Genomic DNA, 184,258 nt, shown 5'->3' with positions numbered 1-184,258 from the left:
GTCGCGTTGAACAAGTGCGACGCGGTGGACGATCCGGAACTGCTGGACCTGGTGGAACTGGAAGTGCGCGAGCTGCTCAAGAGCTACAAGTTCCCGGGCGACGACGTGCCGGTGGTGCGCCTGTCGGCCCTGGGCGCGTTGAACGGCGAAGAGAAGTGGGAAAAGCAGGTAGACGAGCTGATGGCCGCGGTGGACAAGTACGTTCCGCTGCCGGCGCGCGACATTGACAAACCGTTTCTGATGCCGATTGAAGACATCTTCTCCATCTCCGGCCGCGGCACCGTCGTAACGGGCCGCATCGAGCGCGGCAAGGTCAAGGTGGGCGAGGAAGTGGAGATCGTGGGCTTCCGCGACACGCGCAAGACGGTGGTCACCGGCGTGGAAATGTTCAAGAAGCAGTTGGACGAAGGCATGGCGGGCGACAACGCCGGCCTGCTGCTGCGCGGCATCGGCAAAGACGACGTGGAACGCGGCATGGTGCTGGCCAAGCCGGGCTCGATCACGCCGCACACCAAGTTCAAGGCCGAGATCTACGTCCTGAACAAAGAAGAAGGCGGACGGCATACGCCGTTCTTCAAAGGCTATCGTCCTCAGTTCTACTTCCGCACGACGGACGTGACGGGCGTGGCGGAGTTGCCGGCGGGCACCGAGATGGTGATGCCGGGGGACAACGTGTCGCTGACCATTGAGTTGATCACGCCGGTGGCCATGGAAAAGGGCCTGCGCTTCGCCATCCGTGAAGGCGGACGCACGGTGGGAGCGGGAACGATCAGCGAGATCATTCAGTAAGGAAGAATTGGTAATTGAGTAATTTGGTAATTGGGTAATTTGAAGTGCTGTAACCCAAACATCATTTACAAAATTACCAAATTACAAAATTACCAAATTGAAAAGAGCGGCAGTGATCGTAGAGCTTTACTTATCGGCCTGACCGCAACGATCTTTGAGGACAAAACAGTGATTGGCAAAGAAAGAATTCGCATACGGCTCAAGGCCTACGACTATCGCATTCTGGACCAGTCCACCAGCGAGATCGTGGACACGGCCAAACGCACCGGAGCGCAGATTGCGGGACCCATCCCGCTGCCTACGGTGAAGAACAAGTATTGCGTGCTGCGCTCCCCCCACGTGGACAAGAAGTCGCGGGAGGCGTTTGAGATCCGCACGCACAAACGGCTGATTGACATCCTGGAGCCCACGCAGCATACCGTGGACGCGCTGATGAAGCTGGATCTGCCGGCCGGCGTGGATGTGGAGATCAAGGCGTTTGGGAAGGAACACAAATAGCTGCTAGCGGCTAGCTTCTGGCTGCTAGCTAGAAGCTAGGGCCTAGAAGCTTCCTACAGTCCCAGAAAGGGATGATGGGGAGAGGGAATTATGGTCAACGGAATTTTAGGCAAGAAAATCGGCATGACCCAGATCTTCGACGACAAGGGTGACGTTCACCCGGTCACGGTGATCCAGGCCGGGCCGTGCGTAATCACCCAGATCAAGCGCGCGATCAAAGACGGGTATGAGTCGGCGCAGATCGGTCTGGTGGAATTTGTGAAGGGCAAGAACATCAGCAAGGCCATGCAGGGCCACTTCGGCAAGCATGACTTGCCGCCGGTAAAGTTCATCCGCGAAGTAGCGCTGGAGACGGAAGAGCCTGGCAAGAGCGCCCAGCCAGCCGCGGAAGGCGAAGCGGCTCCGGCGGGCAACGGGCCATCGAAAGTTGGCGACAAGGTCCTGGTGGACATCTTCAGCGGCGAGCGCTACGTGGACGTGATCGGCGTGAGCAAAGGGCGCGGTTTTGCCGGCGTGGTCAAGCGCCATCATTTTGGCGGCGGTCCGGCGGCCCACGGGCACATGTTCCAGGTGCAAGGCTCGATTGGAGCTTCGTCGTTCCCGTCGCGCGTGTTTCCGGGAATGCGCATGTCCGGGCATATGGGCGTGGACCAGGTGACGGTCCGCAATCTGAAGATTCGCGGCATTGATACCGAGGACAACCTGCTGCTGGTGGAAGGCGCGGTGCCCGGTCATCGCAATGGATATGTCGTGGTGTTGAAAGCCAAGAAGCCGCCGCGCGAGCGCCGCGGGTTCGCTGGTTCCACCACGCTGGATCCGTTGAAGGCGGCGAAGAAAGCTGCGGCCGGTAAAGCGAAGAAGTAATCGGTCGCAGGCGAGGGCGCCTGCGGTCCGTAAGATTTAAAGCGCACAGGCAAGAGTGCCTGTGCCACACGGTTCGAGATGGGATTGCGCGTGATCTCGGACAGAACGAAATGGCTGGAGTTACGAGACAAAAGCTAGTTGCCAATTGCTAATTACCAATTGCTGATAGCTAAGGGCTGGGGTGAGCGCGGGCGAGCGCCGGATTGCGCGAGCAGAGCGCGAGGGCGAAGCAGCAAAGCTGCGGAGCCCTGGAGAAGAAGATGGCGAAAATAGACGTTGTTGACCTAAAAGGTAAAAAAGTCGGGACGCTGGAGCTGGCGGACGAAGTCTTTGGCGGCATCAACCAGGACCTGCTGTGGGAAGCGGTGAACCACTATCGCGACGCGCGGCGCGCCGGGACGCATGCCACCAAGAACAAGAAACTGGTGTCCGGCGCCGGCAAAAAGCTGTGGAAGCAAAAAGGCACGGGCCGGGCCCGCGTGGGCTCCATCCGGTCGCCTCTGTGGCGCCACGGCGGAACGGTCCACGGACCGCAGCCGCACTCCTATGACTACCAGTTCCCGAAGAAGAAACTCTTTGGCGCGCTGCGTTCGGCGCTGGCCGCCAAACTGGCCGACGGTAAGCTGGTGGTGGTGGACAGCTTTGAACTGGGCGAAGCCAAGACCAAGGCGTTCCGCAAGACCTTGGACACGCTGGGCGCGGAAAAGACCACGCTGATCGTGGACGGCTCCAAGGCCAACCGCAACCTGGAACTGAGCGCGCGCAACGTGGCCGGAGTGGAACTGATCGCCGGGAACCAGGTGCATCCTTATCACCTGCTGCGCTACGAGACGACCATCTTCTCGCAGGCGGCGCTGGAGAAGCTGCAGGATTCGCTGAAGGCGTCGGCTCCCAAGCGGAAAGCGGAGGTGGCGTAATGAAGTCGGCTTATCAGATCATCCGCAAACCGGTGATTACGGAAAAAGGGCTGGGCGCCAAGGACAGCCAGGGCACGCTGGTGTTTGAAGTTGCAGCCAAGGCCACCAAGACGGAAGTAAAAGAAGCGGTGCAGAAGATTTTCAACGTGAAAGTGGACTCGGTGCGCACCGCCAACTTCCAGGGGAAAGAACGCCGCCGGGGAAAGTTTGCCGGCTATCGTCCGGACTGGAAGAAAGCGTACGTGAAACTGAAGTCCGGAGAAAAGATGCCGGAGTACGCGGCGAATTTGTAAAGAGCTACGAGCTGCTAGCTCCTGGCTGCTAGCGAGAAAGTCAAAAAAGACACTCGCCCGGCGATGACGGACCAGTGGTTCGCGAGAGAAAATGCGAACCTGAAGATCAAAGCGACCAGCTAGCAGCTAGTCGCTAGAGGCTGAGTTTTATGGCGATAAAGACATACCGACCGACAACGCCGTCACTGCGGTTCAAGACCACGCTGACGAACGACGAGTTGACCGCGGACAAACCGCACAAGGCGCTGACCAAGATCAAGCTGCGCACCGGCGGGCGGCGCAACTCGGGCGACATCACCATCTGGCATCGCGGCGGCGGACACAAGCGCAAGCTGCGCACCATTGACTTCAAGCGCGACAAGTCCGGCATCCCCGGCACGGTGGTTTCCATCGAATACGATCCCAACCGTTCCGCGCGCATTGCGCTGGTGGCTTACGCCGACGGCGAGAAGCGCTACATCCTGCATCCCGTGGGAATGGTGGTGGGGCAGAAAATTGTCAGCGGCCCGGAAGCTGACATCCTGGTGGGCAACGCGCTGCCGCTGAAAAACATTCCGGCCGGCACCACGGTGCACAACATTGAGCTGAAGCCGGGCAAGGGCGCGCAGATGGTGCGCTCGGCCGGCGGCTCGGCACAGCTGGTCGCCAAAGAAGGCGAGTACGCGCTGGTGAAACTGCCTTCGGGCGAGACCCGCAAGGTGCTGATTGACTGCATGGCCACGGTGGGACAGATCGGCAACGTGGAGCACGAGAACGTGCATATCGGCAAAGCGGGACGCAACATATGGCTGGGCAAGAAGCCGGTGAACCGCGGCGTGGCCATGAACCCGGTGGACCATCCGCACGGCGGCGGTGAAGGCAAGACTTCCGGCGGACGCCATCCGGTGACCCCCTGGGGCCAGCCGACGCGCGGCTACAAGACGCGCAACAACAAGCGCACTGACAAGTTCATTGTGAGCAGGAGAAGCAAATAATGGCACGTTCATTAAAGAAAGGGCCGTTTATTGACGGCCACCTGCTGAAGAAGATCGAGGACATGAACGCCAAGAATGACAAAAAAGTCATTCGCACATGGTCGCGGCGGTCCACGATTTCGCCGGAGATGGTGGGACACACCCTGGCCGTGCACAACGGCAAGAAGTTCATTCCCGTGTACGTGACGGAAAACATGGTGGGACACAAGCTGGGCGAGTTCTCGCAGACGCGGCAGTTTAAAGGGCACTCGATGAAGGCGGCCGAAGTTGTGGCCAAGCCGGCCGGCATTCCCGGAGGCCCGGGGGCCATCGCTCCGGCGGCTCCGGCAGCAGCTCCAGCGGCGCCAAAGGCATAGGGACGACATATGGAATTCAAAGCAAAAGCGAGTTTCACCCGGGTTTCTCCGCAGAAGGCGCGGCTGGTGCTGGACCTGATCAAAGGCAAGCGCGTGGAAGACGCGCTAACCACGCTGCAGTTCACCAAGAAGCGGATTGCCCCGGCCATTTTCCAGCTGGTGCGCTCGGCGGTGGAGAACGCCAACCACCTGAGCGGCGAAAAAGGCCTGGACGTGGACGTGGACCGGCTGTACGTGAAAGTGGCCATCGCCAATGACGGGCCGCGCATGAAGCGCATCCGTCCGGCGCCGATGGGCCGCGCGTACCGCTACCAGCGCCGCATGTCGCACATGGAAGTGGTGCTGGCGGAAAAAGGCGGGACTGACCGCGAAGGAATGGCCACGGTAGTGGGCGAAGACGAAGCCGCCGCGCCCAAGGCAGCTCCGGCCAAGAAGAAGGCCAAGACGGTCGCCAAGAAAAAGACGGCGGGCAAGAAGGCTGTCGCCAAGAAATAGGTTTAGCAGGCGGCGTTGCCCGGCAGCGTCGCAAGAAAGAAATGTTTGCAGAAGAGAAGCTGGCAACAGCTTCTCTACCAAGAGGAACAAAATGGGACAGAAGGTCCATCCATACGGATTTCGCCTGGGATACACCAAACCCTGGCGGTCGCGCTGGTTCGTGGAGCGGGATTACGACAAGCTGCTGCTGGAAGACGTGAAGCTGAAGGACGAGCTGCGGGAAAAGCTCAAGTCCGCGGGCGTGAGCTCGGTGGAGATTGAGCGTCCGGGCAACAAGCTGCGCATCATCATCCGCACGGCGCGTCCGGGAATCATCATCGGCCGCAAAGGCGCGGAGATTGACAAGCTCAAGCTGGAGCTGCAGAAGCGGACGGCGCGCGACGTGTTCATTGACATCCAGGAAGTGCACAAGCCGGAACTGGACGCGCAACTGGTGTCCGAATCCATCGCGCTGCAACTGGAAAAGCGCGTGGGCTTCCGCCGGGCGATGCGCAAGAGCGTGGATTCGGCGCTGCGCTTCGGCTGCAAAGGCATCAAGGTCCGCGTGTCGGGACGGCTGAACGGCAATGAAATCGCGCGTTCGGAATGGTACTTGCAGGGCCGTTTGCCGCTGCATACCCTGCGCGCGGACATTGACTATGGATTCTCGGAAGCCCGCACGACGTACGGCGTGATCGGCGTGAAGGTATGGATCTATCGCGGCGATATTCTGCCGCAGAAGAAGCGCCAGCCGGAACGCGCGGGGGCGGGAGCATTCTAGGAAAGCAGCCTTTAGCCATTAGCACTTAGCCTTGAGCGATTGATCGATGGTCGAAGAGGGCCACAGGGTGCAGGGGGCTTAAGGCTAATGGCCAAGTGCTAAAGGCTGAAAGTGAGCCTTTAGCGGTATAGAAGGAATTGACATCATGTTAATGCCGAAAAAAGTTAAGTACCGCAAGCAGCAGCGCGGACGCATGCGCGGCAAAGCCTGGCGCGGCGGCGAGCTGTCGTTTGGCGACTATGGATTGAAAGTCATGGAGCCGGGCTGGGTGACCGACCGGCAGATTGAAGCCAGCCGTGTGGCCATGACGCGCTTCGTCAAGCGCGGTGGCAAGATATGGGTCCGTCTGTTCCCCGACAAGCCGGTGACCAAGAAGCCGGCTGAAACCCGTATGGGCAAAGGCAAGGGAGCGCCCGACCATTGGGTGGCCGTGGTTCGTCCCGGGAAAGTGCTGTTTGAGATGGAAGGCGTGACCCGCACGGACGCCATGGAAGCGTTGCGGCTGGCGTCGCACAAACTGGGGCTGAGGACAAAATTTGTGGCCCGCACGGACGCGCATTAAGAACAGCAATTAGCAATTGGCACTTAGCAACTAGCCAGAGCAAGAGGGCGCAGCACCCTAAGCGAAATCGAAGGGATTGTGGGGCCCTAAGGAACAACGAGAAGAACTTTTATGGATGCAGACAAACTCAGGAATTTGACCGACGCCGAGATGCAGCACCAGCAGCGGGAGCTGAACGACCAGCTTTTCCGCTTGAAGTTCCAGCTCAAGATGGGGCAGACCGAGAGTCTGAAGAAGATTCGCGGGTTGCGCAAGGACGTGGCCCGCATCAAGACGCTGGTTCGGGAAAAGCAACTGGGTGTGACGCACGCGCATCATGCGGTCGCCAAGGCGTCGCCGGCAGCGGCGGCGGAGACCGCACCCGCGGTGGCGGCCTCGGCCAAGACCAAAGCGAAAGCCGCGGCCAAGTCCGCAAGCAAAAGCAAAGCCGCGAAGCCCGCAGCTAAAGCGAGGAAGAAGTAATGGCAGAGACAGCAGCCGCAACCAAGAAGCCGGGCCGTCGCGCCACCAAGATCGGCTTGGTCGTGTCCAACAAGATGAACAAGACCATTGTGGTCCAGGTGATCATGAAGAAGGCGCATCCCCTGTACCGCCGCGTGGTCGCCAAGGCCAAGAAGTTTTACGCGCATGACGAGCAGAACACGGCGCGGGTGGGCGACACGGTGGAGATTGAAGAGACGCGGCCCATGTCGCGCTTGAAGCGCTGGAAGCTGAAGAACATCATCCAGCGGGCCAAGCTGGTGGCGGGCGAGGAAGTAGCTAGCAGCTAGCAGCTAGCAGCTAGCAACTAGCAACTAGCCGTTGTCTTCTGGGACAGCGAGTGTGGGATCAAGGGCCACTAGTCAAGAGGCAAGGGCTAAGGGCTAAAAGCCAACGGCCAAGAGCTAATGGCTCGACGAGAATTTCAGAGGGATGAGATCGGCAGAGGTTTCGTCGCTCTCCTGGAAACGGGGAATTGAATATGGCAGTCATGATGAGAAGTATTTTGGACGTGGCCGATAACAGCGGCGCGCGCCGCCTGCAGATGATTCTGCCGCTGGGCGGGCACACCGGCTTGAACGCCAGCCTGGGCGACGTGGTCACCGCGGCGGTGAAGGAAGCCTCGCCGGACGGTGCCGTCAAGAAGGGCACGGTGGTCAAGTGCGTGATCGTACGCCAGCGCAAGGAGCATCGCCGCCGCGACGGCACCTATATCCGCTTTGACCAGAACGCCGCCGTGCTGATTGACGATACGGGCGAGCCGCGCGGAACGCGCGTTTTCGGTCCGGTGGCCCGCGAACTGCGCGAGAAGAAGTTTTTGAAGATTGTCTCTCTGGCGCCTGAAGTTCTGTAAGAGAGGGCGCTGATAAGAGGGACTTGGAGAAATGGAAGGCAGGCGAGCACGCCAGCGGACGAGTTGAAGGGTAAAACATGCATACAAGAATTGACATCAAGCGCAACGACCAGGTGAAGGTAATCACCGGGCGCGACAAGGGCAAACAAGGCCGCGTGCTGGGCGTGTTTCCGGACGAAAGAAAAGTCCTGGTAGAGCACGTGATGATGGTGAAAAAGAACGTCCGGCCGAATCCGCAGCGCAACATCAAGGGCGGCATCGCCGAGCAGGAATCGCCCATCTCGATTTCCAACGTGATGGTGGTTTGCCCCAGCTGCGGGCCGTCGCGCGTGGGACATCGCATGGACGGCAGCAAAAGAGTTCGGGTCTGCAAGCGCTGCGACGCGACGCTGGACAAAACCAAGTAGCTGCTAGCGGCTAGGCGCTAGCTGCTAGGAAAAAGCGGCAATAACGGCATCGCGATTAATTTGCGCTGCTGGTTGATTGAAGAAAGGTCAAGTTTTCAAGAATTAAGGCTAGAAGCTTGTGGCTAGTAGCTAACGGCTTCCGGCAACACTCACGAACCCGTAAACCCGGAAACCGTGAGAAAGGCAGAACAAAAAAGCAATGGCGACGAAAACGACAGCACGGCTGAGAGAAAAGTTTCAAAAGGAAATTGCTCCGGCGCTGGCCAAGGAACTGGGATTGAAGAACCCCATGGCCGTGCCGCGGCTGCACAAGGTCGTGGTGAATATGGGTGTGGGCGAGGCCACGCAGAACACCAAGATGCTGGACCCGCTGGTGCGCGACCTGGGCGAAATCACCGGGCAGAAGCCGGTGGTGACCAAGGCCAAGAAGTCCATTGCGGCGTTTAAGGTGCGTGAAGGCATGTCCATTGGCGCCATGGTGACCTTGCGCGGCGACCGCATGTACGAATTTATGGACCGGCTGATCAACATCGCGCTGCCCCGCGTGCGCGACTTCCGCGGCGTTTCCACCAAGTCGTTTGACGGCCGCGGCAATTACACGCTGGGACTGCGCGACCAGTTAATCTTTCCGGAAATTGATTACGCCAAGGTGGACAAGCTGAAAGGCATGAACGTGACCATTGTCACCACGGCCCGCGATGACAACCAGGCGCTGGCCCTGCTGAAACATATGGGAATGCCGTTCCGGGCAACAGGAGTTGCCAGCTAGCAGCTAGCAATTAGCAATTAGCAACTAGCTCAAGCGTGGTGGCAAAGAAGCAGTCTGGAATCTGGCCCACGTGCAGTCTGGTTTGAATTTGAAGAAGGAGGCAATCGGCAATACGCAACCGGCAGCTTTGCAGGGCCCTCAATGAAAAGAGGCTTTAGCTAATTGCCAATTGCTGAATGCTAATTGCTAATAAGGACAAGATGGCTACAACAGCAAAGATCGCCAAGACGAACAAGAAACCCAAGTTCTCCACGCAGCACCGCAACCGCTGTTCGATTTGCGGGCGGCCGCGGGCTTTCCTGCGCAAGTTCGGACTGTGCCGCTTGTGCTTCCGCGGTCTGGCGCTGAAGGGCGAGATTCCCGGGGTTTCGAAGTCGAGTTGGTAATAGCAATTGGCAATTGGCTAGTTCGCGCTCAGGTTATGCAAGGTGCCAGGTTCCACGAAGATCAGGCTAATGGCTAACTGCTAATTGCTGGGTTTCACGTCACCGCAGGTTTCCCCCGGCAGGCCGGGGGACGAACGGGTGACGATAAGAGGAGATGAACGAAGATGAGTTTGACCGATCCGGTCGCAGATTTGCTGGCGCGCATCCGCAATTCACTGGGCGCGCGGCACCAGAAGCTAGATGTGCCCTCCTCCAAGCTCAAGCTGGAGATCGCGCGCATTTTGAAGGAAGAAGGCTACATCGCCAATTTCAAGGCGACGGAAGAAGACGGCCGCAAGGTCCTGCGGATCTACTTGAAGTACGGTCCGGACAATGCCGCCGCCATCTCCAACCTGCAGCGCATCTCGCGGCCGGGTTGCCGCGTGTACGTGGGCCGCAACGATATTCCCCGCGTGCTGGGCGGGCTGGGGATCAACATCCTCACTACGCCGAAAGGCGTGATGACCGGCCGCAAAGCGCGCAAAGAAGGCGTGGGCGGCGAACTGTTGTGCGAAGTATGGTAGCTGCGCGAAGCGCAGTTACCAAGCGACTAGCCACTAGCAGCTAGCCGCTGGAGAGAAGCAGATTTGGCTAGAAGCTAGCCGCTAGTTGCTAGCCGCTGGTAACCAGCGTGGAATTCGGCCGGCAAGCGGCTTGAAGGACTCGCTAAAGAGAGAAGGACTACAAGCAATGTCTCGAATCGGAAAAAAGCCGATCCCGCTCCCTCAGGGAGTGAAGTTTGAAGTGAAGGGCAACACGGTGATCGTCAACGGCCCCAAGGGCCAGGTGCAGACGCACCTGCCGGTGGGCGTGAAGTTGCAGCAGGCCGACGGGAACATTCAGGTGGTCCGCGACAATGACGAGCACGCGGCCGTGCACGGGCTGGCGCGCGCCCTGGTGAACAACGCGGTGGAAGGCGTGACCAAGGGCTGGACCAAGGAACTGGAGATTGTGGGCATTGGGTATCGCGCGGAGCTCAAGGGCAAGAACACCGTGGTGTTCACGCTGGGGTATTCGCATCCCATTGAGTATCCGCTGCCGACCGGCATTACCGCGGCGCTGGACCCCAAGCAGACCAAACTGACGGTCAGCGGGATTGACCGCCAGAAGGTAGGTCAGGCCGCGGCGGAAATGCGGTCCCTGCGTCCGCCGGACCCTTACAAGCAGAAGGGCATTCGCTATGCGGGCGAGCGGCTGAAGAAGAAGGTTGGCAAGACCGGAGCGAAGTGATCGCGTTTTGCGGGCGTCTGAGCCCGCAGCGATTATCCTGAGCGCGAAGCGCGAAGGATCCCGGAGAATTGGTAAGTGAGTAATTTGGTAATTGGGTAAATTGAAAGCCGGTGGATTCGAGCTCTTCAATTACCAATTTCAAATTACCCGATTGCCGAATTGTGAAAGTTTACGTGAAACGTATTTGATCGTGGAGCGTATCGACTCTACGAAGCAAAGGCTAAGAAGATGATTCCGAATAGTTCGAAAGACAAAACCAGGCGGCGGATCCATGGCCGTATGCGGCAGAGGCTGAGCGGGTCGCCGGAGCGTCCGCGGCTGAACGTGTACCGCTCGCTGAACCATATTTACGCGCAAGTGATTGACGACCAGAGCGGCCAGACGATGGTGGCCGCCAGCACGGTGCAGGGGCGCAAGAAGGGCGAGAAGCGCACCGGCGGCAACCTGGCCAGCGCAAAGGCAGTCGGCAAAACCATTGCCGAACGCGCCAAGGAAAAGGGCATCAAGAAGGTGGTCTTTGACCGCGGCGGTTACTTGTATCACGGACGAATCAAAGCGCTGGCCGATGCGGCGCGCGAAGCAGGGTTGGAGTTCTAAATGGCGATAGCAAGCAAGAAAAGACTCGATGCCGGCAGCTACCAGTTGAAAGACCAGGTGGTTGCCATTAACCGCGTGACCAAAGTGGTCAAGGGCGGCAAGAACATGTCATTCGCGGCCTTGGTGGTGGTGGGCGACCCCAGTGCGGGCGTGGTCGGCTACGGTTCCGGCAAGGCGAAGGAAGTGCCGCAGGCCATCCGCAAAGGCATTGAGTCAGCCAAGAAGAGACTGATCAAGGTGAACCTGACGCAGAGTTCCATTCCGCACATCGTGACCGGACGTTTCGGTTCCGGGCTGGTGCTGCTGAAACCGGCGCCGGAAGGCACGGGCGTGATTGCCGGCGGCGCGGTGCGCGCGGTGATGACCTCGGCGGGCGTGCAGAACGTGCTGACCAAGTCACTGGGATCGGCCAACCCGCACAACGTGATCAAAGCCACTTTTAACGCGCTCAACCAGCTGCGCGACCGCAAAGAAGTCGCCAGCATGCGCGGCAAGAGCGTGCAGGAGCTTTAACCATGGCAGCCAAGAAAAAGATCAAAATCAAATACGTGCGTTCGAAGATATGCACTCCGGTGAAACACAAGCTGGTGGTCAAAGGACTGGGCTTTACCCACCTGTACCAGGTTGTGGAGCGCGAAGATACGCCTTCCATCCGGGGGATGATTGCGAAGATCCCGCATTTGGTGGAGATCGTGGACTAACAGCATTGAGTAATTGGGTAATTTAGTAATTTGGTAATTGCCGTTGGCAACTCGGTTTTCAATTACCCAATTACAAAATTACTCAATTACCAAATGGAACCAGGGCAACCGAGTAGCTGCGGGACTAGAATGAACAACGCGGCTGCGACACAAGGAAACTGACAGTGCCGACAAATCTTTCAACATTACGGCCGCCCAAAGGGGCCACCGCCAACAAGAAGCGAGTGGGCCGGGGCATGGGCAGCGGTATGGGCAAGACGTCCACGCGCGGGCACAAAGGCCAGAGATCGCGTTCCGGTTCGCGCATGATGCGCGGTTTTGAAGGCGGCCAGATGCCGCTGCATCGCCGCTTGCCCAAGCGCGGGTTCACCAACATCTTCCGCGTGGAATACCGGGCCATCAATCTGGAGCGGCTGGTGGAACTGGGCGAAAGCAACGTGACCCCGGAACTTCTGGTGAAGCACGGGCTGGCGCACAAGAACGACCTCATCAAGGTGCTGGGCGACGGCGAATTGAAGAAGGCCATCACCGTGCACGCGCACAAGTTTTCCAAGTCGGCCGGAGAGAAGATCGCCAAGGCCGGAGGCAAAGCGGAGCTGATCGGCGGAGTGGCGGCGCCGGAAGCGCCGGCGGAGCCCAAGAAAACAAAGAAGAAGAGCTAAATGTTCGAAAAACTGGCGAATATATTTCGAGTTCCGGACCTGCGCAAGCGCGTGCTGTTTACGCTGGCCATGCTGGCCGTCTACCGTCTTGGCTCGCACATTCCCACGCCGGGCATCAATGCCGACGCGTTGAGCAAGGCGTTTGAAAACCAGGGCGGCGGACTGCTGGGCTTTTACGATCTGTTCAGCGGCGGCAACCTGCGCCGGCTGACGATTTTTGCCCTGGGCATCATGCCCTACATCACTTCGTCCATCATCCTGCAGTTGCTCACGGTGGTGTGGGAGCCCCTGGCCCGCATGCAGAAGGAAGGCGAACTAGGGCGGCGCAAGATCACGCAATGGACGCGCTATCTGACCCTGGTGCTTTCCCTGCTGCAAAGCATGGGCATCGCGTTTACCTTGCAGAGCCAGGGCTACGTGCTGACGCCGGGCGTGTGGTTCATTTTGATGACCATGATCACGCTCACCACCGGCAGCATCTTCATTATGTGGCTGGGCGAGCAGATTACCGAACGCGGCATCGGCAACGGCATGTCGTTGCTGATTTTCTCCGGCATTGTGGTGGGACTGCCGCGCGCGGTGGTGGAACTTTACAAGAAAGCGTCCGGCGGGGCTTGGGGGCCTTTCACCATTCCCGCCATGGTGGCGCTGATCGCGGTGATGGTGCTGGTGGTGGCGTTCATCGTATTCATGGAACGCTCGGAGCGCCGCATTCCCGTGCAGTATGCCAAGCGGGTGGTGGGACGACGCATTATGGGCGGCCAAGCCACGCACCTGCCGTTGCGCGTGAATTCCGGCGGCGTGATGCCGGTGATCTTTGCATCGTCCCTGCTGAGTATTCCGCAGATGCTGACGTACTCGCCGGCGTTCAAGACCGGCGGGACACTCAACAAATACTTTGGCCCGATTCTGGAACAACTCAAGTGGGGCGAGCCGCTTTATACCTTGCTCTATGCGGCGGGCATCATCTTCTTTGCCTACTTCTACGTGTCCATTGTGTTCAACCCGGCGGACGTCGCCGACAACATGCGCAAGCATGGCGGGTTTATCCCGGGCATCCGGCCGGGACACCGCACGCGCGACTACATCAATGAAGTGCTGACGCGCGTGACCCTGGTGGGCGGACTGTATCTGCTGTTCATTTCGCTGATACCCGAGTGGATGATTGCCGGTATCCATCTCAACCAGCTGCCCTGGTGGCTGGGAGGCAAGGTGTTTGAACAGATCACGCCGCAGTGGATCCTCACGGGTTTGAACGTGACTTTCTACTTCGGCGGAACGTCATTGCTGATTGTGGTGGGCGTGGCCATGGATACGGTGAACCAGATTGAGTCCCAACTGGTGATGCGCCACTACGAAGGCTTTACCTCGCGCAGCGGACGCATCAAAGGACGGAAAACTTGGGGCTGATCTCCAATATGCCGGCCGCCGCGAGCAATTCGGGTTCGAAGCAAGCAGCCACGGGCCCCATTATTCTGCTGGGGGCTCCGGGCGCCGGCAAAGGCACACAGGCCAAGGCCATCGCGGCGCTTTATGGCATCCCGCAGATCTCCACCGGAGACATTTTGCGGGACAACGTGGCCCGCGGCACGGAACTGGGCAAGCAGGCCGACCCGATCATGAAGTCGGGGAAGCTGGTGCCGGACGATCTGATGCTGGCCATGGTGGCTGACCGGCTGGGGCAGCCCGACTGCCAGCGAGGCTACATTCTGGACGGTTTTCCCCGCACGGTGGCGCAGGCGGAATGGCTGGACGAGTATCTGGGCAAGGCGCTTTTTGCGGGACGCAAGATGGCCCCCGTTGTGGTCAACATTGAAGTCAGCTATAATCAATTACTGCAACGGCTTACGGGCCGCCGCTCCTGTCCTGCGGACGGCCAGATTTACAACATCTACTTTCAGCCCCCGCGAAAAGAAGGCGTGTGCGATTCCTGCGGCACTCCGTTGGTGCAGCGCAAGGACGACAAGGAAGAAGTCATCTCCGAGCGGCTGAAGAGTTATGAACGGCAGACCCTGCCTCTGGTGGATTACTATCGCCGCAAAGGGACGTTTCATACGCTGAACGGCGAACTGGGGTTGGAACAAGTCACGGCGGATACGCTGGCGGTGATCGCCAAAGCGGCGGCGGGGAAGTAAAGAACAAATAATGGGGGATTCTCTGAGACGAGACCCTCAAGGAGCTGAGTGAGCAAAGTTGAGCCGGTTTGCAGGCGTGAGCGAAGCGGGAGCCTGCAGGCGAAATCCTGAGGGCGAGGCCCGAAGGAACTCAAGGACGATCCCGCACAGGAGCTGAGTGAGCAAAGAAGACGCGATAGAGGTGATGGCAACGGTGGTTGAGCCGCTGCCCAATGCCATGTTCCGGGTGGAACTGGAGAACAAACATCAAGTGCTGGCGCACGTATCCGGCCGGATGCGCAAGAATTTTATCCGCATCCTCCCCGGCGATAAAGTCGCGGTTGAGTTATCACCTTACGACCTTACGCGTGGACGCATTGTCTACAGGTACAAGTAAGCGCTTAGGCCGTGAGAATTTAGTAATTGGGTATTTGGTAAGTGGGTAATTGTTAAGTTTCCAATCGGCAATTACGAAATTACTCAATTACGAAATCAAGAAGCAGTGCAGCCGGAGCAATTGGGACCGGTAAATACAGAAGTCAGAGAGAACAGGATCATGAAGGTCAGGGCATCGGTAAAAAAGATTTGTGATAAGTGCAAGATCGTGCACCGCAAGGGCGTGGTCCGCGTGATCTGCGAGAATTCGAAACACAAACAGAGGCAGGGGTAACACATGGCACGCATCTCAGGCGTGGATCTTCCGCGCAACAAACACGTGAACATCGCGCTGACGTACATATACGGCATCGGCAACGCGCGCTCGGCGCGAATCCTGTCGGCGGCGAAGGTCGAGAACATGAAGAAGGTGCAGGACCTCAATGAAGATGAGGTCAACCGCATCCGCCAGGTCATTGAGAGTGAAGGCGACGTGGAAGGTGATCTGCGCAAAGACATCTCCATGCATATCAAGCGGCTGATTGAAATCGGTTCGTACCGTGGATACCGGCATCGCCGCAACCTGCCGGTCCGGGGGCAGCGCACGCATACCAATGCCCGCACCCGCAAGGGTCCGCGCAAAGGCACGGTAGCGAACAAGAAGAAGACCGCGGCCAAGACGTAAAAAAGCTACGAGCGGCTAGCTACTAGCTGCTAGGGATCAGGAGTTTCAACTGCGAAGTCGGCAGGGCCAGGAGCTAGCAGCAAGGGGCTAGCAGCCAAGCCAAAAACGGATTGCTCGTATTGCGAACGTTGCAACGTAAGCGCCGAGCACCTTAAGAAGGACGCATACATGGCGAAAGCAGCAGCGGCGGCCGGGGCACCGGCAGCCGGCGGAACCAAGAGCAAGAAAAAGGTATTCAAGAAGAAGGAGCGCAAGAACGTTCCGCACGGGATTTGCTACGTGCAGGCCTCCTTCAACAACACCATTGTGACCATCACCGACGGCGAAGGCCGCACGCTGGCGTGGAAGAGCGCGGGATCGCTGGGCTTCCGCGGGTCGCGCAAAGGGACGCCGTTTGCCGCGCAGCAGGCGGCCACGAACGCCGCCGGCCAGGCGCGCGATCATGGCGTGCGCTCGCTGGAAGTGCGCGTGAACGGTCCGGGCTCAGGGCGCGAGTCGGCCATACGCGCGCTGGCCGCAGCCGGGTTGGACGTGAAGTCCATCAAGGACGTTACGCCCATTCCGCATAACGGATGCCGGCCGCCAAAACGTCGCAGAGTTTGATTTTGAATTTGAAATTTCAAATTTGAAATTTCAAGTCACGAAACGGATCGGGAAGAAAGGGTCGCCACCCCGTAAACCGATCGACATCAGAAAGCAGGAGAATGGATGGCACGTTATAAAGGTGCAGTCTGCCGGCTTTGCCGGCGCGAAGGCATGAAGTTGTTCCTGAAAGGGGCCAAGTGTTTTACCGACAAGTGCCCCATCGAGAAGCGTAATTTTGCTCCCGGCGCCCATGGCAAAGACCGCAAGGCCAAGGTTGTAGGCTACGGCCTGCAGCTGCGCGAGAAGCAAAAGACCAAACGCATTTACTTCACACTGGAAACCCAGTTCCGCAATTACTTTGAAAAGGCCGCGCGCAAGCCGGGCGTGACCGGCGAGTTGCTCTTGCAACAGCTGGAACGCCGCCTGGACAACGTGATCTACCGGCTGGGATTTGCCACGTCGCGCCGCCAGGCCCGGCAACTGGTCCGCCATGGACACGTTGACGTGAACGGCCGCCGCGTGGACATTCCATCGTTTGAAGTCAGCGTGGGGAACGAGATCCAGGTGCGGGAAAAGGCCAAGAAATTTACCGTGGTAGAAGGGGCGCGCGAGTTCTCCAGCCACCAGCCGGTGGTGGCCTGGCTGGAAGTGGACCGCGATAACCTGAAAGGCCGCGTGTTGTCGCTGCCCAAGCGGGACGAGATTGCGACTCCGGTCAACGAACAGCTGATCGTGGAACTGTACAGCAAGTAAAGCTACTGGCAGCTAGCCGCTAGCTGCTAGCCAAACCGGCAGCAAGACGGATCATTTGAACCGCCTTGGCAGCCAGATGAATCGGGAGATAAGATGACAGCATCAAATATCTTCCACACTGTTCATCATCCGAAATTTGTATTGGCCAGGAGCTAGTGGCTAGAAGCCAGTGGCTCCTCAATTGCCCGCACCAGATCAGCCTTGCGCTTACCGCGCGTGTGCCCAACGGAGCGGAATTGAAAGGAAAAAGAGAAAATGGTTCTTTGGAGAGGTTTTCAGAAACCCAAGCGTCTGGCGACGGACACCGAGACACTCACCGACAAATACGGCCGGTTTTATGCTCAGCCGTTTGAACGCGGATTCGGCACCACCAGCGGCAACGCGCTGCGCCGCGTGCTGCTATCGTCCATTGAAGGCGCCGCGGTCACGGCGGTGAAGATTGAAGGCGTGCTGCACGAGTTCCAATCCATCCCCGGCGTGGTCGAGGACGCCACGGACATCATCCTGAACCTGAAACAGATCCCGTTCAAGCTGGCGGGCGACGGCCCCAAGGCCATCTATCTCAAAGCCGACCAGCCGGGCGTGATCACCTCCGGCATGATTGAAGCCGATGGCGACGTGGAAGTGCTGGACAAGACGGTGTACATCGCCACCGTGTCCGAAGGCGGCAAGCTGGACATGGAGATGCGCCTGAAGCGCGGCCGCGGTTACGTGGCTGCCGACAAAAACTTTGACGACGACCTGGGCCTGGGATTTATTCCCATTGATTCGGTGCACTCGCCGGTGCGCAAGGTGAACTACACGGTGGAAGCCGCCCGCCTGGGCCAGATCACCGACTACGACAAACTGGACATTGAAATCTGGACCAACGGTTCCATCGTGCCGGCGGACGCGCTGGGCCTGGCCGCCAAGCTGCTCAAGGACCACATGACCATCTTCATCAACTTTGAAGAGGAGCTGGAAACCGAGTCGCGCGGCGAAGAGAAACCCCTGATCAAGAATGAGAACCTGAACCGCTCGGTGGAAGAGCTGGAGCTTTCCGTACGCAGTTACAACTGCCTGAAGAACGCCAATATCCAGACCATCGGCGAACTGGTGCAGAAGACGGAAGCCGAGATGCTCAAGACCAAGAATTTCGGCCGCAAGTCACTCAATGAGATCAAGGAAATCCTGGCGTCCATGGGGCTTTCGCTGGGGATGAAAATTGACGACCAGGGGAACGCGGTCCCTGGGCCCACCAGCAACATGCCATCGCCGGTGCCCATGGGCGGCGAAGGCGACGGAGCGGAATTTTAAAGCAATTGGTAATTGAGAAATTTGGTAATTGAGTAATTTTGCAGAGCTCAATCCAGTCCCAATTACCAAATTACAAAATCGTGCAATTGCTAATCTTAAGGACCTGTCATGCGACATCGCGGAGCAGTCAAGAAACTCGGACGCAATACCAGCCACCGGCGCGCGCTTTTGCGCAACCTGGTGACTTCACTGGTCATGGAAGAACGCATTGAGACCACACCGGCCAAGGCCAAAGCCATGCGCCCGCACGTGGAGAAAATGATCACCCTGGGCAAGCGGGGCGACGTGGCGGCACGCCGCCTGGCCGCCGCCTTCCTGATGACGCGCGAATCGGTGGAGCGGCTTTTTGAAACCCTGGGCCCGCGCTTCGGCGACCGCAATGGCGGCTACCTGCGCATCATCCACAAAGGATGGCGCACGGGCGATGGCGGGGAGACCTGTTACATCGAACTGCTGGGCAGCGAGAAGGTGATTGAAGCCAAGCGGGCCAAGCGGTCAGAAGCCCGGGCCAAGCGCCAGGAAGAAGTCCGCAAACAGATGGAAGAACAGCAGAAAGCCGCGGCCCCGGAAGAAGGCGGCGAAGAAGGAAAAGACGAAAAGAAGTAAACCACCATTATCTGCAAAACCAAACGCGCCCGGGTTGGGCGCGTTTTTTTATGGCGCTGCCGGCGCCGGGCCGCAAGGAGGCAGACGTTCGGGATAGTAAAGGATGGCCTTGCGGTAAAAGTCCGTGGCGCCCTTCAGCTTGACCTTGAGTTTTCGATGGGAATCCAAGCCGGCGTCCACCTTGATCCCCACCATGTATCCGGCCCAGGCAAAGCGAAAGAACGCCGGGCTGAATTCACTGTAAGCCCCGCCGGTTTCTTTGCTGGTGCGCACCAGAATCTCGCCTTCCTTGTGGGGCCTCCAGAGAAAATCGCGGCCCACGTTGCTGGGATTTTGGCGGAGCATCAGGAACAGCCGGATGCCTTTGGCGAGGAAAACCTTCTCCACTTCGCCGGGGGAGTGGTGGCTGGCGTCGTCAAAATCATCACTGACCAGCAGAACGGTGTCACCGGGCTGGTGGTCGCCGAACAGAGCAAGGCCCTGATGCAGCGCGTCAAAAAGGGCGGCGCTGTTGCCCAGCGTGGGCGCCTCTTCCACCACCTCGCTGATGGCCTTGCTGCGCTCCTTGGAGTCAGCGAAGAATTGCTTGGTAAAGATGGCGCGCTTGCCAAACTCGCCAAAGGCCACCGGCTCGCCGTCGGGCACCTGCCGCGCCCAGCGGGTGACCACGTCCACCATTTCCTGCAGCTTGGCGTTTTTCTGGGCGCCATCAGCCTCTAACAGGACCAGCAGCCGGTTGTGAAAATTCTGCTGCGCGCTGACCGCGGCCAGCGGCACCTGACCCACGTTGACCTGAAAGTCATCCGGCTTGAGGTTCTCCATGTCGGCCCCCAGCTTGTGCTCGTAGGCGGCCACCACCACGTAGGAGGTGCACTGCTGGCCCCAGACCCACGAGGGGAATATGAACAGGCAAAGACAGATAACCGGGCGCATCAGACGTTACCTCGCAGGGCAATACGTTAGCGCAATTCAGGGGAATTTGGAATCCCTGAACGCGGTAGTAGTGGGGCAATCTCGCTCGAAAATCTACACAGCGAAATGAGTCGTCTAGTCAAAACCGCGCACAGCCGAGGGCGGCTGTGCCACACGGCCTGAGACATTCATAGCCGGTCATTTTGAGCTGACCAGCTTTTGTTTCTCCAGGATGCTGACCAGCCGGTCCACCCAGGCCTGGTCAATATCGAGTAAATATTCGGCGGCGAGCAGGTCAGCGATCTCGGCTGTGCTGCGATGGCCGTCCATGAAGTTGACGGCTTCAAAACTGATCAAGCCGAAATCAGGCTTGGTGGCCAGGCCTTCGGAGTCGCTGGCGAAACGGGCGACTTGTTCTCCGAGCCATTTGCCGTCTTCAGGGCTGACGTTTTCGAAGGCGGAGGCGTCGAGAGGGAGGAGAGTGAGGCGGCGCGGGCCGTTGGTGGCGCCGGAAGGGCTGGTGCTGCGGATGCGAACGGCACCGGCCTGTGGCGTGAGCGAATCCAGGCGATCGGCCTGAGCGTCAAACTCCTCGCGGTTCTTCAGGACACGCTTGAAGGCAGCCTCAGAGGTGGAGTCGCGGGCGAGCCGGCGCGCCAGTTCGGCGACCCGGTCAGCGTAGGCGCCTGCCCGGACCCGCTTCCAGGACTGGGAGTCCGCAGTGGCCATGAACCATGACGCTGCTGAGGCGAATGCGCCAACGCGGCGAAATTCACTGGCATCAGTCTTGTCAATCTTGTCTTCGCTGGTGTGATGAGTCCAGTCAGGATCGTGACCGAGCATGGTGGCAGGAATCCCCAGGCCGAGGAAAACGTCGTGATCACTGCCTTGCGCATAGGGAATGGCTTCCGGCTGCCAGTAGTTGCGGGTGCCGGTTTGCGCGTAGAGATCAGCTTCGCGGGTCTGCTGCAGGACGTCACTCATCACGGCGTTGATAAAGAACGGCACCGAGTCCGGCGTACGCGTGAAATAGAAACGCGAATTGGTCTTGACCGTGTCTTCACCCACCATGTCCATGTTGATGTTGGCCAGGACGCACGGCGGGCCGTTGGGCATGGGTTCGTAAAAGTTTCCGCAGAATTTCAGATCTTTGTGGTTGCTCACATAAGCCAGCGTGCCGAAGTACTCGGGCACCCACATGAAGTGGATGGTCAGCTTGGGCGCCGCAATCTTTTTTGCCGCAATCAGACTTTGCAGGGTGCGCGCGGTTTCCATCATGGCGCCGGAGCCGGACGCGTTGTCATTGGCGCTCCACTTGGGGTGGTCGAGGTGGCCGGAGATCAGGACTTCGCGCTCAGGGTTTTCCGTCCCGCGAATGTAGGCATGGACCAAAGTGAGTTTGCCGGGGCCGAGCGTGGCGTCAATCTTGCCATGGACGCGCACCGGGCCCTGGCGCATGAGGGCTTTCAGCATGTCATATTGATTGCGCGAAATCTGGAAGCCGCCGCTGGTCTTGTCGAGTTCCTCCGCGCGGGGCCAGATACCGTTGTAGCGAATCATGTCCGGATGATCAGGCCGGTCCAAGGCGGAAGGATAAATCACCACGCCCAGAGCGCCGTGCTTGAGAACGGCCTGGCGCACGACGTTGGCAGCGTAGCCGGAAGCCAAAGCAACTTTGCCACGTACGTCATTATCTTTGTAATTCGCATCACTTGTGCCGCTGCCCACGTCCACCAGTTCGCCCGACCACTCGCCGCCTTTCGAATACGTTGAAACGCACATGGGCACGTCCACATAGCGGCAGAGCATGATGGGCTTGAAGTCTTTCGTACCGCTGACACCTTCTACCCACAGCTCGCCGGAGCGCATGTCCCAGCCCATGGGAGAGGTGTAGGTGCCGTAGCGCGTCTTGCCGTCGGAAGGAAACTGCTCGATGGATGCTTCAAGTCCCATGGCCTTCAGGCGCGGCAGGACAACTTGTTCGGCGACTGCGGCCATCATGGGGCTGCCCTGGATGCGATGGTATTCAACGATGCGGCGTGTGTTTTCCTGCGCGGCTTCGCCGGAATATTCGGTGGCGATGGCGTCAAACGTTTTCTGGTCGACAAGGTGTTGAGCGGAAGCAGTAGTTGTCATGAGCAAGCAGAACAGGCGGAGAGAAAGTTTCATGGGCAAGAGCATACAGGAGCTGTAGGCCTTCGCAAAGCGCACGTGGCCCGTATATCGCCGAGCTATTCGTTCTCTTACTTCGCCGCCGCACTGCCGGTATCCATAACGACTTTCCATTTGCCGTTGATCTTGCGCCAGATGGTGAGATACATGCCGTGCGACACATGGTCGCCGCGCTTGGCTTCGTAAGTGCCGTAAGTGTAGCCAAGAGTGCCGTCTTTGGAGGACTCATCTTTAGTGGGCGTCCAGGTAAGGGTGAAATCCTGGTTGGCGAAGACCGGTTCATAGTATTGGCGCAAAGCCTGCGTGCCATTCACGGTCGTGCCGTCATGCAAGACGGCGGCATCGAGGGCAAAGGCGTCCATCCAACCGTCAAGACGTCGGGCGGCGGTCTGCTTGCAGAATTCAGCGTCGGCGGCGAGGAGCTGGTGTTCAGAGACGCCGGGGCGCGGCGGCGCGGCCTGGGTTGATGAAGTCAAGGGCAACGCGGCGACCAACAGCACGATCATTATTATGCAAAACCAAAAGCTGCGCATGGCAACACCTTCAAATGAACATAGACTAGTCTCGGACCAGTTGGAGATTTGAATTGTAAATCCATCGCCAGATGAGCTGTGGAGCAGGCAATTGTGTCCCCGGCTTTCCACACAATCCACAGACTTGCACCGTGCTTGGGCATTGATTCCCAGAGACCCGCCAAGTAGATTCGAGCTATTAGCGGCGCTAGCCACTTCCTTTCCCGGAACGCCGCGCCCGGGTGTTTCCCAGCCCAGTTTTGTGATAGCGCCCTGAGGGCGAGCACAGTGTCTCTCGTCGGCCCAGAAATTTTGGCGAACGAAAGCTTGCCCAGGGGAGAATTTAGCCAGAATCAGCGGAGGAACGACCCCCTTGATCCGGGGGAAGCCGGGTAAAACACGGAGATAAAAGGAACTTAGGTCGAGAGAAGTGTATGTGAGGACGATGTACAATATATTGTGTTTAATGCTTGACAGGCACAATATAGGGGAGTAAGTTTCATCCACTGCAGTATTCGATTCCCGGTTCTGCGTAGACAAAAGTTGTGAAAGACAGCAACGGAGCAGGGGAATCGCCGACACGAGCAAGACCAGCGCCGAGGTGACGCTGGAGCAGCAAATCGCGGTGAGCAACTGAAAAAGCTCCATTGGAGAAAGTCAGACTGAGCTTTCGCCGGCTGGCCTCGGCGGAGCGAACCCATCGGGCTGTTTGGGGGAGTAGCGTCATGGAAATAATCTGGTCGCGTTGGTTTCGCTGCGAGAGCAGTTTTGGGCTGTTGCTGGTTCCGAACCAGCCCGGCATTTACGCTCTGGCGGAAGAGATGACCGAGCCGTCTGCTATGCAGCCACGGCGGGTGCTGGCGGTGTTTGATGTGGACGAAACTGAAAACCTGGCGAGCTCGCTGAGCCGGCTGTTTGCCGCCGGCAGCCGGTGGCGCCAGAAGCTGAATGAGTCCAAGTGCTACATGCGCTACGCCGTCGCCAGCAGCCAAGAAGAGCGTCGCGCGGCGGCGGGCACGCTGCAGCATTGGCTGGAGACGCAGCGCGGCGCAGCGGTAGCTGAGGCGTTGCCGCCGGCGGAAAACGCGGTTGAATTCGCCGATGACAGCGACCTGAAAACCGTGGCTGAGCGCGCGGTGGACCGGGTGACGCGGGCCACGGCGTATGCGGGAGTTTTTCCAGCGGGAATATAAGTCCAGGCTGCGTGCCTGGGCGAATGAGCGCGATCAAACGATTCCGCCCGGGCATCTAATCTGGTAGGAGACCCCAAACAGACGATTTTCCAGGCAATGTGCCTGATTGAGTTTAAGCGCCAGGCAATTTGGCCTGCGCTGAAGTGGATCTTTTTAAAGCTGATTTCTTCCCCGGGCCGGAACGCGCACAGGGCGGCGACGACCGCGAGGACCAAATCCAGGACAACGATTTGAGCACATCCTCTCCCGCGTTGCGGAGACAGGATTTGCAGCGGCATTCAGGGCATAGCGAGACTACATTAAGGATTGTGGAGAAGGAACCATGGCGGACGTGACAGCGAAGACCAGCAATGAACAGATGACGCGCGCGGGGCAAACCCAGGCGGAAACCAAAGCTGCACCGGGACTGAAATTCCCGCGGTACTTCACCCGCGTGGGCGTTTCGCCCTACGACGAAGTGGAGTGGGAGCTGCGCACGGCGAGCATCACGGACGCCAAGGGCAACACGCTGTTTGAGCAGCGCAACGTGGAATCGCCCAAGGACTGGTCCATGACGGCCGTCAACATCGTCGCCAGCAAGTATCTGCACGGTTCGCAAAACCATGACGCCAACGGCGCCACGCAGCGGGAAAGCGGCGTGCGCGCGCTGATCCAGCGCGTGGCGGAAACCATCCGCGACTGGGGATGGCAGCAGGGGTACTTCTCCACCGCCGAAGACCGCGACGTGTTTCACGATGAACTGGTGCACATTCTTCTGCAGCAGAAGGCCAGCTTCAATTCGCCGGTGTGGTTCAACGTGGGCTGCGACCGGCTGGAGCCGCAAGCCGAAGGACAAAACTGGCACTGGCTGGCCGACAAAGGCACGGTGGAATTTTCCGGGTCAGGATACAAGAACCCGCAGTGCTCGGCGTGCTTCATCAATTCCATCAAAGATTCGCTGGACTCCATTCTTACGCTGGCCAAGACCGAAGGCATGCTGTTCAAGTGGGGCAGCGGCACGGGCACCAATCTTTCTCCGCTGCGCGGGTCGAGCGAAGAGCTGAGCGGCGGCGGCACGGCCAGCGGCCCGCTGAGCTTTATGCGCGGCTTTGACGCATTCGCCGGCGTGATCAAGTCCGGCGGCAAGACGCGCCGCGCGGCCAAGATGGTGATCTTGAACGTGGACCATCCGGACATCGTGGACTTCATCGAGTGCAAAGCCAAGGAAGAAGCCAAGGCCTGGGCGCTGGTGGAGATGGGCTATGACGGTTCGGGGCCCGACTCGGAAGCCTACAGCTCCATCTTTTTCCAGAACGCCAACAACTCCGTCCGCGTGACCGACGAGTTCATGAACGCGGTGGAGCGCGACGGCGAATTTTCCACCCGCTCCGTGCGCGACGCCCATCCGATGAAGACCTACAAGGCGCGCGACCTGCTGCGCAAAATCTCTGAAGCCACGTGGCAGTGTGGCGACCCCGGCATGCAATATGACACCACCGTGAACCGCTGGCATACGTCCAAGAACACGGACCGCATCAACGCCAGCAATCCGTGCAGCGAGTACATGTTTCTGGACGATTCGGCGTGCAACCTGGCGTCGCTCAACTTGATGAAGTTCTTGAAGTCGAACGGCGAATTTGACGTCCCCGCCTATCGCCACGCCGTGGACGTGATGATTACCGCGCAGGAAATCCTGGTGGACAACGCCGGCTACCCGACGGAGATGATCGCGCGCAACTCGCATGATTACCGTCCGCTGGGGCTCGGCTACGCCAACCTGGGCGCGCTGCTCATGGCCAGCGGCCTGCCGTACGACTCCGATGCCGGCCGCGACTACGCAGCTTGCGTTACCGCCATCATGTGCGGCGAAGCGTACCTGCAATCGGCGCGCATCGCCGACCAATGCCCCGCGCTGCTGCCGGCGACGAAAGGCCCGGAGGCTGCGTACTCGGCGGCCATCGCGGAGAAAGTCACCAGCATCAGCGGCGAGCCCACGGCCACGTGGGGCGCGGCGTGTCCGGGCTGGTACATCAACCGCGAGCCGTTCCTGGACGTGATCCGCATGCACCGGGCGTCGGTGAACAAGATCAGCAAAGAAAACGTTCCCGCGACGCTGCTGGACGGCAGCAAGCAGTGCTGGGACGAAGCGCTGGCCCTGGGCGAACGGGTTGGCTATCGCAACTCGCAAGTGACGGTGCTGGCGCCCACCGGGACCATCGGCTTCATGATGGATTGCGACACCACCGGCGTGGAACCCGACCTGGCGCTGATCAAATACAAAAAGCTGGTCGGCGGAGGCATGATCAAAATCGTCAACCAGACCGTGCCGTCCGCGCTGTGGAAGCTGGGCTATCTGCCGGAGCAGGTGAATTCCATCGTCAGCTACATTGATTCCACCGGAACGATTGAAGGCGCGCCGGGCGTCCGCGACGAGCACCTGCCGGTGTTTGATTGCAGCTTCAAGCCGCAGAAAGGCACGCGCAGCATTCAATACATGGGCCACGTAAAGATGATGGCGGCCACGCAACCGTTCATCTCCGGCGCCATTTCCAAGACGGTGAACCTGCCGGAAGCGGCCACGGTGGAAGACATCATGGACGCCTACGTGCAGTCCTGGAAGATGGGACTCAAAGCCGTGGCCATCTATCGCGACGGGTCAAAGAAAGCGCAGCCGCTCATGGCGGCCACCAAGCGCGATGAAGCGGCGCGTCGCGGGACGAAAAATGAGAAAACCGCCGCGGGCGCTGGCGAGAGAACCGCCGCAGTGCCGGTGGCGGCGCCGATGTCCAAAGAAGAATCCACGTTTGCCAAACTCTCGCCCGAGCAGCAGGCGTTTGCCATGGAAGTGCTGCGGCTGGCCGGGACGGACAAAGACGTGCAGGCTTCCGCGCTGGACGCTATCCGCCGGACGGTTGGCCCCATCGGCGACGAGCGGCATTCGGCGCCGCCCAAGGCCTTGCGCCATCGCCTGCCGGGCGAGCGCGAGTCCATCACGCACAAGTTCAACATCGGCGGACATGAAGGCTACATCACGGTGGGCAAGTATCGTGACGGCTCGCCGGGAGAGCTGTTCATCCGCATGGCCAAGGAAGGGTCCACGGTATCGGGTTTGATGGACTCGTTCGCCACGGCGGTGTCTCTGGCGCTGCAGCATGGAGTTCCGCTGCGCCTGCTTTGCGACAAGTTCCAGCACACGCGCTTTGAACCTTCAGGCTTTACCGGCAACCAGGAGATCCCCATCGCCAAGTCCGTGATGGATTACATCTTCCGCTGGCTGGAGATCAGATTTGTGTCCGGACAGCAGTTTCCGCTGTTTCCGGCGTTGGCGCCTGCTTCGCCGGGCGCAGCCGGCAGCACTCAGCAGTCAGCACTGACCGGAGCAGTCAGCAGTGGAGCGCAGGCGCCCTCGCCTGCGTTGAACCAGGCTGCGTTGGAGACTCGTGTGGCACAGCCGGCGTCGGCTGTGACTGAGATTCAAGGTGTGCAGCCGATCCAGCCCATGCCGATTTCGGAGACCACGCCGCCGCGCGGCGGTTTGGCTAGCAGCCAGGAGCCAGCATCTAGCAGCTCGGGTTTCGCCGACCGTGGCATCATCCATCCCTCTGACGCCATGCGCGACCTGGTGGACATGGGCGACGCACCCAGTTGCCACGTCTGCGGCGCGATTATGACCAGGAATGGCTCGTGTTACCGATGCATGTCCTGCGGTTCGACGAGTGGTTGTTCGTAGGCAGAACGCATTTGAAGATAGGCCGGTCAACCCGGCACAAAGCGAGTAGTTGAAAAACGAAAACGATGTGGCGGGCGCGGCGAAAGCTGCGCCCGTTTATTTTCTGAAATCGAAATCCACATGCAGACGGTTGTTTACGTAACGCACGAAAGACTTTACGGTTCGCGTTCCACCCGCGACCAGTTATTGGACGAACTTCGGCCGCTGGCGCTGGCCCCACTATTGAAGTTGCTTGCTGCTCTCAACAATGAACTTAGGTCAGAGGAAAGTCGACCAAGTAGGTCTCCTCAACACGAACTGCTTTCGCTGTTTTTCTGTAAAGACGAGATACAAAGAATGGCCGACCTAGATCGCTCTTCTCCTGTCGTGGTTCTGCATCGTCAACAACTCCTGTTCTTAATAAAGGAAGCGCTGTTCGTGTGTTCGGAAACGGGACTAGATCTTGCCAAGGATTATCGTCTGCTTGGGAATGCTCTACTCCGAGCGAATGACCTGTTAGCCCATATTTTCCCCAAGACAACGACCTTGCGTCAGAAAGCACTAGTGGCTGCCGCCCATTTCTTCGGTATTCAGGAGGCCGGCGCCTTTCACAGCTATGAGTACAAGATACTTAGATCTTTCTGGATGCTGCAGAAAACCTTGCCACTTCTCGCCAAGTCGCAGCCATTTTTCGACATACCCAATCTTTTCAAGATGCAAACCCGTTTGGAACTGACGGACTTTCAGGTTCTGCAGTTCATGACGATGACATCTTTCATTAGGGAAGTAGCAAGAACCCGAGTAACATCGCCGATTGATTTGCCCGAAACGTGGTTTAGCACAACTGATTTTGGTGCAGATGCAATCAAGGATTACCTGTCCTATATCTGCGCAAGTCCTGACGAGCTCAAGCACCAGGTTACGCAGCAGCGTGAGCCATCCGATTTCACGGCTTTTCGCGAGACTCCCCTGCTCAGGCTTGACGGGCGTCTTATATTGCTCGATTTCAATTTTTTATGTGAAAAGGCGGAATCTGGTCCTTTTTGGGCTGCACGTCGGCAAATTCCAGAAGCAGAATCGAACGTGTATTTTTCGTTCTGGGGAAACCTTTTTGAGCGTTACATCTCAACCATCCTGCAACTGGGCGCTGCCCCGAAATTCAACAAGGTCATTCCGGACCCGCGTTTCCCCGACGGGGACCAGTTTACCGATTGCGCGGTGTTGAGCGGCGACGCGCTTCTTATGGTTGAGACCAAAACCTCAACCATCAGCGCAAAAGCCAAATATGGTGGAGATCTTGGGTACCTAGAGCGAACATTGCGGCGGAACTTTGTGGAGGATGGAAAGAGTCCCAAGGCTTTGCGCCAGATTGTGAGCGGGTTGAGGAAACTGTTTAAAGACGGTCTCAAACTTCCTGACATTCAGGCCAATAAGATCAATCGCATCTTTCCAGTTCTTGTTACAAGGGACGAAGTTGGATCCACAGTTGGAATAAATGTCTTTCTGAACGAAATATTTCAAGAACTGATGCACGCCGAAGGTATGAAGATATCGCAATCGGTTGCCCCACTAACTTGTCTTTCTGTAGAGGACTTAGAACGTGTTTCGCCGCGTGGCAAAGATATTGGGCTTGACAAAGTGTTTGAAGGATATTGTAGAGCGTGCCGCCGCGATAGTGCGAAATTAAAGCCATTCATGTTGACGCCCAACGACGTGCTAAAGCAACTTGCAAACAAAGAGACAGCGGATGTCCTTAAAGACACGGCCGTGGAAATCGGCGATTTGACAGAGGGACACATGAAAGCAGGTGTGGAGAGCCGGGTGCCCCACCTATCCCTGCGATGATCGCGGGTGCCCCATTCTTGCTGAGAAGCTGGCCGTTGATGTTTCAGCTTCGGAGCAAGGGTGGGATACGTTGAGTCGTCCCTCTGATTCCTGATTCGCGCGCTCCGCTTTTGCTACGCGCAGGCCTTCGGCAGAGAGGAAGGCACACCTTTGGACTGAAGTCCAAAGGTGGACGTCAAGGCGTGTGTGAGCGTGATCACATGAATCTTCTGCTGGGTGCCCCGTTCCTTTGCGGAGCAAAGGGCGGGATAGATACGCCGTGTCCCTCTGATGCTTTGTGCGCTCTGCTTTGCTACGCGCGAGCCTTCGGCAGAGAGGAAGTTCACACCTTTGGACTGAAGTCCAAAGGTGTGGGGGGAAGGGGGCGCTCAGGGGTTCGATGACGCGTCCCCTCTGATTCTTTCCCCGCGCCAGAACTACGCGCCGTCTCCGGCCGGATTCAACTCGTTCATCCGCTGGGTGCGGAAGAACTCGACGCGCTGGAGAAAGCGGTCCCATGGAAATGCCTCGCCCGGATCCCTGTGGGTGCTTTTTTTGAAAACGTCGGTGACCTGAACGTGCCCCACAAAGCCTTGAGACTTCAGGTCAGCCAACTCCGCGTTGGTCAAGTGCTTGACCGGGATTTCGTACTTCAAGCAATACTGCGCCGCCGCGTTGGCTGCGTTCTCCAGCACCGCCGTGCTGTAGGCATCTTGCCAGTTCTCCGCCGTCTGGGCGGCCCTTCCGGCCAGTTCGAGGTGAATGCCGTCCTGATTGGCGCCGGGCGCGGCGAACGCTATATCGTTGTCCTTCACGCTCTGAAAGATCGCTTTGTTGTCAATACACAGATGCGCAGAAGCTTGATTGGTTTCGGGGCGATTGGCAAAGTCATTCGCAATGTCTTTGGCGATCCCGTCTCTTTCCGGGACCTCCATGGTGTGAATGACGATCAGCCTGACGGGCCGCTGGCCGGCGTTAAACGGCCGAAAGAAACGGGCCTGGATGAAGGGAAAGTTATCAGTTTCCGGTCCCATGTTCGCATCCTCCTTTGCACCGGCGGACCTCTGTCGCCAGCCACGTGGTTAAAGCGGAACGTTGCGCGGAGCATACTACACTCCATTCTTTTGCGTCCCGCAACCCCGCGTGATGTTGATTGCCACTGAAAGAAAAGAACGTATAAAGGCGGCCGTTCCCTGTAGGGCACTTGCGGCTTTTCGATAAGCTTTTGAGTCTCGAGCCCCAGGTGCCCGACCTATCCCTCACGACAGTCGAGGGTGGCCCACAAGCCACTTGCGACCGGGGCCCGTCTCAGATGCTGCCGTCAGGAAATACGGTGCGCTGGTCATCTTTCAGCACCACCGACGCTTCCGGCTTTCCCGGCCCATAACGCACGGCCACGATGCTCCGGACAGGATGGGCCTCCGCATAGCGCAGGGCCTGGCGTTGATAGGCAAACAGGCGGAAGGTCTCGCCCGGCCGGCGTTCGGCGTCAACCGGGTAGGAATAGGCCAGGGTCACCCGCCACATGTATTCACCCCGACTGAGCTCAACGCTCTCGACCATTCCCAGGACAACATACCAGGCGCTGGTGCCCCTGGCGCGGAAGAAATCCTGCAGCGCGTGGTCGGGGCCGGTCAGCAGCGCAAAGACCGGGCGCCACAGTTCAGCGAGCACAATGATAATGAGGTTCATACGCTCCCGAGTTATACCATGGTGGACGGGCGTCCTTACCTTTCCCGCACATAGCGCCTGGATGGCCTATCCCTAGCGCCTTTGGTTTTTGCGCAGGGCGACTAAGAATCGGGTCATCGGGTGATCGGGTGATCTGAAAATGCCAGATCCAGCGCCAGGGACGCAGAGGTCGCAAGGGAAAGGACCGGTCTTGCAATCGCCGCAAAGTGGTCTATTCTGCTCAGACTCGGCCTGCGCTCTCCCTATAAGGTTAGGGATGAGCACGAACCGCTCCGTTAACGGAAAGCCTGATCAAAGCTCTTTGGGGCGCGGAGCGCGAGTCCGTGATCAAAAAGGACAAAAGACAAACATGCGAGTACAAAAATATCTAAGTTCGTTGATTTTGATTGCGGCCATGGCCGGCCCAGTGGCTTTTGCGGCTTCCGCCCAGGAAGGCCGCCGCGACAATGATGACAAAGACCACAAAGTGCACCGGTACTATGATCGCAAGCACCGTGATTACCATGAGTGGAATGAACGTGAATCCCGCGCTTACACTCGCTGGGAAGCGGAGAATCACAGAAAACATGTTGAGTTCGCCGTGCGGCGTAAAACGGACCAACTCAAGTATTGGACCTGGCGTCACACGCATCCCGATAACGACTAGAAACGGGACCAGCGCCGGCGCCGATGAGTCAAACCAGGCCGTCTCGCCCGGCGCGCACCGTCTTTTATCCCGCACGAAAATTGCGGGCGTCCCACTCTTGCGGAGAAGTTAGTTTTTTAGCTTCGCTGCAAGGTGGGATTTCGTTTTGATGCGAAGTCAGCAGCCAGCAACTAGCAACTAGCAATTGGCAATTAGCCAAGCCAGCGCTCCGCTTCGCTCAGCTTGCTCAGGGCAGGCTCTGCGCCAGCAGGCCCGGGGCGTCGCCCTTCTACTGCTTAAGCCGGCTGAGCACGATTTGGGCCAGGTCGAGGAGTTGCTGACGCGCCTGAGCGCCGCGGGGAATCACGATGTCAAAAACCGCTTTGCCGCGCCGGACGACGATGCAGGCGGAGGCGGGCTGGTCGGCCAGCGACAGGCTGATCTGGGCGGAGTCGGCGCCCGCGAGCTGGACGGGCGTGAACTTGCCGCCGCCTTCGCCCAGGACGGTCTGCTCCGTGGCGCTCACCTCTTTCGGTGTATTGCCGGCGAGAAAAAAGATGTCAAACTCCACCTTGCCGGCTTTGCTCTGGTAAACGCAGTACGCGCCGTCGTTGCCGTCGAGGTTGGCCTGGTCCAGGGCGGACACCGGAACGCCGGCCTTGGTGAAGTCAGCGGGCGTCAGGGCGGAGCACAATGCCTTGCCCGAGGAAGGCGCGACGCTGCGGGAAGCCGGTTGCGCTGCTGCAAGCGCGCATAGCGAGAAAACCAATACACAACCGGCAAAGAATGAAAGTGTGGGACGTTTCATGGGTACCCCGATTCCTTATTGACTCCCCAGATTGATGCGCATTTCGATGTAGACCTGGCAATTGACCGGTTCGCCGTCCTTGGTAGCCGGCTTGAACCTCCAATGAGAGACGCCGGCGAGAGCCACTGGATCAACAATCGGGTCGAGTGCGCGCACAATCTTGGCGTCATGATACTTGCCATCTTTTCCGACGTAGCCTTCAATTCCGACAACTCCTCGAATGTTCTTCTTGGCCGCTTGCCGGGAGTAGTCCGGCTCCGGCTGAGAAGTAATTGTTGGAGGTTTGATGCCTGGGCCAGCCGAGTAGATTGGTTCGCCGTCCTTGGTTTTGCCGACTACCTTTGCGACAAACTGCTGGGGAGTTTGCCCGTTAGTTTGTCCGCCCGCCGGTGTGGGTGATGGTGAAGGAGACGGCGATGGGCTCGGCGAGGCTGCCGGAGTCGGCGATGCGGTTTGGCCGGCCACGGTTTGTACGGAAAAAGATGCCAGCAGCGCGAAAGTCAGGCAAACAGCTAGAAAACATGCACGCATGGCAGGAACTTTACCATACTTCTCCGCAGAGGGCGTGGAGGACGCGGAAGAAGAAGAGCAAGATCGGCGGCGATGCCGGGACTTTGCGCGCGAACCGGTGTTGCCCTCAGTCGAACCAATCAATTTCATGCTCGTCATGCGCGGGGACCTGCGCTAGCACCTTGCGGTAGGCCGCATCAATTACTTCCATGGGAGTGGTGCACTCGCGATCACGCCTGACGTCGGATTCGTAGACGTAGGCGTCGTCTTTGCGGCCGGGAAAATCGCAAATGCGGATGCGCACTCCGGGGAAAGGCCGGCAAGCCAGGTAGTCGCCGTACCAGTAGGAGTCGCCCATGTGCCACTCCCAACCGCCGATTTCGTTCAAACGGGATTGAAGATTGCCGGTGCTGGAGTAGTCGCACCAGAAAGCATAGGCGCCGGTCATGATGGGGAAGTTTTACCGCAAGCGCTGGATGATTTGCAACGAACCCTGTCTGATGACGTAACACCCGCCAGATTCCTGGCCGCTTGCGGAAGGGCCGCCGGGCCGGCTCCGCGATGCATCGTCCGCGACCGCTGTTCATGCGGGTCCGGAGGCACTAGGGAATGCGGCGCGGCTTGTGTGACCCCCGTCACTGCCTGCCCGGCCAGGGCGGACGAAAATCACAAGTTAAGGTTGGCCGGAGCGGAGACACAAGTGGCTGGCATTCGCGGCGCGGGTCTCACGTTCGACAGCCGGTTTGTGAGGAAACCATGAGCAGTCCGTTGGTGGTGATCGAAAAAGATGAGGCAGCCAAGTCAAAGGCGCCTCTTCAAGAAGTGGGAAGAACAGCCGGTCTCGCCGTAGTCCCGGCTGCTGTGCCGCAGCGGCCGTTGTTTTCGCAGAGTTTTGTGGAACTGAGCGGCGCCGATGCGAAACGCCGTCGCTGGAGCACAGGGACCACGTTCCTGATTCAGACCATCGTTCTGGCGATTGCGGTGCTTGTGCCCTTCATGGTGATTGACGTGCTGCCGGCGGCCCAACTGGCTAATTTCCTGGTGGCTCCGCCGCCACCGCCTCCGCCGCCACCTCCACCACCGCCGGCCACGAAAGTGGCGCGAGTGGTGACGGAGGTCGTGAACGGACAGTTGCTCACCCCCAGCAGGATTCCCCAGAGCGTAAAGATGATCAAGGAAGAAGAAGCGCCGGTGCAGACCGGCGGCGTGATTGGAGGCGTGGAAGGCGGCGTCCCCGGCGGACAATCGAACGGAGTGCTGGGATCATTGCTGACCGTCGCAAACAAGAGCACGGCGCCGGTGGTGGCGGTCCCCAAGCGGCTGAGAGTTTCCACGGGAATTTCCACCGGCTTGCTCGTTCAGCGGGTAGAGCCGGTGTATCCCGGCGTCGCGTTGCGGGCGCGCATTCAAGGCACCGTGACCCTGGCAGCCATTATTTCCAGAGAAGGGAACATTGAAAACCTGAAGCTGATCAGCGGCCACCCGCTGCTGGTCCCCGCGGCGATTGACGCGGTGAAACAGTGGCGTTACAAGCCGTACATGCTCAGCGGAGAACCGCTGGAAGTGGAAACCACGATCATCGTGAACTTCCACCTGGACCGGTGATCAAGAAGATTACATCGCGGTAAACAATCCGTCTGACGCTGGCCGCGAAGGCTTATGCCGTGGGAACCTGACACCCGGGCACGCTTCGCGGCCGGCGTTTTTTTTGCGCAGGCGTTTTTTGCGACAGACAAGGCCGGTCCGCGAATCTCAGCTCGCCGTCAGCACGGAGGTGCAGAATGCGCAGCGTTTGGCGGCGACCGGAATTTCACTCAGGCATTCCGAACACTTCTTGTGGGTTGGATCAGCCGGAACGACAGCGCGGGCCGCGCGGGCCTTCCAGGCGTTCATGGGCGCCACCATAAAGAAGTACACGGCGCACGCCACCAGCAGGAAGCCGACCAAATCATTGAGGAATACGCCGTAGGTGACGTCGGTCCCGCCCAGGTGCAGCTTGAAGGCGGAAAAATCCGGCCTGGACACCACGGCCGCGATCAGCTTGTTGATGACGTTACTGACGAACGACGTGATCACCGTGCCAAACGCCGCGCCCACTACCACGGCGACGGCCAGGTCAATCACGTTGCCCCGCATGATGAATTCTTTGAAGCCTTTGAACATGGGTGCCTCCGTATGCGTTGATCGGAGCAATGATACAGGAAAGGAAATAGCAATTAGCAATTAGCAATCAGCAGTCAGCAGTCAGCAAAAGCAGCTAGCAACTGGCAACTGGCAACTGGCAAAAAACAATTCTGTCATAGAGATCCCTCGCTACGCTTCGGGATTTCAGAGAAAGCTACGCTCCAAACGGACCACGAAAACAGCTGAGTGCTGAGTGCTGAGTGCTGACTGCTGAATGCTTTCCTCTGGAACATCTCACACCCGGCAAGTGTCCAATCTTCCAGCGTGCGCAAAAAACTCAAAGAGGTCACGCTGACGCAGGCCCTTCTTTGTTGAATGCAAGGAGAACACCCATGTCCATGTCAATGAATGGGGGCGCGCGCCCTGCCGCAGAGATGAACGTAACGCCGCTGATTGATGTTCTGCTGGTGCTGATCATCATCTTTATGGTGGTGCTGCCGGTGCACCAGTACGGAGAGAAAGCCGACATCCCGCAACCCAGCCCCAGCCAACCGGAGACGAAGCCGGACACGCCGATCGTGGTCCAACTGCATGACGTGGGCGAAGACAGGCAACCCACGCTCAAGGTCAACCAAGATCCGGTGGCCTGGGACTCGCTGGAGCAGAGGCTGCGCAACATCTATAAGTCGCGCAGAGAGAAAGTTGCGTTCGTCAAAGGCGATCCGGAAATTGACTTTGAGTACGTGGCGCAAGTGGTGGACATGGCCCATGTAGCGGGCGCGGAACGCGTGGGACTGCTGGGTACTAAGGACTAGACCAGTTTCAGAGTTACCGCAAAGACTTCAGAAAACCTCAGGGGCTGAAGCCGTGCAATTTATGTCAGCCTGACCGCAGGCTAAAGGGCCTGCTCCACCCCGCAACGGTCTGCGCTTGCCGTGAAGGTGGTCTTAGAAACGGCACGGTTTTGACCACGCGCCGGTTGAACTAAGGTGAAAATCTAAAGTTGTCAGCCAAGCAGCTGAGAACATGCGGTTTAGCGGTGGGTCGCCCGGTTGTCTTTTGTCCAAAAGCAGCGTATCATTACATCTGTTGTAGCTGGTTTCGGCCCTGTGGCTTGTGGTGTGCCGCAGGTGGGTTGGTCAGTCCCCAATTCGATGGCGAACGTACCAGTGGGCGAAAGGCCCACTTTCTTTTTGGGGTGAAGAAAATCGCCGGAATCGCACGTGATCGCCGTAATCGCGCGTGATCGGCAACAGGCGGCTGAGACAGGGCCGCTCAATCGGAGCGAGAAGTTTGAATGACGGCAAAATTCGGGCCGTGGCGGAGCGCGTTGCCGAGACGCATGGCGTCGAATTAGTGGAAGTGGAGCTGAAGGGCGGCGGCAAGGCGCGGACGCTGCGAATCACCATAGACAAGCCGGACGGCGTGACGCATGAGGATTGCGCCAACGTCAGCCGGGGCGTTTCCGCGGTTTTGGACGTGGAAGACGCGGTGCCGGGCGGATCGTACACGCTGGAGGTGAGTTCGCCGGGGCTGGACCGCAAGCTGCTCAAGGCTGAGGATTACGCGCGCTATATCGGAAGCCGGGTGAAAGTGATGACACATGAGCCGGTCAACGGCAACCGGTACTTTAACGGCAAGCTGGAGAGTTTTAGCGAAGGCCGCCTGACTTTGGAGATGACGGCAGGCAAGAAAAAGCCCAAGCCGGGACACGCACCGCCGGGACAGAAAGTGGAAATTGACCTGGCCAACGTGGAACAGGCCAATTTGGTGCCGGATATTTAGAAAGATCGCCGGAATCGCCGTGATCGCCGACATCCCGCGTGATCGGAAAGGCAAGAAACTTACCGCGGATTAGCGCGGATGAACGCGGATCAGGAATAGAGGCAAGGGCGCACAGCCGACGGTGCCACACGAGAATCGTGAATCGGCGGCAAGTAAGTCCGGCATAAGAAAACACAGAGTCCGCGGCAGTTGGTGGGTAATCGGGTAACAAGCACTTATAGGAAAAGAACTTATGGCAAGTGAGATTTACAACGTCATTGATGCGCTGAGCCGGGAAAAGGGCATTGATCCGCAAATTGTAGTGAGTGCGGTGGAAGACGCCATAGTTGCGGCCACTCGCAAAAAGGACAAAAGCCAGGAAAACCTGCGCGGCGAGCTGGACAAGGAAACCGGCAGCATACGCGTGTATGCGGTGAAGTCCATTCTGCCGTCAGAAGACGATATTGGCGACCCGCAACTGGAAATCTCACTGGAAGAGGCCAAGGCCATTGATCCCAACGCGGAAGTCGGCGGGGAAGTGCGCTTCCTCAAGTCCACGGAAGGACTGGGACGCATCTCCGCGCAGATCGCCAAGCAGATCATTTTCCAGAAGGTGCGCGAAGCCGAGCGCGACACGGTGTACAACGAGTACATCGGACGCGTGGGTGAAGTGATCAATGCCACGGTAAAGCGCATTGAAGGTCCGGACGTGATCCTGGACATTGGCAAAGCGGAAGCGCGCATGTCCAAGAAGGAACAGTCGCGGCTGGAATCGTTTGCCGTGGGCGAACGGGTGCGGGTGGTGCTGACCCGCGTGGACAAAAATTCCAAGGGCCCCGCAGTGGTGGTATCGCGCGCGGCGCCGGAGCTGGTGCAGAACCTGTTTCAGACGGAAGTGCCGGAGATTTACGACGGCACGGTGCAGATCCGGGCCATTGCGCGCGAAGCCGGCGAGCGCACTAAGATTGCGGTGGTGTCAAAAGACAAAGACGTGGACGCGGTGGGCGCGTGCGTGGGCATGAAGGGCATGCGGGTGCAATCCATTATTCGCGAACTGCGGGGCGAGAAGATTGACATCATCGAGTATCACGAGGACCCGGCGACCTTCGCGGAAAAAGCGCTGCAGCCGGCCAAAGTGAGCCGAGTGACGGTGCTGGATACCGGCGACAAGCACCTGGAAGTGGTGGTGGATGACAGCCAGCTCTCTTTGGCCATCGGCAAGAAAGGCCAGAACGTGAGGCTGGCGGCCAAGCTGCTGGGCTGGAAGATTGACATCAAGAGCGAAGAAGAAAAACGCCAGGAAGTGGAACAGCAGATGACTTCCCTGGTGGGCGGCGGCGAAGCTGCCACGCCGCTGGACCGCGTGGTGGACCTGGGTGAAGCCTTGATCGCCAAGCTGAACGAAGCGGGTATCTCAACGGTGGAAGCGCTGGCGGACATGACTCCGGAACAACTGGAAGAGCTGCCCGGAATCGGCCCTAAGACGGTGGAAAAAATATTTGTAGCGGTCAATAATTACTTCTCCAGTCTAGAGCCCCAGGCTGCGGCGGCGGAAACGCCGAGCGAAGTGGCAGCGGGCGAAGTGGCAGCGGCAGAGGTTGCGACGGGAGCGGAGGCCGCGGAAGGCGGCAACACCGATCCTGAACTGGCGCCGGAAGAACCGGCCAAGTCCCAGAGCGCCGAGGCCCTGGAAACCGGCCAGGCGTACGAAGCTGAAGTAGTCGCCGGGGTGGAGAACGCTCCCGACGCGGACGTGTCTGAAGTGCACGTACATGGCGAAGAATAGCCCGCGCATGAAACCGCGGGCGTGGAGAACGCAGGCGGGGAAGAGACCAGCGAGGAAGAGTCGTAAGTCAAGCAGGAAGATTTTTGCGCGGCTTTCATCAGCATGCGCCAAAAGCCTAATGTCGTGAGGTCGCTATGATCGCGTAAAAGGCAGCACCTGGAGGAAACACAGAACGGATGAAAATTCGAATCAATGATCTGGCCAGAGAGCTTGAAGTAAAAGCCAAAGCTATTCTCGACGTGCTGCAGGAAGTGGGCGTCACGGAGAAGAAGACCCATTCAAGCTCGATTGAGGAAGATGAAGCGGAAAAGGTGAGAAAACACCTTTCCGCCAAGTCCGGTTCCGCCTCCAAAGAGAAGTCTGCCCCGCCGGAGATCAAGCCCAAGATTGATCTCTCCAAGATCTCCAAGCCCGGGGACGTGGCGCGTCTGATCAAGCAGCGGGAACTTGAGAAGCAGCATCCGCTGGCAGCGACGGCCAAGCCTGCTGCCGCCGCTCATGCGACGCCCGCCGCCGCCAAGCCCCAGGTTGCCCATCCGCCCGCTGCGCCGCCCGCCGCCGTTGAAGCGCCGGCTGCAGTCACCGCCAAGCCGGCAGCCCCGGCGAAAGTTGAAAGACCCATGGTAGTTCCCGCACCGCGGCAAGCGCCGCCGATAGTTGCGCCTCCGCCGCCTCCAGTTCCGCCCGTAGCGGAAAAGATTGCAAGCGCGCCGCCGGCCGTGGTAGTTACGCCGCCTCCGGTGCAGCCGCAAGCAGCCGCAGCCGCTGCGCCTGCGCCAACCGGCAAGGCAGGCGCTCCGGCCGCTGCCGCGCCGCCAGCCGCAGCCGTTCCACCGGGCAAGCCGGTTCCACATCAGCCGCTGGTCCCGCAGCGACGCATGATTACTCCGCAGACGGGACCGCGTCCGGTGTACCAAGCGCCGGTGACCCAGCGTCCGCCCATGCCGACGCAGGGAACGATGCATGGGTCCCGAGGCGGGCAGCAGGGGAGTTCCGCCGGCCGTCCGCAAGGCGTGGTCCGCGGACAGCCAATTTTCCAGCGCCCGCGTCCGGGTGGGCCTAGCGGCCCAGGCAGTCAAGGTGGTCCGGGAGGAGCGCCCGGCGCCCGCCCGCAATACAACCGCCCTGGCAGTGACCAACGCCGCGGTCCGCATCCCACCAGCGCCGCGCGCACCGGCGGTTATCCGCCGCGCCCGGGCATGGGAGGAGTTGGGCCGGGAGGCCCGCCACCGGTTCCCGGCAGGCCGGCCGGAAGGCCGAGTCCGCCACGCCGTCCAGGGGCGCCGTATATCCCGAAGGAACGGGAAGGGACGATGAAGGGCTTTGTTCCGCCACCGCGTCTGGTGCCGTCGAACGAGCCGCTGCCGATCACCCGCACCATCACCATCAGCGAAGGCGTGAGCGTGAAAGACCTGGCAGAGAAGCTGGGATTCCGCGCGAAAGACCTGATTGCCCGCCTGCTGAGCCGCGGCGTGCTGGCCACGGTGAACCAGAGCCTGGATTTCGAACTGGCCAAAGACCTGGCGCGCCACTTTGGCGCGGAAGCAACGTCCGTGACCTTTGAAGAGCAGGCTGCGCAGGACATGGTGCAGATGGCCGGGACTCCGGAAGAATCCGCTGCGGCCGCGGTCACGCGCCCGCCGGTGGTCACCATCATGGGCCACGTGGACCACGGCAAAACTTCGCTGCTGGATGCGATTCGCGAAACCGACGTGGCTGGCGGAGAAGCCGGCGGCATCACGCAGCACATTGGCGCGTACAAAGTGCGCATCACCAAGGAAGATTCGCCCGCTTTCGGACGCCAGATCGTGTTCCTGGACACGCCGGGCCACGAAGCCTTCACCCGCATGCGCGCCCGCGGCGCCAAAGTCACCGACATTGTCGTGCTGGTCGTGGCCGCCGATGACGGCGTGATGCCGCAGACGCTGGAAGCCATGGACCACGCCAAAGCGGCCAAAGTCCCGATCATTGTGGCGGTGAACAAGATTGACAAACCGGAAGCCCTGCCTGATCGCGTGAAGAAGCAGCTTGCCGATCGCGGCCTGATGCCGGAAGACTGGGGCGGCACCACGGTATTTGTGGACGTCTCCGCCAAGAAGCGCACCAACCTGAACCTGCTGATGGAGATGATCTGCCTGGTTGCCGACCTGCAGGAACTCAAGGCCAATCCTGAGCGGCCGGCCACGGGAACCGTGGTGGAAGCCAAGATTGACCGCGGCCGCGGCTCGGTGGCCACGGTGCTGGTGCAGAACGGAACGCTGCGCGTGGGCGACAACTTTATCGTGGGCAACATCTTCGGCAAAGTGCGCGCCATGTTTGACGATCGCGGCAACCTGGTGGAAGAAGCTCCGCCCTCCACTCCGGTGGAAGTGCTGGGCCTGGAAGGCCTGCCGGAAGCGGGCGACCAGTTGCTCGTCGCCGACCGCGAGAAGGCCCGCCAGATCTCCGAGTATCGCGAGCAGAAAGCGCGCGAAGCTACGCTGGCCAAGTCGTCCAAGATTTCGCTGGAAGGCCTGGCTGAACAGATCAAGAACGCCGGCATGAAGGAGCTGGCGCTCATCCTGAAGACGGACGTTCAGGGATCTGCGGAAGTGCTGGCCGACACCTTGACCAAGCTTTCCAACGACAAGGTGAAGATCAAGATCCTGCGCTCCGGCGTTGGCGCCATCACGGAAAACGACGTGCTGCTGGCTTCGGCTTCGAACGCGGTGGTCATCGGCTTCAACGTGCGTCCGGAACGCAAGGCGCAGGAGCTGGCGGAAATGGAGAAGGTGGACATCCGCCTGCACTCCATCATTTACGAACTCCAGGACGAGATCAAAAAAGCCATGACCGGCATGCTGGAGCCCATCATCAAGGAAACCTACCAGGGACGCGCCGAAGTGCGCGAGACGTTCCGCGTGCCGAAGGTGGGCACGGTGGCGGGATGCCAGGTGCTGGACGGCATCATCAAGCGCGATTCGGAAATCCGCCTGGTGCGCGACAGCGTGCAGGTGTACAAAGGCAAAATCGGCTCGCTCAAACGCTTCAAGGACGACGCCAGCGAAGTCCGCAACGGCATGGAGTGCGGCATCAACATCCAGAACTTTAATGACATCAAGAAAGGCGATGTGATTGAAGCGTTTGTGACGGAAAAGATTGCGGCGGAAATGGGAGTCGCGTAAACAGATTGGTAATTGGGTAATTTGGTAATCGGGTAATTGTGCGCGAGCGTTGACGTGAGCCAAGCGGGAGCAGTAGACGGAAACCTCACCTAAAAGCTCGCCGAAGGGGAGGAATTTCGGCTTACCTTTTTCCCGGTTTTTCAATTACCCAATTACCAAATTACTCAATTACCAATTCTTTATTTGATCCATCAATCACGACATGGACTTGACCAATCTTCCTCCCGGCATGATCGGCCAGCTTTCGGGCATGGTTGAAGATTTCATTCTGAAAAACCAGAAGCGCTACTCCTTCCGCGCCACGCCGCTCACGTACGAACACAAAGCCGCCATGCAGTCTTTCTTCCCCAGCGAGGTCCTGGAGCAGACGCGGGTGATCGTGCTGCACGGCGAGCGCATCCTGGACCCGCCGTTCTACAGCATGGCGCGGGTGATGGGCATCAAGAACCTGCCCAGCTTCTCCGATACCGCGGCCGTCACCTTTGTTGATGTGGTGGCGTCGCATGAGGACCTGACGGACAGTCTGCTGTTCCATGAGCTGGTCCACGTGGCCCAGTATGCGGCGATGGGGACCAAAGAGTTCGCGTCGCGCTATGTGAACGGCTTTCTCAGCGGCGGCAGCTATGCGGAGATTCCCATGGAAAAGCATGCGTACACGCTGACCCAGCGCTATACCGCCAACAAGACGCAGGCGTTTTCTGTGGCTGACGAAGTCAAGAGCTGGATTGACACCCAGAAGTTTGAGCCGGAAGGGTAACGCGTCATCAAGCGCGGCGGCGGGTCTTTGGCGCACGCTCGGCGGGCGGGGCGTTACGCAGGCGGCGGAATTGCGCCGGCGGGCAATCCAACTCGCGCTTGAACGCGCGATTGAAAGCAGCTTCTGAGCCGTAGTCCACTCTGGCCGCGACTTCGGCGACGCTATCCTCGGTTGACTGCAGGATCTCCGCCCCCAGTTTCACACGCCATCGCGCCAGATAAGCCATGGGAGGTTCGCCCAGGAAATGGCGGAACCGCTCAGCAAAGCGCGTACGTGAAAGACCGACGCGCTTCGCTAGTTCCGAGATGGTCCATGGATGCGCGGGCGTTTTGTGCAGAAGAGCCAGCGCCTGGCCGATGAACGGGTCGCGCGCGCCGGCGAGCCAGCCGGTCTGGTCGGGCGGCAGGGTGCTGATGTAACGCCGCAACGTCTCCACGAACAGAACTTCGGCAAGCTTGGCGAGCACCGCCCCGGTACCGGCATTTGAGCCGCTGCCTTCGCCAGCGGAGAAGCGAATGGAATTCTCCAGCCATTGTCCTGAGGGTTCGTTGACGACGTGCACTTTCAGGAGTGGCGGCAAGCCGGCGAGAAAGACTTCGCTCAGGCGCGGCTCGCAGGCCAGGTATCCGCAGACGAATTTGGTAAGCTCGCCGCCGCCGCCAAAACGCGCGACTTTGACCCCCTGAGTCAGGTTTCTATCAAACGTCTTAAAAGAATCCACCGGTTTTACGGGCGGGCCATTGCCCAGAAGATGGACGTTGCCGTGGGGGAAGACCACGATGTCGCCGGCCGTCAGCTCTTCCCGCCGTCCATCCGGCAGTCTGGCATAGGCGCGACCTTCGGTAAGAAAGTGGAAGATGATCAGATGTCCCGCATGCGGCGAAAGGCACGCCGTGATGGCCGCCGATTCGGAGGAGCGGAAGCACCAGGGCGCGGAGAACTCTCCGTGGAAGAACAGCGCGCCATCCAGCCGGACCACCCGCAACACATCGGAAAGCACATCCATCGGAACAGCCTCAGTGAAATATAAGCGTTAGAGCCAAGAATACGGGACGCTCGATCAAGTATTCAAGGCCCGGCCGGCGGCATAGTAGAAGTGGATTGCCAGCAGCATGGCACCAACAAGCAAATGTAAGGAGATTGCCAGGAATGAACGCGATAGCGAAAGCGATATACACGACAGATTCTGATCAAATCAAACAGAAGGCTTTGAGTCGCCGCTCTGAATTATTGGCCGCTCGCATTGAAGAAGGCGCTGACGGCCTGGCGGCGTTTGCCGAAGGCCTCTCAGAAGCGGAGTGGCTCGCACCGGTGTCCGAGAGCGACCGGCGCACGGTGGGCGTGATCGTGCACCACGTTGCCAGCATGTATCCGATCGAGATTGATGCGGCGCGAACTCTCGCCAGCGGCAAGCCGATTACGGAGGTTACGTGGGAAGTGATCGCCGGCATAAATGCAAAACACTCCCAGGAGCACGCGGCAGCGACCAAGGCCGCCGCGCTGGAACTGCTGCGCCGCAACAGCCGGGAAGCGGCCGACGCGGTACGCGCCTTCACCGACGATGACCTGGACCGGGCTGAGCCATTCTCGCTGAGCTTTGGCGCGCCGATGACCGCGCAGTTTGTGATTGAAGACCACGCGCTTCGCCACAGCTGGCATCATCTGGCTCGCATCCGCAAAGCCCTGGGACGTTAGTTGTTTGTAGCGGGCTCAAGGGCGCGAAATCGGGCAGGAAATCGCGGGGTTGAAATCCGCGTTGTCTCAGCCGTCCCCTGCGGGGCCTGGGGTCCTCTATTTCGGTTTCGTCGTTCTGTACCCCAAGACGCGCAACGCAGCGCGCCTTTGGGATCCCGCGCCACGGCGGGCTACTGCCAACGCGGTCCACGAAGAAAACGGCTGGATCGCGCGGGGCAAACATCTCTCTGTCGCCCTGCCGGGGCTCGTCGTTTTCTCACATTTTTCCCAGGGCTTCCGCCCTGGGCTAGGCTCTTTTGCGCCTACGGCGCTGAACATCGGCCTATCGAGAAGGCCCGATTTCCTCTCAGTGAACCGTATTGGAGCTACTGCCAACCGTCCCCTGCGGGGACTGGTGAGTGGCTACGCCAGCGATTTGTCGGGCGGACAAGCCGGCCGCGCAAAGCGAGGGGAATGCACACTTCGCCACGAAGAAAAGGGCGTACCTGGCAAAATATTCTGAATTCGTTATAAGAAAGAAAAGAAGGGAAGAAGCTTTACTTGGCGGCGACGGCTGCGGAACTCCGCAGGCCGTCGCGGTTCCGTGACGCCACCTTCACCCCGCTGAGGCCGCTGATGTATTTGGCCACGCCTTTGTAGAGCGAATCGGCGATGCGCTGGCGGTAGTCGCCGGTCTTGAGTTTCTTGGCGTCACCGGGATTGCTGACGAAGGAGATTTCCGCAAGGATGGAAGGCATGTTGGCGCCGATCAGCACGATGAACGGCGCTTTTTTCACGCCGCGATTGCGGATGCCCGGGTTCTTGGCGTTGAGCCCGGTGTATAGCGACTTCTGCACGTCAGACGCGAACTCGCGCGACTCTTCAATCTTTTCCTTGAGCGCGATCTTCTTCACCAGGTCCTGCAACTCATGGATGGATTTTTCCGACACGGCGTTTTCGCGGGCGGCAACTTCCAGCGCGTCGCGCGACGAAGTGAAGTTCAGGTAATACGTCTCCACGCCGCGCGCCGTCTGGTCACTGCTGGAGTTGGCGTGGATGGAGATGAACAGGTCCGCCTGCTCCTTGTTGGCGACGGCCGTGCGCGTCTCCAGGGGGATGAAGGTGTCGTCGTCGCGGGTGTAGACCACTTCCGCGCCCAGGCGGTCTTCCAGCAGTTTGCCCAGCTTGAGCGCGACGTCCAGCACCAGGTCTTTTTCCAGCAGGCCGTTGGGGCCGATGGTGCCCGTGTCATGCCCGCCGTGGCCGGCGTCCACCACAATCTTGCCGATCTTGAGGCCTAGCGCGCGAGTCAGCGAACGTTCACCGTTCGCGGCGGGTGCGGCGGCATGGGTGTTGGGCGCAGGGCCGTTGGCGTCACTGCCCGTGACTTTGCTCTTGCGATTGCGGCTGGATTGCTTGGGAGCGACGGCTTCATACGTGGGAGCCGTTGTGGGTTTGCTGGTGGTCTTGCTCGAGTCCGCCGACTCCATGGTGTTGTCGTCAACAAACTTGGGCCGCTCGGCTTTGGCGACTTCCGTGGTCCTGGGTGGAGCAAATTTGGCCGGGGTCTTGGCTGCGGCGGATTTTGTGTTGTCCGATGGTTGTGTTGCCGGTGCAGCAGGCTTCCGGAGATTGGTTACGGTTACGTCGGATTCGGTGTCCTGCGGCGCAGGCTTGGCGTCAGCTTCTCTGGTGTTGTCAGTACCTCTGCCGTCGGTGGATCGAGCGTCAGCCGCTTTGGAGTCATTTCCCTTAGCGTCATTCCCTCTGGCTTCATTGCCCTTTACATCTTGGGACTTGGCGTCCTGCGGTTTGGGCGACTGCTTGCCGGCCACCTGCGATGCCGGAATTTTGCCGTGAATATCAATGATCAGCCGGTAGGGGTTGGGCAGGAGAAAGGCGGAATATTCAGCCACGTCGTCCACGTCCAGGACCACGCGGGCCATGTTGACTTTATATTGGGCCACGCGAATGCGGTGCAGGAAGCCGGCTTCCACGTCAAACGATTTTCCCACTAGGTCGGGCGCGAGCTTGAGGCCGTAAAGATCAAAGAAGATGCGGTCCGGTTTGGGAACGCGGCCCACGTCGTATTTAACTTCCTGCTCCAGATCAATGGCCACGCGAACGTAGTCCGGCGTGGACCAGTGGCGAATGCTGGTGAGCCGCGGCATGCGGCCGCCCGGCAAAGGGGCCGGCTTGGTGAGCGACGCGTCTTGCTGCGCGGGCGCCGGCGGAGCGGCGGCGGCGGCGGCGGCGGCAGCATCCTTTGCGGCGGCTGCGTCGTTGTTAGGGGTGCGGGTATTGCCGCGCTTGGACGATTTGGGCTCGAGCCTGGCTTCGGCCTTGGCCGCGCGTTCAGGCTTGCTCGCTACTTCGGGTTTGGGGCGGGCGTTGGCCCACGCGGCTTTGGGTCCGGCCTTGCGCTGATTGTGTTTTGCGCGCGCTGATTTCTTGCCGTTCTTGCCGCTACTGCCGGCGTCGGCGATCTCCGCCAGCGCTTGTCTGGCCTTGGGCGCCAGCGTGCTGTTGGGATAGTGCTTCAGGTAGTCCTGAAAAGTGGCTTTGGCCTGATCGCGATCGTTCAGGTCGTCCAAAAAGATTTCGCCGATGGTGAACAGCGCTTCCACGCGATGCTTGCTGCCGGGATACTCGCGGCGCAGAAAAGCCAGCTGGCCGATGGCGTCGTGGTAACTCTTGGGATCGTTGAGCACGCGGCCCTGGTCGTCGAGGAGCTCGGCCACGGCCAGCACCGCCACGTCCGCTTTCGCGTAACTGGGCGCGGTGTAATAGACCTTGCGGTAGGCCTCGATAACTTTCTGGTAGTCACTGCGTTCGCGGTCGGCTTCCGGCGTGCCGTCCAGGCTGTCGCGCAGGCGGTCGGCGGTTTCCAGTTGTTTGGCGGCGGCCTGTTTCTTCTGCTTGACGGTGCGGGCCTCAGCCGAGGAGAGCAGCAGACACACCAGTGACGCTGCGATGGCCATGCGTCGCAGGGCAGGGAGAGCGAGTTTCATTGGCGACTGCTGCAAAGCACCCTTAAATCGTTTAAACCCCGGACCCGCTTAATCGTTGTTAGAGAAAATGCGGTGCCCGTTTGCGTCACGCGATTCCAGTATCTTGGGGCGAAGAGCCGGTCCCTTGTACAGGTCCGTGATTTTTCTTACGTAATCGCGCGTCTCCCGGTAAGGAGGTATGCCTTTGTTTCTGCTGACGGCCCCGCTGCCGGCGTTGTACGCCGCCAGCGACAGTTCCACGTTGCCGTTGTAGCTTTCCAGCAGGTTCTTCAAGTGGCGCACTCCGGCGTCCACATTCTGGCTGGGATCAAACGCGTTGCCCACGTTGAGCGACTTTGCGGTATAAGGCATGAGCTGCATCAAGCCCATGGCCCCTTTGCGCGAAACCGCATGCGGGTTGAAGTTTGATTCCACTTTGACCACGGCGCGCACCAGGTTGGCGTCAACTCCATGACGCTGGGCGGCCGCTTCAATGGCCTTGTCCACCGATTCCGGAGGCATCGTCGCCGGCACAGCCTGGCCGGGGACCACCGGCTGCGATCCTGCACGGAGCTTGCTCGTCCCGTTGCTGGGCACGGCCGTCACGAGATGATTGACCTCCAGGGCGGCCTGCTTGGCCGCTTTCATGGTGGGTGAAGAACTAGTAGGCACGGGTTTCCAGCGGTGTTCCTTGGAACTCCAATAGACCAACCCGCTGTAACGCGATGAGACGTCCGCAAGGGAAGAAGGACCTTCCACTTTGGACGCAGAGGCGGCTTGAGGCGGTTGTGGCGTTGGCTGAGACCGTGTGTCTCCGCCGTCAGTCCAGACGGGATGGCCGTAGGCATCGTGGCTGGCCACAATGCTTTGGGCGCTGGCTGGGTGACTCGCTACCATCGCCGTGGCGCATATCAGGATGGTAAACAGGTGCTTCTTCATCGCGTTACGCAAAAAATAGCAGCTCTCCTGGCCTTCCGCTAGCTCTCTGAAGGCCCACACCTTTTACCCATCCCGATGTTGAGAACGGCCAGAGTGTACGGATTATAAGCCGGTTCCAGGCCGAGGGCAATGCGGCAAAACCGGGTGAATCCAACAGGTGAACACCTGAGAAATACTGCAAAACACCCAAGAGCGCCGGGAAAGCGCTGAATCGGGCTGAAAAAACTGCATTTGGCATTCGGTGACCGGTTTTGGCCATGCGGGATTTACAAAACTTGAGCAAGTTTTTGCGCAAGGCTGGTTGAGGTTGGCGTTCTGCCGCATATGCCTATGATGAAAAGACTGAGACTCGTCTTCTACGCGCTGGCCATGGCTGACCTGGTGCTGGCGTCGCTTTACTACGGATGGGGAATGGTGGCGGCAAGGTAGGGCGAGAGGTAACGACCACACGTGCCGCCTCCGCTCGCGTCCTGAGGTAAACTGAAGGGCACGGAGGTTCTTATGGCCGGCCCCCAAAGCGTAATCGTCAAAGACCCAAACATCCTGGGCGGCGCGCCGGTGTTCCGCAGCACGCGAGTCCCTTTTCAAGCCTTGATGGACTACCTTGAAGGCGGCCAGACCCTGGACGAATTTCTTTCCGATTTTCCCACGGTGAGCCGTGACGCTGCGATTGCTTCGCTGGAAGAAGCTAAGGCTCTGGTTCTTTCGCAGATCCGATGAAGATCCTCATCGATGAATGTGCTCCAAGAAGATTCAAATTCAGTCTTGCACGGCCGGGACATGAGTGCCAAACCGTCCCCGAGGCTGGGCTTGCGGGAAAGAGGAACGGCGAACTGCTCAATCTTGCCGAAGGTATTTTTGATTTGTTCGTCACGCTCGACAGGGGCCTGGAGTTCCAACAGAATCTCGCCGGTAAGAAAATCGCGATTATTGTGATTCGCGCCAAGTCGAACCGCTTTTTTGACGTTGACCCGCACGCTGCTGAGTGTTTGGAGGCCATTGAGTCAATCCAGCCAGCACAGATAATCAGGATTGGCGGGTAGTTAGACCGCCCTGACGCGGGCACAGGCAGGAGTGCCTGTGCCACACGGGTTAACTTTGCCTGGAGATTCTGCTACGCAGGCGAGGGCGCCTGCGCTCCACAAATCGCAATTACTTCAGCAGCGCGTCCACCGCCGCATAAGCCTCGTTGAGCGCGGCATCGAGCTGAGCGGGATCTTTGCCGCCGGCTTCGGCCATATCGGGACGGCCGCCGCCGGAGCCGCCGACTTTCTCCGCCACTGGCTTGATGACTTTGCCGGCCTGAATCTTGCCGGTCAAATCTGCGGTCACGCCGACGATCAGCGCAACTTTGCCGTCTTCAGCTTGGGCGGAGCCCAGGACCACTACGCCTGATCCCAGCTTGTTGCGGAGGTTATCCACCAGGGTGCGCATCTGGCCGCGGTCCAGGTTGTCAGCGCGGTGGGCCAGGACTTTCACGCCCTTCACGTCGCGGACCTTGTCTTCAATGGAGGCGATGCCGGAGGACGCCGACTTCATCCGCATCTGCTCCAGCTCTTTCTGCAGCTTCTTGATCTCGGTTTCTTTTCGGTCGAGCTCGGTGCGCAACGCGTCGGCGGGCGACCCGGCTTTCTGCGCGCCCGGCACCATGGCGGCGACGATATTTTCCAGTGCGTGGTCCTTGCGGAAGTGCATCAGCGATCCTTCGCCGGTCACGGCTTCCACGCGCCGCACGCCGGAAGACACGCTGCCTTCACTCAAAATTTTAATCAGTCCGATTTCGCCGGTGGCGGCGGTGTGGGTGCCGCCGCATAGTTCGGTGGAGAAGTCGCCAATCTTGATGACCCGGACTTTTTCTCCGTACTTCTCGCCGAAGAGCGCCATGGCGTGGTATTCCTGGATGGCCACGTCAATGGGCACGTCTTCAATGGTCTGCACCTTCGTGTTGCGCAACACCTCTTTGTTGATCAGGTCTTCAATGTCCTGCAGCTCTTCGTCGCCTACGGCAGTGAAGTGCGAGAAATCAAAGCGCAGATGGCCGGGGTCCACCAGCGATCCGGCCTGCTTCACGTGCTTGCCCAGGATTTCCCGCAGCCCGGCGTGCAGCAGATGCGTGGCGGTGTGGTTGCGCATGGTGGATTCGCGTACCTCCGCGTGGACCACGGCGTCCACTTTCATGCCGGTTTGGATTTGCGCGCGGGCCTTGACGCGATGCGCGCGCACCCCTTGCACCGGCGAGTAGCAGCCGTTCACGTCCGCCAGCACCACGTTGCGCTCGGTGTTGTAAAGTACGCCAATGTCGCCCACCTGGCCGCCGGAATCGGCATAGAATGGCGTGTGGTCCAGCACGATCTCGCCTTCTTCGCCGGGGTTGAGCATGGGGACGCCCTGCGTGGCAGCGCCTTGATCTCCGGCGCTCTTGACGATGGCCAGCACGGTACAGTTTTTGGATTCGGTTTGGCGATAGCCGTCAAACACCGTCTTGCCCAGGTCGCGATAGACCGGCGCAGCGCTTTGCTTGGCGCCGCCTTTCCATGACGCGCGGGCGCGGTCGCGCTGGGCTTCCATGGCGCGCTCAAAGCCTTCCATGTCGAAGTCAATGCCCGCGTCGCGGCAGGTGTCCACGATGAAATCCAACGGCAGGCCGAAGGTGTCATAGAGTTTGAAGGCGTGGTCGCCGCGATAGCGCATGCCTTTTTCCGCATGGTACTTGGCTTGGGCGATGCTGGCGCGGCCCACGCCGGAATCGCTCATGGGGTCCTGCTCGCCTTGGCCAACGATGCGCTGCGAATCCGCCATGCCCTTGCGGACAGCTTGAAGATCAGCTTCCAGACGGGCCAGTCCGGCGTCCAGCGTGTGGGCGAAGCGGCGCTCTTCTTCGTGAACGATCTTGGACACGCGGTCGGCGGTCTCCACCAGTTCGGGGTAGGCGTCTTTCATCAGGTCGCGGACAGCGAACACCATCTCAAACATGAACGGCTTGGTGGTGCCCAGCAGGCGGCCGTGGCGGATGCCGCGGCGCAGGATCTTGCGCAGCACGTAGCCGCGGCCTTCGTTGGCCGGCAGCACGCCGTCAGAGATGAGGAAGGTGGTGGCGCGAGCGTGGTCGGCGATGATGCGCAGCGATGCGGCAACGCGGTCGCGCGGCTGTCCGCTGGGCGAATTCCCGCCGGCTGGGCTGCCGCCTTGCGTCAGCTTGCCGGCGGCGGCAATCAGCGGCAGGAAAAGGTCGGTGTCGTAATTGGAAATTTTGTTTTGCAGCACGGCCGACACGCGTTCCAGCCCCATGCCGGTATCCACCGAAGGCTTGGGCAGCGGGTTGAACTTGCCCGCCGAGTCGCGATCAAACTGCATGAAGACCAGGTTCCAGATTTCCACGTAGCGGCCGCAGTCGCAGGGGAACTTGCAGTCCTTGTGGCCCAGATCGGAAGCTTCAGGGCCCATGTCGTAGTGGATCTCACTGCACGGGCCGCAGGGGCCGGTGTCACCCATGGCCCAGAAGTTGTCCTTCATGCCCATGGGGAAGACGCGCTCTTTGGGCACTCCGGTTTCCAGCCAGAGTTTCTCGGCTTCGTCGTCACGCGGGATGCCCTGCTCACCGCCGAAGAAGGTGCAGTAGAGATTGTCCTTATCAATGCCGAACCACTGCTTGGACGTCACCAGTTCCCAGGCGTAGGCGATGGCGTCACGCTTGAAGTAGTCGCCAAAGCTGAAGTTGCCCAGCATCTCGAAGAACGTGTGATGGCGCTTGGTGAAGCCGACGTTCTCCAGGTCATTGTGCTTGCCGCCGGCACGCACGCATTTCTGTGACGTGGTGGCGCGCAGGTAGTCGCGTTTCTCCGCGCCGAGAAAGACGTCCTTAAACTGGTTCATGCCGGCGTTGGTGAACAGCAACGTGGGATCGTTGGCCGGCACCAGCGACGATGAGTGGACGCGCTTGTGGCCTTTGCCTTCAAAGAAACGAAGGAATTTCTCGCGAATTTCAGAGCCTGTGGGCATTACTACTATTTAACCACAGAGGGCGCAGAGGGAGGGGGATCGCCGAGATCGCACGACAGCGCACGTCATCGCCGACATCGGAGGAAGAGAAAAACCCTACCGCTGATCAACGCTGATGACGCAGATTGACGAATGGGTGAGCGCGCAAAGCAGCGTGCAAGCTGGTCTGGTGGGTATGTTGAACTCAACCACAGAGGGCACTGAGGAACATGGAGCAGCTAAGGGAACCACAAAGTAGCAACTAGGCCGCAAAAAGGTCGTGGGCAATTGCAGCGACGTGCATTGTGAGAACGCTCTGTATCAGCATGGCGGAGGGCAGACCTTCGGGGTCCTTCGACTCGCCCATACTCCCTTCGGTCGTTTGGGCTCGCTCAGGATGACAGCGGTTAAGAGTCACGCAAGCCAACCTCGCCCTCAGAAAACAAGGTCTATAATTCCCGCCATGCGTCCCCTTGTGGCGATGATCGGCTTTGTGGTTCTGATCGGCGTCACTCTAACCCTCATCCTGTTGATGCATTCCGGCCAATGGATGGTAGCTCTTCCTGCGGCGGTGCTGTTCTTCGCTTGGGCCGCACTGGTGCGCCGGAGTTCCAGGCGCAGGCCTTAGCAAAGGCAGCTAGCCACGAACGCAGCTCGTTGGCACTTTGTCGTGAAGCGACAAGAATGAAGACAAAAATCCCCTGGACGGTTTGCACCCCGTCCGGGGAAATCCTCTGGAGGCAAGGAGAAGAAAGAAGACTGATTCGCTGGAAGAGTTCTGTTCTACAATCCCAGCGGACACATATTGCAGATGTCTTGAGATCAAGTAGTAAACCCAGGGGCCTGCAACGAAGGTTATGAGTTGTTAATTCACTGGTAACTGCCTTGACACTTCTTAACCGGGTGGAGGCACGCGCCGGGTTTATGGTAATAGCCATGGTTTCAGTGCTGCTCATTGACGACGATACCGAGCTGAGTAAGCTGCTGGAAGAATACTTACAGAGCGAACAGCTTCACCTGGACGCGGCGCATGACGGTCCCAGCGGGCTGCAAAAAGCGCTCTCCAACCAATATGCCGTGGTGGTGCTGGACGTGATGCTTCCCGGCATGAGCGGACTGGATGTGCTCAAGCAGCTTCGCCAGAAGAGCGCCGTTCCGGTTCTGATGTTGACGGCGCGCGGCAGCGAGCTGGACCGCATTCTTGGTCTGGAGCTGGGCGCCGACGACTATCTGGCCAAGCCGTTCAACCCGCGCGAACTTGTCGCCCGCCTGCGCGCTATTTTGCGGCGAACATCAGGCGCGGCCTCCGCGGGACCGGCGCAGCCCGTGCATCTGGCAGACGTGGAGCTCCATCCCGAGTCGCGCAGCGTGACCTGTGACGGCAAACCGGTGGGCCTGACCGGCGCGGAGTTCGATCTGCTATCGGCCTTCCTGCGCAGCCCGGGAAAAATCATCAGCCGTGAGGACCTCACGCAGGCGGCGCTGGGACGTCCCATGTCGCCCATGGACCGCAGCATTGACGTCCATGTAAGCAACCTGCGGCGCAAGCTGGGTCCGTATGACGGCGAGCAGGAGCGCATCAAAGCCATCCGGGGCAGCGGATATGTTTATCTTCTGCCGGGAGAGCAACCGGCGTGAAGTTCCGCACCCTGTTCCTGAAGATCTTTCTGTACTTCTGGCTGGCCGCAGCGGCCATGATCGGATCACAGAACGTGATCTACTGGTTCACCGTTTCCAACGATCCCAATCCAGAGCGCCGGCGCGGAGCGTTTGGCGAAGCGCTGAATCTGTACGCTGAGTCGGCTGTGCAGGTGTATGACAGCGAGGGTCCCAAGGCCTTTGACGAGTATGCCGACCGCTCACGCAAGGAAGCTGGTTCAGAGATTGATCTGTTTGACGCCGATGGCCGCGCTCTGACACCTCCGAACTCAGACGAATCCAGCAGCGTGGCAGCGGAGATCCACGCCACGCACGAGCACGTTTCCCACATGACGAATTTGGGCCGCCTCACCTGGGGCCGCAGCGTGGTGGCGCCCAGCGGCAAGACGTATATCTTCGTTACGCGCCTGCGCCAGCCGTACCAGCCGCGAGGCATACCGGTGCTGGGCATCGTACTGGCCATTTCTGCTGCCGGCGGGATTTCATACCTGCTGGCCTGGTATCTGACTTCGCCGATCAAGAAGCTGCGCACCACGGTGCGGGCCTTTGCGGAAGGCGATCTGGAAGCGCGCGTCTCGCCCGAGCTGGGCAATCGCCAGGACGAGTTGGCCGATCTGGGCCGCGAGTTTGACCACATGGGCGAACGCATCGCCGCGCTCATTTCGTCGCAAACGCGATTGCTGGCAGATATTTCGCATGAACTGCGTTCGCCGCTGGCGCGATTGACCGTGGCCCTGGAACTGGCCCGCAAGAACACCAACGGCAAACGCGACGCGGCGCTGGACCGCATTGAGCAGGAAGCCGAACGCGTGAACCAGTTGGTGGGACAGTTGCTGACCATCACTCGCCTGGAAAGCGGCGCGGAACGCGTCCCGCCGGAGACGGTGGCGCTGGATGAAATCGTGGAACAAGTGGTGGACGACGCCAACTTTGAAGCCACCGCCGAACACAAACAGGTGACGGCCACACAACTGCAACCCTGCAGCCTGCGCGGGTCCATGGAGCTGCTGCGCAGCGGCGTGGAAAACGTGGTGCGCAACGCCGTACGGTACACGGCGGAAAACACGGCGGTGGAAGTTACGCTGCGCGTCCGCATGGGGACCGCTGTGCTCACGGTGCGCGACCACGGTCCGGGAGTGCCTGAATCCGAATTGCAACACATCTTTGAGCCGTTTTACCGCGTCAGCGAAGCGCGCGAGCGCTCCAGCGGCGGCGTGGGACTGGGGTTGTCGATTGCCGATCGCACCGTCAAGCTGCACGGCGGCTCTGTCCGGGCAGAGAACTTGGCCGACGGACTCCTGGTGACCATCGAGCTGCCGCTCTTGCCTGCGCCATCTTCTGCGCCGCAACAGCCGCCGTTGAATCCCGCGACGGAAAAGATGCCGGTGTGAGACGGCGTGTTGTTGGCCCTTCCGTAAAAATCCCCGCTTTTGAAAATTGCAAATGATGTCAGTGAAGAACTTGCGGGTGAGATTCGCACCCTGGGGGAGCGAAACGTATCAACTTTCGGTGAATCTCACAAAGAACTTCTTGAATGGCTGTGAGGTCAAGACCACTGCAAGCCGACCCTTCGTTCAACTCTCCGAATACCTGGTTCCGTTTCGCTCCCATCAGGGTGAGAGAGAAAAGAATGAATTAACAGTAAGACGAGGCTAAGGCCGGGAAGATAGCAGAATCTTTGTTAATAAATAGTTAATAAATGTTGTTGCATGAGGGAACCAAATTATTTCTCGTGCGTATTGTTAACCAGAAGCGCAAAGTGCCGTCAAAGTTAGCAGAACGGCAAATCATCTGGAGAACTAATATGGACCCCAAGTGGAACTCGATTGTTGACCATATCGCAGTACGAATCGGAATGCTGGTGGTTGGTTTCGGTGTGTGGCTGGCCGTGAGCTATGGCTTATTGTCAGCTTAGGCTGGCTTGACGCCGCCTTGGCTTGGTTTTTTTGTTTAACCTGGTGTTACGAGAAGCTTCCCGCCAGACGTTCTTGCGTGTGAAGTTTCAAGCGCGGACCGCAACCCCTTCCACCGCTTTTCCTGAACCGTAGCGCGCGTCCACGTATTCGTTCAGGATTTCAATAAACTCGGCGACAATCCGGTCGCCCTTCAGCGTGGTCATCAGCCTTCCGTCAACAAACACCGGTGCCTTGGGTTCTTCAAAAGTGCCGGGGAGGGAAATCCCGATGTTGGCGTGTTTGGATTCACCGGGCCCGTTGACCACGCAACCCATCACCGCCAGCTTGAGCTCTTCCACGCCGGGATATTTCTCTTTCCACAGCGGCATGTTGTCGCGCAAGTAAGTCTGGATCTGTTCGGCCATCTCCTGGAAGAAGGTGCTGGTGGTGCGTCCGCAGCCCGGACAGGCGGTGACTTGCGGCGTGAAGCTGCGCATGCCCAGCGATTGCAGAATCTGCTGCGCGACCATGACTTCTTCGGCGCGATTGCCGCCCGGCGCCGGGGTGAGCGAAACACGGATGGTGTCGCCAATACCTTCCTGAAGAAGCACTGCCAGTCCGGCGGTGCTGCCGACGATGCCGCGCGCGCCCATGCCGGCTTCGGTGAGGCCAAGATGCAGAGGATAGTCGCAACGGCGGGCGAGGTTGCGGTAGACGTCAATCAGGTCCTGCACGCCGCTCACTTTGGCGCTGAGCAAAATGTGGTCATGCGGCAGGCCGGTCTCTTCGGCGATTTCCGCCGAGCGCAGCGCGCTGACAACCATGGCTTCCATGGTGACTTCGCGGGCGTCTTTGGGCTCGGCCAGGCGCGAGTTTTCGTCCATCATGCGGGTGAGCAGCTGTTGGTCCAGCGATCCCCAGTTCACGCCGATGCGCACCGGCTTCTTGTTCTTGATGGCCACTTCCACCATGGCGCGAAAATTGTTGTCGTCTTTGCGGCCCACGCTCACGTTGCCGGGATTGATGCGGTACTTGGCCAGCGCCTGCGCGCAGTCAGGATACTTGGTCAGCAACAGGTGGCCGTTGTAATGGAAGTCGCCGATGATGGGCACGTGGATATTTTGTTTGGCGAGGCCTTCCACAATGGCCGGCAGGGCCTTGGCCGCGGCGTCATTGTTCACCGTGACGCGGACCAGCTCAGATCCGGCGCGCGCCAACTGCGCCACCTGCTGGATGGTGCCGGGGACGTCGGCGGTGTCCGTGTTGGTCATGGACTGGACGACCACCGGGGCGTCGCCGCCCACGCGGACGTTGCCGATGGTGGCAACAATGCTTTTTCTGCGTTGGATGAAAGCCATTATGAATAGTTTAACCGATTTTCAGGTTCAAGCTCCGCCACAACCGCTTCAGAAAAAAGTCAGAAAAAACCCATCGCGGTGAAAGGACTCCCGAAGCGGCCACGATGCCTAATGGAACAGTGGCGGCCGGAGTCGTCATTGTTAGTCAGGTAAGTAGTCGCGATCCCCGGCCGTCCGCAGAGAAATCAAATCAGGAGAAATCAGCAGTGGCAAATTCATATCCGAACCGGGAACTAGACCTTAACTACTCCGTGCAGGCGGCTGTTTACCGCATTCTGCGGCGGCGACCCTGGAAAACATGGACTACCGGAACAGGGGGAACCCTGAGCCGCTTCTTCTTGTACACCCTGTTTGCCGCGGCCATGACGGTTTTGCTGGCGACGGCGGCGCGCGCGGCAACCCAAGACACTTTCGATGCCGAAGTGCCGTTCAAGTTTGAGGCAGGCAACCAGAGCTTCCCTGCCGGCCATTACCAATTCAGCATCGCCCGCCCCGGTTTGCTGAAAGTGCGCGATTCGCATGGCCAGGTGGTGGCATCGCTGGTGACCCGCTCCAAGGGACTCGCCGGGCCTTTGCCGGCGTCCAAGCTGGTGTTTGACACGCAGACGACGCACGCCCGCCTTGCCCAGCTCCGCGTCAAGGAATACGGGCCGGTCCTGGAGATTCTGGGGGAAGAGCCAGCGGTGCAGCCGGAGCCATCGCTGACTCCGGCATCGCCCGCCAGAGATTGAATCTCTGATGGTGTGACGCGCAGGGCCGGGGCTAACGCACTGACAGACCACTCTTACGGACCGCCGGCCAGGCGGTCCGTGAGGGGAACGGCAGCTGGTACTTTCTTAAATTTCCGTTTCCTGAGCGGGCTCAGCATTCATCAATCTGCCGAACCCTCTCAGCCCAACGCCTATCAGTAGTGTCGGTCCCCACAGCCAGCAGATCTCGGTCCAGAGCACGTGGAGGCCGCGAACGGAGAAGAACGCGTCGGCGCCAATCGGCGATACGGCAATCGGACGCCAGGGAAAGAAATAGCGTGTGGTATCAAACGGAGAGAAGAAAGCGATGCCCAGGCCTCCGTTGGTCATGGCGTCCAGCGCGCCGTGGGAAGCTGTAACCAGAAACAGGAAGACCGCCAGCCACCAGCGCTCCCGCGCGGTTTTCCCCAAGACCCAGGCCAGCAATCCACCCACTACCGCGGCGAACAGCAGCGAGTGGGTCATGCCGCGGTGGCCCCAGAGGTCGCCGTAATGGATGCCGAAAGAGAAGCCGATGACGTCCACGTCCGGCAGCATGGAGCAAACGATGGTAGTAGCCCAGAAGCTGGGTTGCTTCTGCAAGCCGGGGCTGGCGGCCTGTCCCAGGGCCGCGCCCACCAGCGCGTGTGTAAAGAGGGTGGCCATGTTGCTGTGGTCTCAGGATACCAGCCGCCGTCTGGTGAAGATCCGCACAGCCGGGGGCGGCTGTGCCACACGTCAGATTCTGAGGTCCACGATGCAGTTTGGATTGGCGCTTAGCCTGAGGGTGGGAGACGTAGCAGTGCTACGTCTCTACTTAGGGATTATTGAAGCAGCCGGGGAAATTTCGAAGCCCTGACGTGCGATTTTGCTTGACAATTCGCTTAATGTTCGCTATAATAATTGCGCTAAAGGGCACAACCCAAGCAAACCAAACCAGAAACAGCAAGCAGAAGCAGGGGTGGATTCCCGCGTCCGGTCAGGCGCAGGAACCGGAGGGGACAGTCGTCAAGAATGACAGTCTTCGATGGCAGTCTTCAATACGGCAGTCTTCAATAGGCACCCCGGGCGGCGGCGAAGTTTGGCCGCTGCATGACAATTCATCTATCCGGGCGAGGGAAAGAGAAATGTGACACGTGAGTTTTTACTGGATGGTAGACGGAAAGAAGCTGACGGAAGAGGAATACAAGGAATATCAACGGCAACAACAAGCAGCCAAAGAGAAAACCCGGAATGAAGCGGCCCGGCTGGTACGCGAGTTGGGAGAGGCGTACAGCGCCTGCTCCAGGTTCATGGAACAGAATCCGGAGCTGTGCCAGCGGGTGGGCGACGCCGAAGCCAGGGAACACGAGCTCTACGAAAAACTGAAGCAGAACCTGCGGAAGGCGGACGAGGCGCCGCGCTGCGGGAAGATCCGGGAAGACGGGACGTTGTGCGGGTCACCGCGGGTGAAGGGGCACAACTACTGCTACGCGCACGAGCGTATGCTGCAAGCGCGGGCGCGGAAGCTGGAGTTGCCGGCTTTGGAGGACGCGAACAGCATACAAATGGCAGTGATGCTGGTGCAGCGGGCGCTGATTGACGAAGAGATCAGCGAGAAGAAAGCCGGGTTGCTGCTGTATTCGCTGCAGATTGCAGCCAGCAACGTGAAGAACACCACGTTTGGCGAGGAAGACGATGAGTATCTGACGGAAGAGATGCCGAGCGAGTCGGAGATAGGGGCGCGGACGGTGCGGGGGCGACTGGTGGCGAGTTCAAAGTACGAGGAAGATCAGGTCGAAGAGGAAGAGCTCACCACGGAGACACGGAGGCACGGAGAAGAGGCCGGCCGCAGATTGCCGCCGATGAGCGCAGAGGAAGCAAATCTCACCACGGAGACACGGAGGCACGGAGAAGAAGCACAGCCGAGGGCGGCTGTGCCACACGAGCATCGCTTGGGATGAGTCGTGTAAGTGCTTTAGACCTTGGGATGGAGAGGGAGGGGCAGGGGGGAAGAATCGCCGGGATCGCGCGTGATCGCCGCCATCGCCGAAATCGGGTAACCGGCATAACGCTTATTCGCTGATGACACTGATGCGAAGAATCGGGTGACCGGAAAATCGGATGATGCGGTGATCGGGAAGGCCGAAACCTCTCCGCTGGCGGCTGGTGTAGCGATTTCTGCCGGCTTCTGTGTCGCTAATCGTCGCGAAAACAGGTCCTAAAAGCATCCAGGCTGCCAGGAATCCTTACACCGCCCGCCGGTGTCTAATATTGAGAGTTATCCTGTAACTATGATGAAGCGTCTGATCACGGTGCTGCTGGCGGGTTCGGCGGCGATGTTCGTCATCGCGGGCCAGGGCCAGGCTGCGCAACCCAGCTCCAACCCAAAGTCCGGGGCCAGTTCAACGTCCGGCGCCAACCCAAACTCCAGCGCTAACCCAAAATCCAGCACGAACTCAAAGTCCAGCACCAGTCCGAAAACCAAGGCCAACCCCGAAACTAGCGCTAGCGCCAAGCCCAGCTCCAGCCCAAAATCCGGCGCGAGCGCGGGCCTGTTGCCGCCGGTGTTCAATGGCTGGGAACTGGAGAAACCCACGCTCAAGACCGGTTCGGACCCTGCTGCCGCCGATCCCACCGACTACGCCGTGCTCAAAGAGTACGGATTTGCCGACTATGCGCTGGCCACGTACTCGCGCAACGGCCGCAACATGCAGATCAAAGCGGCACGCTTCGCGGACGCCAGCGGGGCTTACGGCGCGTTTACTTACTTCCTGCAGCCGCAGATGCTGCCGGAGACCATTGGCGACCGCGCGGGCTCCAACACCTCGCGCATACTGTTCTACCGCGGCAACATTCTGGTGGACGCTCGCCTGGAGCACGTGTCGGCGATGTCCGCCGCTGACCTGCGGGCCCTGGCGGACGCGCTGCCCCGGCCTCACGGCAATCTTTCCGCGCTGCCCACGCTGCCCGGGCATTTGCCCAAGAACAGCATTGCCAACTCTGAGCATTACATTGTCGGCCCCATCGCCCTGGAACGCCTGGGCGTTCCGCTGCCGGCGAGCCTGGTGAACTTCCAGATGGGCCCGGAGGTGGAGTTTGCGCAGTATGTGAACCACCTGGGCGGCGTCGCCAACTTCACGCTGATTGAATATCCCACGCCGCAGATTGCCGCCGAACGCATGAAAGCCATGCAAACGGCCGGCTTGCCCGGCGGACCGTTCTACTTCAAGCGCTCAGGTCCGCTGCTGGCCGCGGTGAATGGCGGGGTTGACGAAAACGAAGCGCGCGACTTGATGGCGAGCGTCGCCTACGACGCCGACGTAACCTGGAACCAACCCACCAAGCGCGATGCGCGCGACAACATCGGCAATCTCATCATCGGCATCTTCGTGTTGATCGGGTTCATTCTGTTGGTGTCAGTGATTTTCGGGCTGGCTTTTGGCGGAGTCCGCATCGTGGCCAAGAAGTTCTTTCCCGATAGGGTTTTTGACCGTCCGGAAGACGTTGAGGTCATCCGCCTGAATCTGAAGTAAGCCCTAAGCCGCTGAAAACAATTGCTATATCTGCTAGCGTAACCGCAAAATGACATTTTTTGGCACTTTGATGCAGCCTGTTGACGAATTAGATAAAATGTTGAAAACAAAGGCATTTAATCCCGAAAAATTCCTTGACACTGCCATTCAAGGGCCAATAAGATTTTTGCCAGAAAGTTCTGATGGTTTTTTGAAGATCCGTCTGAACTATTCTCCCTTGAAAGAAAAGGCCGTCCCGTTGCCGGGCGGCCTTTTTGTTTTTCTGGTCGCTTCGCAACAAACCGCTGGCGGCTGTTGCTTCGCTCCGCGATTTGCGCGCTTCTGTAGCGGGCGGGGCTCGGCGCGTCCAAGACTCTTTGGCGGTGTCGCGTGCAGCGGCACAAAAATTCGTTCCGCGCGACTCGGAGCGCGTGTCCTAATCTTTGACAGACGGAAGAAAGAGCGGGGGACCATGCCCCACAACTCTGATCGAAGATCAAAGCGAGAGAATGCCGTGCTCAAGGACCTTGCCAAGTACGAGTACGCAGTGCACGAGTGGGTCACCCGCTGCAGAGTCAATGCGATCTGGTTTGTCAGCGACCCGGCCAGCGCCCTGCGCGAAGCCAATCTCGGCATTGATGAAGCCTTGCTGGCGCGGTTGGAATGCGTCCCCAGGCGCGAATTGACTAGATTGCTGCGAACCAGACGGCAAGCGTCGTAATCGATCGGAGCCTGGTTACGCTTGTCTCAGCGCTTTTTTGTTTTAAAGACAGGCATGTTCTGCGTCTTCCTGAGGTTCCGGACAAGGGCCATTCGTTGAAGCGCTCATTTACGAGTTTCCTGAAGCTAGGAAAGCATCAATGCCGAAGACGGGACCTTTCCGGCCCATATATATCGTATTACGAAATATTTGCCTGCGACCGGTGAAACCAAACTTGATCTCGACACTCCATGTAGCAAGGGAGCTTTCCGGAGTCCCCCACACTACCAATTCACTCAAGGGGTGCAGTCCGTGATCAAACTTAAAATCTTTCTTGCGTTTGCTGTCAGCGCTCTCTTAGCTGCCCCGTTGTACGCGCAGCAAAAATCCAAACCCTCTCCCGCTCCGTTTGATGCCACCGTCAGCCAGAACAGCCACCGGCTGCTGGAACAAGGCCGCCAGGTGTTTCGCTATGACACGTTCGGTGACCAGGATTTCTGGGGCGGCGCGCTGGGCCTGCACAAAGCCATTGAAGGCGCCAAATTTGGCGGCGTGGGCCCCGGCGTTTCTCCGGCAACCGCGCTGGCCGTGGGACTCAAAGTGGACCAGGACGCGCTTCCTCCGGCGCTGGTCGCTCTGATCAAAGCCGGCAAAGTGGACCTGAATGATCCCGCCACCACTCTGGCTTTGCTCAAGCTTAACGCCGTGCTGGGCGTGACCGGCTTCTTCAATCCCGATGGTTCGCTCAAATCGGTTGGAATCCAGTGCGCGCTGTGCCATTCCACCGTGGACAACGCGTTCGCGCCGGGGATCGGCCACCGTTTGGACGGCTGGGCCAACCGCGACTTGAACGTTGGCGCCATCGTCGCGCTTTCTCCCAGCGTGCAGCCGTTCGCTGACCTGCTAGGCACCGATCAGGACACTGTCCGCAAAGTTCTCAACAGTTGGGGGCCAGGACGCTTCGATGCCGCGCTCGCACTGGACGGCAAAGCCTTCCGTCCCGACGGCAAGAGCGGCTCGGTGCTCATCCCGCCGGCGTTTGGTCTGGCCGGCGTCAACCTGCATACCTCGACCGGATGGGGATCGGTCACGCACTGGAACGCGTTCGTTGCCAACTTGGAGATGCACGGCAAAGGCACGTTCTATGATCCTCGCCTCAAAGACGCTACGCAGTTTCCGGTGGCGGCCAGGGCGGGATTTGACAACGTCCGCAACTCGACTGATCTGATCACCGCCAAGCTGCCGGCCTTGCACTTCTACCAGTTGGCGATTCCGGCGCCGGCGCCTCCGCGCGGCAGCTTTGACGCAGCAGCGGCCCAGCGCGGCAAGGCTTTGTTCGACGGCAAGGCCACGTGCAGCACCTGCCACGTGGAACCCGTCATGACCGAGCCTGGATGGAACATGCACACGCCTGCCGAAGTCTGCACCGACGACTTCCAGGCCAATCGCGCCCCTGACCGGCGCTATCGCACAACGCCGCTCAACGGTCTGTGGACACACACTCAAGGCGGCTTCTACCACGACGGCCGTTTTCCCACGCTGCTGGACGTGGTCAACCACTATGACAGCTGTTTCAACTTGGGGTTAAGCGGCCAGGACAAGACGGATCTTGTCCAGTACATGATGTCTCTGCCGAACGACGCTCGAGAAGATGAATGAGATCGAAGCGCCCCAAGGCGCGTAACAACCTGGCCCACCCCGGAAGGGGTGGGTAACCTTAGCGAGACGATTGCCCGGGAATGTGCTGTTAAAAGGACTATACTTAAAACAGCGTGGCAACCGACAATAAACTCGACAAGCCCGCGTCCTCCAACGGCGCCGGCAACTATGGGCCGATCTTCGCCGCGCTGCGCAGCATCCTGAAGACCTATGAAGGCAAGTTGGCCATCAAGACCGACAAACCGGGCAACTGCTATTTGGAAACGCGCTCAGCCAGCATGAACGGCCGCCGCCTGCTGTTTGCCGCCGCCAAAACCAAAAAGAATTACGTCAGCTTTTATCTCACGCCGCTGTACATGTTTCCTGATTTGGCGCTGAGCGTTTCGCCCACGCTGAAAAAACATCTACAGGGACAATCCTGCTTCAACTTCACCGTCATGGAGCAGGAGTGTTTCGACGAGCTGGGCCGACTGGCGGCTGCGGGATTTGAACGATTTGGGAGCCAGTCACTGCTGTAGGCCTACTCTTATCACATGGTCGCCAAGACGAAGCCTGCCACCAAGAAGCCCTCAGGGAAGAAACCTCCCGCAAAATCCACCGACCACGCCGCCGTCTTCACTGCTCTGCGCGAACTGCTCACGCCCTATGAAGGGAAGTTGGCCGCAAAGACTCCCAACCCAAAGTACTATTGCCTTGAATCCCACGAGCCCAGATATAAAGGCCGTCCCATGTTCTTTGCCGCCGTGCGTGCGGGCAAGAACTATGTGAGCTATCACCTGATGCCGGTTTACGGCTGCCGCGACCTGCTCAACGGCGTGTCCCCTGAACTCATGAAGCGCATGCAAGGTAAAGCCTGCTTCAACTTCACCGCCGTGGACGAACGGTTGTTCGGTGAGCTGGCGCGGCTGACCAAAGCCGGTTACGAGAAATTTAAGAGCCTGAAGTATCTGTGATGAATCCAATATCGCGAGAGCACTTATGGAGATCAACACCCGCGAATCGCCCGGCTCTTTGAACAAAGCGTTATGGGACAACGACTACTGGCAGAAAGTACGCCAGCGCACGAACCGAGTCATCGCCTGCATCCCACTGGACGACGCCCAGTTTAACTGGACGCCTCGTCCGGGCAAGTTCAGCTTTGCCGACATCATCCGCCACCTGGCTGCGATTGAACGCTTCATGTACGCGGAGAACGTACAGCTCAAGCCCAGCCGCTATCCCGGCCACGGCAGGGAACTGGCCGACGGGCCCCAGAACGTGCTGGCTTATTTTGACCGCCTGCACGGCGAGTCAGTGGAAATCTTCAGCCGCCTCACCGCAGACGACCTCAACCAGAGATGCGTTACCCCCGGCGGAACGGCCATCACTGTATGGAAGTGGTTGCGCGCTATGGTGGAGCATGAGGTGCATCATCGCGCGCAGATTTACACATATCTTGGTCTGCTCGGCATTCCCACCCCACCGATCTACGGACTGACGTCAGAAGAAGTAAGGGAGCGAAGCGTTGCAGATCGGGTGATCGGGTGATCGCGCGTGATCGGGTGATCGGATCTAGATATCTGGAGATCGCCTAGGTTGTCCCTCGGCGGTCATTCGTTGGCCCGTGACGCTATGTTGTTCCCGGACTGAATGCTGACTGCTGAATGCTGAGTGCTGGCCTTCGAAATCCGCGTTCATCCGCGCGAATCCGCGGTAAGATTTTTGTTCGCTGGTTGCTAATTGCTATTTGCTAGCTGCTTTTCCATGCCCATCGCCTACCTCACGCTGGAAATCCGCATTGAAGCCGCGCACTCGCTCAAGGACAAGCGCCAGGTGGTGCGCAGCTTGAAAGACCGTCTGCGCAACGCGTTCAACGTCTCGGTCGCGGAGATAGACGTCACCGACCTGTGGCAGCGCGCCACTCTGGGTGTGGTCAGCATCTCCGGATCGCGCGATTACCTGGAAGGCCTCATGCGCAACGTGGAGCAAATGGCCGTCCGCCTGGCCAACAACAATGGTGCGGAGGTGGTGGACTCTTTCCTGGACTATGTCGAAATCGGGGAGAGCACGGAGATCGGGTGATCGCACGTGATCTGGTGATCGGGTGATCGCGTGATCAGAACGTCGAGAACCCGGCGCACGGGGACACGACCCACTCCAAGATTTGTCATCCTGAGCGGAGCGACGCTGCATGGCGTCGCGCAGTCGAAGGACCCCGAGAATCTGTCCCTGACCATGCTGCGGCAAGGAGTTCTCACCATAAACTTCGAATCAAGGGACACGCGGAATTTGGTTGTGGGAGCAGCAAAAGCGGAACAGCGTTTCCAAAACACACACACAGGAGTCTCTCCATAGGGCCACCCGTGGGCTAGGCCAGCTCTCAGATCACCCGATCACGCGCGATCGCCGGATCACCCGATCTCAGAACACCCTATTCCTTCCGTGCATGTTTCCTGCTATCCTCATAGGTTTTTCGCAGGCCAAAAAATGCCGGAGCAAAGGGCTAGACAATATCATCGCGGGCGGATGGTTGAGGCGCTCAAGGATGAGATTGGCGTCATCATTGAAGGCGACCTGGGCGACCCGCGCATCGCCCTGTGCACCGTGAGCGAAGTGGTTATGATGCCTGGCGGGAAAAGCGCGCGTATTTTTCTCCAGGTGGAAGGCGACGAGCAGGAGAGCGAAGAGACCCTCCAGGCCATCACGGCGGCCAAGGGGTATATCCGCCACGAGTTGATGGAACGCCTGGGGAAGCGGCATGTGCCGGATTTGGTCTTCATGCTGGACCGCTCGCAGGTTTACGGCGGCCGGATTGATGAACTGCTGGGCAGAATCAAGAAGCGCAAGAAATAGCAGATCGCAAAACAGCACGGCGCCAGAGCGCACCACACATCACAAAGCACGACTTCAGAACGCAAGACATTAGAAAGCACGACATCAAGAAGGCAAAACATTAGAGCGAACCACAAGGGAGCAATGGACCAGTTCGAACAGGTCTTACAAAGGATAGAGCAAGGCAGTCATTTTCTGGTGACTTCGCACGCCCGGCCTGACGGCGACGCCGTCGGCTCGGCGCTGGCGATGGGCCAGGTCCTGCGCAAGATGGGAAAGACCGCGGAGGTGGTGCTCCGCGACAGCGTTCCCGTCATCTATCAGCCTTTGCCTTTTTCGCAAACCATCACGCATTCGCCGGAGGTCACCGGGAACTTTGACGCCGCCATCATCCTGGAATGTGACAGCGTCCAGCGCACGCGTCTCCATGGCCTGGAGAAGTATTTTCAGATCAACATAGATCACCACACCAGTTCCAAGGCCTTCGCCGACATCAACTGGATTGACCCGCGCGCCTGCGCCGTCGCCGAAATGGTGTTCCGGTTGGCCCTGGCCGCCCGCGTCTGCGTGACTCCGGAGATCGCCACCTGCCTGTACACGGCGGTGCTCACGGACACTGGCGCGTTCAGTTACTCGGCCACCAACGCGCACACTTTTGAGCTGGCGCGCTGCCTGGTGGAACATGGCGCTGATCCCTCGCACATCGCACAGAGCGTTTACTTCGCCAGTCCCATTTCCAAGATTCGCTTGCTCGGCGCGGCCCTGCGGGGCCTGCATCAGGAAGGCGCGGTGACCTGGATGTCCGTGACCCGCCAGGACATGCTCGACTGCGGCGCGCTCGACGAAGACACAGAAGGCCTGGTGAATTACGCCCTGGGTATCGCCGGAATTGAAGTCGCGGTGTTCTTCCGCGAAGTGGCGCAGACCCGGGTGCGCGTCAGCATCCGCAGCAAAGGCGCGGTCAACGTGGCTGAGCTGGCGGAAAAATTTGGCGGCGGCGGTCACGAATGCGCCAGCGGATTTTCCACGGAAGGCCCCTTGTCCGATGCCGTGGTTCGCGTCCTGGCTGAGCTGCGGAGTAGAATGCCCGCAACCAATACAAAGCCGAGCTGATCGTTTTGATCGTTCGTCGCGGGGCGCTGATCACTGTTCGCTGATCGCCGTTCAAGGCAAGAAATCTGACCTTATTTTGTGGTGGGCCATGCCTATAAGAGAAGACGGACTTCTGCCCGTCAGCGCCAAGCTGATGGTGCTGCAGCTGATCGTGGTCGCCGGCATCTGCGCGTTCCTGTTCTTCTTCAACCTGGGCGCGTTCGGCCTGCTGGGCGCTGACGAGCCGCGCTACGCCCAGATTGGCCGCGAGATGTTTGCCCGCCATGACTGGATCGTCCCCACGCTGAACGGCTCACCCTGGCTGGAAAAGCCCGTGCTGCTCTACTGGATGGAGATGATCGCCTACCGCACTTATGGCGTCCAGGACTGGGTGGCGCGACTGCCTTCTGGGGTTTTTGCCGCCGGGATGGTGCTGGCGATCTTCTTCTTCATGCGCCGTTTCCGCCCGGGCGCCGAACTGGACGCAGCACTGATCGCCGCCTCCATGGTGGGCGTGCTGGCCTTTGCCCGCGGCGCGTCCACCGACATGGCGATCTCAGCTCCGCTTTGCGTGGCCATGCTGGCCTGGTGGGCCTGGAATGAGACCGAGAAAAAGCTCTGGCTGGCGGCGTTCTATGCGCTGCTGGCGCTGGGCGCGTTGGCCAAAGGACCGGTGGCGCCGGCGTTTGCCGTGCTGATCGTCGGCGCCTACGCCGTGCTGCGCCGCGATGGAAAAATCTTCGTTCGCACCCTGTGGTGGCCGGGCTTTGCATTGTTCCTTGCCATCGCCTTGCCCTGGTATGTAGCGGTGCAGAATAAGGTCCCGCAGTTCTTCCACGTTTTCTTCATCGAGCATAATCTGGAACGCTTTGGCAGTGACTTGTACCGTCACTCGCAGCCGTTCTGGTATTACATCCCGGTGTTTGTGCTAGCCGTGATGCCCTGGACGGTGTTTGCTCTGCCCGCTGTGGTCAGCGGAGTGCGTGATTGGATCAAGAAGCTTCGCGCCGCCGGCGAAGACGTTGGTCCCCAGCCGGAAGAAGACCGCATGGCTTCCTTCCTGCTTCTGTGGGTCCTCATCCCGATTGTCTTTTTCAGTATTTCACGCTCCAAGCTGCCGGGTTACATCTTGCCGTCCATCCCTCCGGCCGCGTTGCTCGCGGCGGTGTACCTGCATCGCCTGCAGAAGATTCCCCGGATCATGCAGATGCTGCATTCGCTGGTCTGCGGCGCTGTCATGGCCGCGGCGTTGCTGGCTCCGTGGATATTGATTGTCCGTCCGCCTGCTCATTGTGGATTCCTGTGCACCCTGCGGCTGCTGAATCAAAATATTCCGCAGGCCACGGTGAACATCGTCGCGTTCTCCGCCGGCCTGATCGCCGTTACCGTGCTCCTGCTGGTCCGCTGGCGGGGACTCCAAGTGCTGCACTTCGCAACTCTTTTGCCGCTGGTCCTTGGGATGACTTTCGTCTTGCATCCTGCCGTTTCGCCGCTGCTGGACCAGAAGCTGTCCGCGCGTCCGGTGGACGCCCGCTTGCGATCGTTGGGCGTTGCCGGCGAGCCGCTGGTGGTCCTGGAAGTCAAGCGCGACGTGGAATACGGCCTGAACTTTTATCGCAACCAGCGCCCTCTGCACTATGACAAGGATGGCATACCCGCGGAGCCTCACGTGGTCGTGACCAAGCAAGGCAACGGCGACGCCGTCCGCGCCCTGGTTGGCGACCGCCAGGTGACCTCGCTCGGCGTCTTTGCTCCGCAGCAGTTGGAGTTCTTTGCGATCGCTACTTCAAAATGAACCCCGTGAGAACCCGAACGCAAAATAAATAGGTTATGCCGGTGGTTCCTACTGCCTTGGTTCCTAAGCAGATACAGTAATTGCGGATTGGGTATGAACCGGGCTAGACTTTTCATTCGCTGCGGTTTTTGCCTCCAGGCGGCGCCCCGGCAGGGAATTTCTCATGGGCCTTCATACCCCAATTGAAAATCACGGGACTCATCACTCTTTCGGCGTGGAAATTCTGGACTTAAGACACTTCAGCTCCCACCACCTGCGTCCGCTCCTGGAGCATGAGACCATGCTGTGGGCGCAGATGATGTCCTGGGACTACCGCCCGTCGGCGGAGATGATCCTGCGCTACATTGATTCAAAGATCCTGCCCGGCTACGCGGCCGTGGAGAACGACCACATCGGCGGCTACGCTTTTTTTGTGTATGAAGGCAGCAAGGGCGTCATCGGCGATTTGTACGCTGACGGCTCTCTCCAGATCGAAGGCGACACCGTGGAGCGCCGCCTGGCCGAGCACGTGATCGCTACCTTGCAGCGCTCGCCCGGCGTGCGCCGCATTGAAGCCCAGCTTCTGCCCCACGAATCCGGCGTGATCAGCGCGCCGTTTCTGGCGGAAGGCTTCCAGCAATATCCCCGGCTGTTCATGATGCTGCTGCTGAACAACGGATTTCGTCCGCCTGTCACGCCGGTTCCGGACATTGAATACCGCCGCTGGTCGGAAGCCGACTTCCAACCCTCGGCCGCGGTCATCACCACGTCCTACCGCGGGCATATTGACTCGGAGATCAACGACCAGTACCGCAGCCTGAACGGGTCGCTGCGCTTCCTCAACAACGTTGTGCGTTTTCCCGGCTGCGGGACGTTTGACGGCGGCGGCTCGTTCGTCGCCATCCACAAGCCTACGCGGTCCATTGCCGGGCTACTGCTCTGCTCCCGTGTGCGCGACGACGTGGGCCACGTGACCCAGGTTTGCGTGCTGCCGGAGTATCGCGGACGCAAGATCGGCGAGTCGCTCATCGGCCTTTGCGCCCAGGACCTCCGCGCCCGCAACTTCTTCGCTTTGAGCCTCACCGTGACTGAGGCCAACGCCAAAGCCGTGGAACTCTACCGCAAGCTGGGTTTTGACACCAAGCGGCGTTTTGACGCCTTTGTTTGGGAAGGCTGACGCCAACCGAGTTGCTTCTGTTCGCCCAGCGACATAAGATTGGCTGGTTCCGTTTGAATGCCGACCGGGGAGAAGTCCTATATGGATGGCCAGCCAAATACCGGCCCAACGGCGAAAATTCCCGCCGAAATCAACGCCAAGTTGCGCGCCCTGGCACACGACCTCAGCAATTCCATTGAAACCATCTTGCAGGCCTCGTATCTGCTCGGCCAGATGCAGTTGGACGAGAACGCCCGCAAGTGGAATGCGCTGATTGACAAAGGCAGCCGCGATTGCGCCCGGATCAACCGCGAGATTCGCGACATCCTGCGCGCCAGCCGGGAGTCGTGAGCCATGATCAAACAACAATTTGATCCTATCGTTCCCCTGCGCGATCCGCAGAAAACCGCGCCCGCCGATGCCGGCGCCTATTGCCCCACGTGCGGATCAAAGATGAAGGAATCGCGCTGCAAACTGGTTTGCAAAACCTGCGGGTTCTTTTTGGGCTGCAGCGACTTCTACTGATCTCTACCCCGGTTACTGCGTCGTCAGGCTCTTCACAAACAGGTAGTAGAACTCCACGCCGTCGTAGAAATCTTTCACTCCCAGGCGCTCGTCTTTGCCGTGGGCACGCTCGTCATCCACGTCCATAAACACGCCGGGGACGCCGTAGGTGGGAATGCCACCGATGCGCAGGTACTTCCCGTCGCTGGCGCCAGTGTCCATCACCGGCACCACCGGGATGCCTCCATAGAGCCGTTTGCTCAGCTCTTCCAGCTTTTGCATGATGACCGGATGCAAGGGCGAAGCCGGCGCCGCGCCTGGGTCGCCAACCACCGTCACGCTGATGCGCTCATCGGCCAGCACGCGCTTCAGCGTGGCCTGCACATGCTGCAGGGTATCGCCGGGCAGCATGCGGCAGTTCACGTTGGCTTTGGCGGTTTGCGGCAGGGCGTTGTTGGCATGGCCGCCTTCCAGTCGCGTGGCCACGCAGGTGGTGCGCATCAGGGCGTTGAAATACGTGGAGCGCGAAAGCCGCGCGACAGCGGCCGGGTCGCTGGGCTTTTTCACCAGGGCGCGGAAGTCGGCGGCGGTGGCCGCATCCTGCAATTTGGCCGTGCGCGCAAAAAAGGTCCGCGTGGTTTCATTCAGCGTGACCGGAAAATCGAATTTCTCCATGCGCGCCAGCCCGGCCGCCAGATGGTAGATCGCGTTGTCCTTCGCCGGACGCGAACTGTGCCCGCCGTTGCTCTTCACTTCCAGCGTAAAGTCCACGTAATTCTTCTCGCTGGTCTCCATGCCCAGAAGCAGCCGTTTGCCTTTTTGCCACTCGAAGTCGCCGGCGTCGGTGTTGACGCAATACTCGGCATCAATCAGGTCGCGATGTTCCTTGAGCAGCCACTGCACTCCGTTGTGGTCGCCGCCTTCTTCGTCGGCGGTGAGCGCCAGCACCAAGTCGCGCGCCGGCACATAACCTTCCTGCTTGAGCCGGATGAACGTGGTCACCAGCAGCGCGGCGCCTTCCTTGACGTCCGAGGTGCCGCGGCCGTAGAAGTACCCGTCCACTTCATTGAACTTGAAGGGGTCCAGGTTGGGCGACCAGTCTTTGGCCAATGCTTCCACCACGTCCAGGTGCGCCAGAAACAGGATTGGCTTGCCGCCCCCGCGTCCATGCAGCCGCGCGACCAGGTTGTGCTTGTTGGCGACCGGGCCGAGCACGTGCACGTCTTCATTAGGGAAGCCGCCGGCGCGCAGACGAGCTGCCATCGCTTCTGCAGCGGTGGTCACGTTGCCGATGGGCGTGTCCGTGGTGTTGATTTCGATCAGTTCTTTGTAGATGCCGCGCGCCAGTTGCTGCGTAGGCGTGAGCGAAGGCTGCTGCGCAAAGGCTGTTGTAGCCACAGCCGCGAGCAACGTCAAGACAAGAGTATTTTTCATTGCGGTCCCAGCGAACAAGAATGAAGAGCGAAGCCGAAATTATAGCGGAGTGGCAAAGTTGGCTGGCCTTGGCTTGCGTGATGTCTTTGCCGCGCTCGCGCCGGCCACGACGACGAGCGGTGGAAACTACCCGCTCGCGTTTACGATCTTCAATTTCGGCAATTCCGGCGATCCTGGCAATTGCCGGTGGATCCAGTTCGTTTAGTCCCGCAAAAACTCCGTCGTCTCTTTCAAAAACAATTCCAGTTGATCATGGTGCACCCAGTGTCCGGCTTTGGGGACTTTGATCAGCCGTCCGTTGCGGATGGCCTTCACCCGCGGGTCGTTCTCCGGCACGGGCGCAAAGCTTTCCATCCCCCAAAAGATGAGCGTAGGCGCGGTGATCTGTCCGAAGAGTTCCACCGCGTCCTGCAGATGATGGCCGTAGGGAGAGATGGCGCGCACGTAGTTGTCGAACTTCCACACCATGGAGCCGTCAGAATCCCAGTTGGTGCCGTGCAGAGTGAGGTGTTGGGCCACTTCATCAGAGAGATGCGGGTTGGCTTCTTTCATGCGCGCCATGGCGGCGTCCAGGTTGGGGTAAGCGCGCTGCGTGCGTTTTTCCATGTCGCGGACGTTTTCAATCCACGTCCGCAGGCGTTGGCTGGCCGGACCATGCACGCGATGGCTGGCGGGGAAGCCCACGCCTTCCACCGACACGGCTTTCGACACTCGCTCCGGATAGATGCCCGCGTAGTGCAGCACGATCATGCCGCCCAGCGAATGGCCCACCAGGCGGATAGGGAATTCATCAATGATGTCCAACAGCGCGGAAAGGTCCAGCACGTGCTCCGCCACGCCGTACATCGCGCCCGGCGCCCATGCGCTGTTGCCGTGTCCGCGCAGGTCCAGCGCGTAGACGTGGTAGTGTTCGCGCAGCGAACGCGCCACCCAGTCCCAGTTGCGCGCGTGGTCCAGGCCGCCGTGCACCAGCACCAGAGAAGGTTTGCCATCCTGCCCGTAGTCCCAAAGCTGGAGTTTCAAGCGGTCAGAGTAGAAGAAGTGCGAGATCGGTTCCATAGCTGCCATCATTCTATCGTGGAGCACATGTTCGTATGATGGCGCGCGGCGCGAATCGCGCACGCCCAGCGCTTGACACCAGCGCCCCGCCGCCTTAGACTCCGACTCCTCATTCGCATACGTCTTTTTGCGTCGCAGCAGACAATCCATCCGGGGAGGAATACCCAATGATGTCCTCACGTTCAATCAAACTACTTAGCGCCTTGCTTTTGACTATGTTCTGCCTGGGAGGAGTAGCGCAGATGATGCCCAATCCGTACGGTCCGCCGATCAGCAATGAAAACGCCAAGAAAGCTGCCGCTGCCGCGCTGGCTGAAGCGGTGAAAAACAAATGGAACATGGCCGTGGCCGTGGTGGACCCCAACGGCACGCTGGTGTATTACGAGAAAATGGACAACACCCAACTGGGCAGCGCTGACGTGGCCGTTGACAAAGCTCGTTCCGCCGCGCTGTATAAACGCCCCACCAAGGCTTTTCAGGACGCGCTGGCTTCCGGCGGAGCAGGCTTGCGCGTGATGAGCCTGCGCGCAGCGATTCCCGTGGAAGGTGGAGTGCCCATCGTCGCCGACGGCAAGATTATCGGCGCCATTGGAGTTTCCGGCGCCAACAGCGACCAGGATGGCCAATGCGCCAACGCCGGCGCCGCGGTGATCAAGTAATCCAGGAATAATGCTGCTCGCCAGCGCGGGTGGAGCAAGCATTTATGCTTGCATTCCGCCGTCCTTAAGACGATTCGGGCTTAAGCCCCTGAAAGACAGGAGGGTTTCGCGATGAAAACTACTCGCCGTAATATTTTGAAGAGCACGGCCGCACTTGCTGCCGCGGCCGCAACCGGCGCATTTCCGGCCATACCCGCCGCAGCCAAGGCTGAAGCCAAGCCGGCCCGCGGCATGGCCCGCGGCCTCACCCTGTTGAGCATGCGTCGCGGCGCGTCCGGCGGCTATCGCCTCGGCGTTAAGACCGACAAAGGCATCCTGGACGTTCCCGAGGCCGCAAAGCTGCTCAAGATGCATGCTCCGCAAACCGTGGACGAGCTGCTGCAGAATGAAGACGGCCCCAGCCTCAACGCGCTGGTGGACGCCGCCCTCAAGTCGCCGGCTGCCAAGAACGCGTTCGTCAAGGAAGACAGCATCGAGTACGGGCCGCTGCTTTCCCATCCAGAGAAGGTCGTCTGCGTGGGCTTGAACTATCGCAAGCACGCGCAGGAAACCGGTGCTGCCGTCCCCAAAGAGCCGGTCCTGTTCAACAAGTTTCCCACGTCGCTGAACCGGCACAACGGCACCGTCAAGTTGCCGGTGAACTTGGCCAAGAAGTTCGACTATGAGGTCGAGCTGGTGATCGTGATCGGCAAAGAAGCCAGCAACGTCGCTGAAGCCGACGCGCTCTCCTACGCCGCCGGTTACTGCACCGGCAACGATTTCACCGCACGCGACCTGCAATACGAACTCGACGGCAAGCAGTGGATGATCGGCAAAGCCCTGGACCAGTTCGCGCCGCTGGGTCCCTACATGGTCACCGCCGACCTGATTGATCCTGACAATCTCAAGCTGGAATGCCGCGTCAACGGCGAGACGCGGCAGTCGTCGAACACCAGCGACATGATCGCCAACTGCCGGCACATGATCAGCTACATTTCGCGTTACATCCTGCTCAAGCCGGGGGACATCATCTTTACCGGCACGCCTGAGGGCGTGATCCAGGGCAAGCCCAAGGACAAACAAGTCTGGCTCAAGCCCGGCGACAAGATTGCCTGCAGTCTGGAAAAGCTGGGCGAGCTGAAGTTTGAGCTGGTTTAGTAAAGCCAAACCTAGCTGTCTCTTCAGAATTTCTGGCGCGTCTTTGTTCGTGCAAGGGCGCGCCTTTTTTGCTTTCATTTGGCGCGTAATCTATGGCAACATCCTTCTAGCCCCCAGACAGGACTAACTAGACGGATATGAAGTTCACGGCCCTTTGCCTTTCTGTATTCCTTACATCTGTACTCACTGTTTCCGGCCAGCAAGCGGCGCCGCTGCCACCTGAGCCGGTGTCGCTTACCGTTCCTGATGTTGAAGTCGTCAACCAGTTCGGCGAGCGCGTGAAGTTCAATTCCGGCGTGGTCAAAGGCCGCGTCGCGGTGATTGCCGGATTTTTTACCACCTGCACTTCCATGTGCCCCATCACGCAGGAAAACATGGCCAGGCTGGCCCGGCTGCTGGGCGACCGCATGGGCCGCGATGTGGTGTTCGTCTCGCTCAGTACTGACGCCGCCCATGACACGGCGCCGCGCATGAAAGCCTGGGGCGAAAAATTTCACGTAGGCCAGGGCTGGACCCTGGCCAGCGGCAACAAATCTGACGTGGACACGCTGCTGAAGTCGTTGGGGTTGTACGTTGATATTCCGCAGAGACACCAGTCGGCGCTGATCATCGGCAACCAGACCAACGGATGGATGCGGGCCAGCTCGTGGTCCTCGCCCGAACGATTGCTCAAAGTGATTGACAGCGTTTCCGCCGGCTCCGCGCAGCCGCAGACACCGGTGCCATCGGGCAAGTGAGCCCGGTTTTGCAGAATGTTTGCAGGCCGCGGTCTTCTTTTGTCGCACATTTTCGTTCCATGCCGCGTACCGCCGTGGCGTCAATTGGTCCGTAGCTCGTTACAATCTGCACTGGAGCGAATCCCGTGCTTGCTACTTTTCTGATCTTGCCTGTTGGAGTTCTGGCCGCGATGGCGCTGGCTCAGTTTGTCTGCGCCCGCATTGATGCCCGCAAATTCACCGCACCCGGAGAACTGATAACCATCCCCGGCGCAAAAATGCACGTGCGCCGCATGGGCCAAGCTGACGATGGTCCGGCCGTAGTGTTCGAGTCGGGCATTGCGGCGTCAACCCTCAACTGGTGCATGCTGCAGCCGCAGCTGGCGGAGTTCTCCGCCACCTGCAGTTATGATCGCGCGGGCTTCGGCTGGAGCACCACCCGCGATCGTGCTGCTGCCTGCACCCTGCACCAGATCACGGAAAACCTGCATGCCATGCTGGATGCGATGGACGTGCCGCGCCCTTACATCCTGGTGGCCCACTCCTTTGGCGGATACATTGTCCGTGCCTACGCGCAGAAATTCTCCGGCGAAATCGCTGGACTGGTCCTGGTGGACCCGCTTACGCCGGAAGAATGGGTGCAAGCCAGCCGGGAGAAACTCTCCATGCTGCACCGTGGCGTATGGTTTGCGAGGATTGGCGGCGTCTTTGCTGCGATCGGGCTGATACGCGGACCTCTCTGGTTGCTGCAGCGCGGCAACCGCGACGTCCCCCGCGGACTTCTCGGCGCCTTTGGCCCCAGGGCCACGCAGAGGATTACCGGACTGGTGCGCGAACTCACCAAGCTTCCGCCGGACGTCACGCGGGTCATCCGCGCGCTGTGGAGCACGCCAAAGTTTTACTGGACCTTGGCCGGCTATCTCCAGTCGCTGCCCCGTGCCGCGAAGGAATTGGACGCCACCGCCTTCCCCGCGGAGCTGCCAGTTACCGTGCTCTCCGGCGCGCATAACCCGGAAGAGCGCCTGCAGGAGCACGCGGCCATCGCCCGCCATTCTGTGCGCGGCAAACATATCATCGCCGACAAGAGCGCCCACTGGATCCATCTCGACCAGCCTGAACTGGTCACGGAGGCCGTGCGAGAATTGGCGAACGCGGCAAAAACCAAGGTTCTTGCCGGATAGGCCCGCAAGCCATCCTTGTCGGCATGACCGTACCCTGCCAACCATTTACAATGCTGTGCGGAGAAATCCCCAGACATGAAGAAGGTCGTCGAGCGCACCCACAACAAGAACTATTACCGCGTCCTGCATGTGCCCATTTGGATTTGGGCGTTTTGGATACTCCCCGGCCACCTGACCGGCGACTTTTACGCGCACGGCCCTGACCGTCGCCACTGGATCTGGCTGGCGATTGTTGCCGCTGTCTGCGCGTGGCGCGCGTTCGCCGGACGCTTGCCCGGCGCCGAGCCCCAGCCCTACATTACGCACTACGGTGAGGAGAAGCCGAACCTCTGGTATCGCGTGATCTGCTACACCACGGCGTGGATTGATCTGCTGGTGCCTTTCACCATCAATCTGGCCGGCCTGGTCATTTACTTCTTCACCGGCAAGTGGAACATCAATCAGATGTACACCAAGATGTATTACCTGCTGGCCGGCGCGGTGGTCGCCGCGACTGTGCTGGATTTCACCCCGCGCGCCCGCCGTTCCACCCGCGGAGAAGGCGCAGAAAAGGGCTGGTTTTACGTTGCCGTCTGGGTGGTGGTGCCCACGCAGATTGCCGGACTCGCCATGTGGCGGTTGGGACGATTCCTTGATCTCTCCCCCAGCAACCTGGGCGTCTTGCGCCTGGCAACCTTCCTGATCGTCGCCGGAGTATTCCTGGTTTTGGGACTCATGGGCAGGCTCCCTCGGACCCACCGCTATCACGTCCCCAAAGGCACAATATCTGACGTGGAAGTTTCCGCTGGCGCCTGAAGCGCGAATCGCAGGCGCGTCCCTTGCTAATGTCCTGAATCAACGGCATTTCCGGCCCCTGGCCGGGTCATCCAGGTCTGTGCGCAATAATCTGCACAAATCTGTCTTAATTTTTTCGGAGAGATTACCCACCGTTTGCCTTGCATTGCGCATCTAAGCACAAAAGCCCATTTCGACGGTGGGCGCATTCCGACGGAGAAGTACAGATGAGCCTGAATTCCTCATTTGCAAGCCCAGACACCCTTTTGCAGGAACTTTCACGTTGCGAAGGCCAGTTGACCGATTGGCTGGCTGGATCTGAAAGCAACGCCCAACTCTTTGCCCGCGACCCCATCGCGGCCATCCGCGCCGCCCATCTCGACTTGGCGGAAGGCACTTTGCGGGAACTGGAAGAAATCACCAGCTCCATTGCACGAAGAATCAAACAAGCAGCATAAAGATGGAAAACTCCGGATCGCTCTGCACTTCCTTCTTTGCCGTTGATTGCTGAATGCAAAAAACCCTGCCTAGCCGGCAGGGTTTTTGCCTTTGACCGAGGAATTATCCGGTGGAAGGTCTGGCCTTTACGGCCAGGGAATCAGCGTGCGAAGAAAGGATGCGAGCCCCATAGGCGGCGACACCTGCGCGGCCGTTCACGGCTTCTTCGGCGTGATGCCGCAGGCCTTCCTCACCCGGTCCAGGTCGAGACCGGCGGGCGAGAATTCGGCGATGCGCGGGCCATTTTGCCCATAAAACTCGATCTTGAATATCTCCGCGCCGATCAGTTCGCGCGTGGTGCCTTTGTCCATCGCCAGGTAGTTGCGCGCCCAGTTCCAGCCATGGTTGCTGTGGCTTTGGTTCACGCGGACCACCACTTCCATCTTCGGCTGCCAAAAGAAGCCGGGATGGGCGGGCGGTCCCAGTCGGACGCCGGGACTAAACGTGCTGGCTTTCAGCTTGCCGTTTTCGCACAGCAGGTCCACCCGGGCCTGAAAAGGGCGGTCGCGTTCGGCCACGTCGGCAAAAAGTTCAAAACGCACTTTGCGCGCCGCGGTCATTTTGTCCTCATAGTCGTACTGCTTCCAATTGCCTCCGGCGCTGCTCCCGCCGCTTTGAGCGCCGCTGGGCACAGCCATCGCGCAGAGCAAGAGGCAAGACGCAAGCGCGGACTTCAGCAGAAACGGTGGACGGTGACGTGAAAATAATTGCGGTGTGCTCAAGGTTCTCCCTCGATGGGTGGTACCCAAATAATATTAACCTCAAAATCAACAAAAAGTTGCGTGAGCATTGGATGGGCCAGGGCGGCAGCGGAGTTGCTCTGATGCACCGCGAAAATGCTCACGCCGGACGTGCCGAATCGCCGTGCGGGCTTACTCGGCCAGACAATACGCCACAATCGTGTCGCCGCGCCGGCCGGTCTTCTTCTCAAACTGTTTCAGCAGTTTCGACTCCAGATCTTCCGGGTCTGGGACCATTTCACACGCGGCGATCTGCTCGTCGCTGGCGCCGTGATAGCAGAGTTCGCAGACCCCCAGCCCTCCTTCGGGGCCGGAGCGCACCGGAGGCCCGAACGTCCGGCAGGTCATCGGACGGGCAGCGTACAGGTCGCACATGCCGGTTGTCCGATCGAGCGCAGGACAAACTTCGTCGTCGGCGAACTCAGCAAAGTGGGCCTCGGCGTCTTCGTCGTCGCTCAGAACGCCGGTGCGGGGATCGCCGGGAAAATCTTTCGCCAGCCGCGCGACCGACTCCCGCGCGCGACGGCGGACTTCACCAGCTCGCTGCGGATCAGTTTTCTTGAGATCAGCCAGTCCGCGCTGCAACCGAGCAGCGTCTAGCTGGCTGATAGGGAACGGACCCACGCAGCACTGTGTGCACCCAGCGCGGCAAACCAGCCACGGCCCACTCTTGCGCGCGGCTTCCGCTAGCGCGGCATCCACGATTTGTACGAGTTGCTGGTCACCGCGGGGAAGCATAGGCCGCATGGTGGAAGCATAGCTCATCTCCACCATGCTGCGCGTGCTTAGCCATTCTGATGTGGTTTTTATGGGTTAAGATTTGCGAAAGAACTCAGGCTTTCATCTTCGCCGCAAACTTCTTTTCAAACTTCTTGACCTTGGGCGAGACGACCATTTGGCAATACGGTTGGTAAGCGTTGTTGGCGAAGTATTCCTGGTGATAGTCCTCGGCCATAAAGAATTCTTTGGCCGGCTCGACCGCCGTGACCACTGGATTGGACCATGTGTGCGCGGCGTTCAGATCGGCAATGGCCTTCTCCGCTTGGCGCTTCTGTTCGTCAGAGGTGTAAAAAATCACGGAGCGATATTGCGCGCCCACGTCGTTGCCCTGGCGGTTCAGCGTGGTGGGATCGTGGACTTCGAAAAAAACTTCCAGCACATCCGGGAAAGAGATTTCCTGAGGATCAAAAGTCACGCGGACTACTTCCACGTGGCCGGTGTCTCCGCCGCATACCTGGCGATACGTGGGCTTGTCCACGTGGCCGCCCATGTAGCCGGACTCCACGGACTTTACTCCCTTAAGGCGGTCATAGACGGCTTCCACACACCAGAAGCAGCCTCCACCCAGGATTGCAGTTTCAGAATTTGGCATAAGGGTTAGATGCTTGGAAGGCACATAAGTTCCGGGCCCTCAGCAACGCGCCCCAAGTCTAGATTCTGCAGCTCTGTTCTGACAACTGTGGCGGTTTCGCCCGCGCCTTAGTCAAGCGACTATTTCTTCGCCGGCCGGCTGGTGGTGCTGGTTTCCATCTCCGAGTCCATTTTCTCCAGCATCTCCCTGGCGGTGGCCGAGTGCAGGCCATTGGGAGACATGGCCAGATACTTGGTCAGGGCCTCGCGAGTTTCCGGCGGGGGCGAGTAGCGGCCTTTTTCCAAGCCGCCTTTGCCGAACAAGGCGGACGCTTTGAGGTAATACGCTTCCGCCATGGAAGGGTCGGATGCGGTGGCCTTGTCGCAGGCCGCGGCGGCCTCTTCCATGCGATTGATGTTGTAATACGTGGCGCAGAGGTTGAAGTAGGGCAGCGCAGCGTACGCGGACATGCTCGCCGACTCGTTGAAGGCGGCAATCGCGCGGTCATATTGTTTCAACTGGGAGTAGATGTTGCCTTCTCCGTTGAGCATCTGGCCAATCCCGTTCTTTTCCCGGGCAGAATCCGGCTTGGCTGCCAGGGCTTTTCGCGCCGCCTGCACTCCTTTATCGAATGTCTCCAGCGCATCTTGCGACTTGCCCGCGGTGTTCTGGATGCCGGCCAGCGTCTGGTACGGCTGCCACTGTGCGGGATCGGCGGCAATCGCCTTCTGGCAGGCCTCGATGGCCGCCTCGGGATTGCCGCGGTTGGCTTGCGCGCTGCATGCGCGGTAGAGAGGAGTTGCCGGGTCGGGCGAAATCGCCGCGGCTTTGTTGTACGCCGCCACTGCTTCGTCTACGCGCTCCAGACGGTTGTAAGCATCGCCCTGGTAGATCAGCATTCCGGCAATGTCGGCGCGCGCCTTGGCGGCGTCAGGAGCGTTGGCCAAAACTTTTTCCGCTATCTCAATGCCCGTACCGAAGGTCTGCGCCGCGTCCTGGTATTGCATCTGGTTGGCTTGGATGGTCCCCAGGTTCTGGTAGAACTCCCAGCGGTTGGGGTCCAGCGCGATGAGCTGGTGCAAAAGATCAGCGCCGTTCTTGAAGTCTCTGATCTCCAGCGCAGTCTGCAGCGCGGATAGAAGCCGGTTGATCTGGGCCGCGTTGGAGTTCTCTTTGCGGATCAAGTCCAGTTGCGTCTTGCTTTTCTTGCCCGCGGCCAGATTGGTCTCTGACCCGGCGGGCAGCGCGCCGGGGGAAGCCACCGTGGACAGATCAATCTTGAGAAAATCGGTGCCGTTCTTGTCCCCGGCGTCAGCGATGATTTTTCTTCCCGTGTACACTCGTTCGCCGGAAGCAGTTACGATGTCCACCTGATATACGCCGAAGCCCACGCCTATGCCGATGTACTCGCCCTTCTTGTCCGTCTTGAACTTGTACACTTTGCCCGTGCCGCCATCCATTTTTATGCTTTGCTCGCTGGGTACTTTCGCGTCGCCGGGGCTGTTGGTATAGGTGCCGATGTTGGTGTAGGTGACCTGCGCATTGACCAGAGGCTTGCCTTCGCGGTCCAGAATCTTGCCGGAAGCCGTGGCGCTCCAGCGCTGGGCCAGCAACAGTAAAGCGAGCAGCGAGAGGCTCTTCATGGGGCTCCGTTGAGTATGGTAGTCCTGGTATCATCGCCGGATCAACGTTCTTGGTCTTTTGATGCGGCAAATGATGGCGGTAACCACATGTGGACACCGCTCAGCGCGGGAAGGTTCCCGTTTGGCTGTGGCCGCTGTCGCGGCCGGCTATTCGTAGCGCAGGGCCACGATGGGATCCACGGATGATGCGCGACGCGCCGGGACCCAGCTGGCCACCAGCGCCACCAGCGCAATGCCGGCGATGGCCGCCGTAAATGACCAGGCGTCCGCCGGGCCAACGCCAAAGAGGATGGAGCGCAGCAGGCGCGCGCCGGTGAAGGCCACCGGCAGTCCTACCGCGGCGCCGATCGCGCAAAGCACCAGGCTTTCCCGCAAGACCATCCACAGCACCTGGCCGCGCTGCGCGCCCAGCGCCATGCGCACGCCGATCTCCGCTGTCCGCCGGTTCACCCGGTAAGCCAGAGTACCGAACAAGCCGGTGGCCACCAGCACGGCTGCCAGCACGCCGAAGAACACTGAGAGCTGAGCGAACAGACGCTCCGCCGTGAATGATTCGCGGAACTGCTGCTGTTGCGTGGTGGGCTGCAGCAGAGGCAAGTCAGGCCCAAACTCGTGGACCGCGCGCTGGGCGTCCGGCAGAACGGCCAGAGGAGTGTTGCGCGTGCGCAACTCAAAGTGCATGGTCGCGATCCCGGGAACTTGCGTGTAAGGGAAGTAAGCCATGGGCCGGCTGCTCTCGCGCACGCCGGTGTACTTGGTGTCAGCGGCCACGCCGACGATGGTGAAGCGCAAGGCATGGGGCCCCTCGTTAGGGCTGACGATGTGGCCAAGCGGATTGCCGCGGGGAAGATACTTTTGCGCAAACGTCTGGTTGATGATGGCCACTTTCGGCGCGCTGGCCGAATCCGCGTCAGTAAAATCGCGCCCCAATACCAGGCTTGCACCCAGCACGTGGAAGTAGTCAGGGCCAATGGCGTTCCAGCGCATGGAGGTGGTTTCGCTGGCCGGCTTCGCGCCGTCAATATACGCCGTGGTGTTGTTCGCCCATCCGGAGCCGATGCGGTTTTGCATCAGTGTGAGCGAATCCACGCCGGGGAGCGCGCGCATGCGCTCGGTCAGCCTCTGGTAAAACTGCACGACCTCGGCATTAGACTTGGCCGACTGCGGCGGCGTCACTCCGAACACCAGCAGGCCGGACGTGCGGATGCCCAGGTCAGCGTTCTCCAGATTGTGCATGGTGCGGACTAAAAGCGCCGCCGCCACCAGCAGGACCAACGCCAGCGCCATCTGCATGGCGACCACCAGGCGCGCGGTGCGCGATTTTCCGCTGTCTTGCGACGATGCGCTCGCGGAGGTTTTCAAAGCCATACCGGCTCCCAGGCTGGTGGCTTTCCGCAACGGCGCCAAGCCAAAGACCACCGCAGCCAGCGCGGAGATCAGCAGCGTAAACAGTAGCACCCGCGTGTCCGGCGCAAAGCTCACTTCCAGCGTGGACCAGCTTGCCAGCGCGCGGACAATCCACAGGGCAAAGCCCCATCCCAGAGCGGCGCCCGCCACCACCAGAATCAGGCTTTCGGTAAGCAACTGGCGAAATAAGCGGCCTCTTCCCGCGCCCAATGACATGCGCAGGCTGAACTCGCGGTCGCGCATGGTGTTCCGGGCGAGCAGAAGCATGGCCACGTTGCCGCACGCGATCAACAACACCAGGCCGACCATGGCCATCAACATGGCAAACGGACGTTGCAGTTGCTCACTCCGGCTGCCGATGCCGCGCGCGGGCGAAAAATACAGGTTGGGCGCCTTTTCATTGGGATCGCGCTCCCCAATGCCGTTGTAGGCGATCTGCTGGAACGCTGGATTCAGTTGCGCCACCGCCTGCTTCTCCGTGACGCCGTTTTTCAGGCGGCCGATCATCATCAGGGCCCACCAGGTGGGCGCGCCGTAAAGGCTGGCTCCGTCCTGCGTCGACTGGCCCCAGGCCGTGATGTCGGGACGGTTCTGCAGCGGGACCCAAAAGTCCGTTGGCGTCATTTCCACTCCGGTGAAGCTCTCTCCCGTGACGCCGACAATGGTGAAGGCCACGCCTTTCACGTACAGCGTCTGCCCCAGGACGGAGGGATTCCGCCCGAAGCGCCGCGTCCAGTAGCCATCACTCAGCACCGCGACCTGGCTGTGCTGCTTCTCGTCGTCCACCGTGAACCCGCGGCCGCGGGCCATGGTCACACCCAACCCGGAGAAGAAGTTTCCGCTCACCATGTCGCCCTGGGCTTCTTCCGGATCGGAGCCGTAGCGCACCGCAACTTTCGGAATGCCCAGCGGAACAAACGCCATCAGGTCAGAGAACGCGTCATGCCGGGTGCGCAGCTGCTCAAAGCTGTATTCGGTAAAGGAGCTGGTCCATTCTCCGGTTTGCGACGCGTGGCGGGGAAGGTCGTCGGTGTGCAAGTAGACCAGTTGCTGCGGATCAGGCACCGGCTGGAAGCGCAGCAGGACGGCGTTCATCGCGCTGAAGACCGCGGTGTTCGCGCCGATGCCCAGCGCCAGGGTCAATATCGCCACGGCGGCGAATCCCGGCGTGCGGCGAAGCTGGCGCAGGCTGTAGCGAAGGTCCTGCAAGAAAACCTGCAAAGCGGATGTCAACATGAAGGCTTCCTCCCTCATCCCTGCCTGTGGTTTTTAGATCGTCTGCCCGCGCGAAGGGTTAGCGTCCGCATAGGCTATAGTATTTCCCAGGCTGGCCCCGTAGAGTAATACGCGCCGCTTGGCGCTTGGGTTCCGGCTTTTGTTGCCATCTTGGAGGGGACGAATGACCAAACGGACTTATCTTCTTTTTTTGCTTGTCTTATTTCTTCTGGCGGCAGCCGCAGGCTCAGGCCGGCGCAAAAAGGCCGCGTCGCCGGAGGCCGGCAAATTTGATTACTACGTACTGTCGCTCTCCTGGGCGCCCAACTATTGCGCTGGCCATCCCGCGGACAAATCCAGCGAATGCAAGCCCGGCGGGCATGTGGGGTTCGTGTTGCATGGGTTGTGGCCGCAGTTCAACGCCGGCCGTCCGCCGCTCAGCTGCGGCCCAGTGAGCCCGGTCGCCGCCGAAACCGTCCGCCACATGCTGGAATACTTTCCTGATCGCGGCCTGATTCAGCACGAGTGGACGACCCACGGCTCGTGCAGCGGCCTTTCCGCCCAAGACTATTTCGGCAAAATGGAACAGGCTTTTAAAGCTGTGAAGGTGCCCGACCCATACCGAACACTCGACCACGAGCAAAAAGTTCCCAGCAAGCAGATCGAGAGAGCATTTGCTGATGCCAACCACGCCCCGGCCAACGCGTTCCGTGTCTCCTGCTTTTCTGGAGCGTTGGTGAACATGGAAGTCTGCATGAGCAAAGACCTACAGTACCAGGCGTGCACGCAGAGCGTGCATGAATGCACCAGCAGCCAGTTGCTGATGCGGGCGGTGAGGTAAAGCTTGACGCAGATTTGAAGATGACGCTGACCTGAACTCAGCTTACTCCGCCCAATCCACCGCCCGGCTCACCGCCTTCTTCCACATCTGGTACATGTGCTCGCGGCGGTCGGCCGGCAGCGCGGGATGCCAGGTGTGGTCGGCTGCCCACGCCGCGCGGAGTTCGTCAGTGCTCTTGAAGAGTCCCACGGCGAGTCCGGCAGCGTAGGCGGCGCCGAGCGCCGTGGTCTCTTTCACCGCTGGCCGCACCACGGGACGGTTGAGCATGTCGGCCTGGAACTGCATGAGCAGATCGTTCACCACCATGCCTCCGTCCACGCGCAGCACTTCCAGGGGGATGCCGGAATCATTTTCCATGGCCTGGACCACGTCGCGCGTCTGGAAGGCGGTGGCTTCCAGCGCGGCGCGGGCGATGTGCGCCTTGTTCACGTAGCGCGTAAGCCCGGCGATGATGCCGCGCGCGTTACTGTTCCAGTACGGCGCGTACAGGCCGGAGAACGCGGGTACAAAGTAAACGCCGCCGTTATCGCTGACGGCCCGCGCCAGAACTTCAATTTCCGCGCTGCTCTCGAACATGTCTAGGTTGTCGCGCAGCCATTGCACCAGGGCGCCGGCGATGGCCACGCTGCCTTCCAGCGCGTACACCGCGGGCTGGGCGCCCAGTTTGTAGGCCACGGTGGTGAGCAGCCCATGGCGCGAAACCACAGGACGCTCGCCGGTGTTCATCAGCAGGAAGCAACCGGTACCGTAAGTGTTCTTGGCTTCGCCGCGAGCAAAACATGTTTGGCCGACCAGCGCTGCCTGCTGGTCGCCCAAAATTCCCGCCACAGCGACGCCAGCCAGCGGGCCTTCCGCCACGCGTCCATAAATTTCACTGCTGGAAGCGATGCGCGGCAGAATTTTCTCCGGCACCTGAAACGCGCGAAGCAACTCGGGGTCCCAGTCGAGGGTTTGCAGGTTCATCAGTTGCGTGCGACTGGCGTTGGTAACATCGGTTACGTGCTCGCCGCCGGTCAGATGCCACACAAGAAATGTGTCCACGTTGCCGAAGAGCGCTTCCCCGGCTTCCGCCCGGGCGCGAAGTCCAGGAACATTTTCCAGCAGCCAGCGGATTTTGAGCGCGCTGAAGTAGGTTGAAAGCGGCAGGCCGGTGCGGCTGCGAAAGAAATCTTCGCCGGGATCGCGCTGCAAGCGGGCAACGTCCGCGGCCACGCGCATGTCCTGCCAGACAATTGCGTTGGCGAAAGGTTCGCCCGTCTTGCGGTCCCACAGCACGGTGGTCTCGCGCTGGTTGGTGATGCCGATGGCTGCCACGTCCGCTGCGCGCAAGCCGCTTTGCTGTATCGCGTCGGCCATCACCTGCTGCGTGCGCAGCCAGATTTCTTCGGCGTCGTGCTCCACCCATCCCGGCTGGGGATAGATCTGCTGATGTTCGCGCTGCGCGCTGCCCACGATTTTGCCGGCGCGGTCAAACACCATGAAGCGCGTGCTGCTGGTGCCCTGATCCAGAGCTGCGATGTAGTTCGCCATGAGGATGGATGCAATCTTCTGCCGTGACATTCTACCGCGGGTTCGATGCGGCCGATGGCCGGCGGCCCTGTCATTCCGGTGCGCCCGTTGCGTCCATTGTGGTGAGGGGCTGTCTCTGTTATTTTCTTGAATCCAGTAAGCTCGTCTTACATCTACTCCGGGGAAACCCAAGTGAGGACATTATGGACCAACCGCCGCAGAGCTTTGCCAAGCACACCAAGTGGGACCCGTCGTTTCACTTCTTTGTATTTCCCATGTTGTTGATCAATGTGATCGTGGTCGCCTACTATTTGTTCCGGTTCCCCGGACTGGGCGGCACGTGGCTGCTTGTCCTGTCCGTGGCGCTGCTGGTTGGGGCCGCCCGCATGCGCAATTACGCCACCCATCTCCAGGACCGCATCATCCGGGTGGAAGAACGCGTCCGGCTGCAATCCGTGCTGCCGGAACCGTTGTGTTCGCGCATCGGCGAACTCACGGACACGCAGTTTGTCGGCCTGCGTTTTGCCGGTGACGCGGAGCTGCCCGCTCTGGTCCAGCGCGCCTTGGACGAAAAGCTCAGCCGCACTGACATCAAGAAAGCCGTCACCGACTGGCGTCCCGATCATTCACGCGTGTAAAACGCGCGGGAAGGTTTTTCAGCGCGAAATCGAAACGGCTTGCAGTCAAGGCGCGGCTTCGCGCCTTTTCTCATTTACAATCCCTGCTGCATTCACCCGAGGAGCCCTGCTCATGAGACGCGCCTTTTTCGCCAGTCTGCTCACCTTGATCGCCCTGCTGCCGCTTGCCGCCGCCAACACCCAAGACGACCAGCTCTGCGGCTTCACCGCCTCCAGCAGCAAGACGGAACGCGACTGGGAGAGCAAGTTCCGCGCTATTCCCAGTCCGCAGATCATGCGTGACGCCATGCAGCGTCTCAGCGCGCGGCCGCACCACGTGGGTTCGCCTTACGACAAGCAGAACGCCGAGTGGATCCTGGCGCAGTTCAAGTCCTGGGGACTTGACGCCCAGATAGAGACCTTTGACGTGCTCTTTCCCACACCCAAAGAGCGAGTGCTGGAGCTGATCGCCCCAGCCAAGTTCGTCGCCAAATTGCAGGAGCCGCCCATCGCTGCTGACCCAACGTCCAATCAGCAGAGCGAGCAGCTTCCCACCTACAACGCTTACTCGATTGACGGCGATGTGACTGCGCCTCTGGTCTACGTGAATTACGGCCTGCCCCGCGACTACGAAGAGCTCGACCGCCTCGGCGTTTCGGTGAAAGGGGCCATCGTGATTGCCCGCTACGGCAACTCCTGGCGCGGCATCAAGCCCAAAGTCGCCGCCGAGCACGGCGCTATCGGCTGCATCATCTACTCTGATCCGCGCGACGACGGCTACTATGAAGACGACGTCTTCCCTGAAGGCCCCATGCGCAACGAGAACGGCGTGCAGCGCGGCAGCGTCATGGACATGCCCTTGTACCCCGGCGATCCCACCACGCCCGGCGTCGGCGCCAAAGGCGACGTAAAGCGGCTGGCGCTCAAGGACATCACTACCCTCACCAAAATTCCCACTCTGCCAATTTCCTACGGTGACGCGCGCCCGCTGCTGGCGGCTCTCAAAGGCCCCATGGCCCCGGAAAGTTTTCGCGGCGGCCTGGGACAGCCTTACCACATCGGCCCGGGTCCGGCCAAAGTACATTTGAAAGTCCAGTTCAACTGGGACATCAAACCGGTGTATGACGTGGTATTCAAAATTCCCGGATCGGAATCGCCCGACCAGTGGATTGTCCGCGGCAACCACCATGATGCCTGGGTCAACGGCGCGGAAGATCCCATCTCCGGGCAAATTGCTTTGCTGGAAGAAGCGCGCGCCCTGAGCGAACTGCTCAAGCAAGGCTGGAAGCCCAAGCGCACCATCGTTTATTGCGCGTGGGATGGAGAAGAGCCCATGCTGCTGGGTTCCACCGAATGGGCTGAATACCACGGCGACGAACTCAAGAAGCACGCCGCTATCTACATCAACACGGACGGCAACGGTCGCGGCTACCTGTTCGCGGAAGGCTCGCATTCGCTGGAAAAGTTTGTCAACGGCGTGGCGCGCGACATCACCGATCCGGAGAAGAATATCTCCGTCTGGAAGCGCGGGCAGGCAGGGCGCCTGGTTCGCGGCCGTCCGGAAGACCGCAAAGAAGCGCGCACGCGGCCTGATCTGCGCATCGGCGCGCTGGGATCAGGCAGCGATTACACCGCGTTCCTTGACCACCTGGGCGTGGCTTCGCTCAACATCGGATTTGGCGGTGAAGATGACGGCGGCATCTATCACTCCATCTACGATGACTTTTACTGGTTCACCCATTTTTCTGACACCGACTTTGTGTACGGTCGCGCGCTGTCGCAGACTGTCGGCTCCATGGTGCTGCGCTTTGCCGATGCTGACGTGCTTCCTTACGAATTCGGCGACTTTGCTGACACCATCCACAAATATTCAGACGAATTGAAGACTCTGCTCAAGAACAAGCAGGAAGAGGTCCACGACCGCAATCAAAACGTGGACGACGGCATCTACAACGCGACTTCGGACCCACGTCGCCCCACCGTCGCGCCGCCCAAAGAACCGGTCCCGCCGTTCATCAATTTTGCGCCGCTGGATAACGCCCAGTCCGCGCTGGACCACAGCTCGGAACGCTTTGCGAAGGCCCTCAAAGCGTTCCACGCCGGAAGCGGCGCTCCAGGCCCTGCGCTGCGGGCCATCAATGACCAATTGATCCAGACTGAGCGCCGGCTTACAAATCCCGGAGGGCTGCCGCGGCGTTCCTGGTACCAGCACTTGATTTACGCGCCCGGTTTCTACACCGGCTACGGCGCCAAGACGCTCCCCGGCGTGCGTGAAGGCATCGAGGAGAAACGCTACGCGGAAGCCGAGAAAGAAGTCGTGCGCGTGGCCCAGGCGCTGCAGGACTATGCCGCCGCGATTGATGCTGCCGCCGCGGCCCTCGAGAAAGCACCGCATTGACATGCTAGGGAAGCAGCCGCGTCAGCTGCTTGCCTTGTTCAGCCACCGGATGATATGGTTCGCGCCTATGAAGAGAGCTTCTGCGATCTTGACGATGTTGATTTTCCTGACGACGGCGTTGCTCGCCGCCGACGTGACCGGAACCTGGAACGCGAAAGTGGACCTGGGTGGCCAGGGCGGGACGCCTACTTTCGTCCTGAAACAGGACGGTGAAAAGCTGAGTGGCACGTACTCGGGTGCGCTGGGCGAAGCGACGGTGCACGGTACGGTCAAGGGCGATGAAATTGTCTTCGACTTTGAGGTCTCGGGCGCAACGATTCATTACGCCGGGAAGATTGACGCTGACGGCAAGAAGATGGAAGGCACCGTAGACTACGGCGGCCAGGCTAGCGGCACTTTCACCGCTACCAGGAGCGAACCGGCAAAGGACAAACCCAAGCCGAAGGCGTGAACGCCGTTACAGTCCCCAGTTGAAAGAGATCAAGGGAGAGCAACTCGCGCTCTTGGCTGAGACCTCAATCACTCCGGTGGTCCTGCCTTTCACCGCGGGCGTGATGGAAAGAAAGAATTCGCCCTGATCGTCGGCTTTCGCCGGCACGTTGTGGGCGTCCTGGTAAGACTGCGTGTGTACGCTGATGTCCTCTCCCGGCTTGAATCCTTTTCCCCGAATCAGCGCCAGTTCAAAAGAAGGGCTCAGGCGGACCGCCTCCAGCGTGCAGGCTTTGTCGCTGTGAGTAATAGGCGCAGGAACAATCGAGAAGAATATCCGCGACTGGTCGTCTTCGGAAATCAGAGCCTGGCGGTAGATTTCTCCAATCTCCGGACGGTAGGTAAGGTGCACTTCGGTTCCCTTGAAGCGCTGCGCGCAACTGCGCGTGGAATCAGCCGGACACATGACCGTGCCGTCATTCCCCACCGCCAGCCCGTCCATCATTTGAATCGGACTGAGGACGGTCACCGGCCACACGAACAATTTGTACCGCTTGTCATGGGGCGCGCCGTCCACTTTCAGCCGGTAATCCACAACCGGCTTGCCTTGGATCGTGCCGGTCTTGATCAATTCCAGCCGCGCTTTCGTTCCCGGCGTGCTCGACTTGTCCCATTGGATGGTGGCCCGCCCGGTCTTGATGGCTTCAGCTTCCGTCTTTGCGTCATCCGCCGGCTGTAGGGTCGGCGTTTGCGCTGTTGTACTGGGCCGAGGAGTTGCCGTGGGCTGCTGCGCCAATGCAGCGACGCACAGCGCCAGCAGCACCGCGATCAAACTTGATTTCAGAGGCATATGAGGTAGGAGAATATCACAGTCCGTGCATCACCCGTTTTTCCAACCAGCGCCATGGAGCGTAAGTTTCGAATGGGATTACTTCAATGCCCCGCTGCTTTCGGCTTCCACGTGTTGAGAAACGCGATGACATCCTCTTCATTCATGGCCCGCGCTTTTTCAAATTCGGTGGTGGAGAAAAGCATGGCGCCGTGAGGTCCCAGCACCGCCAGGGAGGGGACGCCCTTATTCAGGTTGACGCGGTACTTCCTGGCCAGGTCCAGGTTCTTGTTGTATTCACCCACGTCCACGTGGACCACCACAAAGTTGCCTTCCAGCAAGGGCGCGACTCGAGGCTGGTGAAAAGCTCGGTCCAGCACGTGGCAGTCCAGGCACCAGTTGGCGCCAAAGACCAGCAGGATGCGCTTGTTGCTCTTCGCCGCTGCGGCCACGGCCGCCCGGATTTCCTTGGGCGCGTCGGCGTCCGCGCGGTACAGATTCGGGTTGATCCACGTCGGCCGTTCGAGCGGCGTCTTCTTCCACTGCGCCAGGCCGCAGATGGAGACGACCATCATCAGAAATAGGATTGCTTTTCGCGCCAGGATTGCCTGCTGCATGCTCATTTGAGTCATTCTACTTTGGCGATACCACGCGGCCATAGTCGGACGCGCGGGCCACGCGGTCAAAATAACTAAAGGTCAGCGATGCAATCTTGCGGATGGCCGCCGCGCCTTCCCGTTCGTCTTTGAGGTAAGTGGTCATCACGCACAGAATATAAGGACGGTTCTTGATGAAGACGATCCCCGAGTCGTTGCGCACCGCTTCCAGTTCGCCCGGCTTGTTGGCGGCCACGGTATCATCCGGCAGGCCTTGCAGCATGGAGCTCTCTTTGTGCGTAGTCAGCATGCGGAAGAAATCCTCGGTCATCTCCTTGTTCAGCAGCTTGCCGCCATGCAGCAATTCCAGCAAGGTCATCATCTCGCGCGGCGTGGAGACATTCTCCCGGCCTTCGGCGGCGGCCTTCAAGTCCATCATCTTGCGGCGCAGTCGCGTGGCATGCAGTCCGGAATTTTCCAGCATGGCATTCACGTTCTCCATGCCCAGCCTCTCGATCAACACGTTGGTGGCGCTGTTGTCACTCACCGCTACCATCATGGTGGCCAGATCGCGCAGGGTCAGCCGCGTCACCCCGGGTGTAAGGCCCATCATAATATCGCTGCCCGCGACCAGGTCTTCTTTGCGGACAAGATATTCGTCCGTCAGCTTGAGCTTGCCCCGCTGCGCCTGCACGTACAGGTTGGCCAAGACGGCGATCTTGATGGAACTGGCCTGCGGCATGATCTCGTCGCCGTGGAGGAAGAACTCTTCGCCCGACGACAGATCTTTGACCGCCAGGCCCATTACGCCGTCCAGGTTCTGGTCCACATGGCGAAGGTCGGCCTGCAGCTTCTGCCATAGCGCCTGGCGCTTCTCCGCTGACGGCTTTTCCGGACAGCATTGCGCCAGGGCCGCGGTGGAACTCAGCAGCACCGAAGCGATCATGAGAGATGCTCGCAACATGACAGCTCGTTTGAACATGACTCGAAGTGTACACAGGCATTGCCCGGATCAGCAAAATCCCGGGTTCAAAAACCCGCGGAGGCAACCCTAAACAAAAAGGCCCTCCTGCCCGGAGGCAAAAGGGCCTTTACCCAAGGAGACAACTTGCAGCAGGCTTAAACAGCTTTCTCCAGGCTGAATTGCTCGGTTTCCGTTGATCCTTCCATGGCCGTGGTGGACGCTTGCCCGTTGGCCAGGGTTTGCGTGATGTCGTCAAAGTAGCCGGTACCAACAAAACGCTGGTGGCGGACCGCGGTGTAACCGGCCTTCTCCGCGCTTTCAAATTCCTTTTCCTGAAGCCGCGAATAGGCGGACATGCCTTCCTTGGCGAACTGGCTCGCCAGTTCGAACATGCTGAAGTTGAGAGCGTGGAAGCCCGCCAGGGTCACGAACTGGTACTTGTATCCCATGGCCGCCAGTTCACGCTGGAACTTGGCGATGGTCGCGTCATCCAGCTTGCGCTTCCAGTGGAAGGAAGGCGAGCAGTTGTACGCCAGCATCTTGCCCGGGAACTTGGCGTGGATGCCTTCAGCAAAGCGCCGGGCTTCTTCCAGGTTGGGCTCTGAGGTCTCGCACCACAGCAGGTCAACGTAAGGCGCGTAGATCAAACCGCGGCTGATGGCCGCGTCCAGGCCGCCTTTGTAACCCAGGAAACCGTCCGGCGTGCGTTCGCCAGTGAGGAATTCCACGTCGCGAATATCGCTGTCGCTGGTGAGCAGCCGGGCGCCGTTGGCGTCCGTGCGTGCGATCAGCACGGTGGGCACGTCGAGAATGTCCGCCGCCAGTCGCGCGGCCACCAGTTTTTGCACGAACTCCTGCGCCGGAACCAGCACTTTGCCGCCCAGGTGGCCGCATTTTTTGGCTGAGGCCAGCTGGTCTTCAAAGTGGACGCCGCCCGCGCCTGCTTCAATCATGGATTTCATCAGCTCAAAGGCGTTCAACGCGCCGCCAAAGCCGGCTTCGGCGTCGGCGACGATGGGCGCGAACCAATACATTCCGTTCTTGCCTTCGGCGTGGTGGATCTGGTCCGCGCGCAGGAAGGCGTTGTTGATTTCCTTCACCACCGCGGGCACGCTGTTCGAAGGATACAGGCTCTGGTCGGGATACATCTGTCCTGCAAGGTTGGCGTCGCCGGCCACCTGCCAGCCGCTCAGATAAATGGTTTGCAGCCCGGCCTGCACCTGCTGCAGGGCCTGGTTGCCTGTCAAAGCGCCCAGCCCTGACACGTAGGCTTCCGTGTGCAGAAGGTCCCAGAACCTTTCTGCGCCCAGCCGCGCCAGCGAATGCTCAATGTGAATGGTGCCGCGGAGCCGTACCACGTCTTGCGGTGTGTATGGCCGGGTGATGCCTTGCCAGCGAGGGTCGTTGGCCCAGGCGTTTTTCAATCGAACTTCATCGTTATGCTGTTGCATTCTTCCGTCTCCTGCTAGTAGTCAGACTTGGGTGCGTGAGCTATGTTGCAGCAGATTTGGGCGGAGGCAAAACCGGCTCGTCCGATTCGGACGAGTCGGCCAAAGCGGACATTCTGGCCTCTGCGTACCGCTAATGCGCCGTTTGGCGAAAGCGCGGAAACCCGCTAGGGGTGCGGCTTTCCGTGCGGCGGCGCGGGAGGTTGCCGGCATCGCCTGACATCGCCTTGTCCGCTTCTCCGTCTCCCAGCTATGATTCCTTCGTGGCCGGCGCCTTCAGCAACGTCAAGCAACTTGCGGACATTCCGGACTCGCTCCTGCATCAGTTGCGCGAGAACCTGGTCGCTCGGCAGGTTTCCAGCGGCATCGCGCTGCTCGGCGCCCACGCGTGTCTCTTCGAAGAATTGGTTCCTGGCCAGCGTAACGCCGCGGCCCTGGTAGGAGCGGTGGCCCAATGGGTGGATGTTGGCTATCGCGACCCGGAGCTGGTGGAGCAACTGCTCGCGCGTTTTCCCAAGGAGCAGCGCGGACGGCTCGCGGTGAGCGATTACGTCCACCTGCGCATGGCGGAAGGTCTTCTCGCCCTGCTGCGCGACCAGCCTGACGATGCGCTAGGCCATTTTGACCTGGTGCTTTCCCTGCAAGGCGAGATTGAGGACAAGGAAGTCATCGCCATCGCCAACTTCTGGAATGCGCGCTGCCATCGCAAAAAAGGTGAATATGATGAAGCGCTGAGGCGCGCCGCAGCGGGCCGCGAGCTGGCCATGGCCTTGGGATTTCCCCGCATGGCCGCGGTCATGCGCGTGTTGGAAAGCTGGCTGTTTTTTCAGAAAGGGCACTGGCGCGAGGCAGCCGGTATCCTGGACCAGGCGGAAACCGTGCTGCGCTCCACGGACGATGACATCACCCTGGGCAACATTTATTCAGCGCACGGGCGGATGATCCGCCGCCAGGGACAGCACAAGCAGGCGCTGCAGTTCTTCAATCGCGCGATCGAGCATTTTCGCCGGCGCAATCCCCAGCATCGCAACCTGGCTCGCTCGCTCGCCAACGTGGCATACGTGCAGCGGCTCATCGCCCAGCAGATCATGCACAAAATGGACGCGGAGACCAGGCACCGCCGCAGCGGCAAATCCAAAGGCGCCTCTAAGACTCCGGCGCAAACCGGCAGCACATCGGGCGACCGCGCCCAGTATGAAGAACTGCGCAGCCAGGCTTTTGCCAACCTGGACCAGGCTGAGAAGATCTACCGCCATCACAACCATCATCACGGAATCGCCAACGTTTTCGAAGGCCGCGGGCTGCTTTACCTCGATACCGGCGAACTTGACCTGGCTGCCCAGCAGGGTGCGCAGTCCTTGGCTGTGGCCAAAGAGCATCATGACTATATCGCCATAGCCCGGGCCCGGCTGCTGCAGTGTAAGGTGGAGCAAGCGCAGTTGGACGAGCAGATTGAAGACAGCACGCGCACCTGGGAGCACGTCCAGGCGGCGCGCGACTACGCGCGCGAAGCCGTGGAATCCGCCATGCACACCCAGAACCAGCGCCTGCGGGCGCGCGCTTACATTTGGCGCGGTTTGACCGCGTGCAACCCGGCCACCCATGATCCGGACGATGCCCGCCATTGCCTGGACCAGGCCGCGTCGCTGATGAGATCGGCCCAGGATGAGGACGTCAGCCACGAAATGCAGCTATTGCGCCAGAAGCTGACGTCCCGCGGCAACATTGACCAGAAATTGCGCGCCTGGTCGCAAGGCGTCACCGATGGCAAGAGTTTCCAGAAGCTGGCGGAAGAGTTCGCTGAGCTGGTGATCCCCCGCGTCTGGGAAAAAGAAGGCAAGAAGGTGCAGCGCGTGGCCACGGTCTTGAAAGTTTCTCCCAAAAAAGTGCGGAGAATTCTTGGTCGCGCCGGAAAGAAGACCGGCAAGAATAAATAGCCGTCAGCAGTCCAATGCACGTTTGCCATTTGCCGCCGATGGTTCTCCAGGCCGCGGTCGCACCATCTCTTCGCGCGCACCGTGATATTCTCGATGGCAATGGCTAGGTATCTGATCACCGGCATTGCCGGGTTCATCGGATCGAACATTGCGCACGCGCTGGTGGCGCGGGGCGAAGAAGTCCGCGGCATTGACGACTTCCGCCACGGCCGCCCGGAGAACCTGGCCGGCATCCTGGACAAGATTGACCTGCGCGAAGCTGACGTCACCGACGCGGCCGCCATCGACGCCGCTTGCCGCAACATAGATTACGTGCTGCATCAGGCCGCGCTGGGATCAGTCCCGCGATCGTTGGAAGATCCAGTGGCCAGCAACCAGGCCAACGTGGTAGGCACGCTTCAAGTCCTGCAGGCGGCGCGCGCTGCCCGGGTGAAGCGCGTCATTTACGCCAGTTCTTCCTCGGTTTACGGCGATACCTCCGTTCTGCCCAAGCGCGAAGACATGATCTGCGACCCGATTTCGCCGTACGCGGTTTCCAAATACGCCGGCGAGCTTTACGCCCGGAGCTTCTTCCGTTTGATGTCCCTGGAGACGGTGGGTCTGCGTTACTTCAATGTGTTTGGCCCGCGTCAGCATCCCACGTCGCCCTATGCCGCGGTGATTCCCAAGTTCATCCGCGCCATTCTGGCAGGAGAACAGCCCACCATTTATGGCGACGGCAAGCAGAGCCGCGACTTTACCTACGTGGACAACGTTGTGTCCGCCAACCTGCTGGCATGTAGCGCGCCTGCGGAAAAAGTTGTGGGCGGAGTCTTCAATGTTGCTGCCGGGAAAAACTTCAGCGTGAATGATCTGTACGCGCTGCTCCAGGGGCTGACCGGCTTCCGTCGCGGCGCGCTGTACGCCGCGCCTCGCAGCGGTGACGTGCGCGATTCCCTGGCCGATATTTCGCGCGCTGAGAAAGCCATGGGCTACAGAACCCTGGTGGAGTTTGAAGAGGGCTTGCGCCGCACCGTGGAGTGGTACAAGCGGGAATTTGTTCGCAACACGGGATCAGCCTGGGCCACTGTATAACCTCGGGTGAAGCCCTCTTGTTCGGCGTTTGCTTTTGCCGCCTGCTGAAAAATGCAATTCTTTTCTGAACAACAAGTCCGCTCGCTGGCCAACGTTGATGAGGTCATTCGCGCGCTCCGCGCCGCCTTTGCCCGCGACTTCGCTTCCACGTTGCGCATGCCCGTGCGCACTTCGCTGGAACTTGACGGCGCCATCATGCTGGTGATGCCTGGGTATGACTCGGCCCTGCATGCTGCGGGAGTCAAAATCGTAAGTGTCAGCGCCCGCGCGGGCGTGCATGCGTTTTATGAGTTGCTTGATCCTGCCACAGGTATACCGCTGGCTCGCATGGAAGCCAACTGGCTCACCGATCTCCGTACTGCCGCAACGTCCGCCGTCGCTACAGGCTTGCTGGCGCGGTCCGATGTTGAGACCCTAGGTATCTTTGGCAGTGGACGCCAGGCTGTCGCGCACCTGACCGCCATCCCGCGCGTGCGAAAATTCCGGAGATTCCTTGTCAGTGGCTCCGGTCGAAGTGACCTAAAAGAATTTTGCCGCAAGATTCATCAAGACCTGGGAATTGAGCTTCAACCCGTAAGCGCCGAGACCTGCGCGCGTGAGTCGGATGTGATTTGCACTTGTACCAGTTCCCGCACCCCGCTGTTCGACGGCCGTTGGCTTCGGCCGGGAGCCCATCTGAATCTGGTGGGCGCCTTTCAACCGGAGACACGAGAAGTGGACGACGAAACGGCGCGCCGCTCCCGCCTGGTAGTTGATACCTATGACGGCGCCATGATCGAAGCCGGGGATCTGCTGATTCCCCTCAGCGCGGGCGTCATCGGCCGCGACAATATCATCGCCGATCTGCACGAAATTGCTTCCGGCCAGAAGCGGGGAAGGGCGCACGCGGACGACATCACTCTGTTCAAAAGCGTCGGCTGTGCCCTGGAAGACCTGGTTACGGCGCAGCTGGTCTTTAGTCGTGCACAAGAGCATGGCGCACAAGCGCAAGGACAAGCAAAGCAATGAGCAAAACCTACGATTTCGCGGTCATCGGCGCCGGAGTTTTCGGCGCGTGGACGGCGCACTACCTGCGCCGCAGCGGCGCTTCCGTCGCGCTCATAGATGCTTACGGCGCCGCCAACAGCCGCGCCAGCTCCGGTGGCGAGACGCGCGTGATCCGCATGGGCTACGGGCCGGACGAACTGTACACCCGCTGGTCCATCCGTTCGCTGCCAGTCTGGCAGGAGCTCGCGGCGCGCGTGGGCTTGAATCTTTTTCGTCGCACCGGTGTGCTTTGGTTGAGTCATGATGCTGATCCTTACACCCAGGGACTCTGGGACGTTCTGAACAGAAACGGCGTCGCCTGCGAGAAGCTGGCCGCCGCGGAAATCAGCCGGCGTTATCCGCGAATGACTTTTCCTGACATTACCTGGGGTGTACTGGAACCGGAGAGCGGCGTGCTCATGGCCCGACAGTCCGTGCAACGGCTGGTTGAAGACTTGCGCCAAAATGGACTTGACTGTTTCCAGACCGCCGCTGCCGCTCCGCCCGGCGCGGGCAAGCTGACGCAGATCAAGACCACTTCCGGCCAGAACATCTCTGCCGGCATCTTTATATATGCGTGCGGACCGTGGCTTCCCAAGCTGTTCCCGGAACTTCTGGGCGATCGCATCTTCCCCACCCGGCAGGAAGTCTTTTTTCTTGGACCGCCCGCGGGTAGTGCCGCCTTCCAGCCTCCCGCCATGCCGGTATGGCTGCACCACACCCATGCTGAGCGTCCTTATGCGCTCCCCGATATCGAGAATCGCGGCTTCAAGATCGCTTTTGATCGTCACGGCGAAGAGTTTGATCCCGACAGCGGGTCACGCGTGGTTGGCCCTGCGTCACTCGATTTGTTGCGGACGTACTTGCGCCAGCACATTCCCGCTTTGGCTGACGCGCCCGTGGTGGAATCGCGCGTCTGCCAGTACGAAAACACATGGAACGGCGACTTCCTGATTGACCGCCATCCCGGCTTCGACAATGTTTGGATCGCGGGCGGCGGTTCAGGACACGGCTTCAAACATGGTCCGGCGGTAGGCGAGTACGTGAGCGCGCGCATCTTGCATGATTCGCCGGCTGAGCCCCGCTTCTCCCTGGCTGGCAAACATTCCACGCGCAAGCGCGCCGTGTACTAAATGGAGGTCGGCGCGCGGGAGCATCTACTGGGGACGGACCGCGTGCGGACTGGCGCCGCGGTCCAATCCTCCGAGCAAGCGCCTGGTGCTGGAGCAGTTGGTCATCCAAGTGGCAGAAGAGCCAAACGTCGCGGCGAAGGTCGGACAACAGGAAGAGTTGCAGGCATAACTTCCTCACCCTTCGTGTTCCTTTGTGTCCTTTGTGGTTAAGGCTTTTCCGCGTCATGACGAAGTGTAAAGACTTACCGTTTTGCCAGGCTCACAGCGCGGAGTTTGAGGGAATCCCGCAAGATTGCTATAATTTACCAGCTTCACACAGCTACGCGTCTTCCTCCACGCCCGCCCAAACTTGCGTGGGCAGCAGACAATCCTGGCCAGGTAGCTCAGTTGGTAGAGCGCAGCCCTGAAAAGGCTGGCGTCGGCGGTTCGATTCCGTCCCTGGCCACCATTTCATTTCAAGGAGTTAACGGGAGCGGCGCCCGGAACTCCGACCCACAATTCAACCCACACCTCACTGGATTGCCCCTGATTTGAAGCCGACCGCCGCAAGGAATACTCCCTGCGCCGCCCGTGCTTCATCGGCATCTTTCTGCGTGTAGAGATCCAGCGTCGTCTGTATTTTCGAGTGACGCAGAATCGCCTGCACCGTCTTAGGCTCGATCTTCGCCTTGTTCACGAGCCAATTGCTGAGTGAATGGCGAAGATTGTGAAGTCCGAAGCGGTGCCCTTCCTCGATCTGTACTCCAGCGGCAATTGCAGCCGGTCTCAGATGGTCGCTGCAAAAGATCGACGCGGAGACGGGCACCTTGCCTTCCGCTCTCAGCGAGGGAAAGACAAAGTCCGTTTCCTTTGCGTAGGGCGTCTGCCGATGCCAATGGCGGAGGCTATAGGCGAGCAGGGGATGCATCGGCACGTATCCGTCCGACGTTTCCGTCTTCGTCTCTCCGTCGTTGCCCTGTGCCCAGCGCTTGCTCACCCGGATGCGGTCTTCATTCCAGAGAATGTCGGCCCAGCGCAGCGAGAGAATCTCGGATGCGCGCAGCGCCGTTGCCGCACAGGTGAGAATCAGCGTCGAGTGAAGAGAAGAGGGCAGGGCCTGGATGATGGCCAGCGTCTGCTGCGGGGTGAGGACGATGGGCTTATAGTTGGTTTTGGAGCGCGTCTCCACGTGCTGCACGGGGTTCTTCGTGACCAGCTCATGCCGGACGCCGATCTTGTAGATGCGCAGCATGATGCCGCGCAGCTTCGCAATCGTCGTCCAGGCGAGCCCGTCATCCGTGCGCAGCGATTTGAGCCAGCGCTGCAGGTCGAGCGGCTTGATGTCGTCCGCAATCTCCCTGCCCCAGCGGGGGATGAGATAGTTGCGGACGTAACGCTCGACGGCGGAGATGGTGTTTACCGACTTCGGGCGCACGGCGTCCGCTCCGAAATCGGCCTTCAGGTAATGTTCGGCAAGAACGTCGAACCGGGTGCGGCCGGGGCAGGGGGTGTCGCTGTTGACGCGAGCCAGAAGCCCCAGCCGGTCCACTTCGCGCCACGCATCCTGCGCCTTCGGGAAATCGCGCACGAGGCCGACCGGCAGAATGTTCTCCACCCTCCGGCCTTCCGCGTTGGCTACCCGATAGCGCAGCACCCAGGTTGCTCCTTCCTTGCGCGAAACTTTCTTCAATGATCCTCGCTGATAAGCCATATCGCTCCTTCAGCGGGGACTGCCGGATCGGATCATACCGCGATCTGCCCCGTTTGGGATCACCCTTTCTGGCTGTTTTTTCTCAACAATCGCCGCCGCGAGTTCCGACAGCCGGAATACCCAAACTTTGCGCTTCGTTCCCGTGCCAAGCGCATAGGCTCCGGCGATGCCCCTGCGGGCGAGCGCCAGCAGATAGCGGCGCTTGAGAGATAAAAATGCGGCTGCTTCTTTAGCGGATACAAAGGGTTCTTCGGCAGACGATGAGGTCATGCGCCCATGGTCGGGTAATTTAAGGAATCTGTAGAGTCAAAGGACGTTAAAGCCGCTGTGCGCCCGGCGTACAAGATAGGACGGTATAATGTCCACCTTTCCTCCAGCCTCTCAAGTTAACGTTTCCAGGGGGTCAGAAGATGGGTCTCCTCGATTTCCTCAAAGAAGTCGCCTGTGATATGGGTTTTCACAGCTGGGGTGACTGGTTGTATCTAAAGAAGGGCGACTGTACCCAGGTCAAACAATGCGTGCGTCCGCTTTGCGTAAAGATCAAAGACGACACGCAGATAGTTCACGATTTCGGCAAGTGGCGTTATCGGAAGGCCAAGTCCTGTGGACAGACCTGCACATGCAGGCGGTGCCGTGAGACCGAGAAACGAACCTTACATCCGTGGACTGCCTGGAAGTACCGGAAAAAGGGCTCTTGCCTGCAAGTGCGAAGCTGCCCACGTTGCCGGGCTGATGAGAAGAGGACCCAGCACGTGGGCGATTGGCGGTATGCCGCGCCGAAAAGCTGCACGCAAATCTTCATCTGTGTCAGGTGTAGTCACAAAAAAGTCCGGGCCGTTAAAAAGCGCGAGGATCACGCTCAGTGGGGCGAGTGGGGCTACGATCCCGATCTGCGCAGTTGCAGCGCGCAAGCGCGATTTTGCCTCAGGTGCGGCGAGAAGCAGACGCGGTTGGTCATACCGAATCATGACTATTCGGACTGGGAGTACATTTCGCCGACACGCCGCAAAAAAAGATGCCGGCATTGTCATCACGTGGAATGGCAAAGGCTGGAAGGAAATCGAGGGTAAGCCTGCCGAAGACGACAATGCTGGACGTAAGAACGGGCCGCGTCAGCGGGGCCGACCCTTGCCCTTGGGGGAATCGTTGATGATATTGAGCGTGCCTTTGGGAAAGAAGCGCTCTGCAGCGTCCGCCTTGAGCACCAGCCTCCGCGAATCTGGCCCAATCCCCCTAAAACTATCCTCTCGGGTATCAAAGCCGATTGTGTCACGTGTTTTCGCACTTAACGGCTCTCGATATTGATTGACCGCTGCGGGACCATAGAAGTTCTGCGATACGAGCAGATTACCCTCACGATTCCATTGCTCTTTCGCCAAGTACTTGAGCGCTTCGCTCTCCGTGAAAACGACAGAAGTTCCAGCCATAAGAATCACCGTTGGGTTAAACAGCGGCAGGCACGTTTACCACTATCTAACGCCAACTTAGGCGGGTGTAAGGGGCATATCAAGTGAAGGTTTTATTACGGTCACGGTACAAGATAGGCAGACAAGAGGATTCATCAACGGAAACAATATGATATTCAACCTTGTACAATCGGGGCTTGTCCATAGATTTGCCCGATGACGATAGGCGCGGAAAGTCCGACTTCGGCTGAGATCAAAGCGCAGCTTGAGCGCATGCTAGGCGGCAAGCGTTTCAGGACTGCGTGGAGCCAAGCCGAATTCCTGGAGCTTGTTGTGCGGCGGGCGCTTGAGGGCAAGAAGACGCCCGGCCACATCGTGGCGAAGACGCTGTTCAAAGGCAAATTCAAGAAAGATGAATCATTGGATGTCCGGACGACCGCTCTGAATCTCCGTGCCTCAATGAAGAAGTATTACGCCGGGGAAGGACGTGCAGACCTCGTCCGCATCGCTCTGCCGGACCCACCGAAAGATAAAAGCATCAAGCTGCCGGAAGGCGAGGCGTACACTCCAACCTTTTCGTATAACTCAACTCACCCCGTGGGCAAGGAGTTCAAGCTCGGAATGTACTATCTGTCCCGAGGAATGTACGAGGACTACAGCCAGGCCATTAAGCATTTCGTGGCCGTGCTGAAGATGGCCCCCGAGCACATAGGGGCTTCCATCGGACTTTGCGAGACGTATTGCAGCACTCTCTATTGGGACCGGGAGTTTAGCAGCGCGGCAGACGTGGATGAATTGGCGATACAAGCCGCAGGATTCCTGGACCGGGTGGACACGCGCGCTCGCGGGTTCTGGCGATTGCATGCCGCGGGTGGTTACATGCTCATAACCGGCGCCGCCGTGAAGGAATGGGAGAAAGACAATTTAGAGAAGGCCAAGATCGCCTTTGGCGAGGCGCTCAGGCTCGACCGCGCCAGCACGGAGGATTATCCGCCGTATTTCTATTTTTTAATCCAGGTGGGCGAAAAGTCGGAAGCCGTGCGCCTGGCCAAGCAGCACCTGGAAACACATCCGGACAATATGGCGGCGCACATCGCCCTTGCCAAGGTCTTCATACGAACGGAGCAATTTTCGGATGCCCAGGCGGTTCTGGAAAACGCCCTCGCGATTGACAAAGGCAACTATGCGGTGCACCTCTTTCTCGCTTTATTGAGCTTGGCCCGAAAACAGCCTGAGGAAGTGCTGGGGCATATCCTGGGAGTGAAGCTACTGGCGGACGATTTCACGTACCGCATGGCCTTCAGATGGTGTATGCAAATCGTCGAGGGGTGGCCGCAGGAACTGAAAGAGCAGTTTGCCAGGCTGTGGGAGAGTCAAATGCGGTCTATTTCTCCCTCGTCCGAACCTTCGTAAGGCTGAATCCCTTCTCGTTTATCTGAGCGCTTATTTCGTCCCACGCTTCGCGGGCGCGCTGATCGCCGGTTGCGGCTATGTGCCGGAACGTCTCCGATGCGATGAGAGGCAGCGAGATCAGTACGCCGTGGAGGCTCTTTGGTTTCCCCGCGGCCCATTCCTGAACTGTCCTTAGCATGCCGTCGTCGAAGTGCTCGCTGAAATGCACCGCCGCCGCGAGGTCGCGAAACGCCTGTGTCACTTTCGGCGAAAAGTGGACTTCAATCCCCCTGGCGTCCAGTTCTGTTGCCTTGTGTCTGTGATCCGGCACGGCATTCCCCGCGTTTGTTAACGAAAGGTTCGACTACACCGCTACCCGGACAAACCATGGAATTCAAGGGATTTCTGGTGGGATGAACGACCGCTGCGACGCTGCCCTTAACGTCCCTTAACTCTACAGCCTTTCCAAAACATGTGAATCTTGCCTCAGTTTTCAAGAGCAAAAGCAATCGCTTCTGCTTCGGAAGCGAATAGTCCGCGCAATGCCCGTGCTCCCGTCGGCGGCAGCGGCGAATTTTCCCGCGATGAGGCATCCCACGACCTTGCGGAGCCGTTCCGATCCGGGCTTCGCGTAGATCCGCGCCTCCACCTCGATGTCGCGGGCCAGCAGCACGGCCAGGGGACTTACGCCTTGCACTTCCGGCGCAAGGGTCAGGTTGTTTCCGAAGTCTGCGTTCTCCGCGTATATCAGCCAGTATTTTGCGGCGGAGGCCTGTTCCGCGGTCCCGGTTCGCAGCGTCTGGAAATGCCCGCGCACCTCCTCCCAGGTCGCGTCGCGCCAAACGCCGTGAGGCTCGCTGGCAATGGCTCTATTGCCCATGGCGCTCCACCAGTCCTCTGCGATGGCGTCCATCTCCGGTTGCGAAAGCGCGGGAGCCTTCGCGGCAACGAACTCGTACCAGCCGGGCCGAAGGGCGGCGGCGGGTTCGTTTATCCTCAGATACTCAATAGTGAGGAGCAAACTTACCCATTCAAACCTTTCCTTTCTCGGTGGCTCATTGCCGAGCGGCCGGAAACCGGGAGCATTCGATTCGATGATGGCGATGTACTGTGCTGCGGGAACCGGCGTCTCCGGGTGCGCCGCAGGCAGGTAACGCATGAAAGGATCGGGCGTCTCAATGAACGCAGGCCCTACGGGGGTTTCAGCCTGGTTCGGAACGCTCCTGTCCTGGCACGAATTTGCCTGATTGCGTTCCGGAGCGGCCTGCGCATTCAAACCTTGGCCGGCAATCAGGGAAAAGGCAAAGAGCATCACCGCGCAACGCGAGGCGGCATGGGCGGCGCGGGCCACGCTGCGAGCAGGAGGGGATACCAGGGGCTCAGCGCGTGCGGGAATGCCGTCGCCCTGCGCGAGGGCTGCGGCAAGCTCGGAGAAGGTGGAGACGGTAGTGCCGGGACTGTCATCGCGAATCAGAAGGCCGATGCAGCCGAGAAGCAGGTCGATGAGCAGATTGAGGAGTCCGGCCTTGACGGCGCGAAGGCGAGGGACGGAAGACAAGGATAGGCGGGGGCGCTGCAAAATGCCCGCGCCGGGGCGCCCGTCCGTGCCGCGTGAGGCGTTAGCGGCGCAAATCCATACGAGAAGGGCGGGCAGCGAAGCGGGGCGTTCGCGCCAGGGGGCTTGCTTCATGGGATTCTCCCTTAACCGCCGCCGCCGGGCGTCTCCAGCCCAGAGCGGCGGGGCACAAATGTACCATACAACACGTAGTTTTGTTCGTGGTAGTTTTGCTCGTGTCTGCCGAATCATAGAGGGGTGGGCGCCACCAGAAAGCTTCCGGCCCGTTACGCGCGGTTCTTCCGCGCCCTGGGCCATAAAATCCGGTCGTTGAGGACAGAGCGCAGGCTGAGCCAGGAGGACATGATCGGCTACGGGTTTTCCGTCCGCCACTGGCAGATGATCGAGGCCGGCAGGCCCAGCACCCTCTTCACGCTGCTTCGGGTATGCGACGCCTTCGGCGTCACTCCGGAGCAGCTTGTGGCGGGCCTGGGCCGTCATCTGCGCAAGCGGTAGGAAGAAGCCGGTCATGACGGCGATCCGGCGGGGGGCCGCTTTGGTTTGCGGGCCGTGGTCCCCGACGGAGCGCCGATTGCTTTCCCGCCTTTTGCAGGGCGGCGCTTCTTGCGTAGCCTGGCCAGCTCCCTGCGCCGCTCCTCGGCATGGATGAAAACGTCGTCCGGGTCGCGCAGTTCCTTTTCGTATGCGTCTCTCACCTTGCCGAACCGGGCGTGGTCGTCGGATTCGGTCGTTTCCATGATGCCCGCCAGGCGCTCATTAATGTCCGCCTGCAGTTCCTGCGCGAAGGACTGGTAAAGCCTTGTATCCTTCGGCCCTAAAATCCCGCATTCCCGCAGCGCGCCGCAATTCGCGACGATGTTGGCAAATGAGAGATTGAGGCGGTAGATCGTGTGATAAATGCGCAGTTTCCGGGTAACGTCCAGATCAGCCATTGAGGGCTCTCCAGCGGGTGCCTGCCCGACTGGAGAAATGATCGCATAAACTATGTCAAATACTCAAGTAGTTATGTAAATGACTCAGTTATTTGGGCTTAGGCGCATGCCCGTGGTAGCGTCGCACCGTGATCATCATCAGTGGAAGGCAGATCAGGGCCGCGCGCGCGCTCCTTAGCTGGTCGCAGCGGGAGCTGTCCAGGAAATCGAAAGTCGCATTCGGCACCGTCCAGCGGATGGAAAAGTTCGACGGCCCCGTCGGGTCGAGAACGGAAACCCTCGGCAAGGTCGTCGCCGTCCTTGAAAAAGCCGGGATTGAGTTTCTTAATAGCGAAAGTCCGGGCTTGCGGCTGCGCAAGAAGAAGTGAGGGCGGCGCTAACTCGCGCGAGCGATTTTCCGTAACGCCAGTTATGCGACCAACGCAAAGCCACATCCAGAGGAAAGGCAGGGGACATAGTCCTCCAGCCGTGTTTCGCCGCGCCTCAACGGCGCGGCGCGCGAAAAAAGGCTCATAGATAGACCAGGGAGGGTTTTGCTACCCCTTAGCCGCTCTCAGAACTCTACCCCACGTTTGATCGTCAATGCGATTCTGCCAAACGTTCTGGAGCAAGTGTTGGAATCGAGGATCGGCCTTAGCAAGGTACTCCACTTTTCCAATGAGCTTCTTGCCATGTCGAGTGAGGAGAGTTTCAAGAGGGCCAGCCGCAAGATTCGCCAACACATATTCGTTCTGTGTCGAAGCCAGGATATTTGTAATAAGGTGTAGCGCGCGATCTGGATCTTCTCCGCAGAGTTCATCCACTTCCATATATGACCAGAACAGGGCCTTTGCTTCAGGAGCTTCATCTCCTTTTTGCTCGATGATTTCGTATCGGTTAATCCAAGCATCAACCAGACGTCCTGATTCCGCTGTCATTTTGCCTCTGGATTCCTGTTATAAGAGGATAAGCGATCCTGTTCCCCTAATTATCAAGGGTGCTAGTGGTGCCAATGGAGCCCACCAGGGAAGCGGAGGTATGATCGGAGCGCTTGGCATCTGATCGATTGGATGTTGAGTTTTGGTGGGTGTGGGCATCGTAGCATACTTCCATGCATCCGTAGGAATCGGATCGCCTGGGCCACATCCATTTGAGTCATAATCGTTCAATAGATTTCTGAGCTGCGTCTGTTTGTCTTGAAATTGCTGCTGGTGCCCTGCAACAGACATGGGGCCTGTTGGAGGCAAGTTTAGCTTATCCTGCTTTAACTCGTCGGATCGCTGAGCCAGTTCATCCCTTACCTGCTCGATTTGTGACGCCAGTTTTCCACATTTATTAGGATCTGACGCACATAACCCCTCTGCATCAATGAGCCTGACTGGATTCGCTAGAACATATGCGTAAAGATTGATGCCGCCAGCCTCCCTAATCCAATCCCTATTTAGCCAATGCGGATGCACCGGGTCGTAGGCGCGGGTAAATGAGAGGAGGAGCGCGCTCTGCGGATGATTGAAGAGTCCGGCGTATTGGTAGACAGGGGTGAAGGAGCCGTTTGTCTGGACGGGTGCTCCGTAGGGACTGTAGTCGATGGACGACAGGCGACTGCCGGTTGTGGCGTCCAATACATCCCTGACGCTTCCCAACTGATCGGGCATGTAGACGGCCTTTTGCGTGCTGACGGCGTTATATGCGCCTTCAGGGAGGATGCGCGACTGCACCGTATCGCTGCCGTCCCTTGTTTGGCATATTCTTGAACCACACCACAGATACCGGGTGGTGGTGGTTCCCCCTCCTGAGGCGGTTTCGACATCAACGGTTCTTCTTCCGAGTCCGTCGTAACTGAAGTTGCTCTTTGCTCCCGAGGCGTAGTCGATTTCCAGCAGGCGATTTTCGATGTCCCATTTGTAGGTGCGGGTGGCGTCGCTCAGGAGGTTGCCCTTGGTGTCGTAGGTGTAGTTCGCGGCTCCCCACGTGCTGATCTGGTTGAAGCCGTTGTAGGTCGGAGTCGTGGTGCCCGTGGCGTCCATGACGGTCGTGGCGTTATCGAGGTTATCGTAGGCGTAGGTGTTGTTTCCCGGCGTGGTGGCCGTCGCCGTCAATAGGCGGTCGATGAGGTCGTAGCCGTAGGAATGGCTCTGCGTTGCGAAAGGGTGGCCGGTCGCGGCGGTGTCGGTAACGGACAGGATGTCGTAGGGGTTGACCGGGGTGGTGCCGTAGCCGAGGGTGAAGCTGCGGGTGGTGCCGGAGTTCGTTATCGAGATGAGGCGGCGGTCGTTGGCGTTGGCCTGCCCTCCGAAGCCTTGGCATAGGAGGGTGTCGTGCGTGGCTGAGGCCCGATTGTCGCGCACTAACCGAAGATGGAAATTGTCATTCGCCGCAGTCAGCACCGTGGTTGAGGCGAGGGCTTTAGCGAGACGATTCATAAAGCCAACCTATTAAATATTGTGTCCCCGGAATTCCCCCGCGCCCGTGTTTTCCGCGCCGCCACGGCACTTCGGTGGAAGCGATCACAATGAACCGCAGGCGCGTTGTATCGCACATCAGGAGGGTGACTGAGGCTTGCCACGCAATCCCCGATATACCAACACTGCGAAACTAACAAAAGAGAGGAGAGCCAATAATCCTTGGATGGCCGCGTGTCGGGACACAGAATCTATACACGCTTGATCCTTGCAAAACGAACTGGTCCAAGCAGTTTGAATTGTCCAATCAATGAATAATACGAGCAATAGCAGAGCGATCACTGCAGAGCACCAGATACCTGATTTTTTCATGGACTGTATCCTTTCAAACCACTTGAGCATGACAACAAAGCACTAGCGACTATTCGGATAGGACTTCGCACGACAAAGATCGAGCACACGAGCATCGAACGTGTGACAATCATTTGAACTAGGCACGAATAAACCAAGAGGGCGTCCCGGCGCGATCAACGCATTGACGCACTCCTCGTTCACAGGAAAAGGAATTGGTACTTCTGTAGCATCCGGACTCTTTGATTGCCCTGTGTGATCAATGGTGCTTACAGGAGCAAGAGGGAAATCTGCTCGCCCTTGTCCAGGAACATCACCGCCGGTTGGACCCATGCCAGCTTCATATTTGTCCGTCTTGATCCAGCGATGATCAATGCCTGTCCAATTCAAGGGGGAAAGCGGTCCATTAAGATTGATCGGTCGTTGGTATTCTTTGACGGTAAGCCCAAGAACGTCTACCCAGTTCACGGGGTTTGCTAACGAGTAGGCATAGAGATTTGGTCCAGCCCACTCTCGAAGCAAATCCCTGTTCAGCCAGTGGGGGTGTACGGGGTCGTAGGCGCGGGTGAAGGAGAGCAATAATCCGCTTGGTGCATGTGCGAAGAGTCCGGCGTACTGGTAGGCGGGAGTGAAGGTGCCGGAGGTTTGCACCGGCGCTCCGTAGGGGCTGTAGTCGATGGAGGAGATGAGCGAGCCGCTCGTAGCATCCAGCACATCCCTTACGCTTCCGAGCTGATCGGGCATGTAGACGGCTTTTTGCGTGCTGACGGCGTTGTATTCGCCTTCGGGGAGGATGCGCGATTGCACCGTGTCGGTTCCGTCTCTCACCTGACAGATTCTTGAACCGCACCACAAATATCTCGTTGTCGTCGTTCCGCCGCCGGAGGCGGTTTCTACGTCAACCGTTCTGCGGCCCATGCCGTCGTAGCTAAACTGTGACTTTGCAGTGCTGCCCACGTAATCAATCTCTATGAGCCTGTTTTCGATGTCCCATTTGTAGGAGCGGGTGCCGTCGGAGAGGAGGTTGCCTTTGACGTCGTAGGTGTAGTTGGTGGCTCCCCAGGTGGCGATCTGGTTGAGGCCGTTATAGGTGGGGTTCGTCGTTCCGGTGCTGTCCGTTAGCGTCGTCGCATTGTCGAGGGGATCATAAACATACGTATTGTTGCCCGGTGTTGTCGCCGTTGCGGTCAATAACCTATCTATCAGGTCATACCCATACGCATGCGTCTGCGTTGCAAACGGATGCCCTGTCGCGGCGGTATCCGTGACGGACATGATGTCGTAGGGATTTACAGGGCCGCTTCCGTAGCCGAGCGTGAAGCTTCTCGTCACTCCGCTGTTCGTAATCGAGATCAGCCTCCTGTCATTCGCATTGGTGTCATAACCCCAGTTCGTGGATACGGTGACAGCGCCGTTGGTGACGGAGCGCGATGCCGTCTGATCCGTTTGCCCAAGGTAGGTGTTGGTGAAGCTGCCGAGCGGCGTGCCGTGGGAGGTCAGGCGCGAGATGGCGTCATAGCCGAAGGTCTCGTTGCCGCCTGTGATGTTTCTCCCCGCAATCCTTCCCAAAGCATCGTAGGTCAGCCCTATCACGTCGTTAGCGAACGGCCCGTCTATCGATGCCAGTTTCAATGCGCCGTTGGTGCCGATGGCCGTATAGCTGTAGTTCGTCGTGCCCAGCCCGTCGGTCATCGAGGTGAGGCGCGGAAAGAAGCCGTCCCAGGCGAAGGAGACGTTCGGGGTGCCGAACGCGCCGATATAGCTGACGGAGAGCGGCCGGTCGTCGAGCGCGTACGCGTAGCTTTTCATCTGGTTGAACGTATCGGTGACGGCCTTGAGCCGCGAGGTGCTCGCCTCGTAGGTATAGGTCTCCGTCTGCGCGGAAGACGTGCCGAACCCATAGGTCTTGGCCACCGGGCGCGACTCGATGTCGATGTCCCAGTGCGTGACGTTGCCGTTCGCGTCCGTGATCTCCTTCAGGGTCCCGTTCTCGTAATAGTGATAGGAGGTCGTGCGCGTGGCCGTGCCGCTCGTGGGTTCGGTGACGGAAGTGAGCCGCCGGTCGGCGTCAAAGCCGTAGGTCGTCGCGCGTCCGAGCCGGTCGGTGTGCTTCCTCAGCTCCAGGCTGGGCGTGCCGACGAACGGCCCGGACTGGAAGTTGTAGTCGTACAGATCCGCCGTGCCGTCCGGGTAGGTGATGGACGTGATCCTGTCCAGAGCGTCATACGCATAAGTAAGGACATAGCCCTGCGAGTCCGTGCGCGTGGCGATGCGGTCGGCGGCGTCGTAGGTCAGCGTGAGCACCGTCTGCGAATTCGCGTTCACGATGGTCGATAGCCTGCCCGAGGCGTCGTAATTGCGGGTGGTGACGCCCGAGTTCGGGTCGGTGACGGTGGCGGGCTGGCCCGCCGCGTTCCAGGTGAAGTTCCACACTTTCCCCGCCGCATCGGTGTAGGTCTGCGGCTCGTGCAGCGCGTTGTAGGAGCCCAGTGTCGCAATCGTCGTGAAGGTCGAGGGCAGCGCGGTGCGCTGCTTCACGGTGAGCAGATCCTGGTTGTTCGCGGCATACGTATACTGCGTCTGCCGCCCCATGGGGTCGGTATAGGTGAGCGGCAGGCCGAACGCGTTGTACGTCGCCCCGGTGAGCTGCGTCGTGCCGTCGTCCAGCACGCGGCCGACGAAGGTGGGGCGGTCCAGTATGCCGCTGTTATAGTTTGTGGTCTGGTTAGGATGGTTGAACCAGGTGCGCCGCTCCAGGGGCGGCTTGACGCTCGCCACGGCGGTCGAAGTGAAGTTGGTGATCTGGTCGTGGTACCAGTGCGTGAGATACGCCTTGCTGAAGTCCTCCGTGAGCAGGTTGCCCGAGCCGTCCACCGTCACCCCGAGCGCGAAGGCGTGCGGGTCCCAGTGATAGGTGTTGCGCCACTGCAGCAGGCCGTCGTCATTGCTGGAGAGCCCCACCGGGACGATGCAGGTATTGTCGGTGGAGGGCGTGATCGCCGGGTTCTGGTAGAAGTAGGTGTAGTCGGTGAAGCCCAGCGGGTCCTTGATGGTGAGGCTGCGCGTGTTCGTCTCCGGCGTGTCGTGCGAATTGGCCGTGTCGGAGAAGTTCGTCGTGCCGTAGGGCGTGGTGAGCGTGTTGACGAAGGTGGGCTCGGTCGCCGAATAGGTGAAGGTCGAGGTGATGCCCGCCGGGTCGGTGATCGAGGCAAGCCGCTGGCTCGTGTCGTAGGTAAGCTGCGTCGTGCGCCCGAACGGATCGGTGATTTGCGTCACCAGCAGCGGGAAGCCGGCAAGCCCGTAGGTGAAGGTCGTGCTTCTTCCCATCGCGTCCACCACCGAGGTCAGGCGGAAAGTGCCGTCGTAGTTAAGCGTCGTGACGTTGCCCTGCGCGTCGGTGACGGAGGTGAGGAACAGCTTGCGCGGCCAGGTCGTCGCGCCGTCGGAGAGGGTGAAGTTCTCCTTGCTGCCGTCGGGCAGGCGGTGCTCGTAGTTCGTCGCCACGCCCAGCACCGGCGTGCGCCAGAGCTGCGAATTGTCCGTCGTCTCGGCGGGCCAGGTGCCGGTGGTGCGGTTGTAGCTGTTCTGGTAATCGTAGCCGCCGCCGCCGGAGGCGTAGCGCCGCACGTTCCAGCCCTCGCGGTTGACGCCGGGATCGTCCCATACCCAGCCGATCCAGCTGTGCGTCCACTTGGGGCTGACATTGCCGAAGGCGAGCGTCGCGGGCTGCTCGGCCTCGCGTGAGTTATAGCTGATGCCCGTTATGGAAGGCACGCCCTTCTGCGGCTTGTAGCCGATGGGCGTGTCGCCGAGGCTCAGTCCCACAATCATCGGCGTGCAGCCGGAAACGGTCATGCCGCCAAGTGGCTGCTTCTCCTGCTGCTGCGTCATCGGCGTCCGGTTCGGAACAGGAGAGGAAGCGCCATTCGCGCTGGCCTGTTGCGCCACGACGGGGCAACCGTTGGGAACCCCCGATGCGCCCAGCGTGCTGTTGGAGGTCGTGCCCATGCCGTAAACCGCCTGCGCCTCGTCGCTCTTGGCGGACACCGCGCGCCAGCCGGTTCCCGCGCGCATGGCTTTCGCGGGCACGAGGAAGTACCCGCTGCTTCCTTCGTCAATCGCGCGCGCGGTCAGCAGTAATCCGCTCGCGTCGCCGAACGTGGGGTCCATGACCTGGTAGAGATCGCCCTGTTTCCCGACGATGGCGGCGTAATGGTGGATGCTCCAGTTGACGACGGAGGGCACCGGAATGGGCTGGCCTGGCTTGCGCTGAACGAGGGTGTATTTGAGCTTCGCCTTGTCGGCCAGCGCCGCGAGTTGGGCGAGCGAGAAGCCGTGCGTGCCGGAGCGCGCCTCTTCCGCCACCTGGATTTGCTTGGCAGGGGCTTTGAGTGCGGTCAGCACATTTTTCAGCGCCCTCGGCCCGCAGAGATAGGCTATGCCGGGGTTGTTGCGGAAGGCCCACAGGCCCTCGCGCGCGCCCTGGATCAGCTCGGTGCCCGGCCCGCCGATGGGCCGCTTGCCCACGACTTCGCGCAGCAGAGCATCGAGTTCCTTGTCATGTCCAACGCGGGCGTGCATCTTGGCCAGCTCGCCCACCGCGCGGTCCACCATCAGGCGGGCCTGCGGGGAGGAGTCGGCGTTGCGGCCAAGCGCCCAGGCCTTCTCGAACGACGCGAAGGCGCGGCTCCAGTAGCCCGCATGGTAGTACCCCAGCCCCAGGTTGAGCTGCAGCGCCGAATTCCAGTTCGATTTCGGATGCGCCCTGACGAAGGCGAGCAGTGGCTGGGCGTAATCCGCATAATCGGCCTGTGGCCCCGCGTTCAAGGGCGCGTCGTGGAATTCCTTCAGTGCGATGCGCAGCGCCTTGGTTTCCCCTTCATCGACGGGGCCGGTCGCCACCAACGCCTCTTCCATTCCCGGCAGATACTCAATCGGCGGCGGCGCGGGCATCGCCACTTGGACAGGGGCCTGGGGAAGCTTAGAGGGTTGCGTCTGCGCCGGGTGCGATACGGAAACCTGCGCCGCTGAAACCTGAGGCGCGCCAATCACCCGCCCGTTGATTTGCGACTGCGCCGCTGTTGGAAGCGCGGCGTTGATCAGCAGCGCGGCGCCAATCAGCGCGGGGGCCGCGAAGAGGGCAAAGCGTGAAAGGGAATAAGGCCGGCCGCTATCGCGGCCCTGATGTTTCAAATTCATACGTGCCCCCGTGTTTTTGTTTCCCTGAGTCATCGAAGCGTTAACGCTTCTTAATTGCACCGATCCATACACCTCTGGTTTAGAAAGTCACCTGGAATTTCGAAGCGGCGGGAAAAAGATAAAAAGAAAGCCAGACACGAGTGCATCTGGCTTTAGCTGTATCCACGGGGAGCGTCTGCGTATGAAACAGACACACCGCGCGCTACATTAGTCCGATACGAGCACGGGTCAAACGGTTTCTGATGTGAACCAGAACTGGAACAAAACACGGCGGGGGGATGGCGTGCATGGGACCGCACTCCTTATATATAGGAGTGATTTTTCTTGCTCTGGATTCGGGGTCAGGATAGTGAATGATAAAGGACGTTATCATACTCAATCTTAGTGATATTCTCTCGAAGGGAACGGATGCAAAGCGGTGTTTGTAAGACAATATAGAATTCAAGCCTATGCTCAAGCCGAATGATGCAATACGTGACGAGTCGGAAGCACGTGATACACATCGCCTGGAAGTTCCTGGGCGACTTTCAGAAAACTATTGGAATAGGGCGACCACGTACCAGTTCTGGTATTCAACTGTGGGCCTGATCATTGGCACTATCTGTGTGCTTTCGGGCGTAGTACTCTTCTTTCATGGCGTCGGGGGTACTACAAGCTGGACAACCAGTGTCTTAGGTGCCAAGAGCCAGCTTTCTGATGCCGCCCCTGGAGTAATATTTGGAGTACTCGGCTTCTTTGTGATCTGGGCAACTCGATACAAGATAAAGACGAAGATCAAGTAATGTACAGACATGCGTAACATTAGGCTGTCCGGTGAAAGCCGCGTGTTCGAATTCCGGCTGAGCCAAAAGCCTGGGTGCGAAGTGTCTTCTGAAGAAAAGGCTGACCAACCGGATCTGGAGTCTCAAGCTGAGTCGATTCTGGAGTTGGGAATTCCAGTGCACTGGCGTATCCCACCGTCCAAGCAGGACGACGCTAGAAAAAGGCATTTCCTTTCAGCGAGCGCCGGTCTCCTGAAGAAAATCCCGGTTGACCATGTCACCCCACTCAAGAAGGGCGGGTTGTTCTTTTTCAAGGGTGATCGGACAGTCGGAGGTTATTACCGAGCGTATTCATCAAGCATCTACTTGAATGCAGGAGTGCATCCTTCAGCGTTCCCTATCGCCTTCTTGCATGAGATGGGTCATCTCGTTCATTTTGAGGTGGCGACGGAGACCACAATAAAGAAGTTCACGAAAGCTTCATGGTTTCGGATAGGGCCATTGCGTCTGCGCAAGTTCTGGAAGGGGCATGGGATGTTTTTTACTCCATACAGTGCGATATCGCCGGAAGAGGACTTCGCGGAGGTTTATGCTGGAATCATGGCAAGTCTATTTGACCAAAAGGAGTGGCTTGAAATTGGATTTGGATCAGCTTCTCCTTGCCCGGTCTGCGGTGCACCGTGGTTTTTCTTAGATCTAGAAGACGATCAACGTGGAATTTGTGCAGCGTGCGATGCACTCTATGGTCGACTTGAGGATCATTGGACCCCTCTTAAGCAAAATCTAGCTCGTGGAAGAGCTGAGCAGGAAGGTATATCCTGGACTCCGATTAAACCTGATTAATGCTTGACTTAAACTCGATAAAAAGCATTAACGTGTTTAAAATCGCAGCAGGCATTCTGCGACACAGTTGGTCCTCAACGATTGCTAGTTTCGGCCTGGGTAACGGCGGTACTGTTCTTCGTCCCAGCGGCGATAAACAAACTGATGCGGCGTGATGAGATTCATCTTCTTCACGGCATCTTTGAAGGCTTTAGGATTCATGCCGCCCGTGGCCAGTGCGGTGTAAAGGATCGGCCAGCTAATGCAGGCACCAGGGAAAGTGAGAAGATTTTTGTCTTCCTTTGCCTCGGCACCGAAGATCACTTCGGGCCTCCGCTTCCGCCCTGTAAAGGCCCCCGCAATGCCACGATGACCCCCAACGCAGCTGGAGAGGATGAGAGCTCTTGGCATTTGGTCAGCCTCCTGAAAGGACTCAGCCAGATCCTCCCAGGAAATATTTGTCCTATCGCTCAGTTGGATTCCTTTTTCGTCGCCATGACACGACAGGTGAAAGATGTCGTACGCATTTTCTGACGCGCTCTTGATTGCCCTATCAAGCAGACTTGCGTTCATGACAATTCTGTAGGCTGTTTTCCCGCTAAGCAGGCGGACGATTTCTTCCACCACGTGCCCCTCCCAGTGACGGTCGTAGAACTCATCAGGGGACACGGATTCCGCAACAAATACCTTTAGTTTCGCCATCGCCGTCACGATAGTGAAAAGGTGGCGGTTCTGCAAGTCGGCGGCTGCTTCTTTTTGAACCAGGGTCCCTTACAGTGACGGAGTGAACCCCACCGAAACAGAAAACTGCACCAGTTCAATGTGAGGCGCGTGCCTGCTCTCCTTGCGGACTTCTGAGCTGAGTTTCCGTGCTCCTCCATGCACCAGAATTCCCCGAATGTTTTTGCCTATTTTCAACCCAGTCCTGAGTTTTTCCGCGTTCCGCATATATCCACGGAGTTGCTCTATGTGTTGGAGCGATGGCGTTCCCTGCTTGCACTCGACGATCACGATGTTTCCGTCGCGATCAAGCAGTAGAACGTCAAGGCGCGTTCGGTCGGCAAAAACCAGCTCGCGGGCAGATTCGGAAGGATAGGGAACGAGACCGTCTTCGAGCAGGTGAGGTGAGGCGCTGATGTACTCAGATAGCGCCCGCTCGCTGGCAAATCCCGGAATCAGGCTGACCCAGTTGGCGTCCTCGTTAATGGCAATTTCCATGGCGCGAAATGCAGAATCGGGCACCTGGCTCAGCGTAGGGCGCCAGATGCGCGGATTAGGCCGTGCTTCTGGTGGAAGTTCTACTACGAAGCTTGGGGCAAGGGGACCCGTGGTCAAATCCCACCTTACTTGTACTCGGCGGCCCATTTCGCCTGAGTCTCCTGCTTGACGCGGAACGCTGGGATTCCACTCTTTATCTTCGATTTGCTTGCTGAGCACTGTGCCGATGCGCCCCACGCGCCAATTCTTGAGCTGGACTACAACCTTGTCGTCAGGCTCAATCTGCATGAGATACCTGCGGGCATCCGACCACGCCCGCACTTTTGTTGGCGTCCGAAGACCATAGTCGTCCGGGGGCCATCCGACAGCGACGATCTGCTCTTTAAACCATGTGTGCCACAAACCCGGATATTCGTTTTCCATGCAGTTGATTTTCCAGTTGGCCACTTTCTTCGCTCCTTACTGAACCAGCTTTGGTGTATTTAGAGCATTCGGACTTACGCGACGCCAGCTCATCTATATATAAGGTTACGGGGTTTCTGTTCACCCTGCTCTTTTCGGATTGTTCTGTCTGATAAATTCTGTTATCAGACAGATTAACGAGTCAAAACACGGGCGGGCGGATGCAGGATGCGGTTACCGTAACAGGCTCAGAAAATCTTCCGGTGTTGCCGCCGGTGATCGCCGGAGCGGACACTCCTGAGATCAAACGGCGCGTCGAAAACTTCTTTCATTCCGTTGCCGCCATCTTCGAGGCCTGGGTCAACCGGCGCAAATCGGATCACACGCGCCGCGCATATCGTGGCGATGTCATGGCCTTTGTCGAGTTTTGCCGCTTTGCCTGGCCGCAGGATGCCGCGCGGCTGCTGCGCGTTTCCATCCTCGATGTGCAGGCTTTCAAGGACGCCATGGGCAAGCACGGCGGCGCGCCCAAGACCATCAACCGGCGGATTTCCTCGCTGTCATCGTTTTACAAGTTCTTAAGCGGGGCCGCGGCCGAGCTGCGGCTGCCGATCACCGTCCCCAATCCCGCCCATGCGCAGTTCATCTCGCGCGAATCCTCCGACCCGGTCGATGAAACCCGCGCCCTCTCGGAAACACGGGCGCGCCAGCTCGTGGCCATGGTGACGGGCGACTCGCTTCTCGATCTGCGGGATCGCGCCATCCTCAAGTTCTATGTCTATACCGGCGCCCGCATCGAAACCGGCTGCAAACTCAATGTCTCGGACTTCCACCAGGACGGCGACGAGGCGACGCTGCGCTTTCAGCTCAAGGGCGCGCGCGCCAAGACCAAGGGGATTCATTTCAGCGCGGCGGAGTCCATCGCCGAGTACATCAAGGCTGCCGGCATCGAAAGCGGACCCCTCTTCCGCCCTCGCCTCTCCGCATACAGCGACGCCCTCGCCCCGCGCCGCATGACCCAGCGCAGCATGTACCGCATATTGATGAGCTATCTGGAGCGGCTGCCCGGCGCAATGCGGGAAATAGAACTGTCCTCCGGCGAGAAAGCCCAGGTGTGCCTCTACTCGCCGCATTCGCTGCGGGCGACGACCGCGACCCTGCTGCTGGATTCCAGCGTCGCCATCGAGTCCGTCCAGGACCTCCTCGACCACAAGCACATCACCACGACGCAGATTTATGATAAGCGGCGGCGGTCGGTGCGGGATTCCGCCTCGCACAAGGTGCCGATTTGACGATGGCCTCCCCTGCCCGGCTTCCGCCTGTTGTCCTCCGCCTCCCTCACGAAGGGGGATGATAATAGGCCATAGCCTATTATTATTACCTAAAAAATAGGCTACAACTTATTATTTTGTTGCGTTATAATAAGCCAAAGCTTATTATTTAACAATAAAAAATAGGCCATAACTTATGAAAAAATCACGATCAGCAGCGTTGTCCCGTGCGCATCTTGATGAACGCCTGAAGGATCTCGGCCCGGTCGCGGGTTACACTCCGCCTGTGAAGGGATGGATCAGGGCCATCCGCGAGGCGCTCGGCATGACGGCGGAACAATTGGCGCGCCGTCTTGGGGTGAAACAACCGTCCGTAATCCAGATGGAGCAATCGGAGGCGAAGGGCAGCATCGAGTTAGGAACACTGCGGCGCGTCGCCGATGCGCTTGACTGCACTCTCGTTTACGCCTTTGTCCCAAAGAAGCCCCTGGAAGAGACGGTGCGCGCGCGCGCGCGCAACTTCATCCGCCGCCGCCAAGCGCCGGTGGAGCACTCCATGCTGCTCGAAGATCAGAAGGTACAGGGGAAGGCGGAAGAGGCGCGTCTGGAAGAGGCGCTGCGGGATACCAGCCCCAGCCGGTTCTGGGAATAGACCATGGACGATCTTTTCCAGGAGCCTGACAACGCAACGCCGCTTACGCCTGAAGAAAGGGCCGAACTGATTCCGGCGCATATCGCCTACCGCGCCGAGCTGAACGAGGCCGAGCAGGCGAACATCGCCAGGGGACAGGACTGGGCGCTTGGCCGCAGGCGCGATCTGCTCAGCGAAAAGTTCATCATGGATCTCCATGCGCGCATGCTCGGGGACGTATGGCGCTGGGCGGGGAAATTCAGGATAACGGAGCGAAATCTCGGCATCCACTACTTTGAAATACCGATGGCGGTGCGCCAGTTGCTGGAAGACGCAAAGGCATGGGTTCAATATAAGACCTATCCTCCCGATGAGATTGCCGTCCGGTTCCATCATCGCCTGGTGCAGATTCACCCCTTCCCGAACGGCAACGGCCGGCACTCCCGCCTAATCGCGGACCTGCTGGTCATGAGCCTGGGCGGTGAGCGCTTCACGTGGGGAAGCGCAAACCTGCAGCAGGCCGGCGACCTTCGCAGGCAATACATCGACGCGCTGCGCGCCGCGGACAATCACGACTATGCACCTCTACTGAGATTCGCCCGGTCATAGGATGGGTGGAAGGAGGGGCATTTTGGCGCTGAGGAAAAGATTGGAGGAAATGACGCGCGTAGATGACGTGTCGAGGCACCCTGCCCTCCTCGCCGCTCTAACTCGGGAATATCCGAACACGATTGTGTTGCTCGACTCGCCTCACCCCATCAGACGGTATACGTGCATGATGCACGTACTGGATTTCGCAGAAAAACCCGATTACGCGACGATAGCCACGCACGGTAGAGGTGAAATTTTTGCGGCGGGAGCGTTCGCGCATTGGCTCTTGAATAAAGGCCTCGTTGTCGAAGTAAAGCAAGATGATGCACGCGAGGGCGACATTGTGTTGTATTTCAATGAGGAAGAACGGTTCAAACACGCCGGCCTGCTTGGTGCAAATGGGAGAGTGGTATCGAAATGGGGCATAGGGCACCTGTATCAGCACGAACTTTTCGAAGTACCGGAATCCTATGGAACTACGGTTCGGTTCTTCAAAGGGCTTTCTTACGACGATGCGTTTGGTTATTTCCTGCAATTTGCCGAAGAAAGCGGCATGCGCTTCGAGTAGATGCGGTGCGTGTCCTGAGCTGGCTGCGTGATAAACCGGATTATCACGCGCTGAACGGTCGGCAAGAAGAGCTGAAATATGTCATCTTGATCGATAAATGTCACCATTTCTTGCGAGCTATTTGTCACCTTCGGCATTATCCCGCGAGAATCAGATGTCCTGGATGACAGATACCGGCGACGAAGAGTGACAAATAGCGATCAAGATTACAGGCACGCTGGAGAAACACTTGGAGCCTGGCTCGGTGTACCGTAACGTCGTGAGCAAGTATGCCAGGCAAACCGGCGTCAATGCCGAAGTCTACGGGTTATGCGTGCATTCCATGCGGGCAACGGCCGCGACCAACGCGCTCGCCAACGGGGCGGACATCGCGAAGGTGCAGGAATGGCTGGGCCACGCCAATGTCTCCACCACCCGCCTCTGCGACCGGCGCAAGACGCGGCAGGAGGACAGCCCCACGTTTCATGTGAAGTACTGATAACTGGACTTACGTATCAAGCACAGGAGAAAACAGATGATTGTGATCATGGTCCACTGGCTAATCAAAAAATGAATCGAGAACGAGGAGGCATTCGAGGCGACATGGAGGAAAATGACGATCCAGCCCAATACGGGGTTGTATCGAGAGGTTCTCACGCGGCCGGTCGAGGCGGAAGACCCGAAGTTCAACACGTTCAGCATCACCGACAACGCATACACGACGTATATCAACATAGGAATCTGGAAGGACCTCAAGAGCTTCGACGAAGCGGTCGGCAAGTACATCCAGCCACCCGAGCGGCGCAAGCCGGTGAGCGGGCCGTTTCAGGATCGTGAGATGCTTGCGGTTTACCGGCAGGATTTCGAATTCAAGATTCGCGAACGGGTCACCGCTCGCGACAGCGCTTCTGCAACCTGCTAAGATCGTCCACATCGTGCGCTTGGCACAGGACTGCGAAAAAAATGTAGGCTGGACGCTTCACTTCTCCTGGTCTACTGTCCGGTAGTTTGCGACAGTTTTCTGAGCTGTCAGTCCTGTGGGGCTTGCGGCGAATGTGGCTACAAACTGTTGAAAATTATTGGCGTTAAGAACATGGCTAAAGCGAGCACGGTCAAAGAGCTGAACGTAGACAGACCGGGGTCTTCCGCTGCCCTCCCGCCTCCCGCGCAGGCTGAGCCGCCGTTCCGATTTTCAGGTCACCAAACGTTTCCGTTACGGATCACCTGGATTCCTAAAGCCGTCGCGGAAATAACTGCCGGTCACGATCCGTTGACCGATATCGACGAAGGAATCACTCAACTCGGGCTTGGCAAAAATATGGTTGAGGCGCTGCGATGCTGGATGGAAGCGTTTCAGATCGCAAAGAAAACCGAGAAAGGGTGGGCGCTCACGCCCATCGGATCGTTGGTTTTTGACCCCGCGGATGGTTTCGACCCGTACCATGAGGACGTTTCAACTTCGTGGCTCCTCCACTGGCTGATCAGCACGAACACGGAATCCCCGTTCTTCGCATGGGAATGCCTTTTCAACCGGTGGCCAGCGACCGAATTTAGCGCTTCGCAGGTCGTCGATGCGTTCCAGAAAGAGACGAGCAAGACGCCGAGACCCGCATCCATTGTGACGGTTCGGCAGCACTGGGAGGTTTTCCTGCACAGCTACCGTCGCCCACCCGCAGATAAGGGCGAAGATCATCTGGACAGCGCGATGTCTGTTCTCCGACTCATCCAGGAATTTGGAGAGCGGCCCAATGCGAGCGGAAAGTGGGAAAAGCTCTATTCCTTTGATCTCAGTCGCAAACAGGCGATTCCTGAACAGCTGTTTGCCTTTTTCCTGCACGACTGGTGGAACCGGAACTTCCCCAATGAACGGACCACGCCCCTGCGCGAGATAGTCATGGGCGAGCATAGTCCCGGCCGGATGCTGAAAATGCAAGAATCGGAAATCATTCAGCGCGTGATAGACTTGGCCGCGCGACAGCCCAAAGTATTCCAAATCGTCGAGTCGACGAACCTGCGCCAGCTCCACCGGCTTCAGCGGAGTGACGGATTAAGCGACTTGAAAGCCGCGTACCGAGCCCCAAGGTTCATATGAGCGCCATGCCCAAAAGCTCATCGTCTGAGCACAAAACGGCGATGGACCATCTGCTCCAGATTCGCCCACGATTCATGCGGTCTGTTCACCTGGAGCGCGACCTCAGTGACCCGTCGTCATCTCAGGGATACATTCTCACGCCCGTAGCGAAAAACGCGCTAACCCGGATCTGCGCAAGCTTCTACAGCAATTCGACACAGCGGGCTTTCCGAATCGCCGGTGATTACGGCTCGGGTAAAAGCGCCTTTGGCCTCGCGATGGCGCGCGTCGCGGCAGGTTACACAAACGTGTTGCCCAAGGAGTTGCGTGCGTTTTGCGGGCGAAATCGGATGCGGCCCCATCTTGCAACTGGGGATCACGAGCCATTGGGCGTTACAGTTCTCCGTGCCCTGGGTATTCGAACGCCCCGTGGTTCAAGGCCTTCGACAAACGAAGTGCTGTCGAGGATGAGTAAGGCAGTCGAAGCGGCGCGAAGCAAAGGCTTCAAGGGTGTGCTGCTCGTCCTGGATGAACTGGGCAAGAATCTCGAATTTGCGGCCCAGAACCCGGAAGCCGACGATATTTTCCTGCTGCAACGCCTCGCTGAGGAAGCCGCCCGCAGCGGCGGACTGCCTTTTGTCGTTGTCGTGATGCTGCATCAAAGCGTTGCGGCTTACGCGTCCGGGCTGGATACGACAGCTCGCCGCGAATGGGACAAGGTTGCCGGGCGGTTCGAGGAAATCGTCTATGCGCAACCCCTGGAACAGCTCGTCACATTGGTTTCCGCGACACTGAACGTTCGTCAGGAGTTCCTTCCCAGGACAACTGCGGAGGAAGCCAGGAAAGCGATGGTTGTGGCCGTCCGTGCCGGCGTTTACGGCTCCGCCGCAGCCTCCAGTTTGGGCCAGTTTGGCCCGAAAATCTTTCCGTTTCACCCGACCGTCCTGCCGGTGCTTGTCCGGGCTATGCGCAAGTTCGGACAGAACGAGCGCTCGCTGTTCAGCTTCATGTCGGCATTCGAACCGATGGGACTGCAGCAGCACATTCAGTCGACCGGCCCACGACTTGAGCCCTACCGTCTCCATCATCTATTTGAGTATGTCCGGCAAAACCTGCTGCCCGCAATAAATGCAAGCAACTCGCATATTCATTGGAGTTTTGTCGACGCGTTATTGTCGGGCACACCGCTCACTAATCATGAGGAAGAGAACGTCTTCAGAACCGTGGCTCTGCTGACGCTACTGGATAGCCCCGACCTTCCTGCTACGGCCGAGTTTGTGCACCTTGCCCTGGATGATGGCGGGAACCACCGCGAAGTGTCGAAAGCCATCGCCGAAATGAAGAGCCGGGGGCTGCTCTACGAACGAGGCTCCACCAAGGCACTCTATCTCTGGCCTCACACATCCGTTAATCTTGACGAGGCTTTCGCCCGTGGGGAGTTGGCGACGCGCAATAGCGGAGACAGTATCGATGTTCTTTGCAAACAATTGCCGCCTGAGCAGATTGTTCCCCGGGGGCACTACTTCCGATCCGGCACCTTGCGCTATGGAGAAGTCAGGTTCGTCGCGGCAAAGGCACTCACGCACCTGCTCGACAATCAGCCGGTGCTGAGCGGAAAAGGTGCGGACATCCATCTGCGAGTAGTCTTGCCAGCAAGTCAACCCCAGTTTCGTGAAGCTGACAAGCTTCTTCGCGATCGCCAGCGGGATCTGGCGGACGGGCTATTCATCGCTATCGCGCAACCACCCACAAACAGTCTCGCGGCCCTGTCTGACCTCATCACGTGGCAATGGGTGCAGGCGAATACCCCTGCCCTGGCGGGAGCGCAATCCCGATTTCGACAGCCTGCTGACGCGGTATATACGCGGAGACATGAACGATGAGGAAGAGACAAGACTCTTCCTTGCCGAATTGGGCTCCGAGAGACGGAGGGTGTTCATTCAGGCGTCGTCGGCACAGTTTCAGACCTACGCATTGTGGAAGACCTCGGTCTTTCATCACGCGCGCGAGTTTCTGGATGAAATCGCAGCTCCCATTCAAGCTGGGAGAGCCCCTGCCCGGCTCCACCTCCGCAAGATCGCGTCTGGACTGAATCGCATCTGGACAGGCATGCTTCTGGCGGAGCACGCGAACGAGATATACCTGACGACGGGGCTCGACCTGACAACGGCTGCCATAAGCGATATTTACCTTACCCAGATAGAACTGGATGCGGAGCACCCAGGGTTGGAAATAGTCGGCAAAGACTCCAGTAGCGTTCCGGCGGCGGTGCTCCATGCGAACGGCAGGGAATTCCGATTCGACCTCACCCTGCCCCGCTTTGAATTTCTATGTCGCGTCGCCGACGGTGCCATGCCGTCGAGCTTTTCGCGGGAATCATGTACGGACTTCATGTCCCTTAAGCAGCGGTGCCTTCGTGATTTGAATCTCAGAGCCAGCACTCGATCATTGCACCTCATCGACGTGCAGGGCAACGGGACAATCCAAAGGCTTCCCATACATTTGGTCGAACAATGATTTCTCCCGAAAACACAGAACCGTACTACGGCTCGAAAGACCGCAACGAGGCGTGGATCGCAGAGGCCATCTGGGGACACCGCCTGGAACGCCAGCCGTTTTCCGCGCTGTTGCTTGAGTTTTTGGGTATGGCTGAAGGCATGTATCGCCAAGGAAGGTTATTGGAGGCGACGCGCCCGGGGGATAATCCCGAATATGTTGCCAGCAGGTGCCTCCAGCTTCGAAATCTGCTTTTTAACAATCCGAGGATGGAGGAGATCCTGCGCAACGCCCAGGGCAGTAACGAAGAGGGTTGGGCAGTCTGGCTGCAGGTGATGAAGGATACGGCATCCCTCGGAGAACGTCTCGCGGCTGATTTCTCCTATCTTCGGGGGCGATTCGACACGTTTGCCGAACTGGTTAGCGTCGTGCGGCTGCTTCGCCGGATAACCGTCGACCCAGGCAGTGAGCGCGGCTGGACTACTCAGTTTCTCTATCCCATCGGGCCGGCCGCGCTCTATGAGGCAATTCTGGAAAAAGGCGATGGCTTCGAACGCACCCGCCGGGTCTTTACGAGAACAGGCGAAATCGCCTACCTCATGCTGACGCGCGCCTCAGAGCCACTGCGAGCTAAGATCCGACAGCGGCTGGCACCGTCCTTCGAGGCAAATACGTCGCGCGATCGCCTTGTGATGCGGCTCATCTCCTCCCCCGAACCGGATCGCGGGGAAATGAAGGGCGGGACTTATCTGCCCTATAAAACTCATCCGGCGTTCGATCGGATGGCTGAGGATGTAGCGGCAGTCTTGAGTCTGAACCTACCAGACCAGGATGCATTCCAGTATGTGCAGCCGCTGCTGGGGTTTCACCTGTACCTCTATGGCATCGAGACGGCGTTTGCGTGGCTGGGCAATCAAGGGCTGCCGCCAATCATCTGCGAGATCCTGGCACCGCGAAGCGATCTCGTCAGGAAAGCTGCCGTGGGGTCTTATCTTCACAACGACGGCATAGGTGAGCTGGCGGTACGCAAGTTCGTCGACTTGAACGTCTTCTCAGATCCACAACTGAAGAATATACTCCAGGACGGCACACTGGACGACGTGGCGAAGACGGATTATCTCGCAGAACACCTGGCCCGAAGCGTTTCGCTGAAGAAAAGGCCGGATACGGCCGACCCGCGCAAGATGACCGAGTTGTTCTATGCCTTCGCCCGGAAACTGTACCGGGGTGGTACTGCCGACGGCCTCACCGGCCTTGCCACCGGTTGCGGTCTCGTTTCCAAACGCGGCACAAACCGCTACCGTTATGCTCCCACCGACGAATTACTAAGGGCTCTGGTTCTGGCGAACGTCAGTGCGCCGACGGAAGAGAGTGCATTCTTGCGCCACCTCCATCGCCGTTATCGCATCAGCATTGGTCCGACAGAGGCAAAGAACGAGGTGCTTAGCTATCAGTTCGATGAGACGGACTTCAAGAAAAACAGGGACCGGTTCGGCCAGCATCTCGTAGGAATGGGCTTGGCCCAGCGCAAGAGCGACGCCTGTACCTACGTCATCAATCCTATGGAGTCGGCTGCATGAGCATTAGTCCCCCGGATGCCCTCGTAGGCGCGGTAGCGCTGGAATTCATCTTGCTCAAGCTCAAGCCGCAGATGGAGGACGATCCCGATTTCAGGGGGGCATTCCATGTGCTCTCCGGCTTTTCCGCCGAACAGTTGGCCGGATTCATCGAAGCTACGGCCGCCGCGGGTTCGCGCGCTTCGCGCCTATCCATTCAGTTTCCTGAGTTCGAGCTACGACCGTTCGGAGTGGATGCGCGGTACACCACATCCGATTCCTCCGTAAACGTTCGCAACCGCGAGCGTAACGGGTCTGTGACGCTCACAGCCGAGGTTGAAGCGGATGCCGAGGCTTCACTTGCCGATAGTGATCGGACCGACGCCTCCGATCTCAAAGATAAGAATATCGCCCACATCTGGGTGGATTTTGTAGCGAACAGAGTGGGGATCAATCTCCTTCCGGAGGACCGCCGGAAGGCTGAGGCAATGGTCAAGGGGTTGTTTGAGACGGGACGTTGTCCCACCTCTAAGGCTGGCGAATTTCTCACAGCGGCACTTCTGAACTTCAAGAGCGGGGAACCCCTCATACGGGCAGCCGGGAAAGCGCTTCCGATTATCGGCCTTCCCTTATTTGAAGATTGCTTCAGTTCCTTGAACGAATCGAAGATGGTGCAAGCGTCGCAATGGGCAGCCAAATTCAGGTCTCATTACGCATTGGAGTGCTATCTCGACAAGCGCGGTCTGTCGCAGGAGATGCTCGACCCGGAAGTGCTGCGCAAACGTCTCGCGCTGCTTCGGTCGGACGAACAGAAGCCACCGCTGCAGGACGACCTGCTGAACGCGTTTCAGGATTACATCGACTCGGACGGGGCTCGTAACCCTTCCACCGAGCGGCTGCTGTTCACGTTTGACTGGAACTACACAACCCACTGTTTTGACAAGGCCAAGAAGTCTACCTCCAAGGACTTCGCGGAACGCACGAGGAGTGCGCTTGAGAATGAAGGCATCGTTCCGAGCGACGACGACATGCTTGTCATTCAGGCGCTGTCTAAAGTCGCACGCAAGGCGGGATCGGCGCCTGACGAATTCCGTGAGTTCTTCGAAAGGCGCGCAGAGCAGCTCGAAACCGATGTCAGCCTCTTTCTGGAATGGGAGGAGTTCGTTCATGGCAGGCGCGTGGAATGCACGGATATCTTCCAGGGAATTTTTGAGTGCCTGCATCGGTGCATTCGAGGGCTGTCACCTAACGAACCTGCTTATGTCGTCCTGGAAGGAAAGCAGCAGGCGAAGCCAAACAGCTTCATCGACATGAGTCAGCGGGCATGCGAATATTTTGAACGCGCCTACGGTTCGCTTGAGGCGAGCACAAAAAATAAAATCCAGTTTAAACAAACCCTTATCTGCAACTACTCTCAGGCAGTTCTGCCAAAGATCAAGGACAAGCCGAAGTTCAAGGGTGCAAGCAAAACCGGGCGCGCCACCACGCTCAATTTCCTTGTTTCCATCTTCCAGAAGAACCGGGGAGGCAGCGAGCGGAAAGTCGCGGCCCTTTCCTTGACATGGCGCTTTCCCGTGGCGTCCGTTCTCGCGCAGGAAGTGGCGGATTTCGATGCAATCGCCCGCTATCATGCCCATCGCGGAACTGCGCTGGTGGGGTGCGTGGCGGAATATGAAGCAGTCGGCCGAAAGGGTACTCCTGTATCGTTGTCCCTCCAAAACGTCGAAGGCTTCGCCGACGTAGCCAGAGGCGGCGGGCGTGGAGCGTTCGTTCCTGCTCAGGACCGTATCGAGTCGTTGACCGCCACGTGGCGGCAGACCCTCTCGAACGCGCAAACGCAGCAATGGCTCCCACCGGCTGACATATCGGAGCTTTCAGATGCGTTTAGCGGGTTCGAATCTGCATATAACACCGCCCTGCTCTCCCTCCGCAAGTCGGTGCTTGCCTCGGAGAACGTCACCGGCGCAGCGGCGGCGTACCGATCCCTTCTTCTGAAGATCAATCTCCTAAGGCACCAGGATGCCCGCCGGCAGTTTCTTCGGATCGTGATGCGCGTGGGACTTGCGCAGGTTCCACGTTCGGGCCGGCGCCCCCCAATGGCGGTGATTTGCCCCTGGCATCCCTTGAGGATGGAAGCGTCCGCTGCGCGCCAGCAACAGGTGCTGGGTCTCGTCGAGCAGCTGCTCGGCAAAGATCGCCCTCCCTTTTCCGATGGCACCAGTGGTGCCCTCTTTTTCCGCGAAGTGGAGCAGCTTCTCAGTCATCCCCTCTACCCCGAGATGTCAGTGGTGTGGGAAGGCACGCAAGCGATGCCCCGCATCGTAACGCAGGCCTTTGATGGCTACACCCTTCACCAACCGCCCGAACCTGCAAGCGACGCAGCCATGCCGTCGCTGGACGACGAATCAAAGCCCGCGGCTGCGACGATCGAGCGCGAGATGATTGAGTATCTCAGGCTCCAGCCGCATGAACGGGACAATTTCTCTATCCTTTTGTACAACTGCGATTCTCCGGATCTGCCGACGGCGGTGGTGGAGACCATTAACCGTATCAACGCGAAGCGTGAGGATAACAAGATAACCTGCCAGGTGCTGTTGATGCACCGCGACGAAGTTCACTTGCGTCAGATTTATCGCGATCTCGTGGCGCGGGGTGTCGATGCCGAGGCCGATCCGACCGAAGGATCAGGCGATTTTCTCGCCAAAGTTCGCGTCAATATCACCGCAGCAAACCGCCTTCGCCGGGAAGGCCGATCGCAACCCGTGGATATTGCCTATTGCCGGGATCTTATTTCGCGGGAATCCAAACCGGCCTGGGAATGGCTGCCGCGTGAGACGGCGGAGCCGGTCGATCTGCAACCGCACCAGTGGAGCAGGCGCCTACCGGTAAGCGAAGGCGACCGGAAAGTGCGATTGCAGCTCACCTGCCCGGCTCAGACGGAAGCGGGTTGGGCCTATCTTTACTCCGTGGCCGCGCTGTGCGCCCACGGGGCCGACGATGCCTGGGCCATCGGCAAGTGCCCGGTTCTCATGCGCTCCCTGGATTTTGACGACTTAAGTGTGGATCGCATTTTCCGTGAAACTCATGAATTGGCAACCTGGGTCGTTAACCAGGATGAACTCCTCGACCGGAAGCTGCTTGAAGCGCGCCAGGTGAAGGTCATTCGGTACGTCCAGTCTGCGACGCACGGGCGCAATCTCATCATCTCCTCCTCGGCCCGCGAGACCCTGCTAGTCAATACGCTGAAGGAAAAGCTGAGGCTGCTGCTGGCGTCCGATACGCCGGATCACGTTATCGAAACGCTATGGCAGCATTTCATTCGCGACGCCAACAAGGTGTCTGGCGGGCTTGTCCTGAGAGCCGCCCGGCGAGCGAACAATACCAACGAGCTGCTCGGCATGGTTCTCTCGCGATACCTGGTTCAGTCGGAGATCGGCGTGGAACGGCCAATTGCGTGGTGCTTTCTGGATGATTACAGCGAGTGGCTGGGCAAGAAGGAGGGAGCCAACATTGCGGATCTGCTCGTGCTTGCCCCCACGGTGCGCGACGACGGGACGATGCATCTGGACATCATCGTGACCGAAGCGAAGTTCGTCACGCACGACGGGATGGGCGGAGCGGCAAGCACGTCCGCCAAACAACTCATCGATACGCTGTCGCAGATGACGGAGGCGATGGATGGAGACATAAAAACGATCGATCAGGACATCTGGCTTGCCCGCTTGTCGGATTTGGTGGCTTCTCAGACGGTCGTGGCGCCGGGTCGGCCGCAATTGGATTCTGTGGCATGGCGCCGCGCAATCCGGCAGCGTCAATGCTCGGTCAGCATTTGGGGGTACTCCCATATCTTCGTGCACGAGCCGCAAGATCTGACGGCGCAGGTGTCCACGGTGAAGGGAATCGCGAATACAAAGGGGACGACGAAGCTCGACGCTTTACAAGAAGTCTTCGGCCCAGGTCACGTCCGGGAATTGATTAATCACTATTTCGAATCGGCCTTCCAGGCTACGGCCGAACTTCGGCTACGCAACGGTCATCCGGCCTTCGGAAAATCAAAGCTCTATAGTCTTACGAGCAAGGGCGGGGTAAAAGCCGCCGCGCCCCAGGGCGAATCGACGCCCATCCTGGGCGACACGAACCGGGAACGCGAGTCTGAACCGGTCATAGAGCGGCCCATGACTCCCGAACCCAATGCCGGCGACGAGCCGACTCGCGGCTCGGCCGCCGCACCAAGCGCCGTCCCCGACAGCGTCGACGACCTGTCTCCGGTGGAAGCGTACCTTCAGGAGCAATCTGCTTTGCACCATAGCTCCGAAGAAGCGGGTCAAGCGTGGCTCGCAGGCATTACTACTCAAGTGCGTCAATCCCTCATAAGCCGCGGGCTGCCGGCGCGGTTGATCGATGGAACTCCGCCTATCCTTACTCCGAATTCAGGCATTATCAAGCTCCAGGGCTCCAAGGATCTCACTGTTCAGGCCGTTGAATCCCGCGCGGATGAGATATATACATCGGAAGGGATCAAAATCATTCACGCCACCCCCGAATCCGGCAGGGTGTCCATTGCTGTTGAGCGGCCCAATCGCCAGATACTGCATACGGAGCCGGTCTTGTTAGCATACATGCGCAGTTACCGCCAGCACGGAATGGGAGAGAAACTATGCGTGGGCACACGCGAAGAGGACGGCCAGGCCCTGTTGCTCGATCCGCTCAATCAGCCGCACACGCTAATCGCGGGAATCACCGGAAGCGGGAAGTCGGTTCTAATGCAGAACCTAATTCTGAGCATCGCCGCTACGCGCACCCCCTCCGAGGCGCACATTTACCTGATAGATCCCAAATTCGGCGTGGACTACCGTCCACTGGACGAATTACCTCACGTGGAAGTAGGATCGGGAGGGATTATTGACGATCCGCATGCCGCGGTAAAAGTGCTTGAGGGACTGGTAGACGAGATGAACCGGCGGTATGAACTGTTCAAGGCCTCCAAGGTGCCCAACGTCCATGCCTATCGACGCAGTACCGGCCAACAGTTGCCTATACTGTGGATCGTCCACGATGAATTCGCCGATTGGATGCAAACTGACCACTATCGCGATGCGGTCCCCAACATCGTCGGGCGGCTGAGCGTGAAGGCCCGGGCCGCGGGCATCTTCCTGCTCTTTGCGGCCCAGCGGCCTGACAAGGATGTTATGCCCATGCAGCTTCGCTCTCAGCTCGGCAACCGCTTGATCCTCAAGGTCGACAATGCTGCTACCGCCGAGATTGCAATGGGAAGCAAGAATTCCGGCGCGGAAAGGCTGCTCGGACGAGGGCACATGCTGGCGAAGACCGGGGATACACCCGAAGCCGTCTTTGCCCAGGTTCCGTTCATCGACATAGAACGCACGATTCCACAATTGGTGCGCCTGATCCGCGTTGAGCACGGGCGGCCGGCGGATGTGCCCCGATGATCTACTTCGACAATAATTCGACCACGCGGGTCTTTGAGAGCACCGTCGATGCTATGCGTCCGTTCCTGACCGAACGCTTTGCGAATCCGGCGTCAGCTATTGCCCAGTTCGACGGAATTGCGCAAACCATCCAGAACGAAAAGGCGCGCCTGTGCAAGTCATTAAGTGCGGACAGCGGAAGCCAGTTCGTTACTACCTCGGGTGCCACCGAGAGCAACAATCTGGCCCTTTTTGGCGCGGCGCGGGCCAATCGTCAGAAACGGCATATAGTTATCTCCTCGATAGAGCATCCGTCCGTGATGGAGGTTTGTGAGGTGCTTCGGGCTGACGGTTGGCGAATCAGCACCGTGCAGGTAACTCCCGACGGGATTGTGAGTGAGCAGGCGCTCGTGGATGCCTTGTCGGCCGAGACGCTGCTGGTCTCGGTCATGATGGCGAACAATGAAACCGGCGTACTTCAGCCACTGAAAGCGCTGTCAGGAGTCGTGAAACGGCATGATCCCTCGATCCTCTTTCACACGGATGCGACGCAGGCTGTCGGCAAGATTCCCATCGATCTGTCAGGCGACCTGGCAGACGTAGACCTGCTCTCCTTGTCGGCTCACAAATTTCATGGCCCCAAAGGCACGGGCGCGCTATTCGTGCGCGATTCCGACATGCTGACACCCATCCTGCATGGTGGAAGACAGCAGCTCGGGCTGCGCGCAGGGACGGAGAATCCTGCTGGCGTGGTGGGTATGATCGCCGCTCTGGTAACCCTGCTTGACGCTGAGCAGGCTATGACCGCAGTGGGACGGCTGCGGTCACGGCTTGAATCAGGGATTCTCGGGATCTGCCCCAACGCGTTTGTGCTTGGCGCTTCGGTAAGTCGCCTCCCGACCACCGTGAATGTCTGCCTGCCTGAGATTGATGCGGAGGAATTGGTGGATTGGATGGCGTCGAAAGACATCGCGATCTCAGCCGGATCAGCCTGTTCATATGGAGCCCGGAAGCCGTCCTATGTTGCGCTCGCTCACGGCCTGTCCTATGAGCAGGCTAAGAGTTGCGTGCGGGTAAGCCTTTCGGTCGAATCGACGGAGCAGGAAGTTGACCTCTTCCTTCAGGTGTTTACCGAGGTGGTGGCTGCTTCCGTTACCGCTCCGGCCCAGAAACTGGAAACTGCATAGATGGTTCGCTATGGAGAAGCTCCTGTCACGAATCGCGTTCTGGCCGACTTCAGGGCAAGGAAAGAAGGTATTTTTCCATTCAAACTGTATCCCCGACTGTGGGACACCAAGGAATTAAACTCTTACTATAAAGGCCGCAAATGGTACGTCGTCCCGTTTACGGACCCTGCTCCTGTCTTGCCGGACAAGCCGGGCATTTACATGTTCGTGGCCGGACCCTATTGCGGCGGGCTGACAGATCACTCCTACATTTTTTATGTAGGCAAAGCCACGAGCCTCAAAAAACGTTACCCAAAATACCTGGCCGAAAAAGCAGGGCGCGGAACAAATCCCCGCGAGCACGTCGTGTTATTTCTCAATCATTTTGATGGCTACCTTCAATTCCACTACACATTGGTACCCAAAGAAGAGCTGAAACGGGCGGAAGCCCTTTTGAAAGACAACCTGACCCCCTATGGCAACACGCAACTCGAACTCAAAGGGAGACTCACCGCATGAAAACAACGTATTTCCCCTGTGTTCGGGGCACTATGGGCGACTGGACTTACTACGTAACCGTTATGGGAGTGGGCGATTTAGTGCGGTACGTCCGCTTTGCTGAAGAACTGTCGCCAAATCCGGACCTCGACAGTATGATTCAGCGCGAGCTCACGAATCGTGCCAAGGACATAGCTGACTACCTTAGTATGAACGAGCAACGGTTCTTTGGTTCGCTGATCATCGCCGCACTCGATGGCCAGCCGAGGTTTAGGCCGATTGCGTTCGACGAATCACTCCTAGCCGGTGAAAGCCGAGTTGGCGTTTTACAATTCGACGGCACGGAGCAATATTACGCGCTCGATGGACAGCATCGCCTCGCGGCATTCCAGATCGAACTCAAAAGAGAACCAGAGCGTTACAAAGACGATCAGGTCTCAACGATTGTCATCTGTCATAACGACGATAAGGAAGGCCGCAGTCGCGCGCGACGTCTCTTTACGACTGTAAATCGGTACGCGAAGAAAACCTCTCCCGCAACGCACACTGCTATGAGTGAAGACGATGGCGTGGCACTCGTTACCCGTCGGCTGATTCGCGAGCACGAGCTTTTCAAGCAGAGAATAAAGGTGAAGGTTAGTGGGCGGGACGGAAAGCAGAAGCTCGCCACGGGCAATGCCATGTCCGCCACTTCTGCAGCCGACCGTCCTTACCTGATGGCCATTGAGACCTTCCGTAAGTGCAACAAGGATCTCTTGCCGTCCCATCTTATTGCGGAGTTCAAGAAGGAGCAACAAATTCCGAGCTTCGAGAGCCTTGAAGAAGCGTTCTCTTCTCTCTCGGATTCTTGGGACAAGATGATCAAAGCGGTAGATCCCTGGAAGGAGCTCTTGAAACCACAGGCGACCGTTGAGGACTACCGCACAGTCGCGGGCGGGCATATTCTGGTGCGGCCCATTGGGATCACGGCTTTCGTGGGCGCGATGGCCACTGCACCCGGCAATATGACAATTAAGCATATCAAGGCGGTGGTAGAAAACTTTCAGGATCTGAACGGCGCTCCGTGGAAGGGTGTGCTGTGGAATTCCGCCACCAAGAAAATGACGGTTACGGTCGAAGCGGAAAAGCTGGCTCGCCGTTTATGGAGGCATTTGCTGGGACTAGGCGAAGATAGAACAAAGCTGACTCAGGACTGGCGCGCGATGGTCGAGCCCGGCAGTGTGGCTACTCATCTCAAGCTGCCTGACCCTCCAAAGAAAACCGCATAGTGTTGTACACGCGTCTCAGGTCAGAGTCCGACGCGGGGACTGGCCGCATCGAGCAACGCCGATGCCGCGTGTTTGAATGTGCCTACCCTCGCCTGTACTCCTGATGGTGAACCGCCTGCGGTGGATCTTCGGGAAAAAAGATATGCAGCCAGCGCATGAGTCCAAACTACTAATAGACTCAGCCGCCCGCCCGTGTTTCACGGGATAGTCGAGAAAGGGTGTCCCTTTCTTGGGAAGCGAAAGCCCTGGTATGGGCTTGAGCTTCCAGATGAGAGTCCTCGAATTTGTCTGCTGCGTAAAAATTCAAGTTCTCTTAAGTTCAGATTCAGGGATAAAAACAATTTGCGAATCAGTGAGTTAGGGTGGCGAGATGTGACTAAACGGGCGACTATCAAGGACTAAACGGGCGGACAATTGCGACTAAATGGGCAAGGAAATACGACAAAGCGGGCGGCAGAGGCTTTAGGCCGCGCGGAAAATGCGACCAAATGGGCGGGACAGCACGGTCTGCGCTTTAAAAAAGATGTGATTAACCGGGCGGATGAGGGTTGTGTTTTTTGAAAAACCGGCTATGAGTGCTTGCGCTAAGGGGGTAGGTCGCAAAAGTGGAGCGGACATTTTTCGGTATGGAGCCTCGCAAATGCGACCAAGTGGGCGGACTCGACGTTCTCCGTTGGCCGTGACCATAGCCGTTGGCAGTCTCAATGTGACTAAATGGGCGGACTTCCTAAAGTCGGGTATCGCGCAGATGCTGAATTCGCAGTAAATGCGACAAAGCGGGCGGCTTTTCGAGAGCGGATTGAGGAGCGTCCCACAATGCGACAAAACGGGCGGATGCAAGTCGCTGGTATTTCACGAAACGACTTGCCTATTAGGACGCGTCGCATTATAGGTCAGCAGGATGAGTCTGACCGTCAATCAATTTACCAACATTAATGGGTTTCCCAAAGCAGCCGAGCTGATTGAGATCACCGGCGCCCATGCCCTTGAGGCTTCGGACCGCGCAATATTTAATCAGCTGCTACAAATCGCACACGATAGCGACAAGCTCGTAGAACCTGACGCGGAGTGGGAAATTACGTTGAGCTCTCTTCGTCGTGCTTCCTCCAAACATGAAAGCAACGACCGCGTCAGGGAAAGTCTCAGGCGGCTGCGGCGCACCGAAGTCAAGGTGACGTATCTCTCAGCGCGCACGGGCAAGCAACGTGTGATGGAAACACACCTCCTTGAGTTTACCGACACCGATGAAGAGGAATCGAGCGACGCAACAGTGCAATTCGGGATACCAAAGCGGCTCCGCGTCGTGCTTGCAAAATCGAACCGCTGGGGACGCATCCGCTGCGAGATCGCCTACGCGATGACAAGCAAGTACGCGATTGCGCTATATGAGTTGGTGTGTCTTCGCGCGAACCGGGAACACTGCATCGAGGTTCTGTCGTATGAGCAATTCCGGGATTTGCTCGGCGTGCCGCCTGGCACATATGAGCGCGGGCTGGATTTGCAGCGGAAAGTTGTGGCCCCTGCCCTCCTTGAAGTAAACGGTCTTTCGGATTTGGGAGTGAATATCGACTTGCGCCGCCGGCACGCGCGCGCACCGATTCATGAGGTGGCGATTTCATGGTGGAGAAAATCTGGGGACGAATATCGGGCAGCTCTGAATGAGCGGAATAGGAGCAAGGTGGGGCGCATGGCGCGGTTGCGCGGACAGGTCGAGACGGCAGAGGCTCTACCGGAGTTGCTCCCCCTACCCTTGCAGGACAAGATTGATAAGACCGTTGAAGCGATGCGAGCGTCGGGCGCTCCTGAGGCAGACATTGAGGCTTTCATCAAGGAACAGGCAGCGTAACAAGGCCCCTACCCTGCCGCCCTTCGCTTGGCAGACTTCTCGCTACGACGCTCGAATTGCTGCTCCATGACGCTGAATACTTTTCGAGCCAAACGCCGCACTGGCGGCGATGGCGATTCGAGCGACTCGGCGAGCAAGTCTGAGGCTGAGTTTACAAAGGGAATTGGCTTAGTAATTACTCGTGAAGGATACTTTTTCGAGAGACGGTTGATGAACGACTGGGCAGCCGGTATCGCAAAGATATTGGTCGGCCATGCCGTAGGCCACGCCAATGCGTTTCCGATTCTGTCCATGTCTCTGGACACGGTATCCATGTCCTCGTGGGACGGACGGAACGGGAGTATGCAGAGGTCCACTTCCTCTGCAATGGCTGAATCGAAGGCCGGACGGTTGCCTCCTCCGTCGATGACCAGCCACCCGTCGGGGGTACTCTGGCTCGCGCTTAAGATGTTCGCCAACTGCTTTGGCTGTCTGCCGTCGAGTACGTCGTACGGTCTCCCCTTCTCGCGTATCTCTCGGTCTGGATCGGTCAATACATAGGCTGCCGGTTGATTGCACAAGATAGCTCCAAGGCATGCCAAATGAGAGGTCGCGGACTTGCCCACGCCACCCTTGCTGCCTCCGAAGAAAACGAGTTTGGTCCGGCTCATAAAACGCTCCGCTCTAGGGCTTCAAGCATGATTTGCTGGGCTGAAATCACCCTCCCCTCTTCCCGCGTGCGTTCGGAGGCCTTCAGAACGAACTTGCTCAACAGTGCACTGCTGGGGCGAAGGGTTATGGGGACCGTGTCCTGCTCCGGTTTGGTCTTCTTGGGCTTTGAGCGCGCGGGCGCGGCAACCGGCATCTTGGCCGCAGGCGTCGAAGATACCAACACCGGCGCAGGCGCGGCGGCTGCGGGCGCAGATTTCGTTCCGGCCGGCTGGCTGGCCGCAGCCGCAATTCGGGCAGCCAATTCGCTGGAGTCGCGATTTTTCTTCATACGAGGACCTGTGTCGTGATGGTGCGATTGTGTGGCGTCACAATACCGCGATTGCAGAACATTGCAACATCACGCCGCCACGAGTGTGCGACATCGCAGCATTTTGCTGTCGCAGCGTTGCAATATTACGACACCGCAATCGTGCAGCGGCTCGATGTTTCAATGTTGAACCGTTTCGGCACTACAATGCCATGGTGTTATGCTTTTGCGCCGCTGTGCTGTTGCGCCATCGTGCTATTACGCTGTCATACCGCCCCGCCATCACAGCATCACGATGCTCTGATTTCATGTCGCCACAGTGTTTCGCATGCGCAATATCGCGCCATCGTGGCGCTGTGTGGTTTCAGCACTGCGATGTCATGCCGCTCCGGCGTCGCGCCGTCGTCATGGCGTCATTCTGTAGTGTCATAGCATTGCGATGGTGTCATGTCGCAATGGCACAGCGCCGTCGTGTCACGACATCGTGGCGGCATAACACCGTAGCGGTTCAGCATTACGGCGGCAGATTCACCACGCTAAGGTTCCGTGGAAGAGAAGGGCAGGGAGGCCGCCCGTTTGGTAGGAGACGGTCACAGTGCCGCCGCTGCAGGGAGAGGGCAGGGGCCTGGGGGTGGGATTATCCAACCCACAGCCCAACCCACAGCATCCGGTGTCTTGTGCGACTTACGCGTACTTTGGCAGTCCCCGCGTATTTGTAAGTTGTTGTAAAACCTAATACCGCTACTCTGAAAAGGCTGGCGTCGGCGGTTCGATTCCGTCCCTGGCCACCATTCTTTCAATCACTTACACACCATTAAACTCTCGACTTGGTCCCAATTGGTCCCAATAAGCCTGCCCTGCAACCATCAGTGCCCCATATTAGAGCCACAATGGACTCCAGTTTGGCCAGAGCCTCCCTCTGGCTGTTGTCCCCGACTTGCATGTAGATGTCGAACGTTGTGCTGGCTTTCGAATGGCGCATGTGATTTTGGAACTCCGAACGTCGTTCAGACGAGTAGAAGGCTCAACTCTATCGAGTTAGCCTTTCCCAGATGCCCGTTTCTGGATAGTTTCCGCGTTGCCGACGACACGTCCGCAAAAGAGTGTGCCCCAACCTAAAAGAGTTCGGCGACGTTCACTTCTGTGCCGAAAGCTTGCTAGTCAGGAAGTGCAGTTTTGCGGCTCACAGCGGCTCGGGATTCGGAGAATTGCCGATGTTGTTCGACAGCCGACAAGGCCGGGTTTGTCATGTCGGCTTAATCGCTTTGATGAATCACATTATTTGGTCGCTTTTATCGAGCGAACCTGGCTCGCGGCGTTAAACGCGCCTAAAGAACCGTGTGTTCAACAGAGACGAAGCATCTCGCGCATCAATGCTTTGAACCGCCTGGGCGCCGGAGAACTCGTACGCGCGTCCCGTGATGAGACCTTTAACTCGAATCGGGGAGGTCTCCAAATAGCGAATGACTACGGAAAGATTGGGCGCGGAAGTCTTCGTCGACTGCACGCCTCCAGGCTGCGAACCGCTGCCAGGGCGCGGCGCAATGGTCGCGCTCGCCGCCGGCGAGGATTGGGTTCGGACAGCCTGACCTTGACTATGGCCGGACACCTGTTGATGTACGCTCGGCGCTGCCATCCGCGTTTGACTGTTCTGGAATTGTGAGCGTTTCTGACCGCAACACATCGTGGGGATCTCCTTCTGCCGCTTGCGAGACAGGTTGAATGAGTACCGGCTCCTTTACCATCCGTTCAAGCAGGCAAGCGCCACCGGAAAGCGCCAGCCAGCAAAGCAGCCAGTCCATCGGCCTGAGAGAAATGAACAGTGCCGCAGGAGCTGCAATCCAGAGACTGAGGCATTTGAAGCAGTCCATCAGCTTTCCTGCCAGGCTTTGGCCGAGACGTGCCCGCAACCGGAAAATCAGGTCGGCCGGGCCGTCCTCGTACGCCAGCAGGTGCGTGACCCGCCAGGTCGCGAGGACGGCCAGAACGAACCGTAACATGTAACTCATTTCGCTCAATGAGTCGCAGCTCCGCTAGTGACCCCCATCTACATGATTGCAGATGCATATGGGGAAGTGATGCTCGCTCTCGTGATGGCCTCCAGCCAGACCGGGGCAGATTGTGTTGTCCCACACCTTCAACGTGATAATGAAACCGCAGCATTCACCACGCTTCAGGGTCAAGTCTGGCTCGGCTGGGTTACATTGTGCGTCGAGGCGACGCATATCCAGGACAGCAAGAATCCCGTCGATCGGCGGCGGAATGATAGTGGTATACGGGCAAACATCACCGCCAGGATCTCCTACCCGCCCCGTGCCCGCGAATGGACCCGGCCAAGGCGGATTGCCGGGCCCGGGAATTGGAATGGGATGTCCCGGGTCCGGAGCCCCATCCTTCTTGATCCAGAGGCTATAACCTCCAAAATTGTCGCTTGGTACCGATGTATCGCCAGGGAAAATGTACTCATCGTAGGCCACGCCCAAGAGGTTGGCCTTCCACGGTACGGAGCAGTCTCCTCCAGGCGGAGCAAACTGCCTTAGATCGACCGTGGAGCACGGGTCGATGCCCGCGATTTGTGTGATGTGGCAATGGCTGAATTTGATCTGCTTATTATCAAACCAGACCTGGCGCAAGCTGGTCTTGACCGCTCCGCCCTGACCCTCCACCTTCAACCGCAACGTAAATTTGCCACTCTGGCAGTTCGGCAGTGGCAGCGGAGTTGTGGTCCATGATGGAGGCGGCAAACAAGGGGCAGGTTGCGGCGGAGCAGGCGGAAACTGCTGCGGCAGTGCTTCAGGAGACAACTGTGGCCACCGAGTGGGTTGCAGAGAATCGAAGGCGGGGTTGCAGGGATGACCGGGGAATGGGAAATTGAACTCCGTCCAGAAGCTGGTGAGAGCGTTTTCGAAAACGCGGTTCAAGCCATCGTCGATCTGCAGAGGAGTGATGTAGTCCACCTGCCAGAATTGCACGAAGCCAGGCAAGGTAGGGTCGGTGACGAAGTCGGGGTAGTAGGCGAGCGTATAACGCTTGATGTCCTGGCCCTGACACCCACCGATGACGGCACTGCCGTTGATGAGTGACGCATTCCCGAAAGACTGCACCACGCCGGCCCCACTCACAATCTGCGAGGTGGGATCGAAAATGTCGGGTGCGTTCACATACTCCAGGCCGCGGATCCAGACTGCATTGCGCTGCAGGATGAACTGGGTGGTGCAACAGTGCGGTGCTCCGCCCTGAGTGGAAAACACACAGAGCTGGATTTCGGCGATTGCCGGTCCTGGGGAAACGAGGGGAAGGGTCTGCAAATAACCGAGCGTGCCATTAACGACTCCGCACGCGCCTTGCGCAGCACCGCCGGGATAAATGATGCCTGCACTCTGCCAAGGGCCGCCGCCCTGACGCCATTGCAGAGTGTAATGATCGCAGAAGGCGCCCGCGGCTGTACCCTTGATTTCGACCCCTCGTAGAATGCCGAGGGCGGGGAATTCCTCTTCTTCAATGCAGTCGTGCGGATCGGTTACATCGCACGTCAAAGGCCGAAAACAGTCGCGCAAGCAGCGCCAATATGCGTGCAAGCACAATAGATACTGTTGAATGTTCCGTGCGCGCGCGAGGCAGCATCCAAAGCAAATTGAACACAGGCACCAGCAACGGCAGAACCAGAAGAACCTTTGTTGGCTCATCTTCTCGAACACGGCACGTCCCAGAAGGGCCCTCGCCGCCTCGGTCGTCAATAGCCGTTCAAAGATGATGCAGGTTTCCCGTTCATCGATGAAGCAGTCGATCTTCCCGGAGATGATCTCGTCCGGAATGCCCTCGGAGAATTCGACGGTCGCAAGCTGGTCCAACAGGTAAGGCTTGAATGCCTCGGCAAGAATCTTGACTAGCGTTTGGAAGTCTTCTCGTTGCTCGGCAGTCGGGAGATCGCTTATAGGGGCGTCGATGACCTGGCGGACGCATCTCCAGTATTCATACAGATAGTAGGCGAATCCCCGGAAGGTGCGTGGCCAGCGGCAGACAAGCAACCCGAATACAACGCAGCACAAGATGTGCCGCAAGCACCAGCGCCACTCTTCGATGGGCCCTAGCAATTCCTTCGCCTGAGCAGGCAATATTCGAATTGCAAACTCATCGGTAAAGAATTTCTCGACCAACTGGTAAGCTTCGCGGAATTCGTCCTCGCAAGTGCGCGATGCCGTCACTTCCGCCTGTTTCTGCAGCTCAGGTGGATTCTTAGCCAGGCTGAGCTGCTGCTCGAAGATTGGCTGATATGCGGCAAGAAGAGTTTTCACCGCAAACTGAAAGTCTGGGTCGTTCAATTCAGGTCTGCCAGTCGCTCCAGTGTCCTTCTGCGGCTGTCTGTTTTTGTCTTTCTCGGCCATTTTCAATCTCCTTTCACTGCGTCAAGACAAATCTCGTGTTTGTGCGAACTCTCTCTTGTGCGCGGTCCTGAAGCTTTCAGGGCGTTGCCGTGGATTCCTTCACCAGCCTTGCCTCCTTTGACCTCGCTTTGGTTGGGACGATGCTTTGGCACGTCACCCTAAAAGATGCTTTTCCTGATTCTGCAATATCGGGAGAAAGAATCTTTAGCCTGGCCCAGGCATCAGCCCGAGATTGATGAAACTCACGGCTTATCTTGAAACGCTTGGTCTCGGCGTGATCAAACTCGATCTGCAGGGGAGGGGGCTTGGTTCCATCGCTATACTCGATTTCATAGCGAATCGTGCCAGGGCCGTTTGCCTCAATCTGTCCTAGAAATTTGAGTTCTATGGGACAGGCGCCTTCAGATGCAGCAATTGCAGCCTGAAGGTCAGACCGGACAACCTTGAACTGGGCCACGTGTTGATGCGTGTGCATCCAAAGGCCGGCGCTGATCAAAATGGGGCTCAGTGTCGCGGAACCGAGCCTTCCCCACTTTCCAGGCTGGATCTTCCATATGTCGCCGACGACCGCGATTCCCATGAAAGCCAGGCCGGCAAGCACAAACAGGTTATCGAAGCTGCACTCAATTAGAACTTTAAGCACGTCACCCATAACTTCTCCAAAACGGCCGCTAACCTAATACTCCCTTTCTTTATTTCTATGGCTGTTCATGAAGACGGAGATCATTCCCTTTTCCCTAATGAAGATAGAAAAAATATCTGTTGGCGCATGGGTTCTGCGGAGGTAAGGAAACTAGCTGGCAGGGGGATATTTTCAAGAAGAGCCTTAGTCCGTACGCAGCAGTGACGCCGTGGCTGGGAACGCGGTGGGCCAAGGGCCCACCGCTAGTAACCAAAACGCACTAGGGCCGAATTCCAATGGTCCCGCCCGCTCGGCAATCGTCGGCAGAAGAGACCGGGACCATACGGGCTTGCGGCACAGGGTACCTCTGCGCAGCAGGAATCAGCGTGGGCGAATTCCTGCCGTTCCCGACCGCCGGGCAGGGTTTTACGTCCACCTCCAGCAGCTTCTTGCTCTCTAGGTCAGGAGAGTTAGGAAACGAAGGCAGCAACCTGTTGTTGTAGAATTCGCGAGCGTGCGTTGCAGCATCCATATCGAACGTCGGGCTCTTAGGCGGCAACCCAACTCCGAGGAAGAACACTCTGACATGGGAATTTGCACAGCCATTGAGCTCCGCTTCTGTGTACCTGCGCTGACATGTGTTTCGATGCTCTTTTTCCATCTCAGCCCAGTGTTCCTGATAGCGGCCAAGCAAGTCCAAACACGACAGTGGCTTCGTGTCTCCGAGTTGTGGGGAGTGCAGTATGACTTTGTCGTCAACCTCATGCACACTGTATTCAAGAACATGGTTTGTTGGCATCATTGCCAGCCTGGATTCAGGCTCCGGCTTGAATCCCGGCATTAGTACGGGGATGGCCGGTGGAGTAAAGGTAACGCGGTCTGGCGCCGGAAGATCTACCGCAACAAAGTACTCGTTGAGGCTCGGCTTCCAGTCGCCGGTATGCAACGTGAAGTCGGCAAAACCAGCGTCAATATGCGGTGGCCGCTCGCTGATTTCCAAATTGTCATCGAGCAGCGTGAAGTCATAACGGTTTCGCTTACCGGGATCTCCCTCGCCGCTGACGGGATCATGGTGAGGGTCCCCGAAGCGAAATTCATGTTTCCCATCGCCATCGAATGGAGCAAACGCCTTGATCCTGTTGTGGTTCTTTGTATCTACCACCAGGGCAAACGGGCCCTGCAGAATCACCTTCAAGGTTCCGCCTCGTGCGGGAGGGTTGGGGCGATGATCATTATGCTGGTGCCGGCAGCCGCCCAGGGCGCCAACTACGGGCACGGCAAGCATGGCTTGTAACAAGTCGCGTCGATTCATAACCTCTCCTTACGGTAAAGCACCTGTTGAGTGAAAGACTCTGCACAGTAGTAACGGAAACGTCAGGGCTTTCCCTAAGGAAGAAGTCTTGATTTTGCGGTGGTCAAAATCAGTTGGATCGGCCGGTCAGGTTAAAAGCAGCCCAGCGATAAGGGTGAGACAGGTCGCAGTTGTGGCACTTCGAGTCTAGTTTTCCAGAGAGCATCTCTCTGCGGGCATCGCGAAGCGCCTCGGCAGGGGTCTCTCCCTTGCCTAGGTTAAGGTAAAAGCTTTCAAAAAGCGCGCCCGTGCTCGTAGAATCTACAGCCCAGTGGCTGGCGATGACATTGGGCACCCCTCCGGCAAGCAAGGAACGCACCAAATTATCAGCATCAAGAAGCCCATTTTCGGCTGAACCACTGGAACATGCCGCCAATACGGCGAGGCGCATACGCCGCAGAAGTTCTGGAGAAAGGTCCTTCGATCGCAAGAACATATCGGAACCTAACTCCAGAGCCATTCCTTTGCTGCTTCGCCGTCCATGGCCCATGATCTGAAGCGCAATGCTGTTTCGTAACGCCTGCTTCACTTTTCCAAGGGTTAGATCTTCACCTGTGAAAACCGTTCTTTGGGGATGAATCTGAGTTATAGCTTCTGTTGGCATCTGATGGCCAGGCAGACGGCCTGGTCCGCTCACCGGAGAAGCATCAACAACCAGAAACGTATCCCGAATTTTGAGCGGCAAAGGTTGCCGAAGAGCGCCTTCGGCGAGGATCCCGGGCGACCGCAACACCGCGTAGTCTGCCCCAAAATACCGGCCTTGCGGGCTTCTCAACGCCTCAATTGCAAATTGTGGAATCAACTGGTCAAACTCAATCGCTACGGTTTCAGTTGAGGGCAGACCGGCAATTACCGGCTTCAAGAGTAATTCGTACAGCCTTGCAGCCTGCCCATCGAGTTCACTTCTGGAAGAATTAGGGTTCTTGCAATTCTGGTTAAACTCCCGGATCATTCTTAACAGCTCGATCTGAGTCAACGGGATTGATTGGCTTTGGCTCTTGGTACCTTCAACGATCCAGACTTGCATCCGATCCGCAAAGCTGGCATAGACAACATGTGGGTGGACAGCCACCGGAAGGCGTATTTCCCCAAGTTCTTTTGCGACGTCTAGTATCTGAATACTGCCTCCGTAAACTAGAAATCGGCCACTAGACCTCTCCCAAATGGCTAGTGCTTTATCGCTTTGCCCTTTTGCCAGGAAAACTTGGACGACACCACGATAGATGTTGCCGGTCGCAGCGATCCAGCGTAAACGTTTTTCTTCATCCCGGATATCAGGAAGAGAACGCGCGGCCACGCCAATGCCCTGGCGATAGTCCGCCAAGGCTTGGTCCAGCCAATTCAACTGCAGCTTTGCGTCTCCCAGCACGCGATAAAAGTCCAGCTTGACGAAGTTATCTTGAGACGCAATGTTTTCTCCAATCGGTTGAATCGCAGAGAGGGCAAGCGCTGTTTTGCGGCGCCGCAACTCGAAGTCGGCCAGTTCAATCCTGGCCATTGCGGTATATGTCTGAGCCGTAGGGTCTGTGGGAGAGATTTTACGGAGTAACAACCGCGCATGGAGGGCCTCGGCTTCCGCTAACGAGTCTTGGTCCTGTTCCCACAACAGGCTAGCCAGCCTCATGTGGAGTAGGGCCTTCAAAAGATTGTCGTCGGGAGCAATGTCCTGAAGAATCTCGATGGACGTTCGCAAGAGGGCTTCTGCTGTATAGGAGAAACCAGTTTCCGCAGCCGATTGGCGCATCACGGTAATGAACTGGTAGAGCCGCTCTGCTGAATACGAATGCTGCCAATAGTCGTCAAGGCCTTTGACTGACTCGATCCAAGCTCCGTCATACTCGAAATTAAGCCGTTTCATTCCGGCTTCTATTCCGGCTATTCGCAGCCGAAGCTCCGGGAAGTTAGAACCAGCCTCGGAGGCCACCGCACGGCTGATCTCCAGATTGGCGTCAGCCGTCTGAAACTTGAATACCAAGTTCGCGCAGATGGCTTTTTCGAGAGCTAGTTGCCCGTACAACCAGTGGTACCCCGTCGCGGCAACTCTTGGCGAGAGATCGGCCGCTCGCGTCAAGCAGTCATCGCCGGCAAGCCTCCTCTGAAGCGCATAGACTTCCTGAAAGCGGGCCAGCAACTCGCCCGGCGTATTGTGTTGCTTCTTGAAAATCCGTGCTGCTTCGCGAGATTTGTCGAGCGCCTCTTGATGCCAATCTTTCTGATTGGCCGCAAACGCATCGCTTAGTGCCTTCACGGCGGGCAAATCTGCCCTGCTGGTGGAATTGACCAAGTCTGTCCAAAGGGTATCAGAATGCTGTTGCTTGAGCAGCTCAGCAACCTTGCGCACGGCCCGCCCTGAATCGCTCAATGGCTGGTCAACCGCCTTCAGCCACCATTCTCCCAGCACACGCTCCTGATAATATTCAATGTCATTCTGCACCTCAGGATCGGAAGAGTGCCGAACGAGGTCGGCCGGATCCTTGTAGCTTTGCTGCTTTGAAACGATTGCCTCAGCTTCAGCCAAGTGTTTATGGGCTTCGTCGGCCCAGGGACCAGAAGAATCGATTTTAAGGTAGTCCTTCCACGTCGTAATCGCTGAGCTCCAAACCTTGGTCTTTTCGTAAGCAAGGGCAAGATCAAACAGCGCAACCGCTTGCTCTTCCCGTGTTGGTTTTGGGTTATTGGCCTCAAGGACTTTCCTGAGGAGATTGATTGGCTTTGACATGTTGGGGCTGTCGGACCTGATCTCGCGTTCGAAGTAGCTGACCGCCAAGTCAATTTCTAAGCTGAGGTCGTTCAGCCCCTTTGATTGTGCCCGTTGGAAAGCCTCCTCTGCCTTTATGGCGTCAGCAGGGTTTCTCAGGAGACGAAGACGACCTTCAATCTGCTGCAAGTGCGGATCGCGGTTGCCGTCGGATTTCAGCATGTCGGCCAGCTTGCTCCGCGCTTCAAGGAGCGCAGGCCGAGTCAGATCGTCCGATTCGTCTTCCTGTCCCAGCGTGTGGATGGGCTCCTGATACGAGCCATAGCCGACCCCGGTGATGCGTGGCTCGATAGTTCGGCGCTCAGCGTAAGCTGCCGCGACCCGCTTTTGCTCTTTGTGGAGTTGCACTTCGGCAATCAGCACCGGACCCCAAACGAAGCAAACCATCGTCGCAACCGCTACTGCGGCCGCGGCAACCGCCCAGGCAAGGCGTTGTACCAAGGCCCGGATCTGTTGAATAAATGATGGACTCGTGCCAGGCGGGCGCAAGCTACGAACAATCTCCCGCGCCTTCTGTCTCTGCCAATTGGGTTGTGAGGTAGGCAACTGTTCTATGAGCGCTTCGATTTCGGGAGAGAGTTCTTCAGAGAATTCGCGCAGGTATCTGCTCAACCGGGGGCCGCAATGGTCGCACTGGGCTGCGTGTTGCAGTATGTGAGCGGCGGTTTCAGGAGCAGATACCTCAGCAGCAACTTCTTGCAGGATGCTGTCGGGGGGGCAATCCTGATATGGCTCCAGCCTCATACCGTTCGACTCCAGGTTCTTGAGATGGGTACGCTGCCATTGGAGTAGGCGATCCAAGCAGAACCCACAACCGGAGAGATGCGTTTCGATCTCGTCCAGGCAGCCGTCTGGGCTCTTGCCTGCGCATTCCTTGATCTGACCATCACTTAGATGATGATTCACGCTTCCCTCGTTAGTCATAGACGTAAGAAATGCAATAAACCCTATCCTTCAAAATGCAGGCCCCCTTCATCTGATTGACTTCAGAGACAATGGGACCGAGCCAAACGGCCAAGTCTAGCCACGATATTTTCCACTTTCCTGACATTTAGCTTGTAAATTCGAGCAAGATCCGCCGCAGTAACCCTGCACCCATAAAAAAGCAGAAACATAGCAATATCGCGCGCGCAATCCGGTTCGCTTTGAATCACTTTTTTCAGGCAGTGCATCAACTGTTGCAGAAGGACCTTCTGCTCGACATCTTCGCCAGACCCTTTCTGGTCCGGTACTATTACGCCCGGATCCTCCAGCGAATCTACCTTTCTAGGGTCTCGCCTTTGGGCAAGCCAATAGCGCACGTAGTCTTGGGCGACTGTGGACGCGGTTACTTGCAACAATCCTCGAAGAGCACCTTCATGACGCCATTCAAGCTCGCTCAACGCCCTGCATTCGTTGCCGTAGATCTTGAGAAGAACGTCCTGGTAGAGGTCTTCCAGCACGCTGGGGGTTGGCGGGAACCATGGACGGATTGTCCTGGCCAGAACTCCGACAATCATGCGGTGATATCTGCGCTGCAACTCGACCCATGCGTCCTCATTACGTTCAAGACACAGTTCGACCAACTTCCGGTCTGGGAGTTCTGGCCAGTTCATAGACAGAATATGGTTCGACGAGATTCTATGCTGACCAAGGATTGAGTACCAATATTTCGTTTTCATTAAGTTCGTGGTTCCTAGCCGCAGCGGCGCAATATCTTAGAACTCTCTAACCTTGGATTCCCTCCACAACCGCCCAAATAAAGCTGGGGTGGCTTGGAATTTGCCCAACAGGCACCTAGCTTATTTCGGCGTCTCAAAAGCCAGGCCACGGCCGTGGTCAGCATCGGCGGCAGCGAGCAGATCGTGGTCAATCCCGCGCCGCCGTGTCCTCCGCGGCAGATCTGCGACCAGACTCCTGAGAGCGTCTACGACTCGGGTACCGTCTCAGTCACGGTCAGCGGACACACCACGTCCACTGCTTACGGCCAGGGTGATAACGCCAGTTCGGTGGCGCTGCACCTGGCCAACGCCATCAACGCCGACGGGGCCGCTGGGGTCACGGCGTCCACCAGCCCGCGACAGAGGAAGTAGGCAGCCAGGCAGGATAGAGGCGTTGGGCATGGTTCGGAACTTTGTCGCTGTTTGTCCCGTTCAGCCGGTGTCAAAGCGGGTTCACCGCACCCAGCGCGAGGGGCGCAACCCTTTACCGGTTTACAATACCCGCCAATGCCTCGCGCGCCGCATGCTCTTGAGATCCTTCGACGAGTCCCCATCTTCAACGGGCTGACCGAAACGGAACTCCAGTTTCTGGCCGAGCGCGCCGTGCCGCGCAACTACAGCAAGGGCGAACTGCTTTTTGCTGAAGGTGACCCGTGCACCGGCCTGTTTGTGATCGAAAGCGGACGTGTGCGCATCTTCAAGAGTTCCCCGAATGGCCGGGAGCAAGTGCTGGCGGTTGAGGGGCCGGGCAGTTCGGTCGCTGAACTGCCTTTGTTCGATGGCGGCACCTATCCGGCATCCACGGCGGCCGTCGGCGACGCGCGAATCCACTTCATCAGCAAGCAGGATTTTCACTCCCTCTGCCTGGTCCACCCCCAGGTCCCGCTGAAAGTCCTAAAAGTGGTTGGAGGACGCCTGCGCAAGCTGGTGGGGATCATCGAAGAGCTTTCTTTCACCACCGTCCGCTCCAGGCTCATTTCGGTACTGGTTCGTATGGCGAAGGCCGGGAAGAAGACCGCGGCGGGAATTGAAATCCAACTGCCTCCCAGCAATCAGGAGCTGGCGTCTGAGATTGGCACCGTGCGGGAACTGGTGTCCCGCAACTTGAGCCGCCTGCAGGCGGAAGACCTCATACGCATGGACGCCAAGACCGTGATCATCCCTGATCTGCAGCGTTTGCAGGCTGAACTCGAAGCCCCAGAATAATCGGCTCCCTGTGACAAAAGTCATACCCCCGGTCCGTTCCCTCTCCTAGACTCGCACTTGAGACTTCGATTTAACGAACAGCCTTAAAGGAGAGATTATGAATCTTGATGCCACCAGGACCGTGCGAGAGTTAGCCATTGAAATCCCCAATGCCACCCGGACTTTTGAGAAGCTGGGCATTGACTATTGCTGCGGCGGATCAAGATCACTGAGCGACGCTTGCGCGAATGCCCATGTGCCGGTGGAAGATGTGCTCGGCGCCCTGGAACAGGGCGTTAGCTTCGGCCCGGCGCGAGCGGCTGCTCAGCCGGATTTTGCCGCTGGAAGCCTGGGCGCTTTGATCGAACATATCCTCACCAAGCACCACGTCTACGTGAAGCAGGAGCTTCAGCGCCTTCACCAGCTCCTGAACAAGGTGGTGTCAGTGCACGGGAAAAATCACCCGGAGCTGGGCAAGATCCAGCAGTCATTCGAAGGGATGTCCGCCGAACTTACCTCCCACATGATGAAAGAAGAGCACATTCTCTTTCCTTACATCATTGCGATGGAAGAAGCCGTCAGCCACGGCCGCCCGCAACCTCGGCCCGCGTTTGGCACCGTCAGCAACCCGGTGCGCATGATGGAACTGGAACATGATTCGGCCGGCGCAGCTCTCAAGGAAATCAGCGCACTCAGCGCGGACTACACGCCTCCGGAAGATGCTTGTTTCAGCTACAGAACGCTCTACACAGCTCTGCAGGAGTTTGAGACCGACCTGCATCAGCACATTCACCTGGAAAACAACATCCTCTTTCCGCGCGCCATCGCAATGGAGGGCGGAGCGGCGAGCGCCCTATAATGTCTTCGGCGCGCAACATGGAAGAGAACAGGATACAAGAGGCGCCGGCCATACTGCTCAAGTCGCGCGACGAGAGCGCCCAGCGGCTGATGATGGTGTACGCGATCACCGGCCTGTTCTTCATGCTTTTGCCCGGCACCTTCCTGGGGGTGTGGAACCTGATTTCGATCAGCGGACGCCATGGCGCCACGATTTCAGCGAGCTGGATCCAAGCCCACGGACATGCCCAGATTTTTGGCTGGATCGGGACATTCATTCTGGGCATCGGTTTCTATTCCATTCCCAAGATGACCAGCCGGGCCGCGCAGCCGGCAGTGCGAGGCTGGACCGCCTGGGCGCTTTGGACGTCGGGCGTTCTGCTGCGCTGGGCTTCAGGTTTCTATCATTTGTATTGGCGTGTGTCGCTGCCGCTTTCAGCCGTGCTGGAGTTTTGCGGCTTCGTCATCTTTCTTTTTTCCGTGAGAAGCCATCGTCCTGCTGACTCCGGGTCCGTCGAACGCAAACCTGTCTGGATCGTATCAGTCTTGATTGGCACCACCGGCTTTGGCGTCGGATTGGTGATGAACCTGGCAGCCGCCATCTATGTGAGCGTGCAAAACACAGGTCCGGCATTTCCAGCGGCCTTTGAATCGCGATTCCTCACTCTGCTGGCGTATGCGTTCATTGTTCCAACCGTCTGGGGCTTCAGTGCGCGATGGCTGCCGGTCTTCCTCGGCCTCAAAGCGGTGAATGAAACGGCGCTCCTTTTCGCCTTGGTGTTCAGCCTTACTGGAGTGGGCCTGGCGGAGGGCGGATTCTTTCAAGTTGCGCCATGGGTGATTGCGCTGGCGGCGGCCACGTCCGTCTTTGCCTTCCATCTTTTCGGGACGGCTGAACGGCCTGCCAAGACCACGGGAGTGCATGGATCATTTCCTGTTTTTGTCCGAATCGCTTACGTTTGGCTCTTGCTGGCAGCTGGTTTGAGCATCTGTGCCGCGTATCTTGATCGCGCCAACGGTTGGGTTGGCGCTTCGCGCCATGCGCTCACCGTCGGCTTCGTTTCGACCATGGTGTTTGCCATCGGTCAACGGGTGATGCCGGCCTTTGCCGGAATGCGCGTACTCTACAGTCCGCGATTCATGCTGGCCTGCTTGCTGTTGCTCAACCTGGGATGCGCATTGCGCGTCAGCAGTGAAATCCTGGCGTATGAAAACTACTGGCCGCCCGCCTGGAAGGCATTGCCCATATCGGCCATCGTTGAGATGACGGCTGTGACCGTCTTCGCCGCCAACCTGCTTCTAACATTCAAGCAACCGCCAGCGCACTTGCGAACTCCTGCGCAATAGTCATCGCAAAACGCTAACAATCGCCGCGCGCGGCTCGCAGTCTATTCAACGCAGAGACCTCCGCGCCGCTGTCTTCCAGAAATGTCAGGGCCGTGCTCGCGCGCGGTGGACCCTATGGTCTGAGTGGTAGACTGCACGTATGGCTACCAAGAAGAAAACCAAAACCAAGCAGACAAAGTCGAAGCGAGCTGTGGGCACGAAGACGACGATGAAGTCGGTGAAGAAGAAATCGGCCACAAAGCGCGTAACTCCCAAGAAGAAGTTGGCGAAAACGGTCGGCCACAAGATAGTCGGCAGAAAAGCTGCGGGCGCGCGCAAAAAACAAGTTCGAAGGAAAGTCCAGAGCCGGATTGCGAAAATCTTTGTCCAGGAGCCGATGAGAGCAGATTCAGGCGGGCAATCGGGAGACTTGCAAGGATTGTCCAACGCCCAAAGCGCGGACTCGGAGAGTGTGGACGAGTTGCTTGAGGAAGGAAACGCATTTGAAGCTGGGGCCGTATCAGGTGTCGAGAGCGCGCGCGACGAGGAGGAAGTTCACACGCACGAGGTGCTGGAAGACGATGTTCCCGGCGAGTATCTGGACAAGGATTAGTCTGAAACCTGCGTTATCAGGCGAGCGCAGGATGCAAAAAAGCCGGACTAAAAGTCCGGCTTGCCAAAAGGCAATTTTAGAAGGCAAAAATTTTAGGAAGAAATTTTAAACATCAATTTTTAGTGGATGCCTCCTTCCAAGTCCCGCGATCTTGGCGATACCCGGGGCTTCGCTCTGTTAGTTTTCGTCCGCAAACTGCTTGCGGACCGTCAGTAACCGGCGCCTGTGCCCAGGCCTCCTGCGCTACCAGGGCAAGGCTGATGTTGGCAGCCGTCCCCTGAAAGCACTTGAAGACCGCACGGGCGTCGCTCACAGGAAGCAAACCGCTACTCCCTCGGTTGATCTAGTTTTGCTTGCAGAATTTCGTCGCGACCATTTCCTCAGGATCATGTTCCTCGGAATCAAGTTCCGCGGAAGCATGGACTGGCATGGCCGGCCAGTGATCAGGAAAGCTTCAAGGATGCCTGCTGTTGCCCCAGTTTGATGGCCTGCGTTTTCTTGCGGGTGCGCGGGCAAATCCCCGGTTCTTCCTTTGGATCGCTGACGAAAAGAGAGAAGGGCCGGCGGTTAGCGCCGAAGAGGAACTACAAGTTGCTGGGAGCCCTGGTCGAGTCGTGAAGCCGATCCCCGGTCTACAGAAGCCAGAAGTTGCGGAGCAACCTGCTGGACTTGAGACTGAGAATGGAGATTCGACCGCACCAAATGCTTATGAGGTGTCGGGACCGTCTTACGGCTGGGAGCGACTACATTGAGTTCAACTGTGACGGGAGGAGTGTCTTCGTCGCCGTCCGCATCGTAGGAGATGCAAACGAGGTTGGCCGCCCCAGCCAGCAGAAGCATGACGCCCAGGACGAGCCCGCGAAAACGTTTGTACCAGAAGTTAGTCATATACAAGTTTAGGTTCGGGAAATCCATCCGCCTGAACCTTTGGCGAAACTTGATGTTGGATTTAGTCTCCCCGATCCGCATTAGAAACAGATTAAAAACACATTAGAACAGCCAAAATTTCTTTGCTAAACGATTGAAAAATATAACTGTTAGTCTTGTGCTTTTCGGACTTGAGACACTTCCTCTAACGTCTTACTTGGGGGCCGGAGCGCTCGGCGGCACCGGCTTTTTACCTGAAATCGGAGGCACCACGGTGCTGCGCGACGACGGTGTTTTCGCGCTTCCCGCGCGCGGTTTCACGATGGGCTGAGGCGCAGTGGGCGGAGCAAAGTATTGCTCATTGAACTCCGTCTCCACCGCCTGCAGCGCGCCTTTGACGGAGACTTCCATCTTTTGCCGGTAGATATCGCGGACGATCTCTCCTTTAGCCTGCTCCAGGGAATAAACGCTCTTATCAATCATGCGATAGATCACAAACCCGCCGGCTTCACTCTCAACTTTGGTGACCTCGCCGGGCTTGAGAGCGAAAACGTCCTTCTCAATGTCTGGAGGAAAACTAGCCCGGCGTCGCAAACCGGTCTCCGGGACCAGCGCGGGGGGCGTGATCCCCAATTTCATGAAGGCCTCATTTTGCAGCCGGTCCATGGATTCGCCCTTGGCGGCGCGATCACGAATCTCTTGCGCGATTGTGGCCGCTTTCCTCTGGAATTCCTCAACACCCTCTTTGGGCGATTTGGGATCAAACTTGGGGACCAGCAGCCGGTCCGCTCTGGCGGTCTCAAACTTGGCAATGTTGGCCTGGTAATACCTCTCGATCTCATCGGCAGACGGGTTGCGATACTTCTCTTCCATCGCATGACGGTAGGCGTCAGCCAATGTGCGCATGCGAACAATCTTCAACAGCTCCTGGATCCGGGGATCTTTATCAACGCCGGCCTTTTCGGCAGCGTCCGCCAGGATCATGTTCTGAACGTATGTATCGGCCACGTTGCGGATGGCCCCGGCGGTGAAGGCCTGCCCGCTCAGACTTACGGCGGAGAGCACGTCCTCAAACTGGTCGCGCGTCAATGTGGTAGTGCAAGAACCGGATTCCGCCGCTTTGCCGGCCGGACACAGTCCGTGCAGGGTGATCACCGGGAAGTCTGGGCCAATTTCGCCCGCAGGCAGTTTGGCCTGGAGCTGGCCAGCCGGTACCGTGGCCGTCGCTGAATCAGCGTGTGAACTTCTGGGCTGCTTGGGATTGGATGAAGACGGCAAACTGCCGTGCTGAGCGTTGCCCAGAGTGACCATCAACAGAACAACAATCGGAACAAATCGGCTCATCATAAGCACACCTTTCTGCAGAAACAAGTTGCGTTCATTACGGACATTCAACAATTGGTGGTGGCTACGGGGAGGTTGAATTCATCGTAGCATCACAGTTTTCAGGGGCCAACCCGGATGAGCGGGGAGGCTACGGGCTGGCCCCTTCTTATTGCTCTTTCACTCTCGCACCCTTCTGGCTTTGGCGCAGCGCGTCGGGTCCCGATTGAGCGAAAGCTTGTTGGTTGAACAGCAAGCCGGCGATTTGCTGCCGGCTTTCTGTCCGGTTGAACGCGAGCCGTCCAGGCGTTTCGTTTATGGTCCTACGCTGTACACGTGTCCCTGGCCCGGTGTTGCCGTGGTCCCGGCGCTGGTGACGCTGGGATCATCGGCCACATACAGGATGCCGCCTGGCGCAAACGCCAACCCTGAGGGGTTCGCGAATGAAGTCAAGACCGCGCCGATGGTTCCTGAGTCGGCCCAGATCGTGTCTTTCTGCAGCAGGATGTCCCACTGGTCCACTTGCCCAAAGTTGCCAAGACCAAGCGGATCGCTGCCGATGTAGAGCAGCACGTGCGAGGGATTGGTAGTGTCAGCCGCCAGCGACAGCGGAGTGGTGACGTTGAGCCGTGGCGGAGAGGTCCTGTCCGCAGCCGGACCGACGATTACTGCCTTACCCTTGGTCAAGCTGGGAGAGGCGCGAATGATCACCGTCACATTTACGGTCTCAGCCAGGTAAAGGTCGTTGGCGATGAACAGCAAGGCCCTTACGCCCAGACCGTTGGAAGTGGTTGCGATTCGCACCGGCGCTGATGGCGTGGTGGCCGGCGTGGTGATCTTGTTGATGTTGCCATTCGGCCTGCCGCCGATAAACAGCGAGCCGTCCGGAGCCACCGCCACCGCGGTCGGTCCCAAGTTGCCGTTGCCCAGATTGACCGACGCACCCAAAGATTCGGTGCCCGGGATGAAGGCGACTCGGAATATTCCCGTACTGGCCGTGGCTGCGTCAGGAATGTAGATGAAGTTGCGAACGCTATCGAAAGATGCCTGGCCCGCCACGAACGTGGGCGACGGCTTGAAGCAATTTGAAAGCGCGGCAACGCCGGGGCTGCTGGGATCAATGCGGCAGAAGCCCTGGGTGGCATCGGAAACCCAGGCATGAGTGGCTATCCAATTCATGCCTCCCGGCTGGGTGATTCCGGCGGCGTAGAGCGAACCAGTCTTGACCGGCGTGGGACCCGGCGTGGGTGAAGGCACCGGAGCGGGCGGTCCGAATTGAGTATTCACCAGGCCTTCTGTTGTCGCCGGCGCGGTCACTACGTACAACGAGCCAATGTTGGTGGTGGCTGCGCCGGGCGGGGTCGGATCGCCGCCGATGAACACGTCCCCGGTCGCCACGTCAATAGTGACGCCCCAAACCTGTCCGTAGCCGAACGTCTGTCCGTTCTGGATTCCGTTTTGCGAATAGAGGTCTACAACGTTGGTGGTGGTAGCGTCATAGCGGAGAACGCGGGTGCCGTTCTCCATGTACAGATACCTGACGCGGTCGGATGAAACGGAATTGGAAATACCGAGAACTCCGAACATGGAGACAGCATTGCAGTTGCCGTGGCATCCGGCTGCACTGGCAATGCGTTCCAGCCCGATGAGACCCGTATCCGCCAAATAAAGATCGTTGTTCACGAAGGCCAGAGAGTTGACCGGCCCGCCTCCGCTGGCGGCTTTGCCAACGGATTCCACGGCCTGAGTGTTTGGATCGCCGGCCGGATTGGTGATGCGCCTGATGTCGCCGGTGGTGGTGAAAGAAACGTAGAGTTTGCCGTCCGGTCCCAGCGATGCTGATTGCGGCAGGTTGCCCGCCAGTCCCGCGTTGGGCGCCAGCGTAACCGCCGAGTCAATGGTTGAAGTGACGGCGTTCATGGTCAGGCGAAACACGCCGGTATTGCCCGCCACGTAAACCAGGTTGCCGTCCAGCTCAGGCTGGGCATTGCCCGGTGTAAAGCACGTGGCCAGGTTGATGACTCCGCCGTCAATGCGGCAGAATCCGTTGGCGATGTCAGCCACCCACACGCTGCCATTCCAACGAATGGCGCCGCGCGGCTGGTTGAGCCCGTTGGCGACCAGCGTACCCGGAGAGGCCAACGCATTGCTAACGCAAAGCAGCCCGATCACGGCGACGGCCAGAAGCCGCGTCCATGATCGGTAATTCGGAAAGGTCCTTCCGGCAAACGGTGAAAATATGCTCTTGCTGGGGGACCGGGAAGGTGCACAGTTCATTTTTAGTTCCTCTTTTCTTTTTGGTGCCGTCCCGCTCCTGGCCTCCGTACCCGGAGTAAGGTGGCGCGAAGCGGATGGTAAAAAAAGGCTGCCGGGCAAATGCCCGGCAGCCGGGTTGGTTTATTGCCGTAACAGGGTTATGCCTGATGAAGCCGTGCCACCTCCGCTGGAGGTGACCGTCACCAGGTTCGGCGCGTCAACGTTGGAGAACGTGATGGAGTACGTTCCCGGCGCCGCTGGAATCGCCGGTCCCATCACGCCAGTCCACGGCGCTCCCGTGGCCTGATTGATGGTGTCCAGAGTCACCGTCAGCACGATGCCTGGCGTCACGTCAGTCACGTTGATGATCAGCCGCGCTTTGGCCTGGCGGTAGACGACCGAAGTAATCGTCACTACATCCGTTGCCGGATTGACAATCACAGTGACGGTTGTTGTGCCGGTAAGGCCGGAAGCGGTGCTGGTCCCCGCTACGGTGAAGACAAACGGCGTCGGGCCGGCGAGAGTGGGAATGATCGGCGCGGTGAAGGAAGCGCTGACCGAACCATCGCCATTCACCACCTGCGGTCCCAGGACGATTCCGGCAGCAACAGCCGCCGCATCCGGGGTGAACACGTAGGTGACCGGACCGCCCGCAGGATCAATCGAACTGGCGGTGAGCGTAACCGCTGCTCCGCTGGCCACGGGGTTCGCCGGAGCTGAGGTTGCAGTCACCGCTGGAGGTGTTCCTGCCGGAGCGGTATTGACCGGCACAAACACGTTGGCGGTTGCCGGAATCGTCGTGTTGTTGCCTCCAACCGTGAGCTGGAAGGTCAGCGTGGTGGGTGAGGCCACCACCGGCGCAATGAACGTCGCGGTTGCCTGGTTCTTGCCCGTGATGGTCACCAGCGGATCGCCAGGATTGACGATCTGCTGCCAGAGGAACGGGCCGTTGACTGGGCTGCTGCCGGCCGAGCTCAGAGTCACCAGAGTTCCAGTGGCCACGGGGCCGGGGGCAGGTGAGAAGCTGCCGATCGCGGTTGCCGTGGCAGTTACGCCGCCGGTTACACAACTGGTGGGCAACACGTCAGCATCCGGGAAGGGATTCAACTGGCCGATCACCTGGTTGGAGAACCCGTTGGGGTTGCTGATGGCGCCTTGCTGAATATTGTCCGCGGGCGGCCACGGTCCAATGCCATTCACCAGGAACGGGATGTCGCGGAAGTTGAAGGTGACCGGCGCCGCGCCGATGCCCAGACCTTCCGCGAAGATGAATTCGAAGTTCGGAGCCTGATATTGCTCAGTCAAAATGTTGAGCGTGGGGTCAGCAATGGCCTGGACGCCGCCAGAAACAGCAGCTCCCATCACCATGACCGGCGGCAGGAAGTTGCCGCCGTTCGGGCGCCAACGCCACCGGCCGCGCACCGCACCATTCGGCGGTCCGGGATCAACCGGGAAGTTGGCTGCCCAAAAGGGAATGCGGGGAGTCTGTTTGCCATTGCAGTCAATGTCAATCCCGTATACGTCTACGCCGCGCGAGTCGTCCGTGGTGAAGCCTTCCACGCGAGTGCGGATGCCGGCTTCCTGCGGGAACGCCGCGTTGGCGACACCGCCCGTGCCTTGCAACAGCACGTCAATGGCTACGTATGCTGGATCGGTTCCAGGGAAAGTAAAGATGCCCACGTTGGCCGTGATGGTGTGCGCCAGAATGTACGGCGCTCCCTTGGAATCCAGCAGCAGTTCGCCGCCGATGTCAATCCAGTCACCCACTTCCAGCGGAGCAAACACCCTGGGATCGGTGGGAGGTTGCAGCGGATCGCTGTTGAAGCTGACAGGAGGCAAGCCCGTGGCCGGATCAATCACCGGGTCCATGGTGAAAATGCTGAGCGGAATGCCGGCAGCGTCACGCGGACGGTTCTTCTGCGGGCAGAGCGGATCGTCGGGCCCAACCAGCGGGTCAACGCGCGGTATGCACAGCGGATACGCGGTCTCTGTCTTGATGGTCGGGTTGTTCTCGTCAATCGAGAAACGCGAATCCTGCAGGAAAGAAGCTCCAGTTGGATTCGTAGGAGTGACCGCATTGCTCCAGCCGTCGTACCCGGCGCTGAACTTGTCCGCAGGATCGTTGATCTGTACGCGATAGCCGTTCACGATGGCGATGCCGTTGGTGTAGTCAAAGCCTTCGATGAAGCCCTGGAAGCCCATCAACGACTGCTGTGAGAGGAAAACCAACCCGGAGATGTACTGGCCGTTGACGATGTTTCCCTGGACGGAAGCTTCATAGGTCCCAGGCAAGCGCACGGTGTCGGCCAGGGCCATGCCGGTTTCGCCGGGAACTCCGGTGGAGTTGAACTCAAAAACTTCTTCCCACGTAATAGTGTTGGCGGGAAATTGAACGATGGTGTTCGCCGGGACCCGGATGACCATGCCGTTCACCTGGATCCAGCCGCCGGACGTCTTGCAGCCGTCAGGCTTCGGCGGGTTGGCCGGGGTGGGGTTCGGATTCGGGATACATAGCTGGTCCACCGAAGCGTACTGGATGAACCCGGTCATCTCGAATCCGGCCGGGATGGTTTGCCGTGCAGGTACCACCGCCGGTGTTGGGGGGACCGTCGGTGCAGTGAATTGCGCCCACGACGTCGCCGTTACAGCGAGCATCAGCAGCACTACAACACCTGCAAAACTGAAGATACCTTTGCTTTTTTGAAACGCCCTCATGTTAAAGACTCCTTCCGTCGTACTGCTGGTTTCCCAAGGTTTGTGCTGCTCTGATTTCGTGGTCTTGCGCTCCTGTTTCGCTGCGTGCGGGTCAGTTGGGCCGTGCATTTCTCACCCCCACCAGGTTCTCCAGGAAAGTTTTCATGGGCTGGCCGCCCTGTGCTCCGGTCGCCGGAAGCTGCATGTGGTTGTCAACGGCCTGGCCCGGACGCTGTGGATCGTTCACCACGGGGTATCCGTTGGAAGCCATCGCGTGGCCGTTAGGCAGGACCAAGGCCGGGTGGTCGAACGGCGCGGACTGAGCAACCGTTCGCGGGTCGGTCAAGCCATTGCGCAGGAAGTCCACCAGGTCTTGTTTCTCTTGCAAGGTGAGTCCGATGCGATCAATGTCCGGGTCCATGATGGAAAGCTCGGCGCCTTGGTTGAAGTCGCCGCCGCGGTTGTAGAACTCCACCACTTGTTCCAGCGTGAGCTGGCTGCCGTTGTGGAAGTAAGGCGCGGTGAGCGCGACGTTGCGTAACTGCGGCGCCTTGAAGAACCCGGTACGCGCAATGTCGTCGTTGCAAGTGAGCGGCGCTTGCGTGATGCCGTCACCGGGACGGCCGGGGATCATCAGCGTCAACGAAGGATCGTTGCAAACGCGCTGCCGCGTGAATTCACCATGCGAGAGCGGGAGACCGGCCACCGGATCAGAGCCGGCCAGGCCCGCGTCCTCCACGCCCGGACGCACGCCGATGTGGTAGTAACCGGTGTCATACACCCGGACGCCCAGGTCGCCCATGACCATGCGCTCCAGCGGGTTGGGGCCAACCGTGTCCACCGCGGCGTTGGAAAGCTCCGGACCGCCGTGACAAACCACGCAACGGCCTTTGGTCTGGAAGAGCAGGAAGCCGCGCAGCTGTGCCGGAGTGAGCGGCGTGGGTCCCACCGAGTAGTTGATCTTGATGGGGAACGCCGCCTTGGGCGGAACGTCAAAGAACACGGTCAGCACGCCGGTGGAGTAGTTGATGCTGGCCTGCGTGAGACCTTCTCCCAACACGCCGCCGTAGCCGTCGTCGAACGCGTAAACGTCCGAGTCGCTGAAGTCGTTGTGCGGGTTCAGTTCGATGACCGAGACGGTGTTCGGATCAACATTGGGTGCAAGCTGGATGGTGAATTGCTGGGTCTTGCTGTCGCCCACCAGCGAGTACGTCTTCTGCTGTTCCAGATACTTGTCCAGCGGAGTCTGGTCAGCGATCAGCGTGCTTTCGTACATCTGGATGGCGACTCCCCAAAACAGCGAGAAATTGTTTTCCATCTGGCTGTACGCCTGGCTGCCCGCAGGACAGGAACTGCTCGCGGCGGTCAGCGTTGCCGCGATGCTGCCATCGCCGGCGATGCATAGTTGGTCAGCGAACTGCCACCATTCCGGCGCGAAGGCCTTCTGGATCAGCGCCTGGTAAGAAGTGTTGAGCCCTGGCTGCGGCGCGCTGGACATCGCTCCGAGAACGCTGTCCGTGGCGTCCACCATCTGCTTGGCCAGCGGAGTGCGATTGAGCAACTTCCTGCCAACTTGATGGAAATCGCGTCCGTCAGGGGACATTTCCACTCCATTGAGAATGGGACCGAGCGCCTGCGAGCAAAGCGCCGAGTTCTTCATGGCGACAAGCGCGTTGGAAAGCTTGCCGTCCAGGCCGACCACCACCAGATGGGAGTTCTTTTCCCGGGCGCCGAAAGGATTGATTCCATTGCAGAGGTTCTGCGCGCGGCCGTCCCAGAAGTTTCTGAAGTTGAAAGCCGCGTTGACCACACTGGGCGTGTTGCGTCCTGTGGTCCGGCGCGTGTTGATGCGGGCGCCGGGGTTGGCGGGGTCAGGATAAGAAAACACCGGATCGGGTACTGAGGTGCTCATCTCCACGCTGGTGGAGCTTCCAACCACCTGGGATTTCGAAGTAACGCTGGACGGCCTCACACTGGGCGCCTGGGCGCCGCGCGATGAAACCGCCAAGCTGCCGCCGGAGCATCGTGAGCTGCCACTGTTGTTGCTGCCGGCACCTTTCAGCTGGCGTCCGGGCGATCCCACTCCGGTGGGAGTGCGCGTCATTCCCGGACCATCGTGGTCATCGCGCTCCATCTCGTTGCACGCGCCGTCGCGGCCACCCGCGCCGGGTACCGGCGTAGGCGACGGCGTGGGTGTGGGCGAGGGAGCGGGAGGATTCGTCACCGAAACCACCACCTGGTCCATGCGCGTGGGGAATACGCCCTGTGAGCCGGCCACATCGTTCAGGTCGGAGAGTACGGTCATCCGATTGTCGGCATTGGACAGCTTGTGAAAAGGGAAATCGCCGTCGTGATATCCGCCGAAGCCCGCTCCCGGTGAGCCAGGGTTGGGAATGTAGTTCGGGCCGGTGACGCCGCCCACTTGCGGACCCATTTGAAAAGCGTTATCGCCGCCGGCCTGCCCGGGATTGATCTGGTTGGCAGGACGGCTGTCAGCGCCGGCGTTGAAATGGCAACTGGCGCAGGCCTGGGCATCGTCGCTGCCTGCCTGCATGTCCCAGAACAAAGCTTTGCCCAGTTGGATGGCCGCAGTCTTGTCCGCGACGATGCCTTCAATGCCAAAGACCGGAGGCACTGTGACGGTTGAAAGCGGAGCAACGGGGCGCAATGGCAGTACGATGAGGCCGGGACGGTTGCCCTCCTGCGCCCGCACGTGACTGTAATAACCCAGCGCGACAACAATCGTGACGACCAAAGCGGAGATCCGCAGAACGACCAGGGGCCGGGAAAAGCGCAGGCTGGTTCCGGACGCAGACGTCTTGCTACTGCTCCTGGAAGTTGCGCCTGTTACGGAAGTTTTTTGTGCATGCTCATACCGCGTCATTGTTTTCAAGCTCCTTCAAGCCACTGTGGCGCGAGTGGGTGTGGTGTTTTTTGTGAGGCTCGGCGCGGACACGGCTCAGCTACCCGCGCGGGCACACACGCGCGGAAGCGAGAGACGAATTCGAACCAAGCGAAAGTTGCTGATTTTCCGGCGCGGCTTTGGCCGCGCAAGGTTTGGCCGGCGCACACAGGCGCAAGCTGAACCGGAGTCGCCCAAACTCATTGGCAGGTGCCAGAACACAAAGTCCTGCACCAGCAATAGAATTCGGCAAGATTAAGAGAGAGTTAGGTTGGAGACTTACGTTCGGAGAGGTACCAGGAGCTCAGGCGAGCCCTTGCCAGGTCCGGGGACGGGCTGGCAGTCTAGCGACTTCATCATGTGCTGCGATGATTCGGTGCAGGTACACTCGGTCTGCCGGTGCTGCGGATCGGCTTTGACCACCGACGGTATTTTCTTGTGGGTATCTAAGCTCAGTTCTACAACAATCGGCGGAGTGTCTTCATCATCATCGGCATCCACGGATACGGTGAAGAAATTCGCCCCGCCGGCGAACAGGAGGGCGAGCCCGAGGATGGCGTTCAAGAACGATTTTTGGCGAAAAGTAAACATTGGCGTTGTTTGCTTTGGCCAGCCACAGCTTTCGCCGGTGTCTGGCAGATGCATAAGGATCGCAGCAGCAGATTAGAACCAGATTAAGCCGCAATTAATGCGAGGGCCCTATTGTCGCCTCTGGAGCCGCCTCAAACTCTTCATTCTGTTGACGCAACTTCTCTTGTAAAAGTAAGAGATTAAGGAAGAGCCCTTACACGATTCGACCAAGCGCTCCAAGCCGTCGCTGACTCCGCAGCGGGACGTGTTCCTTTGACAATCCAACTCTCGCAACCCGGTCGTGGAGAATGATGTCGTGGAACCGAACATCCGTCACTCGAGACGACGCGGCGTCAAGGCGCATTTCCCATGATGCTTGTAGCGGATACAAACCCGCCGAATTCACAATCCCGACACGCGAAAAAAGTTCCGCCGAATTAATTTATTTATTTGCGTTGGACTGCGTGCACGTGCCCGCAAGAAGCCTTCATCGCCACGTTCTCCACACGAGTTCAAGCAAGCAGCGTCAGTGGAGATGACAGATGAAAGTGACCGAACAACGCAAACGCTCAACAAGTTTTTGGCTTCCTTTGACCGCAGTGATCATCATCGCCGCCACGGCCGCGGCCTTCATGCTGGTGGAGCCTTTTTACGCAGCCAGCGGCCCCTCCGCCGTGGCCACCTACTCGCACGGCATTCTGCGCGTGACCATTCCTTACCAGGCCGCGCACCCCGGCGCCGGCCGGCTGACGCTGGAAGTCCTGGACCCCGAAGACGCCGTGCTGGGACGCGCCGAGCGCAGCGTGGAAGTCTTCGAAGGCAAGGGACGCTGGCAGCAGGAGATCAAGCTGGAGAAGCCTCTGCCTCTGGATGATCTGGTCTGGGACCGCATGCGCTACAGCTTTACCTACACTGACGGCAGCGACAACAAGCAAACTGCGACGATGGAAGGCACCGAGTCCATTTCGCAAATCCTGAGGACGCCGGTGGTCCACATTCTTGGCCAGCAGTCTTACTTGACCGGGGGCCCGGCGGCGGTGCGCGTCATTGTTACCGATTCGAAGAATGAACTCATCGGCGGCCGGGGCGCGGTGCGGGTTGAGTTGCTCGCGTCCTCGCAGAAACCGCAAGTGCTCTTTACCGGGCCGCTGAACCGGCGCGGGACCACGGAAGCACAATTCCGTTTTCCCGCCGGACTCGTCGGCACCTACCAACTGCGCTACGCCGTGGACACCCCGATCGGTTCCACCGAATTCACCCAGCAGGTGCGTCTGGAAGATAAGGTTTCAATTCTTCTCACCACGGAAAAGCCCATCTACCAGCCGGGCCAGATCATCCACGCGCGCGCGCTGGCGCTGGACCGGAGCAATCATGACGCTGCGGCCACGCGCAAACTGACCTTTGAGGTGGAAGATTCTCGCGGCAACAAGGTCTTCAAGAAAGCCACAGCGACCAGCAAGTTTGGCGTTGCATCGGCGGAGTTCGCGCTGGCCGACGAAGTCAACCTGGGGACTTATCATCTCCGCGCCATCATGGGCGAATCGGAAGCCGGTCCCGCGAACACGGCGGAGATCGCCATCAACGTTGAGAAATACGTTCTTCCGAAATTCAAAGTGGCAATTGACTTCGGCGGCAAAGATTCCGCCGGTAAGGACAAGAAAGCCAAGCGCGGCTACCGTCCCGGCGACCACGTGACCGGGACCGTTCGCGCCAACTACTTCTTTGGCAAGCCGGTGGATGGCGCTGAAGTCACGGTGAAAGCCTCCGGCATGGACGTTGCGCAGTTCGAAGTCGGGTCCGTGCAGGGCAAGACCGATGCCGAGGGCGCATACCATTTCGACCTGCGGCTGCCTAGCTATTTTGCCGGACGCCCGCTCAACAACGGTCTGGCGCGCGTGCTGGTGGAAGCCACGGTGAAGGACTCAGCGGCCCACTCGGAGAGCCGCGGCGAACCCATCACGGTGAGCGACTCGCCTTTGCTGGTCACGGCGATTCCCGAAGGCGGAACGCTGGTTCCCAACCTGGAAAACCAGGTTTTCATCCTTACTTCTTATGCTGACGGCACGCCCGCCGTCGCTGACGTGAGAGTCCATGCGGCGGGGAACGTCAGCGTGCGCGCAACCACGGACGAAGGCGGAGTTGCGGTGGTCCGCATTACACCCGGCGCGGGAACGGACAAGATCGAAGTGGAAGCATCGGACAAGGAAGGGAACCAGGCGCAGAGCAAAGTCGCGCTGCAGACCCGCACGGGCGAAGACCAGATTCTCTTGCGTACGGAGCGCGCGGTCTATCGCGCCGGCGACCGTATTGATCTCAAGGTCTTTTCCACCAAAAAGCGCGGCACGGCCTACGTGGACATTGTGAAAGACGGGCAAACCGTACTCACTCGCGACCTGGACATTGAAAACGGCCAGGCCGAGCTCACGCTGGCGGCGACGCCGGAGATGGCCGGCACGGTGGACTTCAGCGCTTACCTCTTTGGCCGCGACGCGCGCCCCGTGGGCGACCACCGGCTGGTGTTCGTGCAACCCGCGGACGAACTGAAGATTGAAGCCGTGTCCGATGCTCCGGTCTACAAGCCGGGTGCGGACGCTCGCATTCGCTTCCGCGTAACCAATGCGAAAGGGGAAGGCGTCCATGCGGCGCTGGGATTGCAGGTGGTGGATGAAGCCGTGTTCGCGCTGGCGGAAAAGCAGCCGGGTTTCGCCAAAGTGTTCTTTTATCTGGAACAGGAAGTATTGAAACCGCGCTATGAGATCCACTCCATTGGCATGTCGGAGATCGTGGAGCCGGTGGAAAAGGAAAAAGCTGACCAGCATGACCGTGCCGCCCGCGCGCTGTTCTCCGCCACGGAAATCGTTTCTGCCAACAAGTTTGAAACCGAGTTTGGCCGGAGCGTGCCCCAGACCAAGTACGCGGAGTATGCCCAGCGCTACCAGAAGCGCTTCATCGCGCAGATGGGCCAGCTTACCGAAAGCTTCAGCCGGGCGTATGCCGCCAATCCCGGCGAGAAAGATACGGCCAAGATCATCAACTCAGTCGCCCGCAGCGGTGGCGCAGAACTGCGCGACGCATGGAACACACCAGTGCGCATCGAGCCTGTTTCCTGGGCACGGGAAAGCTATTTCACCGCGCGCAGCGCAGGTCCGGACAAACAATTCGACACGGGAGATGATTTTGGGATGTACCTGGAGGTCCGCCGCAGGAAAGTGGTGGGACATAAGAGCTCAGGCGCCAGCGCGATGGACCTGAACATTGAGCATGATCGGGGCCCGTTCAATGGCCGCGCAGAAATTTCCGGCACAGCGGTTGACCAGTGGGGAGGCGCATTGGAAAGGGCCGGTGTCAAAGTCCGCGAAGGCGCCACCGGCAGAATCCGTATGGCCTTTGCCAATGCGGAAGGGCGTTTCTCGGTGACGGGGTTGCCGCCCGGCGAGTATCAGGTGGAAGTAGTTTCGCCGTCGGGAACCGTGACGAAGAATTTCAAGCTCGAAGCGCGTGACCGCGCTGTGCTGGCTGTCTGCATCCGTCAGGAAAGTGACGGGATCGCGGTGACGGTCAACAAGGAAATGGGGATGCTCACCGAGATCAGGCCGGGCAACGGCCGCGGGTTTGGCGGCGTGTTTGACGCAAGAGGAGGAGGAGAGCGTGATCGCATGGATTTCGCGGTCATGAAGGCCATGCCGGCCCCCATGGCGGCAAACGCTCCCCGTGAGCAGGTCGCGGTCAACGCGGCGGTTAGTACTGTGACGGTCGCCAAGGATGAACCCGCCTCGGGCGGCGCGCGCGCGCGTTCGTACTTCCCAGAGGCGCTGTACATCAATCCGGAAATCATCACGGATGACGACGGCCGCGCCAGCATCGTGATACCCATGGCAGACTCCATCACCACCTGGCGCATGGCGATGATCGCGTCCACGCAGCACGGCGCGCTGGGCAGCGCCACCTCCAGCATCAAGGTGTTCCAGGATTTCTTCGTTGACCTGGACCTGCCGGTCACGCTCACCCAGGGCGACCGCGTTTCGATACCCGTGGCCGTGTACAACTACTCAGGCGCGCGCGGTGACGTCCACTTGCAACTGCAAGCCGATGACTGGTTTGGTCTGGTAGATGACGTAGCGGAGAAGAACGTTGCGGTGGAGTCTGATCGCGTGGGCGGATCGCAGTTCACGCTGGAAGCCAAGCGCATTGGCAAGTTCAAGCTGACGCTCTCCGCCCGCATGAAAGGCGGCGCAGGCCGCGCGGACATCGTGGTGCGCGAGATTGAAATCATTCCCAACGGCCGCGAGCAGAACCTGGTCTTCAACGGGCGTCTGGAAACATCTGTTCGGCATGAAGTGAATTTCCCCGCAACATCCGTCCCGGACGCCAGCAAGATCTTTGTCCGGCTGTATCCGGGGCCGCTCAGCCAGGTGATCGAAGGCATGGACAGCCTGCTGCGCATGCCGGGTGGCTGCTTCGAGCAGACTTCGTCCAGCACCTATCCCAACGTGCTGGCGCTCGACTACATGAAGCGCACCAAGAAGTTGACGCCTGAAGTGCATGCGAAAGCCGAAGGGTTCATCGCCAATGGGTACCAGCGCCTGCTGACCTTTGAAGTGGCCGGCGGCGGGTTCTCATGGTTTGGCAATGCGCCCGCCAACAAAATCCTTACGTCATATGGCTTGATGGAATTCTCTGACATGTCCAAGGTGCATGACGTTGACCCCAAGCTGATACCGCGAACGCAGCAATGGCTGGCCGCCCAGCAGCAGGCTGACGGCAGTTGGAAGCCGGACACGCAGTTCATCAATGAAGGCGCGACAAACCGTTATAACAATGATGTGTTGCGCATCACCGCCTACATCGCGTGGTCGCTGGAGAACACCGGGTTCCAGGGTCCGGCGGTGGAGAAAGCCAAGCAGTTCATCGCCAACAATATGGGATCCAAAGCCAAGCCGGATTCCTATACGCTGGCTGTGGTCGCCAACTTTGCCGCCGACTACGGCAAAGACCGCGACTTCACGCGCCAGGCCATGCAACTCCTGCTGGACGCGCGCACGGAGAAAGACGAGCAAGCCTGGTGGACGTCAGAAGAAACCGGCGTGTACGCGACCGGCGCCAGCGCCAGCGTGGAGACCACCGGCTTGGCCGTGCAGGCCTTGCTCAAGTGGGGACAATCTTCAAACACCGCCCGCAAGGCCCTTGCGTACATTGCCGCGAAGAAAGATGCTTCAGGCACGTGGGGCACAACGCAAGCAACCATCATGGCGCTGCGGGCGCTGCTACTGGCGACGGAGAAGGGTGCGGCCGACGTTCGCGGAACGCTGGAAGTGTTGCTCAACGGCAAGCCGGTGCAGAAACTCACGCTGACGCCGGAGAACAACGATCTACTCCACCAGTTCGCCTTTAAGGGAGAGTCCAGTGGCGCGAACACGGTGGAAGTCCGGTTTGAGGGCAAAGGTGGCTTGGCGTACCAGGTGGTCGGTCGCTACTTCCTGCCTTGGGACAAGCAGCCTGACAGCGAGCCGCTCTCCATTGAAGTTGCGTACGATCGCACGCGGCTTGCGCAGGATGACATCGCCACGGCCACGGCCACCATCAAAAACAACCTGGGCAAGCCAGCCAATATGGTGATGGTTGATCTGGGAATTCCGCCGGGCTTTGATCTGCTCAGCGAAGACCTGCAGGCATACCAGGAGACGAGCGCGGGATTGAAGAGCGGCCGTCTGGAAAAATTCACCCAGACCGCAACGCAGGCGATTCTCTACTTCGACTCCTTCGCCCCGCATGACACGGTCACACTGCGCTTCCGCTTGCGCGCCAAGTATCCGATACGCGCCCGCACGTTTCAGTCGCGCGTCTATGAATACTACGATCCCGACGTGAACTCGGTAGCGCGGCCGGTGCAAATGGAGGTCCGGCAGCGGTAACCGAAGCTGCAGATGTTGAAGGACGTGAAGTTGAGATTTGGCTGGTGCGCGAAGGCGGGCTGTTACATGCGATAACGGCCGAAGTCTTCGTCACTGAGGCCGCCGAGCCAGCGCCGAATCTCCTCTTCACGTTCTGAGCGGGAAACCGATGCTGATTTCAAAACGCTTTCTTCGACAAAGATTGGGCAGTCAAGGCGAAGCGCGAGGGCCAGAGCGTCACTGGTGCGGGAATCCATGGCGATGAACTCGCCGTGATTGTCCAGCCAGAGGACGGCGTGAAACGTATCGTCCTTCAACTCACTGACCACAACTTTGCGCAGCGGCATGTTCAACCCGAGCAAAAGATTTTTGATCAGATCGTGGGTCATGGGCCGGGGCGGCGCGTGCTTTTCAATTTCAAAAGCAATGGCCTGGGCTTCATAAGGGCCCACCCAGATGGGCAGTACGCGGTTGCTCGCCAAGTCTTCCAGCAGAACAATGGGCGAGTTGGTAGCGCCATCCACCATCAGGCCGCGAATTCGCATTTCAATTTCCAATGGCCTTTTCCTGAACGTACTATAACACAGCAAAATGCGCCCGGCTGATGCAGGCCAGAGCCATGTGCGCCGCAGCAAACATCTCCCGACAATCCCCGTGGCCATTGATATAGTGAAGAGGGGGCATTTGCCCGGTCTTGTTTGAATTCCACATCTCGCGGCAGGCGCGCGACCGCTACCTTCTTGAGGACGTTCTGTTTGCGTTCAGCGGCAACGTAGTATTTGCCAACTTGACGGCCGCCCGCGACCTCAGCCAGCGCATGAACACTGTCCGCGATGCGGCCAACCATCCGGAGCGCGCGGTCCATCCCGGACAGTTGAATGCCATGGGCCTGATTGATGAGGCTCTGCACGCGGTAGTGGCGCAGTTCCGCGAACAGCTTGATCCCCGCGTGATACTCGATGCCCTGGATTGGTTTGCCGCGCGCTTAGGCGGCGATGCACTGGACCGTGTGCTGCTAGGCTTTGCTGAAAGCTTTCCCGTGGCCGCGGTCTATCGCGGAGAACTGCGAGCTGATCATTGGCTGGCCGGATCCACGCAAGGCGTCACGCACCGCGCCGTGGCGCTGGAAGAATTGTTGCTGCTGTGGCTGGCCAATGTGAATCCGGCGTTTCGCCCCTTCCGGGAATTATTTGATGATGGCGATCTTTCCCGCACCACCGCCTATCCGCAGGTGGCCAATGCGTGGCGCGAATATTTTTCCACGCGTCCCCGCTTCGGCCCGGAGAACCAGAACCTGGTGGACATGTTGCGCGCCCCGGCGCTGGCGTCGCCGGATTCGCTGGACGGACAACTGGTTTTCATTCGCGAAAAATGGCCCATCATCCTGGGCGATTTGGTCCAGCGCATGCTCACCGCGCTGGACGTGCTCAAAGAAGAACAGACAGCGGTGTGGATGCGCTTCCATCCGCCGGCACAGCACTTTGGCGATGCGCAAACCTGGGGCGACTCCAGCGTGGCCGCGGTCCCGCAGTTCCGGCAGCAGGAACACGAGTACGAACGCTTCAGCCCTGACCTGGAGTGGATGCCGCGCACGGTCATGATGGCCAAGAGCGCTTATGTGTGGCTAGACCAGTTGGCCAAGACCTACAAACGCCCTATCCGCACGCTGGACCAGGTCCCCGATGAAGAGCTGGACGTAATGGCCCGCCGCGGTTTCAACGGGCTGTGGCTGATCGGCTTGTGGGAGCGCAGCCACGCGTCGCAGAAGATCAAGCAGTTGTGCGGCAATCCTGAGGCCGCTGCATCCGCGTACTCGCTGCACGATTACATCATCGCGGACGACCTGGGCGGCGAGCGGGCTTACAACGATTTGCGCAATCGCGCGTGGGCCCGCGGCATCCGCCTGGCCAGTGATATGGTCCCGAACCATATGGGCATTGATTCGCGATGGGTGGTTGAGCATCCTGACTGGTTCCTGTCCCTGCCGCACGCTCCTTATCCCGCGTACAGTTTTACCGGGCCGGACGTCTCCACCGACGATCGCGTAGAAATAAAGATAGAAGACCATTACTTCGATAAGACGGATGCCGCCGTTGTCTTCCGCCGCGTGGACCGCGCGACCGGCGACACACGCTACATCTATCACGGCAATGACGGCACCAGCTATCCCTGGAATGACACCGCACAGTTGAATTACCTGAAATCTGAAGTGCGCGAAGCGGTGATCCAGGCCATTTTGCACGTGGCGCGCAAGTTCCCCATCATCCGCTTTGATGCCGCCATGACCTTGGCCAAGCGCCACTACCAGCGCTTGTGGTTTCCCGAGCCGGGAATGGGCGGCGCCATCCCTTCGCGCGCGGAGCACGGGCTGACCAAAGCGCAGTTTGATGCCGCCATGCCGCTCGAGTTCTGGCGTGAGGTGGTGGACCGCGTGGCAGCGGAAGCCCCCAGCACGCTGCTGCTGGCCGAAGCTTTCTGGCTGATGGAGGGCTACTTCGTGCGGACGCTGGGCATGCATCGCGTTTACAACAGCGCTTTTATGAACATGATGCGCGACGAAGAGAACGCCAACTACCGCGCGGTCATCAAGAACACGCTCAGCTTTGATCCTGACGTGCTCAAGCGCTACGTCAACTTCATGAACAATCCTGACGAGCGCACCGCGGTGGACCAGTTCGGCAAAGGCGACAAATATTTCGGCGTGTGCACGCTGATGGCAACTCTGCCCGGCCTGCCTATGTTCGGCCACGGTCAAATTGAAGGCTACACTGAGCGCTACGGGATGGAATATCGCCGCGCCTACCACGACGAAGCGCCAGACTCCTGGCTGGTGGCGCGCCATGAGCGGGAAATCTCGCCGCTGTTGCGGCGGCGTTATCAATTTGCCGAGGTGGAAAATTTTCTGCTCTACGATTTTTTCACCGACCAGGGTACGGTGAATGAAGACGTGTTCGCCTACACCAACCGCTTTGGCAGTGAGCGCGCTCTGGTGGTGTTCAACAATCGTTATTCCAGCGCCCGCGGCTGGGTGCGCATCTCTTGTTCGTACGCGGAGAAGCAGGCGGACGGCAGCAAGCCGCTGAAGCAGAAGACGCTGGCCGAGTCGTTTGGTTTGTCCGATGACCGCGCGATGTTCGCTGCGTGCCGCGACGCCCTGAGCGGTCTGGAGTTCCTCTATCGCGCACGCGATCTGGCCGGACGCGGGCTAAGCCTGGAGTTGCACGCGTATCAGTGCCACGTTTTTCTCGACTGGCGTGACTTGCGCGAAGACAGTGCGCATCCCTGGGGGCGGCTCTGCGATGCCCTTGCGGGCCACGGCGTGGCCAGCCTGGAAGACGCGCTGCGGAGTCTTCAACTCCAACCGGTGCACCTTGCATTGCGGGCGCTGCTGGATTCAGACGTCTTGGCGTTGTTGGCGACGTCTGCGCATGTGGAGGAAAGAACTGCCGGGAGCCCGCCGCAGCTGGCGGTCGAAACAGCTTCTGATGGCGGGTCGCGGGAAAAGGCGTTGGCGGTGATTCGCGAACGAATGGCTGTCGTGCTGTCGGAAGTGCAAAACTATGTTGCCAGTGGCGCCGGCGGGGCCGCGGGAATCCATGCGCCGCCGGGATGGCGTCCGGACGCCAACGCTGCGCAGGAATTGCTGGCCGCAAGAATCAGGGCGGCGCAGAAATTGCCGGCGCTGTGCTCTAAGGCCGCCAGTCCGTGGCCCGCGGAAGCTGTCGCGGTGCTTCCCGTGGAAAAGCCTTCGCCTGCATTGTGGGCTTCCGTGCTGGCGTGGTGCGCGGTGGAAGCGATCGGCTCTCTGCGGGATGCGTCGGCGCCTGAAGCTGCCGCCACGCAACTTTTCGACGCCATGCGTCTGCGCGAGCCGCTGGCTGAAGCTTTTGCGGCGTGCGGCATGGAAGGCGACTCGCACTGGCGGGCCGCGGCTCGGCTGCGCGCTTCATTTGCCCACGCTACGGACACTACGGCCGCGTGGAAATGGATTCGCGATCCTGACGTTGCCTGGGCCATGGGCGTGCATCAGTTTGAAGGTTCGGCGTACCTGGTGAAGGAACACTTCGAGCGGCTGCTGTGGTGGATGTCATTGCGCACGCTTCTCGATCTGTCCGGCCGGCAACTGCCGGACCCCAAGCCTTTGACCGGGTTGCAGAGCGAGATCAGCGCGCTTCTAACCCGGATATCCGCAGCCGGATATCGCGTGGAAGCGTTGGAAGAATCTGCGCCGCCGGTCGCTGTGAATGTTCAAGTGCCCGAACCGGGAGGGAAGCCGTAAGGACGCAGCTCTATCCGATTTTCTTGGCAACCTCAGGCGAGACGTTGCCGCCGCAGATCACCACCACCACGGTCTTGCCCGCATAGCGGCCGGCTTCCTTCTCAAACGCTGCCACCGCCACCGCAGCGGCGCCCTCCATGATCCAGCCTTGAGCATCGCGCACGCGGCGAATTGTCGCGAGAATTTCATCCTCGGAAACCAGCACCGAGCGGTCAATCACGTTGCGGCAGACGCCGAGCGTAACCGAACCCGGCTCCAAGCCGCCTGCCGTACTCTCAGACAGAGTGTAGTCTTCGGGGACATCCAGGATTCGGCCGGCCTTGATGGACTCGTAGAGCACGCGCGAATTCTGCGGCCAGCAGCCCACGACTTCGATCTTCGGCGATGCGTGCTTCAGAAAAGCTCCGATGCCGCCAATCAATCCGCCTCCGCCCACGGCGACAAAGATTGCGTCCATGTCGGGCACCTGGTTCAACAGTTCCACGGCAATCGTGCCCTGGCCGGCCATGACTTCCAGGTCGTTATACGGTGAGATAAAGACTTTACCGGATTGCTCCGCGGCCGCGCGTGCGGCGAGTTCGGCGTCGAGCGGATTCGATCCAGCACGTTGAATGGTCGCGCCGAGTTGCTCAATGCGCTGGGCCTTGGCCGGCGAGACTTGCGCGGAGACGTAGACTTCAGCCGTGACGCCCGCGCGCCTGGCAGCCGCGGCCACGCCCAACCCATGGTTGCCGTTGGAAGCGGCGATCACCCCGCGGGCTGACTGCTGCGCGGTTAGCGAGAGAATTTTGTTGGTCGCGCCGCGAAGTTTGAACGAGCCGGTGTCCTGCAGGTCTTCACGTTTGAAATAGACATGGGCGAGCTTTCCCGGAAACAGATCGGAAACCAGTTCAGCGGGCGTCTCCAGAACAGAAGAACGGATTCTCGCGTGCGCGGCGGTCACCATGCGGGCGAGTTCGTCCGCCGCAGAGGAAGAAGCTGCGGGCATGAGAGGTTGCTGATCTCCTGGGGGATTCACGCCCTTCATTGTGCCACGCGACGGCGCTACTTTTGCTGGATAGACCGCAAATGTTCGGTGACGTTCTGCAGCCTGATGTTGCCGTAGTCGCGATCATTCTCAATCTGGTGGAAAATTGGGCCCCAGATGGGCATGTCGCGAGAGCCATGCGCGAAGAAAACCTCATCGCCGGAAATGATGTTGCGGATTCGGTCGGCAGGGAACTCGCCGTGGTTGCGTTTCGCAATGGTGGTGAGGTCAGGAACTTTCACGCTCAGGGCCGGAACCACTGGGCCGTGGCCCCTGCCGTCCACTCCGTGGCAAGTAGCGCAATGATAGCGGTATAAATCCGCGCCGTTGAGCGAGGGAATTAGCTTCTCGATTTTCTTGTCGGCGGCCGATTTGACTGGGTCGTCAAAATTTGGGCGGGCGGCGCCAACCAGAAAAATGCCTGTTACGATTGCAGCGAACAATATCAGCACATAACCGTTGGGCTTGAGCGGCTTCATGGATTTACTCCTAGCACCCCACATGCAATCGTCCTCTTAAATTGCCCAAGAGCGCTGTGACGCGCGTCACCAGAGAAACCAACGGCTTCCGCTTTTTGCAGCGTGGATCAGGCAGATAGTTTTGTGCAGGACCTAGGAGACAAGCGTGGCCAATTGACCGATGTGTGAGAAAACTCAAACTATCGACTACCGGTAAAACTAGATTTGAAGTACCGCGGCGCCGCGAATGCCGTCGTGCTTGAGTGCGTTCAACGCCTGGTTGGCTGCTTCCAGCGGGAAGACCTGGGTCTCCGTGTGAATGGGAATCTCCGGCGCCAGGCGCAGAAAGTCGTGGCCGTCACTGCGGGTATTGTTGGCCACGCTGCGGATGGACCGTTCCTGATAGATAAGCTGGTAGGGAAAACTTGGCACCGGGCTCATGTGGATTCCACCCAGCACCAGCGTGCCGCCCTTGCGCAAGGCTTGCAGCGCGGGAGGCACCAGTTCACCGGCGGGGGCAAAAATTATGGAGGCGTCGAGCTTCTCCGGCGGTTCGGCCATGGCCCCTCCGGCCCAGGCGGCGCCCAATTCGAGCGCCAGCCGGCGGTGCTTCTCTTCGCGGGTGCAAACAAAGACCTTCGCGCCCCAATGGCGTGCCACCTGTATGCAGACGTGGCCAGCGGCCCCGAATCCGTAAATGCCCAGGTTGCCGCGCGGGGGCAGGCCGGAGACGCGCAGGCAACGGAAGCCGATGATTCCCGCGCACAACAGCGGAGCCGCTTGCAGATCGTCAAAGCCCGTGGGTAGCGGGTAAACAAAGTCTTCATGGGCCAGCGTGTATTGGGCGAAACCGCCATCCGCGGAGTAGCCGGTGAACTGGGGGGCGTCACAGAGATTTTCGCGGTCAGCGCGGCAGTAGAAGCAGGTCCCGCAGGTTTTGTGCAGCCAGGGGATTCCCACGCGGGCGCCCAGGGGAAACTTTCCTCTTGCGCTACCCGACCCTTCGATGACCCCCACGATCTGGTGCCCGGGGATGACGGGAGCCTTGCGGGGCGTCAGTTCGCCTTCCACCACGTGCAGGTCCGTGCGGCAGATGCCGCAAGCGGTCACCCGCACCAGCACCTGGCCTTCGCCCGGAACGGGCACAGCAACATCACGCAGGACCAACGGATTGGTCTCCACCGGCGCCGGACTGTTCAAAACAAGAGCTTTCATAAACAGGGCCTATAAAAGGCTTCAAGCTAAAGATCATAACTTGTGTGACTACGATCACATCACAAATTGCTGGCGCCGACTAAGGTAGGACAACGAGGTGAACGTGGTCTCACAGTGCGCCAATCCCTGCTGTCGTGCGCCCTTCCTTTATCTAAGGGACGGCAAGCTCTTCGCGGTACCGCGGCGGAACGCGCGCACGTCCATTGAATACTTCTGGCTTTGCGGAAGCTGCGCCCTGGAGATGGACCTGCACTTCAGTCTGGACGATCACCTGCCTGCCCTGGTCCCCAAGCTTTCCCCGCAGCAGTTCCTGGAAACGTTCTGACGTCCGCCTTGCAGATTTGACGTGTGAGCCTGGTCACTGCCAGGGCCTCGTCATTTGCGGGAGCATGGAATGTGCTGGAGGATGCCATGCATTCCGCCGTGATTCCCATTGTCCCTGCCATCCAGATCAAGCGGGTCCTGTACGCGATTGATTTCTCTGAGGCTTCCCGCGCGGCGCTGCCCATCGTCGCCGCCATCGCCCGCCGTTATCACTCCCAAGTCTTTGCGGCGCACATCCGTCCGCCGCTGCCTTACACCATGTATTCCCCGGACGCAGTTGTTGTGATGGACAACAAGCATGAGCGCGATTCACGCGAGGCGATGGACAAACTTCTCCACGCCGAAGAGATGGCCGGCGTGGCCGCTTCCGTGATCGTGGAGACCGGCGATCCCGCGGAAGAACTGCGGCGTATGGTCACCGAACACGATATTGACCTGATCGTAGTGGGGACGCATGGCCATTCCGGCCTGATGCGGCTGCTGATGGGCTCACTTGCCGAAGAATTGTTCCGCAGCCTCCACATCCCGGTGCTGACCGTGGGGCCTCACCTTTCTCCGCGCTTCGCCGATATGCAGGGTATCAAGACGATTGTCTTTCCTACGGACCTTTCCGTGGAATCGCGAGCGGCATTTCCTCTGGTGGCTTCGTTGGCGGCGGAGTACCAATCCAAGATTGTCGTACTGCACGTGATTTCCTCCAGCGACGCGCTGAGTTCCGCGGCCATGGAACTCGCGGCGCGCGCCCGGACCCAGATGGAAAAGCTGTTCTGCCGTGAAATGGACCCGCGATGCGGCTACGAGCTGGTGGTGGATTTTGGCGATCCGGCGGAAAGAATTCTGCATGCCATTCACGAACATCAGGCGGACGTGCTGGCGCTGGGGGTCCGTCACGCGGGCGAAGCCAGCACGCATTTCCGCAATACCGTAGCTTACAAAGTGGTGCAGGAAGCCGAGTGCCCGGTCCTGACCCAACGCACGGCCTAGAAAAATTGAAAGGGTGAATGTTATGAAGTCAGCCAAGCTCATGGACCCACGGCCAATGGACGTTTTTATTCCAGCCTCACACCGCTCGGCAAGCCCCTCTGCACCGGCTTCTCGTCCGGAGCCTATTGTCGCGCACGAGATTGCCGCGGCGCGATGGCAGGAATTCTGTCATTGGTGCACGGAAATGTTGCGTGGCATGGTGGTGGACATCGAACGTGACACCGGCAAAGGCCTGTGCGTGGCGGAATGTTTGCAACGCCCACTGGAACAAATTGCCGCCCGCGAACTTAAGAACGGAGTCACGGCCATTGACGTTGCCGTGGACATAGGTGGAAAGCGGCGCGTGTTCGAAGTTGCCGGCCCGAATTCGCTGCGTCTCCATTGCAACGCCGCCGGATGGCCCCTCGCTCTGGAGATCGGTTACGAAGAAGGCAAGCTGGTCTTGCACTGCAGCAGCGCGGCGGTTACCGCCCCGATCTTTAGCGGGAGCAGCTGGGGAGAATAGGCCGGGGTGACAAGCCTGGAGCTTTGGTGCGAACCCCTGCGTGATTTTCAGATCAAGTTGAGTCGAAAGGAAGTGAGCCCCGTGCGCGCCGGCGGTCGCGGAGTCAGGCCGCCACGGCGCCAATCGCCGGCTCAATGGAATGAAGTTTCCCTACTTTGATCTTGGTACGCGGACCCAAGGCGACGCGAAGCTTCACCCGCGCTTTGTGCAGCTGAGAACGGCTGGCCCCGGAAGTGATGCCCAGCAGGTGGGAGATGTCCTCATGCCTGTACCCGTGCACGTCGTGCAGCATCAGGACGCGGCGGTAACGCGGCGCCAATTCGCCCAGCGTGCGGCGGAGAGAGATGTTTTCTTCCATGTCCGGCTGAGGAGTGCTTTCCGCCATGTGGATTTCAGTAAACGCCAGGGTTTCATTGTCCAGCGAAAAAGTGTTCATCTTGTGGCGGCGGAAATAGAGCAGCACCATGTTGGCCGCAACGCGATACAGCCAGGTCCGGAACAGGGCGGTCCCTTTGAACGATGAGATTTTGCGCCACACGTGGAGAAAGATGTCCTGGGTGAGGTCTTCCGCCAGGGCGGGATCGTGCGTCATCCGCAGGCAGAGGCTGTAAACATAGGTTCTGTACTTCTCGTAAAGATATTGGAAGCCGCCCGGCTCACCCCGCTGTGCGCCCACTATGGCCCGCTGTTCCTTCTGCCGCTCTTTCTGGTTTGACAAACATTTTGGCATCGCGTTCTCCTGCTCGCCACTATTCAAAAAGCGATTATTCGCCCTACGCCTGCCCGGCGTCCGTGATGCATGTCACAAGCCTGAATGAGAGCGCGGCCGCAAAAGCTGGGACGTGAGTGATCCAAATCACTGTGTTCGTGCAAGTTGTGAGCGATCCTTGGAGAGAATTCATGGAGGTGGCCAATGGTACAAGCCAAAGTAAGGCTCAATTTCCCGGCGACACGCCAATTCACCATGGAAACTGGCTCAGGGCATCATTTGATCATTGACGATGCCGTTGGACACACCGGCCCCAAGCCCATTGAATTGCTGGCCGGCGCCCTGGCGGGATGCACCGCGTTTGATGTCATCACCGTGCTGACCAACAAGAAGCACCAGGATGTATCGGCTTACGAGGTTTCCGTGGACGCTGAACAGCGGCAGTCGCCGCCGCAGGTGTTTACGACGGTGCACATCCATCACACCGTCACTGGGCGCAACATTGATGCCCGCGCCGTAGAGGACGCGATCCACCTGTCTGAGAACAAGTACTGTTCGGTGGGAGCCATGGTCCAGAAAAGCGGCGCTGAGATCCGGACCACGTATAGCATTCGCGACCTGCAGAATCCGTTCTCTGAAGAAGTCATAACGCTGGAGCCAGCGCTGGCGGGGTAAAGGACCAAGCGAATTATTGATCGTCCACGGCCGGTTCATGGCCGGGGATGTATTTGGCTTTCTTGCCCAGGAACTTGCGGAGCTTGCCGTCCATTGCCGGGTAGCGCTGCCGAAGTTTGGTAATCCAGCGGCGGGCCCAATGATACTCGGTGGCCAGGATGGTCAGGCCGACCAGAATGAACAGAATCCCCTGCAGAATTGGGAGAAACAAGCCGGCGATCCCGAGCAGCAGGAACCCCCAGCCTACGACGATGAGCGCGATGCGTTTCAAGTGAAAGATCTCATTGGTTAAGATGCCGGTTTCGCTCTGTAGATTTCGCAAAATCTGCGGGCGGCACTATTTTGGCCTCTCGCGCAAGATGTGATTAGAGTCACATCGAATGGGACACCGGCGGGGATACAGTTGAAAGTTAAATAGGAGAGGAGGGAATATGTCCACTCCCAGTGTTATCGCCCCCAGCCCGGCTCCAGCGGCTGAAACCACCAAGGCTTCAACATTCGACAATATTCTGCTGGCCACCGATTTCTCCGCGTTTTCCATGAAAGCGCTGCCCTGGGCCGCCGGCCTGGCCCGCAAATTCGGGTCACGCGTGTTCGTTTGTCACATCATCACGCCTTCGTCACTGGCGATCGGCGCGCCGGAAGCCGCGCCTTATCTCTACCAGTCGGAGAATGAAAGCTCGGCGCGAGAACTCAAGAACCTGCTCGGCTCGCCCACACTCGGCGGCATTACTGCCAAGTCGCTGATGCCTTCAGGCCTGCTGGCTGACGAACTCAGCCGCGAGATCGCCGACAACAAGATCAACCTGGTGGTGGCCGGGACGCATGGCCGAACCGGGGTCCGCCGCTTGCTGCTGGGCTCCGCCGTGGAAGAGATCTGCCGCGTCGCCACTTGCCCGGTATTGACCGTGGGGCCTGATGTGGCGGTCCGTACGGACCTGGGATTCAAGCGCATTCTGGTCCCTACGGATTTGTCCGAAGAGAGCACGCGTTCGTTGCCGTACGTGGTGCAGCTCGCCAAGGCTTATGGCGCCACAGTTACCGTTCTGCATGTGATGCCGGAAGATGCCGCCACCAACCCTGACGCTAAAATGCTCGCCGAGCCGGTGCGCAGAAGCATGATGCACATGTACCAGCCGCTCTTTGGCGACGTCAAACCGGAATTTGTGATCGAGTTTGGCGATACCGTGCAGACCGTCCTGACGCATGCGCGCAAGCACAGCACAGACCTGATCGCCCTGGGCATCAGGAGCGCGTTCTTGCCGGGGTTCCAGTTGCGGTCCAGCGTGGCATATCGGGTGATATCGGCGGCGCATTGTCCTGTGCTAACCTGCCGGTGAGAGTTTGCGGCTGACGGCTCTCCTGAGCGGAGTGGATGCCAGAAGTCTCTGAAATGCCGGTGCCGGCCCGGGCGTCCGGGCAACCCAAACCGGGCCTGACATCGCAACAAGCCGCGGAACGGCTCAAACAATTTGGGCCGAACGATCCCAAGCCACAGTTGCGCCGGTCTCCGCTCGCTGAGCTGCTGCTCCTGTTTCTCAATCCTCTCGTCATAATTCTGCTGCTGGCCGCGGTGCTGTCCGGTTTTCTCGGCCAGTTGGTGGATGCCGTCATCATCGTAGTGATGGTGCTGGTTGGCATTGCCGTAAACTTCTATCAGACCTACAAATCGCAACGGGCCATTGAGGACCTGAACGCGCGGGTGGCGCCCACGGCCACCGTTCTGCGCGACGGCCGCTGGCAGGACATCCCGCGGCGTGACGTTGTGCCCGACGACATCATCCGGCTTGCCGCCGGCGACCTGGTTCCCGCCGACGCCCGGCTCCTGGAAGAGCGCGATTTGTACGCGCAGCAGGCCTCGCTCACCGGGGAGTCCCTTCCTTCTGAGAAGGACGCCACCGGCGACGCGGCATCGTCCTCTCCCGACGCCAGAAACATGGTCTTTCTGGGCACGTCCATTGTGAGCGGTACGGCCACGGCCGTGGTGGTGGCCACTGGCCCGCGGACGGCGTTCGGCGATATTGCTGAGCGCCTGGCGCAACGGCCCGCGGAGACGCCCTTCGACCAGGGGCTGCGCCGCTTTGGCATGTTGATCATGCGCGCCATCATCTTTCTGGTGCTTTTCCTGATCGTGGTCAGTATCGTTCTTCATCACAATCCTTTTCAGTCGCTGCTGTTTGCCGTGGCCCTGGCGGTTGGCCTTACGCCGGAATTTCTTCCCATGATCACCTCCGTCACTCTGGCCAAGGGCGCCGTTGTGATGGCCCGCAAGAAAGTCATCGTCAAGCATCTTTCCGCCATCCAGAACTTCGGCAGCATTGACGTGCTGTGCAGCGACAAGACTGGAACTCTTACCACCGGCAACATGGTGCTGGAAAGTTCCGTGGACCCCAACGGCGCGCCGTCAGAACGGGCTTTCCTGCTGGCCTATCTCAACAGCAAATTTGAGACCGGCATCCGCAGCCCGCTGGATGCGGCGATTCTGCAGAAAGGCGATCCCGGGACCGCAGGCTACGAAAAACGCGACGAGATTCCTTTCGACTTTGAGCGGCGGCGCCTGTCCATTGTCGTGGAGCAAACCAAAGACCAAGCCGGGGATCGCCTGCTGATCACCAAAGGGTCGCCCGAAGGAATCTTCCCGTTGCTTACAGCGTACGAGATCGGCGGCAAAACCGTTCCCGCTGACGCAGCTGTTCTTGCTGGCTGCCACAAAACCTATGAAACGCTGAGCGGGCAGGGTTTCCGCGTGCTGGCCTTGGCGTATGCCAAACCGCCGGTCGAGGCGGCGTACTCCGTCGCTGACGAACGCGATCTCACGCTGGCTGGCTTTCTCGCGTTTGGCGATCCGCCGTTGACCGAAGCGGCCGATGCCATCGCCGACCTGAAACGCGACGGCGTGGAAGTAAAGATCATCACCGGCGACAGCGACCTGGTCACCGGCCACATCTGCAAAGAAGTTGGCGTGGACGCCGGCGAGATCGTGCTGGGCGACGACCTGGACCGCATGACCGACCTGGCGCTGGCGCACGTTGCGGAGCAGACTACGGTGTTCGCGCGCGTTTCGCCGGCGCAGAAGAACCGTATCATCCTGGCGCTCAAGCGCCGCAGCCACGTTGTGGGATACATGGGTGACGGCATCAATGACGCGCCTTCGCTGCATTCGGCCGACGTCGGCATCTCCGTCTCCACCGCTGTGGACGTGGCCCGCGACGCCGCCGACATCATCCTGCTGCAGCCCGGCCTTCGCGTTCTGCATGACGGCATCCTGGAAGGCCGCAAAGCTTTCGGCAACGTGATGAAGTATCTGCTCATGGGCACCAGTTCCAATTTCGGCAACATGCTCAGCATGGCCGGCGCGTCATTGTTTCTGCCGTTCCTGCCCATGCTGCCCACGCAGATCCTGCTCAACAATTTTATGTATGACATGGCGCAAGTCACTATCCCCACGGACAACGTGGACGAAAGTTACGTGCGCAAGCCGCAGCGCTGGGACATCAGCCTGGTCCGCAACTTCATGATCTTCATCGGGCCCATCAGTTCGCTCTTCGACTTTCTCACCTTTTACGTGCTTCTGCATTTTCTGCACGCCCCTGAAGCCGAGTTCCATACCGGATGGTTCGTCGAATCGCTGGCGACGCAGACCCTGGTGCTGTTCGTGATTCGCACCGCCGGAAACCCGCTGCGTAGCCGTCCCAGTGGCGCGCTTACCATCACCACGCTGGCCATCGTCATCATCGGGATGGTCCTTCCTTATACGCCGCTGGCTCGCGACCTGGGCTTCACCCCGCTGCCCGCCATGTATTTCGGCTTCCTGGCGATCGCCGCGATTCTGTATCTGGCGATGGTGGAAGTGGCGAAGAGGTGGTTGATGGGAAGGGAGAAGGTGGACTAACGATGCCCGTGTGGCACCGGCACTCCTGCCGGTGTCTTCCTTTGCGACCTCTGCGTCCTCTGCGGTTAAGGGTTTTTCCGATTTTGGCGATCCATTAACCACCTTGTCAATCACCACTCGGTTACTCCCACCCCCACCCCTCCCCTAAGATGCGTGTTGCAAACACAGGGCTTTATTCCATTCGACCCAACGGTGACCCAACTGTTGCCTTAGTAGTAATATCTACTGCTAACTCTTTCAGGCACAGACGCTTGGGTCCTCTTGAGCGAAATCACTGGTTTTCAAAGAGCCTCAAACCAAGCATCCGCCTGGGCGGCGCGGTTTTTCTTGCGGTTTTGCTTCAAGCTAGTTGCCAGCAGCTAGACGCTAGTCGCTAGCATATCGTATTTTATTCGCTATATCAAGCGCGAAATAGTTCATCGTCCTAAAAACTGTCTCTGTTTTCTAGAAGCGAGTGGACCGCTGCGCCTTCGGCTGCGCCTCTTTTCGGTTGCCGACCGATTCCATGTTCTGGATTCTCCGGCGAGATTACTCAAAGCGCCGAAGGCGCGACACAGCCTAGCCCCGACCGTGAGGTCGGGGTAAGCTTCGTGCGTTGGGGTGGGGAGGGCGCGACACAAGGGAGCGACACACCGGATCTCATCTCTTCCGTTCCCTAAAATACCCGAGGGTCTGCGGTTCGGCATTACCCAAAGCGCCGAAGGCGCGATACAGCCTAGCCCCGACCGTGAGGTCGGGAAAAGCGAAGAGTATGATGGTGAGCCCCGAAGCCGGGGTCCCCGACGCACGCTTCGTGCGTTGGGGTGGGGAGGGCGCGACACAATCGAGAGAAAGGGCTAAACACCCATT

Annotated in this window: 165 protein-coding genes and 1 tRNA gene; 109 read left to right on the top strand and 57 right to left on the bottom strand. The window is 59.0% G+C overall.

Annotated elements, in window-relative coordinates; translation table 11 throughout:
- From LAO20_13875 to rplQ, 31 genes are all read left to right on the top strand, one after another.
- Positions 1-789 (top strand): elongation factor Tu (locus tag LAO20_13875; protein MBZ5532515.1); only part of this gene is annotated, 789 nt, incomplete at its 5' end.
- Between the two features lie 171 nt (positions 790-960).
- Positions 961-1,287, top strand: coding sequence for a 30S ribosomal protein S10 (rpsJ, locus tag LAO20_13870; GenBank protein MBZ5532514.1), 327 nt, complete (start codon positions 961-963; stop codon positions 1,285-1,287).
- Between the two features lie 87 nt (positions 1,288-1,374).
- Positions 1,375-2,151, top strand: coding sequence for a 50S ribosomal protein L3 (rplC, locus tag LAO20_13865; GenBank protein MBZ5532513.1), 777 nt, complete (start codon positions 1,375-1,377; stop codon positions 2,149-2,151).
- A gap of 260 nt (positions 2,152-2,411) precedes the next feature.
- Complete coding sequence (rplD, locus tag LAO20_13860; protein MBZ5532512.1) at positions 2,412-3,068, top strand: 50S ribosomal protein L4; 657 nt, start codon at positions 2,412-2,414, stop codon at positions 3,066-3,068.
- Positions 3,068-3,361, top strand: coding sequence for a 50S ribosomal protein L23 (locus LAO20_13855; protein ID MBZ5532511.1), 294 nt, complete (start codon positions 3,068-3,070; stop codon positions 3,359-3,361). Before rplD ends, LAO20_13855 begins: the two co-directional genes overlap by 1 nt.
- A gap of 149 nt (positions 3,362-3,510) precedes the next feature.
- Positions 3,511-4,335, top strand: a complete 825-nt coding sequence (gene rplB / locus LAO20_13850) for a 50S ribosomal protein L2 (GenBank protein MBZ5532510.1) — start codon at positions 3,511-3,513, stop codon at positions 4,333-4,335.
- Positions 4,335-4,691, top strand: coding sequence for a 30S ribosomal protein S19 (gene rpsS, locus LAO20_13845; protein ID MBZ5532509.1), 357 nt, complete (start codon positions 4,335-4,337; stop codon positions 4,689-4,691). Before rplB ends, rpsS begins: the two co-directional genes overlap by 1 nt.
- A 9-nt stretch (positions 4,692-4,700) precedes the next feature.
- The gene (gene rplV, locus LAO20_13840; protein MBZ5532508.1) at positions 4,701-5,186 is read left to right on the top strand and encodes a 50S ribosomal protein L22; all 486 of its coding nucleotides are present in this window, start codon (positions 4,701-4,703) and stop codon (positions 5,184-5,186) included.
- A gap of 91 nt (positions 5,187-5,277) precedes the next feature.
- Positions 5,278-5,946 carry a 30S ribosomal protein S3 gene (rpsC, locus tag LAO20_13835; GenBank protein MBZ5532507.1) on the top strand — a complete coding sequence of 223 codons (669 nt, stop codon included), beginning with the start codon at positions 5,278-5,280 and terminating at the stop codon, positions 5,944-5,946.
- Between the two features lie 145 nt (positions 5,947-6,091).
- Positions 6,092-6,508 carry a 50S ribosomal protein L16 gene (gene rplP, locus LAO20_13830; protein ID MBZ5532506.1) on the top strand — a complete coding sequence of 139 codons (417 nt, stop codon included), beginning with the start codon at positions 6,092-6,094 and terminating at the stop codon, positions 6,506-6,508.
- Between the two features lie 111 nt (positions 6,509-6,619).
- A complete protein-coding gene (rpmC, locus tag LAO20_13825; protein MBZ5532505.1) occupies positions 6,620-6,970 on the top strand; it encodes a 50S ribosomal protein L29 in 351 nt (116 codons plus the stop codon).
- Complete coding sequence (gene rpsQ, locus LAO20_13820) at positions 6,970-7,278, top strand: 30S ribosomal protein S17 (GenBank protein ID MBZ5532504.1); 309 nt, start codon at positions 6,970-6,972, stop codon at positions 7,276-7,278. Before rpmC ends, rpsQ begins: the two co-directional genes overlap by 1 nt.
- 191 nt (positions 7,279-7,469) lie before the next feature.
- Positions 7,470-7,841 (top strand): 50S ribosomal protein L14, encoded by a 372-nt coding sequence (gene rplN, locus LAO20_13815; protein MBZ5532503.1) that lies wholly within the window; start codon positions 7,470-7,472, stop codon positions 7,839-7,841.
- 77 nt (positions 7,842-7,918) lie between these two features.
- Positions 7,919-8,248 (top strand): 50S ribosomal protein L24, encoded by a 330-nt coding sequence (gene rplX, locus LAO20_13810; GenBank protein ID MBZ5532502.1) that lies wholly within the window; start codon positions 7,919-7,921, stop codon positions 8,246-8,248.
- Positions 8,249-8,447: 199 nt separating this feature from the next.
- Positions 8,448-9,017, top strand: a complete 570-nt coding sequence (gene rplE / locus LAO20_13805; protein ID MBZ5532501.1) for a 50S ribosomal protein L5 — start codon at positions 8,448-8,450, stop codon at positions 9,015-9,017.
- A 200-nt stretch (positions 9,018-9,217) separates the two neighbouring features.
- Entirely contained in the window at positions 9,218-9,403 is a 186-nt protein-coding gene (locus LAO20_13800; GenBank protein ID MBZ5532500.1) for a type Z 30S ribosomal protein S14, read from the top strand.
- A 164-nt stretch (positions 9,404-9,567) separates the two neighbouring features.
- A complete protein-coding gene (rpsH, locus tag LAO20_13795; GenBank protein ID MBZ5532499.1) occupies positions 9,568-9,966 on the top strand; it encodes a 30S ribosomal protein S8 in 399 nt (132 codons plus the stop codon).
- Between the two features lie 166 nt (positions 9,967-10,132).
- Positions 10,133-10,672, top strand: coding sequence for a 50S ribosomal protein L6 (gene rplF, locus LAO20_13790; GenBank protein ID MBZ5532498.1), 540 nt, complete (start codon positions 10,133-10,135; stop codon positions 10,670-10,672).
- Between the two features lie 228 nt (positions 10,673-10,900).
- On the top strand, positions 10,901-11,269 hold the full coding sequence (rplR, locus tag LAO20_13785; GenBank protein ID MBZ5532497.1) for a 50S ribosomal protein L18: 369 nt from the start codon (positions 10,901-10,903) through the stop codon (positions 11,267-11,269).
- Positions 11,270-11,782 carry a 30S ribosomal protein S5 gene (gene rpsE / locus LAO20_13780; protein MBZ5532496.1) on the top strand — a complete coding sequence of 171 codons (513 nt, stop codon included), beginning with the start codon at positions 11,270-11,272 and terminating at the stop codon, positions 11,780-11,782.
- Positions 11,783-11,784: 2 nt separating this feature from the next.
- Entirely contained in the window at positions 11,785-11,970 is a 186-nt protein-coding gene (gene rpmD, locus LAO20_13775; GenBank protein ID MBZ5532495.1) for a 50S ribosomal protein L30, read from the top strand.
- A gap of 164 nt (positions 11,971-12,134) precedes the next feature.
- Positions 12,135-12,632 (top strand): 50S ribosomal protein L15, encoded by a 498-nt coding sequence (gene rplO / locus LAO20_13770; protein MBZ5532494.1) that lies wholly within the window; start codon positions 12,135-12,137, stop codon positions 12,630-12,632.
- Positions 12,633-14,042 carry a preprotein translocase subunit SecY gene (gene secY, locus LAO20_13765; GenBank protein ID MBZ5532493.1) on the top strand — a complete coding sequence of 470 codons (1,410 nt, stop codon included), beginning with the start codon at positions 12,633-12,635 and terminating at the stop codon, positions 14,040-14,042. It abuts the gene before it with no gap.
- An 8-nt stretch (positions 14,043-14,050) separates the two neighbouring features.
- A complete protein-coding gene (locus LAO20_13760; GenBank protein ID MBZ5532492.1) occupies positions 14,051-14,767 on the top strand; it encodes an adenylate kinase in 717 nt (238 codons plus the stop codon).
- 157 nt (positions 14,768-14,924) lie between these two features.
- Complete coding sequence (gene infA / locus LAO20_13755) at positions 14,925-15,143, top strand: translation initiation factor IF-1 (GenBank protein MBZ5532491.1); 219 nt, start codon at positions 14,925-14,927, stop codon at positions 15,141-15,143.
- A gap of 159 nt (positions 15,144-15,302) precedes the next feature.
- Positions 15,303-15,416: a 50S ribosomal protein L36 gene (rpmJ, locus tag LAO20_13750; protein MBZ5532490.1), complete on the top strand. Its 114-nt coding sequence runs from the start codon at positions 15,303-15,305 to the stop codon at positions 15,414-15,416.
- A gap of 3 nt (positions 15,417-15,419) precedes the next feature.
- Positions 15,420-15,806, top strand: a complete 387-nt coding sequence (gene rpsM, locus LAO20_13745; protein ID MBZ5532489.1) for a 30S ribosomal protein S13 — start codon at positions 15,420-15,422, stop codon at positions 15,804-15,806.
- Between the two features lie 168 nt (positions 15,807-15,974).
- Complete coding sequence (gene rpsK / locus LAO20_13740; GenBank protein ID MBZ5532488.1) at positions 15,975-16,409, top strand: 30S ribosomal protein S11; 435 nt, start codon at positions 15,975-15,977, stop codon at positions 16,407-16,409.
- Between the two features lie 105 nt (positions 16,410-16,514).
- Positions 16,515-17,144, top strand: coding sequence for a 30S ribosomal protein S4 (gene rpsD / locus LAO20_13735; protein MBZ5532487.1), 630 nt, complete (start codon positions 16,515-16,517; stop codon positions 17,142-17,144).
- A 255-nt stretch (positions 17,145-17,399) separates the two neighbouring features.
- Positions 17,400-18,440 carry a DNA-directed RNA polymerase subunit alpha gene (locus LAO20_13730; GenBank protein ID MBZ5532486.1) on the top strand — a complete coding sequence of 347 codons (1,041 nt, stop codon included), beginning with the start codon at positions 17,400-17,402 and terminating at the stop codon, positions 18,438-18,440.
- 108 nt (positions 18,441-18,548) lie between these two features.
- Positions 18,549-19,046: a 50S ribosomal protein L17 gene (gene rplQ, locus LAO20_13725; GenBank protein ID MBZ5532485.1), complete on the top strand. Its 498-nt coding sequence runs from the start codon at positions 18,549-18,551 to the stop codon at positions 19,044-19,046.
- Positions 19,047-19,094: 48 nt separating this feature from the next.
- On the opposite strand, the gene LAO20_13720 is transcribed toward rplQ, so the two are convergent.
- The 3 genes from LAO20_13720 to LAO20_13710 form a co-directional block, all read right to left on the bottom strand.
- On the bottom strand, positions 19,095-19,979 hold the full coding sequence (locus LAO20_13720) for a hypothetical protein (protein MBZ5532484.1): 885 nt from the start codon (positions 19,977-19,979) through the stop codon (positions 19,095-19,097).
- A gap of 177 nt (positions 19,980-20,156) precedes the next feature.
- On the bottom strand, positions 20,157-22,127 hold the full coding sequence (locus LAO20_13715) for a DUF4910 domain-containing protein (GenBank protein MBZ5532483.1): 1,971 nt from the start codon (positions 22,125-22,127) through the stop codon (positions 20,157-20,159).
- 74 nt (positions 22,128-22,201) lie between these two features.
- A complete protein-coding gene (locus LAO20_13710; protein MBZ5532482.1) occupies positions 22,202-22,636 on the bottom strand; it encodes a DUF4440 domain-containing protein in 435 nt (144 codons plus the stop codon).
- Between the two features lie 731 nt (positions 22,637-23,367).
- Between LAO20_13710 and LAO20_13705 the strand changes: the two genes are divergently transcribed.
- The 3 genes from LAO20_13705 (at position 23,368) to LAO20_13695 (ending at position 29,368) form a co-directional block, all read left to right on the top strand.
- Positions 23,368-23,835, top strand: coding sequence for a hypothetical protein (locus tag LAO20_13705; GenBank protein MBZ5532481.1), 468 nt, complete (start codon positions 23,368-23,370; stop codon positions 23,833-23,835).
- A 358-nt stretch (positions 23,836-24,193) separates the two neighbouring features.
- Complete coding sequence (locus tag LAO20_13700) at positions 24,194-27,544, top strand: vitamin B12-dependent ribonucleotide reductase (protein ID MBZ5532480.1); 3,351 nt, start codon at positions 24,194-24,196, stop codon at positions 27,542-27,544.
- 120 nt (positions 27,545-27,664) lie between these two features.
- Positions 27,665-29,368, top strand: a complete 1,704-nt coding sequence (locus LAO20_13695) for a hypothetical protein (GenBank protein MBZ5532479.1) — start codon at positions 27,665-27,667, stop codon at positions 29,366-29,368.
- Between the two features lie 416 nt (positions 29,369-29,784).
- Here LAO20_13695 and LAO20_13690 read toward each other — a convergent pair whose 3' ends face one another.
- Both LAO20_13690 and LAO20_13685 read right to left on the bottom strand, forming a co-directional pair.
- Complete coding sequence (locus LAO20_13690; protein MBZ5532478.1) at positions 29,785-30,381, bottom strand: N-acetylmuramoyl-L-alanine amidase; 597 nt, start codon at positions 30,379-30,381, stop codon at positions 29,785-29,787.
- A gap of 274 nt (positions 30,382-30,655) precedes the next feature.
- On the bottom strand, positions 30,656-31,039 hold the full coding sequence (locus tag LAO20_13685; protein MBZ5532477.1) for a hypothetical protein: 384 nt from the start codon (positions 31,037-31,039) through the stop codon (positions 30,656-30,658).
- A 349-nt stretch (positions 31,040-31,388) separates the two neighbouring features.
- Here LAO20_13685 and LAO20_13680 point away from each other — a divergent pair, with 349 nt between their 5' ends.
- On the top strand, positions 31,389-31,685 hold the full coding sequence (locus LAO20_13680; GenBank protein ID MBZ5532476.1) for a hypothetical protein: 297 nt from the start codon (positions 31,389-31,391) through the stop codon (positions 31,683-31,685).
- Between the two features lie 268 nt (positions 31,686-31,953).
- Here LAO20_13680 and LAO20_13675 read toward each other — a convergent pair whose 3' ends face one another.
- The 3 genes from LAO20_13675 to LAO20_13665 all read right to left on the bottom strand — a co-directional run bounded on the left by LAO20_13675 (position 31,954) and on the right by LAO20_13665 (position 33,430).
- Positions 31,954-32,472 (bottom strand): hypothetical protein, encoded by a 519-nt coding sequence (locus LAO20_13675; GenBank protein MBZ5532475.1) that lies wholly within the window; start codon positions 32,470-32,472, stop codon positions 31,954-31,956.
- 15 nt (positions 32,473-32,487) lie between these two features.
- Positions 32,488-33,003, bottom strand: coding sequence for an energy transducer TonB (locus LAO20_13670; GenBank protein ID MBZ5532474.1), 516 nt, complete (start codon positions 33,001-33,003; stop codon positions 32,488-32,490).
- A 106-nt stretch (positions 33,004-33,109) separates the two neighbouring features.
- Positions 33,110-33,430 (bottom strand): hypothetical protein, encoded by a 321-nt coding sequence (locus LAO20_13665; GenBank protein ID MBZ5532473.1) that lies wholly within the window; start codon positions 33,428-33,430, stop codon positions 33,110-33,112.
- A 308-nt stretch (positions 33,431-33,738) separates the two neighbouring features.
- Here LAO20_13665 and LAO20_13660 point away from each other — a divergent pair, with 308 nt between their 5' ends.
- Entirely contained in the window at positions 33,739-34,587 is an 849-nt protein-coding gene (locus tag LAO20_13660; protein ID MBZ5532472.1) for a TonB family protein, read from the top strand.
- A gap of 147 nt (positions 34,588-34,734) precedes the next feature.
- Here the strand turns inward: LAO20_13660 and mscL are convergent, their stop codons facing one another.
- Positions 34,735-35,145 (bottom strand): large conductance mechanosensitive channel protein MscL, encoded by a 411-nt coding sequence (gene mscL, locus LAO20_13655; protein MBZ5532471.1) that lies wholly within the window; start codon positions 35,143-35,145, stop codon positions 34,735-34,737.
- A gap of 353 nt (positions 35,146-35,498) precedes the next feature.
- Between mscL and LAO20_13650 the strand changes: the two genes are divergently transcribed.
- The 5 genes from LAO20_13650 to LAO20_13630 all read left to right on the top strand — a co-directional run bounded on the left by LAO20_13650 (position 35,499) and on the right by LAO20_13630 (position 42,577).
- Positions 35,499-35,921, top strand: coding sequence for a biopolymer transporter ExbD (locus LAO20_13650; GenBank protein ID MBZ5532470.1), 423 nt, complete (start codon positions 35,499-35,501; stop codon positions 35,919-35,921).
- A gap of 478 nt (positions 35,922-36,399) precedes the next feature.
- Positions 36,400-36,891, top strand: a complete 492-nt coding sequence (locus LAO20_13645; GenBank protein ID MBZ5532469.1) for a ribosome maturation factor RimP — start codon at positions 36,400-36,402, stop codon at positions 36,889-36,891.
- A gap of 232 nt (positions 36,892-37,123) precedes the next feature.
- Positions 37,124-38,656 carry a transcription termination factor NusA gene (gene nusA, locus LAO20_13640; GenBank protein ID MBZ5532468.1) on the top strand — a complete coding sequence of 511 codons (1,533 nt, stop codon included), beginning with the start codon at positions 37,124-37,126 and terminating at the stop codon, positions 38,654-38,656.
- Between the two features lie 176 nt (positions 38,657-38,832).
- Positions 38,833-41,820: a translation initiation factor IF-2 gene (gene infB, locus LAO20_13635; GenBank protein MBZ5532467.1), complete on the top strand. Its 2,988-nt coding sequence runs from the start codon at positions 38,833-38,835 to the stop codon at positions 41,818-41,820.
- 202 nt (positions 41,821-42,022) lie between these two features.
- A complete protein-coding gene (locus LAO20_13630; GenBank protein ID MBZ5532466.1) occupies positions 42,023-42,577 on the top strand; it encodes a hypothetical protein in 555 nt (184 codons plus the stop codon).
- A gap of 7 nt (positions 42,578-42,584) precedes the next feature.
- Here the strand turns inward: LAO20_13630 and LAO20_13625 are convergent, their stop codons facing one another.
- Positions 42,585-43,583: an AraC family transcriptional regulator gene (locus LAO20_13625; protein ID MBZ5532465.1), complete on the bottom strand. Its 999-nt coding sequence runs from the start codon at positions 43,581-43,583 to the stop codon at positions 42,585-42,587.
- 143 nt (positions 43,584-43,726) lie between these two features.
- Between LAO20_13625 and LAO20_13620 the strand changes: the two genes are divergently transcribed.
- Positions 43,727-44,272 carry a DinB family protein gene (locus LAO20_13620; GenBank protein ID MBZ5532464.1) on the top strand — a complete coding sequence of 182 codons (546 nt, stop codon included), beginning with the start codon at positions 43,727-43,729 and terminating at the stop codon, positions 44,270-44,272.
- 536 nt (positions 44,273-44,808) lie between these two features.
- Here LAO20_13620 and LAO20_13615 read toward each other — a convergent pair.
- Positions 44,809-47,262, bottom strand: a complete 2,454-nt coding sequence (locus LAO20_13615; GenBank protein MBZ5532463.1) for an N-acetylmuramoyl-L-alanine amidase — start codon at positions 47,260-47,262, stop codon at positions 44,809-44,811.
- Positions 47,263-47,310: 48 nt separating this feature from the next.
- A complete protein-coding gene (locus LAO20_13610; protein ID MBZ5532462.1) occupies positions 47,311-47,889 on the bottom strand; it encodes a lytic transglycosylase domain-containing protein in 579 nt (192 codons plus the stop codon).
- 792 nt (positions 47,890-48,681) lie between these two features.
- Here LAO20_13610 and LAO20_13605 point away from each other — a divergent pair.
- A complete protein-coding gene (locus LAO20_13605) occupies positions 48,682-48,900 on the top strand; it encodes a DUF433 domain-containing protein (GenBank protein ID MBZ5532461.1) in 219 nt (72 codons plus the stop codon).
- On the top strand, positions 48,897-49,223 hold the full coding sequence (locus LAO20_13600; protein MBZ5532460.1) for a DUF5615 family PIN-like protein: 327 nt from the start codon (positions 48,897-48,899) through the stop codon (positions 49,221-49,223). The genes LAO20_13605 and LAO20_13600 overlap by 4 nt, the downstream gene beginning before the upstream one ends.
- A gap of 109 nt (positions 49,224-49,332) precedes the next feature.
- Here LAO20_13600 and alaS read toward each other — a convergent pair whose 3' ends face one another.
- On the bottom strand, positions 49,333-52,179 hold the full coding sequence (gene alaS, locus LAO20_13595) for an alanine--tRNA ligase (protein ID MBZ5532459.1): 2,847 nt from the start codon (positions 52,177-52,179) through the stop codon (positions 49,333-49,335).
- A gap of 915 nt (positions 52,180-53,094) precedes the next feature.
- Here alaS and LAO20_13590 point away from each other — a divergent pair.
- Entirely contained in the window at positions 53,095-53,796 is a 702-nt protein-coding gene (locus LAO20_13590) for a response regulator transcription factor (GenBank protein ID MBZ5532458.1), read from the top strand.
- The gene (locus LAO20_13585; GenBank protein ID MBZ5532457.1) at positions 53,793-55,208 is read left to right on the top strand and encodes a HAMP domain-containing protein; all 1,416 of its coding nucleotides are present in this window, start codon (positions 53,793-53,795) and stop codon (positions 55,206-55,208) included. The genes LAO20_13590 and LAO20_13585 overlap by 4 nt, the downstream gene beginning before the upstream one ends.
- Before the next feature lie 611 nt (positions 55,209-55,819).
- On the opposite strand, the gene ispG is transcribed toward LAO20_13585, so the two are convergent.
- The gene (gene ispG, locus LAO20_13580) at positions 55,820-57,070 is read right to left on the bottom strand and encodes a flavodoxin-dependent (E)-4-hydroxy-3-methylbut-2-enyl-diphosphate synthase (GenBank protein MBZ5532456.1); all 1,251 of its coding nucleotides are present in this window, start codon (positions 57,068-57,070) and stop codon (positions 55,820-55,822) included.
- A 206-nt stretch (positions 57,071-57,276) separates the two neighbouring features.
- Here ispG and LAO20_13575 point away from each other — a divergent pair, with 206 nt between their 5' ends.
- On the top strand, positions 57,277-57,801 hold the full coding sequence (locus LAO20_13575) for a hypothetical protein (GenBank protein MBZ5532455.1): 525 nt from the start codon (positions 57,277-57,279) through the stop codon (positions 57,799-57,801).
- Between the two features lie 105 nt (positions 57,802-57,906).
- Here LAO20_13575 and LAO20_13570 read toward each other — a convergent pair whose 3' ends face one another.
- Positions 57,907-58,464 (bottom strand): metal-dependent hydrolase, encoded by a 558-nt coding sequence (locus LAO20_13570; protein MBZ5532454.1) that lies wholly within the window; start codon positions 58,462-58,464, stop codon positions 57,907-57,909.
- Positions 58,465-58,934: 470 nt separating this feature from the next.
- Here LAO20_13570 and LAO20_13565 point away from each other — a divergent pair, with 470 nt between their 5' ends.
- The 14 genes from LAO20_13565 to LAO20_13500 all read left to right on the top strand — a co-directional run bounded on the left by LAO20_13565 (position 58,935) and on the right by LAO20_13500 (position 71,009).
- Entirely contained in the window at positions 58,935-59,741 is an 807-nt protein-coding gene (locus LAO20_13565; GenBank protein MBZ5532453.1) for a hypothetical protein, read from the top strand.
- Positions 59,742-60,071: 330 nt separating this feature from the next.
- Entirely contained in the window at positions 60,072-61,313 is a 1,242-nt protein-coding gene (locus tag LAO20_13560; GenBank protein MBZ5532452.1) for a hypothetical protein, read from the top strand.
- 49 nt (positions 61,314-61,362) lie between these two features.
- Positions 61,363-62,013: a hypothetical protein gene (locus LAO20_13555; protein ID MBZ5532451.1), complete on the top strand. Its 651-nt coding sequence runs from the start codon at positions 61,363-61,365 to the stop codon at positions 62,011-62,013.
- Positions 62,014-62,295: 282 nt separating this feature from the next.
- Positions 62,296-63,651 carry a hypothetical protein gene (locus LAO20_13550; GenBank protein MBZ5532450.1) on the top strand — a complete coding sequence of 452 codons (1,356 nt, stop codon included), beginning with the start codon at positions 62,296-62,298 and terminating at the stop codon, positions 63,649-63,651.
- A 113-nt stretch (positions 63,652-63,764) separates the two neighbouring features.
- The gene (locus tag LAO20_13545) at positions 63,765-64,169 is read left to right on the top strand and encodes a hypothetical protein (GenBank protein ID MBZ5532449.1); all 405 of its coding nucleotides are present in this window, start codon (positions 63,765-63,767) and stop codon (positions 64,167-64,169) included.
- A gap of 15 nt (positions 64,170-64,184) precedes the next feature.
- Complete coding sequence (locus LAO20_13540) at positions 64,185-64,604, top strand: hypothetical protein (GenBank protein ID MBZ5532448.1); 420 nt, start codon at positions 64,185-64,187, stop codon at positions 64,602-64,604.
- Positions 64,605-64,629: 25 nt separating this feature from the next.
- Positions 64,630-65,178, top strand: coding sequence for a DinB family protein (locus LAO20_13535; GenBank protein ID MBZ5532447.1), 549 nt, complete (start codon positions 64,630-64,632; stop codon positions 65,176-65,178).
- 216 nt (positions 65,179-65,394) lie between these two features.
- Positions 65,395-65,712: a DUF503 domain-containing protein gene (locus LAO20_13530; GenBank protein MBZ5532446.1), complete on the top strand. Its 318-nt coding sequence runs from the start codon at positions 65,395-65,397 to the stop codon at positions 65,710-65,712.
- A 405-nt stretch (positions 65,713-66,117) separates the two neighbouring features.
- Positions 66,118-66,483 carry a 30S ribosome-binding factor RbfA gene (rbfA, locus tag LAO20_13525; protein MBZ5532445.1) on the top strand — a complete coding sequence of 122 codons (366 nt, stop codon included), beginning with the start codon at positions 66,118-66,120 and terminating at the stop codon, positions 66,481-66,483.
- Between the two features lie 123 nt (positions 66,484-66,606).
- Positions 66,607-67,575, top strand: coding sequence for a bifunctional oligoribonuclease/PAP phosphatase NrnA (locus tag LAO20_13520; protein ID MBZ5532444.1), 969 nt, complete (start codon positions 66,607-66,609; stop codon positions 67,573-67,575).
- A gap of 88 nt (positions 67,576-67,663) precedes the next feature.
- Positions 67,664-69,349 (top strand): glycosyltransferase family 39 protein, encoded by a 1,686-nt coding sequence (locus LAO20_13515; protein MBZ5532443.1) that lies wholly within the window; start codon positions 67,664-67,666, stop codon positions 69,347-69,349.
- Between the two features lie 214 nt (positions 69,350-69,563).
- Complete coding sequence (locus tag LAO20_13510; protein MBZ5532442.1) at positions 69,564-70,505, top strand: GNAT family N-acetyltransferase; 942 nt, start codon at positions 69,564-69,566, stop codon at positions 70,503-70,505.
- An 81-nt stretch (positions 70,506-70,586) separates the two neighbouring features.
- Positions 70,587-70,835: a hypothetical protein gene (locus LAO20_13505; protein ID MBZ5532441.1), complete on the top strand. Its 249-nt coding sequence runs from the start codon at positions 70,587-70,589 to the stop codon at positions 70,833-70,835.
- Between the two features lie 3 nt (positions 70,836-70,838).
- Entirely contained in the window at positions 70,839-71,009 is a 171-nt protein-coding gene (locus tag LAO20_13500; GenBank protein MBZ5532440.1) for a hypothetical protein, read from the top strand.
- Positions 71,010-71,021: 12 nt separating this feature from the next.
- Here the strand turns inward: LAO20_13500 and LAO20_13495 are convergent, their stop codons facing one another.
- Positions 71,022-72,422, bottom strand: coding sequence for a M20/M25/M40 family metallo-hydrolase (locus LAO20_13495; GenBank protein ID MBZ5532439.1), 1,401 nt, complete (start codon positions 72,420-72,422; stop codon positions 71,022-71,024).
- Between the two features lie 58 nt (positions 72,423-72,480).
- Between LAO20_13495 and LAO20_13490 the strand changes: the two genes are divergently transcribed.
- Positions 72,481-72,627, top strand: a complete 147-nt coding sequence (locus tag LAO20_13490; GenBank protein MBZ5532438.1) for a hypothetical protein — start codon at positions 72,481-72,483, stop codon at positions 72,625-72,627.
- Here LAO20_13490 and LAO20_13485 read toward each other — a convergent pair.
- Positions 72,624-73,481, bottom strand: a complete 858-nt coding sequence (locus LAO20_13485; GenBank protein ID MBZ5532437.1) for an alpha/beta hydrolase — start codon at positions 73,479-73,481, stop codon at positions 72,624-72,626. The two genes, LAO20_13490 and LAO20_13485, sit on opposite strands and share 4 nt — an antisense overlap.
- Positions 73,482-73,696: 215 nt before the next feature.
- On the opposite strand from LAO20_13485, the gene LAO20_13480 reads away from it, so the two are divergent.
- The 6 genes from LAO20_13480 (at position 73,697) to LAO20_13455 (ending at position 78,406) form a co-directional block, all read left to right on the top strand.
- Positions 73,697-74,140 carry a heme-binding protein gene (locus LAO20_13480; GenBank protein MBZ5532436.1) on the top strand — a complete coding sequence of 148 codons (444 nt, stop codon included), beginning with the start codon at positions 73,697-73,699 and terminating at the stop codon, positions 74,138-74,140.
- Between the two features lie 111 nt (positions 74,141-74,251).
- Entirely contained in the window at positions 74,252-75,277 is a 1,026-nt protein-coding gene (locus LAO20_13475; GenBank protein ID MBZ5532435.1) for a fumarylacetoacetate hydrolase family protein, read from the top strand.
- 137 nt (positions 75,278-75,414) lie between these two features.
- Positions 75,415-76,014 (top strand): SCO family protein, encoded by a 600-nt coding sequence (locus LAO20_13470; protein MBZ5532434.1) that lies wholly within the window; start codon positions 75,415-75,417, stop codon positions 76,012-76,014.
- A gap of 125 nt (positions 76,015-76,139) precedes the next feature.
- The gene (locus tag LAO20_13465) at positions 76,140-77,174 is read left to right on the top strand and encodes an alpha/beta hydrolase (protein MBZ5532433.1); all 1,035 of its coding nucleotides are present in this window, start codon (positions 76,140-76,142) and stop codon (positions 77,172-77,174) included.
- Between the two features lie 75 nt (positions 77,175-77,249).
- Positions 77,250-77,969 carry a hypothetical protein gene (locus LAO20_13460; protein MBZ5532432.1) on the top strand — a complete coding sequence of 240 codons (720 nt, stop codon included), beginning with the start codon at positions 77,250-77,252 and terminating at the stop codon, positions 77,967-77,969.
- Between the two features lie 206 nt (positions 77,970-78,175).
- On the top strand, positions 78,176-78,406 hold the full coding sequence (locus LAO20_13455; protein MBZ5532431.1) for a hypothetical protein: 231 nt from the start codon (positions 78,176-78,178) through the stop codon (positions 78,404-78,406).
- Positions 78,407-78,601: 195 nt separating this feature from the next.
- Here the strand turns inward: LAO20_13455 and LAO20_13450 are convergent, their stop codons facing one another.
- The 5 genes from LAO20_13450 to LAO20_13430 all read right to left on the bottom strand — a co-directional run bounded on the left by LAO20_13450 (position 78,602) and on the right by LAO20_13430 (position 84,823).
- Positions 78,602-79,084, bottom strand: a complete 483-nt coding sequence (locus LAO20_13450) for a hypothetical protein (protein ID MBZ5532430.1) — start codon at positions 79,082-79,084, stop codon at positions 78,602-78,604.
- Positions 79,085-79,318: 234 nt separating this feature from the next.
- On the bottom strand, positions 79,319-79,924 hold the full coding sequence (locus tag LAO20_13445) for a YkgJ family cysteine cluster protein (protein MBZ5532429.1): 606 nt from the start codon (positions 79,922-79,924) through the stop codon (positions 79,319-79,321).
- Positions 79,925-80,018: 94 nt separating this feature from the next.
- Positions 80,019-80,558 carry a peptide-methionine (S)-S-oxide reductase MsrA gene (gene msrA, locus LAO20_13440; GenBank protein MBZ5532428.1) on the bottom strand — a complete coding sequence of 180 codons (540 nt, stop codon included), beginning with the start codon at positions 80,556-80,558 and terminating at the stop codon, positions 80,019-80,021.
- Between the two features lie 119 nt (positions 80,559-80,677).
- Positions 80,678-82,180: a tetratricopeptide repeat protein gene (locus tag LAO20_13435; protein MBZ5532427.1), complete on the bottom strand. Its 1,503-nt coding sequence runs from the start codon at positions 82,178-82,180 to the stop codon at positions 80,678-80,680.
- A gap of 147 nt (positions 82,181-82,327) precedes the next feature.
- The gene (locus LAO20_13430) at positions 82,328-84,823 is read right to left on the bottom strand and encodes an ABC transporter permease (GenBank protein MBZ5532426.1); all 2,496 of its coding nucleotides are present in this window, start codon (positions 84,821-84,823) and stop codon (positions 82,328-82,330) included.
- Positions 84,824-84,986: 163 nt separating this feature from the next.
- Here LAO20_13430 and LAO20_13425 point away from each other — a divergent pair, with 163 nt between their 5' ends.
- A complete protein-coding gene (locus LAO20_13425) occupies positions 84,987-85,643 on the top strand; it encodes a ribonuclease T2 (GenBank protein ID MBZ5532425.1) in 657 nt (218 codons plus the stop codon).
- Positions 85,644-85,685: 42 nt separating this feature from the next.
- Here LAO20_13425 and glpK read toward each other — a convergent pair whose 3' ends face one another.
- Positions 85,686-87,173, bottom strand: coding sequence for a glycerol kinase GlpK (gene glpK / locus LAO20_13420; GenBank protein MBZ5532424.1), 1,488 nt, complete (start codon positions 87,171-87,173; stop codon positions 85,686-85,688).
- 182 nt (positions 87,174-87,355) lie between these two features.
- Between glpK and LAO20_13415 the strand changes: the two genes are divergently transcribed.
- The 3 genes from LAO20_13415 to LAO20_13405 all read left to right on the top strand — a co-directional run bounded on the left by LAO20_13415 (position 87,356) and on the right by LAO20_13405 (position 90,618).
- Positions 87,356-87,790 (top strand): DUF6526 family protein, encoded by a 435-nt coding sequence (locus LAO20_13415; protein ID MBZ5532423.1) that lies wholly within the window; start codon positions 87,356-87,358, stop codon positions 87,788-87,790.
- A 112-nt stretch (positions 87,791-87,902) separates the two neighbouring features.
- Positions 87,903-90,167, top strand: a complete 2,265-nt coding sequence (locus tag LAO20_13410) for a M28 family metallopeptidase (GenBank protein ID MBZ5532422.1) — start codon at positions 87,903-87,905, stop codon at positions 90,165-90,167.
- Between the two features lie 88 nt (positions 90,168-90,255).
- Entirely contained in the window at positions 90,256-90,618 is a 363-nt protein-coding gene (locus LAO20_13405; protein ID MBZ5532421.1) for a hypothetical protein, read from the top strand.
- A gap of 6 nt (positions 90,619-90,624) precedes the next feature.
- Here LAO20_13405 and LAO20_13400 read toward each other — a convergent pair whose 3' ends face one another.
- The 4 genes from LAO20_13400 to aceA form a co-directional block, all read right to left on the bottom strand.
- Complete coding sequence (locus LAO20_13400; GenBank protein ID MBZ5532420.1) at positions 90,625-91,446, bottom strand: hypothetical protein; 822 nt, start codon at positions 91,444-91,446, stop codon at positions 90,625-90,627.
- 83 nt (positions 91,447-91,529) lie between these two features.
- Positions 91,530-92,048, bottom strand: a complete 519-nt coding sequence (locus LAO20_13395) for a thioredoxin family protein (protein ID MBZ5532419.1) — start codon at positions 92,046-92,048, stop codon at positions 91,530-91,532.
- Between the two features lie 10 nt (positions 92,049-92,058).
- On the bottom strand, positions 92,059-92,985 hold the full coding sequence (locus LAO20_13390) for a class A beta-lactamase-related serine hydrolase (protein MBZ5532418.1): 927 nt from the start codon (positions 92,983-92,985) through the stop codon (positions 92,059-92,061).
- A gap of 155 nt (positions 92,986-93,140) precedes the next feature.
- Positions 93,141-94,436 (bottom strand): isocitrate lyase, encoded by a 1,296-nt coding sequence (gene aceA, locus LAO20_13385; GenBank protein MBZ5532417.1) that lies wholly within the window; start codon positions 94,434-94,436, stop codon positions 93,141-93,143.
- Between the two features lie 260 nt (positions 94,437-94,696).
- Between aceA and LAO20_13380 the strand changes: the two genes are divergently transcribed.
- From LAO20_13380 to LAO20_13360, 5 genes are all read left to right on the top strand, one after another.
- Positions 94,697-96,370 (top strand): tetratricopeptide repeat protein, encoded by a 1,674-nt coding sequence (locus tag LAO20_13380; GenBank protein MBZ5532416.1) that lies wholly within the window; start codon positions 94,697-94,699, stop codon positions 96,368-96,370.
- A gap of 99 nt (positions 96,371-96,469) precedes the next feature.
- Positions 96,470-97,444, top strand: a complete 975-nt coding sequence (locus tag LAO20_13375) for an SDR family oxidoreductase (GenBank protein MBZ5532415.1) — start codon at positions 96,470-96,472, stop codon at positions 97,442-97,444.
- Between the two features lie 51 nt (positions 97,445-97,495).
- Complete coding sequence (locus tag LAO20_13370) at positions 97,496-98,452, top strand: ornithine cyclodeaminase family protein (protein ID MBZ5532414.1); 957 nt, start codon at positions 97,496-97,498, stop codon at positions 98,450-98,452.
- Positions 98,449-99,603 (top strand): FAD-dependent oxidoreductase, encoded by a 1,155-nt coding sequence (locus LAO20_13365; protein ID MBZ5532413.1) that lies wholly within the window; start codon positions 98,449-98,451, stop codon positions 99,601-99,603. The genes LAO20_13370 and LAO20_13365 overlap by 4 nt, the downstream gene beginning before the upstream one ends.
- A gap of 372 nt (positions 99,604-99,975) precedes the next feature.
- Positions 99,976-100,051 (top strand) — tRNA-Phe (locus tag LAO20_13360).
- A 63-nt stretch (positions 100,052-100,114) separates the two neighbouring features.
- Here LAO20_13360 and LAO20_13355 read toward each other — a convergent pair.
- From LAO20_13355 to LAO20_13345, 3 genes are all read right to left on the bottom strand, one after another.
- Entirely contained in the window at positions 100,115-101,293 is a 1,179-nt protein-coding gene (locus tag LAO20_13355) for a tyrosine-type recombinase/integrase (protein ID MBZ5532412.1), read from the bottom strand.
- A 9-nt stretch (positions 101,294-101,302) separates the two neighbouring features.
- Positions 101,303-101,563, bottom strand: a complete 261-nt coding sequence (locus LAO20_13350; protein ID MBZ5532411.1) for a hypothetical protein — start codon at positions 101,561-101,563, stop codon at positions 101,303-101,305.
- Positions 101,564-102,405: 842 nt separating this feature from the next.
- Positions 102,406-102,720, bottom strand: coding sequence for a hypothetical protein (locus tag LAO20_13345; protein MBZ5532410.1), 315 nt, complete (start codon positions 102,718-102,720; stop codon positions 102,406-102,408).
- 195 nt (positions 102,721-102,915) lie between these two features.
- Between LAO20_13345 and LAO20_13340 the strand changes: the two genes are divergently transcribed.
- Positions 102,916-104,112: a tetratricopeptide repeat protein gene (locus LAO20_13340; protein MBZ5532409.1), complete on the top strand. Its 1,197-nt coding sequence runs from the start codon at positions 102,916-102,918 to the stop codon at positions 104,110-104,112.
- On the opposite strand, the gene LAO20_13335 is transcribed toward LAO20_13340, so the two are convergent.
- Together LAO20_13335 and LAO20_13330 are read right to left on the bottom strand one after the other, a co-directional pair.
- Positions 104,084-104,422, bottom strand: coding sequence for a hypothetical protein (locus LAO20_13335; protein ID MBZ5532408.1), 339 nt, complete (start codon positions 104,420-104,422; stop codon positions 104,084-104,086). The genes LAO20_13340 and LAO20_13335 overlap by 29 nt on opposite strands.
- A 162-nt stretch (positions 104,423-104,584) precedes the next feature.
- Complete coding sequence (locus LAO20_13330; protein ID MBZ5532407.1) at positions 104,585-105,781, bottom strand: hypothetical protein; 1,197 nt, start codon at positions 105,779-105,781, stop codon at positions 104,585-104,587.
- A gap of 123 nt (positions 105,782-105,904) precedes the next feature.
- On the opposite strand from LAO20_13330, the gene LAO20_13325 reads away from it, so the two are divergent.
- Entirely contained in the window at positions 105,905-106,162 is a 258-nt protein-coding gene (locus LAO20_13325; protein ID MBZ5532406.1) for a helix-turn-helix domain-containing protein, read from the top strand.
- Between the two features lie 11 nt (positions 106,163-106,173).
- On the opposite strand, the gene LAO20_13320 is transcribed toward LAO20_13325, so the two are convergent.
- Positions 106,174-106,599 carry a hypothetical protein gene (locus LAO20_13320; GenBank protein MBZ5532405.1) on the bottom strand — a complete coding sequence of 142 codons (426 nt, stop codon included), beginning with the start codon at positions 106,597-106,599 and terminating at the stop codon, positions 106,174-106,176.
- A 131-nt stretch (positions 106,600-106,730) separates the two neighbouring features.
- Between LAO20_13320 and LAO20_13315 the strand changes: the two genes are divergently transcribed.
- Positions 106,731-106,967 carry a helix-turn-helix domain-containing protein gene (locus LAO20_13315; protein ID MBZ5532404.1) on the top strand — a complete coding sequence of 79 codons (237 nt, stop codon included), beginning with the start codon at positions 106,731-106,733 and terminating at the stop codon, positions 106,965-106,967.
- Positions 106,968-107,135: 168 nt separating this feature from the next.
- On the opposite strand, the gene LAO20_13310 is transcribed toward LAO20_13315, so the two are convergent.
- The 3 genes from LAO20_13310 to LAO20_13300 form a co-directional block, all read right to left on the bottom strand.
- Positions 107,136-107,516, bottom strand: a complete 381-nt coding sequence (locus tag LAO20_13310) for a hypothetical protein (protein ID MBZ5532403.1) — start codon at positions 107,514-107,516, stop codon at positions 107,136-107,138.
- Between the two features lie 18 nt (positions 107,517-107,534).
- Entirely contained in the window at positions 107,535-109,001 is a 1,467-nt protein-coding gene (locus tag LAO20_13305; protein ID MBZ5532402.1) for an RHS repeat-associated core domain-containing protein, read from the bottom strand.
- A 393-nt stretch (positions 109,002-109,394) separates the two neighbouring features.
- Entirely contained in the window at positions 109,395-114,530 is a 5,136-nt protein-coding gene (locus LAO20_13300) for a peptidase C39, bacteriocin processing (GenBank protein MBZ5532401.1), read from the bottom strand.
- A gap of 791 nt (positions 114,531-115,321) precedes the next feature.
- On the opposite strand from LAO20_13300, the gene LAO20_13295 reads away from it, so the two are divergent.
- A complete protein-coding gene (locus LAO20_13295; GenBank protein ID MBZ5532400.1) occupies positions 115,322-116,134 on the top strand; it encodes a putative zinc-binding metallopeptidase in 813 nt (270 codons plus the stop codon).
- An 84-nt stretch (positions 116,135-116,218) separates the two neighbouring features.
- On the opposite strand, the gene LAO20_13290 is transcribed toward LAO20_13295, so the two are convergent.
- Complete coding sequence (locus LAO20_13290) at positions 116,219-116,851, bottom strand: CHAT domain-containing protein (protein ID MBZ5532399.1); 633 nt, start codon at positions 116,849-116,851, stop codon at positions 116,219-116,221.
- 33 nt (positions 116,852-116,884) lie between these two features.
- On the bottom strand, positions 116,885-117,778 hold the full coding sequence (locus LAO20_13285) for an endonuclease NucS (protein MBZ5532398.1): 894 nt from the start codon (positions 117,776-117,778) through the stop codon (positions 116,885-116,887).
- 176 nt (positions 117,779-117,954) lie between these two features.
- Here LAO20_13285 and LAO20_13280 point away from each other — a divergent pair, with 176 nt between their 5' ends.
- From LAO20_13280 to LAO20_13210, 15 genes are all read left to right on the top strand, one after another.
- Complete coding sequence (locus LAO20_13280; protein ID MBZ5532397.1) at positions 117,955-119,025, top strand: tyrosine-type recombinase/integrase; 1,071 nt, start codon at positions 117,955-117,957, stop codon at positions 119,023-119,025.
- A 175-nt stretch (positions 119,026-119,200) separates the two neighbouring features.
- Positions 119,201-119,656 carry a mobile mystery protein A gene (locus LAO20_13275; GenBank protein ID MBZ5532396.1) on the top strand — a complete coding sequence of 152 codons (456 nt, stop codon included), beginning with the start codon at positions 119,201-119,203 and terminating at the stop codon, positions 119,654-119,656.
- 3 nt (positions 119,657-119,659) lie between these two features.
- Positions 119,660-120,244, top strand: a complete 585-nt coding sequence (locus LAO20_13270; GenBank protein MBZ5532395.1) for a mobile mystery protein B — start codon at positions 119,660-119,662, stop codon at positions 120,242-120,244.
- A 166-nt stretch (positions 120,245-120,410) separates the two neighbouring features.
- A complete protein-coding gene (locus LAO20_13265; protein ID MBZ5532394.1) occupies positions 120,411-120,794 on the top strand; it encodes a hypothetical protein in 384 nt (127 codons plus the stop codon).
- 193 nt (positions 120,795-120,987) lie between these two features.
- Positions 120,988-121,272, top strand: coding sequence for a tyrosine-type recombinase/integrase (locus tag LAO20_13260; protein ID MBZ5532393.1), 285 nt, complete (start codon positions 120,988-120,990; stop codon positions 121,270-121,272).
- Positions 121,273-121,386: 114 nt separating this feature from the next.
- The gene (locus LAO20_13255) at positions 121,387-121,695 is read left to right on the top strand and encodes a hypothetical protein (protein ID MBZ5532392.1); all 309 of its coding nucleotides are present in this window, start codon (positions 121,387-121,389) and stop codon (positions 121,693-121,695) included.
- A gap of 147 nt (positions 121,696-121,842) precedes the next feature.
- Positions 121,843-122,865 carry a DUF4007 family protein gene (locus LAO20_13250; protein MBZ5532391.1) on the top strand — a complete coding sequence of 341 codons (1,023 nt, stop codon included), beginning with the start codon at positions 121,843-121,845 and terminating at the stop codon, positions 122,863-122,865.
- Positions 122,862-124,727, top strand: coding sequence for a hypothetical protein (locus LAO20_13245; GenBank protein MBZ5532390.1), 1,866 nt, complete (start codon positions 122,862-122,864; stop codon positions 124,725-124,727). The genes LAO20_13250 and LAO20_13245 overlap by 4 nt, the downstream gene beginning before the upstream one ends.
- Complete coding sequence (locus LAO20_13240; GenBank protein ID MBZ5532389.1) at positions 124,717-125,361, top strand: hypothetical protein; 645 nt, start codon at positions 124,717-124,719, stop codon at positions 125,359-125,361. Before LAO20_13245 ends, LAO20_13240 begins: the two co-directional genes overlap by 11 nt.
- Positions 125,358-126,920 (top strand): hypothetical protein, encoded by a 1,563-nt coding sequence (locus tag LAO20_13235; GenBank protein MBZ5532388.1) that lies wholly within the window; start codon positions 125,358-125,360, stop codon positions 126,918-126,920. Before LAO20_13240 ends, LAO20_13235 begins: the two co-directional genes overlap by 4 nt.
- Positions 126,917-132,346, top strand: a complete 5,430-nt coding sequence (locus tag LAO20_13230) for a hypothetical protein (GenBank protein ID MBZ5532387.1) — start codon at positions 126,917-126,919, stop codon at positions 132,344-132,346. Before LAO20_13235 ends, LAO20_13230 begins: the two co-directional genes overlap by 4 nt.
- Positions 132,343-133,512, top strand: a complete 1,170-nt coding sequence (locus LAO20_13225; GenBank protein MBZ5532386.1) for a cysteine desulfurase — start codon at positions 132,343-132,345, stop codon at positions 133,510-133,512. The genes LAO20_13230 and LAO20_13225 overlap by 4 nt, the downstream gene beginning before the upstream one ends.
- Positions 133,513-134,010: a GIY-YIG nuclease family protein gene (locus LAO20_13220; protein MBZ5532385.1), complete on the top strand. Its 498-nt coding sequence runs from the start codon at positions 133,513-133,515 to the stop codon at positions 134,008-134,010. It abuts the gene before it with no gap.
- Entirely contained in the window at positions 134,007-135,257 is a 1,251-nt protein-coding gene (locus tag LAO20_13215) for a DGQHR domain-containing protein (protein ID MBZ5532384.1), read from the top strand. Before LAO20_13220 ends, LAO20_13215 begins: the two co-directional genes overlap by 4 nt.
- Before the next feature lie 901 nt (positions 135,258-136,158).
- The gene (locus LAO20_13210; GenBank protein ID MBZ5532383.1) at positions 136,159-137,103 is read left to right on the top strand and encodes a replication initiation protein; all 945 of its coding nucleotides are present in this window, start codon (positions 136,159-136,161) and stop codon (positions 137,101-137,103) included.
- Between the two features lie 8 nt (positions 137,104-137,111).
- Here LAO20_13210 and LAO20_13205 read toward each other — a convergent pair whose 3' ends face one another.
- The 8 genes from LAO20_13205 to LAO20_13170 form a co-directional block, all read right to left on the bottom strand.
- Complete coding sequence (locus LAO20_13205) at positions 137,112-137,753, bottom strand: hypothetical protein (GenBank protein MBZ5532382.1); 642 nt, start codon at positions 137,751-137,753, stop codon at positions 137,112-137,114.
- Positions 137,750-138,082 (bottom strand): hypothetical protein, encoded by a 333-nt coding sequence (locus LAO20_13200; GenBank protein ID MBZ5532381.1) that lies wholly within the window; start codon positions 138,080-138,082, stop codon positions 137,750-137,752. The genes LAO20_13205 and LAO20_13200 overlap by 4 nt, the downstream gene beginning before the upstream one ends.
- A gap of 1,574 nt (positions 138,083-139,656) precedes the next feature.
- The gene (locus LAO20_13195) at positions 139,657-140,070 is read right to left on the bottom strand and encodes a hypothetical protein (GenBank protein ID MBZ5532380.1); all 414 of its coding nucleotides are present in this window, start codon (positions 140,068-140,070) and stop codon (positions 139,657-139,659) included.
- A gap of 24 nt (positions 140,071-140,094) precedes the next feature.
- Complete coding sequence (locus LAO20_13190) at positions 140,095-142,446, bottom strand: hypothetical protein (GenBank protein ID MBZ5532379.1); 2,352 nt, start codon at positions 142,444-142,446, stop codon at positions 140,095-140,097.
- 76 nt (positions 142,447-142,522) lie between these two features.
- Positions 142,523-143,098, bottom strand: a complete 576-nt coding sequence (locus LAO20_13185) for a hypothetical protein (GenBank protein MBZ5532378.1) — start codon at positions 143,096-143,098, stop codon at positions 142,523-142,525.
- 250 nt (positions 143,099-143,348) lie between these two features.
- Positions 143,349-144,380, bottom strand: a complete 1,032-nt coding sequence (locus LAO20_13180; GenBank protein ID MBZ5532377.1) for a hypothetical protein — start codon at positions 144,378-144,380, stop codon at positions 143,349-143,351.
- 109 nt (positions 144,381-144,489) lie between these two features.
- Positions 144,490-148,083, bottom strand: a complete 3,594-nt coding sequence (locus LAO20_13175) for a CHAT domain-containing protein (protein MBZ5532376.1) — start codon at positions 148,081-148,083, stop codon at positions 144,490-144,492.
- A gap of 80 nt (positions 148,084-148,163) precedes the next feature.
- Positions 148,164-148,838 carry a sigma-70 family RNA polymerase sigma factor gene (locus tag LAO20_13170; protein MBZ5532375.1) on the bottom strand — a complete coding sequence of 225 codons (675 nt, stop codon included), beginning with the start codon at positions 148,836-148,838 and terminating at the stop codon, positions 148,164-148,166.
- 153 nt (positions 148,839-148,991) lie between these two features.
- Between LAO20_13170 and LAO20_13165 the strand changes: the two genes are divergently transcribed.
- The 5 genes from LAO20_13165 to LAO20_13145 all read left to right on the top strand — a co-directional run bounded on the left by LAO20_13165 (position 148,992) and on the right by LAO20_13145 (position 152,838).
- Entirely contained in the window at positions 148,992-149,249 is a 258-nt protein-coding gene (locus LAO20_13165) for a hypothetical protein (GenBank protein MBZ5532374.1), read from the top strand.
- 135 nt (positions 149,250-149,384) lie between these two features.
- Positions 149,385-150,083 carry a Crp/Fnr family transcriptional regulator gene (locus tag LAO20_13160; GenBank protein MBZ5532373.1) on the top strand — a complete coding sequence of 233 codons (699 nt, stop codon included), beginning with the start codon at positions 149,385-149,387 and terminating at the stop codon, positions 150,081-150,083.
- Positions 150,084-150,180: 97 nt separating this feature from the next.
- A complete protein-coding gene (gene ric / locus LAO20_13155) occupies positions 150,181-150,921 on the top strand; it encodes an iron-sulfur cluster repair di-iron protein (protein MBZ5532372.1) in 741 nt (246 codons plus the stop codon).
- A gap of 17 nt (positions 150,922-150,938) precedes the next feature.
- The gene (locus LAO20_13150) at positions 150,939-152,246 is read left to right on the top strand and encodes an NnrS family protein (GenBank protein ID MBZ5532371.1); all 1,308 of its coding nucleotides are present in this window, start codon (positions 150,939-150,941) and stop codon (positions 152,244-152,246) included.
- Positions 152,247-152,385: 139 nt separating this feature from the next.
- A complete protein-coding gene (locus LAO20_13145; protein MBZ5532370.1) occupies positions 152,386-152,838 on the top strand; it encodes a hypothetical protein in 453 nt (150 codons plus the stop codon).
- 1,080 nt (positions 152,839-153,918) lie between these two features.
- On the opposite strand, the gene LAO20_13140 is transcribed toward LAO20_13145, so the two are convergent.
- The 5 genes from LAO20_13140 to LAO20_13120 all read right to left on the bottom strand — a co-directional run bounded on the left by LAO20_13140 (position 153,919) and on the right by LAO20_13120 (position 163,471).
- Positions 153,919-155,052 (bottom strand): peptidyl-prolyl cis-trans isomerase, encoded by a 1,134-nt coding sequence (locus tag LAO20_13140; protein ID MBZ5532369.1) that lies wholly within the window; start codon positions 155,050-155,052, stop codon positions 153,919-153,921.
- 291 nt (positions 155,053-155,343) lie between these two features.
- A complete protein-coding gene (locus tag LAO20_13135) occupies positions 155,344-157,305 on the bottom strand; it encodes a hypothetical protein (protein ID MBZ5532368.1) in 1,962 nt (653 codons plus the stop codon).
- 120 nt (positions 157,306-157,425) lie between these two features.
- The gene (locus tag LAO20_13130) at positions 157,426-159,999 is read right to left on the bottom strand and encodes a hypothetical protein (protein MBZ5532367.1); all 2,574 of its coding nucleotides are present in this window, start codon (positions 159,997-159,999) and stop codon (positions 157,426-157,428) included.
- 91 nt (positions 160,000-160,090) lie between these two features.
- Positions 160,091-162,862 carry a hypothetical protein gene (locus LAO20_13125; GenBank protein ID MBZ5532366.1) on the bottom strand — a complete coding sequence of 924 codons (2,772 nt, stop codon included), beginning with the start codon at positions 162,860-162,862 and terminating at the stop codon, positions 160,091-160,093.
- A gap of 297 nt (positions 162,863-163,159) precedes the next feature.
- Entirely contained in the window at positions 163,160-163,471 is a 312-nt protein-coding gene (locus LAO20_13120) for a hypothetical protein (GenBank protein MBZ5532365.1), read from the bottom strand.
- Positions 163,472-163,992: 521 nt separating this feature from the next.
- On the opposite strand from LAO20_13120, the gene LAO20_13115 reads away from it, so the two are divergent.
- Positions 163,993-169,362, top strand: coding sequence for a carboxypeptidase regulatory-like domain-containing protein (locus LAO20_13115; protein ID MBZ5532364.1), 5,370 nt, complete (start codon positions 163,993-163,995; stop codon positions 169,360-169,362).
- 62 nt (positions 169,363-169,424) lie between these two features.
- Here LAO20_13115 and LAO20_13110 read toward each other — a convergent pair whose 3' ends face one another.
- On the bottom strand, positions 169,425-169,898 hold the full coding sequence (locus tag LAO20_13110) for a bifunctional nuclease family protein (GenBank protein MBZ5532363.1): 474 nt from the start codon (positions 169,896-169,898) through the stop codon (positions 169,425-169,427).
- 125 nt (positions 169,899-170,023) lie between these two features.
- Between LAO20_13110 and LAO20_13105 the strand changes: the two genes are divergently transcribed.
- Entirely contained in the window at positions 170,024-173,620 is a 3,597-nt protein-coding gene (locus LAO20_13105; protein ID MBZ5532362.1) for an alpha-amylase, read from the top strand.
- 10 nt (positions 173,621-173,630) lie between these two features.
- Here the strand turns inward: LAO20_13105 and LAO20_13100 are convergent, their stop codons facing one another.
- The 3 genes from LAO20_13100 to LAO20_13090 form a co-directional block, all read right to left on the bottom strand.
- Positions 173,631-174,608 (bottom strand): threonine/serine dehydratase, encoded by a 978-nt coding sequence (locus LAO20_13100; GenBank protein ID MBZ5532361.1) that lies wholly within the window; start codon positions 174,606-174,608, stop codon positions 173,631-173,633.
- Between the two features lie 56 nt (positions 174,609-174,664).
- The gene (locus LAO20_13095) at positions 174,665-175,126 is read right to left on the bottom strand and encodes a cytochrome c (GenBank protein ID MBZ5532360.1); all 462 of its coding nucleotides are present in this window, start codon (positions 175,124-175,126) and stop codon (positions 174,665-174,667) included.
- 198 nt (positions 175,127-175,324) lie between these two features.
- Complete coding sequence (locus tag LAO20_13090; protein ID MBZ5532359.1) at positions 175,325-176,320, bottom strand: zinc-dependent alcohol dehydrogenase family protein; 996 nt, start codon at positions 176,318-176,320, stop codon at positions 175,325-175,327.
- Positions 176,321-176,417: 97 nt separating this feature from the next.
- Here LAO20_13090 and LAO20_13085 point away from each other — a divergent pair, with 97 nt between their 5' ends.
- Genes LAO20_13085 through LAO20_13075 form a run of 3 tightly spaced genes read left to right on the top strand, consistent with a single transcriptional unit; the run spans position 176,418 to position 178,133 of the window.
- A complete protein-coding gene (locus tag LAO20_13085; GenBank protein ID MBZ5532358.1) occupies positions 176,418-176,645 on the top strand; it encodes a hypothetical protein in 228 nt (75 codons plus the stop codon).
- A 23-nt stretch (positions 176,646-176,668) separates the two neighbouring features.
- The gene (locus LAO20_13080; GenBank protein MBZ5532357.1) at positions 176,669-177,628 is read left to right on the top strand and encodes a universal stress protein; all 960 of its coding nucleotides are present in this window, start codon (positions 176,669-176,671) and stop codon (positions 177,626-177,628) included.
- A 22-nt stretch (positions 177,629-177,650) separates the two neighbouring features.
- Positions 177,651-178,133, top strand: a complete 483-nt coding sequence (locus LAO20_13075; protein ID MBZ5532356.1) for a hypothetical protein — start codon at positions 177,651-177,653, stop codon at positions 178,131-178,133.
- Positions 178,134-178,236: 103 nt separating this feature from the next.
- Here the strand turns inward: LAO20_13075 and LAO20_13070 are convergent, their stop codons facing one another.
- On the bottom strand, positions 178,237-178,863 hold the full coding sequence (locus LAO20_13070; GenBank protein MBZ5532355.1) for a sigma-70 family RNA polymerase sigma factor: 627 nt from the start codon (positions 178,861-178,863) through the stop codon (positions 178,237-178,239).
- 183 nt (positions 178,864-179,046) lie between these two features.
- Here LAO20_13070 and LAO20_13065 point away from each other — a divergent pair, with 183 nt between their 5' ends.
- On the top strand, positions 179,047-179,517 hold the full coding sequence (locus LAO20_13065) for an OsmC family protein (GenBank protein MBZ5532354.1): 471 nt from the start codon (positions 179,047-179,049) through the stop codon (positions 179,515-179,517).
- A 13-nt stretch (positions 179,518-179,530) separates the two neighbouring features.
- On the opposite strand, the gene LAO20_13060 is transcribed toward LAO20_13065, so the two are convergent.
- On the bottom strand, positions 179,531-179,788 hold the full coding sequence (locus tag LAO20_13060) for a PGPGW domain-containing protein (GenBank protein MBZ5532353.1): 258 nt from the start codon (positions 179,786-179,788) through the stop codon (positions 179,531-179,533).
- Between the two features lie 160 nt (positions 179,789-179,948).
- Here LAO20_13060 and LAO20_13055 point away from each other — a divergent pair, with 160 nt between their 5' ends.
- Both LAO20_13055 and mgtA read left to right on the top strand, forming a co-directional pair.
- Positions 179,949-180,857 carry a universal stress protein gene (locus tag LAO20_13055; GenBank protein ID MBZ5532352.1) on the top strand — a complete coding sequence of 303 codons (909 nt, stop codon included), beginning with the start codon at positions 179,949-179,951 and terminating at the stop codon, positions 180,855-180,857.
- Between the two features lie 35 nt (positions 180,858-180,892).
- Positions 180,893-183,409, top strand: a complete 2,517-nt coding sequence (gene mgtA / locus LAO20_13050) for a magnesium-translocating P-type ATPase (protein ID MBZ5532351.1) — start codon at positions 180,893-180,895, stop codon at positions 183,407-183,409.
- The last annotated feature ends 849 nt before the right edge of the window (positions 183,410-184,258 follow it).

The organism is Terriglobia bacterium, from assembly GCA_020072815.1.
Lineage (GTDB): Bacteria > Acidobacteriota > Terriglobia > Terriglobales > Acidobacteriaceae > Angelobacter.
This window is presented reverse-complemented; position numbering and strand designations above follow the sequence as displayed.

Bases quoted from the DNA above. Each gene is read 5' to 3' on its own strand.
- LAO20_13225 (MBZ5532386.1), top strand. From the start codon at position 132,343: ATGATCTACTTCGACAATAATTCGACCACGCGGGTCTTTGAGAGCACC.
- LAO20_13695 (MBZ5532479.1), top strand. From the start codon at position 27,665: ATGCAGACGGTTGTTTACGTAACGCACGAAAGACTTTACGGTTCGCGT.
- LAO20_13630 (MBZ5532466.1), top strand. From the start codon at position 42,023: ATGGACTTGACCAATCTTCCTCCCGGCATGATCGGCCAGCTTTCGGGC.
- LAO20_13570 (MBZ5532454.1), bottom strand. From the start codon at position 58,464: ATGGCCACCCTCTTTACACACGCGCTGGTGGGCGCGGCCCTGGGACAG.
- LAO20_13255 (MBZ5532392.1), top strand. From the start codon at position 121,387: ATGACGATCCAGCCCAATACGGGGTTGTATCGAGAGGTTCTCACGCGG.
- LAO20_13710 (MBZ5532482.1), bottom strand. From the start codon at position 22,636: ATGATCGTGCTGTTGGTCGCCGCGTTGCCCTTGACTTCATCAACCCAG.
- rpsE (MBZ5532496.1), top strand. From the start codon at position 11,270: ATGGCGATAGCAAGCAAGAAAAGACTCGATGCCGGCAGCTACCAGTTG.
- rpmD (MBZ5532495.1), top strand. From the start codon at position 11,785: ATGGCAGCCAAGAAAAAGATCAAAATCAAATACGTGCGTTCGAAGATA.
- ric (MBZ5532372.1), top strand. From the start codon at position 150,181: ATGAATCTTGATGCCACCAGGACCGTGCGAGAGTTAGCCATTGAAATC.
- rplB (MBZ5532510.1), top strand. From the start codon at position 3,511: ATGGCGATAAAGACATACCGACCGACAACGCCGTCACTGCGGTTCAAG.
- LAO20_13235 (MBZ5532388.1), top strand. From the start codon at position 125,358: ATGATTTCTCCCGAAAACACAGAACCGTACTACGGCTCGAAAGACCGC.
- LAO20_13450 (MBZ5532430.1), bottom strand. From the start codon at position 79,084: ATGGCTGTGCCCAGCGGCGCTCAAAGCGGCGGGAGCAGCGCCGGAGGC.
- LAO20_13615 (MBZ5532463.1), bottom strand. From the start codon at position 47,262: ATGAAACTCGCTCTCCCTGCCCTGCGACGCATGGCCATCGCAGCGTCA.
- LAO20_13500 (MBZ5532440.1), top strand. From the start codon at position 70,839: ATGATCAAACAACAATTTGATCCTATCGTTCCCCTGCGCGATCCGCAG.
- LAO20_13400 (MBZ5532420.1), bottom strand. From the start codon at position 91,446: ATGCCTCTGAAATCAAGTTTGATCGCGGTGCTGCTGGCGCTGTGCGTC.
- LAO20_13100 (MBZ5532361.1), bottom strand. From the start codon at position 174,608: ATGCCCGCAGCTTCTTCCTCTGCGGCGGACGAACTCGCCCGCATGGTG.
- LAO20_13430 (MBZ5532426.1), bottom strand. From the start codon at position 84,823: ATGTTGACATCCGCTTTGCAGGTTTTCTTGCAGGACCTTCGCTACAGC.
- LAO20_13370 (MBZ5532414.1), top strand. From the start codon at position 97,496: ATGCAATTCTTTTCTGAACAACAAGTCCGCTCGCTGGCCAACGTTGAT.
- rplF (MBZ5532498.1), top strand. From the start codon at position 10,133: ATGTCTCGAATCGGAAAAAAGCCGATCCCGCTCCCTCAGGGAGTGAAG.
- rplX (MBZ5532502.1), top strand. From the start codon at position 7,919: ATGCATACAAGAATTGACATCAAGCGCAACGACCAGGTGAAGGTAATC.
- LAO20_13625 (MBZ5532465.1), bottom strand. From the start codon at position 43,583: ATGGATGTGCTTTCCGATGTGTTGCGGGTGGTCCGGCTGGATGGCGCG.
- LAO20_13470 (MBZ5532434.1), top strand. From the start codon at position 75,415: ATGAAGTTCACGGCCCTTTGCCTTTCTGTATTCCTTACATCTGTACTC.
- LAO20_13605 (MBZ5532461.1), top strand. From the start codon at position 48,682: ATGGCCGGCCCCCAAAGCGTAATCGTCAAAGACCCAAACATCCTGGGC.
- LAO20_13300 (MBZ5532401.1), bottom strand. From the start codon at position 114,530: ATGAATTTGAAACATCAGGGCCGCGATAGCGGCCGGCCTTATTCCCTT.
- LAO20_13720 (MBZ5532484.1), bottom strand. From the start codon at position 19,979: ATGCGCCCGGTTATCTGTCTTTGCCTGTTCATATTCCCCTCGTGGGTC.
- LAO20_13700 (MBZ5532480.1), top strand. From the start codon at position 24,194: ATGACGCGCGCGGGGCAAACCCAGGCGGAAACCAAAGCTGCACCGGGA.
- LAO20_13475 (MBZ5532435.1), top strand. From the start codon at position 74,252: ATGAAAACTACTCGCCGTAATATTTTGAAGAGCACGGCCGCACTTGCT.
- LAO20_13855 (MBZ5532511.1), top strand. From the start codon at position 3,068: ATGAAGTCGGCTTATCAGATCATCCGCAAACCGGTGATTACGGAAAAA.
- LAO20_13230 (MBZ5532387.1), top strand. From the start codon at position 126,917: ATGAGCATTAGTCCCCCGGATGCCCTCGTAGGCGCGGTAGCGCTGGAA.
- rpsK (MBZ5532488.1), top strand. From the start codon at position 15,975: ATGGCGAAAGCAGCAGCGGCGGCCGGGGCACCGGCAGCCGGCGGAACC.
- LAO20_13170 (MBZ5532375.1), bottom strand. From the start codon at position 148,838: ATGAAAACGAAATATTGGTACTCAATCCTTGGTCAGCATAGAATCTCG.
- rpsS (MBZ5532509.1), top strand. From the start codon at position 4,335: ATGGCACGTTCATTAAAGAAAGGGCCGTTTATTGACGGCCACCTGCTG.
- nusA (MBZ5532468.1), top strand. From the start codon at position 37,124: ATGGCAAGTGAGATTTACAACGTCATTGATGCGCTGAGCCGGGAAAAG.
- LAO20_13560 (MBZ5532452.1), top strand. From the start codon at position 60,072: ATGATGAAGCGTCTGATCACGGTGCTGCTGGCGGGTTCGGCGGCGATG.
- rpsC (MBZ5532507.1), top strand. From the start codon at position 5,278: ATGGGACAGAAGGTCCATCCATACGGATTTCGCCTGGGATACACCAAA.
- LAO20_13350 (MBZ5532411.1), bottom strand. From the start codon at position 101,563: ATGACCTCATCGTCTGCCGAAGAACCCTTTGTATCCGCTAAAGAAGCA.
- LAO20_13505 (MBZ5532441.1), top strand. From the start codon at position 70,587: ATGGATGGCCAGCCAAATACCGGCCCAACGGCGAAAATTCCCGCCGAA.
- LAO20_13320 (MBZ5532405.1), bottom strand. From the start codon at position 106,599: ATGGCTGATCTGGACGTTACCCGGAAACTGCGCATTTATCACACGATC.
- rpsQ (MBZ5532504.1), top strand. From the start codon at position 6,970: ATGGCAGAGACAGCAGCCGCAACCAAGAAGCCGGGCCGTCGCGCCACC.
- LAO20_13200 (MBZ5532381.1), bottom strand. From the start codon at position 138,082: ATGAAGAAAAATCGCGACTCCAGCGAATTGGCTGCCCGAATTGCGGCT.
- LAO20_13600 (MBZ5532460.1), top strand. From the start codon at position 48,897: ATGAAGATCCTCATCGATGAATGTGCTCCAAGAAGATTCAAATTCAGT.
- LAO20_13435 (MBZ5532427.1), bottom strand. From the start codon at position 82,180: ATGAAGAGCCTCTCGCTGCTCGCTTTACTGTTGCTGGCCCAGCGCTGG.
- LAO20_13245 (MBZ5532390.1), top strand. From the start codon at position 122,862: ATGAGCGCCATGCCCAAAAGCTCATCGTCTGAGCACAAAACGGCGATG.
- LAO20_13220 (MBZ5532385.1), top strand. From the start codon at position 133,513: ATGGTTCGCTATGGAGAAGCTCCTGTCACGAATCGCGTTCTGGCCGAC.
- LAO20_13620 (MBZ5532464.1), top strand. From the start codon at position 43,727: ATGAACGCGATAGCGAAAGCGATATACACGACAGATTCTGATCAAATC.
- LAO20_13495 (MBZ5532439.1), bottom strand. From the start codon at position 72,422: ATGAAAAATACTCTTGTCTTGACGTTGCTCGCGGCTGTGGCTACAACA.
- LAO20_13130 (MBZ5532367.1), bottom strand. From the start codon at position 159,999: ATGAGGGCGTTTCAAAAAAGCAAAGGTATCTTCAGTTTTGCAGGTGTT.
- rplD (MBZ5532512.1), top strand. From the start codon at position 2,412: ATGGCGAAAATAGACGTTGTTGACCTAAAAGGTAAAAAAGTCGGGACG.
- LAO20_13135 (MBZ5532368.1), bottom strand. From the start codon at position 157,305: ATGAACTGTGCACCTTCCCGGTCCCCCAGCAAGAGCATATTTTCACCG.
- LAO20_13160 (MBZ5532373.1), top strand. From the start codon at position 149,385: ATGCCTCGCGCGCCGCATGCTCTTGAGATCCTTCGACGAGTCCCCATC.
- infB (MBZ5532467.1), top strand. From the start codon at position 38,833: ATGAAAATTCGAATCAATGATCTGGCCAGAGAGCTTGAAGTAAAAGCC.
- LAO20_13340 (MBZ5532409.1), top strand. From the start codon at position 102,916: ATGACGATAGGCGCGGAAAGTCCGACTTCGGCTGAGATCAAAGCGCAG.
- LAO20_13305 (MBZ5532402.1), bottom strand. From the start codon at position 109,001: ATGAATCGTCTCGCTAAAGCCCTCGCCTCAACCACGGTGCTGACTGCG.
- rbfA (MBZ5532445.1), top strand. From the start codon at position 66,118: ATGCCGGAGCAAAGGGCTAGACAATATCATCGCGGGCGGATGGTTGAG.
- LAO20_13270 (MBZ5532395.1), top strand. From the start codon at position 119,660: ATGGACGATCTTTTCCAGGAGCCTGACAACGCAACGCCGCTTACGCCT.
- LAO20_13660 (MBZ5532472.1), top strand. From the start codon at position 33,739: ATGAGCAGTCCGTTGGTGGTGATCGAAAAAGATGAGGCAGCCAAGTCA.
- LAO20_13665 (MBZ5532473.1), bottom strand. From the start codon at position 33,430: ATGACCGGCGCCTATGCTTTCTGGTGCGACTACTCCAGCACCGGCAAT.
- alaS (MBZ5532459.1), bottom strand. From the start codon at position 52,179: ATGCCCACAGGCTCTGAAATTCGCGAGAAATTCCTTCGTTTCTTTGAA.
- LAO20_13095 (MBZ5532360.1), bottom strand. From the start codon at position 175,126: ATGAAGCCGCTCAAGCCCAACGGTTATGTGCTGATATTGTTCGCTGCA.
- LAO20_13675 (MBZ5532475.1), bottom strand. From the start codon at position 32,472: ATGAAACGTCCCACACTTTCATTCTTTGCCGGTTGTGTATTGGTTTTC.
- glpK (MBZ5532424.1), bottom strand. From the start codon at position 87,173: ATGGCGAACTACATCGCAGCTCTGGATCAGGGCACCAGCAGCACGCGC.
- LAO20_13715 (MBZ5532483.1), bottom strand. From the start codon at position 22,127: ATGAAACTTTCTCTCCGCCTGTTCTGCTTGCTCATGACAACTACTGCT.
- LAO20_13145 (MBZ5532370.1), top strand. From the start codon at position 152,386: ATGGCTACCAAGAAGAAAACCAAAACCAAGCAGACAAAGTCGAAGCGA.
- LAO20_13295 (MBZ5532400.1), top strand. From the start codon at position 115,322: ATGCGTAACATTAGGCTGTCCGGTGAAAGCCGCGTGTTCGAATTCCGG.
- LAO20_13120 (MBZ5532365.1), bottom strand. From the start codon at position 163,471: ATGTTTACTTTTCGCCAAAAATCGTTCTTGAACGCCATCCTCGGGCTC.
- LAO20_13150 (MBZ5532371.1), top strand. From the start codon at position 150,939: ATGGAAGAGAACAGGATACAAGAGGCGCCGGCCATACTGCTCAAGTCG.
- LAO20_13075 (MBZ5532356.1), top strand. From the start codon at position 177,651: ATGAAGTCAGCCAAGCTCATGGACCCACGGCCAATGGACGTTTTTATT.
- secY (MBZ5532493.1), top strand. From the start codon at position 12,633: ATGTTCGAAAAACTGGCGAATATATTTCGAGTTCCGGACCTGCGCAAG.
- LAO20_13410 (MBZ5532422.1), top strand. From the start codon at position 87,903: ATGAGACGCGCCTTTTTCGCCAGTCTGCTCACCTTGATCGCCCTGCTG.
- mgtA (MBZ5532351.1), top strand. From the start codon at position 180,893: ATGCCAGAAGTCTCTGAAATGCCGGTGCCGGCCCGGGCGTCCGGGCAA.
- LAO20_13800 (MBZ5532500.1), top strand. From the start codon at position 9,218: ATGGCTACAACAGCAAAGATCGCCAAGACGAACAAGAAACCCAAGTTC.
- LAO20_13125 (MBZ5532366.1), bottom strand. From the start codon at position 162,862: ATGACGCGGTATGAGCATGCACAAAAAACTTCCGTAACAGGCGCAACT.
- LAO20_13760 (MBZ5532492.1), top strand. From the start codon at position 14,051: ATGCCGGCCGCCGCGAGCAATTCGGGTTCGAAGCAAGCAGCCACGGGC.
- LAO20_13670 (MBZ5532474.1), bottom strand. From the start codon at position 33,003: ATGCGTGCATGTTTTCTAGCTGTTTGCCTGACTTTCGCGCTGCTGGCA.
- rpsM (MBZ5532489.1), top strand. From the start codon at position 15,420: ATGGCACGCATCTCAGGCGTGGATCTTCCGCGCAACAAACACGTGAAC.
- LAO20_13540 (MBZ5532448.1), top strand. From the start codon at position 64,185: ATGGTCGCCAAGACGAAGCCTGCCACCAAGAAGCCCTCAGGGAAGAAA.
- rpsD (MBZ5532487.1), top strand. From the start codon at position 16,515: ATGGCACGTTATAAAGGTGCAGTCTGCCGGCTTTGCCGGCGCGAAGGC.
- LAO20_13730 (MBZ5532486.1), top strand. From the start codon at position 17,400: ATGGTTCTTTGGAGAGGTTTTCAGAAACCCAAGCGTCTGGCGACGGAC.
- LAO20_13520 (MBZ5532444.1), top strand. From the start codon at position 66,607: ATGGACCAGTTCGAACAGGTCTTACAAAGGATAGAGCAAGGCAGTCAT.
- LAO20_13070 (MBZ5532355.1), bottom strand. From the start codon at position 178,863: ATGCCAAAATGTTTGTCAAACCAGAAAGAGCGGCAGAAGGAACAGCGG.
- rplR (MBZ5532497.1), top strand. From the start codon at position 10,901: ATGATTCCGAATAGTTCGAAAGACAAAACCAGGCGGCGGATCCATGGC.
- rplQ (MBZ5532485.1), top strand. From the start codon at position 18,549: ATGCGACATCGCGGAGCAGTCAAGAAACTCGGACGCAATACCAGCCAC.
- LAO20_13115 (MBZ5532364.1), top strand. From the start codon at position 163,993: ATGAAAGTGACCGAACAACGCAAACGCTCAACAAGTTTTTGGCTTCCT.
- LAO20_13610 (MBZ5532462.1), bottom strand. From the start codon at position 47,889: ATGAAAGCGGCCAAGCAGGCCGCCCTGGAGGTCAATCATCTCGTGACG.
- LAO20_13685 (MBZ5532477.1), bottom strand. From the start codon at position 31,039: ATGAACCTCATTATCATTGTGCTCGCTGAACTGTGGCGCCCGGTCTTT.
- mscL (MBZ5532471.1), bottom strand. From the start codon at position 35,145: ATGTTCAAAGGCTTCAAAGAATTCATCATGCGGGGCAACGTGATTGAC.
- LAO20_13140 (MBZ5532369.1), bottom strand. From the start codon at position 155,052: ATGATGAGCCGATTTGTTCCGATTGTTGTTCTGTTGATGGTCACTCTG.
- LAO20_13395 (MBZ5532419.1), bottom strand. From the start codon at position 92,048: ATGAGCATGCAGCAGGCAATCCTGGCGCGAAAAGCAATCCTATTTCTG.
- LAO20_13215 (MBZ5532384.1), top strand. From the start codon at position 134,007: ATGAAAACAACGTATTTCCCCTGTGTTCGGGGCACTATGGGCGACTGG.
- ispG (MBZ5532456.1), bottom strand. From the start codon at position 57,070: ATGGCTTTCATCCAACGCAGAAAAAGCATTGTTGCCACCATCGGCAAC.
- LAO20_13205 (MBZ5532382.1), bottom strand. From the start codon at position 137,753: ATGAGCCGGACCAAACTCGTTTTCTTCGGAGGCAGCAAGGGTGGCGTG.
- LAO20_13365 (MBZ5532413.1), top strand. From the start codon at position 98,449: ATGAGCAAAACCTACGATTTCGCGGTCATCGGCGCCGGAGTTTTCGGC.
- rplV (MBZ5532508.1), top strand. From the start codon at position 4,701: ATGGAATTCAAAGCAAAAGCGAGTTTCACCCGGGTTTCTCCGCAGAAG.
- LAO20_13690 (MBZ5532478.1), bottom strand. From the start codon at position 30,381: ATGGGACCGGAAACTGATAACTTTCCCTTCATCCAGGCCCGTTTCTTT.
- LAO20_13240 (MBZ5532389.1), top strand. From the start codon at position 124,717: ATGAACGATGAGGAAGAGACAAGACTCTTCCTTGCCGAATTGGGCTCC.
- LAO20_13485 (MBZ5532437.1), bottom strand. From the start codon at position 73,481: ATGGAACCGATCTCGCACTTCTTCTACTCTGACCGCTTGAAACTCCAG.
- LAO20_13515 (MBZ5532443.1), top strand. From the start codon at position 67,664: ATGCCTATAAGAGAAGACGGACTTCTGCCCGTCAGCGCCAAGCTGATG.
- LAO20_13265 (MBZ5532394.1), top strand. From the start codon at position 120,411: ATGATGCACGTACTGGATTTCGCAGAAAAACCCGATTACGCGACGATA.
- LAO20_13455 (MBZ5532431.1), top strand. From the start codon at position 78,176: ATGAGCCTGAATTCCTCATTTGCAAGCCCAGACACCCTTTTGCAGGAA.
- LAO20_13185 (MBZ5532378.1), bottom strand. From the start codon at position 143,098: ATGGGTGACGTGCTTAAAGTTCTAATTGAGTGCAGCTTCGATAACCTG.
- LAO20_13390 (MBZ5532418.1), bottom strand. From the start codon at position 92,985: ATGTTGCGAGCATCTCTCATGATCGCTTCGGTGCTGCTGAGTTCCACC.
- LAO20_13065 (MBZ5532354.1), top strand. From the start codon at position 179,047: ATGGTACAAGCCAAAGTAAGGCTCAATTTCCCGGCGACACGCCAATTC.
- aceA (MBZ5532417.1), bottom strand. From the start codon at position 94,436: ATGCAACAGCATAACGATGAAGTTCGATTGAAAAACGCCTGGGCCAAC.
- LAO20_13345 (MBZ5532410.1), bottom strand. From the start codon at position 102,720: ATGGCTGGAACTTCTGTCGTTTTCACGGAGAGCGAAGCGCTCAAGTAC.
- rpmC (MBZ5532505.1), top strand. From the start codon at position 6,620: ATGGATGCAGACAAACTCAGGAATTTGACCGACGCCGAGATGCAGCAC.
- LAO20_13375 (MBZ5532415.1), top strand. From the start codon at position 96,470: ATGGCTAGGTATCTGATCACCGGCATTGCCGGGTTCATCGGATCGAAC.
- rplE (MBZ5532501.1), top strand. From the start codon at position 8,448: ATGGCGACGAAAACGACAGCACGGCTGAGAGAAAAGTTTCAAAAGGAA.
- LAO20_13535 (MBZ5532447.1), top strand. From the start codon at position 64,630: ATGGAGATCAACACCCGCGAATCGCCCGGCTCTTTGAACAAAGCGTTA.
- LAO20_13680 (MBZ5532476.1), top strand. From the start codon at position 31,389: ATGCGAGTACAAAAATATCTAAGTTCGTTGATTTTGATTGCGGCCATG.
- LAO20_13330 (MBZ5532407.1), bottom strand. From the start codon at position 105,781: ATGAAGCAAGCCCCCTGGCGCGAACGCCCCGCTTCGCTGCCCGCCCTT.
- rplP (MBZ5532506.1), top strand. From the start codon at position 6,092: ATGTTAATGCCGAAAAAAGTTAAGTACCGCAAGCAGCAGCGCGGACGC.
- LAO20_13195 (MBZ5532380.1), bottom strand. From the start codon at position 140,070: ATGAGTTACATGTTACGGTTCGTTCTGGCCGTCCTCGCGACCTGGCGG.
- LAO20_13650 (MBZ5532470.1), top strand. From the start codon at position 35,499: ATGTCCATGTCAATGAATGGGGGCGCGCGCCCTGCCGCAGAGATGAAC.
- LAO20_13415 (MBZ5532423.1), top strand. From the start codon at position 87,356: ATGGACCAACCGCCGCAGAGCTTTGCCAAGCACACCAAGTGGGACCCG.
- LAO20_13425 (MBZ5532425.1), top strand. From the start codon at position 84,987: ATGACCAAACGGACTTATCTTCTTTTTTTGCTTGTCTTATTTCTTCTG.
- LAO20_13275 (MBZ5532396.1), top strand. From the start codon at position 119,201: ATGAAAAAATCACGATCAGCAGCGTTGTCCCGTGCGCATCTTGATGAA.
- LAO20_13355 (MBZ5532412.1), bottom strand. From the start codon at position 101,293: ATGGCTTATCAGCGAGGATCATTGAAGAAAGTTTCGCGCAAGGAAGGA.
- msrA (MBZ5532428.1), bottom strand. From the start codon at position 80,558: ATGCCAAATTCTGAAACTGCAATCCTGGGTGGAGGCTGCTTCTGGTGT.
- rpsH (MBZ5532499.1), top strand. From the start codon at position 9,568: ATGAGTTTGACCGATCCGGTCGCAGATTTGCTGGCGCGCATCCGCAAT.
- LAO20_13460 (MBZ5532432.1), top strand. From the start codon at position 77,250: ATGAAGAAGGTCGTCGAGCGCACCCACAACAAGAACTATTACCGCGTC.
- LAO20_13480 (MBZ5532436.1), top strand. From the start codon at position 73,697: ATGTTCTGCCTGGGAGGAGTAGCGCAGATGATGCCCAATCCGTACGGT.
- LAO20_13190 (MBZ5532379.1), bottom strand. From the start codon at position 142,446: ATGGCCGAGAAAGACAAAAACAGACAGCCGCAGAAGGACACTGGAGCG.
- LAO20_13090 (MBZ5532359.1), bottom strand. From the start codon at position 176,320: ATGAAAGCTCTTGTTTTGAACAGTCCGGCGCCGGTGGAGACCAATCCG.
- LAO20_13445 (MBZ5532429.1), bottom strand. From the start codon at position 79,924: ATGCTTCCCCGCGGTGACCAGCAACTCGTACAAATCGTGGATGCCGCG.
- LAO20_13590 (MBZ5532458.1), top strand. From the start codon at position 53,095: ATGGTTTCAGTGCTGCTCATTGACGACGATACCGAGCTGAGTAAGCTG.
- LAO20_13530 (MBZ5532446.1), top strand. From the start codon at position 65,395: ATGCCCATCGCCTACCTCACGCTGGAAATCCGCATTGAAGCCGCGCAC.
- LAO20_13705 (MBZ5532481.1), top strand. From the start codon at position 23,368: ATGGAAATAATCTGGTCGCGTTGGTTTCGCTGCGAGAGCAGTTTTGGG.
- LAO20_13210 (MBZ5532383.1), top strand. From the start codon at position 136,159: ATGAGTCTGACCGTCAATCAATTTACCAACATTAATGGGTTTCCCAAA.
- rplN (MBZ5532503.1), top strand. From the start codon at position 7,470: ATGGCAGTCATGATGAGAAGTATTTTGGACGTGGCCGATAACAGCGGC.
- rpmJ (MBZ5532490.1), top strand. From the start codon at position 15,303: ATGAAGGTCAGGGCATCGGTAAAAAAGATTTGTGATAAGTGCAAGATC.
- LAO20_13310 (MBZ5532403.1), bottom strand. From the start codon at position 107,516: ATGACAGCGGAATCAGGACGTCTGGTTGATGCTTGGATTAACCGATAC.
- LAO20_13055 (MBZ5532352.1), top strand. From the start codon at position 179,949: ATGTCCACTCCCAGTGTTATCGCCCCCAGCCCGGCTCCAGCGGCTGAA.
- LAO20_13180 (MBZ5532377.1), bottom strand. From the start codon at position 144,380: ATGAATCGACGCGACTTGTTACAAGCCATGCTTGCCGTGCCCGTAGTT.
- LAO20_13280 (MBZ5532397.1), top strand. From the start codon at position 117,955: ATGCAGGATGCGGTTACCGTAACAGGCTCAGAAAATCTTCCGGTGTTG.
- LAO20_13555 (MBZ5532451.1), top strand. From the start codon at position 61,363: ATGACATTTTTTGGCACTTTGATGCAGCCTGTTGACGAATTAGATAAA.